The following is a 166,653-nucleotide window of genomic DNA, read 5'->3' as shown; positions in this document are numbered from 1 at the left end:
CTCAAGCGCCGGTCGGCTCGACGTCGTCGCCCTGGAAGCTGCCGGCGCGCCAGGTCAGCACCAGCGTATCGCGGTGGCCGTGCTCGCCCAGCGGCTGGATCGGCGTCGATTCGTGGATCACCGCCGCATCGTCCAGCAGCAGCATGGTCCAGGGCTCGAGCATGGTGAAGCGCTGGCCTTTCGGGCCGTCGGCTTCGAACACGCGCGTCTCGCCGCCCTTGATGTTCTCGCGTCCGATCAGGATCACGGCCACGAAGTCGACACCGTCGCGGTGCGCGCCTTCCGGGGTCGGACGGCCGATGCCGTCGGCGGTGTCGATGCGGAACTGGTGGGCTTCGACGTACCAGGGCTGCGGTCCCTTGACCGCGGTGCAGACGCCGCCCAGGGCGCGCAGCAGCTGGTTCCAGGCCGGCTGCTCGACGGTGGCCGGCTCGATCGGCACGAACAGGCGGTGCATGCCGCCGTGCAGGGCGTTGTACTCGACCGGCTGCCAGTGCGCGCGGTGCGGGCTCTGCGTCAGCGCCGTGCCGTCGTCGACGAAGCAGGAGTGGCGCCGGCGGCGGTAGCGGCCGCCGTCCTTCAGGTAGTTGTCGAGTTCCAGGCGGTCCCAGCTCGGCGCCAGGGCCTGCAGCGCGTCGAGGGAGCAGCTGGCCAGGCTGGCCACGTCCTGCGGACGCAGCAGCGCATAGCCGTCCGTACGCAGCGCATCGACGATGCGTGCCGGGTCGGTATAGGGTGGTTGCGGTGTAGTCATCTCGCTAGCGTAGCATTTTTCGAACGCGTGGGCTCGGAGAGCCACCCTACCAGTTCTTAATCAGCGTCAGGCGGAACGAACGCGATTCGAGCGGGTGGAAGTGGATGTCCTCGCGCGCCTCCGCTTCGCCGCGCAGTTGCGAGGCATAGTAGTAGTCGATGCTGGACACGCGCTTGTTGGCCAGGTTGAAGCCCTCCAGCTCCAGCCGCAGGTCCTTCGCCATCCGGTAGCCGATGCGGCCGTTCAGCGTGGTGCTGGCGTGCGAGCGCACGCTGTTGTCCTCGACCAGCGGGCGCGGGCCGAAGTAGCGCAGGCGCAGCGCGCCCTCCCAGGCGCCATCTTTGCCGAGCTGGCTGGCGGTGATGGCCAGCTGGCCCACGCCTTCCACCGCGCCGGGGATGCGCTCCTGGCCGGCTTCCACTTCGCGCGAGCGGGCATGCGCGAACGCGGCATCGAAGTCGATCGACAGCCACTTCACGGGTTTGTAATAGTTCGAAAACTCGATGCCGATGCGCCGGCTCGGCGAGCCGGCCTCGGTCGTGCCTTCGTCGCCGACGTAGCTCAGCTCCGAATCGAAATCCAGGCGGTACAGCGAGAGCGCGGTCTGCATCTTCGGGATCGCCTCGGTGCGCAGGCCGATCTCCATGCCGCGCGAGCGCACCAGCGGCTCGCTGCTGGTGACCGCGCCGCGCGCATCGTTGCTGTGGAAGCCCTGGCCATAATTCAGATACAGCTCGCTGCTCTTCCAGGGGCCGAACACGAGGTTCAGCGAAGGGCTGAGCAGGGTGTCGCTGGCGCTGGCCGCCTTGCCGGTCAGGTCGCTCTTGACGCGGAAGCGGTAGCCGTCGGCGCGCAGGCCGACGATGCTGCGGAAGGACTCGCCCCAGCGCGTCGCGCTCTCGATCCAGGCGGCGCGGCTGGTCTCGACGATGTGGTCCTGGCGCGTGGTGTCCAGGGTCTGGCGCGCCTGCGTGTGCAGCAGGCCGTTGAAGATATTGTCGTTCTGCGCCTGCAGGCCGACGCTCAGGTCGGAAGTCACCGTGTCGCTGCGGTGCGCGTGCCAGGTGTGCTGGGCGTTGACGCCGCTGGTGACGCGGCGGTCCGGCTGGGCGAACTGGTCGCCGTGCACCGGGTCGTTCATGAAGTAGGTGAAGTTCGACCACAGATCCAGCTGGTTGCGGATCAGGTAGGCGCTCACCTTCGAGGCCGAATCGGCGGTGGTCTGGCGCCACACGCCGGACAGGCTGTAGCGGCGCGCCTCGCCGCCATCGGTATCGTCGATGGCGTCGAAGCGGCCGATCCGTCCCTCGTCGACTGCGCGCTCGGGGATCTGGTCGGTCGAGTTCCAGCGGCCATGGTAGGCCATCGCGGTGACGCTCCAGCCGTTGTTGGCATAGCCGCGGCTGTAGCGCAGCACGCCGTTGACCTTCTGGTAGTCGTCCGGATGGGTATAGGGGCCGTCGTTGTGCAGCAGTTCCAGCGCATAGGTGAGGGCGCCCCCTAGCGCATCTTTCGACGCCGCCAGCGCCGTGCGCGCATAGCCGTTCTGGCCGACGCTGAGGGTGGCGACGTCGCGCACCAGGCGGTTCGCGTAGGTGATGGACGCGCTGCCGGCCGAGGCGAAATCGCCCTCGCGCGCCGAGTACGGACCCTTGCGGTAGTCGAGGCGGGCGGTCAGTTCCGGGATCAGGAAGTTCAGGTCGGTCCAACCCTGGCCGTGGGCGTGCGAGCGCTGGTTGACCGGCATCTCGTCGATGTAGGTGGCGAGGTCGGTGCCGTGGTCGAGGTTGAAGCCGCGCAGGTAGAACTGATTGGCCTTGCCTTCGCCGCTGTGCTGGCTGGCGATCAGGCCGGGCGCCGCCTCCAGCAGTTCGCCGGGACGGTAGATGGTGCGCATTTCCAGCTCTTTCTGGCTGACGCTACCGGCATTGGCGGAATCGGCGATGCCGAGCTGGCTGGCGCGTGCGCCTTCGACCAGCACGCGCTGGATCACGAAGTCGTCAGCATGGGCATGGGTGTGCGAAAACAGCGCGGCCAGCGCGCAGGGCAGGATACGGAGATGCATTGCTTAATCTATGTTCAGTGGACGGACAGCTCGGTGTGGCTGCTGCTGAAGCCGAAGGTGCGCAGGCTGCCTGCCACCGTCAGGTTCACGGTGTTCAGCTGGTCCGGCATGAAGTCGATGAGCACCGCGTCGTGGATCAACTCGACCTTCGCGCTCGGTGTCTGCAGCACTTCCTGGAACACCATGACGTTCTGGGCGTCGGCCGTCATGCCGACCCAGTTCAGGGGCAGACGGCGCTTGTCCTTGTCCGCCAGCCAGAACTGCTTCTCGACGTACTTGCGGAACACCGCCTGGTCGTCGGGATCGGACAGGTCGAACTGGCGCTGGTACAGATTGGTCAGCAGCGCCTCGACGTCGTGCGCCATGTAGGTGTGCACGATCTCGGTGCTGCCGGTGCGTTCGTTGTAGCTGATGTCGGTGATCCCGGCATGGAAGTTATGGGCCAGCAGCGGTGCCGGCGCCAGCGCGCAGGCGCCCGCCAGGATGGCGGCGCCCAGGCACCTGCTCAGAAAACCGCGGATGAAGCGTTTCGGATTCATTCAACCTTCCTGCCGGCTTCGATGGACTGCTGTTCGGCCTTGACGGCTTCCTTGCTGTCTTTCCTGGCTTCTTTTGTCTTCGACTTTTCGCTCAGTTTCTCTTGATAGTCTTTCATCATGTCATCCTGCGGCCGCTGCGACTTGAACAGTTCCAGTCGCGACGGGGTCGCCTTGCGCGGCCAGGCATTGTCGCTCTGGTCGACGTCCGCGGTTTCCCAGTACGGGTCCTGCACCAGGCTAGTCATCGGTTCGTCGGTGATGATCAGCTTCGTGACCTTCTTCGGGTTGTAGCGCCAGATTTCAGCCGGCACGCGTTCGACATACTTCTTGCCGCTGGCGAGCGTGATCTCGAGGATCAGCGGGGTCACCAGGCCGCCCTTGTTGCTGAAGTCGACCAGGTACAGGTGCTTGCCTTCCTTGAGCAGCGCCTTTTCCCAGTCTTCCAGGCCTTCCATGGTTTCATTGTACTTGTTGCGGTCCTTGTTGGTGACCGTGAACTCGTCATGCTCGTTGTAGAAATCCTTCAGTTCCGGATGCGCGTCGAGGCGGCGCGGCAGCGTGCCCTGGTTGCGCTGGTCGGTGATCGAGACCGGTTCCGCATTCTTCTGCGCGCGCTTCCAGGCCTTCTCGACTTCCGGGTCTTTGGTGCCGATCGTGTACTCGCTGATGCCGTCCACACTCACGTCGACCGCGTCGGTGGTGTAGAACCAGCCGCGCCAGAACCAGTCGAGGTCCGTGCCCGAGGCGTCTTCCATGGTGCGGAAGAAGTCGGCCGGCGTCGGGCGCTTGAACTTCCAGCGTTGAGCGTATTCTTTGAAGGCGAAGTCGAACAGCTCGCGGCCCAGCACGGTCTCGCGCAGCACGTTCAGCGCGGTGGCCGGCTTGGCGTAGGCATTGCTGCCGCGGTTGGTGATCGACTCGGAATTCGTCATGATCGGCTGCTGGTTGCGGCTCTTCATGTAGTCGACGATGTTGCGTGCTTCGCCGCGGCGGGCCGGGTAATTCTCTTCCCACGCGGTCTCGGCGAGGAACTGCATGAAGGAGTTGAGGCCCTCATCCATCCAGGTCCACTGGCGCTCGTCCGAGTTGACGATCATCGGGAAGTAGTTGTGGCCGACCTCGTGGATGATCACGCTGATCAGGCCATACTTGGTGCTGCGCGAATAAGTCAGTTCGCCAGTCTTCTTGTCCTTGGTCGGACGGCCGCCGTTGAACGAGATCATCGGGTATTCCATGCCGCCCACCGGACCGTTCACCGAGATCGCCACCGGATAGGGGTAGTCGAAGGAGTACTTGTTGTACTGGTCGATGGTGTGGATGATGGCCTGGGTCGAGTACTTTTCCCACAGCGGGTTGCCTTCCTTCGGGTAGAAGGACATGGCCAGCACGTCGGTATCGCCCTTCTTGAAGCCCTGCGCATCCCAGATGAACTTGCGGCTGGTGGCCCAGGCGAAGTCGCGCACGTTTTTCGCGCGGAAGCGCCAGGTCTTGGTCGTGGTGGCGCGGCCCTTCTCGCGGGCTTCGGCTTCCGCCTGGCTGGCGATGACGACCGGCTGCCTGGCGGTGCGGGCCTGCTTGAGGCGCTCGCGCTGGGCGCTGCTCAGGACATCGCCTTCGTTCTGCAGCACGCCGGTGGCGGCGACGATATGGTCGGACGGCACCGTGACCTCGACATCGTAGTCGCCGAATTCCAGCGTGAATTCGCCGTCGCCCAGGTACTGCTTGTTCTGCCAGCCGTGGACGTCGTAGTAGGCCGCCATGCGCGGATACCATTGGGCGATCTCGAACAGGTCGTTCTTGTCTTCCTTGTCGAAGCGCTCGAAGCCCATGCGGCGCCCCAGCACGTTCGTCTCCGGCACGTTGAAGGACCAGCTCATGTTGAAGGAGACGCGCGCGCCCGGTTTGAGCGGCTGGTCGAGGTCGATGCGCATCATGGTCTTGTTGATCGCGTAGCGCAGCGGCTTGCCGTCGGTACCGGTGACGCTGGCGATCTTGAAGCCGCCGTCGAACTTGCGGCTCTCGACCAGGAAGCGTGCGGCTTCGTACTGCAGGCCAGTCTGGCCGCCGGTGCCGGCCGTGCGCCAGGCTTCGCGCGACGGGTAGCTCGAGATGTTGCGGTTATCCGAGTCGGCGCGGAACATGTTCTGGTCCAGCTGCACCCACAGGTAGTTCAGCGTGTCCGGCGAATTGTTGTGGTAGGTGACGGTTTCAACGCCGGTGATGGCGCGCTTGGCTTCGTCCAGCTGCGCGCGGATCTTGTAGTCGGCGCGCTGCTGCCAGTAGGCGTGGCCCGGGGCGCCCGAGGCGGTGCGGGTGTCGGTGGGCGTCGGCAGCAGTTCGTCGAGCTGGCGGAACTTGTCGTCGAATTGCTGGGCGAAGGCGGTGCCGGTGATCGAGGCGATCAGGCTCAGTGTGGCGAGGCGGGTAGCGAGATGTTTCATGTTCGTAGGGTGGGCACCCCGTGCCCACCATGTGCGTTGAATGATGCGTGGGCACGCTATTCAGGCCACTGGCCTGAATAGCCCCGCCCTACGGTTTACTTGGCGATCGGCTTTTCTTCGTCCTTGGCCTTCTCGTCCTTGGTCTTCAGCTTCTCGTTATAGTCCTTCATCAGGTCATCGCCGCCGCGCTGCGACTTGAACAGCTCCAGGCGAGTCGGGGTCGCCTTGCGCGGCCAGGCGTTGTCGCTCTGGTCGACGTCCGCGGTTTCCCAGTACGGGTCCTGCACCAGGCTGGTCATCGGTTCGTCGGTGATGATCAGCTTCGTGACCTTCTTCGCGTTGTAGCGCCAGATTTCGGCCGGCACGCGCTCGACGTACTTTTTGCCGGAAGCCAGGGTGATCTCCAGCACCAGCGGGGTCACCAGGCCGCCCTTGTTGCTGAAGTCGACCAGGTACAGGTGCTTGCCTTCCTTGAGCAGCGCCTTCTCCCAATCCTCCAGGCCTTCGACGGTCTCGTTGTACTTGTTGCGGTCCTTGTTGGTGACCGTGAACTCGTCGTGCTCGTTGTAGAAGTCCTTCAGTTCGGGATGCGCGTCGAGGCGGCGCGGCAGCGTGCCCTTGTTGCGCTGCTCGGTGATCGAGACCGGTTCCTCGTTGCGGCGTGCGCGCTTCCAGGCCTTCTCGACTTCCGGGTCCTTGGTGCCGACCGTGTACTCGCTGATGCCGTCGATGCTGACGTCGACGTAATCGGTGGTGTAGAACCAGCCGCGCCAGAACCAGTCGAGGTCCGTGCCCGAGGCGTCTTCCATGGTGCGGAAGAAGTCGGCCGGGGTCGGGCGCTTGAACTTCCAGCGGCGTGCGTATTCCTTGAAGGCGAAGTCGAACAGCTCGCGGCCCAGCACGGTCTCGCGCAGCACGTTCAGCGCGGTGGCCGGTTTGGCATAGGCGTTGTTGAGGAACTGGACGATCGATTCCGAGTTGGTCATGATCGGCACCTGGTTCTGGCTCTTCATGTAGCTCGCGATCATGCGCGGTTCGCCGTAGGAGATCGGGAATTTCTCTTCCCAGGCTTCTTCGGCCAGGAACTCGAGGAAGCTGTTCAGGCCCTCGTCCATCCAGGTCCACTGACGCTCGTCCGAATTGACGACCATCGGGAAGTAGTTGTGGCCGACCTCGTGGATGATCACGCCGATCAGGCCATATTTCGTGTTCTTCGAATAGGTGATCTCGCCGGTCTTCTTGTCCCTGGTCGGACGCGGGCCGTTAAACGACAGCATCGGGTATTCCATACCGCCGCCGACGTCGAAGTTGACCGAGATGGCCACCGGGTAGGGGTAGTCGAACGAATACTTGTTGTACTGCTCGAGGGTATGCACCACGGCCTGGGTCGAGTACTGGCCCCACAGCGGGTTGCCTTCCTTCGGATAGAAGGACATCGCCAGCGCATCGGTGCCGTCCTTCTTGTAGCCCTGCGCATCCCAGATGAACTTGCGCGACGAAGCCCAGGCGAAGTCGCGCACGTTTTTCGCGCGGAAGCGCCAGGTGCGGGTCGACTCGGCGCGGGATTTTTCCTTGGCTTCCGCCTCGGCCTGGGTCACGATCAGCACCGGCTGCCTGGCGGTGCGCGCCTGCTTCAGGCGCTCGCGCTGGGCCGGGCTCAGGACCGCGTCCGGGTTCTGCAGCTCGCCGGTGGCGGCGACGATGTGGTCGGACGGCACCGTGACCTCGACGTCGTAGTCGCCGAATTCCAGCGTGAACTCGCCGGCGCCGAGGAACTGCTTGTGCTGCCAGCCGTGGGCGTCGTAATAGGCCGCCATGCGCGGGAACCACTGGGCGATCGCGAACAGGTCGTTCTTGTCGTCGAAGCCTTCATAGCCCGAACGGCCGTGCACCACCTTCTGGTTGTTGATGTTGTAGTGCCAGTCGACGCCGAAGGACAGCTTGGCGCCCGGCTTCAGTGGCTGCGGCAGGTCGATGCGCATCATGGTGCCGTTGATGACGTAGCGCAGCGGCGCGCCGCCGGCATCCTTCACCGCGGTGATGTTGAAGCCGCCGTCGAACAGGCGCGATTCCAGCATGGTGCGCATCGCATCGAACTTCACACCGGTTTCCGGCGTCGCCCTGGCCCAGGCTTCGCGCGAGACCACGGTAGCCGAGGTGCGCCCGTTCGAGTTCGGCTTGAACAGGTTCTGGTCCAGTTGCAGCCACAGGTAGTGCAGCGTGTCCGGCGAGTTGTTGTGGTAGGTGACGGTCTCGGAACCGATGATGGCGTGCTTCGCTTCGTCCAGCCTGGCCCGGATCTTGTAGTCGGCGCGCTGCTGCCAGTAGGCGTGGCCCGGCGCGCCCGAGGCGGTGCGGGTGTCGGTGGGCGTGGGCAGGAGTTCGTCGAGCTGGCGGAACTTGTCGTCGAATTGCTGGGCGACGGCAGGGCTGACGAGGGAGGCGATCAGGCTCAGGGCGGCGAGGCTGGCGGGCAGGCGCTTGAAGTTCATGTGCTTGTTATATGTATGTTTTGCGGTCTCAAACGGAGGATGGGCACGCCATGTTCCACGCGTGGCGCCGCCATGTTGTGGCGTCACGCGTGGGCACGGGGTGCCCACCCTACGGTCTTACTTGTTTGCTGCTGCTGGTGCTGCTGCTGCGCCCTGGTCGGCCGCGGCCTTGACTTCCGGCTTGGCGTCCTTGGTGGCCTTGTCGTCCTTCGACTCCTTGGTTTCCTTGGTCTTCAGCTTCTCGTTATAGTCCTTCATCATGTCGTCCTGCGGACGCTGCGATTTGAACAGTTCGAGGCGCGACGGGGTCGCCTTGCGCGGCCAGGCGTTGTCGCTCTGGTCGGTGTCGGCGGTTTCCCAGTACGGGTCCTGCACCAGGCCGGTCATCGGCTCGTCGGTGATGATCAGCTTCGTGACCTTCTTCGGGTTGTAGCGCCAGATTTCGGCCGGCACACGTTCCACGTACTTCTTGCCGGAAGCCAGGGTGATCTCCAGTACCAGCGGGGTCACCAGGCCACCCTTGTTGGTGAAGTCCACCAGGTACAGGTGCTTGCCTTCCTTGAGCAGCGCCTTTTCCCAGTCTTCCATGCCTTCGAGCGCTTCGTTGTACTTGTTGCGGTCCTTGTTGGTGACCGTGAACTCGTCGTGCTCGTTGTAGAAGTCCTTCAGCTCCGGATGGGAATCCAGGCGGCGCGGCAGCGTGCCCTTGTTGCGCTGGTCGGTGATCGAGACCGGCTCCGCATTCTTCTGCGCGCGTTTCCAGGCCTTTTCGATTTCCGGGTCTTTCGTGCCGATGGTGTACTCGCTGATGCCGTCCACGCTGACGTCGACGTGATCGGTGGTGTAGAACCAGCCGCGCCAGAACCAGTCGAGGTCCGTGCCCGAGGCGTCTTCCATGGTGCGGAAGAAGTCCGACGGGGTCGGACGCTTGAATTTCCAGCGGCGTGCGTATTCCTTGAACGCGAAGTCGAACAGCTCGCGGCCCAGCACGGTCTCACGCAGCACGTTCAGGGCGGCGGTCGGCTTGGCGTAGGCGTTCGCGCCCAATGCCGTGATCGACTCGGAGTTGGTCATGATCGGCTGCTGGCCGGCGCTCTTCATGTAGTCGACGATCGAACGTGGTTCGCCGCGCGACTGCGGATAGTTTTCTTCCCAGGCCTGCTCGGCCAGGTACTGCACGAAGCTGTTCAGGCCTTCGTCCATCCAGGTCCACTGGCGCTCGTCCGAGTTGACGATCATCGGGAAGTAGTTGTGGCCCACCTCGTGGATGATCACGCCGATCAGGCCATACTTGGTGCGCTTCGACCAGGTCAGCTCGCCGGTCTTCTTGTCCTTGGTCGGACGCGGACCGTTAAACGAGATCATCGGGTATTCCATGCCGCCGACCGGACCGTTCACCGAAATCGCCACCGGGTACGGGTAGTCGAAGGAGTACTTGTTGTACTGGTCGATGGTGTGGATGATGGCCTGGGTCGAGTACTTCTCCCACAGCGGATTGCCTTCCTTCGGGTAGTAGGACATGGCCATCACGTTGGTCGCGTCCTTCTTGAAGCCCTGGGCATCCCAGATGAACTTGCGGCTCGAGGCGAACGCGAAGTCGCGCACGTTCCTGGCCTTGAAGCGCCAGGTCTTGGTGCCGCTGGCGCGGGTCTTTTCCTTGGCTTCGGCCTCAAGCTGGGTCACGATCACGACCGGCTGCTTGGCGGTGCGCGCCTGCTCGAGACGCTGGCGCTGGGTCGCGGTGAGGACGTCGCCCGGGTTCTGCAGTTCGCCGGTGGAAGCGACGATGTGGTCGGCCGGGACGGTCACGGCGACGTCGTAGTCGCCGAACTCCAGCGTGAACTCGCCGGTGCCCAGGAACTGCTTGTGCTGCCAGCCGGTCACGTCGTAGTAGGCCGCCATGCGCGGGAACCACTGGGCGATCTCGAACAGGTCGTTCTTGTCGTCGAACTTTTCGTAGCCCGAGCGGCCGCCGAGCACCTTCTGCTCGTTGATGTTATAGGACCACTCGACCGAGAACGCGACCTTGGCGCCGGGCTTCAGCGGCTGCGGCAGGTCGATGCGCATCATCGTGCGGTTGATGACGTAGTGGAGCGGGGCGCCGCCGCTGTCCTTGACCGACTTGATGTTGAAGCCGCCATCGAAAGTACGGGCGGTCATCAGGGTCTGCAGCTGGTCGAACTTCATGCCGTCGTCCGGACCGCGCGGCTTGTCCCAGGCGTCGCGCGAACGGACGGTGGCGCTGGTGCGCGTATCCGAGTTCGGCTTGTAGATGTTCTGGTCGAGCTGGACCCACAGGTAGGTCAGCGTGTCGGGGGAGTTGTTGTGATACGTGATCGTCTCGGCGCCGGTGATCGAACGGTTCGCCTCATCCAGCGTCGCGCGGATCGAATAGTCGGCGCGCTGCTGCCAGTAGGCGTGACCCGGTGCGCCGGAGGCGGTGCGGATCGTGGTCGGCGTAGGGAGTAGTTCGTCGAGCTGGCGGAACTTGTCGTCGAAAGGCTCGCCGCCATACGGGGCGGCGAGCGCCGCAGGCGTTAATGCGCTGAGGTATAAGGCCGCCAAGGCGATCGGCAAACGTATCATATTTACCCTGCTATAGAGGTTGAAAGAAAGAAAATATTCTAGTCTTCCCTCTAAAGCAATGGTTCGCTTGATTTGTAACAAGCTTGTTACAAAGCATTGATTTGCCGCAATGTGGCGTTTTCGATACTGTTGTATAGGCAGGCAGGGCGCTCAGGCGCCGGCGCTGTGAACGCCTTCGATGAAGCCGTGCACAAAGTCACTGGAACCGGCCCCAAACCAGAGCAGCAGGGCGGCGCCGAGCAGCATGTTGCGGTTGCCGCCGCGGAAGCCTGCAATGAGGAAGATGAACCCGAGAATCTGGATCACCAGCGAGATGACGGCCATGGCTACCTCTACGCATGAAGTTGACTTAAATTTATTATAGGCAAACCTAATATATTGATGTCAACTATGAGCAAAGCTTATGCATGCCGGGCCGAGTTCGCCACGGCGCGCAGATAAATCGTCGTGAGCGCGATCAGGATGCCCAGCAGTACCAGCACCGTGTTCATTTCCAGCTTGATCTGCAAGGCCATCGCATAGCTGGCCGTCATTGCCAGGATAGCCAGGTTCTCGTTGAAATTCTGTACCGCGATCGATTGTCCGGCGCTCATCAGGCTATGGCCGCGGTGCTGCAGAATGGCATTCATCGGCACCACGAACAGGCCGGCCAGCACGCCGATCGCCAGCAGCAACGGCAGCGCCACCTGCACCGTGTGCACGAAGACCATCGCGCACAATCCGACGCCCAGCACGATCCCGACCGGCATCACCGCCATCGAGCGCACCAGCGGCACCGTCTTGCCGGCAATGGCGGCGCCGATCACCACACCGAGCGCGAACACGCCTTGCAGCGCCGCCGCCTTGTCCAGGCTGAGGCCGAGCGCCGACCGGGCCCAGGCCAGCAGCAGGATCTGCAGCACCATGCCGGCGCCCCAGAACAGCGAGGTCACGCCCAGCGATACGCGGCCCTCGCGGTCGCGCCACAGCGTCGAATTGCAGCGGTAGAAATCGAGCAGCAGCGCGGGCAGGGAGCGGCGTGCCTTGGCATAGCGGGGGCCGGCGTTCAGCACGCACAAGTTCAGGACCCCGGCCACGAAATAGGTCAGCACGATCACCAGCACCGCCGCGCTCACCGGCGTGTCCATGATGCCGTCGTGGGCGGGCGTGACCCGCAGCAGCCAGGCGATGGTGTGCTGGTTGGCGGAAATGAGCCCGCCGAGGATGGTGCCGAGGATCATGGCGACCACGGTGCTGCCTTCGATCCAGCCGTTGGCCGCCACCAGGCGCCGCGCCGGCAGGACTTCGGCCAGGATGCCGTACTTGGCCGGCGAATAGGCGGAGGCGCCGAAACCGACGATGCCATACGCGAGCAGGGGATTGGCCTTGGCCAGGATCAGCGAGCAGCCGAGCATCTTGATCGTGTTCGTCGCCAGCATCACGCGGCCCTTCGGGAACATGTCGGCGAAGGCGCCGGCGAAGGGGGCCAGCAGGATGTAGGACAGCACGAAGCCCATCTTCAGCATCGGCGTCATCCACTCCGGAAAGGCCAGGGTCGTGACCAGCGACACGCACAGGATGAACAGCGCGCTGTCGGCCAGCGACGAAAAGAACTGGGCACCAACGATGGCGAAGAAAGCGGGTTTCATGGGCACGGCTCGGTGGTTGGAGTGCACTTATATCACAGCCTTGCAGGCACCCGGTTTCGCTTCGTTTGAAACAATGTGGGAGATTTACCTGACGACAATAATTTTATACTCCAGGCATTCATCGTTACTGCAGCGTTCGGTCGTCGGGGATCAGCATGGATTCGTTTACTCTCGTCGTGGCTTCCGCCATGGTGGCCGGCGTCATGGCCGCCAGCATGCTGCTGCTCTACCGCGCAAGTTCGCGCCAGCGCTGCCTGCTGGACTGGTCGCTGAGCGGCCTGTGCTTCATGGCGACCAATATCATCGGCGCCGTGGCCCTGAAGATCCATCCCGACCACGCGGCCGCGCCCGCCATCGCCAACATGTTCTACATTGCCGGCCATGCCGGCATCCTGGTCGGCGTGCGCCGCCACCTGTCCCTGCGGCCGCGCTACGATCTGCTGTTGCTGCTGGCACTGGGCGTGCTGGCCGTGCACGCGCTGCCCTGGACCCTGGGCTCGGTGCTGCACCGTCTATTGTTGTTCACGCCGGTCGTGGTCGCCATCAACCTCGGCGTGGTCTGGCTGCTGTGGCGCCAGCCCGACGAGGGCGCCAAACCCGCCTACCGGCCGCTGATGGTGCTGGAGCTGCTGTTCATGGCGCAGATGAGCGCGCGTGCCATCTACATGCTGGTCAGCGAAGACCGCGTGCTCACCTTCATGGGCAGCCAGTTCCTGCAGACCTCGGGCTCGCTGTTCGTGCTGGTGTTCCTGTCGGTGGCGACGATGGCCTGCGCGCTGATCGTCACCCACCAGCAGGAGCTGGCGCTGCGCCGCGCTTCGCGCACCGACGTCCTGACCGGGTGGCTGAACCGCCGCGCCCTGCACGACACATCGCCCGCCGCGAATTCGACCGCTGCCAGCGCACCGGCACGCCGCTGTTCTTCATCACCTTCGACATCGATCACTTCAAGTCGATCAACGACCGCTATGGCCACAGCACCGGCGACGCCGCGATCTGCCACGTCACCAGGCTCGCCGCGCGCGCCCTGCGCGGCTACGACGCGCTGTTTCGCATCGGCGGCGAAGAGTTCGCGGTGCTGGTCAATGGCGGCACGCTGGCCGACCTGCAGGGCATCGCGCAGCGCCTGCGCGAACTGGTGGCCGGCACGCCGATATTCGCACACGGACTGGCGCTGCCGATGACGGTCAGCGTCGGCCTGGCCGCGGCCCAGCCGGGCGATACGCAATGGGAAGAGGTGCTCAAGCGCGCCGACGAGGCGATGTACCACGCCAAGCAGCACGGACGCAACCACGTCAGCGTGCATGGCGTGGACGTGGGGAAGGCTTACTTCATCCAGACCGCGTAGTTGGTGCCCGAGGTCTGCAGGGTCCAGCCGGTGCCCGGGCTCCAGCTGTTCGGGCCGATCTTCATCGCCAGCTGGCGCGTGCTGCCGGTGACGATCGCCGCGTACAGGCCCTGGGTCGCCTGCTGGATCGACACCGCCGAGGTCGAGTTCACGCCGGCCGCTTTACGGGCCTTGATCAGCGCCGCGATCTGCGTCTTGAGGTTCCAGTTGTAGATGTGCGGGTAGAACACGGTCGGGATGCCCGGGTGGCTGAGGATGTAGGCATAGCCCTCCATCACCTTGCCGCAGGGGGCGGGCCACAGGTTCTGGCCGCTGCCGCAGCTTTCGGCCGGACCGGTGTCGTGGTTGTCGACGAAGGTCACCATCATCGCCGGCCACCAGCCGATCGCGCCCTGCGGCTTGCCGTCGGTGGCCTTCAGGCGCCAGTAATTGCCGTTGGCGAGGGCGTCGTTGAGGATGCCCTTGGTGGTGAAGTCGAAGGCGCCGCAGCTGTTGCTGGTGCCGTTAATCCAGTTCATCAGCGCCTGGCGGTTGGCGTCGATGTTGTTGATGTCGAAGTTCGGCCACAGCTCGCCGACGCAAAACTCGGCGCCGAAGGCGTTCGCATACTGGCCCACGTAGTTGGCGCCGAAGCCCTTCACGTAGTCGAAGCGCAGGCCGGAGAAGCCGATCGGCTTGAGCGTGTAGTTCAGCCAGTTGATGATGCCGTTCTGGACTTCGCCGACGTTGGTGTGCGCAAGATCGCGTCCGGCGCTGAAGCCGTCGCCGGTGTCGCCCGCGCCCAGGCCGCAATTGCACTCGTCGTTGTTGACGATGGTGTAGGTGGTCCAGTTCGGGTTGGTGAAGTCGGACCAGCCGGTGGTGCCGACCCGGTGGTTGACGACCACGTCGGCGATCGCCTTGACCCCCTTGCTCTTGAAGGCGCTGATCACGTTGGTCAGTTCGGCCGTGCTGCCGTAGCTGGAATCGAGCTTGTTCAGCTGGCGCGGCAGGTAGCCTTCGCGCGCGCCCGAATCCGAGGGCGGCGGGAACCAGACGTGGGTGACGCCCAGGCTGCTGATGTCGGCCACGTTGTTGAGCAGGGTGTTGTACCAGTCGGGGCCGGCGTAACCCGCCGAATTCCAGTGGAAGCCTTGCAGCAGGATGGCGTTGCTGCCGCCGGCCTGCTGCGCCGGGGTGGCGGCGCCGGCCTGGCTTGCGGACAGCAGGATGCCTGCGGCCAGAGCGGCAGCGATTGCGTTCTTCATTGTTCTCCTCCGTTATTTGTACGTATTGGTTTCAGTACTTTTACTACGGGTCGGAGTTTTTGCGTGCGCGCGTCTCGTCATCTCCGGTGCAGAGATTGTTGAGCGAGCCAAATTGTGTGTCAATCGAATTCAAGCTCGCTTTGTAGTTTTAATACTGGCGGCTTGATGTGAGGCAATGTGCTCAGTGCGCCCCGGGCGCTGGCTTGACGCGCTTGAAAGCCACGTCGAAGGCGCCTGCGTGCAGGCGGCCGGTTGGACTGCCGTCCTTCGCCATGTGCAGTTCGAGTTCGCGCGACAGCACGAACAGTTTGGTCGGCGAGCCGGGGGCGGCGTACAGCGGCTCGATCACGCCTTCGCGGATTCCCAGCACCAGTTTGCCCTTCTGTTCCGCGATCTCGAAGGTGCCGAGTCCCTTGATCTCGTAGGTGCCGAGCAGCGCCCTGCGCTTTGCCGGCGAGAGCTCTACCGCCTTGCGCATCGTGGTCTGGTTGCCGGGCCAGCGGTATTCGAAGGCAGCCGCGCGCAGGATGCTTTGCGCCAGCTCGGCGCCAGCATCGCCGTTGGTCATCACGACGATGCCGTCGCCGCGTTCGACGTAGGCGTACAGGGAGTTCTGGAAGCCCATGTTGCTGCCGCCATGGGTAAAGGCACGGTTGGCACCCTTGCCCTCGATTTCGAAGCCGAGCGCGTAACCGTTCTTCACCGGCGTGAGCATGGCGCGCGCCAGATCGGGCGGCAGCAGGACCCGCCCGGACGCCGGCGGCTGCTGGCCCTTGGCGGTGCGCTGCACGCCGATGGCGAAGCGCGCCAGGTCGCTGGGCGTGGTCCACAGGCCGGCCGCGGCCAGTTCCGGATAGGTGTAGGCGCCGCCCTTGTAGGGCTCGCCCTTGGCGTCGTGCGGCAGTGCGGCGCGCGGCAGCAGGGCCGCCGGCAAGGGCTGGGCGAAGGTGCTGTTTGCCATGCCGAGCGGCGCCAGCACGCTCGAGGCCACCAGCTCGCCGAAGGGCTTTTCGCCGGCGTCGATCATGGCCTGCTGGACCACTGTGTAGCCGCCGCCTGAATATTTCCATTCGGTGCCGGGCGCCGTTTCGATCCGCACCGGTTTGGTGTTCGCGGGCGGCGCGCCGTCCAGCACCTGCAGCAGGGTCGGCACCTTGGCGTCGTGCGCATAGCCGGGGAAGCCCGACACCGTGGTGCCGGCCGTGTGCGACAGCAGCTGGCGCAGCGTGGCATGCGTTCCCTTGGGGCCGGGCGGCAGCTTCCAGGTCGTCAGTTAGGTATTGATGTCGGCGTCGAGCGAGAGCTTGCCGGCTTCCACCATGCGCAGCGCGGCGAAAGCGGTAACCGGCTTGCTGATCGAGGCAGCCTGGAACAGCGTGTCCGGCGTGACCGGCTGTCCATCCTTGACGGCGACGCCGTAGCCCTTGGCCCAGGCGATCCTGCCTTCGCGGACGACGGCGATGCTGACGCCGGGCACGTGCAAACGCTGCATCTCGGCTTCGAGGGTGGTAGTGGGGACGGGTTTGCCTTGCAAGGCGACGGCGGGGCGCAGGCCTTGTTCGATGCGGCGGCGGATGTCGCCGTCAGCGGCCTGGGCGGCGGTGCAGGTTAGTACTGCAGTGAGAAAAGCTAGAAGTTTCGCCGGTATGCTGAACATACGGACTCCATCAAGATGGTTATCTATTCGTTAACCATTATCGATGTGCAATATCTCTTCAGCAAGAAATATCTTTTTCACCTTACGAGGATTGAGGTTTCCGTTTCCTTTGTGATGCCACTTTTGGATTTTCAAGCCCCTTCATATATTTCCGTAGGTCGGCAATTAGTGATTCATGGACTGTCAACATGTTTTGCAAAGTAGACAAATCTAGTTCGCCAGGAATTTTAGGTTCGTCGCCCTTGTGTTGCGGCAGCGGCTCTGTAACTGCTGCAGCACGCCTGACCCGTACAAACCCTACCTCCACCCCAAAGAACTCCCCAATTCGGTTCAAGGTTGCCACCGTCGGATTTCCCTGTCCCAGCTCTAGCGCCTTGATGACGCGCGGGCTGACGTCGCGATGCTGTGCGAATTCCTCTTGCGTCATCCCGGAAATCGGTCGCATCTCTCGTACGCCTTCAGTGAGCGACAAGTTGGCGGCGGCGGCGGATTCCAGCAGTTGGTTGCGCCGTTCGCGGGCCTGAGCCTTATCCATCGGGTTTCGTTTGCTCATGATGGTCTGGATGCCAGAAGTTGGATGCGCTGCATTTTCAATGCTGGTTCGAGGAAGTCGACGATGTCCACGTCGACCTCGATAAAAATACTGGTCGAGAAAGAAATCAGTCGAACCCGCGCACCGGCAAGCTGGCATCCCGCTGAATCCAGTTGCGCGCCGAGTATGCGGTGCGCGCATCGGTCACATGCAAGGTGAACGCATGCCGCGACACCGGCGACCGGTTCGGCGCCGAGTAGTGCGGCAGCAGGCCGTGGAAGCACACCAGGCTGCCGGCCTTCGCTTCGAGCGGCACGGCGGTCGAATCGTCCGGCCACGGCGTGCTGTCGAGCTTTTCCATCGTGATCTGCTGGCCATCGCGCAGGAAGCGCTCGCGCAGCGGTCCGCGGTGGCCGCCCGGTTCGACCCAAAGGCAGCCATTCTCGATGGTCGCGTCTTCCAGTGCGAACCAGAAGGTGGTCACGCTGATCGGCGTGGAATCGAAGAAGGTCGCGTCCTGGTGCCAGCGTACTTCGCCGCCGATGCCGGGCTGCTTGAAGATGTACATCGACTGCCAGACCTGCGGCTGTTCCAGTCCCAGGTCGCGCGCCACCGCCGCCAGTTGCGCATCGCGCGTAAACGCTTCGAACACCGGATCGAGGTCGTGCATGGCGTGGCCGATCTTGTTGATCGACAGGGCCTTGGCCTGCTTCAGCTGGCCGTTGGCGTCGAAGGCTTCCTCTTCGAAGAAGCAGCGCACGGTATTGTCCGAGCCGAGGAACCAGGCGTCGCTGGCGTTTTCCTGGTCGCGCGTGGTGAAGACGGCGCGCGATTCCGCCGGGTCGAAGGCATCGACGATTTGTTCGGCGCGTGCGCGCAGGCCTGCGATCGCATCGGGCGATTTGAAATTCGGGATGACGATATAGCCGTCGCGCTGGTACTGCGCGCGCTGTTCCTGGGTCAGCATGGTGGTGAAGTCTCCGTTGAACGAGCGCGTATTTTACGACGCCGCCACCGTCCAGCCGCCATCCGCATACACCCGCTCATCGTCGAGATACACCGCATCGGTCACCACGAACACGTCGATGTGGTAGCGCGCGTCCTTGCGCTTGAAGCCGGGTTTCGCATACACGCCGTGCTTGGCGCCCAGCGACAAGTGGATGCCGCACATGCGTTCGTAGGTGCCGATGTCGTCGACGCGGCGCTCGCGCGTAAAGGCGCGGTTCATGCCGAAGCCCAGTTCGCGCACCCAGACCTCGCCTTCGTCGCGGCGGATGATGTCCAGCACCTGCTGGAATTCGGGCGTCACGTTTTCCGCATCGACCACGCGGCCGCGCTCGATCACCAGCGTGATCGGCGCAGCCGGGCGGTTCACCAGGTAGGAGGTATCGCCGAACACGTGGACCTGGGCGCGGCCGCTGACGGCTTCGAGATCCTGCGCCTCGGTGAACACTTCGCCGATCGGGAACTGGCCGCCCACATTGTTCATCGCGCTGTAGTCGCCGACGTTCAGCTTGGCCGATTCCAGCGGCGAGTCGAACACCAGCACGGCATCGCCGCCATGCACCTCGGCGCGCCTGGCCACGTCGATGCGCGCCTTCAGGGCATGGCCGACGCCGCGGAAGTATTGCGGGTCGTAGGCCAGGGCTTCGATGTAGTGGTCGCCCTGCGCCCCCGGCATGCGCGACAGGTGCACGTGCTCGATCACTTTCAGGCCCAGCTTGAACAGTTCGACGCGCAGGCGGAAGCCGTCGAGGCGGAAGTTGGTCGACTGCACCAGCACCACCAGGTCGCCCGCCGCGTAGTCCTTGAAGGCGGCCAGCACGGTATCGGGCGTGACGCTGTCGAAGTCGATGAAGACGGCCTCGGGCAGGTTGCGGCGGTAGGCCTCGACCAGTGCGCGGGACAGGCCGGTGCGCCCGTCGAACACCACCAGTGCGCGCCGTCCCGGGCCGTGTTCGAGCGCGATCGCCAGCACGTCGCGCAGGTGCGCGGTGGCGGCGTCGATGGCGGAGGCGGGCAGGTCGGCGGTGGAAAGCGCGGTGGCGGTCATGGCGTCAAAACGGTGGGAAGCAACCCGTCATTATAGCCTTGCCGCAGCGGTACCGAGCGGCTACGGCGCGGCTTGCGGCAGCTCACGGACGCCAGGCCGGCTTTGCTGCACAGTTTGGCTGGCGGAGGTCTTATCATGTTGATTCTAAAGGGAAAATTTCCTATTCTTAATTTCCTGGCCTTGTTGCTGGCGCTGATGCTGGCCGCGGCCCCGGCTGCGCGCGCACTGGAAGTGAAAGCGGGCGCGCGGCCACCGGAGGTCGTCGCGACCGAGTTCTACGGCTGGTATCTGGAAGCCCTGAGCGCCGACCAGGACCCCCTCAGCGACCGCTACGACACCTTCACCCGCTACGTGGCCAGGGAACTGGCGGCGCGGCTGGTCGAACGCCTGCAGGCCGGCCGCTTGCCGCAGCGCGATTACTTCATCCAGTCCGCCAGCTACCGGCCGGCCTGGCAGCGCAGCGTACGGGCCGCCACGGTGCGCCAGCGCGCGGGCACGGCGGACGTCCTCGTCACCCTGGGCGACGCCAGCATTGATGCCGGTCCGCGCCAGACGCTGGCGCTATCGATGGTGCTCGAGAACGGCGTCTGGAAGATCCGCCAGGTTGCGGCCGTCGATGCGTCCAGAAGTTCCGCTGAACAGCCCGTCATTTGATCCGTGAAGCACCGCCCCGCGCTCCTTTCGTGAACGGGGCGCCGCGCCCCCCCATGCCGGCGCTATGATTCCAAAAGGATAACGAGCGGGGGCGACGGCAAACCCAATGGCATACCGATGGGAAACACCAGCCAGCGTCTGGCTGGAAGACGAGAACAGCGGCCAGTTCGAGCTGGCCGCCAGCGAAGGGCTGGGGCGGATCGACTGGCGCGCCCATGCGCGTGGACGCATGGCCGACTTCGCGCACCTGCTCGGCGCCTCGCTGCCACGCTGCGCCAATGAAGACGGCAGCGAAGGCTGCGAGCACTCGCCTATCTACCCCGAAGGTTTCTCGTTTTGCCCCACCTGTGGACGTCCACTCGAACGCCTGGCCGGCAGCGCCCGCCGTGGGCCCGACTGGTGGGGCCAGCATGCCGACCAACTGCTGCCGCGCCACGTGCCGCATGGCCTGCCGGTGACCTCGCTGCCGCTCGGCGACAGCCTCGAGGAACGTCCCGCCGCGCCCAGTATCGGCCGCTTCGACGCCTCGATGCCGCCGCCGCCGAACGCGCAATGCGTTTTCATCGCCGCCGGCTACGGTTTTCCGGAACAGCGCCTGCTGGCCCTGGCGCCGGGCCGCGGCGTGCTGCAGTACTGGGACCCGCTCGGCGAGCTGTGGCATGTGCTGGTGCCGGAAGAGGGCACGGCCGATCTGCGTTTCGGCGCATCCGATTACGGCTGGCTGCCGGCATTGGCCCCGCGGCGCGGCGAAGTCGGCCTGGTGCCGACCGCGCAGGGCCTGTACCGCCTGTGGATCAACCCGATCAACGAGACCTACCGGCTGGAACCGGTGCTGGCCGCGCCGCTGGCTGCGGCGCCGGGCACGATGCGGCGCCAGCTGGCCTGCCTGGTGCGCGGGAATGCCGGCGTGCTGGTGCTGTGTGCGCTGGATGCGGACCTCGCCCCCGGCCCGCAATACGACTGCGGTGCGCTGCCGCTGTCCGGCTGGAGCCGTCCGATCGGCTACGACGGCCAGCTATTCTGGCTGCACGACGAAGGCCAGCTGCTGTGGCGCCCGGGCGAGGCGCCGCGCTTCCTGCCCTGGCCCGATACCTGGCTGCCGCGCCTGCAGTTCGGCGGGCCGACCCTGAGCCGCGATGGCCGCATGTGGCTGATCGGGCACGACGGCCTGTCCTACTGCTTCCTCGAACTCGGCGTCGAACGGCCGCAGCGTGAACCGATCGATGGCGCGCGCCTGGGCTTTGCCAACCTGCTGTTCCGGCGCGGCCATCCGGTGGTCGACGAACCCTGGTCTGGCGAACACGTCGAGGACCAGAACGAAGACGATTCGCTGGTGCTGCCGCTGCTGCGCAGCTTCAACAACAACCGCGCCCAGCCCAGCGGGCTGGTGCTGCGCTTCCACAAATACACCGGCCGCGCCGAAGACGCGCTGGCCGACCGCGTGATCGCCCGCACCACGGTCGAATGGATAGGCCGGCGCAACGTCATCCTCGACGAGATCGCACGCCTGTCGCGTCCGCTCGAGTGCCTGCCCTTCGTGTACGCCAATCACCTCTGGCTGCACCACCCAGACTGGAACCGGATCCGCGGCTGGCACCTGGAAGAGCTGTCGTGAGGCGCGCGCTCGCCTTTGTCATCGCGCTCGCGGCTGGCCTGCCGGGGCTGGCCCTCGCCATCCCGCACGTGGTGCTGGTGCAGAACTCGGGCTGGATGGAACCCTTCTACAGCGACCCAAACTCGAGCTTCAAGCCGCTGGTGACGGAACTGGTCAGCAGCGTCGCCCAGCCCGGCGATGCGCTGGTGCTGGCCGCCTTCAACCAGTCGCTGCCCGGCGCTCCCTCGCCGCGTGCCTTGCTGTCCGAACAGGTCGATGCGAAGTCGGTGCATGGCCACGTGCAGGCCGCGCTGCAAGGCCTGGAGACGGCGAGGAAGCCCGGCGGCCAGGCGCTGGCCGACACCGACCTCGGCGAGGCCGTCGACGCCGCCCTGGACCGGGTGCTGGCCGGCAAGCCAGGACTGGTCTGGCTGGTGACGAACAACCGCAACAGCCCCAACAACGACCAGGCGACCGCCCAGCGCAACCGCGAGTTCTATGCCCTGATCCACCGCGGCGCCGCGATCGACAAGGCGTTGGCCTTCCCGCTGCGCATGCCGGTCAAGGGCGCGCACTACAGCGCGAACGGCTTGATGGTGTATGTGTTCGCGGCTGGGAAGGAAGGCAGCCGCGCCCTCGACGCGCTGCTGGCATCCGGCCGCGTGCAGCGCGTGATCACCGAGCCGCCGGCGCGCCTGAAACCGCTCGACCGCGACACCGTGCGCCTGGTACCGCGCCGCGTCGAAGGCGCGCCCGGCGTGGCGCTGGCGATGGATGCCGGCGGCCGCCTGCACGCCGACGTCGAACCGGATGCGGTGGCGCCCGGCACCCGCATCCAGTGGCAGCTCGAGAACACGATCTACCCGTACACGATCGCCGGCGCCACGCTCAGCGCGCGTTCCATGCTGGCCGGCGAAAACCGCCCGATCGAACTGGCACGCCACGCCGTGCAGCAGCTGGCGCCGGGCAAGGCCGAGCCGCTGGCTTCCAGCATGCAGCTGCCGGTCGCGAAACTGCCCGGCAAATGGTCGATGGAAGCCCTGCAGTCCGCCGGCTCGGCCTATGTGCTGCCCGGTCAGATCGAGCTGCACCTGGCCGGCCAGAAGCTGGTGCTGTCGCAGGCCTTCCGCGAACGCATGGCGGCGCTGTTCCCGGGCGATCCGCTGCCGGAGATTTTCACGCCGCCCGCCGAGATCCAGGCATCAACCGCGGTGCTGCCGCTGGAAGTGCGGGTGCATTACGGTTCCGGGCCGCTGCTGGCCGCGATTGCCGGTGCCCTGGCCCTGCTGGCGGCCGGCGCCGGTGCCGCTTACGCCTATGGCCGGCCGCGCCGCGTGCAGCTGACGGTCGAGGACGAACTGCGCACCGTGCACACGCGGGTGGGTGCGACGCAACCGATCTACGACAAGGCGGGCCAGCAGGTGGCCAGCCTGAAGACGACGCTGTTCGGCCACCAGTTGATCGACCTGCGCGAAGGCGCCCAGGTCAGGCTGGGACGATGAGCCACCTATAAAAAATACACCCGAGAGGACCCCATGCAAGACCAGAAAACAGCCCCGCCCGTGACCGACCCCGGTTTCAAGCTGCCGGGCCAGACCCAGCAGACCACGCCCCAGGACCCGCTGCCGAAGACGGCGCCCGACACCGCCAACCAGCCGGTCGAGATCGCGCCGGGCGGCGCCACCAATCCCAGCGCCGCGCCGCTGCGCGATACCTCGGGACGCGACCTGGCCATCGGCGGCGCGGTGTTCCTGGTGCTGCTGGTGATTTACTTCTTCGTGCGCAACGCCTACGTGCACCACCTGGTGGTCAGGCGCGTGGCGCCGTCCTCGGCCGGCAGCGCGGGCTGGCTGATGTTCGTCGGGCTGGCCTTCCTGTCCTTCGCGGCGGTACTGGCGATCATCAACGCCGCCAAGTACCTGACCCTGGCGATCACGGGGCCGCTAGTCGTCATCGGCGTGGTGGCCCTGATCGCAGCACTTTTCATTGGCCGCCGCTGAGCGCCAGCAAGGAAACGATATGGCAGATTTTCCCGATCCCTCTTCGCTGAATAACAAAGCCGAGCTCAAGGTCGACCTGCGCCCGACGCTCTTCATCGGCGCCGGCGGCACCGGCATGGAAGTCATGATGCGCATCCGCCGCCGCATCCTGTCGGCGGTCTGGAACCGCCAGCATCCGACCCGCGTGGAGTCGATCGCCGACTTCCCGGTCGCGCGCTTCCTGCACTTCGACCTCGACAACCAGGCCATCATCGACGAAGGCAAATCGCAGCAGACCGACCCCTGGTTCGAACTCGTGAAACTCTCGGACGAGGAACGCCTGGTCGAGCCGCTCGACCTGCCGCAATACCACGAGTCCGACGACAGCCTGGCGCGCTTCCCCCTGATCGAGAAATGGATGCCGCTGCGGCCCAAGAAGCTGCGCTCGCTGGGCATCGATCCGTCGAAAGGCGCGGGCCAGATCCGCGCGCTGGCGCGGCTCTATTTGTTCGACAAGTACCCGAAGCTGCGGGGACGCATCAAGGGCGCGCTGAACTTCCTCAGTTCGAACGCCGGCATCGAGCGCAAGGAGAATTACCAGCGCCTGGGCCTGCAGGTCGATACGAGCAAATTCCGCATCGTCGTCATCGCCTCGAACGCCGGCGGCACCGGGGCCGGCAGCGCCATCGACCTGGGCTGGATCGCCAAGGCCATCGCGCGCCAGGAAGTGTCGGACAGCCAGGTCGACCTGGTGATGTTCCTGCCTTCGGGCTACGCGAAGGCCAACAAGGAGCGCACCGAGGCGAATGCCTACGCGACCCTGATGGAGCTGGAAACCACCATGCGCGACATGAACGCGCGCGTGCAGTGGATGGACCCGGACAGCGTGGTCGGACGCGGCGCGCCTTTCGACGACGTCTATTTCGTCGACACCGCCAACCTGGCCAACAAGGCGACCCAGGACGTGAAGGACGTCTACCAGATGGTGGCCGACACCCTGTTCGAAGACTTCGCCTCGGCCGATTTCGCCAACCGCAAGCGCTCGGTGGCGGTCAACCAGCAGCAGCACAAGCTCGGTCCCTACAACCCGCGCGTGCCGGAGCAGCGCTTCGGCGACATGCGCCTGTCCTACTCGAAGGTGTATTCGGCCTTCGGCCAGGCGGTGCTCGACACCCAGCAAAGCCTGCGCGACGACATCCGCGCCTACGAGCTGGCGGCGCTGATGGTCAAGGCCTTCTTCGGCCTGGCAAGCACCGACGGCACTGCCGCGCGCCGCGCCACCGATGCGGAGCGCGACAGCTTCATGCGCGAGCAGATGGCCATGGGGGAGCACCCGTTCTCGGAGTTCCCCGACTTCCGCAAGGGCACGGTGGACGTCACGCCTTTCCAGGAATACGCGCTGACCGACATGCTCCTGATGGACAAGGACCAGCGCTCGCTGCTGGAGCGGGTCGAGAGCAAGGTGCAGGTCGAGATCGACCGCATCATGGCATCCTACGATTTGAAGCTGTGGCGCGAGAAGGTGGTCGAGCTGCTGCCCAACCTGGAGCGTGACGCCATCCGCGAAGCCGGCGCCACCGCCGAGACCAGCGAAGACCGCATCAAGCGCCACACCGGCGAGCTGCTGGCCAACCTGCGCCTGAACGTGCGCGGGCGCCTCTACATGCTGCTCGACGATCGCAAGCAGGGCGGCCTGGAGTTCGTGCTGTCGCTGCTGGAGCAGGTCAAGGCAAGACTGGCGCAGCGCGACCTCGCCAACGCCCAGCGCAACGGCAAGCGTTACCGCGACATCCGCGATGCCCTGCGCACGCGCCAGGTCGAGGAATCGCTGAACAACCTGTCGCAGGCCGCGGGCCGTTTGTTCGGCAAGGATGCGCAGGCGCGCGAGGTGATGAACCATCTGAAACGCGACATCGCCGACTACCTGCGCTTCCACCTGCTGGCGGTGGCGTCCGGCCAGGCGATCGACGTCATGAACAATATGTCGGCCTGGCTCGGCAACCCGCAGGGCACCGACGAACACGGGCAGGCGCAGTGGAGCGGCATCGCCGGCGAATTCCAGGAAGGCCGCCGCTCGGTGCAGGCCATGCTGGCGGCCTGCGACCAGCGCATCGGCCAGCTGCGCGCCGATGCCCGCCACGAGCACGCCACCTACATCAAACTGGCCAGCGATGTGCTGCCGCAGCCGGTCAAGCTCACCAGCGACGTCAGCGGCTGGGCCGAAGAGGTGCTGCTGGAATTCGGCGGCTCGGCCAGGCTGTTCCCGCAACTGGGCGACGAGCGCCTGCGGGCGGATCTGCTGCTGAAACTGTTCCGTCGCGCGCAAACCCAACTCTCGAGCATGCAGGCGCAGGGCCTGGAGCCGGCACAGGCCGTCGATCCGCTGCTGGAGCGTTTGAACGCGATGTCGCCTACGGCGCGCCACCGCGTGTTCAGCGAATGGATACGCAGCAGCATGCCCTGGATTAACGCGCGCTTCTCGGCCGAGTTCACACCCAGCGCCGACCAGTTCAAGTGCTTCGTCGGCGTCGGCGACCCAGGCGCCTGGCGCAAGCTGGAGCCGGAGATCCGCGCGGCGGTGCCGACCGGCTTCCTGCACGGCGACGCGGTCGCCATCGTCAACACCGGCGTGGCGGGCAGGGCGGTGTGCTACATCGAGCTGTCCGGCTATCCGATGACGGTGCTGCGCGGCCTGCCGACCTGGCGCGCCTCCTACCAGATCGAGAACCCGAAGATCCCGACGCACCTGCACTTCGATTCGACGCGCTTCCGCCATCCGATCTCGCCCTCGATGGATGAGCTGAACCGGCTGGCCGACGATTACGAATGGTTCCTGCAGGCCGTGGCGCTGGGCGTCATCCGGCGCAAGCAGGACGCCGGCGACCGCGAAGCCGCCTTCCAGCCGCGCGGCCAGTACCTGTTCGAGGTCGAGCAGGGTTCCGGCGAATGGCTGCAGATCGGTAACGAGTACGCGATCCGCTCGAACGGCCTGCCGCCTTATTACCGCGAGCAGGTGATCGCCGCCGTGCGCCAGCGCCTGGGCACGATGGGGCCCTATCGCCTGGCGCTGCTGGCCGCGCTGATGCGCCATTACCAGTTGCGCGTGTACGAGCCCAAGCTGGAAGTCGACGAGACCGGCGCCCAGCTGCCTTCGCCCTCGCTGCCGACGATTACCGCGCGGCGCCTGTACGAGCAGTGGATGCGGCGCGCCGCCAGCCTGCATCCGGAACTGTCGCCGGCCCAGGTCGAGGCGGCGCTGGCCCAGCTCGACCTGTGGAGCGAGGTCGTGCCGGACTCGGCCAGCGACGCCTACCACTGGGAAGTCGAGCGCCCGGGCGACAAGCGCACGATCCGGCCCGAGTTCCTGGCCAGCGAGGCGCGCGCCCTGCAGGCGCTGGAGCGGCGTTCGGCATCGCCGGCAGCGATGGCGCCGGGCCTGGTGGCCGGCATGGAGCAGGGCGGCGGCGCCCCGGCGACTATCGTCAGCCCGAGCATGCAGCCGATACAGGCCGGTACCGACCTGCATCCGGCGGTGGCCAGCCCGGCCGCTTTCGTGGTCGGCGCGACCCCGATGGCGGCGCGCTTCAAGCTGTTCGTGAACGGCGCCCAGCGCGGACCGTATGCGCTGGAAGAGGTGGCGCAGATGCTGGCGCGCGGCGAGATCGACGGCGGCACGCGTATCTGGAACATGCAGTGGAACCCACGCCAGGACAAGTGGAAGACGGTCGGCGAGATCCCGGAACTGGCGGCGGCCTTCGACACCGCGATCCCGGACCCCGACGACGGCATCCCGGACCCGGAATAAAGGCGCACCGTGCACGACCAGGCAATCTACCGATGCATCAACGAAGCCTGCGGCCGACCGGCGCCGCGGCCCGTGAACTACTGTCCCTGGTGCGGGACTGCGCAGGCGCGCGCGGGTACGCAGGCGCCTGGCGTGAACGCGCCGCCGGCATCGTCCACGGTCTCCGCGGCGGCGGCCGCAGCGGCTGCCGGCGCAAGCGCCGCCGCCGCGCTGTCCGGCTGGTCGGACGCGCCGCCGGAGTTGCCGTCGGCACCGGCTGCCGCGGTGCCGCCGCCACCCGCATCGCCTGCCGCGCCAGCTTCGTCAGCGTCGTCGGCCGCAACAGCCGCAGCAGCGTCAGCAGCCGCGCAGCGGCCGATGGCCACCCCGAGCGCAACCGATTTCGGCCGCAGCGGCAAACCCGGCGCAAGCGGTCCGTCAGCGCCGCCACCGCCACCGCCGCGCCAGGAAGTGCCGCGCCCGCCGCTGGCCGCCCACCCGCCGCAGCGCTCGCCGATCCGGCTGCGCTGGTGGATCCTGGCGCTGGCCCTGCTGTGGGGTGTGTGGCTGGTCGCCAAGCCCTCGTCGAAGAAGATCGAGCGCCAGATCGATGCCGCCATCGCCCTGGCGCGCGAGTGCAAGGGCAGCGAGGCCCAGGCCCAGCTGATCGCCCTGCGCAAGACCCGCGCCTCGCAGGAACAGCTGCAGCGCCTGCAGCAGGCCCTCAACGACGAAGCGGCCAAGTGCACCAGGCGGCGCCAGCGCAGCAAGGCCTGGAGCGATGCCAGCAACGGCGTCGAGGCGGCACTGGCGGCGGCCAGCTGGGACAAGGCGAGGACGCGCCTGCAAGCTTTTACCAAACGCTGGGGCGAGGACGAGGACACGCGCGCGCTCAAGGAGCGGATCGAGACGGCAAAGCGTGATGCCGCCCACCCGCTGGCGGTGCCGCGCAGCGCCGTCGGTTCCTCCGGCGGCGGCGCGACCGGCGCCGGTGGCGGAAGGGCGTCGCAGGCCGCGGCCGAATCCGCCCGCAATCTGATCCAGAGCGCCGAGCGCGACCTGGACCGCGGCGATTACGGCGCCGCGGCCGACAAGATGACGCTGTGCCTCACCATGGTCGACGCCGGCAACCCAGCGTGCCGGGCACTCAAGACCCAGGCCGAGCAGCAGGCGAAATTCCAGTAAGCGGCATGCAATAAGCGGAAAGGAGGTGCAACGTGAAGCGCATATCGATCATCGCCCTGGTGCTGGCCACCTTGCTGGCCGGCTGCAAGGAGTCATCCACCGAGGGCATGGGACCGGCCCAGCAGGCCGGCAAGGCGGTCGACGAGGCCGGCGCCAGGGTGCAGAACGCGGTCCAGGACCAGGTGGCGAAAGCCGACGAAGCCGCCGAGCGGGCGCGCGAAAAGGCGAAGGAAGCGGCGGCGCAAGCCAGGGACAACCTGGACCGGGCAACCGCCAAGGTCGGCGAAAAAGTCGAAAAAGCCGGAGAAAAGATGCAGGAGGCGGCGCGCTAGGTCAGGAGACCGCGCGCAACTCCGGCCATGGACCCTGCACCACCGACAGCTCCACGTTGCCGGCGCGCCAGGCAGCCTCGATGTCCTGCTCGATCTGCTCCATGCTCATGCTGTGATTGCCGGTCAGGCGCTGCACGCCGTAGGCGCGGTTGCGGCCATGGCCCTTGGCCAGGTAGAGCGCCATGTCGACCAGGTTGACGGCGCGTTCCCAGGACATCGTCTTGCCGCCGGGCGCCAGCGGGAAGGGCGCGAAGCCGATCGAGACGTTCACCGACAGCGTCGTGCCCTGGTACTCGATGGTGCGGGCGGGGATGCCGTTCAGCAGGCGGCGCGCCACGTCGTCCAGGCTGCTGCGCGGGACCGCCGGCAGGAAGGCCAGGAATTCCTCGCCGCCCCAGCGCACGATCATGTCGGTTTCGCGCAGGATTTCGCGCAAGGCGTCCGAGATCTCGCGCAGCACCGCGTCGCCGGCGCCGTGGCCGTAGGTGTCGTTGATGTGCTTGAAGTGGTCGACGTCCATCAGGTAGAGCGCGCTGACCGTCTCTTCGTTCGCGGCGGCTTGTGCGATGCCTTCCTGGCCGCGCATGAATTCCTGGAAGTGGCGGCGGTTGTACAGGGCGGTCAGCGGGTCGCGCGCGCTCTGCTGCTTGAGCTCCAGGTTCTTTTCCTCGAGCTGGGCATTGGTCTGGCGCACCTTGCGGTACAGGAAGGAGACGATCACCGCCGACAGCGCGAACACCAGCGCCAGCAGCCACCAGATGCGCTGCTGCAGGCGACGGTTGTCGAGTTCGGTGCTCTTGACCTGGTTTTCCTGGCGCAGCAGCGCGATCTGGCGCTGGCGCTTGTCGGCCTCGTACTTTTCCTGCAGTTCCATCACGGCCTTCTGGCGGCGCGTCTCGAACAGCTCGTTCGACAGCGTGCGCTCGCGGTGGTAGGCCTGCAGGGCACCCGTCAGGTCGCCGGCATGCTCGAGCGCTTCGCCGTATTCGGCCAGGACCGCCTGCAGATCCGGCTTGTTGCCCGACTTCTCGTACCAGGCCATGCCCTCTTCGAAGCTCTTCTTGCCATCGGCCATGCGGCCCATCGCCAGGTACACCTGGCCGATGTTCACGCGTGCGGTCGCGATCGAACTCTCGTCGTTGATCACCTGCGCCTGTTCCAGCGCCTGCTGGGCGGTGGCCAGGGCGTTGCGGTAATCCTTCAGCTTCAGGTAGCAATCCGACAGGTTGACCAGCGAGATGGCGATCATCGGGCCGGCGTCGATCTTGCGTTCCAGTTCGACGGCGGCCTGCAGGGCCTTCAGGCCGCGCTGCACCTGGCCGGAATCGATCGCCAGCGCGTACTCGGTATTCTTCAGCATCGCCATGCGGCCCGGCGAATCGAGGCTTTTCGCGGCCCGGTAGGCCTCTTCCAGCGTGTCGAAGCCCTTGTCGTGCTCGCGCATCTGGTTGTACAGGTAGGCCAGCGCATTGAGGGCGATCGCGATCAGTTTCGGATGGTCGCTTTGGCGCGCCAGCGTGGCCGCAGCCTGCAGCTTGCTCAGCGCCATCGGGAAATTACCTTCCTCGGCATAGGACTGGCCGGAGCTGATCGTCACCCGCACCCGCAAGGCCATGTTGGGCTGTTCGTTGCCAGCTTTTCCGCCTGCCAGACCAGTTCGTGCGACTGCAGCCGCTCATTCATGCTGAACAGCACATAAGCCTTGGTCAGCATGCCCAGCGCGATGGTCGTGTTGTCGCCATGCTGCCGGCCGAGTTCGATCAGTTCATCGCACAGCTTGCTCGCCAGCGCATGGTGACCGAGGCTGTCATGGGTATTGCAGGCCAGAGCGAGATAATGCGCCCGTTCGGCCAGCGGTGCGGCGCGGCTTTCCTGCTCTACCTGGGCTAACTGGGGCAGGGCGCGCAAGGGGGTGAAACGGCTGACGTCCTCGATCGCGTCGAGGCGCTGGGCGAGCGGCAAGGGGGCATCGGCCAGGGCCAGACTGGAGGCCATTGAAAGCGCCGCCAGCAGCGCGCGGCTGCGGTGCTTGTGCGATGCGCGATAGTGGCCTGCCAACATAGTTCCCCAAGGACTGTCGATTGCGTCCCACCGGGGACTCAACCAAGTATTGTACGCCGCTTGCTGCAGAGAAATACATCTTTTCCAAGGTATATGCGAAAAAGATACAGATGTATTCCTGGAACTTATAGGCTGTATAGTCAGGCGCTATTCGCTTTTCGAAACCGCAAGTTGTTGCAGCAGATAGAGGCGCTGATACAGGCCGCCCTCGATGCGCATCAGGTCTTCATGGCTGCCGGCTTCGCTGATGCGGCCATGGTTCAGCACGATGATGCGGTCGGCGTCGCGGATCGTCGACAGGCGGTGCGCGATGGCGATCACGGTGACCTTGCCGCGCAGGCCGACCACGGCCTGCTGCACGATCTGCTCGGTCTGGCTGTCGATGCGCGAGGTGGCTTCGTCGAGCAGCAGGATGCGCGGCTTGCCGGCCAGGGCGCGGGCGATCGCGATCAGCTGCTTCTGGCCGGAAGACAGGCGCGAACCGCCTTCGCCGAGCGGTGTGTCGTAGCCTTGTTCCAGCGCCGCGATGAAGTCGTGGGCGTGGGCCGCGCGCGCTGCCGCTTCGATGGCGTCCTGCGGCAGGCCGCGTCCCATGTCGATATTCTCGCGCGCCGATGCCGCCAGCAGGAAGGGATCCTGGGGCACCAGGCCGACTTCATTGCGGAAGCGCTCGTTGGCGATGCCGGCCAGCGGCTCGCCGTGGATCTCGATGCTGCCCTGCTGGACCGGGTAGTAGCGCAGCAGCAGCGACAGCAGGGTCGACTTGCCGCTGCCGGTGTGGCCGACGATGCCAAAGAAGGCGCCCTGCGGGATCTCGAGCGACAGGTGGTGCAGCACGGTGACGCCATCGACGTAGCCGAAACTCAGGTCGCGCACCCGTACCGCCGGCGCATTGGGGTCGTCGACCGGGGTGTCGGCTGGCCGGCCGCCGCTGCCGCTGCGCATGCCGTGTTCGGGCGCATTCGCTTCGTCGAGCAGGGTCGCCACGCGCGCGGTCGCCACCACCGCCTGCTGCAGGCCGCTGAACTGCATCGTGATCTGGATGAGGGGTTCGACCACCCGCGCGATATAGCTGATGAAGGCGTACAGCACCCCGACCTCGACCGCGCCCATGCTCTGGCGGCCGAAGCTGAAGATCACCACCGCCAGCAGGATCACGTTGAGGAAGTCGAGCGCGGGGCGCAGCAGGAAGGCGTTGGCGCGCAGTTCGGCCACGCGCGCCGTGTAATGCTGGTCGTTGGTGGCTTTGAACCGCTCGCCGAAGCGGTGCTGGGCATTGTTCGCCTGCAGCACGCTCATGCCGCCGATCGATTCCGCCATCTGGGCGTTGATGTCGCTGCGCAGGGCGCGGGCGCGGGTGACGGCCGGCGCGGACAGGCGCTGGTACAGCCAGATGATGCCCAGCACGGCCGGCAGCAGGGCCAGCACGATCAGCATCAGGTGCCAGTCCAGCCAGGCCATCGCGATCGAGGTCCCGACCAGCACGATGGTGGAGTCGAGGATCACGAACAGCACCTGGATGTACAGGGTTTTGACGGCCTCGGTGTCGTTGGTGACGCGGCTCACCAGCTGGCCGGTGATGGCGCGGTCGAAGAAGGCCATCGGCAGGCGCAGCACGTGGCCGTAGACCCATTCGCGCAGGCGCTGCACCGAACGCATCGCCAGGCCGGACAGGCGTACCAGCTGCAGGAAACGGATCCACGATGCCGCCCAGCCGGTCACCAGCACGCCGCCCAGCAGCAGGGCCACGCGGGTCCAGTCCAGGTGATGCGGCAGCAGGTGTTCGTCGATCAGCTTCTTGCCCAGCAGCGGCCCGAGCACTTCGAGCGCCGCCGCCAGGATCAGCCAGCCGGTGGCCCAGCCCAGGTGAGCGCGGTCCGGGTGCGCGGCGCGGCGCAGCAGGCCGGCCGCTTGCCTGGCCTGGGCCGGCGTGGTTTTCTCTTTAGACTGCATCGAGGCTGGCCTCCAGTTGTTGATAGCGCCACTGGCTGGCATACCAGCCGTCGCGCGCGAGCAGGGCCTCGTGGGTGCCGGATTCGGCGATGCGGCCATCCTTCAGCACGACGATGAGGTCGGCCTTGACCACGGCCGACAGGCGGTGGCTGGCGATCACCGCCGACAGTTCCGGGCGGTTCACGCGCAGCTCGTCGAGGTGTTCGAGGATGCGGGTTTCGGTGCCGGTGTCCACCGCGGACAGCGCGTCGTCCAGCAGCAGCAGCGGGCTTTGCGCCAGCAGCGCGCGCGCGATCGCCACGCGCTGGCGCTGGCCGCCGGACAGGGTGATGCCTTTTTCGCCGACCGGGGTGTCGTAGCCGTCCGGGAAGCGCAGGATGTCGTCGTGGATGTCGGCCATTTTCGCCGCATGCTCGATCTCGGTACGCGACGCGCCCGGATAGCCGAGGGCGATGTTCTCGGCAATCGACGCCGAGAACAGGAAGGATTCCTGCGGCACCCAGCTGATCCCGGCGCGCAGCGTGGCGAGCGTGTATTCGTCGAGGCGGTGCCCGCCCCAGGTCACCAGTCCGTGCTGGGGCTCGGCCTGGCGCAGCAGCACGCGCAGCAGGGTCGACTTGCCGGCGCCGGTGGCGCCGACCAGGCCCAGGGTTTGGCCCGGCTGCAGGCTGACCGAGACCTGCTTCAGGGCCGGTGTCTGCTGGCCGGTATAGGCGAAGCTGACATCGCGCAGCTCCAGCGGGCCGCGCCGCAGCTGGGCGATGGTGCCGTGGTCGTCGATGGTGAGCGGGGCGTCCAGCAGCGGCTGCAGGCGCGCCAGCGCGGCGCGTCCGCGTTCGATCAGGGACAGCACCCAGCCGGCCGCGAACATCGGCCAGATCAGCTGCCCGAGGTACATCGTGAAGCTGGTCAGCGAACCGATGGTGAGCTGGCCGTTCCACACCAGGTAGCCGCCCAGGCCCAGGGTCAGGCCGGTGGCGGCGGTGAGGGTCAGGCCGACCGCCGGCTCGTAGGCCGCTTCCCACTTTTGCGCCGTCAGGCTGGCATCGGCCGCGCGCGCGGCCAGTTCGCCAAACTGTTTCGCGCTGCGCTGCTCGAGGCCGAGGGCGCGCAGGGTGCGCACGCCGGACAGCGTTTCCTGCACGTGGTCGTTGAGCGCCGAAAAGCGCTTCAGGGAATCGCTGGAGGCGGTATGGATATGGCTCGAGATATGCCAGAAGGCCAGCGCCATCAGCGGGAAGGGCAGCAGGGCGATCAGGGTCAGGCGCCAGTCGACGCCGAGGAACATGATGCCGAGCACCATGACCAGGGTCAGGGTGCCGTCGAAGCCGGCCAGCATCGCTTCGCCGGCGGCCTGCTCGATGGCGTCGATGTCGTTGGTGGCGAGCGCCATCAGGTCGCCGGTGCGCTGGCGTTGGTAGAAGGCCGGGCCCTGGTTGGAGAGCCGGGCGTACAGCCGGGTGCGCAGTTCGACGCCGAGCCGGTAGGCGGCCGAATACAGGCGCAGGCGCCAGGCCACGCGCAGCACGTAGATCGCCAGGCCCAGGCCGAGCAGCTGCAGCAGCTGGATGGTGAGGTCGTGACCTTGCAGGCGGTGCGCCGCGAGGGCGTCGATGGTGGCGCCGACCTTGCGCGGCACCAGCACCGAGCACAGGGCGACGCCGAACAGCATCACCGCCGACGACGCGTACGAACGCCAATGCCGGCGCACGAAGCCGCCGATCAGCCTAGCCAAACCCATTGCGTGTCCTGTTCTTCGTTCGTGTTGCGAGGACCGCTACTGTACTATTTTTGCCAGGCTGCTGCAGGCGGAGCGGGCGCGGCGTGCCCGCTTATTTCTTGCGCGATGCGCGCGATGCCTTCGGTGGCGTGACTTGCGGCGTAACCGGCGGCAGTTCGACCTGGCTTTCGGCCTGGAGCGGCAGCGTGGAAGCCAGCGGATGCTCGGCGCCGGCCGGCTTCGGCGCGACTTCGTTCAGGGCCTTGGCCAGCGCGGTCGGCGCGGCCGGCGGAACGTCGTCGGCAATCGCCGTTTCGATGGCGGCTTCGAAGGCTGCCAGCTGTGCTTCGTCCTGTGCCGGTGCGGCTTCGGCTTCGGCTACCGGCGCGACTACAGCTTCGGTTACCGGTGCAGCTGCCGCTTCGGCGACCGCTGCAGCTTCAGGCTGCGCTACGCCATGGCTGCCGGCATCGATCGCGGCTTCAGCCAGCGCGGCGCCGGTGTCGACGGCGGCGGCAGTGATCTCGCCGGTGATCGTGGTGGCGGCGTCGGCGGCGATCGAGGCCTGCTCGACGATCTGGGTGTAGGAGGTCGGCACATTGGCGGTCGGCGCCGGTGTGGCCAGCAGCGGCATCGTTACCGGCGCCGGCAGGGTGCGCAGGCCGGCGGCAAAGCCGAACAGCTCGCGGCCATAGGAGAACAGGGCATGCCACTGGCCCTGGGCGGCGGAGTCGAGGGCGAACAGGTCGCGCGGTTCGCGCGCATCGAGCAGGCGCCTGAAGGTGCCCGTGGCCTGCTCCAGCGAGGCGCGCGAGGCGCGCATGTTCAGGGCGGCGAGCTGGCCGGCGCTGTCGAGCGCGCGGGTGGTCAAGGTGCGGAAGATGTCGAGCTGGGCCTCGAACTGGGCCTGGCGGACGGCGGACAACTGGTCGGAAAATTGGGTCATCGGAATCCCTTTATTCAGTTATGACGCACTGCAATAAGAGGCTAGTGTAAAGCCGTTCAGCAGGCTTGGAAAGCACTATTTATGTTGTTTATGCAACGAAATATTGCGATGTAGCATGAATAAAAAATCAGCAGCATCCGCAGTACAATGGGTCGTCCTCATCAGGAGAAAACGTATGGATTTTGTCATCCGTAACGCCAGCCTGGCCGACGGCCGCCACGGCGTCGACATCGCCATCGAAGGCGAGCGCATCGCCGCGGTCGGCGCCAATTTGCCGGCGCGCGGCGTGCGCGAGATCGATGCCGGCGGCGACCTGGTCAGCCCGCCTTTCGTCGATGCCCATTTCCATATGGACGCCACCCTCAGCTACGGCCTGCCGCGCGTGAACGAATCCGGCACCCTGCTGGAAGGGATCGCGCTGTGGGGCGAACTCAAGCCCCAGCTGGCGCAGGAAGCGCTGATCGAACGCGCGATGCAGTACTGCGACTGGGCGGTGGCGCGCGGTCTGCTGGCGATCCGCACCCACGTCGACGTCTGCGACGACCGGCTGCTGGCGGTCGAAGCCCTGCTCGAGGTCAAGCGCCGGGTGGCGCCTTACATCGACCTGCAACTGGTGGCCTTCCCGCAGGATGGCCTGCTGCGCAGCGCCGGTGCCTTCGACAACCTCAAACGCGCGATCGCGATGGGCGTGGACGTGGTCGGCGGCATCCCGCACTTCGAGCGCACCATGGCGCAGGGCGCGGAGTCGGTGCGCCTGCTGTGCGAGTTCGCGGCGGACAAGGGCCTGATGGTCGACCTGCATTGCGACGAAACCGACGATCCGCTGTCGCGCCACATCGAGACCCTGGCTTACGAGACCCAGCGCCTGGGCCTGCAGGGCAGGAGCACCGGCTCGCACCTGACCTCCATGCATTCGATGGACAACTACTATGTCAGCAAGCTGATTCCCCTGATTGCCGAAGCGGGCGTGGCGGCGATCGCCAATCCGCTGATTAACATTACCCTGCAGGGCCGCCACGACAGCTATCCGAAGCGGCGCGGCATGACCCGCGTGCCGGAGCTGCTGGCGGCCGGGGTGCCGGTCGCCTTCGGCCACGACTGCGTGATGGACCCGTGGTACGGGCTCGGTTCCGGCGACATGCTGGAGGTCGCGCACATGGGCCTGCACGTGGCCCAGATGACGGGCCAGGCCGCGATGCGCCAGTGCTTCCTGGCCGTGACCGAGACCCCGGCGCGCATCCTCGGCCTGCAGGACTACGGCATTGCGCCGGGTTGCCATGCCGATCTGGTGCTGCTCGATGCCGGCGGTCCGGTCGAGGCGATCCGCCTGCGCGCCGCCCGCCGCCTGGTGATGCGGCGCGGCCAAGTCGTCAGCGAGGCGCCACCCATGCGTGCGAGCCTGCAACTGCCGGGCCGGCCCGAAAGCGTCGATTTTCGCTTGACCCGCAAAGAGTAGGAATGTTAGCCAGTTTTTGCCTATACAAGTCAACACAGGAGAAAATACGTAAACAGCGCAAACGCACATGCTAAATCTTCGGAAAAGGTTGCTTACCGTAACTCAATTTCCATGTGTAAATGTGGTTACATTTTTCTCTAGCCGCGCGGACAATTCCCGGTTTAGAATCTTGCGCTTTCGTTACACTTAAGCAGGCTCAGCAGTGAGAGACATCCAGATCCGACCAGCGCGCGACGCCGACTTCAACGCCATGTGGACCATCTTCCAGGCCCACGTCGCCACGGGCGAGACCTTCGCCCACGGCGGCGCGACCAGCCGCGAAGCCAGCCATGAATACTGGTTCGCGCCGAGCGCGACGACTTTCGTGGCCGTGAAGGGGGAGGAGCGGGTGCTCGGGATGTACAAGCTGCAGCCGACCCATCCCGGGCGCGGCAACCACGTGGCCGGGGCCTGCTACATGGTGAGTCCGAACGCGCAGGGCGTGGGCGTGGGGCGCATGCTGGGGGAGCACAGCATCGAGGAAGCGCGCCGCCAGCGCTATCTGGCGATGCAGTTCGATTACGTGGTCAGCACCAATAGTCCCGCGATCAACCTGTGGAAGCGGCTCGGCTTTTCGATCGTCGGCACCCTGCCCAAGGCTTACCGGCATCGCCGGCTGGGCTATGTCGACGCCTATGTGATGTACAAATTACTGGAAGACCCGGCGCGCTGGGAGCTTCCGGAGGAAGACTGAACCCGTGCAGATTGCCGAGACAGCGCGCCTGCGGGTGCGCACCGCCAGGCTCGAAGACCATGTCTTCTTTTACGACCTGGTCAACGACCCGGCCTTCGTCCAGCACATCGGCGACAAGGGTGTGCGCACGCCGGAAGACGCCATCGAGGCCCTGCGCACCGGGCCGCTCGCGATGCAGGAAGAGCGCGGCCACTCGCTGTACGTGGTCGAACTGCGCGACGGCGCGATCCCGATCGGCATGTGCGGCCTGATCAAGCGCGACACGCTGGACGGCATCGACATCGGCTACGCCTACCTGCCCGCATGGCGCGGCCAGGGCTATGCCTACGAAGCCGCGCAGGCGGTGATCGCGTATGCGCCGACGCTGGGCATCCGCACGCTGCTGGCGATCACCTCGCCCAACAACCTCGCCTCCAACGGCCTGCTGCGCAAGCTGGGCATGCGCTTCGTGAAGTTCACGCACCTGGTGCCGGACGATGCCGGCTCCAATCTCTACAGCATGGAGCTCTAGTTGTCATTCCAGGCACTGCCCGAAATGACCCCCCGCGCTTAATTACGTCATCCCCGCGCAGGCGGGGATCCAAGTCACTGCTTCGTACTCCCCCAAGGGAAGAACCAGAGCAAAGGCTTCTCGACCCGCGCCGCCCACGATGTCTCGTTGTGGCGCGCACCCTCGGCCTTGAAGAACAACAGGTCCTCGTTCTCGCGATAGCCCTTGGCGCGCATCGCTTCGAGCATCCTGGTGGTCTCGGGCAGGCCGTCGTCGACGGTGCCGGCGTCGAGGTAGAACTTGACCGGCACGCGCGCCGGCAGCTTCGCGATCATGGCGCCGTTGTTCCACCAGAAGGAGCTGGATACGCCGCCCGCCTTCGAGAAGATGTCCGGATAGCGCTGCGCGATCGCGACCGAGGCGATGCCGCCCAGGGACGAGCCCATGATCGCGGTGTTCTCCTTGCCCGAGAGGGTGCGGTAGGTGCGGTCGATGTAGGGCTTCACGGTGTCGACGACGAAGGCGCCATAGGCATCCAGCTTGCCGCCGCCGTATTTCGGGTCGCAGCAGGGCGTGTACTCGGCGATGCGTTCCGGCGTGTTGTCGATGCCGACCACGATCGCTTCCTCGGCCTTGCCCATCGCGATCAGGCGGTTCATGGTCTCGTCGATACCCCATTCGACGCCATAAGCCGCGGTCCTGGCATCGAACAGGTTCTGGCCATCGTGCATGTAGAGCACCGGATAGCGCTTGGCCGGATTTTCCGCATAGCTGGGCGGCAGCCAGATACGCAGCGCGCGCTTGTTGTTCAGCTGGGGCGAAGCGAAATCCTTCACGATCGTCAGCTTGCCGAAGGGCGCGCCGAAGAAGGGATAGATGTCGACCGTGCTGCCCGCCGCCAGTGTATAAGCACCGCCGATCGAGATCTTTTCCTCGCCCAGCGTCGGCTTCATCTGCACCTCGCCCAGTTCGTCGGGCCAGGTATAGGTCCAGACGTTGACCGGGCCTTCGGGGCGCTGGGCCGGCACGCCCTTGGACCAGCTCATCGGGCCTTTGTTACCGATGATGCCGATGCCTTCCTTGCCGGCCGGGTAGTGGACCCGCACCGTGGTGGCGCCGGCCTGCTGGGCGGTCAACGCAGTCAGCGCCAGCAGGGCGCCGAGTGCGGCGATGGTTGTCGTGCGTCGTTTCATGCTCGTCCTGGTTCAGCGCACGCGCAGCAGGCGCACGCCATAGATGTCGAAGCGGTTGGATGGTCCTTCGAGGCCGCCGGCCGCGCTGAAGCTGCTGTTGCTCTGCAGGTAGCTCATGTTGAAGAAGTCGCTCATCTCGATCCGGTACGAACGGCCTGCCTGCAAGGCTGCCGCCAGCGGGGTCGAATACACAATCGGCGTATGCGCCTTCTCGATGCGCGCGTGCGGCAGCTGCACCACGCCCTGCGCGACGATGGCGCCCGACGCATCCTTCACCGCCAGCCATTTTACGCCACCGCTGATGCCCAGGTTGATCTGGTTGGCGCCGTTGTGGTAGCGGACCTGCACGGCGTAGTTGCCGGCACTTGGCACCTTGATAGCGCCGACTTCGAAGCGGTCCTGCGGCTTGCCCCAGTTGGCCAGGTGCGGTTCGTCGAAGCGCGGCGAGGGGGCGGCCAGCGGCAGATCCGCGCGCACGCGCGCATCGGTCACCGGGATCTCGATGCCGGCATCCACGCAGCGCGGACGGCTGTGGTGGCTGCGGTTGCCCGAGCTGCCGAATGCTGCTTCGACCGCGTAGCAGGCGGTGCTCGTGGCCTGGCGATCGGTCCAGGCGCCGGCCGGCAGCCTGGCGGCCACCAGCTTGCCGTCGCGGTAGATGTTGTAGTGGACGCCGGCGCTGTCCCTGGCTGCGATGTCGAGCGTGACGCCGCCGGCGCCGCGCTGCAAAGTCGCGATCGCCGGTTCGCGCGGGCTGAACACGGCCGGCGATTCGACGTAGGGGTCGGCGTTCACGCGACGGATCGCCTGGTCGCCGACCTCGAGTTTGCCCAGCACGATCTCGATCTGGTTCTGGGGCGCCAGCTCGGTCCACTTGATGGCGCTGCCTGCCGGCTTGCCGTTCACCAGAATGCGCTCGACCGCATACATGCCCTCGGCGCCCTGGCCGGCAAGCGCGGGCAGGCGCAGTTTGATGTCCAGGGTGCGGCCCTGCAGGCGCAGGTTGTTCAGCGCGAGCTCGTTGGAAGCCGCGAACACGCCGCCGCGCAGCTTGGCCGTCACGAAGGGGTGCAGGGCGATGCCATCGTTGGTCGCCGAGACCCCGAACACATTGCGCACCACCATGCCGAGATAGGCGCCGACCGACCACAGCTGGCGCTTCGAATTGATGACCGGCCCGATCAGCTCGGGGTGGGCCTCGTCCAGCAGCACGGACTGGCCGGACAGCCACTCCAGGTTCTCCATGTTCGACAGGTTCAGCGCCGCGCCGCGCATCAGCGAGTCGTAGGCGGCATCGGCGACCGCCACGTTGCGCCCCGCCACCGCGGCACGCAGGCCATAGCCGGTCACGAAGGGCCACATCGCACGGTTGTGATAGACCGGCATGCCGGGCTGCTGCGGCCAGATCACCGGCGCGCCCATCGGGCCGTGCGGATAGCTGGCCAGGATGCGGCGTGCGCGCTTGTCGTCGGCGACGCCGGTGACGATGGCGAGCGCCTGCCCGAGCCAGTCGAACTTGTGCATCGGCGCGCCGTCGAAGTGGGCGGCGGTGAGGCTGCTGTACATGCCGGCGTCTTCGAGCCACAGGCGCTGGTTGATGGCGCGCTTCAGGTCGCGCGCCCATCCTTCATAGCGTTTCGCACGCGCGCCATCTCCCTGTTCGCGCGCCAGCATCGCGGCCAAACTGAGTGCCTTGTAGTGGCCGACGTTGGTCGACAGCGCCCTGGACGAAGCCATCGAGGCCAGGTCGTCCGGGATCCAGGCCGCGTAGCTCTGGTCGCGCCAGTCGAGGAAGGATTCTTCGCCGGTGTACAGGCCGGATGGCTTGTCGAAGGCGGCGATGCGGTCGTTGTCGATCGTATTCGCCAAGGCTTTTAGCGCCGTCGTCGCGAACGCCTGGCGCTCGGCCGCCGGCAGCGATTTCAGCGTTTCCTCGGCGGCGAAGGCCCAAGTGATGCGGTCGGTGCTGACCGGCCAGCTGCCACCGCTGCCGGTGTCCTGTACGATCTGCAGGCCATCCGGCGTGCCTTTGACCTGCGGCGCCGGCGTCACGCCTTCGCGCCAGCCCGACAGTTTGAAGAGCAGCGAATTGCGCACCCGCTGCGGATCCAGCATCGCCAGGCCCAGGTCGGCCGCATACGAGAGGTCGCGGGTCCAGACGTAATGCCACTTCTCGCCGGTCTCGAAGCAGTCGCAGGGGATGGCCTCGTTGCCGTTGTAGTTACCGTCGCGGATTTCCTTGACCGAGTCCAGGCGCATCTCGTGGGTGGCAAGGGCGAACAGGGCGTCGAAGGCCAGGTTGCCGCTGCGGACCCGGGGCAAGGCGGCATCTTCTTGATAGAGGGCGTATTGCGGGCCGGGGTCGCGCAGCTGCACGGTGGTCGAGTGCGCATAGCTGCGCAGCGGCGCCTGCAGGTCCTGCACCGAGAACCTGGCCGTCTCCTGCTTGCCGTCCCAGGTCGCGAAGCTCAGCGCCGCGCGGGCGGCGGCGTTCGCATGCGGATCGACGGCCGGGCCGCCGGCCGGGGTCTCGACGCGGCTGATGCGCAGCACCGGCTTGCTCGGATCGGACACATCGACGCGGAAGCGGAAGGTCGCGGTCTGCTTGGTGAACAGATAGTCTTCCGGTCCAGCCTCGGTGGCCAGCGGGTAGGCGTTATCCAGCTTCACAGCCACGCTGGCGGCGGGATTCGCGACCCACTCGGCGTTCCAGTCCTTGCTGCCGATCTTGAAGGCGTGGTTGCCGGGGCTGACCAGGATGTCGGTCTCGTAGACGCCCTTGCCTTTGTAGGCGAGCTGGTTGTCGGTGCCCCAGCCGTTGAAGGCGCCGCGTACGTACAGGTCGTAGCGCAGGGGAGGGGCTTCGGCGGCGATGGCGGGGATGGACTGCGCGACAAGGGCCGCGGCGATGGCGAGAATAGTCGGTTTCATATGTCAGATCTCGAGAATGAGCGTGGCTTTGGCCGGCAAGCGGATCTCGTCCTTCAGCGAGTAGGTCTTCCCGCTCAACACGTCGCGGCCCGATTCGACACCCGACAGCATCTCGCGGAAGCGCCCCGCATCCAGCACGGTCTCCTTGTCGTTGGCATTGAAGGCCACCATCACCTTCTTCCGGTCGCTCATTTTGTCCGAATAGCGGAAGTAGACATAGGTATTCTGCTCCGGCCCGTAATGCATCAGCTTCCCGTGATGGATCAGGGGCGTGTTCTTCCGCCAGTTCACCAGCTTGCGCACGAATGCCTGCGCCTCGCGCTGGCGCGGCGTGAGGCCGGCCCCGGTAAAGGCGTTGACTTTGTCGCCGGCCCAGCCGCCCGGGAAGTCGCGGCGGTAGCTGTTGTCGTCGCGCTCCTTGGTGGCGCTGGTCATCAGCAGCTCGTCGCCGGTATAGAAGTGGGGGATGCGCGGCATCGTCATCACGAAGGCGATGTCCATCTTGTAGCGGTCGAAGTCTTCGTTCACCACACTATAGATGCGCGCCATGTCGTGGTTGGCCTCGAACAGCACCAGGCGGCTCGGGTCCGGATACAGATAATCGAGCGACAGCGTCTCGTACACGTCGCTGAAGATGTTCTTGCCCTCTTTGTCGGCCAGTGCGGTGCGCATCGCCTCGGTCAGCGGGAAGTCCATCATGCTCGGCATCGAGCTGACATAGCCGTCGAAGTTGACTTTGCCGCGCTGCCAGTGCGAGACCACCGCCGGCAGCTTGCTCCATTCCTCGCCCACCATGTTCAGCTTCGGATATTCCGCCATCAGGCGCTTCGTGTACTCGGTCAGGAAGGCGCCGTCGGAATAGCCGAAGGTGTCGATCCGCAGGCCGGACAGGCCGGCGTACTCGATCCACCAGATATTGTTCTGGATGAGGTAGTTCGCCACCAGCGGGTTGGTCTGGTTCATGTCCGGCATGCCCGGGCTGAACCAGCCGGTGGTGAAGTTGCTGGCGTCTTCCTTCGACGCGTACGGATCCTGCACCGCGGTGCGGTGGTGGGACGTGCCGACGAACTTGCCCGGATGGTTGATCCAGTCTGGCGTCGGCAGGTCCTTCATCCACCAGTGGTTCTTGCCGATGTGCGAGAGCACCACGTCCTGGATCAGGCCGATGCCATGCTTCTTCGCTTCCTTCGACAGGCGCACATAGTCTTCGTTGCTGCCGTAGCGCGGATCGATCTTGTAATGGTCGGTGGCGGCGTAGCCGTGGTAGGAGGCGGCCGGCATGTCGTTCTCGACCAGCGGCGTCGGCCACAGCTGGGTGAAGCCCATGCCGGCGATGTAGTCGAGGTGGTCGATCATGCCCTGGATGTCGCCGCCGTGGCGGCCGTGGCCCAGCTTGCGGTCCAACTTGTCGGCCAGGCCGGCGACGCTGTCGTTCCTGGTATCGCCGTTGGCGAAGCGGTCCGGCATCAACTGATAGATAGCGTCCTGGGTGTCGAAGCCCTTGCGCTGGCGCGATCCGGCCTCGCGCGCTAGCAGGCGATAGCTATAACTGGTGGAGCGCGCGGCGGCCTCGCCCTTGCCGCGGAAGTCGATGCGCACATCGCCCGGCGCGGCCTTGCCGTCGACGACCAGGTCGATGAACACGTAGTTACGGTTGGCGACCCGCGTCACCTGGGCGATGCGCACACCCGGATAGTCCAGCGCCGGTTCGAGCTCGGCGATGGCGGGGCCGTGCACCATCAGTTGCAGGCGCTGGTCCTGCATGCCGGTCCACCAGAACGGCGGCTCGACGTGGTCGATGGCAGGGGCTTGAGCGTGCGCTGCGCCGGCGGCGAGGAGGGCGGTACCGATGAGGAGGCTGGCGAGGGTGCGGCGGAAGGGGGCGGGCATGGAAGGTCTCCGTAAGTAGTGCAACTACATCGGCTGACGGACAAGGTTGTCCTGCAAAATATGCCGGAGTTGCATTGTTGCCCAGAGAATACTACAGCGATGTTACGGCTTCAACGAAAGTGACCGGATAAATCTCTAGTTTTGCTACAGCTTTTCAGCAGCATAAATACCCGCTTCCAAACACCTACCTTGACATAAACTGAAAATCTACTACGGAAATTTGCACCAACATGGTGCAAAAGCAAGCTTTATTGGTGCAAAGTAAGCGGTTTGTAGTACGACTACATCGTCTGTATGGGCACTTTGTAGCTCGAATACAACGATAACCGACCTCTCTATGAGAAATTTACGTAAAAATCCGAGATTCAAGTAGTCAAAGGCAAGTCCCGTTGACAGTGCATCTAGTTTTAGTACAGAATCCTTGACAGAACGTCTAAGAAACGTTTCCTTCTGGCTCCCGTGGTGATGGCTCTCCGGCTAGTGTTTTCGGGAAAAAAACATAGATTTGTACGATTTGAGGGGACAAATGAACCTGATCAATAAGCGCGCGGCGCGCACTGTGCCGGGCAACATCGCATTCAAGCTCAGCCCGGTTGCAGCGGGCTGTGCCGTTTTCATGGCACTGGCAACCCAAGCTGCTTACGCGCAGGAGACCAGCGGCCAGGACGCCGCCGCTACCGGTGCCACCACTTCCGCTATCCAGACCGTGCAGGTGACCGGTATCCGCCGCGGTATCGAAGCAGCCATTTCCGTCAAGAAGAACAGCGACTCCATCGTCGAAGCGATTTCGGCTGAAGATCTCGGCAAGCTGCCGGACCAGTCGATCGCCGAATCGCTGGCGCGCCTGCCGGGTGTGACCACCCAGCGCGACGTGCACGGCAACGCATCCATCATCTCGATCCGCGGTATGTCGGGCGACTTCTCGACCGGCCTGCTGAACGGCCGCGAGCAGGTCTCGACCGGCGACTCGCGCACCATCGAATTCGACCAGTACCCGGGCGAACTGCTGTCTGGCGTGGTGGTCTACAAGACCCCGGACGCAGCCGTCGTCGGCCAGGGCCTGTCGGGCACCGTCGACCTGCGCACCGTGCGTCCGCTGGACTTCAAGGGCCGCACCATGGCGGTCAACTACCGCCGCGAAAAGAGCGGCCTGGGCCTGGATTACGCGAAGGGTTCCGGCAACCGCTTCACCTTCTCGTACATCGACCAGTTCGCTAACCGCACCGTCGGTGTCGCCTTCGGCTTCGCCCGCCTGCAGGGCACCGGTCCGGCCAACAGCCGCTTCAACGGCTGGGGTGGCGGCACGACCAAATACAACGGTCAGGACGTGAACATCCCGCAAAACGGCGCCGAAGGCTACACCGAGACCTACCGCCAGGCGCGTAACGGCATGATGGGCGTGGTCGAGTTCCGTCCGAACCGCGAGTTCACCAGCACGCTGGACCTGTTCTACTCGCAGTACGACCGCAGCACCCGCAACGTCGGCATCCAGATGCCGCTGAACGACGGCGGCAACGCCTACGACGCGGCAAGCACCCTGATCAACCCGGTGCTGTCGGGCAGCGACGTGCAAAGCGGCTCGGTCAACAACGTGCGTCCGATCATCCGTAACGACAACGAAGTCTGGAACGACCGTACCCGTTCGATCGGCTGGAACAACAAGTTGAAGCTGAACCAGGACTGGACCGCGTCGCTCGACCTGTCCTTCAACGACGCCAAGCGCGAAGGCGTCAACCTCGAGACCTACGCCTCGACGACCGTGAACAACCCGACGACGATCGGCTTCAGCCGCGGCAGCCTCGGTTACACCAGCAGCGTCGACCTGGGCAATCCGGCCAACGTCGTGCTGACCGACCCGCAGGGTTGGGGCGGTGCCGACATCCAGGCCGGCTACGTCAAGTTCCCGCACGTGTACGACCGCCTGGGCGCGGTGCGCTTCGATGTGTCGCGCGACCTGCCGGAAGGTCTGCCCTTCAGCAAGTTCTCCGCTGGCGTGAACCTGTCGAACCGTTCGAAGACCCGTTCGTACGAAGAAGGCCTGCTGTCGATCAAGGGTGACAGCAGCCCCTACGCGACGGCACCGGTCCCGGCAGGCAGCAGCTCGATGGTGGCTGGCCTGACCGGCATCAACGTGATCAGCTACGACCCGGTTGCAGCCCTGAACTCGGTCTACAACGTCAATTCGAAGAAACACCCGGACATCTACAACAAGGACTGGGTGGTACGCGAGAAGATCGACACCGCGTTCACCAAGCTGGGCATCGACACCCAGGCCTTCGGCATCCCGCTGCGCGGTTCGGCCGGCCTGCAATACATCCACACCCAGCAGGAATCGACCGCCTTCTCGGTGGACAAGACCCAGGGTGCGGACGACCTGCACCGTCCGACCGCCACCGTTACCGCCGGCACCAGCTACAACGACGTGCTGCCTAGCCTGAACCTGATCGGCGACCTGGGCAACCAGCAAGCCCTGCGCTTCTCGCTGGAGAAGATCATGGCGCGTCCGCAGCTGCAGCAGATGCGTGCTTCGGGCGGCTTCGGCTACGATGCGTCCAAAGGTATCCTCAGCGGCAGCGGCGGCAACCCGGCGGTGAAGCCGTTCCGTGCCAAGGGCGCCGACTTCTCGTACGAAAAGTACTGGGACAGCCAGGCCTATGTGAGCGCCGCGGTGTTCTATCGTAAGCTGGACAGCTACATCATCAACACCGATGCCCCGATGGACTTCACCCCGTACCTGGTGGGTGGCTACGTACCGACGAACCCGACCACTGGTGCGCCCATCACCACCGGTACCTTCAACACGCCGATGAACGGCACCGGCGGCAACATCAAGGGTGTGGAACTGGCCGCGTCGCTGCCGCTGAAAGTCCTGACCCGTTACCTGGACGGCTTCGGCGTCGTGGCCAACGTGGCGCAGAACGCCAGCTCGGTGTCGATCCCGAACACGACCGACAACAACGCCGGCGGCAACATGGCACTGCCGGGCCTGTCGAAGCGCACCGCCAACCTGACGGTGTACTACGAGAAGAACGGTTTCTCGGCACGTGCGGCCGAGACCTACCGCGGCGACTTCATCGGCGAGGTGGCCACCAACACCGGCGACCGCCAGCTGACCTTCATCGAAGGCACCAAGGTGCTCGACCTGCAGTTCGGCTACGAGATCCAGACCGGCCCGATGAAGAACCTGTCGTTCCTGCTGCAGATGAACAACATGTCGAACTCGCGCTTCAAGCGTTATCGCGACAAGAAGGACAACGTCATCGAAGACCGTCCGCTGGGCCGCACCATCCTGTTCGGCGTGAACTACAAGATGTAATTCTGCTGTTGGTTTGATGCTGACATTGCCCCTTGCCAGGTATCCCGGCAAGGGGTTTTTTTGTATCCTGTGAACATGACCACCCAGACTCCCATTCAAGAACTCGTGATCGTCGGCGGCGGGACCGCCGGCTGGATGGCCGCCGCCGCGCTGTCCCGCCTGCTGCAGGGCAAGATCGCCATCCGCCTCGTCGAATCGGACGAGATCTCCACCGTCGGCGTCGGCGAATCGACGATTCCGATGATCCGCCTCTTCAACGACGTCCTCGGCATCAACGAAGACGAATTCGTGCGCGAGACGAAAGCCACCTTCAAGCTCGGCATCGAGTTCAAGGACTGGAGCCGTCCGGGCGAGCGCTACATGCACGGCTTCGGCCGCTTCGGCCAGGACCTCTGGACCGTCGACTTCTTCCAGTACTGGCTGAAGGCCTACCAGGCCGGCATCGCGCCCGACCTCGAACACTTTTCGATCAACCGCATGGCGGCGCGCGCCAACAAATTCATGCGGCCGTCCAGCGAGACCCCGAATTCGCCGCTGGCCGAGATCGTGTATGCCTTCCATCTCGACGCCGGCCTGTATGCGCGCTACCTGCGCAAGTACGCCGAAGCGCACGGCGTGCGCCGCACCGAAGGCAAGGTGGTCGAGGTGCGCCAGCGCCCGAACGACGGCTTCATCGAATCGGTGGTGCTCGAGCGCGGCGAGGTGGTGGCCGGCGACCTGTTCCTGGATTGCACGGGCTTCCGCGGCCTGCTGATCGAGCAGACCCTCAAAACAGGCTTCGAGGACTGGAGCCACTGGCTGCCCTGCGACCGCGCCTGGGCCGTGCCCTGCGCGCTGTCCGGCGAACTGCTGCCGTATACGACCGCCACCGCAAGGCCGGCCGGCTGGCAGTGGCGCATCGGCCTGCAGCACCGCACCGGCAACGGCCACGTGTACGCGAGCCGCTTCATGAGCGACGACGAAGCCGCCGGCATCCTGATGGCGAACCTGGACGGCGAGGCGCTGGCCGATCCGAAGCTGCTGCGCTTCACGGCCGGCAAGCGCAACAAGGTATGGAACAAGAACGTGGTCGCGGTCGGGCTGTCCTCGGGCTTCCTCGAGCCGCTCGAATCGACCTCGATCCACCTGATCCAGTCGACCATCTCGCGCCTGCTGGCCTTCTTCCCGGACGCCGGCTTCCACCAGGCCGATATCGACGAGTTCAATCGCCAGTGCGACTTCGAGGTCGAGCGCATCCGCGACTTCCTGATCCTGCATTACCACGCCACCGCCCGCGACGACACCCCGTTCTGGGACCACGTGCGCACGATGGCCGTGCCGGACACGCTGCGCCGCAAGATGGACCTGTACAAGGCCCACGGCCGCGTGGTGCGCGAGAACGAAGAGCTGTTCACGCCGATCGGCTGGCAGCAGGTGCTGCATGGCCAGGGCGTGCGCCCGGTGGGCTACAACCCGCTGGTCGACCTGATGGGCGACAAGGAGCTGCGCGGCATCCTCGGCGATATCGAGCGGGTGATCGGCAAGTGTGTCGATGTCATGCCGACCCACAAGCAGTTCATCGAGGCGGTGGCGGCAGCGGGGCAGCCGGGTTCCGCCCGCCGCTGAGCGGCGCGGGGCGTCGTTTTCCGGGCGCCCCGCATCAAATAATCGGGCCTTGCAGGCCGCGAAAGAGTAAACTGTAGGTTTGCCTCAAATTTTTAAGAGAATTTCCTACATGCATGACACCCCGCTCCCGACGTTTGCCGACCTGAACATCCCCGCGCCGATTCTGAAAGCGCTGAAGGAGGTTGGCTACGAAACGCCGTCGCCGATCCAGGCCGCCACCATTCCCCTCCTGATGGAAGGCCGCGACGTGCTGGGACAGGCCCAGACCGGAACCGGCAAGACCGCGGCCTTCGCGCTGCCGGTCCTGTCGCGCATCGACGTCAAGAACCCTGCCGTGCAGGCGCTGGTGCTGGCGCCGACGCGCGAACTGGCGATCCAGGTGGCCGAAGCCTTCCAGAGCTATGCCGCGCACCTGAAGAACTTCCACGTGCTGCCGATCTACGGCGGCCAGGCCTACGGTCCGCAGCTGTCGGCACTGCGCCGCGGCGCGCAGGTCGTGGTCGGCACCCCGGGCCGCGTGATCGACCACCTGGACAAGGGCACGCTCGACCTCTCGCAGCTGACGACCCTGGTGCTGGACGAAGCCGACGAGATGCTGCGCATGGGCTTCATCGACGACGTCGAACGCATCCTGCAGGAGACCCCGGAATCGCGCCAGACCGCGCTGTTCTCGGCCACCATGCCGCCGCAGATCAAGCGCATCGCCAACACCTACCTGAACGAGCCGAAGGAAGTGACGGTGGCGGCCAAGACCACCACCGCCGTTAACATCACCCAGCGCTACTGGCTGGTGGCCGGCCTGCAGAAGCTGGAAGCGCTGACCCGCATCCTGGAGGCGGAACCCTTCGACGGCATGATCATCTTCGCGCGCACCAAGCTGGGCACCGAGGAACTGGCGAGCAAACTGCAGGCACGCGGCTTCGCCGCCGCCGCCATCAACGGCGACCTGGCGCAGCAGCAGCGCGAGCGCACCATCGAGCAGCTCAAGAACGGCAAGATCGACATCCTGGTCGCCACCGACGTCGCCGCGCGCGGCCTGGACGTCGAGCGCATCACCCACGTGATCAACTACGACGTGCCGTCGGACCCGGAAAGCTACACCCACCGCATCGGCCGCACCGGCCGCGCCGGCCGCAGCGGCGACGCCATCCTGTTCGTCACCCCGCGCGAGCGCGGCCTGCTGAAGGCGATCGAGCGCGCCACCCGCCAGCCGGTCGCTCCCTTGACGCTGCCGACCATCAAGGCCGTCAACGACGTGCGCATCGCGAAGTTCAAGGACCAGATCGGCGAAGCGCTTGCCGCCGGCGGCCTGGAGATGTTCCGCACCCTGATCGAAGAGTACGAGCGCGAGCACAACGTGCCGGCGATCGACATCGCCGCCGCCCTGGCCAGGCTGAACCGCGGCGACGAGCCGCTGCTGCTGGAGAAGCCGGACCGCGAACCGAAACCGGTGCCGGAATGGCAGGACCGTCCCGAGCGCCCGGCCCGCGGCGGCCGCGAAAGCTTCGGCAGCGAAGACCGCCCGCAGCGTCCGACCCGCGAAGCCTTCGCCCAGCCGCGCGAGAGCTTCAGGAAGGAGCGCGTGATGCGTGCGCCGGAACCGGGCATGGCGACCTACCGCATCGAAGTCGGCCACGCGAACAGCGTCAAGCCGGGCAACATCGTCGGTGCGATCGCCAACGAGGGCGGCATCCCGTCCAAGGAAATCGGCCGCATCGAGATCTACGACGACTACTCGACCCTCGACATGCCGGCCGACCTGCCGCAGGACCTGCTGCAGCACCTGCAGAAGGTCTGGGTGGCCGGCCGCCAGCTGAACATCACGCGCGACGGCGAGGAGCCGATCAAGGCCGCGCCGAAGAAGAAGTTCGGCGAGAAGAAGCCGTACAAGAAATCGTAATGCAGTCGTAATTTGACTACAAAACGCCCGCGTCCGCGGGCGTTGTTACGTTGACACTCAACAATCCCCATGTTACTTTGCTACATGGAGCTGGTCCGGCACGAATCCGGGCAGCGTTAGGGGACACAGATGGAAATGCAAACTCATTCGCTCAAGCCGCGCCTGTCGTTCTGGCAGCTGTGGAACATGAGCTTCGGCTTCTTCGGCATCCAGTTCGGCTTCGCCCTGCAGAACGTGAACACCAGCCGGATCTTCGCCACGCTCGGCGCATCGGCCGACGACCTGCCGCTCGGCTGGCTGGCCGCGCCCGTGACGGGCCTGCTGGTGCAGCCCATCATCGGCTACCTCAGCGACAATACCTGGCACCCGACCTGGGGCCGCCGCCGTCCCTTCTTCTTCCTGGGCGCCATCCTGGCCGCCATCGCCCTGTTCCTGATGCCGAATTCCTCGGCCGTCTGGATGGCGGTGGCCGTGCTGTGGATGATGGACGCCGCGATCAACGTGTCGATGGAGCCGTTCCGCGCTTTTGTGGGCGACAAGCTCGATACCTCGCAGCAGACCGCGGGCTTCGCGATGCAGACCTTCTTCATCGGCTGCGGCGCGGTGATCGCCTCGCTGCTGCCGATGATCTTCTCGGACTACCTGGGCGTGTCCAACGTGCCGGTGAACGGCGCGATCCCGGACACCGTACGCTACTCCTTCTACGTCGGCGGCGCCGTGTTCCTGGCCGCCGTCAGCTGGACCGTGTTCACCGCCACCGAACTGCCGCCGCCGGACATGGACCGCTTCCAGGCCCAGCGCAAGCACGCGCGCAGCTTCGGCGTGGCCCTGCGCGAGATCGTCGGCGGCTTCGGCCAGATGCCGAAAACCATGGTGCAGCTGGCCTTCGTCCAGTTCTTCAGCTGGATCGCGCTGTTCGCGATGTGGATCTACACCGGCACCGCGATCGCCGACAACGTCTACGGCACCACCGACGCGCAATCGGCTGCGTACCAGGAAGCCGGCAACTACGTCGGCGTGATGTTCGCGATTTATAGCGGTGTGTCGGCCCTGGCGGCTTTCCTGCTGCCGGTGCTGGCGCGCGCCACCAGCCGCAAGTTCTGCCACGCGCTGTCGCTGACGATCGGCGGCCTGTCGCTGGCCAGCATGTTCTTCATCCATGACAAGGCGATGCTGACCCTGCCGATGATCGGCGTGGGCATCGCCTGGGCCAGCATCCTGACCATGCCGTATGCGATCCTGGCCGGCGCGCTGCCCGCCAGCCGCATGGGCTACTACATGGGTCTGTTCAACTTCTTCATCACAATTCCGCAGATCGTCAGCGGCCTGCTGCTCGGCTTCTTCACCAAGCACCTGTTCGGCGGCCACACGGTCAACACCCTGGTACTGGGCGGCGCCTGCATGGTGCTGGCGGCCGTATTGACGATGTTTGTCACGGATAAAGCCGAAAAGTAAGTTGCGACACATTTTGCGCTCCTCGCGTATCGTAATGGTTTGACAACAAACCCATGCATCAACGAATACGACAGGAGCGCAACAAATGACGATTCAAACCGTGGCGACCACGCCGTTTGCCGGGCAGCGCCCAGGCACCTCGGGTCTGCGCAAGAAGGTGACCGAGTTCCAGCAGCCCGGCTACCTCGAAAACTTCGTCGAGGCGATTTTCCTGACCCTGGGCGAAGCGCGCGGCCGCACCCTCGTGCTCGGGGGCGACGGCCGTTTCTTCAACCGCAACGCGATCCAGACCATCCTGCGCATGGCCGCCGCGCATAAAGTGGCGAAGGTGCTGGTCGGACGCGGCGGCATCCTCTCCACGCCGGCGGTCAGCTGCGTGATCCGCAAGCACGGCGCCTTTGGCGGCATCGTGCTCTCGGCCAGCCACAATCCCGGCGGCCCGGACGGCGACTTCGGCATTAAGTACAACATCGAAAACGGCGGCCCGGCCCCCGAAAAGATCACCGAGGCCATCTTCGCCCATACCCAGGTGCTCACCGAATACCGTATCAGCGACGCCGGCCCGGTCGACCTCGACCGGATCGGCAGCACGCGGCTGGAAGAGATGGCGGTCGAGGTGATCGACCCGGTGGCCGACTACGCGGAGCTGATGGGCCGCCTGTTCGACTTCGACGCCATCCGCGCGCTGTTCGGCCGCGGCTTCACGATGCGCTTCGACGGCATGAGCGCGGTCTCCGGCCCCTACGCGAAAGCCATCATCGAAGGCATGCTGGGTGCGCCGGCCGGCACCGTCATCAACGCCGAGCCGATGGAAGACTTCGGCGGCCACCACCCGGACCCGAACCCGGTCAACGCCGCCGAACTGGTGGCCCTGATGAACGGCGCCGATGCACCGGAATTCGGCGCGGCCTCGGACGGCGACGGCGACCGCAACATGATCGTCGGCCGCAATCTCGCCGTGGCGCCTTCGGACAGCCTGGCCATCATCGCCGCGAATGCGACGCTGGCGCCGGGCTACCGCGACGGCATCCGCGGCATCGCGCGCTCGATGCCGACCTCGCAGGCGGCCGACCGGGTCGCCGCCGCGCTGGGCATCTCCTGTTTCGAGACCCCGACCGGCTGGAAGTACTTCGGCAACCTGCTCGACGCGAACCTGGCCACCCTGTGCGGCGAGGAGAGCTACGGCACCGGCTCCAACCACATCCGCGAAAAGGATGGCGTGTGGGCCGTGCTGTTCTGGCTGAACCTGATTGCCGCGACCGGCAAATCGGTCAACCAGATCGTCGAGGAGCACTGGGCACGCTTTGGCCGCAACTACTATTCGCGCCACGACTACGAAGCCGTGGACGCGCATGCCGCCGACCGCATGATGGTCGACCTGCGCGCGAAGCTGGAATCGCTGGCCGGCCAGACCTTCGGCGAGTTCCGCGTCTCGCAGGCCGACGATTTCGTCTACACCGACCCGGTCGACAAGTCGGTCGCGACCCGCCAGGGCATCCGCATCATCATGACGGACGGCTCGCGCATCGTGCTGCGCCTGTCCGGCACCGGCACCGAAGGCGCGACCGTGCGGGTCTACCTCGAACGCTACGAGGCCGACCCGTCGCGCCACAATCTCGATACCCAGGAAGCGCTGGCGCCTTTGATCGCCATTGCCGAACAGGTGTCGGAACTGAAGCAGCGCACCGGGCGCACAGAACCGAGTGTTATCACCTAACCCCACCCCCGTCATTCCCGCGAAGGCGGGAATCCATAATGAGCCACTTCAGCCGACTCAGCATGGATTCCCGCTTCCGCGGGAATGACGAGGCAACTTGAATAAGGACCTTGCATGAAATTTTCTGCCCTTGCCGTTTCCCTGATGCTCGCCTTCGGCACCGCGTCCGCCGCGCCGGACCTGGCGCCGGTCAAAGGAAAGCCGTTCACCTGGGAGAACGCGACCGTCTACTTCCTGCTGACGGACCGCTTCAACAACGGTAACCCGGCCAATGACCACGCCTATGGCCGCAAGGACGATGCGGCTGTCGCCCGCGGCTTCATGGGCGGCGACCTGGCCGGGGTCACGCAGAAAATCAAGGAAGGCTACTTCGACGACCTGGGCGTGGACGCGATCTGGATCACGCCGCCGGTCGAGCAGATCCACGGCTCGACCGACGAGGGCACCGGTAAATCCTACGGCTTCCACGGCTACTGGGCGCGCGACTTCACGGCCGTCGATGCGAATCTCGGCACCGAAAAGGAGATGCACGAGCTGGTCGACGCCGCCCACGCGCGCGGCATTCGCGTGCTGCTGGACGTGGTGATGAACCACACCGGTCCCGTGACCGCGGAAGACCCGGTGTGGCCGGCCGGCTGGGTGCGCACCGAGCCTGCCTGTAACTTCAAGGACTTCAAGGGTACGGTCGAGTGCACGCTGGTGAAGAACCTGCCGGACTTCCGCACCGACAGCAACGAGAAGGTCGATGTGCCGCCGGCGCTGGTCGCCAAGTGGAAGAAGGAAGGGCGCTACGAGCGCGAGACGGCCGAGCTGAACGACTTCTTCAAGCGCACCGGCTACCCGCGCGCGCCGCGCTACTACCTGATGAAATGGCATGCCGACTGGGTGCGCAAGTATGGCTTCGACGGCTTCCGCGCCGACACCGTCAAGCACACCGAGCCGGGCATCTGGAAGGAACTCAAGAAGGTCGCCGGCAGCGCCTACGAGGACTGGAAGCGCACCCCGGCCGGCAAGCAGACGGTGGCCAAGCTGGGCGACCTGCCGTTCTTCATGACCGCCGAAACCTACGGCTATTCGCTCAAGGCCGGCCGCGAATTCACCTACGACGGCGGCACGAAGGCCGACTATTACAGCAACGGCTTCGACAGCATGATCAACTTCAGCATGGCGGGCGATGCGCGCCAGGGCTACGAGCAGCTGTTCTCTTCGTATTCGCAGGCGCTGCACGGCCCGCTGAAGGGCGTCTCGGTACTGAACTACCTGGACTCGCACGACGACGGCAACCCCTTCGACGCGCTGCGCCAGCATCCGATGGAAGCGGCCAACAAACTGCTGCTGGCGCCGGGCGCGGCCCAGGTCTACTACGGCGACGAAACCGCGCGCGTGCTCAAGATCGAGGGCGCGGAAGGCGACGCCAACCTGCGCTCCTTCATGAACTGGGACCAGCTGAAGAACAACACCCGCGTCGGCCTGTTCGGCGTGGCCGAGGTCCGCGACCACTGGGCACGTCTGGGCCGCTTCCGCCACGCGCATCCGGCCGTGGGCGCGGGCATGCACCAGATGCTGCAGGCCAGCCCCTACGTTTTCAAGCGCACCATTGACAGGAACGGCGTGAGCGACCGCGTGGTGGTCGCGCTCGACCTGCCGCAGGACCGCAGCGTGGCGATTCCGGTCGCCGGGGTGTTCTCGGACGGCCAGACCGTGCGCGACTGGTACACCGGCAAGAGCGCCGTGGTTGCGAAAGGCAAGGTGCAGTTCGAGCTGCGGGCGCCGGTGGCCTTGATCGCATTGGATTGAGCCGCTTCGGACTAGGGTATGATCGATCCTTTCGAGGTTCGTGATTAGCTGGTCCGTCTATGCTGCGCAATAAATACATCGACATACAGGCTGCGACCGGCAGGCTTGGCCTATCGGCGCAGCTGATGCTTCTGCTGTCCGGGCTGGTGCTCCTGATCACGCTGGTGCTGGCCGGCGTCCTCGACCGGCTGTTCACCCAGCGCGAGGAGGCCGATATCGGCCAGCAGTTTGCCGAGCTGGCGATCCAGGCCACCGACAAGCTGGACCGCAGCCTGTTCGAGCGTGTCCGCGAAGTCCAGCTGCTGGCCAACCAGGCCGGCCTCGCCGGCACCGCTTCGACGCTGGACGACAAGCGCCGCCTGCTCGAAGCGATGCAGACCACCTATGCCTATTACGCCTGGCTCGGCATCACCGACAGCGAGGGCAAGGTGCTGGTGTCGGCGAACCGGCTGCTGGAAGGCGTGAACGTCGCCCACCGCCCCTGGTTCAAGAATGCGCTGAAGGGCGTGCACCTGACCGACGTGCACGAGGCCGCGCTGCTGGCCAGGCTGCTGCAGCCCAAGGATGCGAAGGAGCCGATGCGCTTCATCGACGTCGCCTTTCCCTACCGCGATGCGCAGGGCCGCATCGCCGGCGTGTTCGGCACCCACCTGAGCCTGGCCTGGGCCGCCGACATCGAGAAGTCGGTCATGCTGCCGCTCCTCAAGCGCAAGCAGGTCCAGACCCTCATCCTCGGCAAGGACATGGCGGTCATCATGGGCCCCAAGGCGCTGATCGGCACACGGCCCTTGCAGAATCCGGCTTTCCCGGCCAGCGGCGCCAGCGGCTACGCGGTCGAGCGCTTCGGCGACGGCAAAACCTACCTGGCCGGCTACAGCAAGAGCCAGGGCCACAGTTTTTCGCCCGGCCTGGGCTGGACCGTCATGGTCATCCAGGACCTCGGCGCCGCTTACGCGCCGGTGGCCGAGCTGCGCTACCAGGTCCTGATGAGCGGCGTGTGCATCGCCGCGCTGTTTGCCGTGCTGGCGCTGTGGCTGGCGGGACGCACCTCGCGGCCGCTGGACCTGCTGGCCGCATCGGCGGGCAGGGTCGAAGCCGGCGACATCGACGACATCGCACCGATCCCCGGCGCCTACCGCGAGATCGGCGTGCTGCGCACCTCGCTGCAGTCGCTGCTCAAGAAGCTCAAGGCCAGGGAGTCGGCGATGGTGCAGGCCGACCGCCGCAAGGACGAATTCCTGGCCACGCTGGCGCACGAGCTGCGCAATCCGCTGGCGCCGATTTCCTCGGCCGCCGACCTGCTGCGCATGGCCAGGGCCGACGAAGCGCAGCAGCGCCGGCTCGGCGAGATGATCGGGCGCCAGACCCGCCACATGACCGGCCTCGTCGACGACCTGCTGGACGTCTCGCGCGTGACCCGCGGCGAGATTGCGCTGGACCTGCGCCCCGTCGACCTGCGGGAGGCGATCGCCGAAGCGGTGGAACAGGTTGCGCCGCTGGCCGCGGCGAAAAGCCAGGGCATCGAAACGCAGGCCGGCGCCGGCCCCGCCATGGTGATGGGCGACCGCAAGCGCCTGGTGCAGGTGCTGGCCAACCTGCTCAACAACGCCACCAAGTACACGCCCGCGGGCGGCCGCATCGCGGTCGAGCTGTCGATGCCGGCGGAGCGGGTCGTGCTGGCGGTGCGCGACAACGGCATCGGCATGTCGGCCGACCTGATGGAACATGCCTTCGAGCTGTTCACCCAGGAGACGCGCAAGACCGACCGCTCGCTGGGCGGCCTGGGTGTCGGCCTGGCCCTGTCGAAGCGCCTGGTCGAGCTGCATGGCGGCGCGCTGAGCGTGTGCAGCGAGGGCAAGGACCAGGGCAGCACCTTCGTGGTGTCGCTGCCGGCGCTGGCCGAAGCCGAAGCCGAACTGGCCGTCTAGGTTTCGTTCCCGTTTCCGGCACCGGGGTCATCGAAACCGCATTCCGCGATCGGCCCAGCCGCCGATCCGGCGTGTCGGCATTCTGGGCCATGAAATTTGCATCCTGTCCACTTCGTCGTTGTGGCTGTTCCGGGTTCTGCCTACATTGATCAGCTATCGCAACCAAGGATCGAAAGGAGATGGCGGGATGGGCAAGTGGACGAAGTGGATTTGGGGAGCGATCGCGGCGGCGCCGCTTGCCGTACCGGTTGCCGCGCACGCGCAGTCGCAGATCGACCTGACGGTGCTCGATCGCGATATGGTCGGCGCGCGGGCGCAGGTACTGGTGCTGGGCACGGTGCATCTGCGCGAGATGCCGAAGAGCTTCAAGCCGGCGGCGCTGGACGGTGTGCTGGACCGCCTGGCCGGCTTCAGGCCCGAGATCATCACGATCGAGGACGAGCCGGGCGAGGATTGCGACCTGGCGCTGCGCCAGCCGGCCAAATACGGTACCGACTTTTGCACCGCGCCCGCCGAGGCGCGAGAAGCCACCGGTCTGGAGATACCGGCGGCGCTCGACGAAGTGCGCAAGACGCTCAAGGCCTGGCCCGCACAGCCCACGCCGCCGGCACCGGCCCAGCGGCGGCGCCTGGCCGCGCTGTTCCTGGCGGCGAACGAACCGGTATCGGCCTACGTGCAGTGGCTGCGCCTGCCCGAGGCCGAGCGGCACGCCGGCGACAGCCTGAGCGCCGCGCTGGTCGAACAGCTCGAACGGCTCGGCAAGCGCAACAACGAGAGCATCCAGATTGCCGCGCGTCTGGCGTCCCGCCTGGGCCTGGAGCAGGTCCACGCCGTCGACAACCATACCGGCGACAAGATCGACGTCCCGGACATCAAGCCCTTCCTCAAGGCCCTGGAAGCCGCCTGGGCTTCAGGCGCCGCCGCGCTGGACGCGATGAACAAGCGCGAAGAGCCGTTGAAGGCAGCGCCGGACCTGCTGCCTCTGTACCGCTCGGTCAACGACCCCCAGTCCCTGCGGGTGCTCGCCGAAGGCAATATCGTCCCGGCCATGCGCTCGCCGTCGCCGGAGGGCTATCCGCGCATGTTCGTCGGCGGCTGGGAGGTGCGCAACCTGCGCATGGTCGCCAACATCCGCGAGACCTTCCGCGAACGCCCGGCGGCGCGCGTGCTGTCGATCGTGGGCGCCTCGCACAAGCCCTGGTTCGATGCCTGGCTGGGGCAGCTGCAGGGCGTGGATATCGTCGATGCGGCAGCGGTGCTGAAGTGATGCGGCGGATCGGCTAGACTCGCAGGCATCGCAATCTACCGAGGATGCACGATGCCTGTTTCCTGCCGCTCTGTTCGCCCTTCTGTTCGCCAATTTGCTGCCCTGTTGTCGACCCTTGCCGTGGCCGCCGCCGCCCATGCCGCCGAGCCGGCCTACGGCCCCGAACTCGAAGGCTTCGACTATCCCTATCCGGTGCAGCAATACCGCTTCGCCTCGCAGGGCGTCCAGCTGCACATGGCCTACATGGACGTGAAGCCGGCCAAGCCCAACGGCCGTACCATGGTCCTCCTGCACGGCAAGAACTTCTGCGGCGCCACGTGGAAAGAGAGTATCGAGGCGTTGACGAAAGCCGGCTACCGCGTGGTGGCGCCGGACCAGGTCGGCTTTTGCAAGTCGAGCAAACCCGAGCACTATCAGTACAGCTTCCAGCAGCTCGCCGCGAACACCCACGCGCTGCTGGAGGCCATCGGCGTCAAGAAGGCGACCGTGATGGGCCACTCGACCGGCGGCATGCTGGCGGTGCGCTACGGCCTGCTGTACCCGGACCAGACCGAGCAGCTGGTGCTGGCCAACCCCATCGGCCTGGAAGACTGGAAGGCGCTGGGTGTGCCTTCGCTGGGCGTCGATAAATGGTACGAGCGCGAGCTGGGCCAGACCGCCGACAAGATCCGCAATTACGAGAAATCGACGTATTACGTGAACCAGTGGAAGCCCGAGTACGAGCCCTGGGTGCAGATGCTGGCCGGTCTTTATCGCGGGCCGGGCAAGCAGCTCGTGGCCTGGAATTCGGCCCTGCTGTACGACATGATCTACACCCAGCCGGTGGTCTACGAATTCCCGCTGCTGAAGATGCCGGTGCTGCTGCTGATCGGGACGAAGGACAACACGGCCATCGGCAAGGACGCCGCGCCCGCCGAGCTGCGGCCGAAGCTGGGCAACTACGCGGAGCTGGGCAAGCGCGCCGCCAAGGCGATTCCGCATGCGACGCTGGTGGAGTTCGATAACATGGGCCACGCGCCGCAGATGCAGGATCCGAAGGCATTCCATGCGGCGCTGCTGAAAGGCCTGGAAGGAAAGTAAGGAAGCCACATGCGCATCAACGCAGATTTTTCGCAGCGCGCCATCGTCGAACCCGGCCAGCATGACTGGGTCGCTTCGCCGCAGGCCGGCGTCGAGCGCCTGATGCTGGACCGGATCGGCGCCGAGAAGGCGCGCGCCACCAGCATCGTGCGCTACGCTCCCGATTCGCGCTTTCCGCCGCACCAGCATCCGGGCGGCGAGGAGATCCTGGTCCTGGACGGCACCTTCTCGGACGAGACCGGGGACTTCCCGGCCGGCTGGTACCTGCGCAATCCGGACGGGACCTCGCACCAGCCGTCGAGCGCGGAAGGAGCACTCATCTTCGTGAAGTTAAGGCAGATGGCGCAGGGAGACGCGAGCCGCGTGCGCATCGATACGCGCCTGGCCTCGGCCTGGCAGCGCTTCGAGGACCGGATGGTGTGTCCGCTGTTCTCGAGTGCTGACGAGCAGGTATCCCTGCAGCGCGTGGGTGCGGGGCGCATGCTCCTGCCGGACGTCGATGGCGGTGCGGAGCTGCTGGTGCTCGAAGGCCGCATCGTCGATGGCGGCCGGTGCTACAAGCCCGGCACCTGGATCCGCCTGCCGCCCGGCGACCGGCCCGGTTTCACGGCCGGCGAGAAGGGCGTGCGCTTTTATCTGAAGACCGGACACCTGGCGCATCCGGCCGTAGAGGCGTAGTTAGCAGCCGCTCTGCTTGATGCGCTCGACTTCGAGGCCGAACAGTGGACGCAGGCGCGTGCCGAACACGTTGCCGGCAAACGCCGCCACCAGCCACAGCCAGCCGTGCAGGCTGCCCGAGACGATGCCGCTGAAGTAGGCGCCGATGTTGCAGCCGTAGGCCAGACGCGCGCCGTAGCCGAGCATCAGGCCGCCGACCACGGCGGCGATGAAGGAGCGCAGCGGCAGCTGCCACTTCGGCGCGTAGCGGCCCGCGAGCGCGGCCGCCAGCATCGCGCCGAGCACGATGCCGATGTCCATCACCGAGGTCACGTCCTTCCATACCGGCGCAGCCAGTGCGGCGGCGTTCGACTTGGTCGACCAGTAGGTCCAGCTGGCGGTGTCGATGCCGATCGCCCCTGCGGCCTTGGCGCCCCACAGCGCGAAGGCCGAGGTCACGCCCCACGGGCGGCCGGACAGCGCGAGCGTGGCGAAGTTGAGCACCACCAGCGCGATGGCGCCGGCCACCAGCGGCCACGGGCCATGCAGCCAGGTGGCGGCGCGGTCGGCCGGCAGGTTCGGGACCACCAGCTTGCCGTGGCGGCGCTTTTCGACCACGACGGTGATGAAGGCGATGGCGGCGAACACCAGCCAGTTGAGCAGCAGTGCCGGGCCCAGGCCCAGGCTCTTCACCAGCGAGATCGGCTGCAGTTGCGGCAGCGAGGTCCAGAACGGCATGTGCGCGGTGGCGATCACGGAGCCGGTAATGAAGGCGATCAGGGTGACGATCATGCGCGTGCTGCCGCCGCCGACCGTGTACAGCGTGCCGGAGGCGCAACCGCCGCCCAGCTGCATGCCGATGCCGAACATGAAGGCGCCGATCACCACCGAGGTGCCGGCCGGCGAGACCAGGCCCGTGACCGGATTGCCGAACAGGGTGCCGGCGGACAGCGCCGGGAAGAACAGCGCCACGCCGACCGCCAGCATCAGCATCTGCGCGCGCAGGCCGGCGCCGCGGCCGTCGGCGATGAAGACGCGCCACGAGGACGTGAAGCCGAAGGCGGCGTGGTAGAGCGCAAGGCCGAGCAGGGCGCCGACCACGAACAGGGTGGCCTGCTTGACGCTGACGGCCTGCGCCAGCCAGAGCGCGCCGGCGAGGATGAGCAGCAGGGCGATGCCGAGCGGCTTCGGGTTGATGTCGACCCGGGGGCGGACTGGCAAGGAGATGGTATCCGACATGGGTAGGTATCCGATAAAGACGTAATCCTCTATTTTCCGCCGTTTCGCCGATTTTTGCAGGCCGGGTTTGCCTGATGCTCTACCATTTGGCGCTTACAGCGCGTTGCTGCGGCCCGGCATCGCATCGCTGCCGGCGTCCGGGCCGCCGGGGCCGCCCGTCGAGGCGCCGCCGGTCGTGCTCTGGCGCGAATCGGTGCCGGTTTTCGAGCCGGGCGGCACCTGGGCCGTTTCGTTCTTGCCGGTGGCCGGGGGCAGGGCGCCTTCGTGGGATTTCTGTTCGTTATCAGCCATGATGGACTCCTTCGCAGGGTGATCGATAGCTGCCATGCTAGTCCTTTGCCCGTGGGCGCCAATAGGAGCATGTCCTGGGCGATTGTAGGACGGAGAAAGCGCTCGCCCTGTGTATGGATGTTGTTTTCACTTAAGATGCGTGCGGTAAATCATATCGGGTGGAACGATGGCAGTATTGGACGAATCGCTGATTCTGAGTCTCAAGGGAAGTGCGGAAGCGCTCGACACGGCGCCTGCCGCCGGCGACGCGCTGCTCGCGCAGCTGGCGCAAGCCGGTTTGTTCGGTGTCGGCGTGCCGCGCAGCGAAGGCGGCGACGGTGCGCCTCTGGGTGCGGTCGTGCGCGTCGTTGCCGGCCTCGCCGAGCACACGCTCAGCGCCGCCTTCGTGTTCTGGGCCCAGCGCGCCTTCATCGAATGCGTGCTGGCCAGCCCGAACCGGGAACTGGTCCGGCGGCTCATGCCGGCCTTGCAGCAGGGGCAGCTTGCCGGTGCGCCCGGCCTGTCGAATGCGATGAAATTCCTGGGTGGCCTCGACCGGCTGCGCACGACCTGCACGGCCGGCCCCGAGGGCATGCGCCTGAACGGCAGCGTGCCATGGGCCACCAACCTGCATCCCGGCGGTTTCGTGGTCGCGCTCGCGGCCGGGGACGAGCAGGGCGACAACCCTGCCGTCATCGCCGTGCCCTCGGATGCGCCAGGCGTGCGGCGCGAGCCGGATCTGGACCTGCTGGCCCTGCGCGGCACGAATACGGGCGCGCTGCGCCTTGCCGACGTGCCGGTCGACCCGTCCTGGCAGCTGCACCCGCAAGCCAAGGTTTTCCTGCCGGGCATCCGCCCGGCCTTCATCGGCTTCCAGTGCGGCCTCGGGCTGGGCCTGGCGCGCGCATCGCTGCGCGCGGCAAGGCAGGCGCTCGATGACGCGCCGGCCGTCCTGGCCGGCGAACTGGCGGCGGCGGACGAGGCGCTGCATGCGTATGAGGCGGCCTTGTGCACGGGGCTGGACAGCGGCGCCCTGCGCGAACGGCCGGGCGAGCTGTTGCAGCTGCGCCTGCGCATGGTCGAGCTGGCGACGAGCGCCGTGCAGGTGGAATTGCAAGCCCTCGGCGGACGGGCGCTGCTGGGGGCCAGCGGCCGGGAGTTCGGCCGCCGCGCACGCGAAGCGGCCTTCCTGACGATCCTGACGCCGACCGCCGTGCAGCTCAAGAGCGAGCTGGCCAAGCGCGCGGCGATGCCGTGATGACGAGGGCCTAGCCCTTGTGGCGGATCGTCTCGATCACCAGCGCCAGCGCGCGCGAATTCTGGCGCCGGCTCGGGTAGTAGGCGTGCAGGCCCGGAAAGCTCGGGCAGAACGCTTCCATCAAGCTTTTGAGCTGTCCCGCGCGAATGTGCGGTTCGGCCAGGTCGGCCGGCACGAAGCCCAGGCCGCAGCCGCTGAGCGCCGCATTCAGGATCTGGTAGATGCCGTTGAAGACCAGCCGCCCGCGCACCTGCACCTCGATGTCGCGCCCGTCCTGGCGCAGCTCCCAGGCATACAGTCCGCCCTTGCTGGCCAGGCGCAGGTTGATGCAGTCGTGCTTGATGAGGTCCTGGACCGATGCCGGCACCGGCCGCCGTGCAAAGTAGGCCGGGGCGCCGACGATCGCCATCTTCACGTCCGGCGTCAGGCGCACCGCGATCATGTCCTTCTCGACCTGGTCGCCGAAGCGCACGCCGATGTCGTAGCGCTCGGCCGCGATGTCGACCATCCGGTAATCCGCGCTGAGTTCCACATGCAGGTCGGGGTATTGCGGCAGGATAGTCGCCAGGCGCGGCCACAGCACGGTGTCGACCACGTGGTCGGTGGCGGTGATGCGGATCGTGCCGGCCGGCTTGTCGCCCAGGTCGCTGACGGCGGCGATCTCGGCTTCGATCTCTTCCAGGCGCGGCCCGACGTTCTGCAGCAGCCGCTCGCCGGCATCGGTGGGCGAGACGCTACGCGTGGTGCGCGTCAGCAGGCGCACGCCGAGGCGTTCTTCGAGCCCGCGGATGATATGGCTGAGCGCCGATTGGGTCATGCCGAGCTTGGCTGCCGCGCGCGTGAAGCTGCGTTCGCGCGCGACGGCGAGGAAAACCAGGATATCGTTGATGTTTTCGCGGGCCATTGATGACAGTGTAATCCTAATTACCGGGTCGATTCATGAGCACAATTCATAAGCCCATGCAATTTTGGCACCGTTCCGGCCCCGGTTTTGCCTTTAAGATGCCAGGCTCGAAAAAAGGAGCAAACCCATGACTGTAAAAGCCTACGGCGCCTACGCCAGCGACAAGCCGCTCGAAGCGATGGATATTACCCGCCGCGCGCCGGGTCCGCACGACGTCCAGATCGACATCGCCTTCTGCGGCGTCTGCCACTCCGACCTGCACACCGTGCGCAGCGAATGGGCCGGCACCCTCTACCCCTGCGTGCCGGGTCACGAGATCGTCGGCCGCGTCTCGGCCGTCGGCGACCACGTCCACAAGCACCGCGTCGGCGACCTGGTCGGCGTCGGCTGCATGGTCGACAGCTGCCAGCATTGCGCCGATTGCGAAGAAGGCCTGGAGCAGTACTGCGACGGCATGGTCGGCACCTACAACGGCGCGACCCCGGACGCGCCCGGCCACACGCTGGGCGGCTACTCGGAAAAGATCGTCGTGCACGAGCGCTTCGTGCTGCGCGTGACGCACGCGGAAGAGCAGCTGGCCGCCGTCGCGCCGCTGCTGTGCGCCGGCATCACCACCTATTCGCCGCTGCGCCACTGGAACGCGGGTCCCGGCAAGACGGTCGGCATCGTCGGCATCGGCGGCCTGGGTCACATGGGTATCAAGCTGGCGCGCGCGATGGGCGCCCACGTGGTCGCCTTCACCACCTCGGAATCGAAGCGCGCCGATGCGCATGCGCTGGGTGCGCACGAAGTGGTCGTCTCGCGCAACGCGGAGGAAATGGCCGCGCGCGCAAAATCGCTGGACCTGATCGTCAACACGGTGGCGGCGCCGCACGACCTCGACGCCTTCCTCACGCTGCTCAAGCGCGACGGCACCATGGTGCTGGTCGGCGCACCGGAGTCGCCGCACCCGTCGCCGCAGGTGTTCAACCTGATCACCAAGCGCCGCGCGATCGCCGGTTCGATGATCGGCGGGATCCCGGAAACCCAGGAGATGCTGGACTTCTGCGCGCAGCACGGCATCGTCGCCGACATCGAGATGATCAAGGCCGACGAGATCAACGCCGCCTACGAGCGCATGCTCAAGGGCGACGTGAAGTACCGCTTCGTGATCGACAGCGCGACGCTGGCGGCATAAAGCGCGGCAGGGCTGGGTCTTGTCGTAAGATACACGCATGACCCAGAATCCGCACGCCACCGCACCCGCCCCGGCGCCGGTCACCGAAAAGGAGATCCGCGCCGTCTACTTCGCCCTGATGGCCGTCCTCGGCCTCGGGGCGCTCGACCAGAGCATCGTCGCCACGGCCCTGCCGCGCATCGTCACCGACCTGGGTGGCATGGCCCACTTGTCGTGGGTGGTGACCGCCTACGTGCTGGCCTCCACCGCCACCATGCCCCTGTACGGCAAGATGGCCGACCAGTACGGCCGGCGGCCGATGATCTTCACGGCGCTCGCCACCTTCCTGCTTGGCTCGGTGCTGTGCGGCCTGGCCGGCAGCATGACGCAACTGATCGTGTTCCGTGCGATCCAGGGCATGGGCGCAGGCGGCTTCATGCCGCTGGCCCAGATCATCATCTCCGACCTGGTGGCGCCGCAGGACCGCGCCAAGCGCCAGGGTTCGATCGCCATCGTGTTCGCCGTCACCAGCGTGCTCGGGCCGGTGCTGGGCGGCTTCATGACCGACCTGCTGTCCTGGCACTGGATCTTCTTCATCAACCTGCCGATCGGCGCCTTCGCCAGCTGGGCCATCGCGCGCTCGCTGCGCAAGCCGGTCATCACGCACGCCCATCGCATCGATTACCTCGGCTCCATCCTGCTCACCACCAGCATCGTTTCGCTGCTGCTGATCCTGGCCCTGGGCGGCACCGAGTGGCCGTGGGACGCGCCCGAGATCAAGGTCTGCGCCGCGCTGACGGTCGTGCTGGGCGCCTGGCTGGTGGTGCACCTGCGCCGCGCCGCCGAGCCGGTGCTGCCGCCCGACCTGTTCGGCAACCGCGTCTTCAACCTGGCCAGCGTGGTGATGGCGCTGAGCTTCGTCGGCCTGATGGGTTCGAGCGTGTTCTTCCCGCTGTACTTCCAGCTGGTGATGGGCGCCAGCCCGGCCCATTCCGGCATGCTGACGGTGCCGATGATGGTCGGGATGATCATTGCCTCCGCCCTGATCGGCCGCGCCGTGGCGCGCGCCAACAAGTACAAGGAAGTGCAGGTGGTGGGCCTGGCGGTGGCGGTGGCGGCGTTTGCCGCGCTGACCTGGGCCATGGCCAGCGGCCGCGGTTACTGGTTCATCGAGCCGCCGATCTTCTTCCTCGGCGCCGGCCTGGGCCTGGTGATGCCGAACATGACCATCGTCGTGCAGAGCGCCCTGGCACCGGCGCGGCGCGGCGTCGGCACCGCCATGCTGACCTTCTTCCGCTCGCTCGGCGGCCTGCTCGGCGTGACCGGTTCCGGCGCGATCCTGGCGCACCAGTTGCAGGAACACGGCATCGCCCAGGCCGCCGCGGCGGGTTCCGGCACGGTGCTGGCGCCGGCCCTGCGCGAGGTCTACCGCCATGCGATCGCCAATATCTTCGGCGCCGGCACCGTGATCGTGCTGGCGGCGCTGGTGCTGCTGCTGTTCATGCCGCAGGTGCGGGTGGAGGGGGCGGCGGCGCCGCAGCCTCCGCAGGCGGAGTAGCCGTCATCCCCGCGGAGGCGGGGATCCAAGGTTCTGGGCGCTGTCGAAACGCATGCAAACTTGGGTCCCCGCCTTCGCGGGGACGACGGCGGGAGCGGGAACGGCGTTTTAGCGGTTTTGGTGTCATTCAATCAATGGTATTCTACGGAAATGACCATTGAGCCCGACACCACCGAACAGAAGCAACCCCGCGCCGCCTACGCCGACGGTCCACGCCTGCTGGCCGACATCGGCGCGACCCACGCCCGCTTCGCCCTCGAGAGCGCGCCCGGCGTGCTGCGCAACGTCGCCGTGCTGCTGTGCGACGACTACCCCGGCATCGTGCCGCTGCTGAACGCCTACCTGGCGCAGACTGGCGGTGTGCGCATCAGCCATGCCGCCTTCGCGCTGGCCAATCCGATCAGCGGCGATTTCATCCGCATGACCAACCGCGACTGGCAGTTCTCGACCGACGAGGTGCGCCGCGCGCTGGGCCTGACCACGCTCCTGATCGTGAACGACTTCACGGCGCTGGCGATGGCGCTGCCGGGCTTCAAGCCGGAAGACCTGCTGCAGATCGGCGGCGGCAAGCCGCAGCCGCATGCGGTCGCCGGCGTGCTGGGGCCGGGCACGGGCCTGGGCGTGTCGGGCGTGATCCCGACGGTGGACGGCTTCGTCACCCTCGGCAGCGAAGGCGGCCACGTCAACTTCGCGCCGGCCGACGAGCGCGAATTCGCGATCCTGCAATACGCCTGGCGCGAGTGGCAGCACGTGTCGAACGAGCGCCTGATCTCCGGCCCCGGCATGGAGATCATCTACCGCGCGCTGGCGCAGAGGAATGGCGTGGATGCCCCCGCGCGCAACGCCGCCGACATCGTCAGCTGCGCGCTCGAACAGAAGGACTCGCTGTGCCTGGAGGTGCTGGAGTGCTTCGCCGGCATGCTGGGCGGCGCCGCTGCGAACCTGGCGGTCACGCTCGGCGCCTTCGGCGGCATCTTCATCGGCGGCGGCATCGTGCCGCGCGTGGCGCAGTGGTTCGAGACATCGCCGTTCCGCACGCGCTTCGAAGCCAAGGGCCGCTTTTCGAGCTACCTGGCGCAGATCCCGACCTACGTGATCATGACGCCGAATCCGGCGCTGTACGGCGTGGCGAGCATCCTGTCCGAACACCTGCGCGGCCGCACCGGCGCGAATACGCTGATGGAGCGCGTGCAGCACCTGCAGCACGAACTCTCGCCGGCCGAGCAGCGCGTCGCGACCCTGGTGCTGGAGCATCCGCGCAAGGTGCTGTCCGAGCCGATCGCCGAGATCGCGAAGCTGGCCGACGTCAGCCAGCCGACCGTGATCCGCTTCTGCCGCTCGCTGGGCTTTTCCGGCCTGGCCGACTTCAAGCTCAAGTTCGCGGGCAGCCTGACCGGCACCATCCCGGTGCGCCACAGCCAGGTGCGCATGACCGACAGCACCCACGATCTGTCGGCCAAAGTCATCGACAACACCGTATCGGCGATCCTGAAATTCCGCGACCAGCTCGACGTGAACTCGATCGACCGCGCCATCGAACTCCTGCGCCGCGCCAAGCGCATCGAGTTCTACGCGATGGGGAATTCGCGCGTGGTGGCGCTGGACGGCCAGCACAAGTTCTTCCGCTTCCGTATCCCGACCTCGTCCTACGGCGACTCGCATCTCTTCAGCCTGGCCGCCGAGCTGCTGGGACCGGGCGATGTCGTGATCGCGATCTCGACTACCGGCCAGCTGCCCGAGCTGCTGGCCGCGGTCGATACCGCGCGCGCGGCCGGCGCCGACGTCATCGCCATCACCAGCAGCAAATCGGCGCTGGCGAGGAAGGCCAGCATCTGCCTGGCGGTCGACCACAGCGAAGATTCGACCACCTTCCTGTCGATGATCTCGCGCATCCTGCAACTGCTCCTCATCGACATCATGGCGGTCGGGATCTCGCTGGGGCAGGAGAATGGCGGCGAGCATGGGGACGGCGACAACGAGCGCCGGCGCCTGCTGATCTCGCACCTGGACATCTGATGACGTAAGCGAGCTGGATCAAAGAACGTTTCCGTACGGCACTACACAATGGGCGGATATTCCCCCATTGGAGAGCCACATGATGCACCCGGATGACATCAAGCGTCTGGCGATCATGGCCACGCTGATCATGCTGTGCGCGCTCAGCTCCGGCCTGACCCATCCGGCGATCGTCTAGAACCGCGCTCTAGAAACGCGACTCGAGCGTCAGCCGCAGGCTCGGATGCCCGAGGATGGCCAGCCGGTTACGCAGCAGCGTGCCGCTGGCCGTGTCCAGGTAGCTGCGCTCGTTGACCATGTCCATGCCCAGCAGGTTGGCGGCACTCAGGCGCAGCTGGCTGGTCTTGTCGAGCCGCCAGGCGGCATACAGTTCCAGGTCGCGCTGGGCGTGCAGCCAGACGGTCTCGTTGGCCGTCACCGCCACCCGCCCGCCGCTGCGAAAGCCGAAGTTCGCTCCCGCGCTCGCGCGCTCGCCCTTCCAGTCGACGCCGAGGTTGCCGGAGAACGGCAACTGCTCGTCGAGCCGGTTGTCCGGGCCCGGCACCCCATCCACGCTGGACCAGTTGCGCGCGAGGTTGGCGCGCAGTTCGAGCGGCGGCGCAGCTTTCATCAACGCGGCCAGCGGGAAGCTTGTTTCCAGCTGCAGGCTGCGGGTGCGCGCCTTGCCGACGTTGGCCGGCACCGAGATCCAGCGCCCATGCTCGAACGACACCAGCGGGCGCACGTAATCGTCGATGCGGCGCGCGGACGCGCTCAGCGACAGCAGCGCGCCCTCGGCCCAGTGGTGCTCCCAGGCGGCGTCGATGCCGAGCGCCAGCTCCGGCTTCAGGTGCGGATTGCCCTCGGTGTCCGGCTCGGCCGGGTTGTTGTTGACCGAGGTGTAGCGGTGCGGCAGCAGTTGGTCCATGCCGGGCGCCTTGTAGGTGCGCGACACGCCGAAGCGCAGCTGGTCTTCCCTGGTGCCCGGCAGCTTGTAAAGCATCTGCAGCACCGGACTGAAGACGCTCGATTGCGAGCGCGCGCTGCCGAAGGTGTTGCCCGCGGCGCGGATACGCACCCCTTCCCAGCGCGCGCCGAGGTAGGCCGACAGCCGCTGCGTGACCTCCCACTCGTCCTGCGCATAAGCCGCCAGCCGCGCCACGTGGCCGGTGTAGTGCTCGTCGCCGCCGGGGATGCGGGCCGCCGGATCCAGGTAATCCGTTTCAAGCCGCGCGTCGCTGCGGCGATCCCAGGCGCCTTCCCAGCCCACCGCCAGCGCGTGCTTGTCGATCAGCGGCACCGTGAACTTGCCGCTGGTCTGCAGCCCGCGGTCGCGCCCGCGCGAGGCGATGGTGCGGGTCAGCGGCTCGACCTCCGGATTGCCGCCGGCCGTGCGGGTGCTGGTGTTGTCGGTGCGGCCAGCGGACGCGCCCAGCTTCGCATCCAGCCTGGCGCCGGATGCGAACGCGTGCATCCAGTGCAGCGTGCTGCGCACGGTGTCGTTGTCGTTGCCCATGGCGATGCGCTTGTCCGGGTAGGGCGACAGCGCGCCGAGCAGGGTGGCCGTGGGCGCGTTCACGTCGATGTGGAAGCGGTTGAGGTTCAGGTAGCTCTCCAGGTCCAGGGTGTCGCCGCCGTCGAGCTTCCAGGCCAGTTTCGGTATCAGATTCAGCGTCGTCATGCGGCCTTCCTCGTGGCTTGCGGTGGTGCGCAGCAGGGTCGCGCGTCCGCTGGCGTCGCTGGCTTCCTCACGGCCCGGCACCTCGCCGCGGAAGCGGTTGTGCACCAGGCTGGCCGCCAGGTCCCAGGACATGGCATCGTTGCGGTCTGCCACGCGCAGGCTGGCATCCGGGCTGCGCGTGTCGCGCCCGATGGCGGCGCCCAGCTTCAGTTCGCGCTCGGGTTTGCGGACCGTCTTTTTGAGGACGATGTTGATGGTGCCGGCGATCGCCGCGGTCGAGTGTTCGACAGTCGGCGCGCGCATCACCTCGATGCGTTCGACCGTGTCCGGCGCCAGCGTCTCGACCAGCATGCCGCCGGGCGGGCGCTCGCCGTTCACCAGCACCTGCGTGTAGCCGCTGCCCAGGCCCTGCATGCGGATCTCGCCGCCACGGCCGGCACTGCCGCTCACCGTCACGCCGGGGATGCGTTTGAGGACGTCGAGCAGGTTCGTATCGCCGTAGCGCACCAGCTCATCGTGCTTGACGACGATCTTCATCGCGGTGTCGTCGCGGCGCGCGTCATAGCCGGCCAGCTTGCCCTCGACGGTCACGGTCGGCGCCGGCGCTTGCTGCGCATGGGCGGACATGGCCGTGGCCAGCAGGGCAGGGAGCAGGGCCAGGCACATGGCGTGCCGCAGCCCAGCGGCAGGCGCGGAAGAAAAAGCATGGCAGGGGCGGTTTGTCGGCATCGTTATCCTCGCATGGGAAATTATCTTCCTCACAATTTACCGTTAACTTCCTAATGAGTGCAATAGTAATTGCTATCAGTTGGTATATTTCGCTGCGATACCCACCCTGGATGTCAATTCTTGCAGGTACCCATCGCAGCGTCGGTCGGCCACAATGCCGGTTCGCCACCCTGGCATCCCGGTTCGCCACAAAGCGTTTGCCGGCAAAAAGGAGATGGTTCAGGCTTGCATCAATGACACCAATAACAAGGGATGGGACATGAAACGACGTGAACTACTGAAGGCTTCCCTGGGTGCGGCGCTGATGGCCGGCGGCCTGCCCGGACCGGCGCGCGCAGGGACGGTGCTGACCAGGGTGCGCCCCGGTGCCGCCGGCTGGCCCAGTGCGGCCGCATGGGAAGGCTTGCAGCGTGCGACCTCGGGCCGGCTGCTGAAGCTGGCGTCGCCGTTTGCCGGCTGCGCTGCCGACGCCGCAAGCTGCGCCGCCCTGCGCGAGCAGATCAAGAACCCCTACTTCATCGGCGACCATCCCGCGCTCACCCAGACCAGCGGCTGGCAGGACGCATGGCAGTCGCGCCCCAGCGCCTATGCGGTGGCGGCACGCGAGAGCGCCGACGTCGCCGCCGCCGTCGATTTCGCCCGCACCCACAAGCTGCGCCTGGTGGTCAAGGGCGGCGGCCATAGCTACAAGGGCGGCTCGAACGCGCCGGACTCACTGTTGGTCTGGCCGCGCGCCATGAACGCCGTCACCGTGATCGATGCCTTCGTGCCGCAGGGCGGCAGCGCGGGCGAGGCCGTGCCGGCGGTCAGCATCGGCGCCGGCGCCATGTGGATCGACGCCTATACCGCGGTGACCACCAGGGCCGGGCGCTATGTGCAGGGCGGCGGCTGCACCACGGTCGGCGTGCCGGGCCTGGTGCAGGGGGGCGGCTTCGGCAGCTTCTCGAAGCGCTACGGCACCGCGGCCTCCAGCCTGCTCGAAGCGGAGATCGTCACCGCCGACGGCCAGGTGCGGATCGCGAATGCGCACACCAATCCGGACCTGTTCTGGGCGCTCAAGGGCGGCGGTGGCGGCACCTTCGGCGTGGTCACGCGCATGACCCTGCGTACCCACGCATTGCCGGACCACTTCGGCGGCATGCGCGGCGAGATCGAAGCCGCCAACCCCGCGGCCTACCGCGCACTGATCGCGCGCTTCCTCGCCTTCTACCGCGACAACCTGTGCAACGAACACTGGGGCGAACAGGTGGCGCTGCGCGATGGTCGCAAGCTGCGCCTGTCGATGGTGTTCCAGGGACTCGACCAGGCGCAGGCAAAAGCCGCGTGGAAGCCCTTGTTCGACTGGGCGCGGACCAGCAAGGACTACAGCTTCGAAGAGCCGCTGTTTCTGGCGGTGCCGGCGCGCCGCTTCTGGGACGCCGGCTTCTGGGACAAGACCGTGCCGGGCAACATGGTGCGGGACAGCCGCGAAGGCGCACCGGCGCACTACGCGGTATGGGAGGGCGACCGCGGACAGGCCGGCTGGTACATCCACGGCTTCGAATCGACCTGGCTGCCGGGCCGGCTGCTGGAGGGCGATGGCCTGGCGCGGCTGGCGGACGGCCTGTTCGACGCCGCCCAGCAGTGGGAGGTGGGACTGCACTTCAACAAGGGCCTGTACGGCGCGCCGGCCGAGGTGCTGGCCGCCGCGCGCAACACCGCGACGCACCCGGGCGTGCTCGACGCCTTCGCACTGGCCATCATCGCCTGCGGCGACGGACCGGCCTACCCGGGCATGCCGGGCGCGCAGATCGACCAGCCGGACGGACGCCAGCGCGCCGCCAAAGTGCGCGCCGCCATGGACACGCTGCGCAAGGTCGCGCCGGACGCCGGCGCCTATGTGTCGGAGAGCGACTTCTTCCAGGCGCGCTGGCAGGACACCTACTGGGGCGCCAACTACCCGAAGCTCCTGAAGATCAAGCAGCGCTACGATCCGGAGGGGCTGTTCACGGTGCGCCATGGCGTCGGCAGCGAAGCCTGGAGCGTGGACGGGTTTATGCGCAAGGGTTGAGCCATGCCGCTTTTGCTGCGGCGCCGGCGTTGTGGTGGGCTCGGGGAGCCCACCCTACGTTATCGCTACGGACGAGCCTCAGTCCTCGACAAACACCACCGCCGTCCGCGGCGGAATGCTGAACGACCCGGTGGCCGGATCGAAGCTGGCCTGGGTCGCGCGCTTGTCGGCCACGCCCGGCGACAGGAACACCGGGTGCAGGCGCAGCGCCTTGCCGGTTGCCTGCGCGTCGGTGACCGTGTGCCCGACCTTGTCGACGTTGATGAAGTAACTGATGCCCTTGAAGTTCGCGCCCGGATAGCCTTCGCCGTCCAGGTGGGCCGCGACCACGGTCGGCGTCTGGGTCGAGCCGGTGTTGAAGAAGCGCAGGCGGCGCCGGATGTCGGCGGATGTCGGCAGGCGGAACAGCGTCGAGCTGGCGCGGATCGCCAGCAGGTCGCGGAAGGCGTCGCGCGCGAAGGCGATGTCCGCAGGCGTGGGCTTGAACGCGGCGTTGGCCAGCAGCGGCTTGATCAGCGCGTAATCCTTGCCGTTGTCCTCGCTAGGGGGCAGGCCGGTGCCGAAGTAATTGTCCTTGTAGGTCCAGTCGAGGCGGTTGAACCAGTCGCCCGAGTTGAAGCTGTTGCGGTCCAGGGACTTCGAGCGCAGCACGTCGATGCCGGCGTGGTAGTAGGCGATGCCCTGCGCGAAGGCGTCGACGGCCATGCCCAGCACCTGCACGCGGGCGCGGTCCTGGCTCGAGGTCGATGCCGGCAGCTTGAAGACGTCGATGTCGTACAGGGTCTGGTTGTCGTGGTTCTCGACGTAGTTCACGACTTCCGAGGGCTCGCTGGCATAGCCGGCCGGCTGGCCGCCGTAGTCGATGCGCTCCAGCGCGACCACTTTGTCGTCGAAGGTCTGCAGCGGGTAGCTGCGGATCGAACCGGCCAGGCCGGCGCGCACCATGTCGGCGCTGCGCATCAGGTCCGCCGCGCTGTGCGGTCCGGCATGGCCGTTCGGGTCGTACACCAGGCCGTTGATCCAGCCCTGGCGCGCGAACAGCGCCTCGCCCGAATCGCCGGCCGAGCCGCCGCGCACGGCGTCGCGGGTGCGGTCGTTGAAGGTACCGATACCGCTGCCGTTTAAAGATAACTGCGACGCCTGCACGAAGCGCGCGCCATCGGCCACTTCGCCGAAGTTCCAGCCTTCGCCGAGCAGCTGGACCGGGCGGCCGGCGGCCGCGTTCACGGTGCGCTGCAGTTCTTCCATGACGGCGCGCGGCTGGTGGCCCATCAGGTCGAAGCGGAAGGAGTCGATCTTGTACTGGGTCGCCCACAGCACCACCGAGTCGATCATCAGCTTGCCCATCATGCGGTTTTCGGTGGCGGTGTTGTCGCAGCACGTGGAGCGTTCGATGCCGCCAGTCGCATTCAGGCGGTGGTAGTAGCCCGGCACCACGCGGTCCAGCACCGACTTCTCGTTCTGGCCGGCGATGAAGGTGTGGTTGTACACCACGTCCATGCCGACGCGCAGGCCGAGCTTGTGCAGGCTGTCGACCATCTCGCGGAATTCCACCACGCGGCGGGCACCGTCGGCCGGATCGGTGGCATAGCTGCCTTCCGGTGCGTTGTAGTGGTAGGGATCGTAGCCCCAGTTGAAGCAGTCGGTGTCCGCGGTCTTCTTCACCAGCGCCTGCTGGGCCTCGCTGTCCGGACCGCCCGACGGCTTCGGCATCGCGCAGCCGACTTCCGGCACGCTGCCGATGTCATAGACGGGCAGCAGGTGGATGTCGGTCAGGCCGTTTTTCGCCAGTGCGGCCAGGTGGCGCATGCCGTTCGACTGGGGACGCGTAAAGGCGGCGTATTTGCCGCGCAGGGCTTCCGGCACGCTGCCGTCGTTGATCGAGAAGTCGCGCACGTGCAGCTCATAGACCACCATGTCGGTCGGGTTCTTGACCGTCTGCGGTGCCTGCGCCGTGTCCCAGCCGGCCGGCTTGAGCTTGGGCGAGTCGAGGCGCGCGATATAGCTGCGCTTCGAATCGGCGGTCAGGCTGATGGAATAGGGATCGGTGACCAGGTTGCGCACGATGCCCGCGCCATCGACCGGCACGTCGACCGCATATTTGTAGTACTTGCCGCTCAGGTCGCCGGGCAGCTGCGCGTTCCAGGCGCCGGTGCTGGAGTCGAAGCGCATCTGGTACACCGCGCGCGCAGTGCTGCTGCCGGTGTTGTAGATGCAGACGGCGGCCTGCTGCGCGGTCGGCGCCCACAGGCTGAAGCCGGTGCGCGTGTTTTGCCCATTGAGCGTGATGTCGACGCCCAGCTTGTCCAGCTTGCCGGCGGCCGCATACAGGTCGTCCAGTGCGCCCGCCACCTGCACGCGCGTGGCCGCGCGCACGATGCCCTGCGCGTCTTCCTGTACCAGCACCAGCTGCTGGCGGTGCAGCTCGCCCATCCTGGCGACGTCGTCTTCGTTCAGCTGCAGCACCGGACCGGCGCCGACCCACTTGAAGCGTTCCGCCAGCGGCGCCGGTACACTGCCCTTGGTCAGGCCGAGACTCAGGGCGCCGGCGCTGCCCGTCACCTTGGCGCCGACCGGCGCGGCGATCGCACCGGTGGGCGAGTGATAGAGCTTGAACACGCCGTCCGCCGCAGCGACGGGGAAGGCGATCAGGCGCCGGTCGAGCCAGACGGCGCGGGCATCGAAACTGGCATTTGCCGCGCTCAGCACGGTCTGGAAGGATTTGCTGTCGCAGGCTTCGGGCGAGATGGCAGCGTGGGCGCCGGTGGCGGCGAGCAGGGCCAGCAGGCCGGCAGCGGTGGTGGTGGTTCTTGTCATTAAATATGTGTTTAGTTAGCTTAACGGGATCTCGATAAACCGTAGCGAGCGGAAGCCGAGTTGGCCGAGAAGCGCAGCCGTACTTACGGTACGGCCGGTCCGCCGTAGCGGAGCATCGCAGGCCGGCTCGGCGACGCGCAGTAGGTTTATCGAGATCCCACCAAGTAGTTGTTCACCATGCGGTAACGCGTCGCGTACCAGCCGAATACAAGGGCGGCAATAAAGGCGAAGGCCGCAAAGAAATACATCTGGAAGGCCATCACGCCCAGGCCCGTGTTGGCGATGTGGCCCAGCACGGCCTCGTTCTTGACGCTGGCGTTCACGATCAGCACCCACAGGCTGCCGACCGTCACCGCCAGGTACCAGAAGGCCATGATCACGCCTTTCATCGACTTGGGCGCCTGGCTGTAGGCGAATTCGAGGCCGCTGGCCGAGACCAGCACTTCGCCCATGGTCAGCAAGGCATAGGGCAGGATCTGCCAGGCCATCGAGACCGGCGTGCCGCCGTCCATCGCGACCTGGATCGTGCCGATCGCCACCCACGACAGGGCGGACAGCGCAATCCCGGCCGTCATGCGGCGCAGCGCGGTCGGCTCCCAGCCGAGTTTGCGCAGCAGCGGGAACACGGCCAGGTTATTAAAGGGGATGAGCAGCATTACCAGCAGCGGATTCAGGGCCTGCATCTGCGCCGGCTCGAACTGGAACTCGCTGCCGAACAGCGACAGGGTAGGACGCAGCATCGCATTGGCCTGTACGATCCAGGTCGAGGCCTTCTGGTCGAACAGGGACCAGAACGGCGTCACCAGCGCGAACACGATCAGCACGCGCAGCACGCCGCGCACGCCGTCGACCGCGTCATCCGGATGCAGGCCGCGTGCGCGCTCCAGCTGCAGCGACACGCCGATGCCGCCGAAGGCGAGCAGCAGCACCAGCGCCGTGCAGGCGGCGATCACGAAGCCCCAGCTCGGCGTCATGGCCAGCGAGACCACGGCGCCGACCACGCCGACGGTGGCCACCGCCAGGCCCGGACGTCCTTCGCCTTCGCGCTTCGCCAGCAGGGCGGTGCGCGCGACATTGAGGAAGGAATGCGGATTCGCGGCGCTCGGCGGCACGTGCACGTACTTCTTGCGGCCGCTCCAGAACACCAGCGTCGCGATGAACATCAGGATGCCGGGGATGCCGAAGGCGACCGACGCGCCATAGTCGCGCAGGAAGATCGGCATCAGGAGCGAGGCGAAGAAGGAGCCGAAGTTGATGATCCAGTAGAAGGCGTCGAACACCACCTTGGCCTTGTCCTTGTTGGTGTGGTCGAACTGGTCGCCCACAAAAGAAGCCACCAGCGGCTTGATGCCGCCCGAGCCGAGCGCGATCAGGAACAGGCCGAGGTAGAAGCCCTTGACGTTGTCTTCGAAGGCGGCGAGGCAGGCGTGGCCGGCGCAGTAGACGAGGCTGAGCCAGAACACGGTGTTGTACTTGCCGAAGAAGCGGTCGGCCAGCCAGCCGCCCAGCAGCGGGAAGAAGTAGACGCCGATGACGAAGGTGTGGAACACATGCTTGGCCTCGCCCGCACGCTCGGCTTCGGGCAGGAACAGCAGCAGCGAGGAGATCAGGAAGGGCGTCAGGATGTTGCGCATGCCGTAGAAGCTGAAGCGCTCGCAGCCTTCGTTGGCGATGATGAAGGGGATCTGGCGCGGCATGCGGCCGGTTTGGACCGGCGCTGGGTTTTTGGTCATTGGGCGTCTCCGTAATCGTCGTTCCCGCGCAGGCGGGAACCCAAGTTTTGCGACTCGTTGGCGGAACTTGGATTCCCGCCTGCGCGGGAATGACGGTGGTGGGGTAGTACTGCCGCGATGCTATTCAAGCCTATTCAACTTGGCAACAAGAACTTCTTCGGCAAGTTCGCAACCCTAACATTGAATCTGTAGTTTGACTACTACAAAGCCAATTATTCTTCAGTCACGAGATTCGTAAGATGATGATTTAAAACGATATTTACGATAACCCGCCAACTCGGTGACAATTGTCATCACAGTATCGATGCTGTATATTGCGTAAAAATTTACTAACCGGACATCATCATGACGAACCCTTCCGACGCTCAGAATCCGTGGTGGAAAGAAGCCATCATTTACCAGGTCTACCCGCGCAGCTACCTCGACACCAACGGCGATGGCGTCGGCGACCTGCCGGGCATCACCGCCAAGCTCGATTACATCGCCAGCCTGGGCGTGGACATCGTCTGGCTGTCGCCCTTCTTCAAGTCGCCGCAGAAGGACTTCGGCTACGACATCTCCGACTACTGCGACGTCGATCCGCTGTTCGGCACCCTGGCCGACTTCGACGCGCTGATCGCCAAGGCGCACAGCCTGGGCCTGAAGATCATGATCGACCAGGTGATGTCGCACACCGCCGACGCCCACCCGTGGTTCGTCGAGAGCCGTTCCAGCCGCGACAATCCGAAGAGCGACTGGTACGTGTGGTCCGAGCCGCTCGCGGACGGCAACCCGCCGAACAACTGGCTGTCGGTGTTCGGCGGCTCGGCCTGGCAGTGGGACACCCGCCGCAAGCAGTACTACATGCACAACTTCCTGGTCAGCCAGCCGCAGCTCAACTTCCATAATCCGGAAGTGCAGCAGGCCCACCTGGACGCGCTGCGCTTCTGGCTCGAGCGCGGCGTCGACGGCGTGCGCATGGACGCCTGCGTGTTCCACTTCCACGACCAGCAGCTGCGCAGCAATCCGCCGGCCCTGGTGCGCGACACCTCGACCGTCACCGACGTGAACCCCTACGGCATGCAGGCCCACATCTACGACAAGACCCAGCCGGAGAACATCGCCTTCCTGCAGAAGGTGCGCGCGCTGCTGAACGAATACGGCGCGGTGTCGATCGGCGAAGTCTCGTCCGACGATGCGCTGGCCCAGATGGCCGAGTACACCGAGGGCGGCGACAAGCTGCACATGGCCTACAGCTTCAACCTGCTGACGCCGGAATTCAGCAGTGCCCACATCCGCAAGCAGGTCGAGGAATTCAACGCGCGTGTCAAGGATGGCTGGGCTTCCTGGTCGGTCGGCAACCACGATGCGATCCGCGTGGCGACGCGCTGGGCCAACGGTGAAGTCACGCCGGCCTTGTCGAAGCTGGTGCTGGCGATGCAGCTGTCGCTGAAGGGCACCCCCTGCCTGTACCAGGGCGACGAGCTGGCGCTGCCGGAAGCCGACGTCCCTTACGAACTGCTGCAGGACCCCTACGGCATCACCTTCTGGCCGGAGTTCAAGGGCCGCGACGGCTGCCGCACGCCGATGCCGTGGAAGGCCGAGGCGCCGCATGCCGGTTTCACGACCGGCAAGCCGTGGCTGCCGGTGCCGGCCGAGCACCTGCCGCTGGCCGAGGACCTGCAAGACAAGGATCCGCAGTCGATGCTGAACTTCCAGCGCAGGATCATCCACTGGCGCCGCACCATGCCGCAGATCACCCGCGGCGAAATCGTCTTCTTCGACGTGCCGGAACAGGCGCTGGCGCTGCGCCGCGACCTGCCGGGCTACCCGTCGGTGCTGGCGGTGTTCAACGTCACCGACCAGCCGCTGAGCTTCGAGTGGCCTGAAGCGGCCGGCGCGACGAAGCTCGAAGGCCACGGCCTGGCGGGCGACGTGCTTGGTACCACGGTGACCCTGCCGCCTTACGGTGGCTGGTTCGGCAGCGTCGCCGCGAAGGTGTAAGCCATGCAGGAACAGGTAGAAGACGAACAAACGCGCGACAGCAAGCACACCCGCACCGCCTTTGCCGACGGCCCGCGCCTGCTGGCCGACATCGGCGCGACGCACGCGCGCTTCGCCCTGCAGACCGCGCCGGGCACTTATCGCTCGGTGCGGGTGCTGAAGTGCGACGAGTTCGATGGCATCGTGCCGCTGCTGCGCTTCTACCTGTCCGAACATGAGGACCTGGGCCTGCACCACGCGGCGCTGGCGCTGGCCAATCCGGTCGACGGCGACTACGTGCGCATGACCAACCGGCCCTGGGCCTTCTCGACCGACGAGGTGCGGCGCGAGCTGGGCCTGAATACCCTCCTGATCGTCAACGACTTCACGGCGCTGGCGATGGCGATTCCCGGCCTGAAGTCGGAAGACCTGATGCAGGTCGGTCCGGGCAAGCCGGTGCCGCATGCGGTGCTGGGCGTGCTGGGGCCGGGCACGGGCCTGGGCGTATCGGGCGGAATTCCGACCGTGGACGGTTTCGTCACCCTCGGCAGCGAGGGTGGCCACGTGAACTTCGCGCCCAGCGACGAGCGCGAGTTCGCGATCCTGCAGGCCGCCTGGCGCGAGTGGACCCACGTCTCGAACGAGCGCCTGATTTCCGGCCCCGGCATGGAGATCATTCATCGCGCGCTGGCCGAGCGCAATGGCGTCGACGCGCCCGATCGCGATTCGGCCGCCATCATCGCGGCGGCCATGGAAGACAAGGACCCGCTGTGCCTGGAAGTGCTGGAATGCTTCTGCGGCATGCTGGGCGGCGCCGCGGCCAACCTGGCCGTGACGCTGGGCGCTTTCGGCGGCATCTTCATCGGCGGCGGCATCGTGCCGCGTCTGGGCGAGTGGTTCAAGAGCTCGCCCTTCCGCGCGCGCTTCGAGGCCAAGGGCCGCTTCTCGGGCTATATCGCCGACATCCCGACCTACGTCATCAGCACGCCGCACGTGGCCTTCGACGGCGTGGCGAACATCCTCTCCGAGCACCTGCGCGGCCGCAGCGGCGACAACACGCTGATGGACCGCATCCGCCAATTGCAGCCGGAACTGACCCCGGCCGAGCAGCGCGTGGCGAGCCTGGTGCTGGAGCAGCCGCGCCTGGTGCTGAACGAACCGATCGCCGGGATTTCGAAGCTGGCCGACGTCAGCCAGCCGACCGTGATCCGCTTCTGCCGCTCGCTCGGCTTCCTGGGCCTGGCCGACTTCAAATTAAAATTCGCGAGCTCGCTGACCGGCTCGATCCCGGTACGCCACAGCCAGGTGCGCGGCAGCGACAGCACGCACGACCTGTCGGCGAAAGTCATCGACAACACCGTCTCGGCGATCCTGAAATTCCGCGACCAGCTGGACGTGCGCGCGATCGACCGTGCGATCGAACTGGTGAGCCGGGCCAAGCGCATCGAGTTCTACGCGATGGGCAATGCGCGCGTGGTGGCGCTGGACGGTCAACATAAATTCTTCCGCTTCCGCATCCCGACCGCGCTGTACGGCGACTCGCACCTGTTCAGCCTTGCCGCCGACCTGCTGGGGCCGGGCGACGTGGTGATCGCGATCTCGAATTCCGGCCGCCTGCCGGAGCTGCTGGCCGCCGTCGACAAGGCGAGGGCGGCCGGCGCCGACGTCATCGCGATCAGCAGCAGCCAGTCGCCGCTGGCACGCCGCGCCAGCGTGCTGCTGGCGGTCGATCACGCCGAGGACAACACCAGCTTCCTGTCGATGATCTCGCGGGTGCTGCAGCTGCTCCTCATCGACATCATGGCGGTGGGCGTGTCGGTGGACGTGCACCATGCGCGCGCCGCCTCGTCCTCATCGGCGCCGGCGCCGGCGCTGATTTCGCACCTGGACAGCTGATTGAGGCACGTCATCCTCGCGCATCTTCACCGTCATCCCCGCGTATCTTCATCGTCATCCCCGCGCAGGCGGGGATCCAAGTTGTACGCTTTTCGACAGCGCCTGCAAACTTGGGTCCCCGCCTTCGCGGGGACGACGTTACAGAGCGCGGGGACGACGTTACAGAGCGCGGGGACGACGTTACAGAGCGCGGGGACGACGTTACAGAGCGCGGGGACGACGTTACAGGGCGCGGGAATAACGCTCAGGTAATCAGTATCGCCCTGAAGTCGTTCACATTGGTGAGCGTCGGCCCGGTCACCACCGAGTCCCCCAGCGCCCCGAAGAAGCCGTGCCCGTCGTTGTTCTGCAGCGCGTCGGCCGGCTTGATCCCCAGCGCCCAGGCACGCGCCAGCGAGTCCGGCGCCAGCACCGCGCCCGCGATCTCTTCCTGGCCGTCGACGCCATCGGTATCGCCGGCCAGCGCGTGCACGCCGGCGCAGCCATCCAGCGCCAGCCCCAGCGACAACAGGAACTCGACATTGCGCCCGCCGCGTCCCTGGCCGCGCACCGTCACGGTGGTCTCGCCGCCCGACAGCATCACGCAGGGCCTGGCGAAGGGCTGGCCGTATTCCGCCACCTGGCGCGCGATGCCTGCCATCGCCTTGCCGACGTCGCGCGCCTCGCCCTCGATCGCATTGCCGAGGATGTAGGGCGCGATGCCGGCTTCGCGTGCCACGGCGGCCGCCGCTTCCAGCGCCATCTGCGGGGTCGCGATCATGCGCGTCTCGCAGCGTGCCAGCCGCGGGTCGCCCGGCTTGACCGATTCGCCGCGCCCGCTCTCCAGGACCTCGCGCACGGCAGGGGGCAGGGCGATGCCGTAGCGTTTGACGATGGCCAGCGCGTCTTCGCAGGTACTCGGATCGCCGACGGTCGGGCCGGACGCGATGTCGCAGGGCTGGTCGCCCGGCACGTCCGAGATCAGCAGCGTCACCACGCGCGCCGGGTGGCAGGCCGCGGCCAGCCGCCCGCCCTTGATGGCCGAGAGATGCCGGCGCACGGTGTTCATTTCGCCGATGGTCGCGCCGGAGGCGAGCAGGGCGCGGTTGACCGCCTGCTTGTCTTCCAGCGTGATGCCGTCGAGCGGCAGCGGCAGCAGCGCCGAGCCGCCGCCCGAGATCAGGCAGATCACGGTGTCGTCCGCGCTCAGCCCGCGTACCAGTTCCATCATGCGCTGGGCGGCATGCAGGCCGGCCTGGTCCGGCACCGGGTGCGCGGCCTCGACGATCTCGATGCGCCGGCAGGGCACCGCATAGCCGTAGCGCGTGACCACCAGGCCGCTCAGCGGGCCGTCCCAGCTGTTTTCCAGCGCCTGGGCCATCGCGCTGGACGCCTTGCCGGCACCGATCACGATGGTCCGGCCCTTGCCCGGTTCCGGCAGGTGGGTGGGCACGCAATGCCCGGGCTGGGCCGACTCGATGGCGGCTTCGAACATCTTGATCAACAGCGCGCGTGGATTGGCTTGCATCGTCGCCTTCCGTCTCCAGCCGCTCAGGGCATCGGATCGTTCACGTCGGCATGGATGCGGCCCCAGCCATGCTTTACCGCATCCTTGAATCTTTCCCATGGCGAGAGCTGCCCCGGGTGCCGCGCTTCCCAATCGGATCGCAGGTGCGGCTCGGCTGCATCCCAGTCGTGGCTGCGGTATTTCTCGTTACGCCGCGCTTCGCTGCCGAACAGGTAGGCCGGCGCATGCTCGTCGTAGTCGCCACCGCCGTCGCGGTTCGCGTAGCGTGCGTTCCAATGGGTACGGTAGTAGGTATCGTCGTCGATGTCAGGGGCGGCGCTGTCCCAACCCTGGCGCACGGCGGCCCTGGAGGCCTCCCAGTCTGCGGCGCCGGCGGCGCTTTTTCTCCAGCCGCTTACCAGCTCCGGTTCGACTTCGTCCCAGGAACGATTACGGTATTTGTCGCTGACATGCATTTCCTGGCCATAGCGGTAGGCGGCCATGTTGTCCAAGCCGCTCGATCGTGCGTTTTCGTTCATCACTTCCTCGATGTTGTCATGGATGTGAAAAGGATACGCCGAATGGACGCATCGCGCCCGGCGCCCATGCTGTGGTGCGGCCCATGCTCTGGATAATCACCAAATACCTGTTCACAGCCGCGCTGGTGGTGGCCGTGTCGGAGTTCGCCAAGCGCAGCGACAAGCTGGGCGCCCTGATCGCCGCGCTGCCGCTGGTGACCGTGCTGACCCTGATCTGGCTGCACGTCGAAAAGCAGCCGGCTGACAAGCTGGCGAATCACGCCTGGTACACGTTCTGGTACGTGGTGCCGACCCTGCCCATGTTCCTGGCGTTTCCGGCGCTGCTGGCCCGATACGGTTTCTGGCCGGCGCTCGGCATCGGCGTGGTGCTGACCATTGTCTGCTTCGTCCTGTTCGCGCTGTTCGTGAAGCGCTTCGGCATCGCGCTCATCTGAGCCTGGCCTTCCTTACTCGACCGTGATCGCCAGGTCGCGCCCCTCCTGCGCCTCCTGCCCGGCGTAATCCGCGGCATAGATGCGCAGCAGGTAGTCGCCCGGCGCCAGGCCGTCCACCTGCCAGCTGCCGGGCAGGGCCACGCCGTCCTGCAGCGTGTTGCTGACGGCATAGGCGAAGCGCGTCGCCTTGCTGCCATAGACCGTGATGCCGCTGCTGTCGGCGTAGACCAGCTTCACCGCTTCATGCTCGCGCGGCAGACGGTCGTAGACCTGGGTGATGCGCGGCGCCTCGAAGCCGGCCACCGGGCTGCCGTCCGCGTGCAGCAGCTGGTAGCCCAGCTTGTACAGGCCGAGCCGGCGCCGCGCCAGGTTGCCGTCCATCTGGTCGTACACGTCCGCGACGATCTCGAGCTGGCCGAGCGAACGCGCCACGTGCAGGCGCTTGCCTTTCTTTGCCGGCAGACGCCGGCCTTCGCGGTCGTACAGGGCGATGCTGCGGATCCGCGGCGGCACCGTATCGCGCAGGCCGGGGAAGGGCAGGGTCAGGGGATTGCGGACCGCGCCGCCGGGGTGGTATTCCATGTGCACGTGGGCCATCGGATTGATGGTGCCGAGCGCATCGCCGACGGCGAAGCGGGCGCCGCGCCGCACCCGCACCCGTTCCGGTTTGCCGCGCGCGTCGAGCAGCAGCTGGAAGCGCGGGTCGAGCGCCTTGCCGGTGCTGTCGCGGCCGACGCGCATGTGGATGTAGGAGAGCGGCCCGAGGCTCATGCCTTCGCCAAGTTCGCCGAAGGCCCAGTTCGAATATGGATCGCTGACGGTCGCCGGCAGGATCGCCAGCACGCGGGTGCCGATGTCGGCGCGGATGTCCAGGCCGGCATGGAAGTGGTCGCGGCTCTCGCCGCTGTAGCTGCCGCGCACCTCGCCCATCACGCCCACCACTTCGTGCGGCGTCATCTGCGGGCCGACCGGCCAGGGCATCACGGCGGGCATGGCCACGGCCGGCGCCGGTGCCGGGATTGCTTGCGGTGCCGTCGTGCCGGATTTGGGCGGCGCCAGCGCGAACACCTGCAGCGCCTGGGCGTCGGCCACCGCCAGCGTACCGTCGCGCCGCACCGCGATGCCGCGCGGCGCATACAGGCGCACGCTGTCGTCGCCGGTCGGACTCGCGTCCGGCGAACGGCCGGCATCGGTGAGGGTGTAATAAGCGCCGTCCGGTCCGCGCTGGACGATGCGCCCGCCGGCGCCGCCGATGTACAGCCAGCCGTCGTGGGTCAGCGCCAGCGCCACCGGGCGCCGCAACTCGGTGCGAGGGGCGTCGGCGGACGGCGGTGCCAGCGTCGTCACGTTACCGTCCTTGTCGATGCGGCGGATCGCATCGTTGCCGGTATCGGCGACGAACAGCACGCCCGCCTTGTCCACCGCGATCGCGCTCGGGGTGTCGAAGCCGGCCGCAGCGCCGGGGCCGTCCAGGCTGCCGGGCGTGCCTTGGCCGGCTACCGTGCTCACGGTGCCATCCTTGTCGATGCGGCGGATACGGTCGTTGTAGGTGTCGGCCACGTAGACGATGCCGTGGCGGTCGACGGCCACGCCGACCGGTCCGTTGAAGCGGGCGGCGCGGCCGACGCCGTCCAGGTAGCCCGCTTCGCCGCCGCCGGCCAGCGTGCTCACGCTGCCGTCGGGCGCCACCTTGCGGATCGCGTTGTTGCCGGTATCGGCCACGTAGAGGTTGCCGAGGCGGTCGATGGCCAGTGCCGACGGCGTGTCGAACGCGGCTGCCGCGCCCAGGCCATCCGCGAAGCCCGCGCTGCCGCCGGCGACGGTGACGACCAGGCCGTCGCGCCCGATGCGGCGGATGCGGTTGCCGGCGCCGCCTTCGGCCACGAACACATTGCCATGCGCATCGGCGACCGCGCCGAACGGGGCGCTGAAGCGGCTCGCCGGCCCGGCGCCATCGACGACGCCATCGAGGCCGTCGCCGGCCAGCGCTGTCACGCGCGCGGTCCATGCGGGCCGCGTCGGCGCCTCGGCGGACAGCCAGACCGGACGGCCCGGGGTGCCCGCGTCGCGCGCGTCGAGGAAGACATAGAATGCCGCGCCCGCGGCCAGGACTGCGGCGCCTGCCAGCGCCGCGATGAGGGTTTTTCGTTTCACACTGCCGCCTGCTTATGCTCGGACCGCCAGTCTAACGGATCGCGGCCTTTTCCATCTTCGGCAGCAGCGCCGCCAGGATCCCCAGCAGCGGCAGGAAGGAAGCGATGCGGTACACCTGCTCGATGCCGGCGACGTCGGCGATATGCCCCATGGCCGCGGCGCCGATGCCGCTGACGCCGAACATCAGGCCGAAGAAGATCCCGGCGATCATGCCGACCTTGCCCGGCACCAGCTCCTGCGCGAATACCACGATGGCCGAGAAGGCCGAGGACATCACCAGGCCGATCACCACCGACAGCACCGCGGTCCAGCCCAGGCTGGCGTAGGGCAGGGCCAGCGTGAACGGCGCCGCGCCCAGGATCGAGACCCAGATCACGCGCTTGCGGCCGATGCGGTCGCCGATCGGGCCGCCGGCGAAGGTGCCGAGCGCCACCGAGGCCAGGAACAGGAACAAATACATCTGCGCGGTCCCGACCGGCACGTGGAACTTCTCGATCAGGAAGAACGTGTAGTAGCTCGACAGGCTGGCCATGTAGATGTACTTCGAGAACACCAGCATCGCCAGCACCGCCAGCGCGCGGATCACCTGCTTGCGCGGCAGCGGCGGGCCGGCATGCAGCGCGGCCTTCTTCGTTGCGCTCTTGAGGTGGCTGCCGTACCAGCGGCTCACGCTCACCAGCACGATCACGGCCAGCACGATCAGCACCGCGCACCAGGCGAACTTGCCGTGGCCGCGGCCGACCAGGATCGCCGCCGCCAGCAGCGGACCGAGCGCCGAGCCGAGGTTGCCGCCGACCTGGAACAGCGACTGTGCGAAGCCGAAGCGGCCGCCCGAGGCCAGCCGCGCCACGCGCGAGGCTTCCGGGTGGAAGGTCGAGGAACCGACGCCGATCATGCCGGCGCCCAGCAGCAGCATGCCGAAGCTGCCCGCCATCGACAGCAGCGCCACGCCCAGCAGGGTCATGCACATGCCGGCCGGCAGCAGGAAGGGAATCGGACGCTTGTCCGTGTACAGGCCGATCCAGGGCTGCAGCAGCGAGGCCGTGCACTGGAAGGTCAGGGTGATCAGGCCGACCTGCGCGAAGCTGAGCGCGAACTCCTGCTTGAGCAGCGGGTAGATCGCCGGCAGCGCGGCCTGCACGCAATCGTTGAGCAGGTGGACGAAGGCGACCGAGAACAGGATCTGCAGCACGGTGCCGGATGCCTTGGTCTGGGGGGAAGTGGTAGCGGTGGGTGTCGTCATGGTAGCCAGTGTAATATGTGCAATCCGAACGCCTATTCCATTTTTCGTCGCCAAAGTGACACTCACGCTTTCCCCCGACTACCGCCAGCGTTTCCAGACCCTGCCGCGCAGCGTGACGGCGGTACGCAACGACGCCAGCCACGGGCACACGATCGACGCCCACAGCCACCCCTGGGTGCAATTGCTGTACGCCAGCGACGGCGTGATGCGGGTGCGTACCGAACTCGGCGTCTGGATCATCCCGCCGCGCCGCGCGCTGCTGATCGCGCCCGGCGTGCTGCACGAAGTGACCATGCTCAGCCAGGTCAACATGCGCGCGCTGTACATCGACGCCCAGGCGGCCGGCGCGATGACCGAAGACTGCCGGGTGCTGGAAGTCAGCCCGCTGCTGCGCGAGCTGATCCTGGCGCTGGCGGCCGAGCCGCTCGACTATCCGGTCGAGGGCCGTGGCGGCGACCTGGCGCGCCTGATCCTGTCCGAAATCGCGGCGATGCGGACGGTGCCGATCGCCGTGCCCTGGCCGCGCGACCGCCGCCTGCAGGCGCTGTGCACCGAGATCATGGCCCGGCCCGGCAACCCGCGCCGGCTGGACGACCTGGCGTTCGACGCCGGTGCCAGCGCGCGCACCCTGATCCGCCTGTTTCCGAAGGAGACCGGCCTGCATTACCGGCAATGGGTGCAGCAGGTGCACCTGGCACATGCCTTCGAGATGCTGGCGCGCGGCGAAAGCGTGGGCGCGGTGGCGCGGGCGCTGGGCTATGCCAGCCCGAGCGCGTTCACGAGCATGTTCCGGCGCCTGCTGGGCAGGACGCCCCAGCATTATCTGGCCGAGTGGAAGAAGTAGGGGAGCCGCCGACCGGGGGAGGAGTGGCACTGTCGCACTTGCGTGCGGCAGCACCTCGCGGCCAGCGGCGCTGATTACGATAAGCGCGTCATCGTGGCGTAGATTTGCGCGGGATCAAGCTTACTTATTGTCGTTCCCGGCATTGCCGGAAACGACTCCCCGCGAAGGCGGGGACCCAAGCTAATTACTATTTCAACTCAACGCGCTGAATATTGCGCCGCCACTCATCCAGCGACTGCACGGTATCGGTTTCCGCATCCTCGACCAGGATGTCCGAGCCCGTCTTGGCGACCAGGAAGCTGGCGCGGCGGTGCACGTTCTGCTTGCGGTTTTCCACGAAGCTGAGCTGGTAGTAGGGCTTGCCTTCGATGATGCGCGGCGTCGGATCGTCCTCGATCACGGCGCCATGCACCTTGCCGTGCGAACGCTTTTCGATCTCTTCCGACCACGCCTTCAGCTCGGGCAGCGCCATCAGCTCGGCAATGGCCTGGTCGCGCGTGCGCGCCGGTGCGGCAGGCGCTTCGGCAACGGCCGGCTTGGGCGGCGGCGTTTCCTCGCGCTTGCAGGCGGCAAGGGCGCACAGGGCGAGGAGGGTGGCGCCGAGCAGGCGGGCAGGATGTGTAGACATGGCAGAGTGCGAGTGGACCAAGGAACCAGTCTACACCCAGCATAGTCTTACGGCAACTTGCGGCAGCCTGGGATCAGAACACGTCCAGCGTCGGGAAGGCGGCCTGCGCGCGGATGCAGTCCCACAGGTAGACGGCAAAGCCCGGGTCGCCGGTCCACAGCGAATAGCGCCCCTGGCCGTAGCGGGCGGCATCGCGTTCCACCTGTTCGGTGCCGTGCATGGCGAAGGCGCGCGCCCGCTCGAGCCAGCGCGGGTCGCCGGTGCGGCGGTACAGCACCAGGAAGGTGTAGCCGTTACCGCCGGTGCCGTGGCACAGGTTCGATCCCTTGGCCAGCGGGCCGGCCGTCCAGGTGGCTTCGCCCGCCGCCGCCAGCAGATCGTCGAGTTCGTCGCCGGGAAAGCCGGCCAGGCAGATCACGAATCCCGGCGCGCCATGGCAGAACTGCAGCAGCTTCTTGTCCGCTTCGCGCTGGGTGCCGAACAGCTGCGGGCGCCAGTTGGCTTGGCCGTTCTCGACGGTGGCGGTGCGGCGCACCGTGTTGGCGATGCAGCGCCGCCATTCGTCCCATTCTTCCTCGCCCAGCAGGTGGCGGCCGCGGATCAGCGGCACGGCCGCGGCGACCAAACCGTGGACCGCGTCGAGGTAGGTCGAGCGGCTGCCGTAGAGTTCCTGGGTCCAGTAGGCGCAGCCATGCTGCTCCGACCATTCGCGCTGCTGCCACAGCGTGGCGGCGGTGGCGCGGAACAGTTCGGCCCAGGCGTCGCCGCCGCTACGCTCGTGCAGGAAGAGGGCGGCCAGCAGGGTGCCCGGCGCGCCCCACATCAGCTCGCGTGCCGGATGCCCGGCGTTGCCGGCGATGAGCGCGTGCAGCGCCGCTGCATGCCCGGCGTCAGGGGCGCGCGCGAAGGCCATCATCCGGATCGGCGTGTCGCCCATCAGGAAGGAAGCGTGCTCTTTCTCCAATCCCTGGCTGGCCAGCCACTCGCCGTTGGCCGCAAGGAGGTGCTCCCAGTCAGCCAGGTAATCGCGCGCCAGCCGCACCGCGCCGGCATCCTGCAGGTAGTGCAGGGCCCAGACGACGCCGGCGGCGCCGTGGTACATCGGCGTTTCGACCACGCCGGTATCGTCGCCTTCCTGGTCGAGCGGATGCACAGGCCACCAGCGCTTCGCATCGAAGCGGGCTTCGGTGTCGGCGACGATGTCGTGGATGGCGCGCCTGGCACGGGCTTCGTCCCAGGCGATTGGCGTCAGGGTTTCATGGCGGGCGGGGTCGTGGAGCATGGGCGCAATTTTACTCGCCCATTTCCTCCTTCAGCGACGCCATGTCGATCACATAGCGGAAGCGCACGTCGCCCTTCTCGACCTTGTTGTAGGCATCGTTGATGTCCTGCATGCGGATGATTTCGATCTCCGGCCCGATGTTGTGCTCGGCGCAGAAGTCCAGCACTTCCTGGGTCTCGGCCAGGTTGCCGATCAGCGAGCCGGCGACGGTGCGGCGCTTGAACGCCACCTGCATGTTGTCGACCGGTGCCATCGGCTCCAGCGCGCCGACCAGCACCAGCGCGGCATTGCGCTTGAGCAGCTGGACGTAGTTGTTGATGTCGTGCTTTTCCGGCACCGTCGACAGCATGAAGTCGAAGCTCGCCTCGAGGTCCTTCAGCGCCTGCTTGTCGTCCTCGATGACGGCGTCGAAACCGAGCTTGTTCGCTTCCTCGATCTTTTCCCTGGTGCGCGTGAACATCGTCACCTCGGCGCCCATCGCCTTGGCGATCTTGGCCGCCATGTGGCCCAGGCCGCCCATGCCGATGATGCCGACCTTGTCGCCGGCCTTCACGCCCCAGTGCTTGAGCGGCGAATAGGTGGTCACGCCGGCGCACAGGATCGGCGCCGCCACTTCCGGCTTGAGCTGGGCCGGGATCTTCAGCACGAAGTCTTCCTTCACGACCAGCATGTTGGAATAGCCGCCGAAGGTGTTGTCGCGGCCGTAGATGTTCTCGCCGACTTTGCTCTTCGGCTGCATCGGGCCGTTGTAGGTGGCCAGCCAGCTGTTCGGCGCCATGCAGTAGTTCTGGTCGCCGCTGGCGCAGGCTTCGCATTGGCCGCAGCTGTCGATCATGCAGCCGACGCCGACCAGGTCGCCCACCGCGTGCTTGCGCACCGCCGGCCCGACCTTGGTCACACGGCCGACGATCTCGTGTCCCGGCACGCAGGGGTAGACCGTGTTGTGCCACTCGTTCTTGACCTGGTGGATGTCCGAGTGGCAGACGCCGCAGTACAGCACCTCGATCTCGACCTCATGCGCCTTGGCATCCTCGCGCTCGAATTCGTATTTCTTCAGGCGGCTGAACGAGTGCTTCGCCGCGTAACCGGTGACCTTGATCATGTTCCCTCCCGTGTGAAAAGACTGAACACCTTACGGGAGGGGACGGCCTGGGTCTGTTAGGTGGCACGCAAATTCGTCGAATATTCGAGAAGACCTCGTTTGCTAACCGAGCGTGTCAGTATCTGTATCGGTCGGCAAAGGGCGACCGAGAAATTTCAGCCACAGGAAACCGGCCACACCGGCTGTCAGCGATGCCAGGAGAATCGCAATCTTCGACGCGGTGACTGCATCGGCCTGCCCCGGGAAAGCGAGGTTGGTGATGAAAATCGACATGGTGAAGCCGATGCCGCCCAACATCCCCGCGCCCAGCACATGACGCCATGACAGGTCGAGCGGCAATTTGCATATGCCGAGGCCGATCGCGGCAAAGCTGAACAGGAAGATGCCGAGCGGCTTGCCCAGCACTAGTCCGCCGAAGATGCCGAGACTGTTGGGCGAGGCCAGTTCTGTGGCCCAGCCGCTGCCGATGACGATGCCCGTGTTCGCCAATGCGAACAAGGGAAGGATGAAGAAGGAGGTCGGCGTATGCAGCATGTGCTCGAGCCGATGGGATGGCGAGGCCTCGTCGTCCTGCCGCGCAGAATACGGGATGGCAAACGCGAGCAGGACGCCGGCGATCGTCGCATGGATGCCGGACTTCAGCATCAGGAACCACATCAGCGCCCCGCCCAGCAGATAGGGAAAGAGTGTCATGACGCGGGCAAAGCGGTTCAGGCAGACCAGCGCGCCGAACACGGCCAGGGCGCCGATCAGGTAAGCGAGCTGCAGGTCGGTCGTATAGAACAGCGCGATGACCAGGATGGCGCCCAGATCGTCGATGACGGCAAGCGCGGTCAGGAAGATCTTGAGCGAAGCCGGTACATTCTTGCCGAGCAGGGCCAGCACTCCCAGTGCGAAAGCGATGTCGGTGGCCATCGGAATCCCCATGCCCCCTTGCGCCGCCGTGCCCGCATTCAGGCTGAAGTGCAGCAAAGCCGGGACGCAGATGCCGCCGACTGCGGCAACAATCGGCAACAGGGCATTGCGGAAGTCGGACAGCTCCCCGTTGTACAGTTCGCGCTCGAGTTCGAGGCCCACCATCAGGAAGAACACTGCCATCAGGCCATCATTGATCCAGTGTTCGACGCTCATGCCGGCGACTTCGCGATGCCAGAACGCCAAATAGCCCGCGCCGGCCGCGGAATTCGCCAGCAGCAGCGACAGGAGGGTACAGGCGATGAGAATGATGCCGCCTGCCTTCTTGGAGGAGAAAAAGCGCTGGAAGGTGCGGGACAGGGCGCGCGAAGGTGCAGATGCTTGCGTGATCATGTGGGCAGCCGGAAACCGCGTGGCGGCCCGACCGACGCTATGCCTGCGTCACACGGACGTGTGCGCACCCGAGGCCAGTATAACGTATCGGTAGCGCCCTGTTGTCAAAAGTGCTCAGCCGTCGAGTTGCAGCCCGTGCTGTTCGCACCAGCGGATCAGTGCCGCGCGGGTCTCGCTTTCGCGGAAGCGGTACCAGGCATCCAGTTCGCCCCGCTCTTCCAGCAGCTTCGAAAAGCGGTCGTATGGATCCTGGCGCGCAAATATTTCCTGCACACGTTCGCGGTCGCCGGGCAGGTGGGAACCCGCAAAGCGCTGCATCAGCGCGCGGCCCAGGCCCAGTTCGCTGGCGGCGGGCACGGACACGTAGTTGCCGCCGGCCTCAGTGTCGCCCGTGTCGCCCGGCACCGGCGCTTCCTCGTCCATGTACTCGTCGCTGAGCAGGTGGATCATGCCGCTGTCGCGCGCGACCAGCGCCTTCGCGCTGCCTTCGCCATCGTCGACCAGGATGGCCGCGTTTTCCAGTTCGTCCAGTTTGATTGCCGCCATCGTTCGCCTCCCGGAAAGAAAAAAGCCCGCGGGGCGCAAACCCCGCGGGCCTTACTTTACTACTCGGTTGGCTGTGAAGCCGTCCGGCTTGATTACATCATGCCGTCCATGCCCATGCCGCCCATGCCACCCATGCCGCCCATGCCGCCGGCCGGCTTGTCTTCGACGATCTCGGAGACCATGCAGTCGGTGGTCAGCATCAGGCCAGCGATCGAGGCTGCGTTCTGCAGCGCCGAGCGGGTGACCTTGGCCGGGTCCAGCACGCCCATTTCGACCATGTCGCCGTAGGTGCCGTTGGCGGCGTTGTAGCCGTAGTTGCCGGTGCCGGCCAGCACGGCCGAGACCACGACCGACGGCTCTTCACCGGCGTTCTGGACGATCATGCGCAGCGGCTCTTCCATGGCGCGCAGGACGATCTTGATACCGGCTTCCTGGTCCGGGTTGTCGCCTTGCACCTGGATTGCAGCGCGGGCGCGCAGCAGGGCCACGCCGCCGCCCGGAACGATGCCTTCTTCGACGGCAGCGCGGGTAGCGTGCAGCGCGTCTTCCACGCGTGCTTTCTTCTCTTTCATTTCGACTTCGGTGGCAGCACCGACGCGGATCACGGCAACGCCGCCGGCCAGCTTGGCCACGCGCTCTTGCAGTTTTTCGCGGTCGTAGTCCGAGGTCGCTTCTTCGATCTGGACGCGGATCATCTTGACGCGTGCTTCGATGCCTTCAGCTTGGCCGGCGCCATCGATGATGATGGTGTTTTCCTTGCCGACTTCGATGCGCTTGGCCTGGCCCAGTTCAGCCAGGGTGACCTTTTCCAGGGTCAGGCCGACTTCTTCGGCGATGACCTGGCCACCGGTCAGGATGGCGATGTCTTCCAGCATGGCCTTGCGACGGTCGCCGAAGCCCGGAGCCTTGACGGCGACGGTCTTCAGGATGCCACGGATGTTGTTGACGACCAGGGTCGCCAGCGCTTCGCCTTCGATGTCTTCGGCGACGATCACCAGCGGACGGCCGGCTTTCGCAACTTGCTCCAGCACCGGCAGCAGGTCACGGATGTTCGAGATCTTCTTGTCGCACAGCAGGACGAACGGGTTCTCGTGAACGGCAACCTGCTTGTCCGGGTTGTTGATGAAGTAAGGCGACAGGTAGCCGCGGTCGAATTGCATACCTTCGACGATGTCCAGCTCGTCCTGCAGCGACTTGCCGTCTTCGACGGTGATGACGCCTTCCTTGCCGACTTTTTCCATCGCTTCAGCGATGCGCTCGCCAACGGATGCATCCGAGTTGGCCGAGATGGTGCCGACCTGGGCGATCTCTTTCGAGGTGGTGGTCGGCTTGGCGATCTTCTTCAGTTCTTCGACGGTGGCGGCAACGGCCTTGTCGATGCCGCGCTTCAGGTCCATCGGGTTCATGCCGGCGGCAACGAACTTCATGCCTTCGCGCACGATGGCTTGTGCCAGCACGGTCGCGGTGGTGGTGCCGTCACCGGCGTTGTCGCTGGTCTTCGAAGCGACTTCCTTGACCATCTGCGCGCCCATGTTCTGGAGCTTGTCTTTCAGTTCGATCTCTTTCGCGACCGAGACGCCGTCCTTGGTGACGGTCGGGGCGCCGAACGAACGGTCCAGCACCACGTTGCGGCCTTTCGGGCCCAGGGTGACTTTGACTGCGTTGGCCAGGACGTTCACGCCCTCAACCATCTTGGCGCGTGCGATATCGCCGAAAATTACGTCTTTAGCTGCCATTTGTTATTTCTCCGTATTCAGGAAAGTGTTTGGACTGATTACTGGGCCACGACGGCCATGATGTCTTCTTCGCGCATGACCAGCAGTTCCTCGCCGTTGACCTTGACGGTCTGGCCCGAGTACTTGCCGAACAGGACGCGGTCGCCGACTTTCACTTCCAGCGGACGGACGTTGCCGTTTTCTTGCACTTTGCCGTTGCCCACGGCGAGAATCTCACCCTGGTCCGGTTTCTCGGCCGCTGCATCGGGGATGATCAGGCCGGACGCAGTTTTGGTTTCCTGGTCGAGACGCTTCACGATCACGCGATCGTGCAATGGGCGAAGGTTCATGCAAAACTCCTTTGATTGTTGATGAATTATTCGTTGGCGGGGAAGGTCTGTTAGCACTCCTCCCTAACGAGTGCTAATTATAGGGACGATAATTAGGCATTTCAAGCGCCGGCGTTGGGTAATTGGTCAACTTTTTTGCGTTTTCGCAAGTGGATGAGCTGGCCTGGCGCAAGGAAGCGCAGAAGCCTACCACCCATTTATTAATACCTGCGCACGGAACGCATCCTGTTGACGAAGAATCGCTCCCGATCCTATAGTTATGGATGATTTCCGAATTCCAAGAACTGTCCGATAAAATCGATCGGCTCGCCCAGCTGACCCAGTCGCTGCGTAGCGAAAACTACCTGTTGCGCCAGGCCAATGCCTTGCTGAGCGCGGAAAACATCGATTTCAAGAACCGGCTGCTGCAAGCCCAGCAGCGCGTCGAAGCGATGCTCGCCCAGCTCGAACCCGCCGAGACGCCGCCCAGCGACGACACCGCCGCCAACCCCGACGATGCCGAGGCAGCGCAATGATCCATCTTGACGTCATCATCATGGGCCAGTCCTACCGGCTGGCCTGCCGCGAAGGCGAAGAGCACACGCTGCGCGAAGCCGTCCATTACCTCGACAGCAAGATGTGCGCGCTGCGCGACTCCGGCAAGGTGAAGGGAACCGACCGCATCGCCGTCATGGCCGCGCTGTCGGTGGCCGCCGAATTCCTGTCCGTCAAGTCGCCGCAGGGGCCTCTTGGAGACCAGTCGATGCTGGAAGTCAAGCAAAAACTGGAAGCGATGCATTCGGTGCTGGACCAGGCCCTTGCTCCACAAGAAAATCTTGTTTGAGCCTGAATTCGTTTGACAAGGCAGTTCATCGTAGTAAACTGCGGGCTACCCTGCGGTGTTCGAGATTTGCCATATATTCCTTGAACCATTCATTCGCATAGGTTGCGGAATATGCTTGGTGAGCGTGATCGTCACTAGTTTGACGAACCCGAAATTGAGCTGACTGTGACCACCTTGAGCCGTCAGGTTCGGGATGCCGGCAAAAACGGCACAGGCGGGGCTACAATCCCAAGCGGCTGCGACACATCACTGTGCGCAGCCGTTTTTTATTTGTTTTGGAGTTTGCATGCGTTATTGGTTGATGAAATCCGAACCCGATGAAGTGAGTTTCGACGACGTGCTGGCGGCGCCGGATCGGACCGTCGCCTGGTTTGGGGTTCGCAACTACCAGGCCCGCAATTTCATGCGCGACCAGATGCAGGTCGGCGACGGCATCCTGTTCTATCACTCCAGCTGCGCCGTGCCGGGCGTGGCGGGCATCGCGCGCGTGGCGAGCGGCGCCTATCCGGACGCGACCCAGTTCGAGGAAGGCGGCAAGTACTTCGATCCGAAAGCGACGCGCGAAACGCCGCGCTGGATCTCGGTCGACGTCCAGGCTTTGGCGCAGGGACGCTACCTGCCGCTGACGGAACTGCGCGCGGTGCCGGAACTGGAAGACATGGTCTTGCTGCAAAAGGGCAGCCGGCTGTCGATCTCGCCGGTCACGCCGGGGCAGTGGAAGAAGATCCTCGCACTGGCGGGCCTCAGCTGACGCCAATCAGGGTGTCGCGCCGGATGCGCAGATGCGTATGCGGCGTGCGGATGCCGGCGACCATGCCCCAGGCCGAAGCCCAGCGCAAGGCCCGGTCGGTGGCCGCACCGAAGGGCCGGGCTGCGGCGGCGCGCCGCAGGGCGATCGACATGCGCTGCATCGCGTACAGTTTTCTGGGTGAGAATGCGTGCTTCATGGAACCACAATAGGTTCCCTGGAAGCCAGGAACGGTGCTCTACCTAACCCTGGCGGAAACTAAAATTGCTTTTTTGCGTTGCCAGCAGACGGCATCCCTGCCGCGTGCAGGAACAGGCCTAGCGGGCTTGTAAGAGCGCGTCCAGCAGCTTCTGCGCCGTTTCGCGCTGCTCGGCTTGCTCGATATCCGTGTTGTTCAGCAGGACCACCGCCGCACCATTGGCCGGCGCATACGCCAGCAAGGTTTTATAGCCGCCGAAAACGCCGGAATTCCAGACCACGGTATGCTTCGTGCTGTTCTTGCCGATCTCGCGCACCCGGCAGCCCAGCGCATAGTCCTCGGCGGCATGCTGCACCGTCAGCAGTTCGCGGCGCGCTCGATCCGACAGCAGGCCGCCCGCATACACGGCGTCGGCGATGGCGACCAGGTCGGCCGCGGTGCTGTAGACCGTGCCGCTGGCAGCCACCATCGGCGGCATCGCGCTGCTCTTGCGGGTCGTCTTATCCTTGGCGTAGGCGAGGGCCGCATGCGGCAGGGACTCCCAGGCGGCATCGGCGAAGCCGGTATCGCGCACCCCGGCGGGTTGCAGTACCAGGCGCGCGACCACCTGCTGGAAGGGGTCGCCGGTGACGCGTTCGACGATGCCGCCGACGATCACCCAATTGGTGAAGGAATAGTCGAAGCGGCTGCCCGGTTCGAAAGCCGGGGCGCCGGTGCCGTAGCGCAGCGCGCCTTCGAGCGGCGTGATCCTCGATCCTTCGATCGCCGCGCGGTCCTGGCGCAGCGCCTGCGCCACGCCGTTCGGGATGCCGCTGGTATTCGACAAGAGGTGGCGCAGGGTGACGGCGCGGCTGGCCGGCGGCAGCTCGGGCAGCCAGGTCGTGACCGGCTGGTCGAGGGCGAGCCGGCCCTGGTCCACCAGGCGCAGCACCGCCACCGTGGCGATCCACTTGGAAATCGAGCCGACCAGGAAGCGCGTCTGCGCATCGTTGGCGCTGGCCCGCTGTCCGGTGCGCGCCTGGCCCTGGGCGGTGACGAGTTGCGGAGCGCCGCGCGCGGGGCGCAGCAGGGTGACGCCATCGGGCAGCGCTGTGGTGAGCTTGCCGATGGCGAGTGTGCCGGCGTCCTGCCGCGGCGTGTTCGCGCAGCCTGCCAGCAGCAGGGCGGCTGCGCCGGCGGCGGCGATCAGGCTGCGGCGGCGCATGCGTCGTCGCGACGGCTTAGGCGTGCACGGCGCGCTTGTTCGCGCCCGAGTAGGCCCAGCCCAGCATCAGGAGGCCGGCCACGATCATCGGCAGCGACAGCACCTGGCCGGAGGTGATCGGCACGCCCATCACATGGGTTTCCCAATCGGGCACGCGGAAGTACTCGGTGAAGAAGCGCGCGCAGCCGTACAGCAGGGTGTAGAGGGCGCCGACCGCCAGGCGCGGGCGCGGTTTGCGTGCGAACAGCCACATGATGATGAAGACGAGGACGCCGTCGACCAGCATCTGGTACAGCGGCGAGGGATGGACCAGGTGGTCGGTGATGTCCGGCCACTGCATGGCCCAGGGCAGCATTGGGTCGGCCATGCGGCCCGGCAGCTCGTGGTTGATGAAGTTGCCCAGGCGCCCGCAGGCATAGCCGATCGGGACCATCGGCGCGATGAAGTCGTAGACGTCGAGCAGGTTGCGCTTGCGCTTGCGGGCCCACAGCGCCATCGCCACCAGCACGCCGATGAAGCCGCCGTGGTAGGACATGCCGCCCTGCCAGGTCTTGAAGATGTCGACCGGGTGGGCCAGGAAGTGGGCCGGCTGGTAGAACAGCACCTCGCCGAGACGGCCGCCGATCACCACGCCCAGCATCCCGTAGAACAGCATGTCGTCGAGGTCTTCCTTGGTCCAGCCCTGGGCCTGGATGTGCGGCTGGGTGCGGATGCGCACGCGGCCGAGGATGATGAAGAGGGCGAAGGCGACCACGTACATGATCCCGTACCAGTGGATGGGCAGGGGGCCGATGTGAAAGGCGACGGGGTTCCAGTTCGGGTGGACGAGCATGTTCAGTGGTTCCTCAGTAGTTCCAGAAAGCCTTGCAGGACGGGCGACGGGTTGTCGCGGCGCCAGGCGATGCCGGTCTCGACCAGTGGGGTCGGGTCCGCGAGGGCACGGTATTCTACGCCGGGCCGCATCAGGTTAGACACGGATTGTGGCACAAGTGCCAAGCCCATGCCGCTGGAGACGAGGCTGACGATGGTCTGCATCTGGATCGCCAGTTGGCCGATCGTGGGGGTGATGCCGGCCGCGCGGAAGCAGGACAGGATGGCGTCGTGCAGGGCCGGCGAGATCTCGCGCGGGAAGATGATGAGGGGCAGGCGCGGCAGGTCCTGGAGGCGGACCGGCGCCTGGTTAGTGAGCGCTTCCAATCCTGCCGGGGCGCACAGGATCAGCGGCTCCTCGAGCACCTTCATGTAATCGAGCTCGCCTTCGGCCTTGTCGGGCAGCGGCGGAATCAGGAGGCCGGCGTCGACGCGCCCGCGCAGCAGTTCCTCGACCTGGACGTCGGAGGTCGCTTCGAGCAGGTTCAGGTGGACCGCCGGGTAGCGTTCGCTGTAGCGGCGCAGGAAAGGCGGCAGCACGCTGTAGTCGGCGGAGGTGACGAAGGCCAGCGCGAGCCGGCCTGCTTCGCCGGCGGCGGCGCGGCGTGCCAGTGCCGGCAGCGCATCGGCTTCCGCCAGCAGCCGCCGCGCCTCGGGCAGCAGGGCGCTGCCGGCCGGCGCCAGTTCGACGGTGCGCCGGTTGCGCACGAACAGCGGCGCCTCCAGCAGCTCCTCCAACGCCGCGATCGCCTGCGACAGCGGCGGCTGCGTCATATGCAGCCGCGCCGCCGCCCGCCCGAAATGCAGCTCCTCGGCGACGGTGACGAAGTAGCGCAGCTGGCGAAGCTCCAGATTCATGTGATATGCATTTCCCGCGATTTATGGCCTATCCATTCGCGGAATGTATCACACCTGAGTTAACGCTCTTCAGTTTGGTTTATTTACGCTTGTCGAAGGTTTGCTTGACGCGGGCTTTGCGGCGTACTTCGTCTTCTTTGTGGGCCTTTTTCTTGTCCAGGCCGAGCATCTTTTCGATGAACTCGAACCAGACGAAGGCGAGGCCTGCGAGGCCGACGATCCACCACCAGGACAGGTCGGCGAATTTCCAGACTTCGAAGAAGCGCAGCGCGACCAGGGCGGCGAGCAGAATGATGAGTGGCATGATGGGATCCTTTGCTTACCAGACCATCTTACAATAATAGTGCTCTGCGGCAACGAAATCCTGCCATTTGGTCAACCAAAACGTGTTTCATCCGTTACAGTCTGTATCCCTGTCCCATACACCATGGAAACAGGATAGAATCTGTACAGATTTCACTATGGAGAGTACGGAATGAAACGGTCTCTGATGATCATGATGGCGGTCTCCGCCCTGGTATCGACCAGCGCCTTCGCGCAGGCGGACCTGGCGAAGGCCAAGAACTGCATGGCCTGCCACGCGGTCGGCACCAAGCTGGTCGGCCCCGCTTACAAAGACGTCGCCGCGAAATACGCTGGCCAGAAAGGCGCCGAAGACAAGCTGGTGCAGAAGGTCATGAAGGGCGGCGCGGGCGTCTGGGGCCCGGTCCCGATGCCGGCCAATCCGCAGGTCAGCGAGGCCGAAGCCCGCAGCCTGGTCAAGTGGGTGCTGGCGCAGAAGTAATCTGCACACCCGCATCAAGAAAAGCGCCCTATCGACAGGGCGCTTTTTTCATGCCTGCGTTTTCATACCTGCGCCAAGCGCGGCTCAGCGCACCACATCGAGCCTGGTGCGCTTGCCGCCCTTGTAGGTGAACAGGGTCAGCGCGCCGTCCTTGATATCGCCGGCCGGGTCGAACTGGATGGTGCCGGTCACGCCTTCGTATTTGATGGTCTTCAGCACCGGCAGATACTTCGCGGGATCGGCCGATTTCGCGTTCCGCATCGCGGTCGCCATCACCATCACCGAGTCGTACACATAGGGCGCGTACAGCTGCACGTCCTGGTTGAACCTCTTCTTGTAGCGCGCGCGGAAGTCTTCCATCGTCTTCTCCTGCGCTCCCTTCACGCCGCCCGCTTCGGCGCAGTACACCTTGCCGTCGCCGAGACCGTCGCCGGCCAGGCGCCCCAGCGCTTCGGTACACATGCCGTCGCCGCCCATGAAGGTGGCCGGGATGCCCAGCGCCTTGACCTGCTTGAGCATCGGCCCGGCCACCGAATCCATCCCGCCGAAGAAGATCAGGTCCGGCTTCTTCGCCTTGACCGAAGTGAGGATGGCGGTGTAGTCGGTCGCCTTGTCGTTGGTGAACTCGCGGCCCACGATCTTCATGCCGGCGGCCTTGGCGCCCTTCACGAATTCGTCGGCCACGCCCTGACCGTAGGTAGTGCGGTCGTCGATGATGGCGATGTTCTTCACCTTCAGCGTGTCGGCCGCATACCTGGCCAGCGTGCCGCCCAGCTTGGCGTCGCTGGCGACCGTGCGGAAGGCGCCCGGGAAGCGCTGGCGGGTGTAGGCCGGCGCGGTGGTGGCGGGGGAGATCTGGACGATGCCGGCATCGTTGTAGATTTTCGAGGCCGGCACCGTGGTGCCCGAATTCAGGTGGCCGATCACGCCGTTGACGTGGGCGTCGACCAGCTTCTGCGCCACCGCCGTGCCCTGCTTGGGATCGGCGCCGTCATCCTCGGACACCAGCTGCAGCGTGACCTTCTGGCCGTTGATGGTGAAGGGTTTGGCGTTCAGTTCGTCGATCGCCATGCGCGCGGCGTTTTCGTTGTCCTTGCCGAGGTGGGCGCTGGGACCGGAGATCGGCGCGACGTGGCCGATCTTGACGACTTGCTGGGCCGAGGCGGCGCCGGCGAAGGCCAGCGCGAGGGCGGCCGGAATCAGGGTGAGTTTCATGGTGACCTGCATGCGTCTCTCCAGTTGTTTTGCGTGATTACGCCAGGAAAAGGTACATCACTTTCCGGACTTGGAAAAGCAAAAGCTGGAGAGGCACGGGGCCGGTGCAACACTGCCCCGCGGCGGGTCGAAAAAGCGCCGGAACGCTCAGTTTTGGCGCGCGATCAGGTGCGCCAGTTCCTGCTGCACGGCGCGGGCGACCACATGCTCGATCGACTGCTGCAGCGCAGTGCGCAGCTCCTGGCCGAGGCGCTCGGCGACATGGTCGAGCACGATCGCCATCTGGTCGCGCACCTGGTCTTCCAGCACCACGTCGATGCGCGGCTGCAGGCGGTCCAGCACGCGCGTCACCAGGCGCTCTTCCAGCGCGCGCCAGGCATCGTCGATGGGAGCAGGGGCGGGGGCAGCGGCGGTCGGGGTGGCGGGGGCGGCAGGCGTCGCGGCGGCAGGCCCGGACGCGGCGGCGCCGGCGACTTCCAGCACCGGAATCGCCTCGGCGTCATCGGCCTCATCGGCGGCGGCCGGTGCGGCTTCGGTTGCAGGGGCAGCTTCGGCAGCAGGGGCGGCCTCGGCAGCAGGGGCAGCGTCAGCGGCAGCACCAGCCGCCACCTCACGCCCCTCAGGCACCGCCGCCTTCTCGATCACGACCTCGGTCAGCACCGGGATTTCGTCGAAGGATGGGGTATCGGTCATGACTGGCCTGCCACGAAGTGGGTCAGCGGGTAGGACTGCTTGCGGTAGGCGACGTAGCGGGCGCGCCCGGCGGCGGCGTCCTCCTCGTCGGTCGAGATGATCTCGAACACGCGCGCGAACTGGTCGAAGCCTTCGGGCGTGCGGCGCGTCAGGTTGACCAGCATGTCGCGGTGCGGCAGCGCGGCGCGCTCGTCGAAGGTGACGATCACCGGGGTCTCCGGCGCCAGCGGATCGCCGGCCATCACGTGCGGCACGAAGTCGGTGCCGGACAGGGTCCACAGCGCCTCGTTCAGCTGCTCGGCCTGGTCGCTGGTCTCGGCCAGCAGCACGACCTTGCCGCGCGCGGCATAGGCCTTGCGCGCCAGCCGGCATGCGTAGCTGAGCTTGTCGGGGATATTGGTATGGAAGTCGATCCGGGTCATGGGGGCGTGCTGTGCGTCAGAATTGAAAGCCGGGCGGCGCATTGGCCGGCGCGTTGGCCGGTTTGGGGGCCGGCGCGCGCAGCTGCTGTTCGGCGGCCTGCGCCGCGGCGTCGTTCGCCGGCGGCGTACTCCTGGCCCGTGCGGGCGGCGTCGGCACGCTGGCGCCGGCCGGGGCCGCCGACTCGGGCGCGGCGTACTGGTAGCCGCGCGGCAGCTGAGCCGAACGCGGATACGCCGCCGCGTTCAGGGTAGCCTGCCAGGCAGCATCCTGGAAGCCGGCGACCTTGCGGCTGCCGACCACCAGCAGCGGCAGTTCCAGCTTGCCGGTGAGCTGGCGCAGCTGTTCCTTGTCGTCGTCGCTGTCGACGGTTTTTTCGGTGTAGGGGATGCCGCGTGCGCGCAGCAGGGCGCGGCCCTGGTCGCAGCCGGCGCAGGCCGCTTGCGTGGTGGTGTACAGCGTGACCGGGCTGGCCTTGACGGCGCGCGCAAGCTCGTAGGGTAAAGCCTGACCGGACGGCGCGCCCGGGGCAGGCGTCCTGATCTGGCTAGCCTTCGTGGCCGGCGGCGGGGTGTCGGTGTAATGGACCGTACCCTGGGCATCGGTCCATTTGTACATCTGCGAAAAAGCAGGCAGACAGGCAAGCAACAGCAGGCCCGGCAGCATCCGCCGCCCGCGCCCGATGTTGCTCCTGTCCTGCCTTGTTGTCATGCCGGTTCCATGCCGTTGTGGCGCAGCAGCGCGTCGATCTGCGGTTCGCGGCCGCGGAAGGCCTTGAAGGATTCGAGCGCCGGACGCGAGCCGCCCACCGACAGGATCTCGCGGTGGAAGCGCTTGCCCGTCTCGTCGAGGGCGCCGCCGCCGGCTTCGACCGCTTCTTCGAAGGCCGCATAGGCATCGGCCGACAGCACTTCCGCCCACTTGTAGCTATAGTACCCCGCTGCATAGCCGCCGGCAAAGATATGGCCGAAGCTGTGCTGGAAGCGGTTGAACGAAGGCGGAATCAGCACCGAGAACTTGCTGCGTACCTCGTCGACCAGGTCCTGCACCGTCTTCTGGCTGTTCGGATCGAAGTCGTAGTGCAGGTGCATGTCGATCAGCGAGAACTCGACCTGGCGCAGGGTCTGCATGCCGGACTGGAAGTTCTTCGCCGCCAGCATCTTCTCGTACAGCTCGCGCGGCAGCGGTTCGCCGGTCTTCACGTGCGCGGTCATGCCCTGCAGGACGTCCCACTCCCAGCAGAAGTTTTCCATGAACTGCGAAGGCAGCTCGACCGCATCCCATTCCACCCCCGAGATGCCGGACACGCTCAATTCGTCGACTTCGGTCAGCATGTGGTGCAGGCCGTGGCCGAATTCGTGGAACAGGGTCGTCACTTCGTCGTGGGTGAACAGCGAAGGCTGCATCTGGCCGTCCACTTCCGCCGGCGGCGTGAAGTTGCAGGTCAGGTAGGCGATCGGGGTCTGCACGATGCCGCCCGTGGTCAGGCGACGGCCGCGCGCGTCGTCCATCCAGGCGCCCTGGCCCTTGCCCTGGCGGGCATACAGGTCGAGGTAGAACTGGCCGATGAGCTGACCGTTCTTTTCGATGCGGAAGAAACGCACGTCCGGATGCCAGACCGGCGCCTCATCGGGCGCGATGCGCACGCCGAACAGCTTCGAGATCACGCCGAACAGGCCGGCCACGACCTTCGGCTCCGGGAAGTATTCCTTCACTTCCTGGGCCGAGAAGGCATAGCGCTTCTCGCGCAGCTTTTCGGAGGCATAGGTGGCATCCCAGGCCTGCATCTCTTCGATGCCCAGTTCGTCCTTCGCAAACGCGCGCAGCTCGGCCAGGTCCTTCTCGGCATACGGGCGGGCGCGGCGCGCCAGGTCTTCCAGGAACTCGATCACGCGCTCCGGGCTCTCGGCCATCTTCGGCTCGAGCGAGACGTCGGCGAAGCTGCGGAAATCGAGCAGCTTGGCTTCCTCGTCGCGCAGCTTCAGCAGCTGGGCGATGTTATTGGTGTTGTCCCATTTCTCGACTTCCGAGAACACCGCGCCCATTTCGGAGGCCTTGGTGGCGTTGGCACGGTAGATTTTTTCGCGCAGCTCACGGTTATCGGCGAATTGCAGCACCGGGAAGTAGGAAGGGAAGTGCAGGCTGAACTGCCAGCCGGTCTTGCCGTCGCGTTCCGCAGCGGCGCGGGCGGCGGCCTTGACGTCGTCCGGCAGGCCGGCCAGCTCGGCTTCGTTCTCGACCAGCAGTTTGAAATCGTTGGTCGCGTCCAGCACGTTTTCCGAGAAGCGGGTCGACAGCGCGGCCTGCTGCTCCTGGATCTCGGCGAAACGCTGCTTCTGCTTTTCCGGCAGCTCGGCGCCGCCCAGGCGGAAGTCGCGCAGGGCGTTCTCGACGATGCGCTTGCGCGCCGGGGCGAGTGTGGCGAATTCCGCGCTGCCATGCAGCTGCTTGTACTTGCCGAACAGCGCTTCGTTCTGGCCCAGCTCGGTCCAGAACTCGGTCACCTTCGGCTGGTTCTCGTTGTAGACGGCACGCAGTTCGGGCGTGTCCATCACGTGGTTCAGATGGTTGACCACGCCCCAGGCACGGCCCAGGCGTTCGGTCGACTCCTCGAGCGGGACCACGAAATTATCCCAGCTGACCTTGTCGGCCGGGACTTCGAGTTGCTGGACCACCTGGCGAGCATCCGCGATCAGCTGTTCGATCGCCGGCGTCACGTGCTCGGGGCGGATCAGGTCGAAACGGGGCAGGCCCGTAAAGTCGAGGAGGGGATTGCTGGTATCGATGCTCATGGCGCTCCTTCTAAAAGTTCAGGCGATGTCCGGCTTCGGGATCATCCCGGCAGCCGGATCGACTGCTACTTGTTTCTTGGCAAGTCCACGTTCCGCGGACTCGAGGGTATTCATCAACAGCATGGTAATCGTCATCGGGCCGACACCGCCCGGCACCGGCGTAATGTGCGAGGCCACTTCGCTGACGCCATCGAAATCGACGTCGCCGCACAGCTTGCCTTCGTCATTGCGGTTCATGCCGACGTCGATCACGATCGCGCCCGGCTTGACCATGTCGGCGGTGACGGTGTTGCGGCGGCCGACGGCGGCGACGATCACATCGGCCTGGCGGGTGTGGTAGCCCAGGTCCGGGGTCGCGCTATGGCAGATGGTGACGGTGGCGTTGGCCTGCAAGAGCAGCAATGCCATCGGCTTGCCGACGGTGTTGGAACGGCCGACCACCACCGCGTGCTTGCCGCGCAGGTCGATGCCGGTGGTTTCGATCAGCTTCATGCAGCCGTAGGGCGTGCAGGGGCGGAAGCCCGGCAGGTTGGCGACCAGCTCGCCGGCCGACAGCACCGAGTAGCCATCGACGTCCTTGGTGGTGGCGATCGCCTCGATCACCTTCGACGGATCGATGTGCTTCGGCAGCGGCATCTGCACGAGGATGCCGTGGATGGCTGGGTCGACGTTCAGCGCGGCGATGCGTTCCAGCAGGGCGGCTTCCGAAAAATCGGCCTCGTACTTTTCCAGCACGGAGTGGAAGCCGGCTTCGCCGCAGGCTTTGACTTTGTTGCGCACATAGACGTGGCTGGCCGGATCGTCGCCGACGATGATCACGGCCAGACCGGGCTGGTGGCCCTGGGCGGTGAGTTCGGCGGCGCGGCGGGCGATGTCGGCGCGCAGTTGTTGGGAAAGTTTGACTCCGTCGATCAGTTGGGCGGGCATGGCAGGGCTCGAGGATGGACAAAAACGAAATTATAAGGGCAGCCGGGTATCGCGCGCCGCGATGAGCCGTTCGTTGTCATATTTGTCGACGTGCCTGAGTTTGACTTCAGGTTGCCGTTCTCAGCCGTAATTTCCGTCACGACGTCATTCCCGCGCAGGCGGGAATCCAAGTTTTTTGGTCCGCCACGAACTTGGGTTCCCGCCTCCGCGGGAACGACGTACGTACTGTGCATGCGCCGCGCATCAGCATTTACCATATTATGAAATCGTATATCGTATTTTGAAAAACAGGTGCGCCACTGGTAGAATCGACAGGCTTTAATTTAGGGATAGTCTTTTCGCCACCAAACGCCCATGAAGCATGGATTCGGGGATCGGGTGGGGCACCACACTCAAGGAGACGTAGCAATGTCAGCTCAACTCGACCAGTTGACCGCCCAAGCGGCCAACGACCCGGATACGCTCGAGACCAAGGAATGGCTCGACGCGCTCGAAGCAGTCATCGAATTCGAAGGCACCGATCGCGCGCACTACCTGCTGGAGCGCCTGGTCGACCTGGCCCGCCGCCGCGGCGCCCTCATGCCGTTCTCCAGCAATACCGCCTACGTCAACACCATCCCGGCGCACCTCGAAGAGCACTGCCCGGGCAACCTCGAATATGAAGAGCGCCTGCGCTCGTGGATGCGCTGGAACGCCATGGCGATGGTCGTCAAGGCCAACCGCGCCGACGGCGACCTGGGCGGCCACCTGTCGTCCTTCGCCTCGCTGGCCAACATGCTGGGCATCGGCTTCAACCACTTCTGGCGCGCGCCGAGCGAAAACCACGGCGGCGACCTGCTGTACATCCAGGGCCACTCCTCGCCGGGCGTGTATGCCCGCGCCTTCCTCGAAGGCCGCCTGACCGAAGAACAGCTGCTGAACTTCCGTCGCGAAGTCGACGGCAAGGGGCTGTCTTCGTACCCGCACCCGAAACTGATGCCGAACTTCTGGCAGTTCCCGACCGTGTCGATGGGCCTGGGCCCGCTGATGGCGATCTACCAGGCGCGCTTCCTGAAGTACCTGAACGCGCGCGGCATCGCCGACACCGACAACCGCAAGGTCTGGGTCTTCTGCGGCGACGGCGAGATGGATGAGCCGGAATCGATGGGCGCGATCGGCATGGCCGCGCGCGAGAAGCTCGACAACCTGGTCATGGTCGTCAACTGCAACCTGCAGCGCCTGGACGGTCCGGTGCGCGGCAACGGCAAGATCATCCAGGAACTGGAAGCGGACTTCCGCGGCGCCGGCTGGAATGTCGTCAAGGTCATCTGGGGCCCGGGCTGGGACGCCCTGCTGGCCAAGGACAAGGACGGCATCCTGCAGCGCGTGATGATGGAAACCGTCGACGGCGAATACCAGAACTACAAGGCAAAAGACGGCGCCTACGTGCGCAAGCACTTCTTCGGCAAGCACCCCGAGCTGCTGAAGATGGTTGCCAACATGACCGACGACGACATCTGGCGCCTGACCCGCGGCGGCCACGATCCGCACAAGATCTACGCCGCCTTCAAGAACGCCCAGGAAAACAAGGGCTCGCCGACCGTCCTGCTGGTCAAGACCGTCAAGGGCTTCGGCATGGGCAAGTCGGGCGAGGCGCGCAACACCGCGCACCAGACCAAGAAGCTGGACGACGAAGCCATCCGCGAAATGCGCGACCGCTTCGCGATCCCGATCCCGGACGACAAGCTGGCCGAGATCCCGTTCTTCAAGCCGTCCGACGACGCGCCCGAGATCAAGTACCTGCACGAGCGCCGCGCGGCCCTCGGCGGCTACCTGCCGGCGCGCCGCGAACAGGCTGACGAAAAGCTGCCGGTGCCGCCGCTGGAAACCTTCAAGGCCGTGCTGGATCCGACCGCCCCGGGCCGCGAGATCTCGACCACCCAGGCCTATGTGCGCGTGATCACCACGCTGCTGAAGGACAAGGAAATCGGCCAGCGCATCGTGCCGATCCTGGTCGACGAATCGCGTACCTTCGGCATGGAAGGCCTGTTCCGCCAGATCGGTATCTTCAACCAGCAGGGTCAGCTGTACGAGCCGGTCGACAAGGACCAGGTGATGTACTACCGCGAAGATAAAGCGGGCCAGATCCTGCAAGAGGGTATCAACGAAGCGGGCGGCATGTGCTCGTGGATCGCCGCGGCGACGTCCTACTCGTCGAACAACCGCGTGATGATCCCGTTCTACACCTTCTACTCGATGTTCGGCATGCAGCGCGTCGGCGACCTGGTCTGGCTGGCAGGCGACATCCGCGCCCGCGGCTTCCTGATGGGCGGCACCGCCGGCCGCACCACGCTGAACGGCGAAGGCCTGCAGCACGAGGACGGCCACAGCCACATCATCGCGGCCACGGTCCCGAACTGCATTCCTTACGACCCGACCTACGGCCACGAAGTGGCGGTGATCATCCAGGACGGCCTGAAGCGCATGGTGGAGAAGCAGGAAGACGTCTTCTACTACATCACCATCATGAACGAGAACTACGAGCAGCCGGGCCTGAAGCCGGGTACCGAAGAGGGCATCCTCAAAGGTATGTACCTGCTGCAGGAAGGCGACAAGAGCGCCGCCAACCGCGTCCAGCTGATGGGCTCGGGCACGATCCTGCGCGAGTCCGTGTTCGCCGCCGAACTGCTGAAGAACGACTGGAACGTGGCCGCCGACGTCTGGTCCTGCCCGTCGCTGACGCTGCTGGCCCGCGATGGCCAGGACGCCGACCGCTGGAACCTGGTGCACCCGCAGGAAGAAGCACGCCTGCCGTACGTGACCCAGCTGCTGAAGGACACCACCGGCCCGATCGTCGCGACCACCGACTACATGCGCCTGTTCGCCGAGCAGATCCGCGCCTACATCCCGAACGGCCGCACCTACAAGGTGCTGGGCACCGACGGTTTCGGCCGCTCGGATTCGCGCGTCAAGCTGCGCGAGTTCTTCGAGGTGAACCGCTACTACATCACGGTCGCCGCGCTGAAGTCCCTGGCCGAGGAAGGCAAGATCCCGGCATCGACCGTGGCCGAGGCCATCGCGAAGTACGGCATCGATCCGAACAAGCCGAATCCTGTGACCCAGTAATGCTCTCGAGATGCGTCGTTCCCGCGCAGGCGGGAACCCAAGTTTCTGTGGTCCGCCACAAACTTGGATCCCCGCCTGCGCGGGGATGACGGCTCTGAAGCTAACGACAAAAATACGGAGTTAACAAACATGAGCATTGTGGAAGTCAAAGTCCCCGACATCGGCGACTTCAAGGAAGTGGAAGTGATCGAGCTGATGGTCAAGCCGGGCGACAGCATCAAGGTCGACCAGTCGCTGGTCACGGTGGAATCGGACAAGGCCAGCATGGAGATCCCGTCCAGCCATGCCGGCGTCGTCAAGGAAATCAAGGTCAAGGTCGGCGACAAGGTTGCCGAAGGTTCGGTCGTGCTGATGCTCGAAGAAGCTGCCGGCGCCGAGGCTGCGCCGGCTCCGGCCGCAGCCCCGGCTGCTGCGCCTGCCGCGGCCGCTCAGGCACCAGCCGCGGCACCGGCCGCACCGGCCGCACCGGCTGCATCGGGCGGCATCGTCGAAGTCACCGTGCCGGACATTGGCGATTTCAAGGAAGTCGAAGTCATCGAAGTGATGGTGAAGCCGGGCGACCAGATCAAGGTCGAACAGTCGCTGATCACGGTCGAATCGGACAAGGCGAGCATGGAGATCCCGTCCAGCCACGCCGGCACCGTCAAGGAAATCAAGGTCAAGGTAGGCGACAAGGTCGCCAAGGGTTCGCTGGTGCTGCTGGTCGAAACGACCGGCGCCGCCGCCGCAACGCCGGCGCCTGCAGCAGCCGCAGCGCCGGCTGCCGCCGCACCGGCGGCTGCTGCCAGCGCACCGGCAGCAGCACCGGCGCTGGCCGCCGCACCTGCCGCATCGTCCGCCGGGGCGCCGGCCGGCCCGGCCCCGAGCTTCGCCAACGCCCACGCTTCGCCGTCGGTGCGTAAATTCGCCCGCGAACTGGGCGTCGATCTCGGCAAGGTCAAGGGTTCCGGTCCGAAGGGCCGCATCACCCAGCAGGACGTGCAGGGCTTCGTCAAAGGCGTGATGACCGCAGCCCCGACCGCCGCACCGGCAGCCGCCGGCGGTGGTGGTGGCATGAATCTGCTGCCGTGGCCGTCGCTGGACTTCAGCAAGTTCGGCCCGACGGAAGTGCAGCCGCTCTCGCGCATCAAGAAGATCAGCGGTCCGAACCTGCACCGCAACTGGGTCATGATCCCGCACGTCACGCACTTCGAAGAAGCCGACGTGACCGACCTGGAAGCCTTCCGCGTCGACTCCAACGCCGCGTACGCGAAAGCCAAGTCGCCGGTCAAGCTGACCATGCTGGCCTTCGTGATCAAGGCGTCGGTCGCCGCACTGAAGAAGTTCCCGGCGTTTAACGCCTCGCTGGACGAGCCGAACGGCGCGCTGATCCTCAAGCAGTACTACAACATCGGCTTCGCGGCCGACACGCCGAACGGCCTGGTGGTCCCGGTGATCAAGGACGCCGACAAGAAGTCGGTCTCGCAGATCGCCACCGAGATGGGCGAACTGTCCGCGCAGGCGCGCGAAGGCAAACTGTCGCCGGCCAACATGCAGGGCGCGACCTTCACGATCTCGTCGCTGGGCGGCATCGGCGGCACCAACTTCACGCCGATCATCAACGCACCGGAAGTGGCCATCCTGGGCCTGTCCAAGTCGGCGATGAAGCCGGTGTGGGACGGCTCGACCTTCCAGCCGCGCCTGATGCAGCCGATCGCACTGTCGTACGACCACCGCGTGATCGACGGCGCCGGTGCGGCACGCTTCGCCGCCTACCTGGCCGACGTCCTGGCCGACCTGCGCAAGACGCTGCTGTAAGGAGCCGAGCATATGAGCACCGTTGAAGTCAAAGTACCCAACATCGGCGATTTCAAGGAAGTCGAAGTCATCGAGCTGATGGTCAAGCCGGGCGACACCATCAAGGTCGACCAGTCGCTGGTGACCGTGGAGTCCGACAAGGCCAGCATGGAGATCCCGTCGACCCACGCCGGCACGATCAAGGAACTGAAGGTCAAGGTCGGCGACAAGGTGGGCGAAGGTTCGCTGCTGCTGGTCCTGGACGAGTCGGGTGCGGGCGCTGGCGCAGCGCCGGCTGCTGCACCGGCACCGGCTGCTGCTGGCGCATCGTCGTCCGACAAGCCGGCCGCACAGATCGGCGCGCAGGCTGCGGCACCGACCGCCGCCGCCGGCCCGACCGATTCCTACGCACCGGCGCATAAAGCCGACGCGGCACCGAAGAACGCCGTGCCGGCCCCGGCCGCATCGAGCTACAGCGGCCAGGTCGACGTCGAATGCGAGATGATGGTCCTGGGCGCGGGTCCGGGCGGCTACTCGGCCGCCTTCCGCTCCGCCGACCTCGGCATGAACACCGTGCTGGTCGAGAAGTACGCGACCCTGGGCGGCGTCTGCCTGAACGTGGGCTGCATCCCGTCCAAGGCGCTGCTGCACGTGGCGCACATCATGGACGAGACCGCACACATGGCCGACATCGGCGTCAGCTTCGCCAAGCCCGACGTCGACATCGACAAGCTGCGCGCCTACAAGGACAAGGTCATCAAGACCATGACCGGCGGCCTGGCCGGCATGGCCAAGTCGCGCAAGGTCAACGTGGTGCAGGGCGTCGGCAAATTCCTGAGCCCGAACCACATCGAAGTGACCGGTCCGGACGGCGGCAGGAAGGTCGTGCAATTCCAGAAGGCGATCATCGCGGCCGGTTCCTCGGTCGTGAAGCTGCCCTTCGTGCCGGAAGATCCGCGCATCGTCGATTCGACCGGCGCGCTCGAACTGCGCCAGGTGCCGAAGCGCATGCTGGTCATCGGCGGCGGCATCATCGGCCTGGAAATGGCGACCGTGTACTCGACCCTGGGTGCGCGCATCGACGTGGTCGAGATGATGGACGGCCTGATGCAGGGCGCGGACCGCGAGGCCGTCAAGGTCTGGCAGAAGTTCAACGCGCACCGCTTCGACAACATCATGTTGAAGACCAAGACCGTCGGCGTGGAAGCGCTGGCCGAAGGCATCAAGGTGACGTTCGAGTCGGCCGAAGAAGGCAAGGCCGCACCGGAACCGCAGGTCTACGACCTGGTGCTGGTGGCCGTGGGCCGCAGCCCGAACGGCAAGAAGATCGGGGCGGAAGCTGCCGGCGTGGCAGTGACCGACCGCGGCTTCATCGGCGTGGACGGCCAGATGCGTACCAACGTGCCGCACATCTTCGCGATCGGCGACCTGGTGGGCCAGCCCATGCTGGCGCACAAGGCCGTGCATGAAGCCCACGTCGCTGCGGAAGCCGCGCACGGCGAGAAGGCCTACTTCGATGCGAAAGTCATCCCGTCGGTGGCCTACACCGATCCGGAAGTGGCCTGGGTCGGCCTGACCGAGGAAGAAGCCAAGGCCAAGGGCGTCAAGGTCGAGAAGGGCCACTTCCCGTGGGCCGCATCGGGCCGCGCCGTTGCCAACGGCCGTTCGGAAGGCTTCACCAAGCTGCTGTTCGACGCCGAGACCCACCGCATCATCGGCGGCACCATCGTCGGCACCAGCGCCGGCGACATGATCGGCGAGATCGCGCTGGCGATCGAGATGGGCGCGGATGGCATCGACATCGGCAAGACCATCCACCCGCACCCGACCTTGGGCGAGTCGATCGGTATGGCGGCTGAGGCTTATGAGGGTGTTTGCACCGATCTGCCGCCGCCGCGCAAGCGCTGAAATCGGCGCTGAGCTTTCAGCCAAGTGAAGTATCGAAAACCGGAGCCCTTGGGTTCCGGTTTTTTTTCGGCTGGCCCAGTTCCGTTCGCGGCGGCACCGGAATCGGCATGCATGTACAGTACTGTGAAACGGCGGCCAAGCGCCACCGTACGCCCAAGTCGCATCGTTCACCTTTTGACGGGGAGATATGGCGATGAACGTACCAGCAGACAGCACGGGGAAAGTTCTGGCCGGCCTGCACAGCCTGTTACCGGACCTGGAAGCCTTGTATACCGATGTGCATGCCCATCCTGAATTGTCGATGCAGGAAACCAGGACCGCAGGCCTGGCGGCAGAGCACCTACGCAAGGCCGGTTACGATGTGACGGCCGGGATTGGCGGCACCGGGGTCGTCGGCCTGCTGCGCAACGGCGAGGGGCCAACGGTCATGCTGCGTGCCGACATGGATGCCTTGCCTGTCGAGGAAGCGACCGGACTGCCGTATGCGAGCAAGATCAGGGTAACGAATCGCGAAGGCAAGTCGGTCCCGGTGATGCACGCTTGTGGGCACGACATGCACGTCGCCTGGCTGGCAGGGGCCACCGCCTTGCTCGCCCAATCACGCGACGCATGGCAGGGCACCGTGATGGCGGTGTTCCAGCCGGCGGAAGAAACGGCGGAGGGCGCGCGCGCCATGCTCGACGACGGCCTGTTCGACCGCTTTCCCAAGCCCGATATCGTGCTCGGGCAGCACGTCATGGTGGGCCCTGCCGGCAATCTCGGCGGCCGGGCCGGCGCGATCACATCCGCCGCAGACAGCCTGCAGATACGCCTGTTCGGGCGCGGCGCCCATGGATCGATGCCGCAGGCAGCCATCGATCCCGTGGTGATGGCCGCCGCGACGGTGATGCGCCTGCAAACCATCGTGTCGCGGGAGATCGCCGCGGACGAGTCCGCCGTCGTGACCATCGGTGCGCTCCAGGCGGGCACCAAGGAAAACGTGATTCCCGACGATGCCATCATCAAGCTCAACGTACGCACCTTCGATACCGGCGTGCGCAAGCGCATACTTGCGGCCATCGAACGGATCGCCAATGCCGAGGCCGCAGCCTCGGGCGCACCGCGGCCGCCCGAATTCACGACGCTGGATCATTATCCGCTAGGCTTCAACGACGCCGACGCCAGCAAGCGGGTCGGCGATGCGTTCCGCCAGCACTTCGACGCCGAGCGCGTGCGCCATGTGGGGGCGGCGCCGGCGAGCGAGGATTTCGGATCGTTCGGAACCGCATGGGGAACGCCTTCCATGTTCTGGTTCGTCGGCGGCACCGATCCCGAGGTGTATGCGAACGCCAAGGCTGCGGGCGAGATCAATAAAATCCCTACCAACCACAGCCCTTACTTTGCACCGGTCATGCACCCGACCCTTGAGGCTGGGGTGGAAGCGATGGTGGTCGCGGCACTGGCGTGGCTTGCGGCGCCGGCGGCGGGAGGCCAGAAAAGCTGAATCATGGGGATCAAACCTTTCCCTGCACATCTTCCTGCGCAAACATGACGCTCTGCTGGCTTTGCCGTCGGTATTGCAGCCTATCTTGTTCATCCAGTTGTGCGGAGCGAGGAGTTTCCTTATGGGTGGTTTTTCTAGAACGAGTGGCTCTCGATTGGATGCCTGGAGCTACAAGGTCCGGAATGGACGAACGCAGCCCGGTCCTGTCAGGCGGCTCACGGGTGCCGATGAGGATGGATGGCGTCGCGGGTTTGAACACAGTTGGGACGTCATTAAAACCGGACGCGACCGGCACCGAACCAGGAAAACATGTCTATCATTGCCAAATTGCGTCTCATCATCCCCTCGCTCATCGCCGCATTCGCCATGGCGCTGGTGTCGGTGCATGTCGAGCGCGTCGGTCCCGAGCTGGCGGCATACGGTAACCTGTGCGGCCCGCGCGCCGATGAGCTCTGCGACAAGCCGGTATTGAAGGGCGGCTTCCCGCTTGCCTACCTGTTTGACGCACCGGGGATATCCGTCGAGCGGCAGCTCGGGTTTGTCGAGGACCGGCTGGATACTGGCGCGTTGGTCCTCGACATTGCGATCTATTTCGCGATTGTTCTGTCAGCCATTCTGGCCGTTCATCGCGTCAGGACGCGATGGTTCAGAAACAAGTAACACAGATCTTTGCGCCGGCTATGGGATTTTGCGTGATAAAACCGTTCTTAGCGACAGCGCTTGCGGTTGCCTGTAGATGATATCGGTGATTTTCCATGCACCGGAGACCTGGGCAATTTGAAAGTCGATACGCGTCTGCTTTTGATCGACCGGATCTTTGAAGACAACGGATACCTTCCCTGGCGAAGCCATCGTGATTTCCAGATCGGTTACGCGAGGATCCTGCGAGTTGAACAGCAGGTCGAAATCAAGATTGCAGATTCCTTGGTATTTCACTTGGCAAGCGGCGTCCTCAAGCAGCAACCTGGCCAATGCAGGCGCGAAGTATTTCTCGAGCGTCGCTTTCTGCTGGTGCGCCAGATCTTCTCCAAACAGCTCCGCCTGACTCGCCATCGCCTGCCAGGCGAAGTCCTTGTACAGCTTTGCGACGACGATTGTTCCGGCTTGTACCTTCTCTGCCGACGCCGGGCAAGCCCATCCGATCGTCATGGCGGCTGAGGCGATAAGAAAGAATCTTTTAGCGGCGGTAGACGACATAACTCGGCTTCTCCTTTGCATAAACAGGTCCCGGCCAGAAACCGCGTTGGAAAAAGTCCGATATCCAGACTTTCCCATCGTAGCCAGCAATGTGTCCGGCTGCGTTACCGTGTTTCGTTGGCTCCATGACGACAATATCGCCTTGCAGGAAAGCGAATTTGTCCGGATCGTCGACAGTGATGGCGTGGAAACCATTACGTTCCAGCGTAGGTCCATACAGTTTCGCCGGTGTCGGGTGTCCTTTCGTGTCTGCACCTCCTGCTTCGAGAGCCCGACGAACGAACTTGGCGCAGCTGGCTTGACTGTGCGCCTTGGCATGCTTACGAAGGTGCGTAGCGAACTTGGCCGTATCGAAAGGCATTGTTCGTCCCCCGCTCAGGCGATTTTATTGGCTGCCAGATCCCAGCCGCCAGCAGTATTGCCGCCGCTGCCACCGCCGATTTTCTGTTGGGTGTACTTCCATTTGATCTTGGAATATTTCAGGTTCACGGTCTCGGACAGAAAGGATTCATTACCGCCCAGATGCGGTTTTACCATGCCGATCAGGACATTCTCGAGTTCGATCTCGAAATACTTCACGCGAGCGCCATCGCCGTCGGCACGGAAAAACTCCAGCTTGGCTTTCGGGATAGTCTTACCCATCGCGCAGGTCTGGGCGAGAATGGGTGATGAAAGGTCTGCCAGCTTGGAGAACGAGATATCGTCCAGCTCGGCGCGCTCGGCGGTGTGGCCGCCTCCGGTCGATGAGGTCGCGCTCCTGGGTTGGAAGACACCCCAGTGGACACCGGTGACTTCGATCCAGTCCTTGTGCTTGTCGTCTTGCGACTCGCCTTTGATGCCGTCGATTTGCAGGTACACGTCGATTGCCATTTGTCTCTCCGGAAGAAAGTGCTCGCGAAAGCGGAGCAAATGGCAATTCTTGCGTGGGTTTACCGCCTAGAGGTGGGCAATGCTCAGTTCAGCAAATGAGCAGAATCAACATGAAGTCAGACAGCGATGCAAAGTCAATGCTTCATGAGTCTTTGCCCGGCAATCAAATCTGCGCCATCCCACCATCCACAAACAACTCCGCTCCCGTGACGAAACTAGCGTCGTCCGAAGCCAAAAACACAGCCGCCTTGGCAATCTCATCCGGATCCCCACGCGCCCCATCGGTACCTGCGACGCGAGGTGATCGAGCAGACCCTGCTGGCTGGGCGCGTCTGACTCCGCCAGTTCGATCAGTCCCGTCGTCTTGACTGGTCCCGGGCTCAGGTGTTGACACAAATGCCTCGGCCTTTCAGCTCGAGGATCCAGTTCTGGCCGTTCCGCGACGGCGAGGTACCGGTCCGCGGCCGCATGCGGGTCAACAATCTCGAAGCCATACGGCGCGCGGTCCTCGACGGCATCGGCATCGCCTACCTGCCCAGCTGGATGGTCTGGGACCAGGTGCGGGACGGCAGCTTGCGCGTCCTGCTGAGCGACCATGCGGCCGGACCGACGCCGATTTACGCCGTGTACGCGGCCCAGCGCCTGCTGCCGCAGCGGGCCGTCGTATTCATCGACTACATCGCCGGCGTGTTTGCCGATACGCCCGGCCTGAACGGCGTGTCGGTGCTGGCTTGATTTTTTATGGACGAGCGCTGGGTGCGCGCGTATCGTAGCGCCATGAAAATACGCAAACCGATGTTCGTAACGATGGTGCTGGCGCTGGCCAGTTGGTCCGCGCATGCCGAGGCGGAAGGCGCCCGCTTCGTGTCGATGGGCAGCTCCTACGCCGCCGGTCCGGGCGTCGGCGTGCATGACGCGGCCAGCGTCGACTGCGGACGTTCGCTGAGCAATTACGCGCGCACGGTGGCGCAGCGGCGCGGACTGGCGCTGGTCGATGTGGCCTGTTCCGGTGCCACCACCGAGAATATCCTGGTGCGCGGCCAGCACGGCTTTCCCGCGCAGATCGAAGCGGTCACGCCGGACACCAGGCTGGTCGCCTTCCTCATCGGCGGCAACGACATCGGCTACGTGGGCGACCTGTTCGGCTTTTCCTGCCGCAGCAAAGGCAAGGGCGCCTGCCAGGTGTCGGACACGGCGCAGCTCGCGCAGCGCCTGGCCGAGCTGCCGGGCAAGCTGGATCGCGTGATCGACGCGGTGCGCCGGCGCGCGCCGGACGCGCGTATCGTCATGGTCGGCTACCTGCCGGCGGTGGCGCAGGACGCCGGCACCTGCCCGCAGTTGCCGCTGGCGCCGGCGGAAGCGGAGCGCATGCGCGAGACCACGGCGCGTCTCACGCAGGTGTTCGAAGCCACCGCTGCGCGCAAGCATGTCGACCTGGTGCGCGCGGCTGCGCTCGGCACCGGCCATGAAGTCTGCGCGGCCGCGAGCTATGTCACCGGCTATCATCCGGCGCGTGTGGAAAGCTGGCGCGAGCCGGTCGCCTACCATCCGAACCAGGCCGGCATGGACCGTATCGCGCAGGATCTCGAGGCGCTCCTCGGCAAGTAAGCGCGAGCGCGAGGAGGCGCCTGCTTCAGCGTTGGCCGTCGCCCCAGAACCGCTCCATCGACAGGAAGGTAAACGACGCCGTCCACCCGATCAGCAGCATCCCGTTCAGCGCTTCCAGCCCCGCCAGCAGACGCAGATCGCCATGCGGCAGCACGTCGCCATAGCCCAGCGTCGTATAGGTTTCGGCCGAAAAGTAGAGGCAGCGGGAGAAGGGCAGTGGCCCCGGCGGACCCATGCCGCCGATGTCGAACCAGCTCGCCAGCACCCAGTAGGCCACGCCATACAGCAGGATCTCGAGGAAGTGCGCACAGAAGGCGCCGAGGATCACAATGATCAGCTGCAGGCGCGGCCGGATCCGCAGCACCGGCAGGGTACTCGTGAGCAGGCGCAGCACCTCGTAATGGATGAAGGTCGTGGCGACCAGCAGGAGCAGGCAGGTGAAGGCGGCGATTTCCACGCATTCCAGCTTAACGCGAAGGCGCGGCAGGCGGCGCCGCGCTTCTGCCGCACTTCTGCATATGGCGAAGCTGCTTTTACCATTCCGGATATTGCATAAGATTTAATTTGCATTACGATGGAAACATTTCCGCCACCGGTCACCTCAATGAATTGCTTGCTGCGCCTCGAACGAATCACGCACCGCTTCGGCAAGGTGCTCGCCCTGAACGACCTCGACCTGGCCGTGCCGGAAGGCGAGATCTATGGTTTCCTCGGGCGCAACGGCGCCGGGAAGACCACCACGCTACGCCTGCTGATGGGCTTGAATCCGCCGGATGCCGGCCGCATCGAACTGTTCGGCGAGCAGGTGAAATCCGTGCCGGTGCGCCTCAAGCAAAAGATCGGCTTCGTGCCCCAGGAGCCGCATTTTTATCCGTGGATGACGGCGCGCCAGCTCGGCCGCTTCGTCGGCGAGTTCTACCCGACCTGGGATGCACAAGAGTTCGAGCGCCTGCTGCGGCGCCTCGACATCCCGACCGACCGCAAGGCCTCGGCGATGTCGGGCGGCACCCGCACCAAGCTGTCGCTGGCGCTGGCATTCGCCTCGCGCCCGCCGCTGCTGTTGCTGGACGAGCCGACCACCGGGCTGGATCCGGTGGCCCGGCGCGAATTCAACGACCAGCTGATCGAGCTGCAGCGCGAGCAGGGCACGACCGTGATGTTCTCCTCGCATTTGGTCGGCGAAGTGGAGCAGGTGGCGCAGCGGGTCGGCATCATCCAGGCCGGCTCGACGCGCTTCGAAGGGACGGTGCGCAGCCTGCGCGCGCAGGTGCGGCGGATCGCGGGACTGGCGCAGCCCTTCGAGCAGCCGGGATGGGAACGGGTGCGCGGCGACGTCTACCGCGCCGCCGCCGCCGCCTGGGAAGGCGCCGATCTGCCGCCGGGCGCCGAGGTCGAGGAACTGGGTCTCGAAGACATCTTCCTCGCCTTCGCCCGGACCGACGAGCTGCGCGCGGCATGATCGCGCTGCTTCGCAAGGAATGGCGCGAGCACTGGCGCTTCATCCTGGTGCTGCACCTGATCGGCAGCGTGATTTTCGGCCTGCTCTGGGTCGCGGCGCACACGGCGGTCTCGCCGCTGCAGGCCTGGCGTTCGCAGCTCGTGATGTTCGGCACGCTGGCGGCCATCGTGATGCCGAACCGGCTGGTGATGCGCGAGTACGGCCTCGGTACCCAGCTGTTCCTGGAGGTGCTGCCGATCGGCCGCGGCACGGTGCTGCTGACCAAATGGCTGGCCGGCTGGTGCGCGCTGATGCTGTTCTTCGTGCCGGCCTTCGGCATCGCCTTGTTTGCGGTACGCGACCAGGTCTACCTGCGCGCCGACCTGGCCGGCCTGGTCGCCCTGCGCAGCATCGTCTATCTGTTATTCGTGTACACCGGCGCCTTCGCGATTGCCCTGACCCTGCGCTTTCGCTTCGTGGTCTGGGGACTGCTGTTCCTGTTTGTCGCGACCCTGAGCGACCGCGTGCAGCTGCCGGTGGCGCAATGGCCGCCCTTCCTGGTCGCAGGGGAGGCGCTGGCGCTGCTCGGCGCGCCGCCGCCCTGGCGCGAAATCGCCATCACCGCGGCCCTGGCCGCCGGCTTGATGGGCGTCTGCCTGGCGCTGGCGGTATCGGCGCGCGGCGCGCTTGCGGTCGTGCTGGCGCGGCGCATGTCGTCGCGGGCGCGGACCTTGGTGGCGCTGGCCTTCGGCGTCGTGGCCGGGTTGTCGACGCTGATCGAAAAGCGCGTGCCGCCGCCGCCCTTCCACCTCGAACAGGCGGTCGCCAGTACGGCCGAACCGACCGTCCGCGTCGGCTGGATCGACGATGTCGGCGGGGTGCCGCCGGCGCGCCTGGCCGCGCAGCTCTCGTCCGATCTCGCCGCCATGCGGGCCTGGCTCGGCTTGCGCGATCTGGCGCCGGTGGCGCTGGTGCCCGATGCCTGGCGTGAAGCGCACGAGATCGGTTTCGGCAAGGCCCCGCCGAACCAGTTGCTGGTGCGGGCGGCGCTCGGCGCTCCTGAGCTGGCGCTGCCGCAATTGCGCGAGATGGTGAGGATCGTCGAGATCCTCGACCAGTCGCCCGCCTACACCTGGCGCGAGGACCGCACCTGGCTGCTGCGCGGCTTCAGCGCCTGGTGGGAGGCCGGACGGACCGAAGGCTACACGCTGCTGCTGCGGCGCCGCGCGGACCTCGCCGCCCGCTTGCTGCGCGCGTACGGGCTGGACGACGAAGCGGCCTTGCGCCGCGCCGATACCACCGACGAACTGCTGGGCGAATGCCTGGGCAGCGCTTACGCATGGCGCGCCGTGCAGACCCTGCACGACCGCCTCGGCCCCGCGCGCTACCAGGCGCTGATGCGCGCCGCGCTGGGCCAGCCGTCCAGCGACGATGGGCGCAGCCTGGTGCGCGTGGCCGCCACCGCCGACCTGCTGGCGCAGGCAGGATTGCCCTTGTCCCAGCTGGCGCTGGCGATGCGCCAGGACCGCAGCCCGGCGCCGCCGTCCGCGTTGCGGGTCGAGGCGGCGCGGCTGGAAGGCACGGTGTCCGAACTGCGCTACCGGATCGTCGGCGCCGCGCCGACCGGCCTGACGGTGCGCTACAAGGCCTTGCGTCCGGGCGAGCCGGCGGTCGATTCGGTGACGACCTGGTGGGCCGGCGCCAAGACCAGCGGCGTGCTGCCGGCCACCTTTGCCGCCGGCAGCCGCGTGTTCGTCATGGCCGAGGCCTTCGACCCCGCACTGGGCTGCCGCTATCGCCTGGGCGCGGTCCGCAAGGAGCTGCCATGAAGCGCGTATTGATCGCCAAGGAATGGGCCGGCATGCGGCCCTTCGCCTGGCTGCTGGTGATCCTGTTCCTGCTGGACCTGCTCGAACTGGGCGTCGGCGACCTGCAGACCTGGCATCGCAGCTTCACGCTGTTCTCCGGCACGCGCTGGATCGAGAGCACCGTGCTGTCGCTGCTGCTGTCCTTCGCCATGGGCAGCGGCCTGCTGGCGCGCGAAGTCGAGGATGGCACGCTGGCCTTTCTCGACGGCCTGCCGGTGCGGCGCAGCGAGGTCTTCCTGTCCAAGCTGATGGTGGCGGGCGCCTGCCTGTTCGTCTACGCGATGGTCACGCCGCTTCTCGGCTGGGCACTGAATGCCTGGCTGCGCCATTCCGTCGACGAACCCATCGCGGCGGCGGCCGTCGGCTGGCTCGCCTTGCGCTACCTGCTGTTGCTGGCGGCCGGCCTGGCGCTGGGCCTGCTGTTCGGCTTCCTGCGCTACCTGGCCTGGGCCCTGCTGGCGATCGGCGCCGCAGCGGTGCTCCTGCTCCGCAGCACATGGCCGCGTGCCGGCACCGCGCTCGACCCCACCCAGCTGATCGCGGACGGCTGGGCGACGCAGGGCTGGGGCGGGGACACGGTGTGGACGGTCACAGTCCTGACCCTGGCCTGCCTGGCAGGCGCCTACCTGCTGTTCGCCGGTGCCGGTGGTGCCGGCATGCTGCGCATGACAAGGCTGGCGCAGAACCGGATTTTCATGTTCGTGCTCGGCGCGGCCGGCCTGGTCGCCCTGTTCGTCGTTCTCTACCAAACGCTGGACAGGGACAAGGACAAGGGCGGCGACGAGCCGGGCGGCGATGCTACCGTGGCTGCGGTACCCGCTGCTACCGCGGCTGCCAACTCCGCTGCCACCGCAGCCGCAGGGCGCCCGCGCAAATTCGTCACCGCGCACTACACCTTCAACATCCCCGCCGGCCGCGCGGTCGAGGAGCGTGAGCTGAAGGAGGCCGACGCCGCCTTCGCCACCGCGGCCAAGGCGCTGGGGGTGGAGATCGGCGAGGCGCCGCTGATCGACGTCGACCTGGCCGGCAGCATCCGCCACACGGCGGGACTGGCCTTGCACAACCGCGTCCGCGTGGCCCTGGAGCCGGGCTGGCACAACACGCTCGTGCATGAAACCGTGCACGTGATCGCGAGCTGGCTGGCGGGCGGCGAACGCGGACGGGGACTCGACAAGATGTCCTTGTTCAACGAGGGTCTCGCGCACTGGGCCGAACCGGCCTACCGCCAGGATGCGGAGCTGCGCAGGCAGGGGCACCTGGCGGTGGCGACCATGTTCCGGCGCCATCTGCTGAACCAGGACGAACTGCTCGACGACCGCTCGCTGCAGCGCAACGTCGACTGGCGCCTGCAATACCCGCTCGGCGCCGGCTTGATCGAAGCATTGGTGAAGCGTTACGGCGAGGACGCGCCGCGCAGGGTGCTGGTGACGCTGGCGCAACCGGATTTCCCGTCGGCGCTCGAAGGCTATGAACTGTATCGCAGCGCCTTCCAGCGCGCCGGCTTCGACCTCAACCTGGTCCTGAACGACTATGCGCTGCAACTCGCGCAATGGAGCGCGGCGTTCGCACCGACGATCGACAGCATGCCGCGGCCGCGCGGCATCCTGGTGCGCGAGGGCGGCAGGGTCGGCATCGCGGTGCAGCTGGACAGCCCGCTGGCGCAGGGACAGCGGCTGGTGCTGCAGTTCCGGCCGCGCGCCGACAGCCGGCTCGAGGATGTCGTCGCGGTCGACCGCTTCGAGCGCCACGGCCAGCGTCCGGTCGCCTGGCTGCCGCTGGACCAGGTGGCGGGCAACCAGGTCTGCTACCAGGTGGGCGTGCGCGGCCGCCTGTACGACATGGTCGAACCCTGGAGCTGCCTGCCGCTGCGGGCCGCGGCGCAGCGCTAGCGCGGCGTGCGAACGCGATTGCTGGTCTAATACGACCTGGACCCCGCGTATGCGGGGGCGACGTCTTTTAGAGGAGCATTCGATGACCATCGCATTCATCGGCCTGGGCGCCATGGGCCGCCATATGGCCGCCAACCTGCTGCGCTCTGGGCAGATCGTCCACGTCTGGAACCGCAATCCGGACCCTGTGCAGGCTTTGGCCGCCAAGGGCGCCAGGCCCGCCGCCGCCAGCGCCGAGTGCGGCATCGCCGACGTCGTGTTCAGCATGCTGGCCGACGACAACGCCACCCGTGCAGTGATGCTCGACGGCGGCGTGCTCGATGCGATGGCGCCGGGCAGCATCCACGTCAACATGGCCACCGTCTCCGTCGCGTTCGCGCGCGAGATGGCGGCGTTGCACCTGGAGAAGGGCGTCGGCTACGTGGCGGCGCCGGTACTGGGCCGTGTCGACGTGGCCGAAGCCGGCAAGCTGAATATCCTGGCCGGCGGCAGCGACGAGCTGATCGCCCGCGTGCAGCCGCTGCTGGACCTGATGGGCCAGAAGACCTGGCGCTTCGGCGAGGCGCCCGAGCAGGCCAACGCCATCAAGCTGGCCTGCAACCTGACCCTGGCCTGCGCGATCGAAGCGATGGGCGAAGGCGCGGCGCTGGCCGGTGCCCACGGCATTGCGCCCGCCAGCTTCATCGACCTGATCACGAATACCCTGTTCGCCGGCTCGCCCGTGTATAAAGGCTATGGCGGCATGATCGCGGCGCAGCGCTACAGCCCCGCCGGTTTCAAGCTGTCGCTGGGCCAGAAGGACGTGCGCCTGGCGGTGGAAGCAGGGCAGGGCAAGAACCTGCCGCTGGCTTTCGGCGATGCGCTGCAGACCGTGCTCAAAGAAGCCGTCGATCACGGCGACGGCGACCTCGACCTGGCTGCGCTCGGCAAGAACGCGGCGCGCAGGGGAGGCATGAACTGAAAGAAAACATGGAAAAACTGATTGCAGAACTGACGCGCCTGTACCTGGCGCCCGAAGCGGTGACCCGCGATGCCCTGGCCGCGCACATTGCCGGCAAGACCACGCTGGCGATCAAGCTGACCACGGCGGATGGCCTGACGCGCGCGTTTGCCATTCCTTTCCGCAAGGTCTTCGGCGATGGCGAAGCCGGCCACTGGGACCGTTTGTGCGAGGTCGCGAATGCGCTGCAGGCGGATCTCGGCCTGCCGGCGCCGGCGGTGAGTATCGACGGCGCCAGCGCCTACCGCCTGTGGCTGTCGCTGGAGACGCCGGTGCCGGCCGGCGAAGCGCAGGAATTCCTGGAACTGCTGCAGCAGACCTATTTCCGGCAGACCGAGCTGGCGCCGGACGCCGCCACGGCCCCGGTCTATTTACCGCCCTGCCTGAACCCGCGCAGCGGCAAGTGGGCGGCCTTCATCCATCCCGGCATGGGCGCTTCGTTTGCCGAGGAATCCGGCCTCGAGGTGGCGCCGCCGCTGGCGGGCCAGGCGGCTTTCCTGGAAGGGCTGGACAGCATCGCCGACGAGCAGTTCCGCGAAGCCTTGCACAAGCTCGAGCAGCGCAACAGGCCGGCAACTGCCGCAGCCCCGGCCATGCCTGAGCCGGTCTCCAGCGTGGCAGCCGATGCGCTGGTGGCCGAGCCATTCAGCCTGCAGCCGCCGCCCCAGGCGCCGGCCAAGGCCCCGGCAAAGCCGAAAGCCGCGCCGGCATCCCCGCCGGATGGCTTGCTGCTGAAGGATGCGACGCTGGAAGATATCGTGCGGCACCTGCACGCGAAAAACATCGAGCCGACTTTCCGTTTCATCCATTCCTGAGAGTTCCATCGCTCGGCATTGCCGGTGACAGTCATCAATCCGTCCATGCAGCACGGTTGACGCTCGCTTCCCCTTTTGTTGAAGTCGACGAGGGAGGAGCTTCTCAACCACTTGTGCGCAGGTCGCGACGGAGAGCGGAATGCTTAATTCAAACTGGAAGGGCAGGCTGGGGGCATGGATCGCATCGATCCGTGTATCGCATGCGGTGAACGGCGGGCGGCGGCGCGGTCTGCTGGCCGCGGTGGGATTGGCGGCGGGGCTGGCAGCGGGGCTCACGGCCACTGTGCCCGCCAATGCCGATGATGCCGCCTACAAGGGCCATGGCAACAGCAAATGGGCCGCATCATGGACGACTTCGATCCAGTCGGCCTATGTCTTGCCGACCACGCCGCAAGGCGCCTCGGTGCCGGGCTTCGACCCGCAGCCCGACCTCAGCATTCCCTTGCCGAATGCGACCGTGAACGGTGCGGTCAACCAGAGCATGCGGATGATCGTGAAGCCCGACCTGTGGGGCCGCACGGTGCGCATCCGCTTCTCGAACGTCTTCGGCACCAAGCCGGTCACCTTCAGCCACGCCGCGGTGGGGCTGCAAAGCTACCAGGCCAACCTGGTGCCGGGCACCAGCGTCGACCTGCGCTTCAGGGGCAACCGCAGCATCACGATTCCGGCAGGGCAGCAGGTCTACAGCGATCCGGTCGAGCTGCCCTTCGTGTCGGCCACGCAGCCGCAGGCGCTGGAAGGCCGCAACCTGGCCATCAGCTTCGCCGTCGAAGGTTCGTCCGGACCGATGAGCCATCACGGCACGGCCTTCACCACGTCCTACATCAGCGCGCAGGGCTCGGGCGACAAGGTCTCGGCGGAGGATGACGTCGCCTACCCGTATTCGACCACCTCGTGGTTCTTCGTCAGCGAAGTCGACGTGCTGGCACCCAGGGACACGCTGGTGGTCGTGGCCTTCGGCGACTCGATCACCGACGGCACCTTCTCTACGCTCAACGGCAACGACCGCTGGTCGAACGTCATGTCGCGCCAGCTGCACCGGCGCCTGGGCAACCGGGTCAGCGTCGTCAACCAGGGCATCGGCGGCAATGCCGTGGTCGCCAACCTGACCGGCCAGCCGGCTACCCAGCGCGTGCAGCGCGACGTCATCTCCGTGGCAGGGGTCGACACGGTGGTCTGGATGGAAGGCATCAACGACCTGGGTGGCGGCCAGTTGACGCCCGAGCCGATCATCCCGGGCTACCGGCAAGTCGTGTCCAGCCTGCACGCTGCCGGCATCAAGGTGATCGGCGCGACGCTGACCTCCAGCTATGTGCCGAACGGGCAGGTGCCGTCCAACAGCCCGCTGGCCGCTGCCAGCGCCACGCTCGCCGAACAATACGGCAACGCGCAGACCGACGCCTACCGCAGGACGCTGAACAACTTCATCCTGACCAGCGGCCTGTTCGACGGGACGGCCGACTTTGCGGCGGTGACGACCGATCCGCGCACCGGCACGCTGTATGCGCCCTACGTCCCGAACAGCGAAGGCAGCGCCGGCGACTACCTGCACCCGAACCGCGCAGGCTACCAGGCGATGGGCGTAACGGCGGCGCAGGCGGTGTTCAGGCTGCTGCGTAGCGGAAACCAGCAGGCAGCGGCACAGCAGCCCTGAAACGGCACTGTGCGCTTGCCCTGGCCAGCCGGATCGGTGGGCCAGGCAGCCCGTTGCATGGAAGTAGCGGCGTCGATGCGGTCCGGGTCGACGCCGCTACATCTGCCTGAACAGATCCGCGAAATTCCGGCTCACCACCAGCTCTTCCGGCCTGCCCTTGAGCTTGACCAGCAGCCGGCCGCGGAAGTCGGTGCGGGTGCCGGCCACGTGGCGGGCGGCGACGATGACGCCGCGGTGGATCTGCCAGAACTTCTGCTCGTCCAGCTGTTCGCGCAGCTGGCGCAGCGGAGTGCGGATCAGGTGTTCGGCGTCTGGCGTGAAGACGCTGGTGTACTTGTCGTTGCTCTGGAAGTAGATCACTTCGTCGACCGCGATCAGGCGCGTCTCCTGGCCCTGCGCCGCGCGGATCCACTGCAGCGGCGCGGCGGACGCGGCAGGTGCGGCGGCAGGCGCGGCGGGCACGGGCACGCCGAGCTGGCGCAGCATCGCCGCCAGCTGGGCCGCGGCTTCCGGACTCGGCGACGGTGCGGCAGCAGGCGCCGCCAGCGACTCCTTCAGGCGCGCGACGGTGCGCTGCAGGCGCTCCAGACGGATCGGCTTCAGCAGGTAGTCGAAGGCTTCGCTGTCGAAGGCCTGCAGCGCGTACTGCTCGTGCGCGGTGGTGAACACCACCTGCGGCGCGGTCTTGCCGGCCTTGCCGCCGGCGCTCAGGCGGCTGGCCAGCTGCAGGCCGTTCAGGCCGGGCATCTGGATGTCGAGGAAGACGACATCGGGCCCCAGTTCGTCGATCAGGCGCAGGGCCTCGACGCCGTTGGGCGCGCGGCCGACGATCTTCAGCGCGGGCCAGGCAGTGGCGAGCTGCTCTTCGAGGTAGGCTAGCAGGTGGGGTTCGTCGTCGGCGAGCAGGGCGGTGGTCACGCTGGGTCCAGGGTCGGAGACAAGGGGATGAGCAGGCGCGAGGTCACGCCAGCGGCTTGGTTTTCGAATAATTGTAGCTGAGCCTTGTTGCCGTGCAGGCTACGCAGCCGCTCGCGCAGGTTCGACAGGCCGACACCGCCGCCGGGGCGTGGCGGCGCATTGCCGAGGCCCATGCCGTCGTCGCTGACGTCGATGCGCAGCAGGCCGTCATCGCAGGCCGCGCGGACCACGATCTCGCCGCCTTCGAGCTTCGGTTCGATGCCGTGCATCACGGCGTTCTCGACCAGCGGCTGGATCAGCATCGGCGCGATCTGCAGGTCGCGGCAGGCGCCATGCGCTTCGATGCGCCAGCGCAGGCGCGCGCCCATGCGCACGGCCAGCAGGTCGAGGTAGGCGCCGGCCAGGTCGAGCTCGGCGCCGAGGGTCGTCTGCTCGGCACGGCTGGCGGACAGGCTGGCGCGCAGGAAGTCGATCAGGCGCTCCAGCATGTGCTTCGCGCGGGCGGGCTCGCTGCCGATCAGGCTGACCACGTTCGACAGCGTGTTGTACAGGAAGTGCGGTTCGATCTGGGCCTGCAGCGTGCGCAGGCGCGCTTCGGCCAGCAGCCGGCCGGCTTCGGCGATTTGCTGCTGCTGCAGGGCGGTCGCGGTCTCGCGCGCCATCCGGCGTTCGTTGACGGCCAGGATCGTCATCGTGATGGCGGTGATCACGATGCCCATCGGCAGGATCGGCGCCAGCGCGCCGTCGATCAGCAGCGCGGTGAAGGGGTTGGCGCCGCGCAGCAGGGCGTCCGGCACCGTGAAGCCGATCACCACGCTGGCTTCGATCACCAGCATCTGGCAGAGGCGCAGCGCCGGGGAGCGGCGCGCGGCGGCTGCGGGGAAATAGCGGCGCAGGAGCGCCAGCCCGCCGTGGATCAGGAAGCCGACCGTGTTCGAGGTCAGCAGCACCATGCCCAGCAAGCGCGGGATAGGCAAGGTGACGCGAGCGCCGAGCAGGATGAAGCAGCCGCTCACGAACACGCCGAGCGCGCTGCTCCACAAGGCGGTGTAGACCAGGTTGCGCGCGGTCGAGGCGGGCCAGCGCCGGAACAGCGCGAACATGTCCAGCGGGTGGGCGGCGCGGCCGGGATTCGTCGTCATCGTCTATCCTTGTTGATTAGCCAAGAAATTACCATGGATCAACGCAGCTGGACAGCCAGGCTGTGCCCGGCGGCTCTGGCCTGGGCGACGCTGCAGACGAATGCCGGGATGGCGAGACGGTCGGCGGCTTGCATCGGCGTGCTCCGTGGTGCGTGAAAGATCGGAGCAGGGTAGCCGCGCGCATGCGGCGGCACGGGCGCATGCGACGAAACGCCGCCGGGCAGCGCGAACTGCATCGGGGCGGCGCGAGTGGCGGCAAGCGGGACAAAAAAAATGCCGCCCAGCGAACTGGACGGCATTTCTCGGTCAGTAGCTCAGGCAGGAATCAGTTGTAACTGGTCCAGCGTTGCGGGATCTCGATATGGCCCGACTGGGCTGCGTCGGCGTAGGCACGCATCTCGGCGAGGACCGCTTCCATCTGCTCGTTGTTCGGGTTGGCCAGGAAGCCCTTCATGCGTTCCTGCAGCGCGGCCTGCTGGTCGCGCCACTCGTAACGGGACGACTTGCTCATGCTACCTCCCTGCGGCGAACTGCCGTCTTTGTATTTTTCGTGTTCATGACACCCTCCTTCATAAGGCATTCAGGATGCCCCAGGCTGGTGCAAGCGGTCCGTGCGATGCCGCACATAGTCCCGTCCCCTCAAGGGCAGGGCAGGACGCTGCGGTAGAACAGATCCAGGCGGCGCTCGAGGTCGCGGCGCGCCTCCTCGGGCGTGGGTTTCTGCGTCGGGAGCACGAAGCGGCACAGCTGGTCGCCGCCAACGCAGGCCATCAGGTGGCCGGGCAGCAGATCGAGCGGGACGTCGGCGCGCATCTGCGCCTGGATATCCGGGCGTGCGAAGAAGCGCGCCAGCATCTCGCGGGTCTGGCGCGGACCGCTGTTCCAGAAGGCTTCGGCCAGTTCCGGGTTGTCCGGCGCTTCGGCCAGCACGATGCGCTGCATGTCGATCGCTTCTTGCGAGCTCAGCAGCTCGTGCATCTGGCGCGCGAAGTCGTCCACGATCTCCTTCAGGGGACGCGGGTCGGTCTGCATCGGCTGGTTGCGGAAGAAGCGGTGGCGCTTGTCCGCCAGTACGGCGTGCAGCAGCCCGGCCTTGCCGCCGAACTTCACGTAGATGGTGCGTACCGCCACGTGGGCGGCTTTGGCGATCGACTCCAGGCTGGTCTTGGTATAGCCGTTCTTCAGGAAGAGCTGGGCGGCAGTCTGCAGCAGCTCCTGCATGCGCGATTCGACGTCGGCGGCCTTCGGGCGTCCTGCTGCCTTGCAATCATTAACGGGTTTGTCCATACCGCCACTGTAGCCCAGAAAAAAATGAAATGCAATCGTTTCATTTCTTGACTTCGACCAAGCTTTGCCGAATAATGCGATGAACCCATTTCATTTTTCTTCGGAGTCGTATTCATGGCAGATTCGCAAACCACGGTCGAGCAGAAACCGTCCGCCGCCGCGTCGGGCGCACCGGCTGCAGCAGGCGCGGGCGCTCCCGCCACGGCCGCCAACGGCAGCAAAGGCCCGCCGAAGCGCGTCCTGATCGTGGTCGGCATCATCGCCCTGGCCGCCCTCGGCGCCGGCGGCCGCATGTGGTACCGCAGCAGCAATTTCGTCGAAACCGAAAACGCCTATATCACCGGCCACGTGCATCCGGTGTCGGGCCGCATTCCGGGCGTCGTGACCAAGGTGCTGTTCGACGACAACCAGTTCGTGAAAGCCGGCGATGTGCTGGCCGAGCTGGACCCGGCCGATCAGGGCGTGAAGGTCGAGCAGATCCAGGCCCAGATCGCCAGCGTGCAGCAGCAGATTGTGCAGGCCGACGCCGCCGTCGAGCAGGCCAGGGCCCAGGCATCCGCCGCCGGTGCCCAGGTCGCGCAGGCCCAGGCCAACCTGGTGCGCGCGCGCCAGGACGCCGAGCGCTACGGCCAGCTGTACAACACCAACATGAAGGCCGTGTCGAAGGCGGAAGTCGATGCCGCCACCGCGGCCCGCGCCGGCGCCACCGCCGACGTCACCGCACGCCGCGACAACACCAATGCCGCCAAGGCCCAGATCGCCGCCGCCGCCTCGGCGCGCGACGTGCTGAAGGCCCAGGTCAAGGTGCTGCAGGCGCAACTGAAGGACGCCCAGCAGCAGCTCGGCTACAACCAGATCGTGGCGCCGGTGTCGGGCCGCATCGGCAAGCGCAGCGTCGAAGTCGGCGCCCGCATCCAGCCGGGCCAGCAACTGGCCGCCATCGTCCAGGACGACGTCTGGGTGACCGCCAACTTCAAGGAAACCCAGCTGCCAGGCCTGGTGCCGGGCCAGGAAGTGAAGGTCGAAGTCGACGCGCTGAAGGACCATGAACTGGTCGGCCGCGTGGACAGCTTCTCGCCGGCGTCGGGCAACCAGTTCGCGCTGCTGCCGGCCGATAATGCGACCGGCAACTTCACCAAGATCGTCCAGCGCGTGCCGGTCAAGATCACGCTCAAGCCGGAAGACCTGAAGAAGTACGCCGGCCGCCTGGTGCCGGGCATGTCGACCGTGGTCGAGATCGACTTGGGCCAGAAGCCGCAACAGCAGCCGCAACAGCAGCCGCAGCGCACCGCGTCGGCCCAGTAAAGGACAGGCATGAGTTCCACCCAGACGATGGCGCCGCCCGCGAATAACGTGCGGGTCGATGCGCGCACCTGGATCGCGGTGGCCGCTGGCCTGCTCGGCGCCTTCATGGCGGTGCTCGACATCCAGATCACCAACTCCTCGCTGCGCGACATCCTCGGTACGCTGTCGGCGACGCAGGAAGAGGGCTCCTGGATCTCGACCGCCTACCTGTGCGCCGAGATCGTGGTGATCCCGATGACCGCGCTGTTCGTGCGCGCCTTCGGCCAGCGCCGCTATCTGATGATCACCACCGCCCTGTTCCTGGTGTTCTCGACCCTGTGCGGCGCGGCCTGGAGCCTGTCGAGCATGATCGTGTTCCGCATGCTGCAGGGCTTTACCGGCGGCGCGCTGATCCCGATGGCGATGACGCTGGTGATGACCCGCCTGCCGCCGGCCAAGCGCGCGGTCGGCATGGCGATGTTCGGCCTGACCGCGACCCTGGCCCCGGCCATGGGCCCGACCCTCGGCGGCTACCTCACGGAGCTGTACGGCTGGCCGTCGATCTTCTACCTGAACTGGGTGCCGGGCGTGCTGCTGATCGCCGGCATGTTCTGGGGCATCGACAAGGAACCGCTGAACCTGAAGATGCTGGCGAAAGCCGACTGGCTGGGCATCGCCTTCATGGCGGTCGGCCTGGCGAGCCTGACGATCTTCCTGGAAGAGGGCAATTCGAAGGACTGGTTCGAGTCGAGCTTCATCATCACCTTTGCCGCGCTGGCATTGGTCGGCATCCTCGGCTGGGTGGTGATCGGCTTCTCGCGCGCCGACCCCTTCGTCAACCTGCGCCTGTACGGCACCCGCAACTTCATGGTGGCGACCATCCTGTCGGCGGTGATCGGCATGGGCCTGTATGGCTCGTCGTACCTGCTGCCGCTGTACCTGGGCCAGATCGCCGGCTATTCGCCGATGCAGATCGGCGAGGTCATCGCCTGGATGGGCCTGCCGCAGCTGTTCGTCATGCCTTTCGTGGCGCGCCTGTCGCAGAAGATCGACAACCGCATCATGTGCATGTTCGGCCTGGGGCTGTTCGGCGTTTCCTGCCTGATGAATGCCTACATGGACGCCAGCACCGGCTACGACCAGCTGATGGTCACCCAGATCATCCGCGCGATCGGCCAGCCCTTCGTGATGCTGACCCTGTCGAACTTCGCGATGAACGGCGTGCAGCCGAAGGACATGCCCTCGGCCTCGAGCCTGTTCAACATGACCCGTAACCTGGGCGGCTCGATCGGCATCGCGATGCTGGCGACCTCGCTGACCAACCGCGAGCACTTCCACTCGGCGCGCCTGGGCGAAGCCGTGTCGATGTTCTCGAGTGCTACCCAGGCCAGGTTGGACCAGCTGACCCAGGCCTTCATTGCGCGCGGCATCGACCCGGCAACCGCCGCCAACCAGGCGCTCGAAGCGGTCGACCGCATCGTACGCCGCGAGTCCTATGTGATGGCCTACAACGACGGCTTCTTCATCGTCGGCGTGATCCTGATCGCGGCGATCGTGCCGCTGTGGTTTGCCGACAAGGTCAAGTCGCCCGGTGGGGCTGGCGGTGGCGGACACTGATTTTGAGCGTCATCCCCGCGAAAGCGGGGATCCATGCTGAGCGTCTTCATTCGGCTCAGTATGGGTTCCCGCCTTCGCGGGAACGACGGTACAAGGGATAACTACCAATGAAAACTACCATGTTCAAACCCGTCATCCACACCGCTGTTGCTGTCGCCGTTGCCGCCGCCTTGAGCGCCTGCGGCACCGTCGGCGCCGACTTCAAGGCGCCGCAGGGCGTCGACAGCGCCGCCTGGCGTCATGCGCCGGCCAATCAGGAAGCGCAGGCCGCGCGCCTGCCGGCCGACTGGTGGACCGTGTTCGGCGACCAGACCCTGAACAGCCTCGAGCAGCGCGCGCTGCACGACAATCCGAACGTGCGCGCCGCCGCGCAGCGCCTGGTGCAGGCGCAGGCCCAGCTGGGCATGGTGCGTGCCGGGCAGCTGCCGAGCGTGAACGTGCAGGCCGGCGTGTCGAACTCGCGCACCTCGGCGGAGACCTCGCAGGGTCTGGCGCTGGGCCACCGTTCGATCGAGGGTAACAACTACTCGGCCGGCGTCGGTCTCTCGTGGGAGCTGGACCTGTGGGGCCGCGTGCGCCGCGTGGTCGAAGCGGCCGATGCCCAGGCCCTGGCGGCCCAGGACGACCGCGACGGCGTGCTGCTGATGCTGTCGAGCCAGGTGGCGACCACCTACTGGCAGCTGCGCGGCCTGGATGCCGAGCTGGCGATCCTGCGCAATGCGCTGGCGACCCGCCGCGAATCCCAGGAACTGATCGAGGCGCGCTTCAACGCCGGCCTCTCGAACGAACTGGATGTCTCGCGCACCCGCATCGAGCGCGCCAACGCCGAGGCCGACCTGCACGAAGCCCAGCGCCAGCGCAACACGCTGGAGCACGCGCTGTCGGTGCTGGTGGGCGCTTCGCCGAGCGCGCCGCTGGTGGCAGCGAGCCCGGACGGCGCCTTGCCGCAGGCACCGGGCATCCCGGTCGGCCTGCCGGCCAGCCTGCTGGGCCAGCGCCCGGACCTGGCCTCGAGCGTGGCCACCCTGCGCGCCTTCAATGCCCAGATCGGCGTGGCCCAGGGCGCCTTCTATCCGGCGCTGACCCTGACCGGCAACTACGGCTATGCCTCGGAAAGCCTGCGCAACCTGGCGCAGGGCAGTGCGCGCCAGTTCTCCTTCGGTCCGCTGGCCCTGTCGCTGCCGGTGTTCGACGCCGGCCGCAACCGCGCCAACCTGAAGCTGGCCCAGGCACGTTACGACGAAGCCGTCGCCAACCACGAAGCGCGCCTGTTGACCGCGCTGCGCGAAGTGGAAGATGCCTTGTCGGACGTGCAGGAACGCCAGCAGCAGGGCGAGGTGCAGGCGCAAGCCCAGCAGGCAGCAAGCCGCGCGCTGGTGGTGGCGCAGGCGCGCTACGACCGCGGCGTGTCGACTTATCTGGATGTGACCGACGCCCAGCGCAGCACGCTGGCGGCGGACCGTGCGGCAGCGCAGATCCGTACCCAGCGCCTGCTGGCGGCGGTGTCGGTGGCGCGTGCGCTGGGCGGTGGCTGGACGCAGGGCGAGCCGGTGGCGACCATCGCCAAGGCCGGCAACTAAGCTTAGAGGCAGAAGCAAAAAGGGGGATAGGGGCTTGCGCCGCTATCCTCCTTTTTTTTACAGGCTCGCTCAGCGCTTTTTCGGGCCGGTCTTGGGGCCGGTCTTCGGACCGGTGCTGCGCTGGTGCTGCGCGCGCTGCTGCTTCTGCTGGGTCTCGACGCGGTTCTGGCGCGCCTTGTACAGGGCGACGGCTTCCGTCTTTGCCTGCTCCAGCGTACGCAGTTCCGGCTTGTCGTCGTGGATGACGAAGTACTCGGCGTCCTGCGCCTGCATCACCAGCTTGATGGCGGCTTCGTCTTCCATGTCGTACATCTCGGTGAGCAGGGTCGTCACTTCGTCGAGGAAGGCTTCGTAGGTCAGGGGAGTGGCCATGGTATTCGTTTCTGAGTGCGGGAAAGGACCTCATTATAATGTCCGCACCATCACTCTGAAGGCCATCGAGGCCATATCCCCAGCCATGTTCGCACGTTCCGCCCTGATCGCCGCACTGCTGTCCGCCACCACCGCCTCCGTTTCCGCCATGATGGTCCAGGAATGGCAGCCTACCCCCAGCGGCACCACGGCCGAATTGCGCGGCCTGTCCGTCGTCAGCGACAAGGTCGCCTGGGCCAGCGGCGCCAAGGGCACGGTCCTGCGCACCGTCGACGGCGCCACGTGGCAGGCGATGCAGGTGCCGGACGCCGACAAGATCGACTTCCGCGACATCCACGCCATCGATGCGAAAACCGCGATCGTGATGGGTGCGGGGCCCGGCGCGGCCTCGCGCATTTACCGCACCGACGATGGCGGCAGGTCCTGGCGCCTGATGACCACGAACCAGGTGGCGGAAGGCTTCTGGGACGCGATGGCGTTCTGGGACAAGGACAACGGCATCCTGTTCGGCGACCCGGTCAAGGGCAGCTTCCAGGTCTACACCACCAGCGACGGCGGCGCCTCCTGGCGTGAAGTCGCGGCCAAGGGGCTGGAGGCGATGCCGAGCGAAGGCGCCTTCGCCGCCAGCGGCACCTGCCTGACGGTGGCCGGCACCAGGGATGCCTGGATCGCCACCGGCGGCGGCGCGAACTCGCGCGTGTTCCACTCGGCGGACCGCGGCAAGACCTGGCGCGCAGCCTCGACGCCGATCCCGGCCGGCGCGCCGGCGCGCGGCGTGTTCTCGGTGGCTTTCCTGAATCCGAAGGAGGGCTTCGCGGCGGGCGGCGATTACAAGGAAACGCGCATGGCCGGCATCAACGGCGCCGTCACGGCCGACGGCGGCGCGACGTGGACGCCGGTTGCCGTCCAGCCGGCCGGCTACATGTCGGTGGTGGTGCCGGTGCCGGGCGCGCCGCGTGCGCTGGTGGCCGGCGGGCTGGCCGGGTCGGGCTACTCGCGCGATGGCGGCAAGAGCTGGACTGAACTCGATCGCACGCCGCTGAACACGGTCGGTTTTGCGAACCCGTCGGCCGGCTGGGCGGTGGGGCCAAAGGGGCTGGTGATGAAGTTCATCGGGCCGGCGCTGAATGCCAGGTGAGATGTGCATCCGATGAGCGGCATGCAGACAAGGGCTGACCAGCTGGTGTCCTTTCTGGAATAAGCGGCCGGATTACAATCACCCAATTACAACCATTCGAGACAAGAGACACCATGAAGACCCTGCTGCTCCCGATCGCCTTCGCCGTGCTCGGCGCCATCGCCGCACCCGCGTGTGCCGCCAACCCGGCCACCGTCGCCGAACTGAACACGATGGCCAGGCGCTTCGCCCCGGTCGACCTCATTGCCGACACCAGCAAGCTGTCGAAGGGCGACCACGTCGCCATCGAAAAGCTGATCGAGGCCGCGAAGATCGTCGATACCCTGCAGCTGCGCCAGCGCTGGTCCGGCAACGAGGCGCTGTGGGCCGAGCTGCAAAAAGACACGACGCCGCTGGGCAAGGCGCGGCGCGACTACTTCTGGCTGAACAAGGGACCGTGGTCCATCATCGACGGCAACCGTTCCTTCATGCCGATGGAATTTGGCGGCATCCAGATCCCGGCCGAGAAACCGGCCGGCGCCAACTTCTATCCGGAAGGCGCCACCAAGCAGGAACTCGAAACCTGGATGAACAAGCTGGCGCCGAAGGACAAGGAGCAGGCGCAGTGGTTCTTCACCGTGATCAAGCGCACCAAGGACGGCAAGGGCGCGCAGCAGTTCACCAGCGTGAATTACTCCGACGAATACGCCACCGAACTGCAGCAGCTGTCCAGGCTGTTGAAGGAGGCGGCGAATGCCACCGACAACGCCTCGCTGAAGAAATTCCTGAACCTGCGCGCCGAGGCCTTCCTGTCGAACGACTACCTGGCTTCCGACTTCGCCTGGATGGACCTGGATTCGCCGGTCGACGTCACCATCGGCCCGTACGAAACCTATAACGACGAGCTGTTCGGCTACAAGGCCGCCTTCGAAGCCTATGTGAACGTGCGCGACGCCAAGGAGACCGAGAAGCTGAACTTCTTCGGCAAGCATATGCAGGAGCTGGAAAACAACCTGCCGCTCGATCCGAAGTACCGCAACCCGAAGGTCGGTGCGATCGCGCCGATGGTGGTGGTCAACCAGGTCTACGGCGCCGGCGACGGCAACATGGGCGTGCAGACCGCCGCCTACAACCTGCCGAACGACGAGCGCATCATCAGCAAGCGCGGCTCCAAGCGCGTGATGCTGAAGAATGTGCAGGAAGCGAAGTTCGAGTCGACGCTCAAGCCGATCACCAAACTGGTGCTGCGCCCCGCCGACCAGAAGGATCTCGACTTCGATTCCTTCTTCACCCACATCCTGGCGCACGAGATCATGCACGGCCTGGGCCCGCACGCGACCACGCAGAACGGCAAGCCGTCGACGCCGCGCCAGGACCTGAAGGATGCCTACTCGACCATCGAGGAAGCCAAGGCCGACGTGACCGGCCTGTGGGCGCTGCGCTACATGATGGACAAGGGCCAGCTGAAATCCTCGCTGGGGCAGGGCACCGCAGCCGAGCGCAAGCTGTACAACACCTTCCTGGCCTCCGCCTTCCGCACGCTGCACTTCGGCCTGACCGATTCGCACGCGCGCGGCATGGCGATCCAGGTCAACTACCTGCTCGACAAGGGCGGCTTCGTTTCGCACGGCGACGGCACCTTCTCGGTCGACTTTGCCAAGATCAAGGGCGCCGTGGCCGATCTCGACCGCGAGTTCCTGACCATCGAAGCCACCGGCGACTACGCGCGTGCGCAGGCGCTGATGAAGCAGTACGTGGTGATCCGCCCGGACGTGCAGAAGGCGCTCGACAAGATGAAGGCGGTGCCGAACGATATCCGTCCTTCTTTTGTGACGGCGGCAAATTTGAGTAAATGACCGGGTAATGCGCAAATATGCGGGCAGGAAACCCTGCTCGCAGCACGAAGTGTGACGAATTTGATGCGACGTGTGCTATAGTCAACTTAGTTGCCATATGGAAATTCCATCGGCAGCGGCGCCCGGATCGCGCATTCCGGTTCCTCTACGACGTGTTTTCATGCATTCCTCAGGTTTTACTATTGGCAAGCGCCTGGCCATCGGCTTTGGCGCGGTCCTCGCCTTGATGGCGGTCCTGGCCGGGCTGGCGATCCACCGTGTCGGCCAGATCGACAACATCCTTATCCACATCAATGACGTCAACAACGTCAAGCAGCGCTATGCGATCAACTTCCGCGGCAGCGTGCACGACCGTTCCATCGCCCTGCGCGATGTGGTGCTGGCCAGCAGCGCCGACGCCACCAGGCCGCACGTCGAACTGATCCGCAAGCTGGACGCCGATTACCAGAAATCGGCCGGCCCGCTGGACGCGCTGTTTGCCGGGCGCAGCAACATCCTGCCGGAAGAAAAGCAGGCGCTGGCCGTCATCAAGGACGTCGAGCAGCGCACCCAGCCGCTGATCGCGAAGGTCATCGCGCTGCGCCAGGCCGACAATGCGGCGGAGGCGGCAGCCCTGCTCGACAAGCAGGCGGCGCCGGCCTTCGTCGAATGGCTGGCCAGCGTGAACCGCCTGATCGATCTCGAAGAAAAGCTGAACAACGATGCCGCTGCCGAAGCGCGTGCGCTGTCGGGCAGTTTCCTGGCCTGGATGCTGGTGTTGCTGGCGATTGCGGTCGGCGCCGGCAGCGTGGCCGCCTGGGCCATCAGCCGCGGCCTGCTGCGCCAGCTGGGCGGCCAGCCGGATTACGCCGTCGCGATTGCCGGTGCGATCGCCGCCGGCGATCTCTCGGTGCCGATCGACACCCGCGCCGGCGACAAGTCGAGCCTGCTGTTCGCGATGAAGGGCATGCGCGACAGCCTGGTCAACATCGTCAGCCAGGTACGTGCCGGCACGATGACGATCGCGAATGCCTCGACTGAGATCACGGCCGGCAACCATGACCTGTCGGCGCGCAGCGAGCGCCAGGCCGGCACGCTGGAAGAAACCGCGTCGTCGATGGAAGAGCTGACCGGCACCGTGAAGCAGAATGCCGACAATGCGCGCCAGGCCAACGCCCTGGCCGAGTCGGCGTCCAGCGTGGCCCAGCGCGGCGGCGCGGTGGTGTCGCAGGTGGTGCAGACCATGGCCTCGATCAACGCTTCGTCGAAACAGATCGCCGAGATCATCGGCGTGATCGACGGTATCGCCTTCCAGACCAATATCCTGGCGCTCAACGCGGCCGTGGAAGCCGCCCGCGCCGGCGAGCAGGGCAGGGGCTTTGCCGTGGTTGCCGGCGAAGTGCGCAACCTGGCCCAGCGTTCGGCGACCGCCGCCAGGGAGATCAAGAGCCTGATCGGCGACTCGGTTGCGAAAGTCGACGACGGCGCGCGCCTGGTGAACGAGGCCGGCAGCACGATGGAAGAGATCGTCAGTTCGGTCAAGCGCGTGACCGACATCATGGCCGAGATCAGCCTGGCCAGCCAGGAACAGAGCGCCGGCATCGAACAGGTTCATCGTGCGATCGGCCAGATGGACGAGACCACCCAGCAGAACGCAAGCCTGGTCGAACAGGCCGGCGCTGCCGCAGCGGCCCTGCAGGACGAGGCGCAGAGCCTGGCACAGCTGGTCAGCATCTTCAGGCTCGGCAACGCCATGCCAGCCCCGGCGCTGACGGATTGCACTTCTGGTAAGTTTGCCGTTTTGAGCAGTCGTTAAAAAATTTCCTCGCGAGGGCTACACCGGAGGATAGAATTGCCGATAGGCATGTTATCTATCCAATGGGGAAGCCCTCCATGTTCAAGTTCCTCTTCGCCGCCGCCTGCTTGGGCGCGGCATCCCAGGCAGCCAGTGCCGCCAGTGCCGACCTCACCGCACTCGAAAAGCGCTGGTTGCTGGCCTCCTACCCGGTCCTCGAATACGCGCGCAGCCTGCCGCTGGCGATCGACGTCGTGGTCCAGCCGCAAGCCGGGCCGGACGATGTGCCGCTGGCGATGGGCTTCGACCAGGGGCGCTGCAAGCTGGTGCTCTCGCTGCGCGGCAATCCGGAGGCCGAGAAGGTGCTGGCGGGCGTTGCTCCAGCCGAGCAGGGCGAGCTGATCGAGGCGATGGCGGCGCACGAGATCGCGCATTGCTGGCGCTATGCCCAGGGTGCCTGGCACGTCCTGCCGGCCGGCTTCGTCGAGGTCGGCGAGGAGAGCGCGGCCGACCCGTCGCTGCTGGCGGCCTCGAAGGCGATGCGCGAGATGCGCCGCGAGGAGGGCTACGCCGACCTGGTGGCGCTGGCCTGGATTCATCGTAACCATCCCGCCGACTACGCCCGCGTGCACGCCTGGCTGGACAAGGTGCGCGCCGTGCAGGCGGTGCCGCGCAGCGGCCACGATACGCGAGTGTGGGTGAAGCTGGCGGCGGACGGCAGCCGTTTCGGCAGCGCCGGCAAGCCGTTCGAGGATGCCTCGGCGCTCTGGAAAGACGGTCTGGTCAGCGACGATTGAAGCCGGCGTCAAGCGGCTTTTATGGTTTTTTCGGCAATTGTACGGTGCCGCACAGATGTTCGGTCGGGTCAGGCGTTTAATCGTCTGCATTACAACAACCGATCACAAGGGCTACCGATATGAAAACGCTGATTGCGACCCTGCTCGCGACGGCCGCCGGCGCCGCATTTGCCGCCCCCACCTTCGCGCTGAACCACGATCCGGCCAGCTACCGCGCTGCCACGCAGAAGGCGGCAGCCGACTACAAGGCGGCAACGGCGAAATGCGGCAGCATGAGCGGCAACGACAAGGACGTGTGCATGGCCGAGGCCAAGCTGACGCGTACCCGCACCGAAGCCGACGCCCTGTCCAAATACAACACCAGCGCCGCCAGCAAAACCAAGGCGCGCACCAACCTGGCTGACGCCGAGTACGACGTGGCCAAGACCAGGTGCGACGCCAAGAGCGGCGCCGAGAAGGACGACTGCATGAACAATGCGAAGTCGGTCCATACGGCAGCCCTGGCGGACGCCAAGTCCGGCGCGAACACCACGGCGACCGGTTCCAGCAGCGCCGGCGCGACCGGTTCGAGCGGCACCAGCGGCTCGGGCGGCGGCCTGGTGGCAAGCACCGACAAGTCCAGCGCGGCCGACAAGTGCGCCCAGGGCGGCGACGCCAAGACCGGCTGCCTGGTGCAGACCAAACCCTCGACCGTGAAGGACAACGCCGGCGAGATCGCCAACCGCACCGAGAACGCCGCCGACCGCGCCGGCGACAAGGCCGCGGCCGCCACCTCGACCGCCGCCGCCAAGACCAGGGAAGTTGCTGCCACCGCCGCCGACAAGACCAAGGCCGTGGCCGCCACCGCTGCCGAGAAGACCAGGGAAGTTGCCAAGGTCGCCGTCGAGAAGACCAGGGAAGTCGGTGCAACGGTTGCCCAGAAAACCGAAAACCTCGCCGACCGTGCCGGCGACAAGACCCGCGACACCGCCGCCGTGAGCGCGCAGAAGACCGACAACGCGCTCGACAATGCCGGCGACAAGACCAGGGACGCCGCCGCCAAGACCAAACTGGCCGCTTCGGACACCGCCATCACCACCAAGGTGAAGGCCGGCCTGGTCAAGGAGCCGGACCTGGAATCGCTGGGCATCCACGTCGAGACCGAGAAGGGCGTCGTGATGCTGAGCGGCTTCGTGAACTCGAAGGCCGAAGCCGACAAGGCGGTCAAGGTTGCCAAGGGTGTCGAAGGCGTGAGCACCGTGAAAAGCGCCATCAAAGTGAAGTAAGCGCAAGCAGATTCTGCCCTTTGCGGCCTGTTGCAGGGGCAGGCTCGACGGCCTGTCTTTTGTGGCAGGCCGTCGTTTTTGTGCAGATACCACAGGTTTCGAATGTACCTACAGAAATTGCCTGTAGGCTAAACTTCGCGCGGTATAATCGCCGCCGTGAACAGAATCGAAGCCTTCGGATACATCGCGGCGCAGGCTGCGCGCGGTGACATATCCTTTCCCACCAGCGTCAACGCCGTGCTGCGTCTGCAGCGGGCGCTGAACGAGCCCGACTGCCACCTCGAAGAAGCGATTCGCCTGGTGCTGGGCGAGCCGCAACTGGCTGCGCGTACCGTGGCGCTGGCCAATTCCTCGGCCTTCAATGCTGGCGGCAAGCCGATCACCAACGTGCGCGCGGCCGTCACCCGCGTCGGCTACCGTAACCTGCAGATGCTGGTGGCGAGCCTGGCGGTGCGCCAGTTCGGCAGCTGCATCCAGGACCCCGACCTGCGCAGCAAGGCCGAACAGTTGTGGGAGCACACCGTGCAGGTGGCCGCGCTGGCCCAGGTGTTCGCGCGCCGCGTCACCTTCGTCAATCCGGACACGGCGATGTTCGCCGGCATCGTCCACGAAATCGGCGCCTTCTACCTCCTGATGCGCGCCGACGAATTTCCCGGCCTGCTCGACGACGACGAAGACCGCTGGGGCGAGCTGTGCGAGGAAGTGGTCACCCGCGAAGTGGGGCGCCGCCTGTCGCTGCCCGATCCGGTGGCCGAGGCCGTGTTCGAGCTGCGCGGCGGCTGGCTGCACATGCCCCCGACCTCGCTGCTCGACACGCTGCTGCTGGCCAACCTGTACGCGTCGATCCCGTCGCCGCTGCGCATCGAAGAACCTTTGCCGGACCATAGCGAAAGCGCGCTCGACTACCTGGTCGATGAAGCGACCCTGCACGAGATCATCGACGAAGCCACTGAGCTCAGCGGCGCGATGGAGCAGGCGGTGCTCGTATGAATGTAAGCTGGCGCACTGTCGCCATCCTTTACACTTTCTTCACAAATTCGTCATCGAAATAGTTAATATGTTTGTAATTCAATGACTTGCTGAGCTGGCCTGCAATTTGCTTCTGTTAAAGTATTAACAAGGAGGAAATAATGTCGGAAGCTGCTCGTGAAACCCACACCTACAACCCCAACCGTTTGCTCGATTCGCTGCTGCAGAACATGCAGCTGAAAAACGATGCGGCACTCTCGCGCATGCTCGAGGTGGCGCCGCCGGTCATCAGCAAGATTCGTCACCAGCGTCTGCCGGTCAGCGGCGCGGTGCTGCTGCGCATGCACGAAACCACCGGCATGAGTATCGGCGACCTGCGCTTCCTGATGGGAGATCGCCGCAACAAGTATCGCCTGTCCGACGCGCAGGGCCGTCCCAAGCGCGAAGCCTGAGCGAACTGTCTGACTGGCAAGCAGGCGCATGCATCCCTGAGCTTTGGTTTATCCTTGCTGTCCCCTATCGTAAGGAGCAGCAATGGAAGGTCATTACACGGCCCTGGTCGTCGGTGCCAGCGGCATCATCGGCAACGCGGTCGCCGCGGAATTGAAACAGCGTCCAGAGTGGAAGGTGCGGGCGCTGCCGCGCACCTTCGTCGACGGCGTGGAAACCATCAAGGCCGACTTGCTCGATGCTCGCGCCACGCTTGAGGCCCTGAAGGCGGCCGGCGACACCACCCATGTGTTCTACGCGGCGCTGAAGGGCGGGCGCGACCTGGCCGAGGAAGAAGCCATCAACGCGACCATGCTGCGCAACCTGCTCGACGGCCTGAAGGCGGCCGGCGCGCCGCTTGCGCGCGTGGTCCACTACCAGGGCGCCAAGGTCTATGGCGTCCATCTGGGGCGCGCGGTGGCGCCGTTCTATGAGGACGATCCGCGCCACCTGTCGCCCAACTTCTACTATGCCCAGGAAGACATCCTGCGCGAGCGCGCCGACGCCGGCGAGTTCGAGTGGTCCATCCTGCGCCCGGACGTGGTGGTCGGCGACATCGTCGGCAACCCGATGAACATCGCGATGGTGATGGGGGTGTTTGCGGCGCTCAGCAAGCAGGCCGGGATTCCGCTGCGCTTTCCGGGCTCGCACAAGGTGTACGACGGCGTGTTCGCGCAGACCACCGATGCCGCCTGGATGGCGCGCGCCAGCGTCTGGGCAGCCCTCGATCCGGCGGCGCGTAACGAAGCCTTCAACCTGGTGAACGAACCCTTCCGCTGGGAGCGGATCTGGAAGCGCGTGGCGCAGGTCTTCGACATGGAAGTCGGGCCGCCGCAGCCGTTTTCGCTGGCGAAGCAGATGCCGGCCAAGGCCGAAGCCTGGCAGCGCCTGGCGCAGCAGCACGGCCTGCAGCCGGTGGCTTACGAGAAGCTGGTCACCTGGCCGTTCGGCGATTTCATCTTCAATACCGAGTTCGACATGATCTCGGACATGGGCAAGATCCGCCGTGCCGGCTTCACGGAAGCGCTGGAACCCGGCGACACCGTGGTCGCCGCGCTCCAGAGCCTGCGCCGGCAGGGCTACCTGCCTTAGTGCGGACTCAGGCCAGGGCGCGCACGCGGCGCCCGTGCGCCTGCATCGCGATCGACAGCAGCAGGCCGGCGCCGGCCAGGCTCGCTGCGACCCATTGCGGCGAGGCGTAGGAATAGCCCAGGGTCAGCGGAATGCTGCCCAGGAAGGCGCCCAGCGCGTTGCCGATGTTGAAGCCGGACTGGCCCAGCGAGGAGCCCAGCATCTCGGCTTCGCGCGAATGCTCGATCAGCAGCATCTGGATGGACGGTCCCAGCGCCAGCGCGTTGGCGCCGACCAGGAAGGCTAGTACCACCATCGCCACCTGCGACGAGGCCAGCAGGGCGTTCAGGCACAGCAGCACGATCATCGAGGCCAGCAGGATGGTGATCGCGCGCAGCGGATGCACGCGGTCGGCCAGCTTGCCGCCGAACTGCACGCCGGCCGTCATGCCGACCCCGACCACGATCATGATCAGCGGGATCACGTTGGCGTGGACGTGCGTCACGTCGGTCAGCAGCGGCGCGATGTAGCTGAGCCAGGCGAAGAAGCCGCCGGTGCCGATCGAGGTGATGCCGAGCGCCAGCCACAGCTTGGGGTTGCGGAAGATGCGCAGGTCCTGGGCCAGGCCGGCGCGCTGCTTGCCTTCGAACCAGGGGATGAACTTCTGCACCATGAAGGCGGTGGCGAGACCGATCGCGGCCACGATCAGGAACACGAAGCGCCAGCTCATGTTATGGCCCAGCCAAGTGCCGGCCGGCACGCCGACCACATTGGCCAGGGTCAGGCCGGAGAACATGCTGGCCAGCGCCGCCGCCTCCTTGCCCTTGTCCGCCAGACGCGTCGCGACCACGGCGCCGACGCCGAAGAAGGCGCCGTGCGGCAGGCCGGCCAGGAAGCGGCACAGCATCATCGTGTAGAAGTCCGGCGCGAAGCTCGACAGCGCGTTGAAGACGGCAAACATCAGCATGAACCAGACCAGCACGCCGCGCGGCGGGCGGTGGCCGAGCATGCTGACCAGGGTCGGCGCACCGACCACCACGCCAACCGCGTAAGCTGAAATCAGATAACCCGCTTGGGGGATGGAAATGTTCAGGCCGGTGGCAATGTCGGGCAGGATGCCCATCATGACGAATTCCGTCATGCCAATGCCGAAACCGCCCAGGGCCAGAGGGGCCAGGCTTTTCTTGATCACTATGTTCTTTTCGTGTTACAGGGGAGGGCGGCCACTATAGCCCCGCACGCCAGGGACGTCCGCTTTCGAGTCGTGATGACCGGTATAGCCTGGAATGATAGCGGTATCAGCGGTTTTCTGCCGAGCTTGCCCGCGAACGCTCCGCGAAGGCGGCCGGCAGCAGGCGATGGCCGCTGCCGTTCAGCGAGCACTGCCAGGACATCAGCAGATAGACGACATACAGCGCGGAGCGCCCGACCGCATACCAGAGCACGCTCTGGCACAGCGAAAGCGGCGCGCTGAACACGGCGACCGTCATCAGGAACAGCGCGATCTGCCAGCGCAGTTCCACCTTCTGTTTGCCGGCGATGAAGAACACATAGCTCAGCGGGCTGGCGATGAAGTTGAAGAAGCACAGCGGCGCGAGGACCCGCGCAAATTCGCCGGCGGGCCGCCAGTCGGTGCCGAAGACCCAGCTGAACAATGGTGGCGCAAACAGGAACAGCAGCAGCGAGGGAAACAGCGCCAGCAGGACCAGGGCGCGGAAGGTGGTCAGATAGACGCGGCGGCAATTGCCCAGCGTCTGGAATTCCTGCACCGCCTGGCGCTTGAACACTTCGAGGACGGATGCGGCGACCAGGGTCACCGGGGCGCTGATCACGCGCTGGGTCAGGGCGAACAGGCCGGCCGCCAGCGCGCCATGGCGCAGGCCGATCATGAACAGCGGCAGCTGGCCGACCAGGGTGTTGATCAGGCTGGAGGGCAGCGAAAAGCGCCAGAACGCCTGGTGCTTGACGAGGTAGTTGCGCTGTTCGGTGTCGAGCCTCAGCTTCAGCCGCCGCTGCGGCGCCAGGCGGGGCGGCGCCAGCAGCCTGCGCGCCGCCCACAGTCCCGCGGCAAGTCCGATCAACTGGCCCGCCAGCAAGGCGGCGCCGTCGACGCCGACATACAGCAGGGCGACCTGGCTGAGGGCAATGGTGCCGGCCTGCATCATCTTCGCTTGCGCCGCCTTGTCGAACAGCCGGTGCGAGGCCGCGTAGGCGAGCGTGGTCTGCATGGTGGCGGTCAGCCAGGTGCCGATGCCAATGGTCAGCAATGCGGGCCAGGACATGTCCTCCAGGGCGGCAAGGCCGGCAATGCGCCCGGCCGCCGCGGCCAGCGTCAAGGCGAGGGCCAGCGCGGTTGCGGCCCAGGCCACGACGCTGAAGCACAGGCGCTGCTGGCGCGCGCCGAGCTCGAGCACCATGACCGTATCGATCCGCAAGGTGGCGGCGATCGAGGTCACGGCGATCACGCCCAGCCAGACGCTGAAGGCGCCCATCTCCTCGGGCGTGCACATGCGCGTGAGCAGCGGCGCCACCAGCAGCGGCAGGGCCTGCGCACCGGTCGCCCCAGCCAGCACGGTCATCACGTTTTTCCAGAAACCTGGTGGCGACATGGTCGATCCGTCGGAGGTAGATGGCATCGATCATCTTAGTTTGCGCGGCAGCGCGACCGTTCGGACAGGTCGAAGGGGCTACGTAAAACCGTGTAAAACCATGTAAAGATTTAGTTCCCGGCGGCACGCGGCTGCGGCTGAGCGAACGCAAGGGGCGATGCGGTCGCTGGGAGGCAGTCCAACCGGCTCAGGTATCGGCGTCGGCGATCCAGGCGACGCGTCCGCTGCCGGCTTCGTTCAGGCGGACGACCAGCGCATCGGCCTTGTCGTCGGGCAGGGTGAAGCTGAACAGCACGTCCTGCCCGTGCTCGACCTGCTCCAGCGTCGCGCCGGCCAGCTCCAGTTCGCGCCGCAGCAGGCCTTCGAGCGGGTAGGGCACGGCGCAGCGCAGCAGGCGCTGGCGGATGATGGCGATCTTCTGTGCCTGCAGCAGTGCCTGCGCGACGCTGTCGGTGTAGGCACGCACGAGGCCGCCGGCGCCCAGCTTGACGCCGCCGAAGTAGCGCACGACGGTAGCCAGCACGCCTTCGAGGTCCTGGTGGCGCAGCACGTCCAGCATCGGGCGCCCGGCGGTGCCGCTCGGCTCGCCATCGTCGACCGCGGCTGACTGCCCGCCCGCCAGCAGGGCCCAGCAGACGTGGGCGGCGCCGGGATGTTCGCTACGCAATTGCGCGACCACCTTCTGTGCACCGGCGCGGTCCGCCATCGGCTGCACGCAGGCGAGGAAGCGGCTCTTCTTGATGATGAGCTCGTGGTGGACCGGGGCGAGGATGTTTTGGGGCATGTTTTGAAAGCGCAAACAAAAAAGCCAGCTCGAAAGCTGGCTGATCTGCTACTACTTGTTCGTGGTAGGCCGTGCTGGGCTCGAACCAGCGACCAACGGATTAAAAGTCCGCTGCTCTACCAACTGAGCTAACGACCCGACGGCGAGCATTATAGCGGCTCGACAGCATCCGGCCAAGGACTTTCGTGTGGGAAAGATATTTGCGTGTTCTGTGATACGAAGAAAGAATCACTGAGCAATAAATCATATATTAGACAAATCACAGGCGCTGGGGCAAGCTGGATGTTTCGTTCGATTGCCTGCGCCAGGAGACATCATGCCGACTTACCGTTCCCGTACCACCACCCAGGGCCGCAACATGGCAGGGGCCCGCGCCCTGTGGCGCGCGACCGGCATGAAGGATGGCGACTTCGAGAAGCCGATCATCGCCGTGGTCAATTCCTTTACCCAGTTCGTGCCCGGCCACGTGCACCTGAAGGACCTCGGCCAATTGGTGGCGCGCGAGATCGAAGCGGCCGGCGGCGTGGCCAAGGAGTTCAACACCATCGCCGTCGACGACGGTATCGCCATGGGCCACGGCGGCATGCTGTACTCGCTGCCTTCGCGCGACCTGATTGCCGACTCGGTCGAGTACATGGTCAACGCCCACTGCGCCGACGCCATGGTCTGCATCTCGAACTGCGACAAGATCACCCCCGGCATGCTGATGGCGGCGATGCGCCTGAACATCCCGGTGGTGTTCGTGTCCGGCGGGCCGATGGAAGCGGGCAAGGTCATCAAGACCGTCAACAACGACAGGAAAATCATCAAGCTGGACCTGGTCGACGCCATGATCAAGGCCGGCGACAGCAGCGTGTCGGATGCCGACGTCGCCGAGATCGAACGCTCCGCCTGCCCGACCTGCGGCTCCTGCTCGGGCATGTTCACCGCCAACTCGATGAACTGCCTGACCGAGGCGCTGGGCCTGTCGCTGCCGGGCAATGGCACCATCGTTGCCACCCACGCCGACCGCAAGGAACTGTTCCTGCGCGCCGGCCGCCTGATCGTCGAGCTGGCCAAGCGCCACTACGAAGGCGACGACTACTCGGTGCTGCCGCGCTCGATCGCCACCAAGGCCGCGTTCGAAAACGCGATGGCGCTGGACGTCTCGATGGGCGGTTCGACCAACACCGTGCTGCACCTGCTGGCCGCCGCGCACGAGGCCGGCGTCGCCTTCACGATGGCCGACATCGACCGCATCTCGCGCAAGGTGCCCTGCCTGTGCAAGGTTGCGCCGATGACCGACAAGTACCACATCGAGGACGTGCACCGCGCCGGCGGCATCGTCGCCATCCTCGGCGAACTGGCGCGCGCCGGCCTGCTCGACACTTCGGTGCCGAGCGTGCATTCGCCGACCCTCGGCGACGCCATCGAAAAATACGACATCCGCCGCAGCGACGACCCGGCCGTGCACCAGCTGTTCCGCGCGGCACCGGGCGGCGTGCCGACCCAGGTCGCGTTCTCGCAGGCCGAGCGCTTCAGCGACAACGACATCGACCGCAGCAGCGGCTGCATCCGCGACCTGGCCCACGCCTACTCGCAGGACGGCGGCCTGGCGGTCCTGTACGGGAACATCGCCGAGAAGGGCTGCATCGTGAAGACGGCCGGCGTCGACGAGAGCATCCTGGTCTTCTCCGGCAAGGCGCGCGTGTTCGAGAGCCAGGACGCGGCGGTCGAGGGCATCCTTGGCGACACCGTCCACGCCGGCGACGTTATCATCATCCGCTACGAAGGCCCGAAGGGCGGCCCCGGCATGCAGGAGATGCTGTACCCGACTTCGTACATCAAGTCCAAGGGCCTCGGCAAAGCTTGCGCACTGTTCACCGACGGGCGCTTCTCGGGCGGCTCCTCGGGCCTGGTGATCGGCCATGCCTCGCCGGAAGCGGCGGAAGGCGGCGCGATCGGCCTGGTGGAAGAGGGCGACCTGATCGACATCGACATCCCGGCGCGCACGATCAACCTGCGCGTGTCCGCCGAAGAGCTGGCGCATCGCCGCGCGAAGATGGAAGACCGCGGGGCCGACGCCTGGCAGCCGGTCGGCCGCGAGCGCGTGGTGTCGCAGGCGCTGCGGGCGTATGCGGCGCTGACCACATCGGCCGACCGCGGCGCGGTGCGTGATCTGTCGCAGCTGAAACGCTGACCTGATCAGTCGAGAGAGCCGCGCCCCGGCAGCAGTCCGCTCGAGAACCTCCTCGGCGGATGACTGCCGGACGTACGTTCGTACCTGACCGTGACGCGTTTGAAGTCATCGTCTCGCCATCCAGGCCCGAACTGGATGGCGACATCCCCTTCCGGTGACGCAAAGCTGTCCGGCCCGACCATTTTCAATTCCTTTTGCGGGCCGGCGCCGATCCGAACATAGAGATGGGTATCGAGGCCGAAGACGTGGGCGCGGTAACCGTCGCGCAAGCTGTACACGCCTGTGGCATGGCCGATTTCCTCGGCATTCGGGCGGCGTGGATAGTCGCGTGTGGCGCAGCCTGCCAGACCCAGCAATAGGGCGATGCCGAGAAGGAAAATTCGCATGAGCGCTCCAGGTGAGATGCCGATATCCCTTGGATGCGCTCTGCGGTACGAGGTTCGGCGCGTTCGTTTGCGCCGGCGCGAGATTCAGAAGCCGAGATTCAGCTTGGCGTTCACACCGTTGGCGTTGCTGTCGTTGCCCCATTTCTGGGACGTCTTGCCGAAGTTCTGGCTTTCGACGCTCACGGACGCCTTTTCGTTCAGCCGGTAGCGCGCCCCGAGGCCGGTGTAGGTGCCGCCGACGACGTTACCCTCCCTGCCCACGGCATCGGCGCCGCGCCGCTCGCTGTGCGACAGCCCCAGCGCGCCATAGGCCGACAAATCGTCGGTGATCGGCACCGTCACCTTGAGCGCGGCATAGCTGTGGAAGCCTTTGGCGCCGAGGGCGCCGTTCGTGTCCAGCGTATCGCGCGGGTCGATCGCGTGGAAGCCGCGGTCCTTGCGTTCGCGGTATCCCGCTTCGAGCGCCAGATAAGGGTTGAGATTGATGCCGGCAACCAGGCGCGGATCGCTGCGGTAGCCGTCGAACAAACTGGTGAACGGATGCTCGCCCTCGTTGCGGATGTAGGGCGCGAAAGGCGAGGGCGTCTTCGCGAACGCTTTCGCGAGCGGCGACGGCTGCGCTTCGAGGCGCGGCGAGGCCGCCTCCGGCGTGGTCTGGGCATTGGCGCTGCCGACGGCCAGGAAGCCGGCGACCACGGCGAAACGGAATGCGTTCATGCGATGTTCTCCTGTTGCTTGCACCTGAAGAGGATAGCAGTTCGACATCGCGGAAATTGTCGCGATTTTGTGAGCGCATGCATATGCGGAAAAGCGATACACAAATCGGCGCCGCGCCATGAACGCGGATTCATTTCGCAGCAATCTGACTGCCGCCGGAATGAGACGGTTTCGTCATGCCCACCTCGGATGCCTTGCGCCACCGGGGCACCGCCCTAGACTGCATTGAACCGCCTTTTTGTTTGTTTCGAAGGAGCGATCATGCGTTCTCTACATCGGATTCTTCCCGTATCCGTGCTGCTGCTGGCAGGCAGTGCGGGTGCGCAGACACAACATTACCCTTTGATTCAGCCCGACGCGATCTCCAGGGTCGAAGTCACCGCGCTTACCCCGGCGTTCCAGTTCTCGGAATGCGAAGCCGAAGCGATCAGCGGCGCCTATGCCATGTCGAACGGATGGCGCATGAAGGTGGGCCCGTCGAACGATGGTATCGTCGCGCAGATCGACAAGCAGCGTCCGATCCGGCTCGTTGCGCTGTCGCGCGATCTGTATGCGACCCGGGACGGTAATGTAACGATGGAATTCAATCGCGGTACGGCCGGCGATGAAATGCTGATGAGCTATGTGCCGGATCTGCGGACGGCGCAGGTTATTGTGGTGACGGCGAAGACGTCGCTGGCGCAGCGTTGAGCGCTGCGTACTGGTGCGAAGCAAAAAGCCTATGAATGTTTGTCGTGACGACCGCTTATGGCCGATTGTAGACTATTGTAGCGTTCGCTTACGACCCAAAAGCGGACGATCAATGAGCGCAGTTGATGTCAAATATATATGATTTTTTATGATTCTGGAAATCTGACGCCGATTCCATTCATTCGAAAATAATCAGAGAGCAATTGAACGATTCGGTCGAAGGAGACCGGCTTAACTAGATGAACGGAAAAGCCTGCATTGAGCGATTCGTAGACCGTCTTCTGATCGCCCCATCCGCTCACCGAAATAAGTAATGGTGGAGCTGAAATCGTGCGCTTTACTTCTCGGGCAAGATCAAAACCGGACAACTCAGACATTCCGATGTCGGAAATGATGACATGCGGAGAAAATATTGATAAAACATCCAGCGCAGCTTTCACTGAGAATACAGCGCGAGCCTCGTACCCCATTAAGTCTATCAGGCTCGAAAACAAAAGCGCCAAGTCCTCGTTGTCGTCGACAACGAGAACGCGCCCAATGGGCAGAAAAGGCATTTCTTGCGGTCCTATTGGAGCGGCGGACCAAGGTTCGGCGCAAGGCAGATGGCTATCCTAAATCGGATAGGAAGGAGGTTTGTATCAAGGTATCACGAAATTTGACTTGCCGCCGTTTGGTATGTTGAAAGACGCGTAAGAGATGCCTTTTAGCGATGAGTTAGAGGTCTGCTGTTGGCTGAACTCGGAAGTTCAACATGGCTCAGTGTATGAGAATAGTTGCCTGTAAGGTAAGCAGAGTTGCTACCCAGAGCGTGGCAGGGATGTCAGTCAGGATGGGTAGTTGACAGTGTTGTGTGAAAAGCCCTGACCAGAAGCTTAAATGCGTTTTAGCGGTTCTAGCCGGGAAAAGACGAGGGAAAGCGCAAAGAGATCATAGGGGACCCTTCAGAGCAATTGATTAGCTCGTCAAAGTAGGTCATTTTGTCTTTGCCAAGCCCGATTTGGACCCGCCTAGTCAGAGAAAATTCCCGAGTCCGTTGGCTAGGCAGGATTGGAAGGGTGCCTCCGAAGCGACCAGAGAGAGACCAGAAAACAAAAAGCCCACGAACCGAAATTCGTGGGCTTCCTGTATGTATCTGGTAGGCCGTGCTGGGCTCGAACCAGCGACCAACGGATTAAAAGTCCGCTGCTCTACCAACTGAGCTAACGACCCGAAGGCCGGCATTATACCTGTTCGGCAGATTTTTGCCAGTCCAGCGCCGGCGCTTCAGGAGCGGATATAGGCATACCCTTCCGCTTGCCGCCGGATGAGGTGGGCGACGCCCGACGGCACATAGGCCACCGGCCCAGCCATCTGGGTGCGCGCCAGCTTGAAGCCGCGCATGGAGTTTTCGCAAGCCAGCACGGCGGTGCCAGCCTGGGCTGCCTCGGCGAGGCGTCCCGCCACCTCCGAATTCGCCTTCAGCATGGCGATGCCCGGACCATAAGCGACGATTTCGACCTGGACCTTGTCCCGGCCCAGTTCGGCTTGTGCATTGTGCACGTTATTCAGGGTCATCTGCCATTTGCCCGGATCGGCATCGCTGACCTGGAACACGACCTTGTAACTGCCTGGTGCGGCAGCCCCGGCGTTGGCGCCGACGACGCCCGCGGCGGCCAGCGCCACCGATTGCACAACCATGGAACGGCGATTCGAAGCGTTTTTCATTATCGACAAGTCAAGAATAGGTCGTCCGCACTATCGGCTCGAATCCCGGCCATGTCAAGCGGAGGTGGAAAACAAAAACGCCAGCCTGGAGACTGGCGTTTCTGCATGTTTGCAGGGCCGTAAGCCGCGCTTCAGTCGGCAGTGCCACGTCCCGGTCGGTCGTTCGCGGCGAGGCGGATCGTGTCTTGCATGCCGATGCTGCGACCGTGTTGGAGCACGATGCGATCGCCATCGAAATCGGTATCGAACCGGATTGCAATCGTGCCGTCGCGGGACGAGAAACGGTTTTTCCCAGCTACCAGCATCTCCCTTGTCGCACCGCGCGCGATTCTGAAATAGAGCCGACCGTCGAGAATCAGCATTTCTGCACGCTTGCCATCGTTGAGCTGATAGCTGCCTTTAGCCTGCTCCATCTGTTCAGCGCTGGGCGAGTGCAGTTGTGTGGACCCAGTTTCGGCTTGCGCCAGACTCATGGTCGTCAGCAGAGAGGCGGCGGCAAGGAAGATGGAAAGTGAACGCATGATGATTCCCTTTTCTGTGGTTGAGAAACTCGGATGAACCAAGTGTAGGGAACGCGTCGACTATTATGTTGACTGTAGACAACTTTAGATGCTTATAGGAATCATTTGCCCTTTGTACGTAGGAAACAAAATTTCTCCATTTCGGCCCGCACGACGCGTGTGCGGCAAAAATATGAAATCTGTTAATCTCCAGACAAAATTTCTTTACAACAAAACTCTGGAGTCCTATGAAGCTCTCGACTGTTGCTTTGCTCAGCACGCTGACCCTGTCCAATTTCGCGGCGGCAGCCAACGTGCGTACGGAAATCACCCGTACGACCCGCGGTGTCGTCCACGTGAAGGCCAGCGACTTCCGTAGCCTCGGCTATGGTGCGGCCTATGCGTATGCAGAGGACAATGTCTGCATGTTTGCCGACTCCCTGCTGACCGTACGCGGCGAACGCTCCCGTTATTTCGGCGGCGCCGCCCCGGCCACCGCGCCGGTGAACGGCGAATACGGCGCCGGCCTCGACATGTTCATGCAGCTCCCGAACGAGCAGAGCGACTTCTTCTTCAAGGGCTATCTGGACCTGGAGCAGCTGCGCGCCGGTTACGCGACGGCGTCGAAGGAGGTCAGGGACTTGCTGGCCGGTTATGCTGAAGGCTATAACCGCTTCCTCGCCGACAAGAAGGGCAGGCTGCCAAAGGCGTGCAACGGCGCGGCCTGGGTCAAGCCGATCACTGTCGACGACCTGTACCTGTTCATCGGCGAAAAAGCGCTGCACGCGAGCGGCGAGGCGTTTGCGGCGGCCATCGTCGGGGCTTCGCGCGATCCTGCCGAGCCGGTCTCGCTGGCGAAGGCAATGCCGGCCGCGACGGCGCCGATGCCGAAGGGCATACCCGAAGGTGTGGGCAGCAACGCGCTCGCGGTCGGCAGTGCCGTCAGCAGCAACGGCAAGGGTATCCTGCTCGGCAATCCGCACTACCCCTGGTCCGGCACGGACCGTTTCTACCAGATGCACCTGACCGTTCCGGGCCGCTACGACGTAATGGGCGCAAGCCTGGGCGGCATGCCCTTCGTCACCATCGGCTTCAACCGCAACCTCGCGTGGTCGCATACGGTGACGAGCGCGTCGCATTTCACTACCTTCCGTTTGGCACTGGATCCGTCCGACCCGACCGGCACCACCTATTTCTTCGACGGCGCGCCGCGCAAGATGACCGAGCGCCAGGTCGCGGTCGAGGTGCTGCAGCCAGATGGCAAGCTGGTGACGAAGCAGCGTTCCTTCTTCTTCAGCCACCAAGGTGCCGTGATCGTGCTGCCGCAGGCCGGTATCGGCTGGACCAGCGACAGCGCCTTTGTGCTGGCGGACGCGAACCGCTTCAACACCCGTCTCGGCGACCAGTGGCTGAAGATGGGGCAGGCCGACGATGTGACGCAGCTGCAGAGCGCCATCCATGCGGTGAAAGGGCTGCCGTGGGTGAACACCGTCGCCGCTGACCGCAAAGGCAATGCGATGTACCTCGACGGCAGCGTCGTGCCGCACATGACGACCGACAAGTTCATGTCCGACTGCCTGCTGGTGCCGGCGCTGCTCGCCTTCGACGGTACGCGCAGCGAGTGCGGCTGGGGCCAGGATGCGGACGCGCCGGCCGGCGTGTTCGGTGCCGCCAACGCGCCGGCGACCATCCGCCAGGACTACGTCGGCAACTCCAACGATTCCTACTGGCTGTCGAACGCCAAGGCGCCGCTGGTCGGGCCGGCACCGTTCGGCTATTCGCCGCTGTACGGCGCGGTCGGCACGCCGCAATCGCTGCGCACGCGTCTGGGCTTCAAGCAGGTGGAGGAGATGCTGGCCGAGCGCCGCTTCCTGCGCATGGACGACGTGCAGGACCTGATGTTCGAAAACCGCATCTACGCGGCGGAGCTGGTGCTGCCTTCGCTGCTGCGCGCCTGCTTCAAGGCCAACGACGCGCGCCTGCTGGTGCCTTGCGCAACGCTGGCGGCCTGGGATAGGAAGGCGGACCTCGACAGCCGCGGCGCCGTGCTGTTCCGCGAGTTCTGGAACCGCGCGGGCACGCTGCCCGACCTGTGGGCGACGCCCTTCAATCCGGCCGACCCGGTCAACACGCCGAGCGGTGTTGCCGTGGCTGCGGAGCCGGCCTTGCTCGATGCGCTGCGGGCGGCATCGGCGGCCATGCAGGAGGCGGGCGTGCCGGTGTACGGCCAGCTGGGCGACTACCAGTTTGAAACGCGCAACAACAGGCATTACCCGCTGCATGGCGGCATCGGCAACGAGGACGGTTCGTATTCGTCCCTGCACATGCGCTCGGCACTGACGGCTAAGGGTTATGGCAACGTCGACTGGGGCACGAGTTACATCCAGCTGGTGGGCTTCGACAACGCGGGGGCGGTGGCACGCGGGCTGCTGGTCTACGGCCAGTCGGTCGACCCGAAATCGCCCTGGTATGCCGACCAGCTGACGCCGTTTGCGCAGAAAAAGCTGCTGCCGCTGCCGTTCTCGGAGCAGCAGATCAAGGCGGAACGCATTTCGTCGCAGGTGTTGACGGCGAAGTAAGCGGAACAAAAAACGCCAGCCTCCGGGCTGGCGTTTTTTTTGAATCGCGTGCTTTGAAATCACGTGCTCTGAAAACAAAAACGCCAGCCCGAAGGCTGGCGTTTTCGCTACAACTAAATTCTTTGGTAGGCCGTGCGGGGCTCGAACCTGCGACCAACGGATTAAAAGTCCGCTGCTCTACCAACTGAGCTAACGACCCGAAGAAGGCACGTATTATAGCGGGGCGTTTTGATTTGCGCCAGAGCTACGTGCAAATTACGACAAAGCAGAAGTAACTTTAAGCACCTCTTCCGCCGTCGTCACCCCCTCCACCACCTTGTACGCCCCGGCGATGCGCAGCGGTTTCATGCCATCCGCCACACTCTGCTGGCGCAGCGCGGCCAGGTCCGTGACTTCCTTGATCAGGTGGGTGAAGGCTTCGGTCACCGTCACCAGTTCGTAGATGCCGGTGCGGCCGCGAAAGCCCGTCTGGCGGCATTCCGGGCAGCCGACCGGGCGGTAGACCGTGGCCGGCTTCGGAATCTGCCAGGCCCCGCCGATGCTGTGCCAGACCTCGTCCGACAGTTCGCCGTCCGGGCTCTTGCAGTGCGGGCACAGCGTGCGCACCAGGCGCTGGGCCATGATGCCGCTCAGGGTCGAGCCCAGCAGGTAATAAGGCACGCCCAGTTCCAGCAGCCGCATCACGGAGGAGGGCGCGTCGTTGGTGTGCAGGGTCGACAGCACCAGGTGGCCGGTCAGCGCGGCCTGGATCGCCATCTCGGCCGTTTCCAGGTCGCGGATCTCGCCGACCATGATGATGTCCGGGTCCTGGCGCATCAGCGCGCGCACGCCGTCGGCGAAGGACAGGTCGATGCCCGGCTGCACCTGCATCTGGTTGAAGGCCGCTTCCACCATCTCGATCGGATCTTCGACCGTGCACACGTTCACGTCGCTGGTGGCCAGGGCCTTCAGGGTGGTGTACAGCGTGGTGGTCTTGCCCGAGCCGGTCGGTCCGGTCACGAGGATGATGCCGTGCGGGCGCCTGGTCAGCGCATCCCAGCGCGCGGCATCGTCGGGCGGGAAGCCCAGTTCCGGCAGGGTTTTGACGACCACTTCCGGGTCGAAGATACGCATCACGAGCTTTTCGCCGAAGGCGGTCGGCATCGTCGACAGGCGCAGTTCCACCTCCTGGCCGCCGGTGGTCCTGGTCTTGACGCGGCCATCCTGCGGACGGCGCTTTTCGATCACGTCCATCCGCCCCAGCAGCTTGATGCGCGCGGTCATGGCGATCATCACCACCGCCGGCACCTGGTAGACCTGGTGCAGCACGCCGTCGATGCGGAAGCGGATCACGCCGGACTCGCGCTTCGGCTCCAGGTGGATGTCGGAGGCGCGCTGGTCGAAGGCGTAGCTCCACAGCCAGTCGACGATGTTGACGATGTGCTGGTCGTTGGCATCGACCTGCTTATTGGTCTTGCCCAGTTCGACCAGCTGCTCGAAGTTGTTGCGCAGCGCGAGGTCCTGGCCGCTCGACTTGTTGGCGTCGCGGATCGACTTGGCCAGGCTGAAGAACTGCGAGATGTACTGCGCGATGTCGAGCGGGTTCGCCAGCACCAGCTCGATGCGGCGGCGCGAGATGCGGCCGATTTCGTCCTGCCACTCGGTGAGGTAGGGATCGGCGGTCGCCACCACCAGCGCGTCGCCTTTCAGCTCGACCGGCAGGATGTTGAAGCGCGCCGCGTAGCTGGCCGACATCACGTCCGCGACCTTGGTGAAGTCGATCTTCAAAGGATCGATGCGCAGGAAAGGGATGCCGACCTTGGCCGCGGCCCATTCGCTCAGCACGTCCAGCGTCAGCAGCTTGTGCGGCGCCTTGCTTGATACGATCTTGCACTGGGCGATGGCTGTCAAGGGATGCATGCTGCCGACCGCGTTCTTGAGGATGCCCTGGGCCTGCGCGAAATGCGGCTTGACGGTCGATTTCTCGACGATGCCGTCCGCCAGCAGCCAGGAGAACAGGGTCTGCAGGTCAAGCGATTTCGGCGACTTGGGACGGGCTGGCGTGGCGGCGGCGGGAGCGTTCATGGTCTATTTTTTATCGGCAGCGAGGGCAGCCTGCAAGTCCTTGACCCAGGATTTGGCAGGCAGCTTGGTCGCGGCCACGATCTGCGCCGCGCGCGCGGCCAGGCGTTCGGGGTCGAGGTCGGGCTTGTTCTTGAAGCAGAGCGCGACCACGTTGCCGTCGTGGACCTCGGGCAGGCAGATCACGGTGTCGAAGGCGAAGCGCATCGCCTTGATGTTCTTTTTAAAACTCGGGTGGTCGCCGAACAGGTTGACGGTCATGACGCCGGTATCAAGCAGGCAGGCGTTGCAGGCCTGGTAGAACTCGGGCGTGTCGAGCACCGGGCCGCGCGCGGTGGCATCGTAGAGGTCGACCTGCAGCACGTCGAAGGCGTCGTGATTGGCCTCGTCCAGCACGAAGTCCATCGCATCCATCTCCAGCACCTGCAGGTGCTCGTCGTCGGAGGGCAGCTTGAACATCGAGGAGCAGATCGCGATCACGGCCGGGTTCAGCTCGACCGCCGTCACCAGCGCCTGCGGGAACTGGCGGTAGCAGAACTTGGTCAGCGTGGCGGCGCCCAGGCCCAGCTGGGCGATGGCGCGCGGCTGCTCGATGAACAGCATCCAGGCCATCATCTGCTGCGCGTATTCGAGCTCGGGCCAGTCCGGCTTGCGGATGCGCATGGCGCCTTGCACCCACTCGGTACCGAAGTGCAGGTAGCGCACGCCGTCCTGCTCGGACAGGGTGACGGGAGCGAATTTCGGCTTGCGGGATGGTTTCGGCGCGGCGGCGGACGCGGGACGGCGCGAGGATTCGGCCAGTTCGATGGATTTGCGTTTGATGAGCATAGGACGACCTGAAGGGAACATCCTATTATCGGGGGAGCTCCTTCCACGGCGCAAGCACCGTGGAAGGATGCAGCAGGCTAGTGCTGCGGAGGGACGGTTGGACGAGGTCCTGTTAGTACTGAGTAGGCTCGACCGAGACGCGCAGGCGGATGCGGCTGCCCGGATCGCGGTTCATGACCGTGTTGAAGGTCTGGCCGCGGTAGTTGTAGGTCACGTCGTAGCCATTGGTGCGCTGTTCGACCGATTCCACGGTACGGCAGCTCTGCACGGCTTGTTCCTGGGTGCCGACGTAGCCGTTGCGGCCGTCGTTCTCGACGCGGTCGCCGACCATGGCGCCGGCGATCGCACCGGCGGCTGCCGCGGCGACTTTGCCGTTACCGCTGCCGACCTGGCTGCCCAGCAGGGCGCCGGCGATACCGCCGACCACCGAGCCGCCCTGGCCGCGCTGTTGCTGGACCGGTGCCTGCACGTAGTCGGTACGGCATTCGCGACGCGGCGTGCGGACCTGTTCGATGCGCGGCTGCACCCGCACGACCTGGCCGAAATCTTCGAAATCGCCAGCCTGGGCCAGCGGCAGGGCGCAGACGCCCAGAGCGGAGAGAATCAGTTTGGCTTTGAAGTTCATGTTCGTACCTCGTTTAGGTATGCTGCTGGATTCGTTGGACACTTACTGCCACGAGTGAATGTTACTGCGAGTCGCTGCACTAAGGCGATCCGCATGGCAACAAAATGTAACAGCCCAAAACAGGCATGCATATTTGCCGACAGAGTGAAAAATGGCCAAAAAAGCCTTAATTCAGGCTGAAATAGCCCATCAATTCTTACAAATCCGGCTTTCTCGTCAATATTCGGGTTGATCTGGATACCACAAAACGTTACCCTTACGGGACTAAGGGTTTTAACGGTGGGAAACTTGAGGGGAAAATGAGTTTGTTGATGAGAGTGCCGCCTAATCTTGTGCAGTCGATCCGGGCCTACCGCGCCACGGAACTGCAGAAGGAAGCAGGCCGCCTTGGCCATCACTTCCTTTACGCTCATTGCGCCAACGCTCTCACCAGACAGCAAGTCTGCGCTCGCATCGGCGAGCAGTTCACTTTCCCGCGCCAGTGCAGCAAGAATTTCGAAGCGTTGCGTAATTGCATCACCAATGTGATTGCCGAGGCCGGACCGCAACCCGGTTTCATCGCCGTGCTCGATCAATTGCCGAATACGCAAAAATTCGACAAGGAAGCCCGCGAAACCCTGCTCGACGTCTTCCGTGACGCGGCCGAATTCTGGGCCGAGAAGAAAGTGCCGTTCCGCGTGTTTTATTCCTTCGAAGAGCCGCAATCGCCGCAATCGGTGGGTTGGGTTGGGGCGCGTCCGTTCGAGTAAGCGCCGGCCGTTTCCATTGGCCCACCCCCGCCATCGCGGTACAATGCGCGCTTATGAAAAATATCGTGATCCTTATTTCTGGCCGCGGCAGCAATATGGAAGCCATCGTGCGGGCGCGCGCAGCGCAGCAGTGGCCGGCCCGCATTGCCGCTGTGATCAGCAATAAGCCCGACGCCGCCGGTCTTTCGTTTGCGCAGGCGCACGGCATTCCGACCGCGGTGGTCGACCACAAGGCCTACGCTTCGCGCGAAGCCTTCGACGCCGCCCTGCAGGACACCATCGACGGCTACCAGCCCGACCTGGTGGTGCTGGCCGGCTTCATGCGCATCCTGACCTGCGGCTTCGTCGAGCATTACGCTGGGCGCATGCTGAATATCCATCCTTCGCTGCTGCCGCTGTTCCCCGGATTGCACACGCACCGGCAGGCGCTGGCGGCAGGCGTGAGCGAGCATGGCGCGACCGTGCATTTCGTCACCGCCGAGCTGGATCACGGTCCGAGCGTGCTGCAGGCGCGCATCCCGGTGCTGCCGGGAGACACCGAAGAGAGCCTGGCAACGCGCCTGCTGGCCGAGGAACACGTCATTTATCCGCAAGCGGTGCGCCTGTTCGTTGAAGACAGGATCAGCATCGCCAACGGCGAAGTCCGCATCGCCGAGACCACCAGTATTTAAATCAAGGAATTACATGAGATTGCCACCCGCGATCCTCGGCAATGCTGAAGAAGTATTGCGCGAGATCCTGCGCTTCACCGCGCCCGCCGACGTCACCCTGTCGCGCTACTTCAAGGACCATCCCCGCCTGGGCGGCCGCGAACGCGGCGCCATCGCCGAGTGCATCTACTCGGTGCTGCGCAACAAGAACTTCTACACCGAATTCGGCGGCTTCGGCACCGGCGCCAGCGCCACCATGCGCCGCCTGGTACTGCTGGGCATGGCCGATGCCATCGGCGCCGAGTCGCTGGGTGGCCTGAGCGAAGACGAGACCGCCTTCCTGGCGCGCATCAAGGAAATCGACCGCTCGCTGCTGCCGGCAAAGAACCGTTCCAACCTGCCCGACTGGCTGTACGACAAGTTCGTCGCCCAATACGGCGAGGAAGAGACCCTGCAGCTGGCCGCCGTGCTGAACACGCCGGCGCCGCTGGACCTGCGCGTCAACACCCTGAAGACGGACCGCGAGAAGGTCATCGCCGAGCTGGCCACCGCGCCGATCGTCGCCGAACCGACCCCGTACGCCGCGACCGGTCTGCGCGTCATGAAAAAGCCGGCGCTGCAGAACCTGCCGCTGTTCAAGGAAGGCGCGATCGAAGTCCAGGACGAGGGCAGCCAGGTGCTGGCCCAGTTGCTGGGCGCGCGCCGCGGCGAGATGGTGGTCGACTTCTGCGCCGGTGCCGGCGGCAAGACCCTGGCCATCGGCGCCATCATTCGCAGCACCGGCCGCCTGTATGCCTTCGACGTGTCCGAAAAGCGCCTGACCAAGCTGAAGCCGCGCCTGGCGCGCAGCGGTCTGTCGAACGTGCACCCGGTCGTCATCGCCCACGAGCGCGACGCCAAGGTGAAACGTTTGGCCGGCAAGATCGACCGCGTGCTGGTCGACGCGCCGTGCTCGGGCATGGGCACGCTGCGCCGCAATCCGGACGTGAAATGGCGCCAGCAGCCGGAAGGCGTGGCCGAGCTGACCGAAAAGCAGGCCTCGATCCTCGACGCCGCCTCGCGCCTGGTGAAGTTCGGCGGCCGCCTGGTCTACGCGACCTGCAGTCTGCTGGATGAGGAAAACGAGGGCATCGCCGCGCAATTCCTGGCCAATCATCCGGACTTCGAGCTGGTGCCGATGAACAAGGTGCTGGCTGAACAGCGCATTCCGCTGGAAATGGGCGACTACCTCAAGATGCTGCCGCACAAGCACGGCACCGACGGCTTCTTCGCCGCCGTGTTCGAGCGCAAGGCCGCCGACAAGCCGGCCAAGGCTGCCAAGGCGGATGACGCCGCCGCCGACGCCGACGAGTAAGCATCTTGGCCCCGCTGCAGCTCACCAGCCTGATCGACGACCTGCTCGATGACCTCAGCCGCCCCGGCATGCCGTGGCAGGTCGGGTCCATCGCCGCCAGCGTCCTGATCGGCTGGCTGTGCGCGGGGCTGTTGCAGGCCTGGTGGCGCGGCCGCCGCACGGCGCGCGGCATCACGCTGCACGAAGGCGTGGCCAGCCTGACCCGGGTGATCGCGCCGCTGCTGGTGGTCGGCCTGTTGTACCTGTCGACCTGGCTGCTGGCCATGAGCCGCTTCCACACCAACATCGTGAAGGTGGCGATTCCGGTGTTCTGGTCGCTGGTCGTGATCCGCGCGGCATTCTTCCTGCTGCGGCGCGTGTTCGCGCGCCATGGCCAGCTGGGCGAAGCCTTCGTCACCTTCGAGAAGATCTTCGCGCTTTTGGTGTGGGCGGCGGTGGCGCTCTACATCACCGGCCAGTGGCCGGACATCTTCCATTTCCTCGATACCACCGAGCTGCAATACGGGCCGAAGAAGGCCAACAAGGTCATCCTCGGCGACGTCCTGCAGGCCATCATTTCGATCGCCGTGCTCTTGATGCTGGCGCTGTGGGCCGGCGCGGCGCTGGAAGAGCGTCTGATGGGCGTGCAGGCGCTGCACAGCTCGCTGCGCGTGGCCCTGGCGCGGGTCAGCCGGGCCGTGCTGATCGTCGCTGCCGTGCTGCTCAGCCTGAGCCAGGCCGGCCTCGACCTGACGGTGCTGTCGGTCTTCGGCGGTGCGCTGGGTGTGGGCCTCGGTCTGGGTTTGCAGCGGATTGCCAGCAATTACGTCTCCGGCTTCATCATCCTGCTCGAGCGCAGCCTGTCGATCGGCGACATGATCTCGGTCGACAAGTATTCGGGCAAGGTCACCCAGATCAACACCCGCTACACGGTGCTGCAAGGCCTGGACGGCGTCGAGACCGTACTGCCGAACGAAATGCTGATTTCCGGGCCGGTGCTGAACCAGACGCTCAGCATGCGCGCGGTGCGGGCTTCGACCAAGCTGACGGTGGCGTATGGTTCCGACCTCGACCAGGTGATGCCCTTGCTGGTGGCGCAGGCCGTGGGCACGCCGCGCGTGCTGGAAACGCCGGCGCCGGGCGTGTCGCTGGGCCGTTTCGCGCCGGAGGGCTACGAGCTCGACCTGGGCTTCTGGATCGGCGATCCGGAGAACGGGCAGGGCGGCGTGGTGTCCGAAATCAACAAGAAGATTTATGCCCTGGTGCAGGCCGGGGACATCAAACTTGGCATTCCGTCTCTTGATACCCGCCTCCTCGATGCCCATATAGCATCGGTTGTGGCGCGAATCACCCAAACCAGCGCAAGCTGATTGCGCCTAAACGTGCCGCACATCACTGGATACGCGTAAAATGCGTATTTGCGTCATGCGATTCGTATGACATCTTGGCGAACTCAGCCATCCATTCTGGAGTGTTAATGAATTTTTTGAGCAACATCTTCGAGGCAGTCCTGTCCTTCCTGGACGGCGGCCTTGCCGAGCTGTCGGTCTGGCAGATGGTCGTGTACACGCTGATCGTGACCCACATCACGATTGCCGGCGTCACCATCTATCTGCACCGCCACCAGGCGCACCGCGCGCTGGAGCTGCACCCGATCGTCAGCCATTTCTTCCGCTTCTGGCTGTGGCTGACCACCGGCCAGGTGACCAAGGAATGGGCTGCCGTGCACCGCAAGCACCACGCCAAGTGCGAAACCGAAGAAGATCCGCATAGCCCGGTTACCCGCGGCATCAAGAAGGTGTTGCTGGAAGGTGCAGAACTGTATCGCGCCGAAACCAAGAACCTGGAAACCCTGGAAAAGTACGGCCACGGCTGCCCGAACGACTGGATCGAAAAGAACCTGTACACCAAGTACAGCTGGCTGGGCGTGTCGGTCCTGCTGCCGTTCAACGTGATGATGTTCGGCGTGGCCGGTATCACGATCTGGGCCGTGCAGATGCTGTGGATCCCGATCACCGCCGCCGGCATCATCAACGGCCTGGGCCACTGGACCGGCTACCGCAACTACGACTGCAATGATGCGGCCTGCAATCTGATGCCGTGGGGCATCCTGATCGGCGGCGAAGAGCTGCACAACAACCACCACACCTTCGCCACCTCGGCCAAGCTGTCGAGCAAGTGGTACGAATTCGACATCGGCTATGCCTACATCCGCATGATGGAAATGGTCGGCCTGGCCAAGGTCAAGAAGACCATCCCGAAGCCGCGCCTGGCCAAGAACAAGCTGGAAGCCGACCTCGACACGCTGCAATCGGTCATCACCAACCGCTACGACGTGATGGCCAAGTATGCCAAGTCGGTCAAGGCCGCCTTCCGCGAGGAAGTCGAGCACCTGAAGACCAAGGCCCAGCTGGAAAAGCGCTTCCTGAAAACCTCGCGCAAGCTGATGCAGAGCGAGCCGGCCAAGCTGCAAGCCCCGCAGCAGGCCCAGCTGAGCGAACTGTTCGAGCACAGCAAGGTGCTGCAGACCATGCACGAAATGCGCGTGGAACTGGGCGCGATCTGGGAGCGTTCGCACTCGACCCGCGACCAGCTGCTGCATCAACTGCAGGACTGGTGCACCCGCGCCGAGGCCTCGGGCATCAAGGCGCTGCAGGAGTTCTCGCTGCGCCTGCGTACCTACGCTTAAGCTCTACGGTTTGAAATGAGAATGGCTCCTTCGGGAGCCATTTT

At 65.7% G+C, this 166,653-nt stretch carries 135 protein-coding genes, 3 tRNA genes, 1 other RNA gene and 3 pseudogenes; 68 read left to right on the top strand and 74 right to left on the bottom strand.

From position 1 onward, the window contains the following. Window position 1: 1 nt before the first annotated feature. From NX782_RS11565 to lplT, 8 genes are all read right to left on the bottom strand, one after another. Window positions 2–754: a 2OG-Fe dioxygenase family protein gene (locus NX782_RS11565; protein ID WP_258845602.1), complete on the bottom strand. Its 753-nt coding sequence runs from the start codon at window positions 752–754 to the stop codon at window positions 2–4. 46 nt (window positions 755–800) lie between these two features. After that, complete coding sequence (locus NX782_RS11560; RefSeq protein WP_258845601.1) at window positions 801–2,819, bottom strand: TonB-dependent receptor; 2,019 nt, start codon at window positions 2,817–2,819, stop codon at window positions 801–803. A 14-nt stretch (window positions 2,820–2,833) separates the two neighbouring features. Beyond that, window positions 2,834–3,358, bottom strand: coding sequence for a DUF6702 family protein (locus NX782_RS11555; protein ID WP_258845600.1), 525 nt, complete (start codon window positions 3,356–3,358; stop codon window positions 2,834–2,836). Continuing rightward, window positions 3,355–5,799 (bottom strand): M1 family metallopeptidase, encoded by a 2,445-nt coding sequence (locus NX782_RS11550; protein ID WP_258845599.1) that lies wholly within the window; start codon window positions 5,797–5,799, stop codon window positions 3,355–3,357. The genes NX782_RS11555 and NX782_RS11550 overlap by 4 nt, the downstream gene beginning before the upstream one ends. 95 nt (window positions 5,800–5,894) lie before the next feature. After that, on the bottom strand, window positions 5,895–8,291 hold the full coding sequence (locus NX782_RS11545) for a M1 family metallopeptidase (RefSeq protein WP_258845598.1): 2,397 nt from the start codon (window positions 8,289–8,291) through the stop codon (window positions 5,895–5,897). A gap of 117 nt (window positions 8,292–8,408) precedes the next feature. Then, a complete protein-coding gene (locus tag NX782_RS11540) occupies window positions 8,409–10,877 on the bottom strand; it encodes a M1 family metallopeptidase (RefSeq protein ID WP_258845597.1) in 2,469 nt (822 codons plus the stop codon). 150 nt (window positions 10,878–11,027) lie between these two features. After that, window positions 11,028–11,201, bottom strand: a complete 174-nt coding sequence (locus NX782_RS11535) for a hypothetical protein (protein WP_258845596.1) — start codon at window positions 11,199–11,201, stop codon at window positions 11,028–11,030. A gap of 77 nt (window positions 11,202–11,278) precedes the next feature. Then, window positions 11,279–12,505: a lysophospholipid transporter LplT gene (lplT, locus tag NX782_RS11530; RefSeq protein WP_258845595.1), complete on the bottom strand. Its 1,227-nt coding sequence runs from the start codon at window positions 12,503–12,505 to the stop codon at window positions 11,279–11,281. Between lplT and NX782_RS11525 the strand changes: the two genes are divergently transcribed. Then, the gene (locus tag NX782_RS11525) at window positions 12,435–13,853 is read left to right on the top strand and encodes a GGDEF domain-containing protein (protein ID WP_308632928.1); all 1,419 of its coding nucleotides are present in this window, start codon (window positions 12,435–12,437) and stop codon (window positions 13,851–13,853) included. The two genes, lplT and NX782_RS11525, sit on opposite strands and share 71 nt — an antisense overlap. Here NX782_RS11525 and NX782_RS11520 read toward each other — a convergent pair. The 5 genes and pseudogenes from NX782_RS11520 to NX782_RS11500 all read right to left on the bottom strand — a co-directional run bounded on the left by NX782_RS11520 (window position 13,832) and on the right by NX782_RS11500 (window position 19,342). Beyond that, complete coding sequence (locus NX782_RS11520) at window positions 13,832–15,100, bottom strand: glucan 1,4-alpha-maltotetraohydrolase domain-containing protein (protein ID WP_258845594.1); 1,269 nt, start codon at window positions 15,098–15,100, stop codon at window positions 13,832–13,834. The genes NX782_RS11525 and NX782_RS11520 overlap by 22 nt on opposite strands. Window positions 15,101–15,281: 181 nt before the next feature. Then, window positions 15,282–16,757 (bottom strand): annotated as a pseudogene (locus NX782_RS11515) (serine hydrolase domain-containing protein). 82 nt (window positions 16,758–16,839) lie between these two features. Beyond that, window positions 16,840–17,310, bottom strand: a complete 471-nt coding sequence (locus NX782_RS11510; protein WP_258845593.1) for a helix-turn-helix transcriptional regulator — start codon at window positions 17,308–17,310, stop codon at window positions 16,840–16,842. A gap of 106 nt (window positions 17,311–17,416) precedes the next feature. Beyond that, window positions 17,417–18,256, bottom strand: coding sequence for a phytanoyl-CoA dioxygenase family protein (locus tag NX782_RS11505; protein ID WP_258845592.1), 840 nt, complete (start codon window positions 18,254–18,256; stop codon window positions 17,417–17,419). A 33-nt stretch (window positions 18,257–18,289) separates the two neighbouring features. Further along, entirely contained in the window at window positions 18,290–19,342 is a 1,053-nt protein-coding gene (locus tag NX782_RS11500) for a M29 family metallopeptidase (protein WP_258845591.1), read from the bottom strand. Window positions 19,343–19,477: 135 nt separating this feature from the next. Here NX782_RS11500 and NX782_RS11495 point away from each other — a divergent pair, with 135 nt between their 5' ends. From NX782_RS11495 to NX782_RS11465, 7 genes are all read left to right on the top strand, one after another. Next, complete coding sequence (locus tag NX782_RS11495; protein WP_258845588.1) at window positions 19,478–19,996, top strand: DUF3828 domain-containing protein; 519 nt, start codon at window positions 19,478–19,480, stop codon at window positions 19,994–19,996. Between the two features lie 106 nt (window positions 19,997–20,102). Further along, complete coding sequence (locus NX782_RS11490) at window positions 20,103–21,611, top strand: hypothetical protein (protein WP_258845587.1); 1,509 nt, start codon at window positions 20,103–20,105, stop codon at window positions 21,609–21,611. Beyond that, a complete protein-coding gene (locus tag NX782_RS11485) occupies window positions 21,608–23,092 on the top strand; it encodes a hypothetical protein (protein WP_258845586.1) in 1,485 nt (494 codons plus the stop codon). The genes NX782_RS11490 and NX782_RS11485 overlap by 4 nt, the downstream gene beginning before the upstream one ends. Before the next feature lie 33 nt (window positions 23,093–23,125). Continuing rightward, the gene (locus NX782_RS11480) at window positions 23,126–23,590 is read left to right on the top strand and encodes a hypothetical protein (protein ID WP_258845585.1); all 465 of its coding nucleotides are present in this window, start codon (window positions 23,126–23,128) and stop codon (window positions 23,588–23,590) included. Between the two features lie 19 nt (window positions 23,591–23,609). After that, on the top strand, window positions 23,610–27,374 hold the full coding sequence (locus tag NX782_RS11475) for a tubulin-like doman-containing protein (RefSeq protein ID WP_258845584.1): 3,765 nt from the start codon (window positions 23,610–23,612) through the stop codon (window positions 27,372–27,374). Between the two features lie 72 nt (window positions 27,375–27,446). Beyond that, window positions 27,447–28,538 (top strand): hypothetical protein, encoded by a 1,092-nt coding sequence (locus tag NX782_RS11470; RefSeq protein WP_258845583.1) that lies wholly within the window; start codon window positions 27,447–27,449, stop codon window positions 28,536–28,538. Between the two features lie 32 nt (window positions 28,539–28,570). After that, entirely contained in the window at window positions 28,571–28,870 is a 300-nt protein-coding gene (locus NX782_RS11465; RefSeq protein WP_258845582.1) for a hypothetical protein, read from the top strand. A gap of 1 nt (window position 28,871) precedes the next feature. Here NX782_RS11465 and NX782_RS11460 read toward each other — a convergent pair whose 3' ends face one another. From NX782_RS11460 to NX782_RS11440, 5 genes are all read right to left on the bottom strand, one after another. After that, the gene (locus NX782_RS11460) at window positions 28,872–30,485 is read right to left on the bottom strand and encodes a tetratricopeptide repeat-containing diguanylate cyclase (protein ID WP_258845581.1); all 1,614 of its coding nucleotides are present in this window, start codon (window positions 30,483–30,485) and stop codon (window positions 28,872–28,874) included. Then, window positions 30,464–30,931 (bottom strand): hypothetical protein, encoded by a 468-nt coding sequence (locus NX782_RS11455; RefSeq protein WP_258845580.1) that lies wholly within the window; start codon window positions 30,929–30,931, stop codon window positions 30,464–30,466. Before NX782_RS11455 ends, NX782_RS11460 begins: the two co-directional genes overlap by 22 nt. Window positions 30,932–31,078: 147 nt before the next feature. Further along, on the bottom strand, window positions 31,079–32,884 hold the full coding sequence (locus tag NX782_RS11450) for an ABC transporter ATP-binding protein (protein WP_258845579.1): 1,806 nt from the start codon (window positions 32,882–32,884) through the stop codon (window positions 31,079–31,081). Beyond that, window positions 32,874–34,625: an ABC transporter ATP-binding protein gene (locus NX782_RS11445; protein WP_258845578.1), complete on the bottom strand. Its 1,752-nt coding sequence runs from the start codon at window positions 34,623–34,625 to the stop codon at window positions 32,874–32,876. The genes NX782_RS11450 and NX782_RS11445 overlap by 11 nt, the downstream gene beginning before the upstream one ends. A gap of 91 nt (window positions 34,626–34,716) precedes the next feature. Beyond that, window positions 34,717–35,550, bottom strand: a complete 834-nt coding sequence (locus NX782_RS11440) for a phasin family protein (RefSeq protein WP_258845577.1) — start codon at window positions 35,548–35,550, stop codon at window positions 34,717–34,719. Between the two features lie 175 nt (window positions 35,551–35,725). On the opposite strand from NX782_RS11440, the gene NX782_RS11435 reads away from it, so the two are divergent. The 3 genes from NX782_RS11435 (at window position 35,726) to NX782_RS11425 (ending at window position 38,250) form a co-directional block, all read left to right on the top strand. Further along, window positions 35,726–37,006, top strand: a complete 1,281-nt coding sequence (locus NX782_RS11435; RefSeq protein WP_258845576.1) for an amidohydrolase family protein — start codon at window positions 35,726–35,728, stop codon at window positions 37,004–37,006. Window positions 37,007–37,208: 202 nt separating this feature from the next. After that, window positions 37,209–37,739: a GNAT family N-acetyltransferase gene (locus NX782_RS11430; RefSeq protein WP_258845575.1), complete on the top strand. Its 531-nt coding sequence runs from the start codon at window positions 37,209–37,211 to the stop codon at window positions 37,737–37,739. Window positions 37,740–37,743: 4 nt separating this feature from the next. Continuing rightward, on the top strand, window positions 37,744–38,250 hold the full coding sequence (locus NX782_RS11425) for a GNAT family N-acetyltransferase (protein WP_258845574.1): 507 nt from the start codon (window positions 37,744–37,746) through the stop codon (window positions 38,248–38,250). 74 nt (window positions 38,251–38,324) lie between these two features. Here NX782_RS11425 and NX782_RS11420 read toward each other — a convergent pair whose 3' ends face one another. From NX782_RS11420 to NX782_RS11410, 3 genes are read right to left on the bottom strand one after another with little or no spacing between them, the layout of a single operon-like run. Beyond that, entirely contained in the window at window positions 38,325–39,422 is a 1,098-nt protein-coding gene (locus NX782_RS11420) for an alpha/beta hydrolase (RefSeq protein WP_258845573.1), read from the bottom strand. 12 nt (window positions 39,423–39,434) lie between these two features. Next, window positions 39,435–42,353 carry an MGH1-like glycoside hydrolase domain-containing protein gene (locus tag NX782_RS11415; protein ID WP_258845572.1) on the bottom strand — a complete coding sequence of 973 codons (2,919 nt, stop codon included), beginning with the start codon at window positions 42,351–42,353 and terminating at the stop codon, window positions 39,435–39,437. A gap of 3 nt (window positions 42,354–42,356) precedes the next feature. Next, window positions 42,357–44,243, bottom strand: coding sequence for a glycoside hydrolase family 13 protein (locus NX782_RS11410; protein WP_258845571.1), 1,887 nt, complete (start codon window positions 44,241–44,243; stop codon window positions 42,357–42,359). Between the two features lie 526 nt (window positions 44,244–44,769). Between NX782_RS11410 and NX782_RS11405 the strand changes: the two genes are divergently transcribed. The 10 genes from NX782_RS11405 to NX782_RS11360 all read left to right on the top strand — a co-directional run bounded on the left by NX782_RS11405 (window position 44,770) and on the right by NX782_RS11360 (window position 60,986). Beyond that, window positions 44,770–47,559 carry a TonB-dependent receptor gene (locus tag NX782_RS11405; protein WP_258845570.1) on the top strand — a complete coding sequence of 930 codons (2,790 nt, stop codon included), beginning with the start codon at window positions 44,770–44,772 and terminating at the stop codon, window positions 47,557–47,559. Between the two features lie 75 nt (window positions 47,560–47,634). Further along, window positions 47,635–49,164, top strand: a complete 1,530-nt coding sequence (locus tag NX782_RS11400) for a tryptophan halogenase family protein (protein ID WP_258845569.1) — start codon at window positions 47,635–47,637, stop codon at window positions 49,162–49,164. 109 nt (window positions 49,165–49,273) lie between these two features. After that, complete coding sequence (locus NX782_RS11395; protein ID WP_258845568.1) at window positions 49,274–51,064, top strand: DEAD/DEAH box helicase; 1,791 nt, start codon at window positions 49,274–49,276, stop codon at window positions 51,062–51,064. Between the two features lie 129 nt (window positions 51,065–51,193). Then, the gene (locus NX782_RS11390; protein ID WP_258845567.1) at window positions 51,194–52,519 is read left to right on the top strand and encodes an MFS transporter; all 1,326 of its coding nucleotides are present in this window, start codon (window positions 51,194–51,196) and stop codon (window positions 52,517–52,519) included. Between the two features lie 85 nt (window positions 52,520–52,604). Next, on the top strand, window positions 52,605–54,236 hold the full coding sequence (locus tag NX782_RS11385; RefSeq protein WP_258845566.1) for an alpha-D-glucose phosphate-specific phosphoglucomutase: 1,632 nt from the start codon (window positions 52,605–52,607) through the stop codon (window positions 54,234–54,236). Window positions 54,237–54,350: 114 nt separating this feature from the next. Beyond that, entirely contained in the window at window positions 54,351–56,033 is a 1,683-nt protein-coding gene (locus tag NX782_RS11380; RefSeq protein ID WP_258845565.1) for an alpha-amylase family glycosyl hydrolase, read from the top strand. 125 nt (window positions 56,034–56,158) lie between these two features. Continuing rightward, entirely contained in the window at window positions 56,159–57,961 is a 1,803-nt protein-coding gene (locus tag NX782_RS11375) for a sensor histidine kinase (protein ID WP_258845564.1), read from the top strand. 187 nt (window positions 57,962–58,148) lie between these two features. Further along, window positions 58,149–59,228, top strand: a complete 1,080-nt coding sequence (locus tag NX782_RS11370; RefSeq protein WP_258845563.1) for a DUF5694 domain-containing protein — start codon at window positions 58,149–58,151, stop codon at window positions 59,226–59,228. Window positions 59,229–59,279: 51 nt separating this feature from the next. After that, window positions 59,280–60,308, top strand: coding sequence for an alpha/beta fold hydrolase (locus NX782_RS11365; protein WP_258845562.1), 1,029 nt, complete (start codon window positions 59,280–59,282; stop codon window positions 60,306–60,308). 9 nt (window positions 60,309–60,317) lie between these two features. Continuing rightward, entirely contained in the window at window positions 60,318–60,986 is a 669-nt protein-coding gene (locus tag NX782_RS11360; RefSeq protein ID WP_258845561.1) for a cupin domain-containing protein, read from the top strand. Here NX782_RS11360 and NX782_RS11355 read toward each other — a convergent pair whose 3' ends face one another. After that, window positions 60,987–62,204, bottom strand: coding sequence for a YeeE/YedE family protein (locus tag NX782_RS11355; protein WP_258845560.1), 1,218 nt, complete (start codon window positions 62,202–62,204; stop codon window positions 60,987–60,989). Between the two features lie 93 nt (window positions 62,205–62,297). Then, on the bottom strand, window positions 62,298–62,495 hold the full coding sequence (locus NX782_RS11350; protein ID WP_258845559.1) for a hypothetical protein: 198 nt from the start codon (window positions 62,493–62,495) through the stop codon (window positions 62,298–62,300). 166 nt (window positions 62,496–62,661) lie between these two features. On the opposite strand from NX782_RS11350, the gene NX782_RS11345 reads away from it, so the two are divergent. After that, entirely contained in the window at window positions 62,662–63,732 is a 1,071-nt protein-coding gene (locus tag NX782_RS11345; protein WP_258845558.1) for an acyl-CoA dehydrogenase family protein, read from the top strand. Window positions 63,733–63,742: 10 nt separating this feature from the next. Here the strand turns inward: NX782_RS11345 and NX782_RS11340 are convergent, their stop codons facing one another. Beyond that, window positions 63,743–64,636 (bottom strand): LysR family transcriptional regulator, encoded by an 894-nt coding sequence (locus NX782_RS11340; RefSeq protein ID WP_258845557.1) that lies wholly within the window; start codon window positions 64,634–64,636, stop codon window positions 63,743–63,745. Between the two features lie 127 nt (window positions 64,637–64,763). Between NX782_RS11340 and NX782_RS11335 the strand changes: the two genes are divergently transcribed. The 3 genes from NX782_RS11335 to NX782_RS11325 all read left to right on the top strand — a co-directional run bounded on the left by NX782_RS11335 (window position 64,764) and on the right by NX782_RS11325 (window position 69,366). Beyond that, window positions 64,764–65,813, top strand: coding sequence for an NAD(P)-dependent alcohol dehydrogenase (locus NX782_RS11335; protein WP_258845556.1), 1,050 nt, complete (start codon window positions 64,764–64,766; stop codon window positions 65,811–65,813). A 37-nt stretch (window positions 65,814–65,850) separates the two neighbouring features. Beyond that, window positions 65,851–67,350 carry an MDR family MFS transporter gene (locus NX782_RS11330; protein WP_258845555.1) on the top strand — a complete coding sequence of 500 codons (1,500 nt, stop codon included), beginning with the start codon at window positions 65,851–65,853 and terminating at the stop codon, window positions 67,348–67,350. A 150-nt stretch (window positions 67,351–67,500) separates the two neighbouring features. Beyond that, a complete protein-coding gene (locus NX782_RS11325; RefSeq protein WP_258845554.1) occupies window positions 67,501–69,366 on the top strand; it encodes a glucokinase in 1,866 nt (621 codons plus the stop codon). A 187-nt stretch (window positions 69,367–69,553) separates the two neighbouring features. Here the strand turns inward: NX782_RS11325 and NX782_RS11320 are convergent, their stop codons facing one another. Next, on the bottom strand, window positions 69,554–71,755 hold the full coding sequence (locus tag NX782_RS11320; RefSeq protein ID WP_258845553.1) for a TonB-dependent receptor plug domain-containing protein: 2,202 nt from the start codon (window positions 71,753–71,755) through the stop codon (window positions 69,554–69,556). A gap of 259 nt (window positions 71,756–72,014) precedes the next feature. Here NX782_RS11320 and NX782_RS11315 point away from each other — a divergent pair, with 259 nt between their 5' ends. Next, entirely contained in the window at window positions 72,015–73,805 is a 1,791-nt protein-coding gene (locus NX782_RS11315) for an FAD-binding oxidoreductase (RefSeq protein WP_258845552.1), read from the top strand. A gap of 78 nt (window positions 73,806–73,883) precedes the next feature. Here the strand turns inward: NX782_RS11315 and NX782_RS11310 are convergent, their stop codons facing one another. Together NX782_RS11310 and NX782_RS11305 are read right to left on the bottom strand one after the other, a co-directional pair. Beyond that, window positions 73,884–76,622: an alpha-1,6-glucosidase domain-containing protein gene (locus NX782_RS11310; protein WP_258845551.1), complete on the bottom strand. Its 2,739-nt coding sequence runs from the start codon at window positions 76,620–76,622 to the stop codon at window positions 73,884–73,886. Window positions 76,623–76,768: 146 nt separating this feature from the next. Next, window positions 76,769–78,319, bottom strand: coding sequence for a POT-type proton-dependent oligopeptide transporter (locus NX782_RS11305; RefSeq protein WP_258845604.1), 1,551 nt, complete (start codon window positions 78,317–78,319; stop codon window positions 76,769–76,771). A 381-nt stretch (window positions 78,320–78,700) separates the two neighbouring features. Between NX782_RS11305 and NX782_RS11300 the strand changes: the two genes are divergently transcribed. Next, the gene (locus tag NX782_RS11300; RefSeq protein ID WP_258845550.1) at window positions 78,701–80,338 is read left to right on the top strand and encodes an alpha-amylase family glycosyl hydrolase; all 1,638 of its coding nucleotides are present in this window, start codon (window positions 78,701–78,703) and stop codon (window positions 80,336–80,338) included. A 3-nt stretch (window positions 80,339–80,341) separates the two neighbouring features. After that, complete coding sequence (gene glk, locus NX782_RS11295) at window positions 80,342–82,213, top strand: glucokinase (RefSeq protein WP_258845549.1); 1,872 nt, start codon at window positions 80,342–80,344, stop codon at window positions 82,211–82,213. Window positions 82,214–82,457: 244 nt separating this feature from the next. Here glk and NX782_RS11290 read toward each other — a convergent pair whose 3' ends face one another. Next, on the bottom strand, window positions 82,458–83,720 hold the full coding sequence (locus tag NX782_RS11290; protein ID WP_258845548.1) for a glycerate kinase type-2 family protein: 1,263 nt from the start codon (window positions 83,718–83,720) through the stop codon (window positions 82,458–82,460). Window positions 83,721–83,743: 23 nt separating this feature from the next. Then, a complete protein-coding gene (locus NX782_RS11285; protein ID WP_258845547.1) occupies window positions 83,744–84,238 on the bottom strand; it encodes a hypothetical protein in 495 nt (164 codons plus the stop codon). Window positions 84,239–84,321: 83 nt separating this feature from the next. Between NX782_RS11285 and NX782_RS11280 the strand changes: the two genes are divergently transcribed. Then, window positions 84,322–84,672 (top strand): DUF3147 family protein, encoded by a 351-nt coding sequence (locus NX782_RS11280; protein WP_258845546.1) that lies wholly within the window; start codon window positions 84,322–84,324, stop codon window positions 84,670–84,672. Between the two features lie 12 nt (window positions 84,673–84,684). Here the strand turns inward: NX782_RS11280 and NX782_RS11275 are convergent, their stop codons facing one another. Both NX782_RS11275 and NX782_RS11270 read right to left on the bottom strand, forming a co-directional pair. After that, on the bottom strand, window positions 84,685–86,826 hold the full coding sequence (locus NX782_RS11275) for an NHL repeat-containing protein (RefSeq protein WP_258845545.1): 2,142 nt from the start codon (window positions 86,824–86,826) through the stop codon (window positions 84,685–84,687). A 31-nt stretch (window positions 86,827–86,857) separates the two neighbouring features. Next, window positions 86,858–88,069: an MFS transporter gene (locus NX782_RS11270; RefSeq protein WP_258845544.1), complete on the bottom strand. Its 1,212-nt coding sequence runs from the start codon at window positions 88,067–88,069 to the stop codon at window positions 86,858–86,860. Between the two features lie 55 nt (window positions 88,070–88,124). Here NX782_RS11270 and NX782_RS11265 point away from each other — a divergent pair, with 55 nt between their 5' ends. Next, window positions 88,125–88,913 carry an AraC family transcriptional regulator gene (locus NX782_RS11265; protein WP_258845543.1) on the top strand — a complete coding sequence of 263 codons (789 nt, stop codon included), beginning with the start codon at window positions 88,125–88,127 and terminating at the stop codon, window positions 88,911–88,913. A gap of 187 nt (window positions 88,914–89,100) precedes the next feature. Here the strand turns inward: NX782_RS11265 and NX782_RS11260 are convergent, their stop codons facing one another. The 7 genes from NX782_RS11260 to groES all read right to left on the bottom strand — a co-directional run bounded on the left by NX782_RS11260 (window position 89,101) and on the right by groES (window position 95,844). Further along, a complete protein-coding gene (locus NX782_RS11260) occupies window positions 89,101–89,541 on the bottom strand; it encodes a hypothetical protein (protein ID WP_258845542.1) in 441 nt (146 codons plus the stop codon). A gap of 73 nt (window positions 89,542–89,614) precedes the next feature. Further along, window positions 89,615–90,823, bottom strand: coding sequence for a lanthionine synthetase C family protein (locus NX782_RS11255; protein ID WP_258845541.1), 1,209 nt, complete (start codon window positions 90,821–90,823; stop codon window positions 89,615–89,617). Window positions 90,824–90,833: 10 nt separating this feature from the next. Further along, a complete protein-coding gene (locus NX782_RS11250; RefSeq protein WP_258845540.1) occupies window positions 90,834–91,925 on the bottom strand; it encodes an NAD(P)-dependent alcohol dehydrogenase in 1,092 nt (363 codons plus the stop codon). Between the two features lie 102 nt (window positions 91,926–92,027). Further along, a complete protein-coding gene (nhaA, locus tag NX782_RS11245; protein WP_258845539.1) occupies window positions 92,028–93,233 on the bottom strand; it encodes a Na+/H+ antiporter NhaA in 1,206 nt (401 codons plus the stop codon). 114 nt (window positions 93,234–93,347) lie between these two features. After that, window positions 93,348–93,779, bottom strand: a complete 432-nt coding sequence (locus tag NX782_RS11240; protein WP_258845538.1) for a hypothetical protein — start codon at window positions 93,777–93,779, stop codon at window positions 93,348–93,350. A gap of 92 nt (window positions 93,780–93,871) precedes the next feature. Beyond that, window positions 93,872–95,515 (bottom strand): chaperonin GroEL, encoded by a 1,644-nt coding sequence (groL, locus tag NX782_RS11235; protein WP_258845537.1) that lies wholly within the window; start codon window positions 95,513–95,515, stop codon window positions 93,872–93,874. Window positions 95,516–95,553: 38 nt separating this feature from the next. Continuing rightward, complete coding sequence (gene groES, locus NX782_RS11230; protein ID WP_052233260.1) at window positions 95,554–95,844, bottom strand: co-chaperone GroES; 291 nt, start codon at window positions 95,842–95,844, stop codon at window positions 95,554–95,556. A 263-nt stretch (window positions 95,845–96,107) separates the two neighbouring features. Between groES and NX782_RS11225 the strand changes: the two genes are divergently transcribed. The 4 genes from NX782_RS11225 (at window position 96,108) to NX782_RS11210 (ending at window position 97,418) form a co-directional block, all read left to right on the top strand. Beyond that, window positions 96,108–96,359 carry a hypothetical protein gene (locus tag NX782_RS11225; RefSeq protein WP_258845536.1) on the top strand — a complete coding sequence of 84 codons (252 nt, stop codon included), beginning with the start codon at window positions 96,108–96,110 and terminating at the stop codon, window positions 96,357–96,359. Beyond that, window positions 96,356–96,667 carry a cell division protein ZapA gene (locus tag NX782_RS11220; protein ID WP_258845535.1) on the top strand — a complete coding sequence of 104 codons (312 nt, stop codon included), beginning with the start codon at window positions 96,356–96,358 and terminating at the stop codon, window positions 96,665–96,667. The genes NX782_RS11225 and NX782_RS11220 overlap by 4 nt, the downstream gene beginning before the upstream one ends. 44 nt (window positions 96,668–96,711) lie before the next feature. Then, window positions 96,712–96,892, top strand: a non-coding RNA gene (gene ssrS / locus NX782_RS11215) — 6S RNA. A 61-nt stretch (window positions 96,893–96,953) separates the two neighbouring features. After that, complete coding sequence (locus NX782_RS11210; protein ID WP_258845534.1) at window positions 96,954–97,418, top strand: EVE domain-containing protein; 465 nt, start codon at window positions 96,954–96,956, stop codon at window positions 97,416–97,418. Here the strand turns inward: NX782_RS11210 and NX782_RS11205 are convergent. The 5 genes from NX782_RS11205 to NX782_RS11185 form a co-directional block, all read right to left on the bottom strand. Next, complete coding sequence (locus tag NX782_RS11205; RefSeq protein WP_258845533.1) at window positions 97,411–97,614, bottom strand: hypothetical protein; 204 nt, start codon at window positions 97,612–97,614, stop codon at window positions 97,411–97,413. The two genes, NX782_RS11210 and NX782_RS11205, sit on opposite strands and share 8 nt — an antisense overlap. A gap of 118 nt (window positions 97,615–97,732) precedes the next feature. Beyond that, entirely contained in the window at window positions 97,733–98,818 is a 1,086-nt protein-coding gene (locus NX782_RS11200) for a serine hydrolase domain-containing protein (RefSeq protein ID WP_258845532.1), read from the bottom strand. A gap of 16 nt (window positions 98,819–98,834) precedes the next feature. After that, window positions 98,835–99,650, bottom strand: coding sequence for a prolipoprotein diacylglyceryl transferase (gene lgt, locus NX782_RS11195; protein ID WP_258845531.1), 816 nt, complete (start codon window positions 99,648–99,650; stop codon window positions 98,835–98,837). Between the two features lie 2 nt (window positions 99,651–99,652). Then, window positions 99,653–100,546: a LysR family transcriptional regulator gene (locus tag NX782_RS11190; RefSeq protein WP_258845530.1), complete on the bottom strand. Its 894-nt coding sequence runs from the start codon at window positions 100,544–100,546 to the stop codon at window positions 99,653–99,655. A 79-nt stretch (window positions 100,547–100,625) separates the two neighbouring features. Then, window positions 100,626–100,850 (bottom strand): TIGR04438 family Trp-rich protein, encoded by a 225-nt coding sequence (locus NX782_RS11185; protein WP_258845529.1) that lies wholly within the window; start codon window positions 100,848–100,850, stop codon window positions 100,626–100,628. A gap of 171 nt (window positions 100,851–101,021) precedes the next feature. Here NX782_RS11185 and NX782_RS11180 point away from each other — a divergent pair, with 171 nt between their 5' ends. Beyond that, window positions 101,022–101,330, top strand: coding sequence for a c-type cytochrome (locus tag NX782_RS11180; RefSeq protein WP_258845528.1), 309 nt, complete (start codon window positions 101,022–101,024; stop codon window positions 101,328–101,330). Window positions 101,331–101,414: 84 nt separating this feature from the next. Here the strand turns inward: NX782_RS11180 and NX782_RS11175 are convergent, their stop codons facing one another. The 6 genes from NX782_RS11175 to folD form a co-directional block, all read right to left on the bottom strand. Then, on the bottom strand, window positions 101,415–102,557 hold the full coding sequence (locus NX782_RS11175; RefSeq protein ID WP_258845527.1) for a branched-chain amino acid ABC transporter substrate-binding protein: 1,143 nt from the start codon (window positions 102,555–102,557) through the stop codon (window positions 101,415–101,417). Window positions 102,558–102,692: 135 nt separating this feature from the next. Beyond that, window positions 102,693–103,238, bottom strand: a complete 546-nt coding sequence (locus NX782_RS11170) for a DUF2486 family protein (protein ID WP_258845526.1) — start codon at window positions 103,236–103,238, stop codon at window positions 102,693–102,695. Beyond that, a complete protein-coding gene (locus NX782_RS11165) occupies window positions 103,235–103,660 on the bottom strand; it encodes a DNA polymerase III subunit chi (protein WP_258845525.1) in 426 nt (141 codons plus the stop codon). Before NX782_RS11165 ends, NX782_RS11170 begins: the two co-directional genes overlap by 4 nt. Window positions 103,661–103,676: 16 nt before the next feature. Beyond that, window positions 103,677–104,369 (bottom strand): glutaredoxin family protein, encoded by a 693-nt coding sequence (locus tag NX782_RS11160; protein WP_258845524.1) that lies wholly within the window; start codon window positions 104,367–104,369, stop codon window positions 103,677–103,679. Further along, window positions 104,366–106,450 carry a M3 family metallopeptidase gene (locus NX782_RS11155; RefSeq protein WP_258845523.1) on the bottom strand — a complete coding sequence of 695 codons (2,085 nt, stop codon included), beginning with the start codon at window positions 106,448–106,450 and terminating at the stop codon, window positions 104,366–104,368. Before NX782_RS11155 ends, NX782_RS11160 begins: the two co-directional genes overlap by 4 nt. Before the next feature lie 18 nt (window positions 106,451–106,468). After that, window positions 106,469–107,377: a bifunctional methylenetetrahydrofolate dehydrogenase/methenyltetrahydrofolate cyclohydrolase FolD gene (gene folD / locus NX782_RS11150; protein WP_258845522.1), complete on the bottom strand. Its 909-nt coding sequence runs from the start codon at window positions 107,375–107,377 to the stop codon at window positions 106,469–106,471. 408 nt (window positions 107,378–107,785) lie between these two features. On the opposite strand from folD, the gene aceE reads away from it, so the two are divergent. The 5 genes from aceE (at window position 107,786) to NX782_RS11125 (ending at window position 116,309) form a co-directional block, all read left to right on the top strand. Next, window positions 107,786–110,482 (top strand): pyruvate dehydrogenase (acetyl-transferring), homodimeric type, encoded by a 2,697-nt coding sequence (aceE, locus tag NX782_RS11145; protein WP_258845521.1) that lies wholly within the window; start codon window positions 107,786–107,788, stop codon window positions 110,480–110,482. Window positions 110,483–110,611: 129 nt separating this feature from the next. After that, complete coding sequence (aceF, locus tag NX782_RS11140) at window positions 110,612–112,279, top strand: dihydrolipoyllysine-residue acetyltransferase (protein WP_258845520.1); 1,668 nt, start codon at window positions 110,612–110,614, stop codon at window positions 112,277–112,279. A gap of 12 nt (window positions 112,280–112,291) precedes the next feature. Further along, the gene (lpdA, locus tag NX782_RS11135) at window positions 112,292–114,166 is read left to right on the top strand and encodes a dihydrolipoyl dehydrogenase (RefSeq protein ID WP_258845519.1); all 1,875 of its coding nucleotides are present in this window, start codon (window positions 112,292–112,294) and stop codon (window positions 114,164–114,166) included. 193 nt (window positions 114,167–114,359) lie between these two features. Beyond that, window positions 114,360–115,649, top strand: a complete 1,290-nt coding sequence (locus NX782_RS11130; RefSeq protein ID WP_258845518.1) for a M20 family metallopeptidase — start codon at window positions 114,360–114,362, stop codon at window positions 115,647–115,649. A 309-nt stretch (window positions 115,650–115,958) separates the two neighbouring features. Further along, window positions 115,959–116,309 (top strand): hypothetical protein, encoded by a 351-nt coding sequence (locus tag NX782_RS11125; protein ID WP_258845517.1) that lies wholly within the window; start codon window positions 115,959–115,961, stop codon window positions 116,307–116,309. Window positions 116,310–116,327: 18 nt separating this feature from the next. Here the strand turns inward: NX782_RS11125 and NX782_RS11120 are convergent, their stop codons facing one another. From NX782_RS11120 to NX782_RS26410, 4 genes and pseudogenes are all read right to left on the bottom strand, one after another. After that, complete coding sequence (locus tag NX782_RS11120) at window positions 116,328–116,846, bottom strand: hypothetical protein (RefSeq protein ID WP_258845516.1); 519 nt, start codon at window positions 116,844–116,846, stop codon at window positions 116,328–116,330. Beyond that, on the bottom strand, window positions 116,827–117,207 hold the full coding sequence (locus NX782_RS11115) for a CHAP domain-containing protein (protein WP_258845515.1): 381 nt from the start codon (window positions 117,205–117,207) through the stop codon (window positions 116,827–116,829). The genes NX782_RS11120 and NX782_RS11115 overlap by 20 nt, the downstream gene beginning before the upstream one ends. Window positions 117,208–117,221: 14 nt before the next feature. Next, window positions 117,222–117,716: an Hcp family type VI secretion system effector gene (locus NX782_RS11110; protein ID WP_258845514.1), complete on the bottom strand. Its 495-nt coding sequence runs from the start codon at window positions 117,714–117,716 to the stop codon at window positions 117,222–117,224. 163 nt (window positions 117,717–117,879) lie between these two features. Next, a pseudogene (locus tag NX782_RS26410) lies at window positions 117,880–118,147 on the bottom strand (SDR family oxidoreductase); the annotation flags it as partial. On the opposite strand from NX782_RS26410, the gene NX782_RS11100 reads away from it, so the two are divergent. Both NX782_RS11100 and NX782_RS11095 read left to right on the top strand, forming a co-directional pair. Beyond that, window positions 118,113–118,451, top strand: a complete 339-nt coding sequence (locus NX782_RS11100) for a LysR substrate-binding domain-containing protein (protein ID WP_258845513.1) — start codon at window positions 118,113–118,115, stop codon at window positions 118,449–118,451. The pseudogene NX782_RS26410 and the gene NX782_RS11100 sit on opposite strands and share 35 nt — an antisense overlap. Window positions 118,452–118,493: 42 nt before the next feature. Next, window positions 118,494–119,324 (top strand): SGNH/GDSL hydrolase family protein, encoded by an 831-nt coding sequence (locus NX782_RS11095; RefSeq protein ID WP_258845512.1) that lies wholly within the window; start codon window positions 118,494–118,496, stop codon window positions 119,322–119,324. A gap of 25 nt (window positions 119,325–119,349) precedes the next feature. Here NX782_RS11095 and NX782_RS11090 read toward each other — a convergent pair whose 3' ends face one another. Beyond that, window positions 119,350–119,781, bottom strand: coding sequence for an ion channel (locus NX782_RS11090; protein ID WP_258845511.1), 432 nt, complete (start codon window positions 119,779–119,781; stop codon window positions 119,350–119,352). A gap of 147 nt (window positions 119,782–119,928) precedes the next feature. On the opposite strand from NX782_RS11090, the gene NX782_RS11085 reads away from it, so the two are divergent. The 7 genes and pseudogenes from NX782_RS11085 (at window position 119,929) to NX782_RS11065 (ending at window position 127,988) form a co-directional block, all read left to right on the top strand. After that, window positions 119,929–120,783: an ABC transporter ATP-binding protein gene (locus NX782_RS11085; RefSeq protein WP_258845510.1), complete on the top strand. Its 855-nt coding sequence runs from the start codon at window positions 119,929–119,931 to the stop codon at window positions 120,781–120,783. After that, window positions 120,780–122,591, top strand: coding sequence for an ABC transporter permease (locus NX782_RS11080; protein ID WP_258845509.1), 1,812 nt, complete (start codon window positions 120,780–120,782; stop codon window positions 122,589–122,591). The genes NX782_RS11085 and NX782_RS11080 overlap by 4 nt, the downstream gene beginning before the upstream one ends. Next, entirely contained in the window at window positions 122,588–124,519 is a 1,932-nt protein-coding gene (locus tag NX782_RS26405; RefSeq protein WP_308632917.1) for an ABC transporter permease, read from the top strand. The genes NX782_RS11080 and NX782_RS26405 overlap by 4 nt, the downstream gene beginning before the upstream one ends. Before the next feature lie 43 nt (window positions 124,520–124,562). Next, window positions 124,563–125,054: pseudogene (locus NX782_RS26400) on the top strand (NAD(P)-dependent oxidoreductase); the annotation flags it as partial. Then, entirely contained in the window at window positions 125,052–125,480 is a 429-nt protein-coding gene (locus NX782_RS26395; RefSeq protein ID WP_308632920.1) for an NAD-binding protein, read from the top strand. The pseudogene NX782_RS26400 and the gene NX782_RS26395, both read left to right, overlap by 3 nt. 8 nt (window positions 125,481–125,488) lie before the next feature. Continuing rightward, on the top strand, window positions 125,489–126,334 hold the full coding sequence (locus tag NX782_RS11070) for a hypothetical protein (protein WP_258845507.1): 846 nt from the start codon (window positions 125,489–125,491) through the stop codon (window positions 126,332–126,334). A gap of 139 nt (window positions 126,335–126,473) precedes the next feature. Next, entirely contained in the window at window positions 126,474–127,988 is a 1,515-nt protein-coding gene (locus NX782_RS11065; protein ID WP_258845506.1) for a GDSL-type esterase/lipase family protein, read from the top strand. A 96-nt stretch (window positions 127,989–128,084) separates the two neighbouring features. Here the strand turns inward: NX782_RS11065 and NX782_RS11060 are convergent, their stop codons facing one another. The 5 genes from NX782_RS11060 to NX782_RS11040 form a co-directional block, all read right to left on the bottom strand. Next, on the bottom strand, window positions 128,085–128,906 hold the full coding sequence (locus NX782_RS11060) for a LytR/AlgR family response regulator transcription factor (protein WP_258845505.1): 822 nt from the start codon (window positions 128,904–128,906) through the stop codon (window positions 128,085–128,087). Beyond that, window positions 128,903–130,048, bottom strand: a complete 1,146-nt coding sequence (locus NX782_RS11055) for a sensor histidine kinase (protein ID WP_258845504.1) — start codon at window positions 130,046–130,048, stop codon at window positions 128,903–128,905. Before NX782_RS11055 ends, NX782_RS11060 begins: the two co-directional genes overlap by 4 nt. Before the next feature lie 38 nt (window positions 130,049–130,086). Next, a complete protein-coding gene (locus NX782_RS11050; RefSeq protein ID WP_258845503.1) occupies window positions 130,087–130,347 on the bottom strand; it encodes a hypothetical protein in 261 nt (86 codons plus the stop codon). Window positions 130,348–130,373: 26 nt separating this feature from the next. Further along, the gene (locus tag NX782_RS11045) at window positions 130,374–130,559 is read right to left on the bottom strand and encodes a hypothetical protein (protein WP_258845502.1); all 186 of its coding nucleotides are present in this window, start codon (window positions 130,557–130,559) and stop codon (window positions 130,374–130,376) included. A gap of 128 nt (window positions 130,560–130,687) precedes the next feature. Further along, window positions 130,688–131,335: a TetR/AcrR family transcriptional regulator gene (locus tag NX782_RS11040; RefSeq protein WP_258845501.1), complete on the bottom strand. Its 648-nt coding sequence runs from the start codon at window positions 131,333–131,335 to the stop codon at window positions 130,688–130,690. A gap of 114 nt (window positions 131,336–131,449) precedes the next feature. Here NX782_RS11040 and NX782_RS11035 point away from each other — a divergent pair, with 114 nt between their 5' ends. The 3 genes from NX782_RS11035 (at window position 131,450) to NX782_RS11025 (ending at window position 135,816) form a co-directional block, all read left to right on the top strand. Continuing rightward, window positions 131,450–132,640: an HlyD family secretion protein gene (locus NX782_RS11035; RefSeq protein WP_258845500.1), complete on the top strand. Its 1,191-nt coding sequence runs from the start codon at window positions 131,450–131,452 to the stop codon at window positions 132,638–132,640. Window positions 132,641–132,649: 9 nt separating this feature from the next. Then, complete coding sequence (locus NX782_RS11030) at window positions 132,650–134,236, top strand: DHA2 family efflux MFS transporter permease subunit (protein ID WP_258845499.1); 1,587 nt, start codon at window positions 132,650–132,652, stop codon at window positions 134,234–134,236. A gap of 119 nt (window positions 134,237–134,355) precedes the next feature. Then, window positions 134,356–135,816 (top strand): efflux transporter outer membrane subunit, encoded by a 1,461-nt coding sequence (locus tag NX782_RS11025; protein ID WP_258845498.1) that lies wholly within the window; start codon window positions 134,356–134,358, stop codon window positions 135,814–135,816. A gap of 69 nt (window positions 135,817–135,885) precedes the next feature. On the opposite strand, the gene NX782_RS11020 is transcribed toward NX782_RS11025, so the two are convergent. Further along, window positions 135,886–136,188: a hypothetical protein gene (locus tag NX782_RS11020; RefSeq protein WP_308632916.1), complete on the bottom strand. Its 303-nt coding sequence runs from the start codon at window positions 136,186–136,188 to the stop codon at window positions 135,886–135,888. Window positions 136,189–136,273: 85 nt separating this feature from the next. Between NX782_RS11020 and NX782_RS11015 the strand changes: the two genes are divergently transcribed. From NX782_RS11015 to NX782_RS10980, 8 genes are all read left to right on the top strand, one after another. Continuing rightward, a complete protein-coding gene (locus tag NX782_RS11015; RefSeq protein ID WP_258845497.1) occupies window positions 136,274–137,326 on the top strand; it encodes a WD40/YVTN/BNR-like repeat-containing protein in 1,053 nt (350 codons plus the stop codon). A 113-nt stretch (window positions 137,327–137,439) separates the two neighbouring features. Continuing rightward, window positions 137,440–139,161, top strand: coding sequence for a DUF8614 domain-containing protein (locus NX782_RS11010; RefSeq protein ID WP_258845496.1), 1,722 nt, complete (start codon window positions 137,440–137,442; stop codon window positions 139,159–139,161). Window positions 139,162–139,321: 160 nt separating this feature from the next. Then, window positions 139,322–140,956 carry a methyl-accepting chemotaxis protein gene (locus NX782_RS11005; protein ID WP_258845495.1) on the top strand — a complete coding sequence of 545 codons (1,635 nt, stop codon included), beginning with the start codon at window positions 139,322–139,324 and terminating at the stop codon, window positions 140,954–140,956. Between the two features lie 77 nt (window positions 140,957–141,033). Continuing rightward, window positions 141,034–141,732, top strand: coding sequence for a hypothetical protein (locus tag NX782_RS11000; RefSeq protein ID WP_258845494.1), 699 nt, complete (start codon window positions 141,034–141,036; stop codon window positions 141,730–141,732). Between the two features lie 119 nt (window positions 141,733–141,851). Continuing rightward, window positions 141,852–142,997, top strand: coding sequence for a BON domain-containing protein (locus NX782_RS10995; RefSeq protein ID WP_258845493.1), 1,146 nt, complete (start codon window positions 141,852–141,854; stop codon window positions 142,995–142,997). Window positions 142,998–143,153: 156 nt separating this feature from the next. Beyond that, on the top strand, window positions 143,154–143,987 hold the full coding sequence (locus NX782_RS10990) for an HDOD domain-containing protein (protein WP_258845492.1): 834 nt from the start codon (window positions 143,154–143,156) through the stop codon (window positions 143,985–143,987). A 140-nt stretch (window positions 143,988–144,127) separates the two neighbouring features. Then, window positions 144,128–144,418, top strand: coding sequence for a hypothetical protein (locus NX782_RS10985; RefSeq protein WP_258845491.1), 291 nt, complete (start codon window positions 144,128–144,130; stop codon window positions 144,416–144,418). A gap of 82 nt (window positions 144,419–144,500) precedes the next feature. Continuing rightward, complete coding sequence (locus tag NX782_RS10980; protein ID WP_258845490.1) at window positions 144,501–145,547, top strand: SDR family oxidoreductase; 1,047 nt, start codon at window positions 144,501–144,503, stop codon at window positions 145,545–145,547. 7 nt (window positions 145,548–145,554) lie between these two features. On the opposite strand, the gene NX782_RS10975 is transcribed toward NX782_RS10980, so the two are convergent. The 4 genes from NX782_RS10975 to NX782_RS10960 all read right to left on the bottom strand — a co-directional run bounded on the left by NX782_RS10975 (window position 145,555) and on the right by NX782_RS10960 (window position 149,057). Next, window positions 145,555–146,718, bottom strand: a complete 1,164-nt coding sequence (locus NX782_RS10975; protein WP_258845489.1) for an MFS transporter — start codon at window positions 146,716–146,718, stop codon at window positions 145,555–145,557. Window positions 146,719–146,824: 106 nt separating this feature from the next. Further along, window positions 146,825–148,162 carry a lipopolysaccharide biosynthesis protein gene (locus NX782_RS10970; RefSeq protein WP_258845488.1) on the bottom strand — a complete coding sequence of 446 codons (1,338 nt, stop codon included), beginning with the start codon at window positions 148,160–148,162 and terminating at the stop codon, window positions 146,825–146,827. Window positions 148,163–148,322: 160 nt separating this feature from the next. Then, window positions 148,323–148,919, bottom strand: coding sequence for an IMPACT family protein (locus NX782_RS10965; RefSeq protein WP_258845487.1), 597 nt, complete (start codon window positions 148,917–148,919; stop codon window positions 148,323–148,325). A 62-nt stretch (window positions 148,920–148,981) separates the two neighbouring features. Beyond that, window positions 148,982–149,057: transfer RNA gene (locus NX782_RS10960), tRNA-Lys, on the bottom strand. A gap of 178 nt (window positions 149,058–149,235) precedes the next feature. On the opposite strand from NX782_RS10960, the gene ilvD reads away from it, so the two are divergent. Then, complete coding sequence (gene ilvD / locus NX782_RS10955; protein WP_258845486.1) at window positions 149,236–151,098, top strand: dihydroxy-acid dehydratase; 1,863 nt, start codon at window positions 149,236–149,238, stop codon at window positions 151,096–151,098. Window positions 151,099–151,103: 5 nt separating this feature from the next. Here the strand turns inward: ilvD and NX782_RS10950 are convergent, their stop codons facing one another. After that, window positions 151,104–151,484, bottom strand: a complete 381-nt coding sequence (locus NX782_RS10950; RefSeq protein WP_258845485.1) for a hypothetical protein — start codon at window positions 151,482–151,484, stop codon at window positions 151,104–151,106. A gap of 84 nt (window positions 151,485–151,568) precedes the next feature. Beyond that, window positions 151,569–152,201, bottom strand: a complete 633-nt coding sequence (locus NX782_RS10945) for an outer membrane beta-barrel protein (protein WP_258845484.1) — start codon at window positions 152,199–152,201, stop codon at window positions 151,569–151,571. A 261-nt stretch (window positions 152,202–152,462) separates the two neighbouring features. On the opposite strand from NX782_RS10945, the gene NX782_RS10940 reads away from it, so the two are divergent. After that, complete coding sequence (locus tag NX782_RS10940) at window positions 152,463–152,891, top strand: hypothetical protein (RefSeq protein WP_258845483.1); 429 nt, start codon at window positions 152,463–152,465, stop codon at window positions 152,889–152,891. Window positions 152,892–153,037: 146 nt separating this feature from the next. Here NX782_RS10940 and NX782_RS10935 read toward each other — a convergent pair whose 3' ends face one another. The 4 genes from NX782_RS10935 to NX782_RS10920 all read right to left on the bottom strand — a co-directional run bounded on the left by NX782_RS10935 (window position 153,038) and on the right by NX782_RS10920 (window position 155,116). Beyond that, entirely contained in the window at window positions 153,038–153,445 is a 408-nt protein-coding gene (locus NX782_RS10935; protein ID WP_258845482.1) for a response regulator, read from the bottom strand. A gap of 579 nt (window positions 153,446–154,024) precedes the next feature. Next, window positions 154,025–154,100: transfer RNA gene (locus NX782_RS10930), tRNA-Lys, on the bottom strand. Between the two features lie 54 nt (window positions 154,101–154,154). Next, complete coding sequence (locus tag NX782_RS10925; RefSeq protein ID WP_258845481.1) at window positions 154,155–154,568, bottom strand: DsrE family protein; 414 nt, start codon at window positions 154,566–154,568, stop codon at window positions 154,155–154,157. 158 nt (window positions 154,569–154,726) lie between these two features. Beyond that, window positions 154,727–155,116 (bottom strand): hypothetical protein, encoded by a 390-nt coding sequence (locus NX782_RS10920; RefSeq protein ID WP_258845480.1) that lies wholly within the window; start codon window positions 155,114–155,116, stop codon window positions 154,727–154,729. Window positions 155,117–155,343: 227 nt separating this feature from the next. On the opposite strand from NX782_RS10920, the gene NX782_RS10915 reads away from it, so the two are divergent. Further along, the gene (locus tag NX782_RS10915; protein ID WP_258845479.1) at window positions 155,344–157,674 is read left to right on the top strand and encodes a penicillin acylase family protein; all 2,331 of its coding nucleotides are present in this window, start codon (window positions 155,344–155,346) and stop codon (window positions 157,672–157,674) included. Window positions 157,675–157,797: 123 nt separating this feature from the next. Here the strand turns inward: NX782_RS10915 and NX782_RS10910 are convergent. The 4 genes from NX782_RS10910 to NX782_RS10895 all read right to left on the bottom strand — a co-directional run bounded on the left by NX782_RS10910 (window position 157,798) and on the right by NX782_RS10895 (window position 161,188). After that, a tRNA-Lys gene (locus tag NX782_RS10910) sits at window positions 157,798–157,873 on the bottom strand. A gap of 56 nt (window positions 157,874–157,929) precedes the next feature. After that, a complete protein-coding gene (tfpB, locus tag NX782_RS10905; protein WP_258845478.1) occupies window positions 157,930–159,738 on the bottom strand; it encodes a type IV pilus assembly ATPase TfpB in 1,809 nt (602 codons plus the stop codon). Between the two features lie 3 nt (window positions 159,739–159,741). Further along, complete coding sequence (locus NX782_RS10900; protein ID WP_258845477.1) at window positions 159,742–160,563, bottom strand: spermine/spermidine synthase domain-containing protein; 822 nt, start codon at window positions 160,561–160,563, stop codon at window positions 159,742–159,744. Between the two features lie 112 nt (window positions 160,564–160,675). After that, on the bottom strand, window positions 160,676–161,188 hold the full coding sequence (locus NX782_RS10895; RefSeq protein WP_258845476.1) for a glycine zipper 2TM domain-containing protein: 513 nt from the start codon (window positions 161,186–161,188) through the stop codon (window positions 160,676–160,678). A 299-nt stretch (window positions 161,189–161,487) separates the two neighbouring features. Here NX782_RS10895 and NX782_RS10890 point away from each other — a divergent pair, with 299 nt between their 5' ends. From NX782_RS10890 to NX782_RS10870, 5 genes are all read left to right on the top strand, one after another. Further along, window positions 161,488–161,937, top strand: coding sequence for a barstar family protein (locus NX782_RS10890; protein ID WP_258845475.1), 450 nt, complete (start codon window positions 161,488–161,490; stop codon window positions 161,935–161,937). A 53-nt stretch (window positions 161,938–161,990) separates the two neighbouring features. Then, on the top strand, window positions 161,991–162,608 hold the full coding sequence (gene purN, locus NX782_RS10885; protein WP_258845474.1) for a phosphoribosylglycinamide formyltransferase: 618 nt from the start codon (window positions 161,991–161,993) through the stop codon (window positions 162,606–162,608). A 13-nt stretch (window positions 162,609–162,621) separates the two neighbouring features. Then, window positions 162,622–163,941, top strand: a complete 1,320-nt coding sequence (locus NX782_RS10880) for an RsmB/NOP family class I SAM-dependent RNA methyltransferase (protein ID WP_258845473.1) — start codon at window positions 162,622–162,624, stop codon at window positions 163,939–163,941. Between the two features lie 5 nt (window positions 163,942–163,946). Further along, the gene (locus tag NX782_RS10875; protein ID WP_258845472.1) at window positions 163,947–165,290 is read left to right on the top strand and encodes a mechanosensitive ion channel family protein; all 1,344 of its coding nucleotides are present in this window, start codon (window positions 163,947–163,949) and stop codon (window positions 165,288–165,290) included. 107 nt (window positions 165,291–165,397) lie between these two features. After that, entirely contained in the window at window positions 165,398–166,609 is a 1,212-nt protein-coding gene (locus NX782_RS10870; RefSeq protein ID WP_258845471.1) for a DesA family fatty acid desaturase, read from the top strand. Window positions 166,610–166,653 lie beyond the last annotated feature (44 nt).

Source organism: Massilia norwichensis, assembly GCF_024753245.1.
GTDB lineage: Bacteria > Pseudomonadota > Gammaproteobacteria > Burkholderiales > Burkholderiaceae_D > Telluria > Telluria norwichensis.
This window is presented reverse-complemented; position numbering and strand designations above follow the sequence as displayed.

Bases quoted from the DNA above. Each gene is read 5' to 3' on its own strand.
- NX782_RS11565 (WP_258845602.1), bottom strand. From the start codon at position 754: ATGACTACACCGCAACCACCCTATACCGACCCGGCACGCATCGTCGAT.
- NX782_RS11560 (WP_258845601.1), bottom strand. From the start codon at position 2,819: ATGCATCTCCGTATCCTGCCCTGCGCGCTGGCCGCGCTGTTTTCGCAC.
- NX782_RS11555 (WP_258845600.1), bottom strand. From the start codon at position 3,358: ATGAATCCGAAACGCTTCATCCGCGGTTTTCTGAGCAGGTGCCTGGGC.
- NX782_RS11550 (WP_258845599.1), bottom strand. From the start codon at position 5,799: ATGAAACATCTCGCTACCCGCCTCGCCACACTGAGCCTGATCGCCTCG.
- NX782_RS11545 (WP_258845598.1), bottom strand. From the start codon at position 8,291: ATGAACTTCAAGCGCCTGCCCGCCAGCCTCGCCGCCCTGAGCCTGATC.
- NX782_RS11540 (WP_258845597.1), bottom strand. From the start codon at position 10,877: ATGATACGTTTGCCGATCGCCTTGGCGGCCTTATACCTCAGCGCATTA.
- NX782_RS11535 (WP_258845596.1), bottom strand. From the start codon at position 11,201: ATGGCCGTCATCTCGCTGGTGATCCAGATTCTCGGGTTCATCTTCCTC.
- NX782_RS11525 (WP_308632928.1), top strand. From the start codon at position 12,435: ATGAACAGCGCGCTGTCGGCCAGCGACGAAAAGAACTGGGCACCAACG.
- lplT (WP_258845595.1), bottom strand. From the start codon at position 12,505: ATGAAACCCGCTTTCTTCGCCATCGTTGGTGCCCAGTTCTTTTCGTCG.
- NX782_RS11520 (WP_258845594.1), bottom strand. From the start codon at position 15,100: ATGAAGAACGCAATCGCTGCCGCTCTGGCCGCAGGCATCCTGCTGTCC.
- NX782_RS11510 (WP_258845593.1), bottom strand. From the start codon at position 17,310: ATGAGCAAACGAAACCCGATGGATAAGGCTCAGGCCCGCGAACGGCGC.
- NX782_RS11505 (WP_258845592.1), bottom strand. From the start codon at position 18,256: ATGCTGACCCAGGAACAGCGCGCGCAGTACCAGCGCGACGGCTATATC.
- NX782_RS11500 (WP_258845591.1), bottom strand. From the start codon at position 19,342: ATGACCGCCACCGCGCTTTCCACCGCCGACCTGCCCGCCTCCGCCATC.
- NX782_RS11495 (WP_258845588.1), top strand. From the start codon at position 19,478: ATGTTGATTCTAAAGGGAAAATTTCCTATTCTTAATTTCCTGGCCTTG.
- NX782_RS11490 (WP_258845587.1), top strand. From the start codon at position 20,103: ATGGCATACCGATGGGAAACACCAGCCAGCGTCTGGCTGGAAGACGAG.
- NX782_RS11480 (WP_258845585.1), top strand. From the start codon at position 23,126: ATGCAAGACCAGAAAACAGCCCCGCCCGTGACCGACCCCGGTTTCAAG.
- NX782_RS11475 (WP_258845584.1), top strand. From the start codon at position 23,610: ATGGCAGATTTTCCCGATCCCTCTTCGCTGAATAACAAAGCCGAGCTC.
- NX782_RS11460 (WP_258845581.1), bottom strand. From the start codon at position 30,485: ATGGCCTTGCGGGTGCGGGTGACGATCAGCTCCGGCCAGTCCTATGCC.
- NX782_RS11455 (WP_258845580.1), bottom strand. From the start codon at position 30,931: ATGTTGGCAGGCCACTATCGCGCATCGCACAAGCACCGCAGCCGCGCG.
- NX782_RS11450 (WP_258845579.1), bottom strand. From the start codon at position 32,884: ATGCAGTCTAAAGAGAAAACCACGCCGGCCCAGGCCAGGCAAGCGGCC.
- NX782_RS11445 (WP_258845578.1), bottom strand. From the start codon at position 34,625: ATGGGTTTGGCTAGGCTGATCGGCGGCTTCGTGCGCCGGCATTGGCGT.
- NX782_RS11440 (WP_258845577.1), bottom strand. From the start codon at position 35,550: ATGACCCAATTTTCCGACCAGTTGTCCGCCGTCCGCCAGGCCCAGTTC.
- NX782_RS11435 (WP_258845576.1), top strand. From the start codon at position 35,726: ATGGATTTTGTCATCCGTAACGCCAGCCTGGCCGACGGCCGCCACGGC.
- NX782_RS11420 (WP_258845573.1), bottom strand. From the start codon at position 39,422: ATGAAACGACGCACGACAACCATCGCCGCACTCGGCGCCCTGCTGGCG.
- NX782_RS11415 (WP_258845572.1), bottom strand. From the start codon at position 42,353: ATGAAACCGACTATTCTCGCCATCGCCGCGGCCCTTGTCGCGCAGTCC.
- NX782_RS11410 (WP_258845571.1), bottom strand. From the start codon at position 44,243: ATGCCCGCCCCCTTCCGCCGCACCCTCGCCAGCCTCCTCATCGGTACC.
- NX782_RS11405 (WP_258845570.1), top strand. From the start codon at position 44,770: ATGAACCTGATCAATAAGCGCGCGGCGCGCACTGTGCCGGGCAACATC.
- NX782_RS11400 (WP_258845569.1), top strand. From the start codon at position 47,635: ATGACCACCCAGACTCCCATTCAAGAACTCGTGATCGTCGGCGGCGGG.
- NX782_RS11395 (WP_258845568.1), top strand. From the start codon at position 49,274: ATGCATGACACCCCGCTCCCGACGTTTGCCGACCTGAACATCCCCGCG.
- NX782_RS11390 (WP_258845567.1), top strand. From the start codon at position 51,194: ATGGAAATGCAAACTCATTCGCTCAAGCCGCGCCTGTCGTTCTGGCAG.
- NX782_RS11385 (WP_258845566.1), top strand. From the start codon at position 52,605: ATGACGATTCAAACCGTGGCGACCACGCCGTTTGCCGGGCAGCGCCCA.
- NX782_RS11380 (WP_258845565.1), top strand. From the start codon at position 54,351: ATGAAATTTTCTGCCCTTGCCGTTTCCCTGATGCTCGCCTTCGGCACC.
- NX782_RS11375 (WP_258845564.1), top strand. From the start codon at position 56,159: ATGCTTCTGCTGTCCGGGCTGGTGCTCCTGATCACGCTGGTGCTGGCC.
- NX782_RS11370 (WP_258845563.1), top strand. From the start codon at position 58,149: ATGGGCAAGTGGACGAAGTGGATTTGGGGAGCGATCGCGGCGGCGCCG.
- NX782_RS11365 (WP_258845562.1), top strand. From the start codon at position 59,280: ATGCCTGTTTCCTGCCGCTCTGTTCGCCCTTCTGTTCGCCAATTTGCT.
- NX782_RS11360 (WP_258845561.1), top strand. From the start codon at position 60,318: ATGCGCATCAACGCAGATTTTTCGCAGCGCGCCATCGTCGAACCCGGC.
- NX782_RS11355 (WP_258845560.1), bottom strand. From the start codon at position 62,204: ATGTCGGATACCATCTCCTTGCCAGTCCGCCCCCGGGTCGACATCAAC.
- NX782_RS11350 (WP_258845559.1), bottom strand. From the start codon at position 62,495: ATGGCTGATAACGAACAGAAATCCCACGAAGGCGCCCTGCCCCCGGCC.
- NX782_RS11345 (WP_258845558.1), top strand. From the start codon at position 62,662: ATGGCAGTATTGGACGAATCGCTGATTCTGAGTCTCAAGGGAAGTGCG.
- NX782_RS11340 (WP_258845557.1), bottom strand. From the start codon at position 64,636: ATGGCCCGCGAAAACATCAACGATATCCTGGTTTTCCTCGCCGTCGCG.
- NX782_RS11335 (WP_258845556.1), top strand. From the start codon at position 64,764: ATGACTGTAAAAGCCTACGGCGCCTACGCCAGCGACAAGCCGCTCGAA.
- NX782_RS11330 (WP_258845555.1), top strand. From the start codon at position 65,851: ATGACCCAGAATCCGCACGCCACCGCACCCGCCCCGGCGCCGGTCACC.
- NX782_RS11325 (WP_258845554.1), top strand. From the start codon at position 67,501: ATGACCATTGAGCCCGACACCACCGAACAGAAGCAACCCCGCGCCGCC.
- NX782_RS11320 (WP_258845553.1), bottom strand. From the start codon at position 71,755: ATGCCGACAAACCGCCCCTGCCATGCTTTTTCTTCCGCGCCTGCCGCT.
- NX782_RS11315 (WP_258845552.1), top strand. From the start codon at position 72,015: ATGAAACGACGTGAACTACTGAAGGCTTCCCTGGGTGCGGCGCTGATG.
- NX782_RS11310 (WP_258845551.1), bottom strand. From the start codon at position 76,622: ATGACAAGAACCACCACCACCGCTGCCGGCCTGCTGGCCCTGCTCGCC.
- NX782_RS11305 (WP_258845604.1), bottom strand. From the start codon at position 78,319: ATGCCGCGCCAGATCCCCTTCATCATCGCCAACGAAGGCTGCGAGCGC.
- NX782_RS11300 (WP_258845550.1), top strand. From the start codon at position 78,701: ATGACGAACCCTTCCGACGCTCAGAATCCGTGGTGGAAAGAAGCCATC.
- glk (WP_258845549.1), top strand. From the start codon at position 80,342: ATGCAGGAACAGGTAGAAGACGAACAAACGCGCGACAGCAAGCACACC.
- NX782_RS11290 (WP_258845548.1), bottom strand. From the start codon at position 83,720: ATGCAAGCCAATCCACGCGCGCTGTTGATCAAGATGTTCGAAGCCGCC.
- NX782_RS11285 (WP_258845547.1), bottom strand. From the start codon at position 84,238: ATGAACGAAAACGCACGATCGAGCGGCTTGGACAACATGGCCGCCTAC.
- NX782_RS11280 (WP_258845546.1), top strand. From the start codon at position 84,322: ATGCTCTGGATAATCACCAAATACCTGTTCACAGCCGCGCTGGTGGTG.
- NX782_RS11270 (WP_258845544.1), bottom strand. From the start codon at position 88,069: ATGACGACACCCACCGCTACCACTTCCCCCCAGACCAAGGCATCCGGC.
- NX782_RS11260 (WP_258845542.1), bottom strand. From the start codon at position 89,541: ATGTCTACACATCCTGCCCGCCTGCTCGGCGCCACCCTCCTCGCCCTG.
- NX782_RS11255 (WP_258845541.1), bottom strand. From the start codon at position 90,823: ATGCTCCACGACCCCGCCCGCCATGAAACCCTGACGCCAATCGCCTGG.
- NX782_RS11250 (WP_258845540.1), bottom strand. From the start codon at position 91,925: ATGATCAAGGTCACCGGTTACGCGGCGAAGCACTCGTTCAGCCGCCTG.
- nhaA (WP_258845539.1), bottom strand. From the start codon at position 93,233: ATGATCACGCAAGCATCTGCACCTTCGCGCGCCCTGTCCCGCACCTTC.
- NX782_RS11240 (WP_258845538.1), bottom strand. From the start codon at position 93,779: ATGGCGGCAATCAAACTGGACGAACTGGAAAACGCGGCCATCCTGGTC.
- groL (WP_258845537.1), bottom strand. From the start codon at position 95,515: ATGGCAGCTAAAGACGTAATTTTCGGCGATATCGCACGCGCCAAGATG.
- groES (WP_052233260.1), bottom strand. From the start codon at position 95,844: ATGAACCTTCGCCCATTGCACGATCGCGTGATCGTGAAGCGTCTCGAC.
- NX782_RS11225 (WP_258845536.1), top strand. From the start codon at position 96,108: ATGATTTCCGAATTCCAAGAACTGTCCGATAAAATCGATCGGCTCGCC.
- NX782_RS11220 (WP_258845535.1), top strand. From the start codon at position 96,356: ATGATCCATCTTGACGTCATCATCATGGGCCAGTCCTACCGGCTGGCC.
- NX782_RS11210 (WP_258845534.1), top strand. From the start codon at position 96,954: ATGCGTTATTGGTTGATGAAATCCGAACCCGATGAAGTGAGTTTCGAC.
- NX782_RS11205 (WP_258845533.1), bottom strand. From the start codon at position 97,614: ATGAAGCACGCATTCTCACCCAGAAAACTGTACGCGATGCAGCGCATG.
- NX782_RS11200 (WP_258845532.1), bottom strand. From the start codon at position 98,818: ATGCGCCGCCGCAGCCTGATCGCCGCCGCCGGCGCAGCCGCCCTGCTG.
- lgt (WP_258845531.1), bottom strand. From the start codon at position 99,650: ATGCTCGTCCACCCGAACTGGAACCCCGTCGCCTTTCACATCGGCCCC.
- NX782_RS11190 (WP_258845530.1), bottom strand. From the start codon at position 100,546: ATGAATCTGGAGCTTCGCCAGCTGCGCTACTTCGTCACCGTCGCCGAG.
- NX782_RS11185 (WP_258845529.1), bottom strand. From the start codon at position 100,850: ATGCCACTCATCATTCTGCTCGCCGCCCTGGTCGCGCTGCGCTTCTTC.
- NX782_RS11180 (WP_258845528.1), top strand. From the start codon at position 101,022: ATGAAACGGTCTCTGATGATCATGATGGCGGTCTCCGCCCTGGTATCG.
- NX782_RS11175 (WP_258845527.1), bottom strand. From the start codon at position 102,557: ATGCAGGTCACCATGAAACTCACCCTGATTCCGGCCGCCCTCGCGCTG.
- NX782_RS11170 (WP_258845526.1), bottom strand. From the start codon at position 103,238: ATGACCGATACCCCATCCTTCGACGAAATCCCGGTGCTGACCGAGGTC.
- NX782_RS11165 (WP_258845525.1), bottom strand. From the start codon at position 103,660: ATGACCCGGATCGACTTCCATACCAATATCCCCGACAAGCTCAGCTAC.
- NX782_RS11160 (WP_258845524.1), bottom strand. From the start codon at position 104,369: ATGACAACAAGGCAGGACAGGAGCAACATCGGGCGCGGGCGGCGGATG.
- NX782_RS11155 (WP_258845523.1), bottom strand. From the start codon at position 106,450: ATGAGCATCGATACCAGCAATCCCCTCCTCGACTTTACGGGCCTGCCC.
- folD (WP_258845522.1), bottom strand. From the start codon at position 107,377: ATGCCCGCCCAACTGATCGACGGAGTCAAACTTTCCCAACAACTGCGC.
- aceE (WP_258845521.1), top strand. From the start codon at position 107,786: ATGTCAGCTCAACTCGACCAGTTGACCGCCCAAGCGGCCAACGACCCG.
- aceF (WP_258845520.1), top strand. From the start codon at position 110,612: ATGAGCATTGTGGAAGTCAAAGTCCCCGACATCGGCGACTTCAAGGAA.
- lpdA (WP_258845519.1), top strand. From the start codon at position 112,292: ATGAGCACCGTTGAAGTCAAAGTACCCAACATCGGCGATTTCAAGGAA.
- NX782_RS11130 (WP_258845518.1), top strand. From the start codon at position 114,360: ATGAACGTACCAGCAGACAGCACGGGGAAAGTTCTGGCCGGCCTGCAC.
- NX782_RS11125 (WP_258845517.1), top strand. From the start codon at position 115,959: ATGTCTATCATTGCCAAATTGCGTCTCATCATCCCCTCGCTCATCGCC.
- NX782_RS11120 (WP_258845516.1), bottom strand. From the start codon at position 116,846: ATGTCGTCTACCGCCGCTAAAAGATTCTTTCTTATCGCCTCAGCCGCC.
- NX782_RS11115 (WP_258845515.1), bottom strand. From the start codon at position 117,207: ATGCCTTTCGATACGGCCAAGTTCGCTACGCACCTTCGTAAGCATGCC.
- NX782_RS11110 (WP_258845514.1), bottom strand. From the start codon at position 117,716: ATGGCAATCGACGTGTACCTGCAAATCGACGGCATCAAAGGCGAGTCG.
- NX782_RS11100 (WP_258845513.1), top strand. From the start codon at position 118,113: ATGCCTCGGCCTTTCAGCTCGAGGATCCAGTTCTGGCCGTTCCGCGAC.
- NX782_RS11095 (WP_258845512.1), top strand. From the start codon at position 118,494: ATGAAAATACGCAAACCGATGTTCGTAACGATGGTGCTGGCGCTGGCC.
- NX782_RS11085 (WP_258845510.1), top strand. From the start codon at position 119,929: ATGAATTGCTTGCTGCGCCTCGAACGAATCACGCACCGCTTCGGCAAG.
- NX782_RS11080 (WP_258845509.1), top strand. From the start codon at position 120,780: ATGATCGCGCTGCTTCGCAAGGAATGGCGCGAGCACTGGCGCTTCATC.
- NX782_RS26405 (WP_308632917.1), top strand. From the start codon at position 122,588: ATGAAGCGCGTATTGATCGCCAAGGAATGGGCCGGCATGCGGCCCTTC.
- NX782_RS26395 (WP_308632920.1), top strand. From the start codon at position 125,052: ATGGGCCAGAAGACCTGGCGCTTCGGCGAGGCGCCCGAGCAGGCCAAC.
- NX782_RS11070 (WP_258845507.1), top strand. From the start codon at position 125,489: ATGGAAAAACTGATTGCAGAACTGACGCGCCTGTACCTGGCGCCCGAA.
- NX782_RS11065 (WP_258845506.1), top strand. From the start codon at position 126,474: ATGCTTAATTCAAACTGGAAGGGCAGGCTGGGGGCATGGATCGCATCG.
- NX782_RS11055 (WP_258845504.1), bottom strand. From the start codon at position 130,048: ATGACGACGAATCCCGGCCGCGCCGCCCACCCGCTGGACATGTTCGCG.
- NX782_RS11050 (WP_258845503.1), bottom strand. From the start codon at position 130,347: ATGCCGTCCAGTTCGCTGGGCGGCATTTTTTTTGTCCCGCTTGCCGCC.
- NX782_RS11045 (WP_258845502.1), bottom strand. From the start codon at position 130,559: ATGAGCAAGTCGTCCCGTTACGAGTGGCGCGACCAGCAGGCCGCGCTG.
- NX782_RS11040 (WP_258845501.1), bottom strand. From the start codon at position 131,335: ATGGACAAACCCGTTAATGATTGCAAGGCAGCAGGACGCCCGAAGGCC.
- NX782_RS11035 (WP_258845500.1), top strand. From the start codon at position 131,450: ATGGCAGATTCGCAAACCACGGTCGAGCAGAAACCGTCCGCCGCCGCG.
- NX782_RS11030 (WP_258845499.1), top strand. From the start codon at position 132,650: ATGAGTTCCACCCAGACGATGGCGCCGCCCGCGAATAACGTGCGGGTC.
- NX782_RS11025 (WP_258845498.1), top strand. From the start codon at position 134,356: ATGTTCAAACCCGTCATCCACACCGCTGTTGCTGTCGCCGTTGCCGCC.
- NX782_RS11020 (WP_308632916.1), bottom strand. From the start codon at position 136,188: ATGGCCACTCCCCTGACCTACGAAGCCTTCCTCGACGAAGTGACGACC.
- NX782_RS11015 (WP_258845497.1), top strand. From the start codon at position 136,274: ATGTTCGCACGTTCCGCCCTGATCGCCGCACTGCTGTCCGCCACCACC.
- NX782_RS11010 (WP_258845496.1), top strand. From the start codon at position 137,440: ATGAAGACCCTGCTGCTCCCGATCGCCTTCGCCGTGCTCGGCGCCATC.
- NX782_RS11005 (WP_258845495.1), top strand. From the start codon at position 139,322: ATGCATTCCTCAGGTTTTACTATTGGCAAGCGCCTGGCCATCGGCTTT.
- NX782_RS11000 (WP_258845494.1), top strand. From the start codon at position 141,034: ATGTTCAAGTTCCTCTTCGCCGCCGCCTGCTTGGGCGCGGCATCCCAG.
- NX782_RS10995 (WP_258845493.1), top strand. From the start codon at position 141,852: ATGAAAACGCTGATTGCGACCCTGCTCGCGACGGCCGCCGGCGCCGCA.
- NX782_RS10985 (WP_258845491.1), top strand. From the start codon at position 144,128: ATGTCGGAAGCTGCTCGTGAAACCCACACCTACAACCCCAACCGTTTG.
- NX782_RS10980 (WP_258845490.1), top strand. From the start codon at position 144,501: ATGGAAGGTCATTACACGGCCCTGGTCGTCGGTGCCAGCGGCATCATC.
- NX782_RS10970 (WP_258845488.1), bottom strand. From the start codon at position 148,162: ATGCCATCTACCTCCGACGGATCGACCATGTCGCCACCAGGTTTCTGG.
- NX782_RS10965 (WP_258845487.1), bottom strand. From the start codon at position 148,919: ATGCCCCAAAACATCCTCGCCCCGGTCCACCACGAGCTCATCATCAAG.
- ilvD (WP_258845486.1), top strand. From the start codon at position 149,236: ATGCCGACTTACCGTTCCCGTACCACCACCCAGGGCCGCAACATGGCA.
- NX782_RS10950 (WP_258845485.1), bottom strand. From the start codon at position 151,484: ATGCGAATTTTCCTTCTCGGCATCGCCCTATTGCTGGGTCTGGCAGGC.
- NX782_RS10945 (WP_258845484.1), bottom strand. From the start codon at position 152,201: ATGAACGCATTCCGTTTCGCCGTGGTCGCCGGCTTCCTGGCCGTCGGC.
- NX782_RS10940 (WP_258845483.1), top strand. From the start codon at position 152,463: ATGCGTTCTCTACATCGGATTCTTCCCGTATCCGTGCTGCTGCTGGCA.
- NX782_RS10935 (WP_258845482.1), bottom strand. From the start codon at position 153,445: ATGCCTTTTCTGCCCATTGGGCGCGTTCTCGTTGTCGACGACAACGAG.
- NX782_RS10925 (WP_258845481.1), bottom strand. From the start codon at position 154,568: ATGGTTGTGCAATCGGTGGCGCTGGCCGCCGCGGGCGTCGTCGGCGCC.
- NX782_RS10920 (WP_258845480.1), bottom strand. From the start codon at position 155,116: ATGCGTTCACTTTCCATCTTCCTTGCCGCCGCCTCTCTGCTGACGACC.
- NX782_RS10915 (WP_258845479.1), top strand. From the start codon at position 155,344: ATGAAGCTCTCGACTGTTGCTTTGCTCAGCACGCTGACCCTGTCCAAT.
- tfpB (WP_258845478.1), bottom strand. From the start codon at position 159,738: ATGAACGCTCCCGCCGCCGCCACGCCAGCCCGTCCCAAGTCGCCGAAA.
- NX782_RS10900 (WP_258845477.1), bottom strand. From the start codon at position 160,563: ATGCTCATCAAACGCAAATCCATCGAACTGGCCGAATCCTCGCGCCGT.
- NX782_RS10895 (WP_258845476.1), bottom strand. From the start codon at position 161,188: ATGAACTTCAAAGCCAAACTGATTCTCTCCGCTCTGGGCGTCTGCGCC.
- NX782_RS10890 (WP_258845475.1), top strand. From the start codon at position 161,488: ATGAGTTTGTTGATGAGAGTGCCGCCTAATCTTGTGCAGTCGATCCGG.
- purN (WP_258845474.1), top strand. From the start codon at position 161,991: ATGAAAAATATCGTGATCCTTATTTCTGGCCGCGGCAGCAATATGGAA.
- NX782_RS10880 (WP_258845473.1), top strand. From the start codon at position 162,622: ATGAGATTGCCACCCGCGATCCTCGGCAATGCTGAAGAAGTATTGCGC.
- NX782_RS10870 (WP_258845471.1), top strand. From the start codon at position 165,398: ATGAATTTTTTGAGCAACATCTTCGAGGCAGTCCTGTCCTTCCTGGAC.